The organism is Massilia aurea, from assembly GCF_040790145.1.
Lineage (GTDB): Bacteria > Pseudomonadota > Gammaproteobacteria > Burkholderiales > Burkholderiaceae_D > Telluria > Telluria aurea_C.
On sequence record NZ_JBFMMP010000001.1, the window covers coordinates 458,890 to 689,575 of the forward strand.

General features: G+C 65.6%; 193 protein-coding genes (2 of these 193 running past the window's edge). 87 read left to right on the forward strand and 106 right to left on the reverse strand.

What is annotated here, in order from left to right:
* The 8 genes in view from AB2N08_RS01960 to cyoA are tightly spaced (at most 53 nt apart) and all read right to left on the reverse strand, a layout consistent with a single transcriptional unit that may run on beyond the window.
* Positions 1–95, reverse strand: the 5' portion of a protein-coding gene (locus AB2N08_RS01960) for a c-type cytochrome (RefSeq protein ID WP_367608919.1). It extends 301 nt beyond the left edge of the window; the window shows 95 of its 396 coding nt (coding positions 1–95); the start codon lies at positions 93–95; its stop codon lies off the left edge, out of view.
* Between the two features lie 2 nt (positions 96–97).
* A complete protein-coding gene (locus AB2N08_RS01965; protein ID WP_367608920.1) occupies positions 98–637 on the reverse strand; it encodes a response regulator transcription factor in 540 nt (179 codons plus the stop codon).
* Positions 624–1,973: an ATP-binding protein gene (locus AB2N08_RS01970; RefSeq protein WP_367608921.1), complete on the reverse strand. Its 1,350-nt coding sequence runs from the start codon at positions 1,971–1,973 to the stop codon at positions 624–626. Before AB2N08_RS01970 ends, AB2N08_RS01965 begins: the two co-directional genes overlap by 14 nt.
* Positions 1,974–2,026: 53 nt before the next feature.
* Complete coding sequence (locus AB2N08_RS01975; protein ID WP_367608922.1) at positions 2,027–2,857, reverse strand: SURF1 family protein; 831 nt, start codon at positions 2,855–2,857, stop codon at positions 2,027–2,029.
* On the reverse strand, positions 2,857–3,243 hold the full coding sequence (gene cyoD, locus AB2N08_RS01980) for a cytochrome o ubiquinol oxidase subunit IV (protein WP_367608923.1): 387 nt from the start codon (positions 3,241–3,243) through the stop codon (positions 2,857–2,859). Before cyoD ends, AB2N08_RS01975 begins: the two co-directional genes overlap by 1 nt.
* Complete coding sequence (gene cyoC / locus AB2N08_RS01985) at positions 3,240–3,878, reverse strand: cytochrome o ubiquinol oxidase subunit III (protein ID WP_367608924.1); 639 nt, start codon at positions 3,876–3,878, stop codon at positions 3,240–3,242. The genes cyoD and cyoC overlap by 4 nt, the downstream gene beginning before the upstream one ends.
* A complete protein-coding gene (cyoB, locus tag AB2N08_RS01990) occupies positions 3,871–5,880 on the reverse strand; it encodes a cytochrome o ubiquinol oxidase subunit I (protein ID WP_367608925.1) in 2,010 nt (669 codons plus the stop codon). The genes cyoC and cyoB overlap by 8 nt, the downstream gene beginning before the upstream one ends.
* A 2-nt stretch (positions 5,881–5,882) precedes the next feature.
* Entirely contained in the window at positions 5,883–6,890 is a 1,008-nt protein-coding gene (cyoA, locus tag AB2N08_RS01995) for a ubiquinol oxidase subunit II (RefSeq protein ID WP_367608926.1), read from the reverse strand.
* A 163-nt stretch (positions 6,891–7,053) separates the two neighbouring features.
* On the opposite strand from cyoA, the gene AB2N08_RS02000 reads away from it, so the two are divergent.
* The 3 genes from AB2N08_RS02000 (at position 7,054) to AB2N08_RS02010 (ending at position 12,542) form a co-directional block, all read left to right on the forward strand.
* Entirely contained in the window at positions 7,054–8,394 is a 1,341-nt protein-coding gene (locus AB2N08_RS02000; protein WP_367608927.1) for an MFS transporter, read from the forward strand.
* A 399-nt stretch (positions 8,395–8,793) separates the two neighbouring features.
* On the forward strand, positions 8,794–9,633 hold the full coding sequence (locus AB2N08_RS02005; RefSeq protein ID WP_367608928.1) for a phosphate/phosphite/phosphonate ABC transporter substrate-binding protein: 840 nt from the start codon (positions 8,794–8,796) through the stop codon (positions 9,631–9,633).
* A gap of 17 nt (positions 9,634–9,650) precedes the next feature.
* Complete coding sequence (locus AB2N08_RS02010; protein ID WP_367608929.1) at positions 9,651–12,542, forward strand: putative bifunctional diguanylate cyclase/phosphodiesterase; 2,892 nt, start codon at positions 9,651–9,653, stop codon at positions 12,540–12,542.
* Between the two features lie 57 nt (positions 12,543–12,599).
* Here AB2N08_RS02010 and AB2N08_RS02015 read toward each other — a convergent pair whose 3' ends face one another.
* Together AB2N08_RS02015 and AB2N08_RS02020 are read right to left on the reverse strand one after the other, a co-directional pair.
* Entirely contained in the window at positions 12,600–13,508 is a 909-nt protein-coding gene (locus tag AB2N08_RS02015; RefSeq protein ID WP_367608930.1) for a ZIP family metal transporter, read from the reverse strand.
* Positions 13,509–13,594: 86 nt separating this feature from the next.
* Positions 13,595–14,599, reverse strand: coding sequence for a manganese catalase family protein (locus AB2N08_RS02020; protein WP_367608931.1), 1,005 nt, complete (start codon positions 14,597–14,599; stop codon positions 13,595–13,597).
* Between the two features lie 325 nt (positions 14,600–14,924).
* Here AB2N08_RS02020 and AB2N08_RS02025 point away from each other — a divergent pair, with 325 nt between their 5' ends.
* Positions 14,925–15,527, forward strand: coding sequence for a hemerythrin domain-containing protein (locus tag AB2N08_RS02025; protein ID WP_367608932.1), 603 nt, complete (start codon positions 14,925–14,927; stop codon positions 15,525–15,527).
* 69 nt (positions 15,528–15,596) lie between these two features.
* On the opposite strand, the gene AB2N08_RS02030 is transcribed toward AB2N08_RS02025, so the two are convergent.
* The 6 genes from AB2N08_RS02030 to AB2N08_RS02055 all read right to left on the reverse strand — a co-directional run bounded on the left by AB2N08_RS02030 (position 15,597) and on the right by AB2N08_RS02055 (position 19,736).
* Positions 15,597–16,244 (reverse strand): patatin-like phospholipase family protein, encoded by a 648-nt coding sequence (locus AB2N08_RS02030; protein ID WP_367608933.1) that lies wholly within the window; start codon positions 16,242–16,244, stop codon positions 15,597–15,599.
* Positions 16,216–16,461: a patatin-like phospholipase family protein gene (locus AB2N08_RS02035; protein WP_367608934.1), complete on the reverse strand. Its 246-nt coding sequence runs from the start codon at positions 16,459–16,461 to the stop codon at positions 16,216–16,218. The genes AB2N08_RS02030 and AB2N08_RS02035 overlap by 29 nt, the downstream gene beginning before the upstream one ends.
* A gap of 70 nt (positions 16,462–16,531) precedes the next feature.
* The gene (locus tag AB2N08_RS02040; RefSeq protein WP_367608935.1) at positions 16,532–17,269 is read right to left on the reverse strand and encodes an LrgB family protein; all 738 of its coding nucleotides are present in this window, start codon (positions 17,267–17,269) and stop codon (positions 16,532–16,534) included.
* A complete protein-coding gene (locus AB2N08_RS02045) occupies positions 17,262–17,618 on the reverse strand; it encodes a CidA/LrgA family protein (protein ID WP_367608936.1) in 357 nt (118 codons plus the stop codon). Before AB2N08_RS02045 ends, AB2N08_RS02040 begins: the two co-directional genes overlap by 8 nt.
* A 67-nt stretch (positions 17,619–17,685) precedes the next feature.
* The gene (gene hppD, locus AB2N08_RS02050; protein ID WP_367608937.1) at positions 17,686–18,795 is read right to left on the reverse strand and encodes a 4-hydroxyphenylpyruvate dioxygenase; all 1,110 of its coding nucleotides are present in this window, start codon (positions 18,793–18,795) and stop codon (positions 17,686–17,688) included.
* A 35-nt stretch (positions 18,796–18,830) separates the two neighbouring features.
* On the reverse strand, positions 18,831–19,736 hold the full coding sequence (locus AB2N08_RS02055; RefSeq protein WP_367608938.1) for a LysR family transcriptional regulator: 906 nt from the start codon (positions 19,734–19,736) through the stop codon (positions 18,831–18,833).
* Between the two features lie 165 nt (positions 19,737–19,901).
* Between AB2N08_RS02055 and hmgA the strand changes: the two genes are divergently transcribed.
* The 4 genes from hmgA to AB2N08_RS02075 all read left to right on the forward strand — a co-directional run bounded on the left by hmgA (position 19,902) and on the right by AB2N08_RS02075 (position 25,260).
* Complete coding sequence (hmgA, locus tag AB2N08_RS02060) at positions 19,902–21,197, forward strand: homogentisate 1,2-dioxygenase (RefSeq protein ID WP_367608939.1); 1,296 nt, start codon at positions 19,902–19,904, stop codon at positions 21,195–21,197.
* 161 nt (positions 21,198–21,358) lie between these two features.
* Positions 21,359–22,684, forward strand: coding sequence for a hemolysin family protein (locus AB2N08_RS02065; protein WP_367608940.1), 1,326 nt, complete (start codon positions 21,359–21,361; stop codon positions 22,682–22,684).
* 179 nt (positions 22,685–22,863) lie between these two features.
* Positions 22,864–23,565, forward strand: a complete 702-nt coding sequence (locus AB2N08_RS02070) for an MBL fold metallo-hydrolase (protein ID WP_367609432.1) — start codon at positions 22,864–22,866, stop codon at positions 23,563–23,565.
* Between the two features lie 321 nt (positions 23,566–23,886).
* Positions 23,887–25,260, forward strand: a complete 1,374-nt coding sequence (locus tag AB2N08_RS02075) for an amino acid permease (RefSeq protein ID WP_367608941.1) — start codon at positions 23,887–23,889, stop codon at positions 25,258–25,260.
* Here the strand turns inward: AB2N08_RS02075 and AB2N08_RS02080 are convergent.
* The gene (locus AB2N08_RS02080; RefSeq protein ID WP_367608942.1) at positions 25,235–25,777 is read right to left on the reverse strand and encodes a DinB family protein; all 543 of its coding nucleotides are present in this window, start codon (positions 25,775–25,777) and stop codon (positions 25,235–25,237) included. The genes AB2N08_RS02075 and AB2N08_RS02080 overlap by 26 nt on opposite strands.
* A gap of 260 nt (positions 25,778–26,037) precedes the next feature.
* Between AB2N08_RS02080 and AB2N08_RS02085 the strand changes: the two genes are divergently transcribed.
* The 5 genes from AB2N08_RS02085 to AB2N08_RS02105 all read left to right on the forward strand — a co-directional run bounded on the left by AB2N08_RS02085 (position 26,038) and on the right by AB2N08_RS02105 (position 32,141).
* Positions 26,038–27,270, forward strand: a complete 1,233-nt coding sequence (locus tag AB2N08_RS02085; protein WP_367608943.1) for a 3-methyl-2-oxobutanoate dehydrogenase (2-methylpropanoyl-transferring) subunit alpha — start codon at positions 26,038–26,040, stop codon at positions 27,268–27,270.
* Between the two features lie 2 nt (positions 27,271–27,272).
* On the forward strand, positions 27,273–28,319 hold the full coding sequence (locus AB2N08_RS02090) for an alpha-ketoacid dehydrogenase subunit beta (protein ID WP_367608944.1): 1,047 nt from the start codon (positions 27,273–27,275) through the stop codon (positions 28,317–28,319).
* 2 nt (positions 28,320–28,321) lie between these two features.
* On the forward strand, positions 28,322–29,677 hold the full coding sequence (locus AB2N08_RS02095; protein WP_367608945.1) for a dihydrolipoamide acetyltransferase family protein: 1,356 nt from the start codon (positions 28,322–28,324) through the stop codon (positions 29,675–29,677).
* A 3-nt stretch (positions 29,678–29,680) separates the two neighbouring features.
* Complete coding sequence (lpdA, locus tag AB2N08_RS02100; RefSeq protein ID WP_367608946.1) at positions 29,681–31,084, forward strand: dihydrolipoyl dehydrogenase; 1,404 nt, start codon at positions 29,681–29,683, stop codon at positions 31,082–31,084.
* 88 nt (positions 31,085–31,172) lie between these two features.
* Positions 31,173–32,141, forward strand: coding sequence for an IS1595 family transposase (locus tag AB2N08_RS02105; RefSeq protein ID WP_367608947.1), 969 nt, complete (start codon positions 31,173–31,175; stop codon positions 32,139–32,141).
* A 70-nt stretch (positions 32,142–32,211) separates the two neighbouring features.
* On the opposite strand, the gene AB2N08_RS02110 is transcribed toward AB2N08_RS02105, so the two are convergent.
* Complete coding sequence (locus AB2N08_RS02110; RefSeq protein WP_367608948.1) at positions 32,212–32,847, reverse strand: TetR/AcrR family transcriptional regulator; 636 nt, start codon at positions 32,845–32,847, stop codon at positions 32,212–32,214.
* Positions 32,848–33,375: 528 nt separating this feature from the next.
* On the opposite strand from AB2N08_RS02110, the gene AB2N08_RS02115 reads away from it, so the two are divergent.
* A complete protein-coding gene (locus AB2N08_RS02115) occupies positions 33,376–34,989 on the forward strand; it encodes a methyl-accepting chemotaxis protein (RefSeq protein ID WP_367608949.1) in 1,614 nt (537 codons plus the stop codon).
* A 43-nt stretch (positions 34,990–35,032) separates the two neighbouring features.
* Here the strand turns inward: AB2N08_RS02115 and AB2N08_RS02120 are convergent, their stop codons facing one another.
* On the reverse strand, positions 35,033–35,350 hold the full coding sequence (locus AB2N08_RS02120; RefSeq protein WP_367608950.1) for a hypothetical protein: 318 nt from the start codon (positions 35,348–35,350) through the stop codon (positions 35,033–35,035).
* A 301-nt stretch (positions 35,351–35,651) separates the two neighbouring features.
* Here AB2N08_RS02120 and AB2N08_RS02125 point away from each other — a divergent pair, with 301 nt between their 5' ends.
* The 8 genes from AB2N08_RS02125 to AB2N08_RS02160 all read left to right on the forward strand — a co-directional run bounded on the left by AB2N08_RS02125 (position 35,652) and on the right by AB2N08_RS02160 (position 50,665).
* Positions 35,652–37,250, forward strand: coding sequence for a methyl-accepting chemotaxis protein (locus tag AB2N08_RS02125; protein ID WP_367608951.1), 1,599 nt, complete (start codon positions 35,652–35,654; stop codon positions 37,248–37,250).
* A 72-nt stretch (positions 37,251–37,322) separates the two neighbouring features.
* A complete protein-coding gene (locus AB2N08_RS02130) occupies positions 37,323–38,267 on the forward strand; it encodes a DMT family transporter (protein ID WP_367608952.1) in 945 nt (314 codons plus the stop codon).
* A 214-nt stretch (positions 38,268–38,481) separates the two neighbouring features.
* Complete coding sequence (locus AB2N08_RS02135) at positions 38,482–40,737, forward strand: TonB-dependent receptor (protein WP_367608953.1); 2,256 nt, start codon at positions 38,482–38,484, stop codon at positions 40,735–40,737.
* A 62-nt stretch (positions 40,738–40,799) separates the two neighbouring features.
* Positions 40,800–42,146: an oxygenase MpaB family protein gene (locus tag AB2N08_RS02140; protein ID WP_367608954.1), complete on the forward strand. Its 1,347-nt coding sequence runs from the start codon at positions 40,800–40,802 to the stop codon at positions 42,144–42,146.
* Positions 42,143–45,214, forward strand: coding sequence for a hybrid sensor histidine kinase/response regulator (locus AB2N08_RS02145; protein WP_367608955.1), 3,072 nt, complete (start codon positions 42,143–42,145; stop codon positions 45,212–45,214). The genes AB2N08_RS02140 and AB2N08_RS02145 overlap by 4 nt, the downstream gene beginning before the upstream one ends.
* Before the next feature lie 176 nt (positions 45,215–45,390).
* Positions 45,391–46,221 carry a carotenoid biosynthesis protein gene (locus AB2N08_RS02150; protein ID WP_367608956.1) on the forward strand — a complete coding sequence of 277 codons (831 nt, stop codon included), beginning with the start codon at positions 45,391–45,393 and terminating at the stop codon, positions 46,219–46,221.
* Positions 46,218–49,754, forward strand: a complete 3,537-nt coding sequence (locus tag AB2N08_RS02155; protein WP_367608957.1) for a hybrid sensor histidine kinase/response regulator — start codon at positions 46,218–46,220, stop codon at positions 49,752–49,754. The genes AB2N08_RS02150 and AB2N08_RS02155 overlap by 4 nt, the downstream gene beginning before the upstream one ends.
* Positions 49,751–50,665, forward strand: coding sequence for a diguanylate cyclase domain-containing protein (locus tag AB2N08_RS02160; protein ID WP_367608958.1), 915 nt, complete (start codon positions 49,751–49,753; stop codon positions 50,663–50,665). Before AB2N08_RS02155 ends, AB2N08_RS02160 begins: the two co-directional genes overlap by 4 nt.
* A 67-nt stretch (positions 50,666–50,732) precedes the next feature.
* Here AB2N08_RS02160 and AB2N08_RS02165 read toward each other — a convergent pair whose 3' ends face one another.
* The 11 genes from AB2N08_RS02165 to AB2N08_RS02215 all read right to left on the reverse strand — a co-directional run bounded on the left by AB2N08_RS02165 (position 50,733) and on the right by AB2N08_RS02215 (position 61,358).
* Entirely contained in the window at positions 50,733–51,500 is a 768-nt protein-coding gene (locus AB2N08_RS02165) for a hypothetical protein (RefSeq protein WP_367608959.1), read from the reverse strand.
* Positions 51,501–51,653: 153 nt separating this feature from the next.
* Positions 51,654–52,259 (reverse strand): DedA family protein, encoded by a 606-nt coding sequence (locus AB2N08_RS02170; protein ID WP_367608960.1) that lies wholly within the window; start codon positions 52,257–52,259, stop codon positions 51,654–51,656.
* Positions 52,260–52,277: 18 nt separating this feature from the next.
* Positions 52,278–52,724, reverse strand: a complete 447-nt coding sequence (locus tag AB2N08_RS02175; RefSeq protein WP_367608961.1) for a helix-turn-helix domain-containing protein — start codon at positions 52,722–52,724, stop codon at positions 52,278–52,280.
* A gap of 217 nt (positions 52,725–52,941) precedes the next feature.
* Entirely contained in the window at positions 52,942–54,045 is a 1,104-nt protein-coding gene (locus tag AB2N08_RS02180; protein ID WP_367608962.1) for an FAD-dependent monooxygenase, read from the reverse strand.
* Between the two features lie 49 nt (positions 54,046–54,094).
* On the reverse strand, positions 54,095–56,299 hold the full coding sequence (gene lodA / locus AB2N08_RS02185; RefSeq protein WP_367608963.1) for a CTQ-dependent lysine 6-oxidase LodA: 2,205 nt from the start codon (positions 56,297–56,299) through the stop codon (positions 54,095–54,097).
* A gap of 223 nt (positions 56,300–56,522) precedes the next feature.
* Positions 56,523–57,155, reverse strand: a complete 633-nt coding sequence (locus AB2N08_RS02190) for a response regulator (protein ID WP_367608964.1) — start codon at positions 57,153–57,155, stop codon at positions 56,523–56,525.
* A 64-nt stretch (positions 57,156–57,219) separates the two neighbouring features.
* The gene (locus tag AB2N08_RS02195; protein ID WP_367608965.1) at positions 57,220–57,780 is read right to left on the reverse strand and encodes a TMEM175 family protein; all 561 of its coding nucleotides are present in this window, start codon (positions 57,778–57,780) and stop codon (positions 57,220–57,222) included.
* Between the two features lie 7 nt (positions 57,781–57,787).
* Positions 57,788–58,432: a YoaK family protein gene (locus tag AB2N08_RS02200; RefSeq protein WP_367608966.1), complete on the reverse strand. Its 645-nt coding sequence runs from the start codon at positions 58,430–58,432 to the stop codon at positions 57,788–57,790.
* A 41-nt stretch (positions 58,433–58,473) separates the two neighbouring features.
* Complete coding sequence (locus tag AB2N08_RS02205; protein WP_367608967.1) at positions 58,474–60,348, reverse strand: amidohydrolase; 1,875 nt, start codon at positions 60,346–60,348, stop codon at positions 58,474–58,476.
* 4 nt (positions 60,349–60,352) lie between these two features.
* Positions 60,353–61,048, reverse strand: coding sequence for a hydrolase (locus AB2N08_RS02210; RefSeq protein ID WP_367608968.1), 696 nt, complete (start codon positions 61,046–61,048; stop codon positions 60,353–60,355).
* Positions 61,049–61,100: 52 nt separating this feature from the next.
* Entirely contained in the window at positions 61,101–61,358 is a 258-nt protein-coding gene (locus AB2N08_RS02215; protein ID WP_367608969.1) for a XapX domain-containing protein, read from the reverse strand.
* A gap of 167 nt (positions 61,359–61,525) precedes the next feature.
* On the opposite strand from AB2N08_RS02215, the gene AB2N08_RS02220 reads away from it, so the two are divergent.
* A complete protein-coding gene (locus AB2N08_RS02220; RefSeq protein WP_367608970.1) occupies positions 61,526–62,449 on the forward strand; it encodes a LysR substrate-binding domain-containing protein in 924 nt (307 codons plus the stop codon).
* 39 nt (positions 62,450–62,488) lie between these two features.
* On the opposite strand, the gene AB2N08_RS02225 is transcribed toward AB2N08_RS02220, so the two are convergent.
* The 7 genes from AB2N08_RS02225 to AB2N08_RS02255 form a co-directional block, all read right to left on the reverse strand.
* Positions 62,489–63,190 (reverse strand): pirin family protein, encoded by a 702-nt coding sequence (locus AB2N08_RS02225; RefSeq protein WP_367608971.1) that lies wholly within the window; start codon positions 63,188–63,190, stop codon positions 62,489–62,491.
* A 214-nt stretch (positions 63,191–63,404) separates the two neighbouring features.
* Complete coding sequence (locus AB2N08_RS02230; protein ID WP_367608972.1) at positions 63,405–65,882, reverse strand: TonB-dependent receptor plug domain-containing protein; 2,478 nt, start codon at positions 65,880–65,882, stop codon at positions 63,405–63,407.
* A 42-nt stretch (positions 65,883–65,924) separates the two neighbouring features.
* A complete protein-coding gene (locus AB2N08_RS02235) occupies positions 65,925–66,428 on the reverse strand; it encodes a RidA family protein (RefSeq protein ID WP_367608973.1) in 504 nt (167 codons plus the stop codon).
* A gap of 37 nt (positions 66,429–66,465) precedes the next feature.
* Positions 66,466–66,876, reverse strand: coding sequence for a c-type cytochrome (locus tag AB2N08_RS02240; RefSeq protein WP_367608974.1), 411 nt, complete (start codon positions 66,874–66,876; stop codon positions 66,466–66,468).
* Positions 66,873–68,459, reverse strand: coding sequence for an NAD(P)/FAD-dependent oxidoreductase (locus AB2N08_RS02245; protein WP_367608975.1), 1,587 nt, complete (start codon positions 68,457–68,459; stop codon positions 66,873–66,875). Before AB2N08_RS02245 ends, AB2N08_RS02240 begins: the two co-directional genes overlap by 4 nt.
* Before the next feature lie 378 nt (positions 68,460–68,837).
* A complete protein-coding gene (locus AB2N08_RS02250; protein ID WP_367608976.1) occupies positions 68,838–69,569 on the reverse strand; it encodes a hypothetical protein in 732 nt (243 codons plus the stop codon).
* Between the two features lie 100 nt (positions 69,570–69,669).
* Positions 69,670–70,008 (reverse strand): c-type cytochrome, encoded by a 339-nt coding sequence (locus AB2N08_RS02255; RefSeq protein WP_367608977.1) that lies wholly within the window; start codon positions 70,006–70,008, stop codon positions 69,670–69,672.
* A 246-nt stretch (positions 70,009–70,254) separates the two neighbouring features.
* Here AB2N08_RS02255 and AB2N08_RS02260 point away from each other — a divergent pair, with 246 nt between their 5' ends.
* Entirely contained in the window at positions 70,255–72,393 is a 2,139-nt protein-coding gene (locus AB2N08_RS02260) for a TonB-dependent receptor domain-containing protein (protein ID WP_370662387.1), read from the forward strand.
* A 108-nt stretch (positions 72,394–72,501) separates the two neighbouring features.
* Here the strand turns inward: AB2N08_RS02260 and AB2N08_RS02265 are convergent, their stop codons facing one another.
* A complete protein-coding gene (locus tag AB2N08_RS02265; protein WP_367608978.1) occupies positions 72,502–73,434 on the reverse strand; it encodes a LysR family transcriptional regulator in 933 nt (310 codons plus the stop codon).
* A 107-nt stretch (positions 73,435–73,541) separates the two neighbouring features.
* Between AB2N08_RS02265 and AB2N08_RS02270 the strand changes: the two genes are divergently transcribed.
* From AB2N08_RS02270 to AB2N08_RS02280, 3 genes are all read left to right on the forward strand, one after another.
* Entirely contained in the window at positions 73,542–74,750 is a 1,209-nt protein-coding gene (locus tag AB2N08_RS02270) for an MFS transporter (protein ID WP_367608979.1), read from the forward strand.
* Between the two features lie 147 nt (positions 74,751–74,897).
* A complete protein-coding gene (locus AB2N08_RS02275) occupies positions 74,898–75,368 on the forward strand; it encodes an ankyrin repeat domain-containing protein (protein WP_370662394.1) in 471 nt (156 codons plus the stop codon).
* A gap of 106 nt (positions 75,369–75,474) precedes the next feature.
* Complete coding sequence (locus tag AB2N08_RS02280; RefSeq protein WP_367608981.1) at positions 75,475–75,927, forward strand: hypothetical protein; 453 nt, start codon at positions 75,475–75,477, stop codon at positions 75,925–75,927.
* Between the two features lie 2 nt (positions 75,928–75,929).
* Here AB2N08_RS02280 and AB2N08_RS02285 read toward each other — a convergent pair whose 3' ends face one another.
* The gene (locus AB2N08_RS02285) at positions 75,930–76,421 is read right to left on the reverse strand and encodes a GNAT family N-acetyltransferase (RefSeq protein ID WP_367608982.1); all 492 of its coding nucleotides are present in this window, start codon (positions 76,419–76,421) and stop codon (positions 75,930–75,932) included.
* A gap of 86 nt (positions 76,422–76,507) precedes the next feature.
* On the opposite strand from AB2N08_RS02285, the gene purU reads away from it, so the two are divergent.
* The 7 genes from purU (at position 76,508) to AB2N08_RS02320 (ending at position 84,734) form a co-directional block, all read left to right on the forward strand.
* On the forward strand, positions 76,508–77,383 hold the full coding sequence (gene purU, locus AB2N08_RS02290) for a formyltetrahydrofolate deformylase (RefSeq protein WP_367609434.1): 876 nt from the start codon (positions 76,508–76,510) through the stop codon (positions 77,381–77,383).
* A gap of 106 nt (positions 77,384–77,489) precedes the next feature.
* Complete coding sequence (locus tag AB2N08_RS02295) at positions 77,490–78,014, forward strand: (2Fe-2S)-binding protein (protein WP_367608983.1); 525 nt, start codon at positions 77,490–77,492, stop codon at positions 78,012–78,014.
* Positions 78,011–79,042, forward strand: a complete 1,032-nt coding sequence (locus AB2N08_RS02300) for an FAD binding domain-containing protein (RefSeq protein WP_367608984.1) — start codon at positions 78,011–78,013, stop codon at positions 79,040–79,042. The genes AB2N08_RS02295 and AB2N08_RS02300 overlap by 4 nt, the downstream gene beginning before the upstream one ends.
* Positions 79,039–81,351, forward strand: coding sequence for a xanthine dehydrogenase family protein molybdopterin-binding subunit (locus tag AB2N08_RS02305; protein ID WP_367608985.1), 2,313 nt, complete (start codon positions 79,039–79,041; stop codon positions 81,349–81,351). Before AB2N08_RS02300 ends, AB2N08_RS02305 begins: the two co-directional genes overlap by 4 nt.
* Positions 81,352–81,610: 259 nt before the next feature.
* On the forward strand, positions 81,611–82,585 hold the full coding sequence (locus tag AB2N08_RS02310; RefSeq protein WP_367608986.1) for a tripartite tricarboxylate transporter substrate binding protein BugD: 975 nt from the start codon (positions 81,611–81,613) through the stop codon (positions 82,583–82,585).
* A 176-nt stretch (positions 82,586–82,761) separates the two neighbouring features.
* Positions 82,762–83,226 carry a tripartite tricarboxylate transporter TctB family protein gene (locus AB2N08_RS02315; RefSeq protein ID WP_367608987.1) on the forward strand — a complete coding sequence of 155 codons (465 nt, stop codon included), beginning with the start codon at positions 82,762–82,764 and terminating at the stop codon, positions 83,224–83,226.
* Between the two features lie 5 nt (positions 83,227–83,231).
* Positions 83,232–84,734, forward strand: a complete 1,503-nt coding sequence (locus AB2N08_RS02320) for a tripartite tricarboxylate transporter permease (protein ID WP_367608988.1) — start codon at positions 83,232–83,234, stop codon at positions 84,732–84,734.
* A 568-nt stretch (positions 84,735–85,302) separates the two neighbouring features.
* Here the strand turns inward: AB2N08_RS02320 and AB2N08_RS02325 are convergent.
* From AB2N08_RS02325 to AB2N08_RS02335, 3 genes are all read right to left on the reverse strand, one after another.
* Positions 85,303–86,646, reverse strand: a complete 1,344-nt coding sequence (locus tag AB2N08_RS02325; protein WP_367608989.1) for an ATP-binding protein — start codon at positions 86,644–86,646, stop codon at positions 85,303–85,305.
* Positions 86,647–86,802: 156 nt separating this feature from the next.
* Entirely contained in the window at positions 86,803–88,248 is a 1,446-nt protein-coding gene (locus AB2N08_RS02330) for an NAD-dependent succinate-semialdehyde dehydrogenase (protein WP_367608990.1), read from the reverse strand.
* Positions 88,249–88,280: 32 nt separating this feature from the next.
* Positions 88,281–90,785: a PAS domain S-box protein gene (locus tag AB2N08_RS02335; protein ID WP_367608991.1), complete on the reverse strand. Its 2,505-nt coding sequence runs from the start codon at positions 90,783–90,785 to the stop codon at positions 88,281–88,283.
* A gap of 298 nt (positions 90,786–91,083) precedes the next feature.
* On the opposite strand from AB2N08_RS02335, the gene AB2N08_RS02340 reads away from it, so the two are divergent.
* The 3 genes from AB2N08_RS02340 to AB2N08_RS02350 all read left to right on the forward strand — a co-directional run bounded on the left by AB2N08_RS02340 (position 91,084) and on the right by AB2N08_RS02350 (position 93,223).
* Positions 91,084–92,151, forward strand: a complete 1,068-nt coding sequence (locus AB2N08_RS02340) for a catalase family peroxidase (RefSeq protein ID WP_367608992.1) — start codon at positions 91,084–91,086, stop codon at positions 92,149–92,151.
* Complete coding sequence (locus AB2N08_RS02345; RefSeq protein ID WP_367608993.1) at positions 92,148–92,678, forward strand: cytochrome b; 531 nt, start codon at positions 92,148–92,150, stop codon at positions 92,676–92,678. Before AB2N08_RS02340 ends, AB2N08_RS02345 begins: the two co-directional genes overlap by 4 nt.
* Positions 92,679–92,758: 80 nt before the next feature.
* Positions 92,759–93,223, forward strand: a complete 465-nt coding sequence (locus tag AB2N08_RS02350; RefSeq protein ID WP_367608994.1) for a hypothetical protein — start codon at positions 92,759–92,761, stop codon at positions 93,221–93,223.
* A gap of 8 nt (positions 93,224–93,231) precedes the next feature.
* On the opposite strand, the gene AB2N08_RS02355 is transcribed toward AB2N08_RS02350, so the two are convergent.
* The 8 genes from AB2N08_RS02355 to AB2N08_RS02390 form a co-directional block, all read right to left on the reverse strand.
* Positions 93,232–94,695 (reverse strand): MFS transporter, encoded by a 1,464-nt coding sequence (locus AB2N08_RS02355; protein ID WP_367608995.1) that lies wholly within the window; start codon positions 94,693–94,695, stop codon positions 93,232–93,234.
* Complete coding sequence (locus AB2N08_RS02360; RefSeq protein ID WP_367608996.1) at positions 94,692–95,861, reverse strand: HlyD family secretion protein; 1,170 nt, start codon at positions 95,859–95,861, stop codon at positions 94,692–94,694. The genes AB2N08_RS02355 and AB2N08_RS02360 overlap by 4 nt, the downstream gene beginning before the upstream one ends.
* Positions 95,842–97,329 carry an efflux transporter outer membrane subunit gene (locus AB2N08_RS02365; protein ID WP_367608997.1) on the reverse strand — a complete coding sequence of 496 codons (1,488 nt, stop codon included), beginning with the start codon at positions 97,327–97,329 and terminating at the stop codon, positions 95,842–95,844. The genes AB2N08_RS02360 and AB2N08_RS02365 overlap by 20 nt, the downstream gene beginning before the upstream one ends.
* Positions 97,330–97,410: 81 nt before the next feature.
* A complete protein-coding gene (locus AB2N08_RS02370) occupies positions 97,411–98,355 on the reverse strand; it encodes a LysR family transcriptional regulator (RefSeq protein WP_367608998.1) in 945 nt (314 codons plus the stop codon).
* Between the two features lie 51 nt (positions 98,356–98,406).
* The gene (locus AB2N08_RS02375; protein ID WP_367608999.1) at positions 98,407–99,366 is read right to left on the reverse strand and encodes a chemotaxis protein; all 960 of its coding nucleotides are present in this window, start codon (positions 99,364–99,366) and stop codon (positions 98,407–98,409) included.
* A 480-nt stretch (positions 99,367–99,846) separates the two neighbouring features.
* Positions 99,847–101,625 carry an alkaline phosphatase D family protein gene (locus tag AB2N08_RS02380; RefSeq protein WP_367609000.1) on the reverse strand — a complete coding sequence of 593 codons (1,779 nt, stop codon included), beginning with the start codon at positions 101,623–101,625 and terminating at the stop codon, positions 99,847–99,849.
* An 87-nt stretch (positions 101,626–101,712) separates the two neighbouring features.
* Entirely contained in the window at positions 101,713–104,127 is a 2,415-nt protein-coding gene (locus AB2N08_RS02385; RefSeq protein WP_367609001.1) for a DNA polymerase II, read from the reverse strand.
* Position 104,128: 1 nt separating this feature from the next.
* Positions 104,129–104,917 (reverse strand): ferritin-like domain-containing protein, encoded by a 789-nt coding sequence (locus tag AB2N08_RS02390; protein WP_367609002.1) that lies wholly within the window; start codon positions 104,915–104,917, stop codon positions 104,129–104,131.
* A 116-nt stretch (positions 104,918–105,033) separates the two neighbouring features.
* Here AB2N08_RS02390 and AB2N08_RS02395 point away from each other — a divergent pair, with 116 nt between their 5' ends.
* Complete coding sequence (locus AB2N08_RS02395; RefSeq protein WP_367609003.1) at positions 105,034–105,411, forward strand: hypothetical protein; 378 nt, start codon at positions 105,034–105,036, stop codon at positions 105,409–105,411.
* A 12-nt stretch (positions 105,412–105,423) separates the two neighbouring features.
* Here AB2N08_RS02395 and AB2N08_RS02400 read toward each other — a convergent pair whose 3' ends face one another.
* The 3 genes from AB2N08_RS02400 to AB2N08_RS02410 all read right to left on the reverse strand — a co-directional run bounded on the left by AB2N08_RS02400 (position 105,424) and on the right by AB2N08_RS02410 (position 107,696).
* A complete protein-coding gene (locus tag AB2N08_RS02400) occupies positions 105,424–106,224 on the reverse strand; it encodes a LytR/AlgR family response regulator transcription factor (protein WP_367609004.1) in 801 nt (266 codons plus the stop codon).
* On the reverse strand, positions 106,221–107,324 hold the full coding sequence (locus AB2N08_RS02405; RefSeq protein WP_367609005.1) for a sensor histidine kinase: 1,104 nt from the start codon (positions 107,322–107,324) through the stop codon (positions 106,221–106,223). The genes AB2N08_RS02400 and AB2N08_RS02405 overlap by 4 nt, the downstream gene beginning before the upstream one ends.
* A 123-nt stretch (positions 107,325–107,447) precedes the next feature.
* On the reverse strand, positions 107,448–107,696 hold the full coding sequence (locus AB2N08_RS02410; RefSeq protein ID WP_367609006.1) for a hypothetical protein: 249 nt from the start codon (positions 107,694–107,696) through the stop codon (positions 107,448–107,450).
* On the opposite strand from AB2N08_RS02410, the gene AB2N08_RS02415 reads away from it, so the two are divergent.
* Together AB2N08_RS02415 and AB2N08_RS02420 are read left to right on the forward strand one after the other, a co-directional pair.
* Positions 107,688–109,139, forward strand: coding sequence for a M28 family peptidase (locus tag AB2N08_RS02415; RefSeq protein ID WP_367609007.1), 1,452 nt, complete (start codon positions 107,688–107,690; stop codon positions 109,137–109,139). The genes AB2N08_RS02410 and AB2N08_RS02415 overlap by 9 nt on opposite strands.
* Positions 109,139–109,855, forward strand: a complete 717-nt coding sequence (locus AB2N08_RS02420; protein WP_367609008.1) for an MOSC domain-containing protein — start codon at positions 109,139–109,141, stop codon at positions 109,853–109,855. Before AB2N08_RS02415 ends, AB2N08_RS02420 begins: the two co-directional genes overlap by 1 nt.
* Here AB2N08_RS02420 and AB2N08_RS02425 read toward each other — a convergent pair.
* The gene (locus AB2N08_RS02425) at positions 109,794–110,753 is read right to left on the reverse strand and encodes a DMT family transporter (protein WP_367609009.1); all 960 of its coding nucleotides are present in this window, start codon (positions 110,751–110,753) and stop codon (positions 109,794–109,796) included. The genes AB2N08_RS02420 and AB2N08_RS02425 overlap by 62 nt on opposite strands.
* Before the next feature lie 107 nt (positions 110,754–110,860).
* On the opposite strand from AB2N08_RS02425, the gene AB2N08_RS02430 reads away from it, so the two are divergent.
* Together AB2N08_RS02430 and AB2N08_RS02435 are read left to right on the forward strand one after the other, a co-directional pair.
* Complete coding sequence (locus AB2N08_RS02430) at positions 110,861–111,748, forward strand: LysR family transcriptional regulator (protein WP_367609010.1); 888 nt, start codon at positions 110,861–110,863, stop codon at positions 111,746–111,748.
* A 113-nt stretch (positions 111,749–111,861) separates the two neighbouring features.
* The gene (locus AB2N08_RS02435; RefSeq protein WP_367609011.1) at positions 111,862–112,281 is read left to right on the forward strand and encodes a hypothetical protein; all 420 of its coding nucleotides are present in this window, start codon (positions 111,862–111,864) and stop codon (positions 112,279–112,281) included.
* Between the two features lie 88 nt (positions 112,282–112,369).
* Here AB2N08_RS02435 and AB2N08_RS02440 read toward each other — a convergent pair whose 3' ends face one another.
* The 5 genes from AB2N08_RS02440 to AB2N08_RS02460 all read right to left on the reverse strand — a co-directional run bounded on the left by AB2N08_RS02440 (position 112,370) and on the right by AB2N08_RS02460 (position 118,065).
* Complete coding sequence (locus AB2N08_RS02440; RefSeq protein ID WP_367609012.1) at positions 112,370–113,266, reverse strand: SMP-30/gluconolactonase/LRE family protein; 897 nt, start codon at positions 113,264–113,266, stop codon at positions 112,370–112,372.
* 3 nt (positions 113,267–113,269) lie between these two features.
* Complete coding sequence (locus tag AB2N08_RS02445; protein WP_367609013.1) at positions 113,270–114,658, reverse strand: MFS transporter; 1,389 nt, start codon at positions 114,656–114,658, stop codon at positions 113,270–113,272.
* An 85-nt stretch (positions 114,659–114,743) separates the two neighbouring features.
* The gene (locus AB2N08_RS02450; protein ID WP_367609014.1) at positions 114,744–116,330 is read right to left on the reverse strand and encodes an aldehyde dehydrogenase (NADP(+)); all 1,587 of its coding nucleotides are present in this window, start codon (positions 116,328–116,330) and stop codon (positions 114,744–114,746) included.
* 2 nt (positions 116,331–116,332) lie between these two features.
* On the reverse strand, positions 116,333–117,244 hold the full coding sequence (kdgD, locus tag AB2N08_RS02455) for a 5-dehydro-4-deoxyglucarate dehydratase (protein ID WP_367609015.1): 912 nt from the start codon (positions 117,242–117,244) through the stop codon (positions 116,333–116,335).
* Positions 117,245–117,336: 92 nt separating this feature from the next.
* Positions 117,337–118,065, reverse strand: coding sequence for a FadR/GntR family transcriptional regulator (locus tag AB2N08_RS02460; protein WP_367609016.1), 729 nt, complete (start codon positions 118,063–118,065; stop codon positions 117,337–117,339).
* Between the two features lie 187 nt (positions 118,066–118,252).
* On the opposite strand from AB2N08_RS02460, the gene AB2N08_RS02465 reads away from it, so the two are divergent.
* The 3 genes from AB2N08_RS02465 (at position 118,253) to AB2N08_RS02475 (ending at position 122,884) form a co-directional block, all read left to right on the forward strand.
* Entirely contained in the window at positions 118,253–118,951 is a 699-nt protein-coding gene (locus AB2N08_RS02465) for a FadR/GntR family transcriptional regulator (RefSeq protein ID WP_367609017.1), read from the forward strand.
* Positions 118,952–119,027: 76 nt separating this feature from the next.
* Positions 119,028–119,741, forward strand: coding sequence for a rhamnogalacturonan acetylesterase (locus tag AB2N08_RS02470; RefSeq protein ID WP_367609018.1), 714 nt, complete (start codon positions 119,028–119,030; stop codon positions 119,739–119,741).
* A complete protein-coding gene (locus tag AB2N08_RS02475; RefSeq protein WP_367609019.1) occupies positions 119,738–122,884 on the forward strand; it encodes a pectinesterase family protein in 3,147 nt (1,048 codons plus the stop codon). Before AB2N08_RS02470 ends, AB2N08_RS02475 begins: the two co-directional genes overlap by 4 nt.
* A gap of 15 nt (positions 122,885–122,899) precedes the next feature.
* On the opposite strand, the gene AB2N08_RS02480 is transcribed toward AB2N08_RS02475, so the two are convergent.
* The 6 genes from AB2N08_RS02480 to garD form a co-directional block, all read right to left on the reverse strand.
* On the reverse strand, positions 122,900–125,842 hold the full coding sequence (locus AB2N08_RS02480) for a sensor histidine kinase (RefSeq protein WP_367609020.1): 2,943 nt from the start codon (positions 125,840–125,842) through the stop codon (positions 122,900–122,902).
* Positions 125,843–125,902: 60 nt separating this feature from the next.
* Complete coding sequence (locus tag AB2N08_RS02485; protein ID WP_367609021.1) at positions 125,903–127,438, reverse strand: serine hydrolase domain-containing protein; 1,536 nt, start codon at positions 127,436–127,438, stop codon at positions 125,903–125,905.
* 94 nt (positions 127,439–127,532) lie between these two features.
* Positions 127,533–129,959, reverse strand: a complete 2,427-nt coding sequence (locus AB2N08_RS02490) for a family 43 glycosylhydrolase (protein ID WP_367609022.1) — start codon at positions 129,957–129,959, stop codon at positions 127,533–127,535.
* Complete coding sequence (locus AB2N08_RS02495) at positions 129,956–130,864, reverse strand: aldose 1-epimerase (protein WP_367609023.1); 909 nt, start codon at positions 130,862–130,864, stop codon at positions 129,956–129,958. Before AB2N08_RS02495 ends, AB2N08_RS02490 begins: the two co-directional genes overlap by 4 nt.
* The gene (locus tag AB2N08_RS02500; RefSeq protein WP_367609024.1) at positions 130,848–131,672 is read right to left on the reverse strand and encodes an NAD-dependent epimerase/dehydratase family protein; all 825 of its coding nucleotides are present in this window, start codon (positions 131,670–131,672) and stop codon (positions 130,848–130,850) included. The genes AB2N08_RS02495 and AB2N08_RS02500 overlap by 17 nt, the downstream gene beginning before the upstream one ends.
* 31 nt (positions 131,673–131,703) lie before the next feature.
* The gene (garD, locus tag AB2N08_RS02505; protein ID WP_367609025.1) at positions 131,704–133,245 is read right to left on the reverse strand and encodes a galactarate dehydratase; all 1,542 of its coding nucleotides are present in this window, start codon (positions 133,243–133,245) and stop codon (positions 131,704–131,706) included.
* A gap of 175 nt (positions 133,246–133,420) precedes the next feature.
* On the opposite strand from garD, the gene AB2N08_RS02510 reads away from it, so the two are divergent.
* From AB2N08_RS02510 to zwf, 5 genes are all read left to right on the forward strand, one after another.
* The gene (locus AB2N08_RS02510; RefSeq protein WP_367609026.1) at positions 133,421–134,830 is read left to right on the forward strand and encodes a glycoside hydrolase family 88/105 protein; all 1,410 of its coding nucleotides are present in this window, start codon (positions 133,421–133,423) and stop codon (positions 134,828–134,830) included.
* Between the two features lie 16 nt (positions 134,831–134,846).
* The gene (locus AB2N08_RS02515; RefSeq protein WP_367609027.1) at positions 134,847–136,049 is read left to right on the forward strand and encodes a DUF4861 family protein; all 1,203 of its coding nucleotides are present in this window, start codon (positions 134,847–134,849) and stop codon (positions 136,047–136,049) included.
* Between the two features lie 8 nt (positions 136,050–136,057).
* Complete coding sequence (locus AB2N08_RS02520; RefSeq protein WP_367609028.1) at positions 136,058–137,881, forward strand: glycoside hydrolase family 28 protein; 1,824 nt, start codon at positions 136,058–136,060, stop codon at positions 137,879–137,881.
* Positions 137,882–138,039: 158 nt separating this feature from the next.
* Complete coding sequence (locus AB2N08_RS02525) at positions 138,040–140,985, forward strand: TonB-dependent receptor (RefSeq protein ID WP_367609029.1); 2,946 nt, start codon at positions 138,040–138,042, stop codon at positions 140,983–140,985.
* 174 nt (positions 140,986–141,159) lie between these two features.
* Positions 141,160–142,626 carry a glucose-6-phosphate dehydrogenase gene (gene zwf / locus AB2N08_RS02530; protein WP_367609030.1) on the forward strand — a complete coding sequence of 489 codons (1,467 nt, stop codon included), beginning with the start codon at positions 141,160–141,162 and terminating at the stop codon, positions 142,624–142,626.
* A gap of 101 nt (positions 142,627–142,727) precedes the next feature.
* Here zwf and AB2N08_RS02535 read toward each other — a convergent pair whose 3' ends face one another.
* Entirely contained in the window at positions 142,728–143,216 is a 489-nt protein-coding gene (locus AB2N08_RS02535; RefSeq protein WP_367609031.1) for a MarR family winged helix-turn-helix transcriptional regulator, read from the reverse strand.
* Between the two features lie 37 nt (positions 143,217–143,253).
* On the opposite strand from AB2N08_RS02535, the gene AB2N08_RS02540 reads away from it, so the two are divergent.
* Positions 143,254–143,982, forward strand: a complete 729-nt coding sequence (locus AB2N08_RS02540) for a siderophore-interacting protein (protein WP_367609032.1) — start codon at positions 143,254–143,256, stop codon at positions 143,980–143,982.
* A 12-nt stretch (positions 143,983–143,994) separates the two neighbouring features.
* On the opposite strand, the gene AB2N08_RS02545 is transcribed toward AB2N08_RS02540, so the two are convergent.
* Positions 143,995–144,630: an SAM-dependent methyltransferase gene (locus AB2N08_RS02545; RefSeq protein ID WP_367609033.1), complete on the reverse strand. Its 636-nt coding sequence runs from the start codon at positions 144,628–144,630 to the stop codon at positions 143,995–143,997.
* 70 nt (positions 144,631–144,700) lie between these two features.
* Positions 144,701–145,651, reverse strand: a complete 951-nt coding sequence (locus AB2N08_RS02550; RefSeq protein WP_367609034.1) for a 2-hydroxyacid dehydrogenase — start codon at positions 145,649–145,651, stop codon at positions 144,701–144,703.
* A gap of 103 nt (positions 145,652–145,754) precedes the next feature.
* Here AB2N08_RS02550 and AB2N08_RS02555 point away from each other — a divergent pair, with 103 nt between their 5' ends.
* The 5 genes from AB2N08_RS02555 (at position 145,755) to AB2N08_RS02575 (ending at position 151,343) form a co-directional block, all read left to right on the forward strand.
* Complete coding sequence (locus AB2N08_RS02555) at positions 145,755–146,894, forward strand: DUF1624 domain-containing protein (protein WP_367609035.1); 1,140 nt, start codon at positions 145,755–145,757, stop codon at positions 146,892–146,894.
* Between the two features lie 60 nt (positions 146,895–146,954).
* On the forward strand, positions 146,955–148,049 hold the full coding sequence (locus AB2N08_RS02560) for an alpha/beta fold hydrolase (RefSeq protein ID WP_367609036.1): 1,095 nt from the start codon (positions 146,955–146,957) through the stop codon (positions 148,047–148,049).
* A 234-nt stretch (positions 148,050–148,283) separates the two neighbouring features.
* Positions 148,284–149,690 (forward strand): APC family permease, encoded by a 1,407-nt coding sequence (locus AB2N08_RS02565; protein ID WP_367609037.1) that lies wholly within the window; start codon positions 148,284–148,286, stop codon positions 149,688–149,690.
* Between the two features lie 40 nt (positions 149,691–149,730).
* Positions 149,731–150,321, forward strand: coding sequence for an SAM-dependent methyltransferase (locus AB2N08_RS02570; protein WP_367609038.1), 591 nt, complete (start codon positions 149,731–149,733; stop codon positions 150,319–150,321).
* Positions 150,322–150,452: 131 nt separating this feature from the next.
* Positions 150,453–151,343 carry a LysR substrate-binding domain-containing protein gene (locus AB2N08_RS02575; RefSeq protein WP_367609039.1) on the forward strand — a complete coding sequence of 297 codons (891 nt, stop codon included), beginning with the start codon at positions 150,453–150,455 and terminating at the stop codon, positions 151,341–151,343.
* 15 nt (positions 151,344–151,358) lie between these two features.
* Here the strand turns inward: AB2N08_RS02575 and AB2N08_RS02580 are convergent, their stop codons facing one another.
* On the reverse strand, positions 151,359–151,757 hold the full coding sequence (locus AB2N08_RS02580) for a RidA family protein (RefSeq protein WP_367609040.1): 399 nt from the start codon (positions 151,755–151,757) through the stop codon (positions 151,359–151,361).
* Positions 151,758–152,083: 326 nt separating this feature from the next.
* On the opposite strand from AB2N08_RS02580, the gene AB2N08_RS02585 reads away from it, so the two are divergent.
* Together AB2N08_RS02585 and AB2N08_RS02590 are read left to right on the forward strand one after the other, a co-directional pair.
* Entirely contained in the window at positions 152,084–154,225 is a 2,142-nt protein-coding gene (locus AB2N08_RS02585) for a TonB-dependent siderophore receptor (RefSeq protein WP_367609041.1), read from the forward strand.
* A 185-nt stretch (positions 154,226–154,410) separates the two neighbouring features.
* A complete protein-coding gene (locus tag AB2N08_RS02590) occupies positions 154,411–155,478 on the forward strand; it encodes an SDR family oxidoreductase (protein ID WP_367609042.1) in 1,068 nt (355 codons plus the stop codon).
* A gap of 153 nt (positions 155,479–155,631) precedes the next feature.
* Here AB2N08_RS02590 and AB2N08_RS02595 read toward each other — a convergent pair whose 3' ends face one another.
* The 4 genes from AB2N08_RS02595 to AB2N08_RS02610 form a co-directional block, all read right to left on the reverse strand.
* Positions 155,632–156,267, reverse strand: coding sequence for a PqiC family protein (locus AB2N08_RS02595; protein WP_367609043.1), 636 nt, complete (start codon positions 156,265–156,267; stop codon positions 155,632–155,634).
* Positions 156,264–157,901, reverse strand: a complete 1,638-nt coding sequence (locus AB2N08_RS02600) for a PqiB family protein (protein ID WP_367609044.1) — start codon at positions 157,899–157,901, stop codon at positions 156,264–156,266. Before AB2N08_RS02600 ends, AB2N08_RS02595 begins: the two co-directional genes overlap by 4 nt.
* Positions 157,894–159,177, reverse strand: a complete 1,284-nt coding sequence (locus AB2N08_RS02605; protein WP_367609045.1) for a paraquat-inducible protein A — start codon at positions 159,175–159,177, stop codon at positions 157,894–157,896. Before AB2N08_RS02605 ends, AB2N08_RS02600 begins: the two co-directional genes overlap by 8 nt.
* A gap of 85 nt (positions 159,178–159,262) precedes the next feature.
* Entirely contained in the window at positions 159,263–160,120 is an 858-nt protein-coding gene (locus AB2N08_RS02610; protein WP_367609046.1) for a hypothetical protein, read from the reverse strand.
* Positions 160,121–160,378: 258 nt separating this feature from the next.
* Here AB2N08_RS02610 and AB2N08_RS02615 point away from each other — a divergent pair, with 258 nt between their 5' ends.
* Entirely contained in the window at positions 160,379–161,437 is a 1,059-nt protein-coding gene (locus AB2N08_RS02615) for an AI-2E family transporter (protein ID WP_367609047.1), read from the forward strand.
* A 90-nt stretch (positions 161,438–161,527) separates the two neighbouring features.
* On the opposite strand, the gene AB2N08_RS02620 is transcribed toward AB2N08_RS02615, so the two are convergent.
* A complete protein-coding gene (locus AB2N08_RS02620) occupies positions 161,528–161,932 on the reverse strand; it encodes a VOC family protein (protein WP_367609048.1) in 405 nt (134 codons plus the stop codon).
* 107 nt (positions 161,933–162,039) lie between these two features.
* Between AB2N08_RS02620 and AB2N08_RS02625 the strand changes: the two genes are divergently transcribed.
* Together AB2N08_RS02625 and AB2N08_RS02630 are read left to right on the forward strand one after the other, a co-directional pair.
* Positions 162,040–162,726, forward strand: a complete 687-nt coding sequence (locus AB2N08_RS02625; protein ID WP_367609049.1) for a VTT domain-containing protein — start codon at positions 162,040–162,042, stop codon at positions 162,724–162,726.
* Positions 162,727–162,981: 255 nt separating this feature from the next.
* Complete coding sequence (locus AB2N08_RS02630) at positions 162,982–163,221, forward strand: hypothetical protein (protein WP_367609050.1); 240 nt, start codon at positions 162,982–162,984, stop codon at positions 163,219–163,221.
* A gap of 121 nt (positions 163,222–163,342) precedes the next feature.
* Here AB2N08_RS02630 and AB2N08_RS02635 read toward each other — a convergent pair whose 3' ends face one another.
* The 14 genes from AB2N08_RS02635 to AB2N08_RS02700 form a co-directional block, all read right to left on the reverse strand.
* Positions 163,343–164,044 (reverse strand): hypothetical protein, encoded by a 702-nt coding sequence (locus tag AB2N08_RS02635; protein WP_367609051.1) that lies wholly within the window; start codon positions 164,042–164,044, stop codon positions 163,343–163,345.
* A gap of 352 nt (positions 164,045–164,396) precedes the next feature.
* On the reverse strand, positions 164,397–164,612 hold the full coding sequence (locus AB2N08_RS02640; RefSeq protein ID WP_367609052.1) for a hypothetical protein: 216 nt from the start codon (positions 164,610–164,612) through the stop codon (positions 164,397–164,399).
* A gap of 238 nt (positions 164,613–164,850) precedes the next feature.
* Positions 164,851–165,783, reverse strand: a complete 933-nt coding sequence (locus AB2N08_RS02645; RefSeq protein WP_367609053.1) for a type II secretion system F family protein — start codon at positions 165,781–165,783, stop codon at positions 164,851–164,853.
* 16 nt (positions 165,784–165,799) lie between these two features.
* Entirely contained in the window at positions 165,800–166,774 is a 975-nt protein-coding gene (locus tag AB2N08_RS02650) for a type II secretion system F family protein (protein ID WP_367609054.1), read from the reverse strand.
* 10 nt (positions 166,775–166,784) lie between these two features.
* Positions 166,785–168,188: a CpaF family protein gene (locus tag AB2N08_RS02655; protein WP_370662395.1), complete on the reverse strand. Its 1,404-nt coding sequence runs from the start codon at positions 168,186–168,188 to the stop codon at positions 166,785–166,787.
* A 35-nt stretch (positions 168,189–168,223) separates the two neighbouring features.
* Positions 168,224–169,402 (reverse strand): AAA family ATPase, encoded by a 1,179-nt coding sequence (locus AB2N08_RS02660; protein ID WP_367609056.1) that lies wholly within the window; start codon positions 169,400–169,402, stop codon positions 168,224–168,226.
* A gap of 10 nt (positions 169,403–169,412) precedes the next feature.
* On the reverse strand, positions 169,413–169,664 hold the full coding sequence (locus tag AB2N08_RS02665; protein WP_367609057.1) for a hypothetical protein: 252 nt from the start codon (positions 169,662–169,664) through the stop codon (positions 169,413–169,415).
* A 2-nt stretch (positions 169,665–169,666) separates the two neighbouring features.
* Positions 169,667–171,133, reverse strand: a complete 1,467-nt coding sequence (locus tag AB2N08_RS02670) for a type II and III secretion system protein family protein (RefSeq protein ID WP_367609058.1) — start codon at positions 171,131–171,133, stop codon at positions 169,667–169,669.
* A 14-nt stretch (positions 171,134–171,147) separates the two neighbouring features.
* Positions 171,148–171,990 carry a Flp pilus assembly protein CpaB gene (gene cpaB / locus AB2N08_RS02675; RefSeq protein WP_367609059.1) on the reverse strand — a complete coding sequence of 281 codons (843 nt, stop codon included), beginning with the start codon at positions 171,988–171,990 and terminating at the stop codon, positions 171,148–171,150.
* Positions 171,983–173,338 (reverse strand): ATP-binding protein, encoded by a 1,356-nt coding sequence (locus AB2N08_RS02680; protein WP_367609060.1) that lies wholly within the window; start codon positions 173,336–173,338, stop codon positions 171,983–171,985. The genes cpaB and AB2N08_RS02680 overlap by 8 nt, the downstream gene beginning before the upstream one ends.
* The gene (locus tag AB2N08_RS02685; RefSeq protein ID WP_367609061.1) at positions 173,335–173,910 is read right to left on the reverse strand and encodes an A24 family peptidase; all 576 of its coding nucleotides are present in this window, start codon (positions 173,908–173,910) and stop codon (positions 173,335–173,337) included. Before AB2N08_RS02685 ends, AB2N08_RS02680 begins: the two co-directional genes overlap by 4 nt.
* Positions 173,911–173,991: 81 nt before the next feature.
* Positions 173,992–174,159, reverse strand: coding sequence for a Flp family type IVb pilin (locus AB2N08_RS02690; RefSeq protein ID WP_367609062.1), 168 nt, complete (start codon positions 174,157–174,159; stop codon positions 173,992–173,994).
* A 510-nt stretch (positions 174,160–174,669) separates the two neighbouring features.
* Positions 174,670–175,323: a response regulator gene (locus AB2N08_RS02695; RefSeq protein WP_367609063.1), complete on the reverse strand. Its 654-nt coding sequence runs from the start codon at positions 175,321–175,323 to the stop codon at positions 174,670–174,672.
* 30 nt (positions 175,324–175,353) lie between these two features.
* Entirely contained in the window at positions 175,354–177,075 is a 1,722-nt protein-coding gene (locus AB2N08_RS02700; protein WP_367609064.1) for a sensor histidine kinase, read from the reverse strand.
* A gap of 127 nt (positions 177,076–177,202) precedes the next feature.
* Here AB2N08_RS02700 and AB2N08_RS02705 point away from each other — a divergent pair, with 127 nt between their 5' ends.
* Genes AB2N08_RS02705 through AB2N08_RS02715 form a run of 3 tightly spaced genes read left to right on the forward strand, consistent with a single transcriptional unit; the run spans position 177,203 to position 179,644 of the window.
* Positions 177,203–177,664 (forward strand): TadE/TadG family type IV pilus assembly protein, encoded by a 462-nt coding sequence (locus AB2N08_RS02705; RefSeq protein ID WP_367609065.1) that lies wholly within the window; start codon positions 177,203–177,205, stop codon positions 177,662–177,664.
* An 8-nt stretch (positions 177,665–177,672) separates the two neighbouring features.
* Complete coding sequence (locus AB2N08_RS02710) at positions 177,673–178,290, forward strand: TadE/TadG family type IV pilus assembly protein (RefSeq protein ID WP_367609066.1); 618 nt, start codon at positions 177,673–177,675, stop codon at positions 178,288–178,290.
* A 1-nt stretch (position 178,291) separates the two neighbouring features.
* Complete coding sequence (locus AB2N08_RS02715; RefSeq protein ID WP_367609067.1) at positions 178,292–179,644, forward strand: TadE/TadG family type IV pilus assembly protein; 1,353 nt, start codon at positions 178,292–178,294, stop codon at positions 179,642–179,644.
* Positions 179,645–179,663: 19 nt separating this feature from the next.
* Here the strand turns inward: AB2N08_RS02715 and AB2N08_RS02720 are convergent, their stop codons facing one another.
* Positions 179,664–179,855, reverse strand: coding sequence for a hypothetical protein (locus AB2N08_RS02720; protein WP_367609068.1), 192 nt, complete (start codon positions 179,853–179,855; stop codon positions 179,664–179,666).
* Between the two features lie 266 nt (positions 179,856–180,121).
* On the opposite strand from AB2N08_RS02720, the gene AB2N08_RS02725 reads away from it, so the two are divergent.
* A complete protein-coding gene (locus AB2N08_RS02725; protein WP_367609069.1) occupies positions 180,122–180,808 on the forward strand; it encodes a trimeric intracellular cation channel family protein in 687 nt (228 codons plus the stop codon).
* 61 nt (positions 180,809–180,869) lie between these two features.
* The gene (locus AB2N08_RS02730; RefSeq protein ID WP_367609070.1) at positions 180,870–181,601 is read left to right on the forward strand and encodes a hypothetical protein; all 732 of its coding nucleotides are present in this window, start codon (positions 180,870–180,872) and stop codon (positions 181,599–181,601) included.
* A gap of 9 nt (positions 181,602–181,610) precedes the next feature.
* Here AB2N08_RS02730 and AB2N08_RS02735 read toward each other — a convergent pair whose 3' ends face one another.
* A complete protein-coding gene (locus tag AB2N08_RS02735; protein WP_367609071.1) occupies positions 181,611–182,957 on the reverse strand; it encodes an MBL fold metallo-hydrolase in 1,347 nt (448 codons plus the stop codon).
* A 108-nt stretch (positions 182,958–183,065) separates the two neighbouring features.
* Here AB2N08_RS02735 and AB2N08_RS02740 point away from each other — a divergent pair, with 108 nt between their 5' ends.
* The 4 genes from AB2N08_RS02740 to AB2N08_RS02755 all read left to right on the forward strand — a co-directional run bounded on the left by AB2N08_RS02740 (position 183,066) and on the right by AB2N08_RS02755 (position 186,834).
* Positions 183,066–184,085, forward strand: coding sequence for an Lnb N-terminal periplasmic domain-containing protein (locus AB2N08_RS02740; protein ID WP_367609072.1), 1,020 nt, complete (start codon positions 183,066–183,068; stop codon positions 184,083–184,085).
* A 112-nt stretch (positions 184,086–184,197) separates the two neighbouring features.
* Complete coding sequence (locus AB2N08_RS02745; RefSeq protein WP_367609073.1) at positions 184,198–184,701, forward strand: TadE/TadG family type IV pilus assembly protein; 504 nt, start codon at positions 184,198–184,200, stop codon at positions 184,699–184,701.
* Positions 184,702–184,750: 49 nt separating this feature from the next.
* Entirely contained in the window at positions 184,751–186,238 is a 1,488-nt protein-coding gene (locus tag AB2N08_RS02750; protein ID WP_367609074.1) for a pilus assembly protein TadG-related protein, read from the forward strand.
* Between the two features lie 14 nt (positions 186,239–186,252).
* Positions 186,253–186,834 (forward strand): TadE/TadG family type IV pilus assembly protein, encoded by a 582-nt coding sequence (locus AB2N08_RS02755; RefSeq protein ID WP_367609075.1) that lies wholly within the window; start codon positions 186,253–186,255, stop codon positions 186,832–186,834.
* Between the two features lie 3 nt (positions 186,835–186,837).
* On the opposite strand, the gene AB2N08_RS02760 is transcribed toward AB2N08_RS02755, so the two are convergent.
* Both AB2N08_RS02760 and AB2N08_RS02765 read right to left on the reverse strand, forming a co-directional pair.
* A complete protein-coding gene (locus AB2N08_RS02760; RefSeq protein ID WP_367609076.1) occupies positions 186,838–188,409 on the reverse strand; it encodes a TerC family protein in 1,572 nt (523 codons plus the stop codon).
* A gap of 87 nt (positions 188,410–188,496) precedes the next feature.
* Entirely contained in the window at positions 188,497–188,862 is a 366-nt protein-coding gene (locus tag AB2N08_RS02765) for a hypothetical protein (RefSeq protein ID WP_367609077.1), read from the reverse strand.
* A gap of 133 nt (positions 188,863–188,995) precedes the next feature.
* Here AB2N08_RS02765 and AB2N08_RS02770 point away from each other — a divergent pair, with 133 nt between their 5' ends.
* Complete coding sequence (locus tag AB2N08_RS02770) at positions 188,996–193,498, forward strand: AAA domain-containing protein (protein ID WP_367609078.1); 4,503 nt, start codon at positions 188,996–188,998, stop codon at positions 193,496–193,498.
* Positions 193,499–193,621: 123 nt separating this feature from the next.
* Entirely contained in the window at positions 193,622–194,353 is a 732-nt protein-coding gene (locus AB2N08_RS02775; RefSeq protein ID WP_367609079.1) for an ABC transporter substrate-binding protein, read from the forward strand.
* A 9-nt stretch (positions 194,354–194,362) separates the two neighbouring features.
* On the opposite strand, the gene AB2N08_RS02780 is transcribed toward AB2N08_RS02775, so the two are convergent.
* From AB2N08_RS02780 to lldD, 5 genes are all read right to left on the reverse strand, one after another.
* The gene (locus AB2N08_RS02780) at positions 194,363–195,469 is read right to left on the reverse strand and encodes an esterase-like activity of phytase family protein (RefSeq protein WP_367609080.1); all 1,107 of its coding nucleotides are present in this window, start codon (positions 195,467–195,469) and stop codon (positions 194,363–194,365) included.
* 182 nt (positions 195,470–195,651) lie between these two features.
* Positions 195,652–198,444 carry a TonB-dependent receptor gene (locus AB2N08_RS02785; protein ID WP_367609081.1) on the reverse strand — a complete coding sequence of 931 codons (2,793 nt, stop codon included), beginning with the start codon at positions 198,442–198,444 and terminating at the stop codon, positions 195,652–195,654.
* A gap of 414 nt (positions 198,445–198,858) precedes the next feature.
* Positions 198,859–199,785 (reverse strand): polysaccharide deacetylase family protein, encoded by a 927-nt coding sequence (locus AB2N08_RS02790; RefSeq protein ID WP_367609082.1) that lies wholly within the window; start codon positions 199,783–199,785, stop codon positions 198,859–198,861.
* A 12-nt stretch (positions 199,786–199,797) separates the two neighbouring features.
* Entirely contained in the window at positions 199,798–201,150 is a 1,353-nt protein-coding gene (locus AB2N08_RS02795; RefSeq protein ID WP_367609083.1) for a sialate O-acetylesterase, read from the reverse strand.
* A gap of 266 nt (positions 201,151–201,416) precedes the next feature.
* Positions 201,417–202,553, reverse strand: a complete 1,137-nt coding sequence (gene lldD / locus AB2N08_RS02800; protein ID WP_367609084.1) for an FMN-dependent L-lactate dehydrogenase LldD — start codon at positions 202,551–202,553, stop codon at positions 201,417–201,419.
* A 209-nt stretch (positions 202,554–202,762) separates the two neighbouring features.
* Between lldD and AB2N08_RS02805 the strand changes: the two genes are divergently transcribed.
* The 6 genes from AB2N08_RS02805 to AB2N08_RS02830 all read left to right on the forward strand — a co-directional run bounded on the left by AB2N08_RS02805 (position 202,763) and on the right by AB2N08_RS02830 (position 208,661).
* A complete protein-coding gene (locus AB2N08_RS02805; protein WP_367609085.1) occupies positions 202,763–204,634 on the forward strand; it encodes a rhamnogalacturonan lyase in 1,872 nt (623 codons plus the stop codon).
* A gap of 9 nt (positions 204,635–204,643) precedes the next feature.
* Entirely contained in the window at positions 204,644–205,870 is a 1,227-nt protein-coding gene (locus AB2N08_RS02810) for a DUF4861 family protein (protein WP_367609086.1), read from the forward strand.
* A complete protein-coding gene (locus AB2N08_RS02815; RefSeq protein ID WP_367609087.1) occupies positions 205,871–207,178 on the forward strand; it encodes a rhamnogalacturonan acetylesterase in 1,308 nt (435 codons plus the stop codon).
* Entirely contained in the window at positions 207,175–207,387 is a 213-nt protein-coding gene (locus tag AB2N08_RS02820) for a hypothetical protein (protein WP_367609088.1), read from the forward strand. Before AB2N08_RS02815 ends, AB2N08_RS02820 begins: the two co-directional genes overlap by 4 nt.
* A 115-nt stretch (positions 207,388–207,502) precedes the next feature.
* A complete protein-coding gene (locus AB2N08_RS02825; protein WP_367609089.1) occupies positions 207,503–207,868 on the forward strand; it encodes an excalibur calcium-binding domain-containing protein in 366 nt (121 codons plus the stop codon).
* A gap of 283 nt (positions 207,869–208,151) precedes the next feature.
* Entirely contained in the window at positions 208,152–208,661 is a 510-nt protein-coding gene (locus AB2N08_RS02830) for a hypothetical protein (protein WP_367609090.1), read from the forward strand.
* A 230-nt stretch (positions 208,662–208,891) separates the two neighbouring features.
* On the opposite strand, the gene AB2N08_RS02835 is transcribed toward AB2N08_RS02830, so the two are convergent.
* On the reverse strand, positions 208,892–210,673 hold the full coding sequence (locus AB2N08_RS02835; RefSeq protein ID WP_367609091.1) for a glycoside hydrolase family 88 protein: 1,782 nt from the start codon (positions 210,671–210,673) through the stop codon (positions 208,892–208,894).
* A gap of 31 nt (positions 210,674–210,704) precedes the next feature.
* On the opposite strand from AB2N08_RS02835, the gene AB2N08_RS02840 reads away from it, so the two are divergent.
* Positions 210,705–210,962: a hypothetical protein gene (locus AB2N08_RS02840; protein WP_367609092.1), complete on the forward strand. Its 258-nt coding sequence runs from the start codon at positions 210,705–210,707 to the stop codon at positions 210,960–210,962.
* A gap of 61 nt (positions 210,963–211,023) precedes the next feature.
* Positions 211,024–212,364 carry a hypothetical protein gene (locus AB2N08_RS02845; protein ID WP_367609093.1) on the forward strand — a complete coding sequence of 447 codons (1,341 nt, stop codon included), beginning with the start codon at positions 211,024–211,026 and terminating at the stop codon, positions 212,362–212,364.
* Between the two features lie 111 nt (positions 212,365–212,475).
* Here the strand turns inward: AB2N08_RS02845 and AB2N08_RS02850 are convergent, their stop codons facing one another.
* Genes AB2N08_RS02850 through AB2N08_RS02860 form a run of 3 tightly spaced genes read right to left on the reverse strand, consistent with a single transcriptional unit; the run spans position 212,476 to position 216,254 of the window.
* Positions 212,476–212,799, reverse strand: coding sequence for an L-rhamnose mutarotase (locus tag AB2N08_RS02850; protein WP_367609094.1), 324 nt, complete (start codon positions 212,797–212,799; stop codon positions 212,476–212,478).
* Positions 212,799–214,094 (reverse strand): L-rhamnose catabolism isomerase, encoded by a 1,296-nt coding sequence (gene rhaI / locus AB2N08_RS02855; protein ID WP_367609095.1) that lies wholly within the window; start codon positions 214,092–214,094, stop codon positions 212,799–212,801. The genes AB2N08_RS02850 and rhaI overlap by 1 nt, the downstream gene beginning before the upstream one ends.
* 51 nt (positions 214,095–214,145) lie before the next feature.
* On the reverse strand, positions 214,146–216,254 hold the full coding sequence (locus tag AB2N08_RS02860) for a bifunctional rhamnulose-1-phosphate aldolase/short-chain dehydrogenase (protein WP_367609096.1): 2,109 nt from the start codon (positions 216,252–216,254) through the stop codon (positions 214,146–214,148).
* Positions 216,255–216,615: 361 nt separating this feature from the next.
* On the opposite strand from AB2N08_RS02860, the gene AB2N08_RS02865 reads away from it, so the two are divergent.
* From AB2N08_RS02865 to AB2N08_RS02890, 6 genes are read left to right on the forward strand one after another with little or no spacing between them, the layout of a single operon-like run.
* The gene (locus AB2N08_RS02865; RefSeq protein WP_367609097.1) at positions 216,616–217,485 is read left to right on the forward strand and encodes a DeoR/GlpR family DNA-binding transcription regulator; all 870 of its coding nucleotides are present in this window, start codon (positions 216,616–216,618) and stop codon (positions 217,483–217,485) included.
* On the forward strand, positions 217,482–218,489 hold the full coding sequence (gene rhaS, locus AB2N08_RS02870) for a rhamnose ABC transporter substrate-binding protein (RefSeq protein ID WP_367609098.1): 1,008 nt from the start codon (positions 217,482–217,484) through the stop codon (positions 218,487–218,489). Before AB2N08_RS02865 ends, rhaS begins: the two co-directional genes overlap by 4 nt.
* Before the next feature lie 34 nt (positions 218,490–218,523).
* Positions 218,524–220,113, forward strand: coding sequence for a sugar ABC transporter ATP-binding protein (locus AB2N08_RS02875; RefSeq protein ID WP_367609099.1), 1,590 nt, complete (start codon positions 218,524–218,526; stop codon positions 220,111–220,113).
* Positions 220,110–221,111, forward strand: a complete 1,002-nt coding sequence (locus AB2N08_RS02880; RefSeq protein ID WP_367609100.1) for an ABC transporter permease — start codon at positions 220,110–220,112, stop codon at positions 221,109–221,111. The genes AB2N08_RS02875 and AB2N08_RS02880 overlap by 4 nt, the downstream gene beginning before the upstream one ends.
* Positions 221,108–222,127, forward strand: a complete 1,020-nt coding sequence (locus AB2N08_RS02885; protein WP_367609101.1) for an ABC transporter permease — start codon at positions 221,108–221,110, stop codon at positions 222,125–222,127. Before AB2N08_RS02880 ends, AB2N08_RS02885 begins: the two co-directional genes overlap by 4 nt.
* 8 nt (positions 222,128–222,135) lie before the next feature.
* Positions 222,136–223,590: an FGGY-family carbohydrate kinase gene (locus tag AB2N08_RS02890; RefSeq protein ID WP_367609102.1), complete on the forward strand. Its 1,455-nt coding sequence runs from the start codon at positions 222,136–222,138 to the stop codon at positions 223,588–223,590.
* Between the two features lie 122 nt (positions 223,591–223,712).
* On the opposite strand, the gene AB2N08_RS02895 is transcribed toward AB2N08_RS02890, so the two are convergent.
* Complete coding sequence (locus AB2N08_RS02895) at positions 223,713–224,033, reverse strand: H-NS histone family protein (protein ID WP_367609103.1); 321 nt, start codon at positions 224,031–224,033, stop codon at positions 223,713–223,715.
* 217 nt (positions 224,034–224,250) lie between these two features.
* Here AB2N08_RS02895 and AB2N08_RS02900 point away from each other — a divergent pair, with 217 nt between their 5' ends.
* Positions 224,251–225,186, forward strand: a complete 936-nt coding sequence (locus AB2N08_RS02900) for a RipA family octameric membrane protein (protein WP_367609104.1) — start codon at positions 224,251–224,253, stop codon at positions 225,184–225,186.
* Positions 225,187–225,218: 32 nt separating this feature from the next.
* On the opposite strand, the gene AB2N08_RS02905 is transcribed toward AB2N08_RS02900, so the two are convergent.
* From AB2N08_RS02905 to AB2N08_RS02920, 4 genes are all read right to left on the reverse strand, one after another.
* A complete protein-coding gene (locus tag AB2N08_RS02905) occupies positions 225,219–229,025 on the reverse strand; it encodes a beta-galactosidase (protein WP_367609105.1) in 3,807 nt (1,268 codons plus the stop codon).
* Between the two features lie 115 nt (positions 229,026–229,140).
* The gene (locus AB2N08_RS02910; protein ID WP_367609106.1) at positions 229,141–229,440 is read right to left on the reverse strand and encodes a hypothetical protein; all 300 of its coding nucleotides are present in this window, start codon (positions 229,438–229,440) and stop codon (positions 229,141–229,143) included.
* A gap of 230 nt (positions 229,441–229,670) precedes the next feature.
* The gene (locus tag AB2N08_RS02915) at positions 229,671–230,393 is read right to left on the reverse strand and encodes a GntR family transcriptional regulator (RefSeq protein WP_367609107.1); all 723 of its coding nucleotides are present in this window, start codon (positions 230,391–230,393) and stop codon (positions 229,671–229,673) included.
* Positions 230,394–230,399: 6 nt separating this feature from the next.
* On the reverse strand, positions 230,400–230,686 hold the 3' end of the coding sequence (locus tag AB2N08_RS02920; RefSeq protein WP_367609108.1) for a glycoside hydrolase family 2 protein. It continues 2,662 nt past the right edge of the window; 287 of the gene's 2,949 nt are visible here — the last part of the coding sequence; its start codon lies off the right edge, out of view — the gene reads right to left on this strand; it ends in the stop codon at positions 230,400–230,402.

Here is a 230,686-nt window from a genome sequence, read left to right on the forward strand (position 1 = left end):
AACAGGCGACGGCCCGAATCGACCTGGGCCTGGGAGGGCGCGGCCAGTGCCTGGTCGCCCAGCAGCAGCGCGGTGGCCATGATCAATGCGCGCATGCCTACTTGACCCGCTGCTTCTCGAGCTTGCGCGCCAGCGTGCGGCGATGCATGCCCAGCCGGCGCGCCGCTTCCGAAATATTGAAATCGGTCTCGGCCAGCACCGCGTGGATACGTTCCCACTCGAGCGTCTTGATCGACGTCGATCGATTGGTCACCTCGATCTCGGCGCTGCCGGCCACGTGCCCGAACGCCGCCTCGATATCGTCGGCGTCCGACGGCTTGGCCAGGTACTGCACGGCGCCGAGCTTGATTGCCTCGACGGCCGTGGCAATGCTGGCAAAGCCGGTCAGCACGACGATCAGCATGTCCGGATCGTGTTCGTGCAGCAGTTGCACGCAAGCCAAGCCAGACGTCTGGCCCTTGAGCTTCAGGTCGACCACGGCGTAGCCGGGATTGTGCTGCGCCAGCAGGGCCGCGGCCTCGTCATGGCCGGTTGCACCCAGCACGCGGTAGCCGCGCCGCTCGAACGAGCGGCTCAGGGTGCGGGCGAAGGCTTCGTCATCTTCGATGATGAGCAGCAGCGGCTCAGGGTTCGACATCGTGCAGTTCCTCTTCGAGTTCAATGGCCGACAGCGGAAGCCGCAGGATCACCACGGCGCCGCCCTCTTCCCGGTTCGTGGCCGTCACGGTGCCGCCCAGTTTGCGCACGACGTTCACGGCCAGGAACAGGCCCAGTCCACCGCCGGGCTTGCCCTTGGTGGACTGGTACGGTTTGCCGAATTGCGCGAGCATGCTCGGCGCGAAGCCCGGGCCGCGGTCGAGCACCGACAGTACCAGCGTGCGCTCGTCGATGTGCGCGTCGAGCCGCACCCAGTCGGGTGACGCTTCCAGCGCATTGTCGAGCAGGTTGTCGACCGTCTGGCGCAGGGCCGAGTCGCTCGCCACCGACAGGTCATCGGCAATCCGGTCATTGTACGTGAAGCCCCGCACCGGACGGCTGGCTTGCCAGCGCTCGACCAGCCCATCGAGAAAGCTGCGCAAGGTCGTGCGTTCGGCCGATTCGCCGCGCGCTTCGCCGGCCGAGAGCAGGATGCCGCTGACGATCGACTTGCAGCGTTTCAGCTGGGTCTGCATTTCGGTCAGCTCGCCCAGCAGCTCGGGATCGTCGCGAAACGCCGGCATGCGCTTCCAGTCGCCCAGGATCACCGAGACGGTCGACAGCGGCGTGCCCAGCTCGTGGGCGGCGCCGCTGGCGAGCAGGCCCATACGCACGATGTGTTCTTCTTCGGCCGCGCTCTGGCGCAGCGCCGCAAGTTGCGTTGCCTTGTCGCGCACATTGTCCGAGATTCTCGATACAAACAGCACCAGCAGCCCGGCATTGAGCGAAAAGCACACCAATAAACCCTGCACGTACAGGCTGCTAATGCCACGCTCATGGTCGAACGGCAACGCGAGCGGCTCGGCGAATGCAGCCAGGCCCGCCATGCAGGTAATCGTGATGACGACGATGCTCCAGGTCCAGAGCACGTCGAGCAGCACGGCCGAGACGATTACCTGCAACAGATAGAGAAAGGCAAAGGGATTGGTGGTGCCGCCGGACAGGTACAGCAGCACCGTCAGGCTCGAGACATCGACCAGGATGGCCATGAACATCTCGCCGTTCGAAACCGGGCGCCGCTCGTGCCAGCGCAGGTGGCTGGCCACGTTGAACGCGATCAGGCACGAGAGCACCTGCAGCATGTGCACCAGCGGCAGCTCGATCCCGAACAGCAGGATGGCGGCGGCGATGGTGGTCACCTGGCCGATGACGGCGATCCAGCGCAGCTCGATCAGCTGCAGCATGTTCTTGTGGCCGGCGGCGAATTCCACGTTCGCGGCCGCGGCCGACGGCGACGTGCGCGCCGCCCTGGCGAAGAAATCCAGCGGAGATTGCATCGAAACCCGTTAGTGTTCGTGCCCGGCGCCCGGCAGTCCGGGCAGAGCCAAGCTTAATCGTCGGCGTTGCGCGAACGCCTCGCCTCGTAGCGTGCCACCCACCACCAGGCTGCGGCCACCATGAGGGCGAGAGCATACCAAGTCAGCGCGTATACGAGGTGATTATTTGGGAACGAAATAACGGTCAGGCCACCGACGGCGCGCTCGGGCGCGCCTTGCGGATCCTGGTTCTTGCCGGCGTCGACGAAGAACGGCGCGGTGCTGGCGGGATCGAACCCGCGCGCGACGGTCAAGGCCGCAACGTCGCGCGAGTACCAGCGGTTGCCGACCGGGTCATTGTCGCGCAGGAAGCCGCCCTTGGGTTCGGCGATACGCAGCAAACCGGTCAGCCTGACCTGCTCGCCTTTTGAAGCGCAGAGATTGGCGCCGGCCGTGCGCGCCGGAAAGCGCGTGGCGATGTCGCCAGATGAAGGAATGAAGCCGCGGTTGACAAACACGATGTGGCCCTCGTCCGTGCAGAACGGCGTGAGCAGCCAGAAGCCCGCACCCAGCTCGGACAGAGCCTGGACCGGTGCAGTGAATTGGTAGAGATAGTGACCCGACAGGGCAACGGCCCGGTATTCGTCGGATTCTTTTGAAATCTGCGGCCACTGCGCTGCGGGAGGCAGCGCAGTGGGAGTCGCATGCACGCGTGCGTCGACGCGGTCGATCAGGTCCAGTTTCCATTGCAGGCGAACTACCTGCCAGGTCCCCAGACATGCAAACAGCACGAGCAGCAGCAGGGCCAGTACCGCCATCAGGCGCCGCACAAACGGCGAGCGCGCAGGATGGGGCTGGTCGTGCGCCGACGGGGTCGGCGTTTGCTGCTCGTGCATCACCACCATCAGGTCATGTCGGAGGTGTTTTCAGCACCCATGCCCGGCATCATGTTGGTGTTCATGTGGTGCATGACCCAGATCGAGCCCGACATCACGATGACCAGCAGCACGATGGTCAGCACCAGCGCCATCATGTTCCAGCCGCCTTCTGCCTTCGAATTCAAGTGCAGGAAGTAGACCATCTGGACCACCAGCTGGACCGCGGCGAAGCCGAGGACGACCCAGCGGGTCATGTCCGGCGCCAGCACGTTGCCCATCACCAGCCAGAATGGAATGGCGGTCAGGATCAGCGACAGGACGAAGCCGATCGCGTAATCCTTGCCACTGTAGTGGATCTGGTAGCTGTCATGACCATGATGACCATGGCCGTGCTCGTTGTGATGATCGCTCATGGCAGCACTCCCATCAGGTAGACAAAGGTAAACACGAAGATCCAGACCAGATCCAGGAAGTGCCAGAACAGCGACAGGCAGGCCAGGCGACGGAAGTTCTCAGGCGTCAGGCCATGCTTGGACAGCTGCACGAACAGGGTCACCAGCCACACGACGCCAAACAGCACGTGCAGGCCGTGGGTACCGACCAGCGAGAAGAACGCCGTCAGGAAGCCCGAACGCTGCGGACCGGCGCCCAGGTGGATCAGGTGCTGGAACTCATAGATTTCCAGCGACAGGAACGCCACGCCCAACAGGCCCGTGACGATCAGCCACAGCTTGGTCTTGCCCACGTTCTTGGCTTGCGCCGAGATCATGGCCATGCCGAACGTGATCGACGACACCAGCAGGAACGCGGTGTTCAGGGCGATCAGCGGCAGCTCGAACAGCTCGGCGCCGGTCGGGCCGCCTGCATAGTTGCGGCCCAGCACGGCGTAGGCCGCGAAGAGCGATGCAAACAGCAGGCAGTCGCTCATCAGGTAGAGCCAGAAGCCGAGCAGCGTGCCCTGCTCCGGGTGGTGCTCCCGCGCCATGTAGCGCGCGGTCACTTCGGCGGGTGTCATCCCGCCTGTCATGGTTGCTTTAATTTCAGACATGGCTTTCCAGCATACGAGTACGTGCGGTTTCGGTCTTCAGGACATCTTCTGCCGGAATGTAGAAATCGCGTTTGTAGTTGAAGGTATGGGCGATGATCGTGCCGAGCAGGACCACGAACGCCACCGCGACCAGGGCCCACATATGCCAGATGATGGCAAAGCCGACCACGCACGCCAGCGCCGAGATCACGAAACCGGCCCAGGTGTTCTTCGGCATGTGGATCGCGACGAAGTCTGCCAGCGGACGCTGATAACCGTTCTTCTTCATGTCGGCGAAGGTGTCGTTGTCGTGCACCACTGGCGTGAACGCGAAGTTGTAGTCTGGCGGTGGCGACGAGGTCGACCATTCCAACGTACGGCCATCCCACGGATCGCCCGTGAAATCGCGCAGACGTGCGGTGTTGCGGTCACGGAAGCTGACATACAGTTGCATCAGCAGCGCGCCGATACCACCGGCGATCATCAGGGTGCCCAGGAACGAGATCTGGAACAGCCATTGGACCGACATGTCATCGAAGTGACTCACGCGGCGGGTGTAGCCCATGAAGCCCAGGATGTACGGCGGGGTGAATGCAACCCAGAAGCCGATCGACCAGAGCCAGAACGAGACGGTGCCCCAGAACTTGTCGAGCTTGTAGCCGAACGCTTTCGGGAACCAGTAGTTCAGGCCGGCGAAGATACCGAACACCACGCCACCGATAATCACGTTGTGGAAGTGGGCGATCAGGAACAGCGAGTTGTGCAGCACGAAGTCGGCCGCAGGAATCGCCAGCATCACACCGGTCATGCCGCCGATGGTGAAGGTCAGCATGAACGAAATCGTCCACATCATTGGCAGCTCGAAGCGGATACGGCCGCGGTACATCGTAAACAGCCAGTTGAACAGCTTGGCCCCGGTCGGGATCGAGATGATCATCGTCGTGATGCCGAAGAACGCATTGACGCTGGCGCCCGAACCCATGGTGAAGAAGTGGTGCAGCCAGACCAGGTACGACAGCACCATGATGACGCAGGTCGCGTACACCATCGAGGTGTAGCCGAACAGGCGCTTGCCGCAGAAGGTCGAGACCACTTCGGAGAAGATACCGAAGGCTGGCAGGATCAGGATGTAGACCTCGGGGTGACCCCAGATCCAGATCAGGTTGACGTACATCATCGCGTTGCCGCCACGGTCGTTCGTGAAGAACGCGGTGTCGAACAGGCGGTCCATGCCCAGCATGGCCAGCACGGCGGTCAGGATCGGGAAGGTGACGACGATCAGGATGTTGGTGCACAGCGAGGTCCAGACGAAGACTGGCATCTTCATCAGGCCCATGCCCGGTGCACGCATCTTGATGATGGTGACGATCAGGTTCACGCCGGACAACAACGTACCTACCCCGGCGATCTGCAATGACCAGATGTAGTAGTCGACGCCCACACCCGGACTTGCCAGGATGCCCGACAGCGGCGGATACGCGAGCCAGCCGGTACGTGCGAACTCACCGACGAACAGCGATGCCATGATCAGCACGGCGCCCATCGTGGTCATCCAGAACGAGAAGTTGTTCAGGAACGGGAAGGCCACGTCGCGCGCACCGATCTGCAGTGGCACCACGTAGTTCATCAGGCCCGTCACGAACGGCATCGCCACGAAGAAGATCATGATCACGCCGTGGGCGGTGAACACCTGATCGTAGTGGTGCGGCGGGAGGAAACCGGCATTGTCGCCAAAGGCGAGCGCCTGCTGGGCGCGCATCATCAGTGCATCGGCAAAGCCGCGCAACAGCATGATCAGGCCCAGGATCATGTACATGATACCGATTTTCTTGTGGTCGATACTGGTGATCCAGTCGTTCCACAGGGAGCCCCACAGGCGGAAGTAGGAGATGATGCCAACGAGGGCAATACCGCCTACGATCACGCCCGCGAAGGTAGCAAGCAGAATCGGCTCATGGAAGGGAATCGCATCCCAGCCGAGCCGACCGAAGATAAACTTCGTCAAGTCGAAAGTGTCTTGCATGGTTACTTCTTCACAGTATTAAAAGGGGCGACGCACATTTCCAGCGCCTCTGCCAGCATGGACTTGCCATCCTTTGGCAGCTGACGGATGGCCGCGGCCATCTCGTTGCGCTTGTGATCCTCGTGCATTTGCTGATTCATGCACATCGTGCCTTCAGCAACGCAGCGGTTCAGGATGCGGTTGAACAGCGCAGGCTCGACCTGTGCATAGTGGCGCACCGGTTCCTTCGCGGTCGGCTTCTCGAGCACCATGTAGTCGGCGCGGTCGAGCACTTCGGTACCGGTCTTCATCTCTTTGACCCAGGTGTCGAAATCGGCCTGCGTCACGCCCTTGTAGGCAAACTTCATGTGCGAGAAACCGTCGCCGCTGAAGTTGGCCGACAGGCCGCGATAATCGCCGGTCTTGTTCAGCACCGCGTTCAGTTCCGTTTCCATGCCGGGCATCGCGTAGATCATGCCGGCCAGGGTCGGGATATAGAACGTGTTCATCACGGTCGACGAGGTGATCTTGAAGCGCACCGGCACGTCGATCGGGGTCACCAGGTGATTGACCGAAGCGATACCCTGTTCTGGATAAATGAACAGCCATTTCCAGTCCAACGCCACCACCTGCACTTCGAGTGGCTTGACCGACGCGGCGAGCGGACGGTTGGCATCGATGCGATCGAGCGGACGGTACGGGTCGAGCTTGTGGGTACTGACCCAGGTAATCAAGCCCAGCACGATGATGATCAGGAGCGGTGCGCCCCAGATGATCAGTTCGAGCTTGGTCGAGTGATCCCAGTCAGGTTCGTAGGTTGCGTTGGCACCCTTGCGGTAGCGCCAGGCGAACCAGACGACGAGGATCATCACCGGAACGATGATGATCAACATTAATAGGACCGATATGACAATCAGATCGGCCTGCTGCTTTGCAATATCGCCTGTTGGATTCATCACGACCGTGTTGCAGCCAGCGAGCGCTGCAAGCAGAAGTAATGGGAGTCCGCGGCGGACAATTTGTGGAATCATGCTAGGTATCTAACGTTACATGGAGGGAGAGCATGCTACTGTAATGCCAACGGTCGTCAAAGAACATTGGACAGTTTGTCCCACCCTTTGCCGTAATGCAATTTTAATAACAGTGTTATCCACAATAGTGGCGACCGCCGACACGACTTCTGGAGAATAAAACATGCACAGCACGACGTACGGCGGCGATGACGCCGCTCCAATCACCAGCCCTAACAGCGGCGCCCGTAATCTCAATGCCCGCGATGAACATATTTCTCCGGGCGATATCGCCGTCGGCGTCATTGTCGGTCGTTCGGCAGAATATTTCGAGTTCTTTGTATACGCCATCGCCTCGGTCCTCGTGTTCCCGTCGATCTTCTTCCCGTTCGCCGACCGCCTCGAAGGCACGCTGTACGCCTTCACCATCTTTGCGTTCGCGTTCATCGCGCGCCCGTTCGGCACCCTGCTCTTCATGTGGATCCAGAAGCGCTGGAGCCTCGACATCAAGTTGTTGATCGCCCTGTTCATGATGGGCACCTGCACCGTCGTCATCGCCCTGCTCCCGAGCTATAGCGAAATCGGCGGCGCCGCGATCGTCATGCTGGCCCTGCTGCGTATCGGCCAGGGCATTGCCCAGGGCGGTTCGTGGGATGGCCTGCCATCGCTGCTCGCGCTTTCCGCACCCGAAGGCAAGCGCGGATGGTACGCCATGCTCGGACAAATGAGCGCACCGCTTGGTTTCGTCATCGCCGCCGGCGTGTTCGCTTATCTGGTTGCCAACCTGTCGCAAGAAGACTTTCTGACCTGGGGCTGGCGCTTCCCGTTCTTCGTGGCCTTCGCCATCAACGTCGTCGGCCTGTTTGCCCGCCTGCGTCTGGTCTCGACCACCGAGTATTCGCGTCTGCTGGACAGCAACCACATGAATCCGGCGCCGGTCGGCGACCTGATGCGCAATCAGGGCACCAATATCGTCATCGGCGCCATGACCGCTCTGGCCAGCTACGCGCTGTTCCACCTGGTCACCGTATTCCCGCTGTCGTGGATCCAGTTGTACGATACCCGTCCGGTCGATGAGTTCCTGCTGGTGCAGATGTTCGGCGCCGGCCTGGCCGCTCTCGGCATCCTGGCCTCGGGCTACATCGCCGACAAGGTCGGCCGTCGCACCACGCTCGGTACCCTGGCTGCGCTGATCGCCCTGTTCTCGGCCTTCGTGCCAACCCTGATCGACGGCGGCACCATGGGCCAGAATGCCTTCATCCTGATCGGCTTCACGCTGCTGGGCCTGTCGTACGGCCAGGCAGCGGGCGCGACGACGTCGAACTTCCAGAAGCATTTCCGCTACACCGGTGCGGCGCTGACGTCGGATCTGGCATGGCTGGTCGGCGCGGCGTTCGCACCGCTCGTCGCCCTGGGCCTGTCGGCAAACTTCGGTCTCGGTTATGTCAGCCTGTATTTGCTGTCGGCAGCCGTCGCCACGCTGGCGGCGCTGAGCCTGAACCGCAAGCTGGAGATTCGTGACTGATCCTCTAGCTGCAATTTAGTAAAAACAATAACGGCCCTGAGCGTAATGCCGTTCAGTTAAGCGTAATTTTTTTTCCCTGACTCAAAACAACGTCATCCCCGCGAAGGCGGGGATCCAAGTTTTTAGCACGCCACAAGCAAATATCGAAGTGGCAGTGCAACGGACCTGGATCCCCGCGGGAATGACGGTTTTTTAGACTGACTGAACGACATTACGGCCCTGCGGGGCCGTTGTTGTTTTTGTCGACAGCAGAAGATTTATGGCGATAGGCAACTCAGCATTCCATCCAGCAATCTTTGCAAATGGTATGATCTTTACAGCACCAAGCGGTGCTCGCCTGTCTGCCGCGCTACATTGCGCACTCGCGCACCTTCCATTGCTGTTTACTTCGACCATCCCATGCATCTGCACTTGTCGCTTCTGGCTGGCGCCCTCTTCTTGTCGCAAGTGGCGCACGCCGCGCCACCGCCCTGCTACAGCTTTTCACCAGTCAACCAGTTCAATGTGCAGGTGTCGGCCAGCTTCTGGAATCCGATCATCAGCTACGTGTCGAGCAGGAGCAAGGTGTGCATGAAGCTCAAGCTTGGGCGCACGTCGGCGGACACGACCAGTTTCGTCCTCGCGCGTGAAGTCGACTTCGCCTTCACCAATCACCTGTTCAGTCCAGACCGCGAAAAAATGGGGTGGACGGTGTTCGGGCGCCGCAACTCGCCGCCCGTCCGTGCGCAGATCGTCGTGCCGGCCGACTCGCCCATCAGGGATCTGCGGGAGCTGGCCGGGACGGCGGTGAGCTTTCCCGGCGCAGAAGCGCTGGTCGCTTATAAAGTACCCTATGCTCAGTTGCTGCGCGCCGGCATCCCTGTGAACGTCGTATTTGCCGGCAACCAGGATGCCGCTTTCACACAATTGTTCGCGGGCATGGTCAGGGCCGTCGGCGCCAACTCCCAGCTGGTGGCCAACTGGAGCGGCCGCGAAGGCAATGCGTTTCGCGTGCTATGGAGTTCGGCACCATTCAACGATCTGGCGCTGATGGCTTCGCCACGGGTGCCGGCCGAGCAGGTGCGCGCCGTCGCCGCTGCATTCCTGACGATGCACAACGACGCGGAGGGCAAACGGGTGCTCGCCGAGTCGGCGGCGCTGATCCACGCACCGGTGCCACTCTCGTTTGTCGCGGCCAGCCATGCCGATTACGCCAGCTACCGGGCGTTCTACGCCGAAGCGCCAGCCAGCCTGCGTTGACATCTTTTGCCATGAGAATGTCCCCGCTACGCACGCTCAAGCGTGTATTCCTGCCGCGCACGCTGATGGGCCGTGTATTCGGCGTGTTTGCGGCCACGCTGCTGCTCTTGCTCGTGGCTGGCCTGGGCATGTTCTACCGCTACCAGTACCTGCAGCATATCGAAGAGACCCAGGACAATGCGCTGATGCTGGTCGAGGCAGTGATCCAGCCAATCGAAGAAAGCGTCGTGATCGGCGACTACGACACGGTCAAGCGCACGCTGGGCAAGATGCTCGTCAAATCGCCGTTTCAACGTGCCCAGTTCCTGGAATTGGGCGGCGGCGCGATCACCCTGGAGGCGCCGGACATTCGCCACAAGATCCCGCCCGCCTGGTTTACCGCACTGATCGACGAACGTTTCTACGATGTCAACCGAGTGATCACGGTCGGCGGCAAGGACTACGGGGTGCTGCGTCTGTCGTTCGATGTCACCAGACTGGCAGCGCAACTGTGGCAACTGATCATCGAGACGGCGGCGATGGCTTCCGTGCTGGCCTCGTCCAGTCTCTTGCTGATGCGCGTCTTGTTGCGCCGCTGGCTGGACCGGCTGGGTGGCCTGCGCACGTTCGAGCATGACCTGGCCGCAGGCCTGGTGACCGCCGAGGCGCCGTTGCACGAGGATGCGCCACTCGAGATCCAGGAAGCCATCCTGGCCGTCAATCGCGGCACCGCCAGCCTGCGCGTGCAGTACGGCGAACAGATCGAGCTGCTCATGAATTCGCTCGTGCAGCACAAGAGCGCGATGGACCAGGCCGCGATCGTGTCGGAGATCGATGTCGATGGACGCATCACCGTCGTCAACGCCCATTTCATCGCCAACAGCGGCCTGTCACGGGACGCCGTCGTCGGCCAGCCCCTGGCAAGCCTCACCCTGCCCGGCACGGCGCAGCCATGGGCGCCGTGCCAGCATGTCTGGCAGGGCGACGTCACGATCGCTGGCCGCGACCGCGCGCTCGAATGGCATCGCACGATCGTGCCCATGTTCGACGGCGGCGTCGTCGAGCGCTATATCTGCATCGACATCGACATTACCGAGCGCAAGGCGTTCGAGCGCACGATCGTGGCCAACGCCCGGCGCGAGAACCTGATTGCAGCGCTGGGACGCGCCGCCTTGGCGAGCACCGACCTGGACCACCTGTTCCAGGAGGCGACCGAGACTGCCGCCGCTGGCCTGGGCGTCCCGGGCGCCGCCCTGTTTGTTCTCGAGCCAGCCGGTGCCGAGCGTGCCCTGGTGCTCCGCGCCGGGAGCGGCGCGCTCGCAAACGCGGTCGGTTTCAGTGTTGCACTGCCTCGAGGCCAACTGCCCCGGCACGACGCGGCGGCGTTATTACTCCCCCTGTTGGCGCCGCTCGGCGCCGAGTATGGCGTGCGCAGCAGCCTCGACGAGTCCGTCATTTGCACCCAGGGCCCGTTCGGCATGCTCGCCGCTTTTGCCGAAGATGCGCGCTCGTTCGGCCCGGACGACCGCAATTTCTTGCGCAGCATCGCGCACATCCTGGCGACCACCATCGAGCGCCACTCGGCCCAGCAGCGCCTGACCTACCTGGCGCAGTACGACGCCCTGACCGACCTGCCCAACCGGCGCTTCCTGGCCGAGTCGCTCGACCGGGCCATCGACGCGGCAGCAGCCGGCACGCGCCGTACCGGCGTCATGTTCATCGACCTCGACCACTTCAAGAAAGTCAACGACATGCTCGGGCATGGTGTCGGCGACCAGCTCCTGGTCCTTGCCGCCAAGCGCCTGCAGGCTTGCGCCCGCCCCGGCGACCTGGTGGCGCGGCTCGGCGGCGACGAATTCGCGCTGATCTTGCCCGATATGGTGCAAGACGATGACATCGCCACGCTGTGCACCGCCATCATCGACGCGCTCGCCGCGCCGTTCGTGCTGCAGGGGCAGCAGTTGTTTGTCTCGGCCAGCATCGGCATTGCACGCTATCCGCAGGACGGCGTCGCTGCCGAGGCGCTGCTCAAGAACGCCGACACGGCCATGTATGCGGCCAAGAATAGTGGGCGCGGCAATTTCCAGTTTTTCAGCCCCGCCATGCATGACGCGATGGCCGAGCGCGTCAAGCTCGAAGCCGAATTGCACCAGGCGCTCGAACGGCGCGAATTTTTGCTGCACTACCAGCCCAAGCTCGACCTTGCCAGCGGCAAGACCAGCGGCTTCGAGGCGCTGTTGCGCTGGCAACACCCACAACGCGGACTCGTGCCGCCGGCCGACTTCATCGCGATCCTTGAAGACACGGGTCTCATCATTCCGGTGGGCGAATGGGTGGTGCAAGAAGTCTGTCGCCAGCTGGGTCAATGGCACGCGCTTGGATTCCCGATCGTGCCGGTGGCGATCAACCTGTCGGCCCGCCAGCTCGAACAAGGCGACCTGGCGGCAACGATCGAACGCATCGTGGTGGCGAGCGGCATCGCCCCGGCGCTGCTCGAATTCGAGCTCACCGAATCGATGCTGATGGTGAATCCGGACGCAGCGGTCGAGATTCTCGGTCGGATCAAGGCCATGGGCATGCGCCTGTCGATCGACGATTTCGGCACCGGCTACTCGAGTCTGGCCTACCTGAAGCGCTTCCCGCTCGACGCGCTCAAGATCGATCGCACGTTTGTCCGCGACCTGCCGCACGACAGCGACGACGCCGCAATCACCCGCGCCGTCATCAATCTGGCGCACAGCCTGAACCTGAAGGTGGTAGCGGAAGGTGTGGAAAACAGCGAGCAGCTGTGCGAGTTGAAACGCTTCGGGTGCGACGAAATCCAGGGGTATTACGTCGACCGGCCGCTGGCGGCCGACAGGTGTTTTACGTACGCACACGACGCCACGCAGCAGCCGATGACACAGCACACTGTGGCGCTGCTGGCGTGATCGACGGCGGTCGCGGAGCCGGCCAACGTCAGCTTCGCGCCGTTGTGCAAGGCGCTATCAGGCCAGCGCCGTATCAAGCACCGTCATCACGATGAAGCCGATCACCAGCGCGATGCTGGCCTGGGTGCCGTTGCCCGACTGGCGCGATTCGGGAATCACGTCGTTGACGATCACCAGCAGCATGGCGCCAGCGGCGGCGGCCAGCGCATACGGCAACAAGCCGCCCGCGATGCCGATGAGGGCAACACCGAACACGGCAGCGATCGGCTCGATCAGGCCGGATACGATGCCCATGCCGACCGCAGCCAGGCGGCTGTAACCGACGGCATGCAGCGCCAGCGCCACCACCAGGCCTTCCGGCACATCCTGGATCGACACGCCCGTGGCCAGCGACGTGGCTTTTTCGACGTCGATGCCGGCGAAGGCCACGCCGATCGCCAGGCCTTCGGGCAGGTTGTGCAGCGCGACCGCCCACACGAACAGCCAGGCGCGGCGCAGTGACACCTTGTCTGGGTCGGTCGAAAGAATGCTGTCGGTGTGCACCGCGCGGCTCATCAGGAGAATCGCGCCAGCGCCGGCCAGGATACCGGCCCCCACCATCAAGCTCGATTCCCAGTTGCCCGCGCCGGCCGATTTCGCCGCGCTCAGCGCCGGAATGACGAGCGAAAACGCCGTCGCGCCCAGCATCACGCCGGCACCGAAACCAAGGAAGGAATCGTAAGTACGTTTGGAGAAATTCTGTGCGAACAAGACGGGCAAGGTACCGAGCGCAGTTGCGGCCGCTGCCGTACCGCCACCGAGCAAGGCCCCCATCATCTTGGGATTGGCATTCATGATCTGCTCGATCATGCTGCCAACGAGGACGAAGAATCCGATGGCACAGATGCCAAAACCGATTGCAAGACGTGGCGTGAGCCAGCTTGGCAGGCCACGATGTGGTGGGGCTTTCTCGGTTTGACTATCCATGCGGCTTCCTGTAGCTGATTGCCGGCGCCGCATCTTCTGCGGCAGCCGGCGCGGTCTCGTTTAGTGCGACGCGTTTTGAACGTCAATCACGTCGCTTTCTTGATGCTGGCCTTCTTCTTTTTGGCAATGCCGGTGTCGTCAAGCGGCCCACCCCGGGAAGCGACGGTCGGCTCACCCATGGCGTTACCACTATTGCCACCTATCGTACCACCGGATGCCGATTGCATCATGCCCAATTCGGAACCCGTGCGCGGCATGGCCATCGGGTTGGACAACGTGCGCGCCGCCATCATCTCGAGCACGTCGATATCGTCGGTCGGGAGCGCCACCTCGGCGTCGCCCGCGCCGCCATCGACTGCCATCTGCTTGTCGCGGTCGCTGATGAAGTCCCAGTCGGCGCCCTGGTTCCAGGCGCCGCGCACCTCGCCTTCGCCCTGCGACATATTGTAGTAAACGCTCGCAAACGCGGGTACCACAGGCATTTTGCCGGGTGGGAAATTCGGCTCCATCGCGTACAACGCTTTTTCGAACGACTTCATGTGCGCCACCTCGCGCGTCATCAGGAAGCCCAGCGCTTCTTTTACGCCAGGGTCGTCGGTGAGCGAAATCAGGCGCTCGTAGACGATCTTGGCGCGCGCTTCGGCGGCGATGTTCGAGCGCAGGTCGGCGCTCGGCTCGGTGATGGAGTCGATATAGGCCGCAGTCCACGGCACGCCGGCCGAATTGGTCAGCGGCACGCCGGCGCCGTACAACACCTGCGTGATATGGCTGTCGTTGCCGGCGCCCGTGATGCTGCGATAGGTGTCGGCTTCCATGTCGACGCCCTCGGCCAGGCGGCCCTTGGCCCCCTTGTTGAGCATGGCGACGATATTGCCGATGACCTCGAGATGGCTCAGCTCTTCGGTGGCGATATCGAACAGCAGGTCTTTGCGGCCCGGATCGTCTTCGGCCACTGCCTGGGTAAAGTAACGCATGGCAGCGGCAAGCTCGCCCTGCGGGCCGCCGAACTGCTCCAGCATCAGGTTCGCCAGGCCGGGGTTCGGCCCGCTGACGCGTACGGTGTACTGCAAACGCTTGTTATGAGCAAACATGGAAAGTGTCCTCGAAAATGGTGTTCATCCTCGCGGCACGCGTCATGCGTGACCATCCAGGACGGGCCAGCGCCGGGTACGGCAGCCCAGGCACACATAATCGCATGACAACTAATGGTTTCTCGTCAGTTGTGATCTCGACTGCATGTAGGACAAATGTGACATGACCTTATTCCAGTTCAACATTTTTTCTAGGCAAGCGCAGATCGCCTGCTCGCGCTTCGTCTGGAAACTGGCTGACAACATGTCGGCACACGCACCTACATGATTTGACCGGCGTGTGGAACACCATATTATTTAAACAACCACACCCGGGGTTATGACCATGTTCAATCTCAAGCAGCTGAGCCCAACCATCACCGACATGATCCGATTCGATCATTCCCATGTCATGGTGACCTTCCACCAGTATTCCCCTGACAAGAGTCCGACCGTCAAGAAAGCACTGGCAGAGACGATCTGCGATGCGCTGGAAATCCATGCGACGCTGGAGGAAGAATTTTTCTATCCGGTGATGCGGCGTGAGGACGCCAATGAGCCTTTCATTCACAAAGCCGAACCCGAGCACGATGAAATGCGCCGGCTGATCGCGCAATTGCGCCGCACAGGCGGGGCCGACCCACGCCACGACGATCTGGTGATGGAATTGATGCGCGACGTGATGCACCACGTTGCGGATGAAGAAACGCGGCTGTTGCCGGACGCTGAGAAGCTGCTGGGCAAGGCGCGCCTGTCCGAGCTGGGCGCTGCAATGAACCGTCGCCGCCTCCCGCTGGTCGGCCCCAAGGCTGGCAAGCTGGCCAAGGAGCATCTCGTGGGCTTCTCCGGCAGCACGGCTGCGCTCGCCGTCGGCGTGGCCGGGGCACTGATCGCGGCAGTCGCACTGACGCCGAAAAAAACCTGGAAGGCCAAACCAGCCAGCGCGTGATGCCGGTTTGACTGGCGCCACAGCCACATTCGGCGCCGTTGTCAAGAATGATAACAGTGTTTTTACGATCTACAGATCGGCATAAAAAACAGGCATCGGGTCAAGTGTCGACTTGATCCCGATGTGGGCGCCCTGCTCCCTGAGCCACGCATCGGCCGAGGCCACCCCAAGGTCGTGAAGTGTTTGCAAGAAGGGCAGCTCGGCGCTGAACTTCGCGGAAATGCCGTGCTCGGCCAGATGCTCGTTGCCGCTGATTAGATGGAGGAACTTGGTCGCAGGCGTCGCGCCCGCACCCCGCGCTTCGTCCGTCGCACCGCCCAGGTACTGCAGCGCGCCGACTTCGCGCACAAAGCTGATATTGAACGCGATTTCATTGGCGCGGTTGGCAATGTCGGCCACCGTGCGTGGTATATCGCTGCGGGCGATAGGATTGTTCTGGATAATGACGATGTCCGACCCGTCGCCGTGTGCCATCAGTGGCGCCAGTGGCGGATTGGCAACATAACTGCCGTCCCAGTACATCTCGCCATCGACCTCGACTGCAGCAAACACGGTCGGCAGGCAGGCCGATGCCAGCAGGCGCTGGACATCCATTTCATGGCGCCTGAACAGCTTGCCGGTGCCGGTGCGCACATTGGTCGCAGCGACAAATAATTCCAGCTCGTCGCAGGCACGCACCCGCTCGAAGTCAATCGTCGCAGCCAGAAAATGGCGCAAGGGATTGCGTGTCAACGGCCCTTCGCGCGTCGGCCCAGCCATCGCGCCGGCCAGCTCCTGCGACGACGACGGCGCTGATTGCACCGGCGCTCGATCCGCTCAGTGCATCGATGTCCAGGCCCGGCTCTCGCAACAGCCGGTCGAGTACGCCCCAGCCGTAGGCGCCATAGCTGCCCCCACCCTGGATAGCAAGGCTGATCGTTGTATTCCGGGTCACGAGGCGCTCCATCAAACGTCGAAGTCGCCAATGTAATCGGCTTGACGATCGCGCGGCGCAGCATAGGGATCTATCCCATCCAGCCGATCACGAGCGGCACCAGCCATGGCGCCAGCAGCGCCGTCAGCGCGCCATTCAGGCCCATGGCCAATCCGGCAAAGGCGCCCATCTCGGCGCTGAGCTGGAATGCGCGCGCCGTACCGATCCCGTGCGCGGCCAGGCCCATCGCAAACCCGCGCGCAGCATCCGAGCGCACCCGCAGCAGATGAAACAGGAAAGTGGAAAACATTGCGCCGAAGATGCCGGTACCGATCACCAGCGCCGCCGTCAATGCCGGGATGCCGCCCAGCCGCTCGGCCACCGCCATTGCAATTGGCGACGTCACCGACTTGGGCGCCAGCGTCGCCAGCAGCTCGGGGGTAGCGCCTAGCAGCCGGGCCACCACGACGACAGACACGATCGCCGTCGCGCACCCGGCCAGCAACGCAGCGCTCAGAGGCAGCCAGTGCCGGCGCAGGCGTGGCAACTGGCGCACCAGCGGCACGGCCAGCGCCACCGTCGCCGGGCCGAGGAGAAAATGCACGAACTGGGCGCCGGCAAAATAGCGCTCGTACGACATGCCGGAAACGCTCAGGATGGCGACGACGATGGCGATCGCAATGGCCACTGGATTGGCCAGCGGCGCGCCCTTGCACCAAACGCCGATGCGCTGCGCGGCCAGGTAGGCGCACAGCGTCATGGTCAGGCCAAGCAAGGGCGAGGCAGCCAAGTAGACCCAGAACTGGCGCAGCTCGGCGAGCTCAAGCATCGCCGTCTTTCGTGGATCCACCTTTCAGGCCGCGCAGCAGCAGGCCGGTGACGGCCAGCGCCAGCAGCGTGCTGACGATCACCGACGCGACAATGGCCAGCCAGTGACCGCTGCCGCTGGCGGCCGCGACGACGATGCCCACGCCGGCCGGCACGAACAGCAGCGACAGATGCGCCAGCAGCGCATTGGCGGCTTGCTCGACCAGCAATTGCAGCCTGGGGAAGACGATCAGCGCGGCGACCAGAAACAGCATGCCGGCCACGGGGCCCGGCAGCGGCAGGCGCAGCAGAAACACGACGCCCTCCCCGAGGCATTGGAACAACAACAGGACCGCGAATGCCGCCAGCATGCTTTCTCCTTGCGAACAAAGGCGGCCACGGGGGCCGCCGAAAACATGCAGGATAGCAAATTCGAGATTAACTGGCAGTTGCGCCCGCAGTTGCACCCGCAATCGCGCCGCGCTTGACCTGGTCGCGCTCGATCGACTCGAACAGCGCCTTGAAATTGCCTTCGCCGAAGCCATCGTCGCCCTTGCGCTGGATAAATTCGAAGAACACCGGGCCCAGCTGCGCCACGCCGAAAATCTGCACCAGCAGGCGCGGCTTGCCGTCCGTGACCGCGCCATCGAGCAGCAGGCCGCGCATTTTGAGCTGCCCGGCGTCTTCGCCGTGGCCCGGGATGCGCTCTTCGAGCATCTCGTAATAGGTCTCGGGCGGCGCCGTCATCAGCGGCACCCCGGCCGCCCGCAGGCGGTCGACCGTGGCGAACAGGTCTTCGCTCAAGAGCGCGATGTGCTGGATGCCCTCGCCGTTGAACTGCATCAGAAATTCCTCGATCTGCCCGCCACCGGCCTTGCCTTCTTCGTTCAGCGGGATGCGGATCATGCCATCGGGCGCCGTCATCGCTTTCGAGGTCAGGCCCGTGTACTCGCCCTTGATGTCGAAGTAGCGGATTTCGCGGAAGTTGAAGAGCTTCTCGTAGAAGCCCGCCCAGTACGACATCCGGCCGCGATACACATTGTGGGTGAGGTGGTCGATGATCTTGAGGCCGTGGCCTTCAGGGTTGCGCGGCACGCCATCGATGAATTTGAAGTCGATGTCATAGATCGATTTGCCGATCGTCTCGCCTTCGTCGAAGCGGTCGATCAGGTACAGCGGCGCGCCGCCGATGCCCTTGATTGCCGGCAGGCGCAGCTCCATCGGGCCCGTCGGGATCTCGACCGCCTGGGCGCCGAGCTCGAGCGCGCGGGCATAGGCCTTGTGCGCATCGCGCACGCGAAACGCCATGCCGCACGCCGACGGGCCGTGTTCGGCGGCGAAGTACGCCGCGTAGCTTTTCGGCTCGTTGTTGATGATGAAGTTGATGCCGCCCTGGCGATACAGCGACACATCCTTCGAGCGGTGCACGGCCACCTTGGTAAAGCCCAGCGCCTCGAACACGGGTTCGAGCACGCCCGGCGTTGGCGATGCGAACTCGACGAACTCGAAGCCCATCAGGCCCATGGGATTGTCAAACAGGTCTGCCATTGTCTCTTCCTTTTATTACGGTGATGCGTTGACGATCATTCCGCGAACACGTCGGCCAGCAAACCGCGCAACCACACGTTGCCGGGATCCTGATTGAAGCGGCGGTGCCAAAAAATATTCGTTTGCAGCGGCGGCAGGTCGAGCGGCGGCGCGGCCCACTCGAGCGCGAACGGCGGGCCGGCCCGTTCCGCCAGTTTCTGCGGCACCGTCACCACCAGCTCGCTCGAGCTGACGATATACGGCACCGCCGTAAAATGCGGCACCCGAAAGCGCGTTGTCGACGCAATCCCGGCCCGCGCCAGGACGGCATTGACCCGATCGTACGGGCTGTCGGCGGCATCGACCAGCAAGTGCTCGGCGGCGGCGAAGCGCGCCAGCGTCAGCGCGCCCTTGCCCAGTGGATGGCCCTTGCGGAACATCGTCACGAACGGCTGGCGAAACAGGTGCCGCTGGTACAGCGCATCGGACACATCCTCGAACGGGCCCACCGCCAGGTCGACCCGCCCGCCTTCCATCTCTTCTTTCAGCTTCGACGCACCCACGCGCAGCGAACTGAGTTCGACATGCGGCGCCAGCTGCCGGCAGCGCTCGATCAGGGTCGGCATGAAGTACACCTCGCCCACATCGGTCATCGCCAGCCAGAACCGCCGGGTGCTGGTGGCCGGCTCGAAGCGACTGCGCTGGTTCAGCGCCAGCGCCACCTGCGCCATCGCCGCGCCGATCGGTTCGGCCATCTGCACCGCCAGCGGTGTCGGCTGCATGCCGCTGGCCGTGCGAACGAACAGCTCGTCGCCAAACGCGCGCCGCAGCCGCGCCAGCGCATTGCTCACCGCCGACTGGCTCAGGCCAAGGCGGCGGGCGGCGCTGGAAATCTGGCGCTCCCGGTACACTTCCTGGAAGACCGACAGCAGGTTCAGGTCAATGGCGTGCGGTTCGATCATGGTGCTTTACAGTTGGTGGCGCATTGTCTACGCGGGAGGACCGTGCCGAACAGCAGTATTCAGCAAATCAATAGTCTACATTTTTCTATTCATCTCGTAAAACTGTGCCGAGTATTCTAGAGTGGCGCCATGCAAACCTGTTTTCATTCTTCGCGGGAGACCAGCATGGCCCATCCGACCGGTTACCAGTCCGGTTTCGGCAACGAATTCGCCACCGAGGCCCTGCCCGGCGCGCTGCCGCAGCACCGCAATTCACCGCAGCAGGTGGCCTATGGCCTGTACGCCGAGCAGTTATCCGGCACGGCGTTCACCGCCCCGCGCAGCCACAACCGGCGCACGTGGCTGTACCGCATCCGGCCGGCGGCGGTGCATGGCAGCTTCGTGCCGCTCGATGCACCGCGCATGGTGGGCCGCTTCGATAATCCGGCGCCGCCGAACCAGTTGCGCTGGAATCCGCTGCCGATGCCGGACGCGCCGACCGATTTCATCGACGGCTGGGTGACCATGGCGGGCAATGGCTCGGCCGAGGCGATGACGGGCTGCGCCGTGCACTTGTATGCGGCCAACCGTTCGATGGCCGGCCGTTACTTCTATGACGCCGATGGCGAATTGCTGATCGTGCCGCAGCTGGGCCGCTTGCGCATCGCCACCGAGCTCGGCGTGCTCGACATCGCGCCGCAGGAAATTGCCGTGATCCCGCGCGGCGTGCGGTTCCAGGTGGCGCTGCCGGATGGCGAGGCGCGTGGCTACATCTGCGAGAACTTCGGCGCCCTGCTGCAACTGCCCGATATGGGACCGATCGGCTCGAACGGGCTGGCCAATCCGCGCGACTTCCTTACGCCGGTGGCGCAGTACGAGGATGTCGAGGGCGATTTCGAACTGGTGACCAAGTTTGGCGGGCGGCTATGGCGGGCGCCAATCGGGCACTCGCCGCTCGACGTGGTGGCGTGGCACGGCAACTATGCGCCATATAAATACGACCTGCGTCACTTCAATGCGATCGGCTCGATCAGTTACGACCATCCGGATCCATCGATCTTCCTCGTGCTGCAGGCGCCGTCGGATACGCCGGGCGTCGATACGCTCGACTTCGTGATTTTCCCGCCGCGCTGGCTGGTGGCCGAGGACACATTCCGCCCGCCCTGGTTCCACCGCAACGTGGCCAGCGAATTCATGGGGCTGATTCATGGGGCGTACGATGCCAAGGCGGACGGGTTCGTGCCGGGCGGCGCGAGCGTGCACAACTGCATGAGCGGGCATGGGCCGGATGCGGCGACATTCGAGAAGGCCAGCAATGCAGACACGACGCGGGCGCACAAGGTGAGCGACACGATGGCGTTCATGTTCGAGACGAGGAATGTGCTGGTGCCAACGGCGCAGGCGCTGGCGTCGCCGCAGTTGCAGCCCGATTATCAGCAGTGCTGGGCGGGGATTGCCAAGCGGTTCCGGGCGACGCCGTAGATCTTGGCGCACTGAAGGGCAGCCCTGGACTGCCCCGTATTTCCTTGGCGCACCGTTGTCGTCCCCCACGTTTTTGTCATTTATGCCATGATCCCCCCGTATGCCATGGTGGCGTACCCGGCCACGGCCCGGAATGCCCGGCCATAGGCCTACTGCTCGTCATGTCAGATATATTGATCATCCTCGTTCTGATCCTCCTGAACGGGGTGTTCGCGATGAGCGAACTCGCTCTCGTCTCCGCAAAACGCATGCGCCTCGAACGGCGCGCGCAAGAAGGCAGCCGCGGCGCGCGCAGCGCCATCAACCTTGCCGACAACCCGAGCCACTTTCTCTCGACAGTCCAGGTCGGCATCACGCTGATCGGCATCTTTACCGGCGCCTTCGGTGAAGCCTCGCTCGTCAAGCGCCTGCAGCCGCAGATCGAAGTCGTGGGCTTCCTCGCACCCTACGCTTACGAAATCGCCCTGTTCATCGTCGTGCTGGCCATCACCTTCGTCTCGATCGTGCTGGGCGAACTGGTGCCGAAACGCATCGCGATGCGCCACCCGGAAGCGATGGCGACGCTGATCGCCCCGCCGCTGTCGCTGCTCTCGACCATCATGTCGCCGTTCGTGAAGGTACTGTCCCTGACCACCGAAGCGATCGTGCGCCTGTTCGGCATCCACGACGCAAAAGAAGAAGCGCCGACCGAGGAAGACATCACCGGCATGTTCAAGGAAGGCACCGACGCCGGCCTGTTCGAGAAGACCGAGTACGACATCGTCTCGCGCGCGTTGCGCCTGGATGACCGGCACCTGAAAGCGCTGATGACGCCGCGCGTCGACCTGATCATGATCGACCTGGACGCCGACCGCCGCGACACGCTCGAACTCATCACGTGCCACACCTATAGCCGATTCCCGGTGTACCGCGGCGATCGCGCCCAGATCCTCGGCTTCGTCAAAGTGCGCGACCTGCTGGCCCAATCGGTGCGTCACGGCTCGCTCGAGGCAGTCAATATCGAGCACGCCGTACAGGACATGCTGTTCGTGCCGGAGACCGTCGGTGCGATGGTGCTGCTCGAGCTGTTCAAGAAAAACCGCGCCGAACTGGCGCTGATCGTCGACGAGTACGGCGACATCCAGGGCATGGTCACGCTGTCGGACGTGATGAGCGCGCTCGTGGGCGACGTCACCGTCAACGGCGAAGAGAGCGATCCCGACGCCGTCCAGCGCCAGGACGGCAGCTGGCTGCTCGATGGCGGCGTCGATCTCGAGCGTTTCCGCGACGTCTTCAACACGACCGAGCGCTTCCCGAACGAAGAACTTGGCGCGTACCACACGCTGGCCGGTTTCGTGCTGTACCAGTTCGGGTACATCCCCAAAGCATCCGAGTCATTCGACTGGAACGACTATCGCATCGAGGTGGTCGACATGGACGGCAACCGGATCGACAAGCTCCTGATCGAGAAGATCGTACGGCCCGAACCGGCGCCGCAAGACGACTAGCCGATCGCCCGGTGCTGCGAGCGCCGGCGCAGCATCGATCGCGGCACGGCGCTGTAGTGGACGATGATAGGTCGATGAGGGTGGTAAATCAGGCGGCCAGTGATGAATCGGTCACAGGCCGCAGCCTGTCACCGGACACGCGAATGTGGTACAACATCGGCGCTACCGAGGACACCACCATGCATTTGAACCCGATCCAGCTGTTCGACGCCGAGTCGTCCACCTTTACCTACATCCTGGCCGCCCCCGGCGCCGGCGACGCGGCGATCATCGACCCGGTCGACCGCCATTTCGCGCGCGATCTGGCGCACCTCGAGCGCCTTGGCCTGCGCCTGACCCACGTGTTTGAAACGCATGCCCACGCCGACCACGTCACGTCGGCCGGCCGCTTGCGCGCACACACGGGCGCCAGGGCCTGCGCCCCGAGCGGCTGCGGCATCGCGCCGGCCGAGATCCAGCTGCAGGACGGCGACCGGATCGGGTTCGCCGACGGCGAAGAAATCGCGGTCATCCACACGCCGGGGCACACGGCCGGCAGCATGTGCTATCTGTGGCGCGGCAACCTGTTCAGCGGCGACACGCTCCTGATCGACGGCTGCGGGCGCACCGATTTCCAGGGCGGCAGCGCTGGTGAACTGTACGACAGCGTCACGCGCAAGCTGTTTACGCTCGACCCGGCGACGCGGCTCTGGCCCGGGCATGACTACAAGGGCCAATCGGTATCGTCCATCGGCTGGGAACGCGCGCGCAACGCCCGCCTGGCCGGCCGCGAACGATCTGACTTCATCGCCCTGATGGCGGCCCTGGATTTGCCGCGTCCGGGCTTGATGGATGTTGCCGTGCCGGCCAATCGCAATCTGGGCATGGCGCACAGCGTGTGACTGGTGCGCCCATGAAAAAAGCGCGACCGAAGCCGCGCCCATCGAACCGCCACCTCAAGAGTGACAGTGGTTCGTACCGTCTCAATAGCGCCAGGTCTTCTTCGGCGCTACAGGCCGCTTCATCACCTTGGTTTGAAACTGTTTCCACAGCAGGCCAGCCAGGGCCATCATGATCATCTTGCGCATGCTTGTCTCCAGTGAGTGTCGGCGAATTGCCATCACCCCCAGCATAGCTTGCCAAACGAATATGTGTCGCCGGTTTGCCGCGCTCGGCCAATGCAGTAAAATCCCTGTCTTTATAGCAAGATCAAGAGACCGACGATGAACGACGGGCAGCACCAACTCAAGCGCGGGCTGAAGAATCGCCACATCCAGCTGATCGCGCTCGGCGGCGCCATCGGCACCGGCCTGTTCCTCGGCATCGCTTCCACCATCCAGATGGCCGGCCCCTCGGTGCTGCTCGGCTATGCCATTGCCGGCGCGGTCGCGTTCCTGATCCTGCGCCAGTTGGGCGAGATGATCGTCGCCGAGCCGGTCGCCGGCTCGTTCGCCCACTTCGCCGACAAGTACTGCGGCCGCCGGGCCGGCTTCATCTCGGGCTGGAACTACTGGGTGATGTACATCCTCGTCAGCCTGGCCGAACTGACAGCGCTTGGCATCTACATGCAGTACTGGTTCCCCGAACTGCCGACCTGGGTCTCGGCGCTGGGCTTTTTCGTGCTCGTCAATCTGCTCAGCTTGCTGAACGTGAAAGTGTTCGGCGAGCTGGAATTCTGGTTCGCCGTGGTCAAGGTGGTGGCCGTCGTCGGCATGATCGTGTTTGGCCTGTACCTGCTGATCGGCGGCGGCGCCGGGCCTGAGGCGGGCGTATCGAACCTGTGGCGCCACGGCGGCTTCTTCCCCAATGGCGTCGGCGGCCTGGCCATGGCCATGGCGGTGATCATGTTCTCGTTCGGCGGCCTGGAACTGATCGGCATCACCGCTGCCGAAGCGGACGACCCGGCACGCACCATCCCGAGCGCCACCAATAATGCGGTGTACCGCATCCTGATCTTCTACATCGGCGCCCTGGCCGTGCTGCTGATGCTGTTCCCGTGGCAGAAGGTCGTCACTGGCGGCAGCCCGTTCGTGCTGATCTTCGCCGCACTCGACAACGGCTGGGTCGCCAACGTGCTGAACCTGGTCGTGCTGACCGCCGCGCTGTCGGTCTACAACGGCTGCGTGTATGCGAACAGCCGCATGCTGTTCGGCCTGGCCGAACAAGGCAATGCGCCACGCGCCCTGATGCGCACCAATGCGCGCGGCGTGCCGCTCAACGCGCTGGCCGTGTCGGCCGTGGCCACCGGCTCGGCAGTCCTGATCAATTATTTCCTGCCGCGCGACGCGCTCGGCCTGGTCATGAGCCTGGCCGTGGCCGCGCTCGTGATCAACTGGGCGATGATTTCGTGGAGTCATCTGCGCTTCCGGCGGCACAACGACAGCGCCGGCGCAACGCCGCTGTTTCGCAGCCCGTGGTTCCCGATTTCCAACTACATCTGCCTGGCGTTCGTGGCGATCCTCCTGGTGATCATGGCGCTCACACCGGGGCTGCGCATCTCGGTGATCCTGATCCCGATCTGGCTGGCGTTGCTGGGGCTTGGCTTCTGGCTGCGCGAAAGGCGCGCCAGGATCACGCCGGCCCCAGGTCCCCGATAAGCATCAAGAGGTCGGTCACGCCGATATCGACGCCCGCCTGCGTCAACAGCGTGCTGGCCTGGCCGCGATGGTGGGTCTGGTGATTGAACAGGTGTAGCAGCAGGCTGCCGAAGGGCTTGCGAAACGCCATGCCGCGCGTGTTGCGGTACACGAGAACGTGCTCCAGGTCGTGCGGCGTCAGTTCGTCCGCCAGCGCCGTGATCGTCCGGTCAAGGCGCTCGCGCTGCGCCCGCAGAATTGGCAAACTGTCCCCGTACGACTGGCGCAGATCGCTCGGAACCGGCACGCCCCGTAGTAGATCGAGCGCCCGCAGCGCCCTGGCATGGCCGGCAAAGCGCATCAGCCAGATCGTGTCGCCGGCCACCAGATGATTCAGCGTTCCCAGTACCGAACCGAAAAACGCGCCACGCTCGGCCACGATTGCCTCGTGCGGCAGCGTTGCTGCGGCGTCGTAGACGTTGCGATTCATCGTCGCGTTATAGCGCGCCAACAGGATGATGTCGTCACAGGTCGGCATGCCACCTCCATTAGTCAGTCGAGAACGCTGATTCTCGCACCTCGGCGCGTTTCCTATTCAAAATAAAATGTTGCGCAGCACCGCTGCCGCAGCGACTTCGCGTGCGCCGTACGACACCGCGCAATCGGGCTTCTTCGTGCGCGCACGACGCCCTCGTATGGTGCAGAGCAATATGAAAATAGTTGCGCGCAGTTGACGTAAACGTCAATCAGCACGCTATGATCTTCGTGCTGCACACCACCTCACAAGGGAAAGCACATATGAGCCAGAGCAATCCTCTGTCGCTGCACGTACCGGAGCCTACCGGCCGCCCGGGCTGCAAGACCGATTTTACGTATCTCCAGTTGACACCTGCCGGCGCTGTCCGGCGCCCGCCCATCGATGTGGCCCCGCTCGAGACGAGCGACATGGCCCAGCAACTCATCCGCGTGCTCGACGAGCACGGCAACGCCGTTGGCCCCTGGGCCGAGGCGCCAGACCGCGACCTGCTGCGCTTTGGCCTGCGCACGATGATGAAGACCCGCATCTTCGATGCGCGCATGGTCATTGCCCAGCGCCAGAAGAAAATGTCCTTCTACATGATCAGCCTCGGCGAAGAAGCGATCGGTACCGCCCAGGCGCTCGCGCTGCAAGATGGCGACATGAATTTCCCGACCTACCGCCAGCAAAGCCTGCTGATGGCGCGCGAAGTGCCGCTGGTCGACATGATCTGCCAGTTGCTGTCGAACGAGCGCGATCCGCTCAAGGGCCGCCAGTTGCCGGTGATGTACTCGGTGCGCAATGCCGGCTTCTTCACGATTTCCGGCAACCTCGCCACCCAGTACCCGCAAGCGGTCGGCTGGGCCATGGCCTCGGCCATCAAGGGCGACACCAAGATCGCCTCGGCCTGGATCGGCGACGGCGCCACTGCCGAATCCGATTTCTCCACCGCCCTCACCTTTGCCCATGTGTACCGCGCCCCGGTCATCCTCAACGTGGTGAACAACCAGTGGGCGATCTCGAGCTTCCAGGCGATTGCCGGCGGCGAAAGCGTGACGTTCGCCACGCGGGGCATCGGCAGCGGCATCGCCTCGCTGCGCGTCGACGGCAATGATTTTCTCGCCGTGCTGGCCGCCTCGCGCTGGGCCGCCGAACGCGCGCGCAGCAACCTGGGCCCGACGCTGATCGAATGGGTCACCTACCGCGCCGGCCCGCACTCGACGTCGGACGATCCGGCGCGTTATCGCCCGGCCGACGACTACGCCCGCTTCCCGCTGGGCGACCCGATCGCCCGCCTGCGCCAGTACCTGACCAATCTGGGCTGGTGGTCGGACGCCGAGCACGAGGCCACGCACACGGAACTCGAAGCCGAGATCCTGGCGGCGCAAAAAGAAGCAGAGAGTTTCGGCATCCTGGGCGACGAGCGCGCACCGAGCGCCGCGACGATGTTCGAAGACGTTTATAAAGACATGCCGGAGCACCTGCGCCGTCAGCGTCAACAGCTGGGGGTGTGACCATGGCACGCGACGATTTACCGAAAGACTCGGCCACGGTGCCGATGACCATGATCCAGGCGCTGCGCTCGGCCATGGACGTGATGATGGAACGCGACGACAACGTGGTCGTCTATGGGCAGGACGTCGGCTACTTCGGCGGCGTGTTTCGCGTCACCGATGGATTGCAAGCGAAATACGGCAAGTCGCGCGCGTTCGACGCGCCGATTTCCGAAGGCGGCATCGTCGGCACCGCCGTCGGCATGGCCGCGTACGGCCTGCGGCCGGTGGTCGAGATCCAGTTCGCCGACTATTTTTATCCGGCGACCGACCAGATCGTGTCCGAAGCGGCGCGCCTGCGCTACCGCTCGGCCGGCGAATTCACGGCCTCGATGGTGATCCGCATGCCTTGCGGCGGCGGCATCTACGGCGGCCAGACCCACAGCCAGAGCCCGGAAGCGTTTTTCACCCACGTGTGCGGCCTGCGCACCGTGATGCCGTCGAACCCGTACGACGCCAAGGGTTTGCTCATCGCGTCGATCGAGAACGACGACCCGGTGATCTTCCTCGAACCGAAACGCCTGTACAACGGACCGTTCGACGGTCACCACGACCGCCCGGTCGTCCCGTGGTCGGGCCACCCGAAAGGCGACGTACCTACCGGCTACTACACGGTGGAACTGGACAAGGCGGCCATCGTCCGCCCCGGCAACGACGTCACCGTGATCGCCTACGGCACCATGGTCTGGGTCGCCGAGGCGGCGGCGCGTGAGTCGGGCATCGATGCCGAGGTGATCGACCTGCGCAGCATCTGGCCGCTCGACCTCGACACCATCGTCAAATCGGTCCATAAAACGGGCCGCTGCGTGATCGTGCACGAGGCAACCCAGACGAGCGGCTTCGGCGCCGAACTGGCCGCGCTCGTGCAGGAGCACTGCTTCTACCAGCTGGAGGCGCCGATCGGGCGCGTGGCCGGCTGGGACACCCCGTATCCGCATGCGCAGGAATGGGCTTACTTCCCGGGGCCCGACCGCGTCGGCGCGGCCTTGACCCGCGCGATGGAGGGTTGATCATGGGTATTCACGTCATCAAGATGCCGGATCTCGGCGAAGGCATCGCCGAAGTCGAAGTCGTGGCCTGGCATGTGCAGCCGGGCGACACCGTCCGTGAAGACCAGGTGCTGGCCGACGTCATGACCGACAAGGCGACGGTGGAAATTCCCTCGCCGGTGGCCGGCACCATCACCAGCCTGGGCGGCGCCATCGGTCAGGCGCTGGCCGTGGGCGCCGAGTTGATCCGCCTCGAGGTTGCTGGCAACGGCAACGTCAACCCGGACAAGGCGCGGCGCGAGCCCGTGCAATCGGGCGCGGCCACGGCGCCGGCCGAGGAAGTGGCCGAGCCGCAGCTGGAAGCCGTGGCGGCGCACGCAGCGCCGATGCCAGCGTCAGTGAGCACGCCAGCCAACGTGCCAGCGAAGGCGCCAGTGAAGGCGACGCCGCCGGCACGCGCCACGCCAGGCGCACCAGGATCACCACTGCGCGCCGACGGCGAAAAGCCGCTGGCGCCGCCGGCCGTGCGCCAGCGCGCCTGGGATCTCGGCGTCGAACTCCAGTTCGTGCCCGGCAGCGGCCCCGCCGGCCGCATCACGCATGCCGACCTCGACGCCCACGTGGCCGGGCGCCGTGGCGGCGTAGCCAATGGCGGCATGGACGAACGCTACGCCGAGCAGCACGGCGAGCACGCCACGCAGATCATCGGCCTGCGCCGCAAGATCGCCGAGAAGATGCAGGAAGCCAAGCGCAACATCCCGCACTTCACCTATGTCGAAGAAGTCGACGTGACCGAGCTCGAAGCCCTGCGCCTGCAGCTCAATGCGCGCTATGGCGATGAACGCGGCAAGCTCACGCTGCTGCCGCTGCTGATGCGCGCCGTGGTCCTGGCCCTTCGCAGTTTTCCGTCAATGAGCGCGCGCTACGACGACCAGGCCAATACCCTGACCACGTTCGACGCGGCCCACATCGGCATCGCAGCGCAGACCGAATCGGGCCTGATGGTGCCGGTCGTGCGCCACGCCGAGTCGCGCGATCCGTGGTCGAACGCCGCCGAAATCGCGCGCCTGGCCGAAGCGGCCCGCAGCGGCAAGGCCACGCGCGACGAGCTCACCGGTTCGACGATCACGATCACGAGCCTGGGCGCGCTGGGCGGCATCGTCACCACGCCGGTCATCAATCGCCCGGAAGTGGCCATCGTGGGCGTGAACCGCATCGTCGACCGCCCCGTGATCCGCGATGGCGCGATGGTCGCGCGCAAGATGATGAACCTGTCGTCGTCGTTCGACCACCGCGTGATCGACGGCATGGTCGCGGCCCAGTTCGTCCAGTCGATTCGGGGCTACCTCGAGTTTCCTGCCACCCTGTTCGTGGAGTAAGCGATGGAGACGATCAACACGACACTCCTGATCATCGGCGGCGGACCAGCAGGCTATGTCGCGGGCATCCGCGCCGGCCAGCTCGGGGTCGCCGCCATCGTGGTCGAAGGCGCGCAGCCGGGCGGCACCTGCCTGAACATCGGCTGCATTCCCTCGAAGGCGCTGATCCACGCGGCCGACGAATACGCCAAGACCGTGCACTACGCGGCGCAAACGTCGCCGCTCGGGATCAAGGTGGAGGCGCCCAGTATCGACCTCGAACGCACGGTGGCCTGGAAGGATGGCATCGTCAAGCGCCTGACCGGCGGCGTCGGCGCGCTCCTGAAAAAACAGGGCGTGCGCGTGGTGCGCGGCTGGGCGCGCATCCTCGACGGCAAGACGGTCGAGGTGCAGCCGCATGAAGGCAGCGGGCAAGAGCCGGTGCGCATCCGCTGCGAACACCTGCTGCTGGCCAGCGGCTCGCACGCGGTCGAACTGCCGTTCATGCCGTTTGGCGGGTCTGTCATTTCCTCGACCGAAGCGCTGTCTTTGAGCACGGCGCCGCGCCGCCTGGTGGTGGTCGGCGCCGGCTATATCGGCCTCGAGCTGGGCACGGCGTTCCGAAAATTGGGTAGCCAGGTCACCGTGGTCGAGGCGGCCGAGCGCATCCTGCCGGCCTACGATGCCGACCTGGTCAAACCGGTGACGGCGTCGCTCGAACGCCTCGGGGTCGAGGTGCGCCTGGCCACATCGGTGCTCGGCATGGAGGGTGACCAGGTCAAGGTGCGCGACGCATCCGGCGTAGAAGCTTACCTGGAGGCCGACCGCGTGCTGGTGGCCGTCGGCCGCAAGCCGGCGACGACCGGGTGGGGCCTCGAACACCTGATGCTCGACATGCACGGGCGCGCCGTCAAGATCGACGAGCAATGCCGCACGTCGATGCGCAATGTGTGGGCGATCGGGGACCTGACCGGCGAACCGATGCTGGCCCACCGCGCGATGGCACAGGGCGAAATGGTCGCCGAGATCATCGCCGGCAAGCGGCGCTGGTTCCAGCCGGCGGCCATGCCAGCCGTGTGCTACACCGACCCGGAAATCGTCGTGGCCGGGATGTCGCCGGCCGAGGCGGCCGCGGCCGGCATCGACGCCATCAGCGCGAGCTTCCCGTTCAGCGCCAACGGCCGGGCGATGACGATCGAGAGCGCCGATGGTTTCGTGCGCGTCGTGGCGCGCAAGGACAATCACCTGATTCTGGGCTGGCAGGCGGTGGGTGTCGGGGTAGCCGAACTGGCGGCTGGCTTCACGCAATCAATCGAACTGGGCGCGCAGCTGGAAGACGTGGCGCGCACCATCCACGCCCATCCGACCCTTGGTGAAGCAGTGCAGGAAACCGCGCTGCGCGCGCTGGGACACGCCCTGCATATCTGAAGGCGCTGTTATCGTTAAATAGTGATGAGATCTGAACCGATGAGCTGCCGCGCAGTCCAACCCCTGTTGCCATCGACAGGAGCGGTCCATGAAAGCGCCCCGTTTCACGAGTTGGTTCGGCAAGCTGCGCTTGTTGAACCAGCCACAGCGCCTGCGGGTGCTCGATGCATTGCACCCGGCAGCCGGCCTCGAGCAGGTCATCGCGTTGATCGGCCAGATCCGGGAGGCTGGGCGCTGTTGTCCACGTTGCAGCAGTCGTTGCTGGTACCGGCACGGCCATGCCAACGATCTGCAGCGCTTTCGCTGCCGCGACTGCGGGCGCACTTTCAACGACTTGAGCGGCACGCCGCTGGCGCGCCTTCGGCTGCGCGGCAAATGGCTCGATTATCTGCAAACCCTGCTCGACGCGACGAGCGTGCGGCGCGCCGCCAGCCGCGTCGGCGTGCACCGCAACACGGCTTTTCGCTGGCGTCACCGGTTTCTGCACTGGGTCAAGCTGGATCGCCCGGCGCAACTGGGCGGCATCGTCGAATGCGACGAAATGTTCTTGCTCGAATCGCAGAAAGGGGCGCGCACGCTCAACCGGCCGCCGCGCAAGCGAGGTGGCGCTGCCAGCAAGCGCGGCATTTCCAACGAACTCGATTGTATTCTGATAGCGCGTGATCGCAGCGGAGCGACGATCGACGCCGTCGTCGGTCGTGGCGCATTGAAGGCGGCGCAGCTCGAGCAACACCTGCTCCCCAAACTCGACCGGCAAGCGCTGCTGGTCACCGATGCCAATGCCGCCTACCGTTCTTTTTCTCGCCGGCACGGTATCGCGCACGAGTGTGTCAATCTACGCGCTGGCGTGAGGGTGCGCCATGCCAGGCAGAGCGCGATCCACGTTCAGAACGTCAATGGTTATCACAGCCGGTTTCGCACCTGGCTGGCACGGTTCAATGGCGTGGCGTCGCGCTACCTTCCGAACTATCTGGGTTGGCGTTGGGCACATGATGGCGGCCGGATAACGACCAGGGAACAATTGCTGCGTATCGCAGTCAGCGTCATCTACAGCTAACTGTGACAGCGCCTATCTGAAAAAAAGGCGCCGTCCCTCGCGGTGACGGCGCCTTGCCTGTTCGGGCCGACTATGCCACGCTGCGCGGCGCGATCCGGCGCGAATTCGCCAACACCGTGCCCAGGCGCAGCGCCGTGGCAACTGCCTTGTCGATCGGCGGCTCGTAGCCGCACGCGATCCAGCGCATGGCGATGTGGATCACGCCGCCGATGACGCCCGCCTGCAGCAACTCGTCGTCCAGCGCTTCCGGCGCCAGCAAACGCGCCACGGCGGCACCGAATTCGCGCAACGAATCGTCGAAAGTACGATCCACGGCGGCGCTGACACCACGGATCTCAACCAGGAACACGCGCGCCGAACGCGGGTCGCGCTGGAGCGAGGAGAAATAAGCGTGGAGCATGGCTCGGGAGCGCGCGACCTTGCCACCACGCGCCGTCTCACCGGCGTGCAGGATTTTTTCCAGGACCGAACCGGTCACGAAATTGTAACAATCGATCAACAATGCTTCACTGTTTGCGAACGATTCGTAAAAGTAGCGTTCGGTGAGCCCGGCCGCATCGCAAACGGCTTTGACGGTCGCGTTGTGATAGCCCCGTTCACCGTACACGGCGATGGCGCCCGCAATCAGCCGGCTGCGCCGGTCAGCGCGGCGCTGCTCGGGAGTCTGTCCGCGATAGGAGCGGGTGTTTGATAGCTCTTGAGTCATCGCAACATTCTGACACACTATCACTAATAGTGATGACAATCTGTCATGTCAATGATGCCTGTTATGCAAAATGGTTACACATCGGTGCAAGCACTGCTGACCACTGCCGGAAGCGCGCAGCAGGCCGACGTTCCAGATCTTGAGCTGTGGCACGGCGATGCCTGCATTCCGACAGCATAACGCACATATAATCCGGCAGTTCCGAAACTTTGTGTTCTGACCTTTGCTCGGGCAATTTATCCTTGGCGATCGAACAAGTTCAGCGTCTTCATCCTGGCCAGGTCATATGCCTGCGCTTTCGGCCGCAGTGCTGTCCATCCTCACCTTTGGCGCAATGCCATCCCGTTCGACCGGACGGCGCGCATGCTCGATGCGTTTTTGCTTCGACGCAACATATGTTTCTTTTTTGAACTATAATGCGCGCCGTCATGCGCTCTCGCGCATCCCTCGTTATCCGGCCACATGCCGACGTCGAACATTCGCAGCGTGCGCCAATTTCGCGCGCTGGCTCCACAGGATCATTTACCAATGAAGAATCTGTCATTAGGCGCCCGTCTCGGGCTAGGCTTTGCCGTTGTACTCGCACTACTGGTTGCCCTTGCCGCAACTTCGCTCACCCGCATGCAAAGCGCAGGCGACCTGACCTATCGCCTGGTCAACACCAGCATGAAGAACCAGCGTGACATCGCCGAATGGCGCCGGCATATCGAAGTCAATACCGCCATCGACGACGCCGTGTATCACGGCGCTGATGCGTCGGTCCTCGACAACAACGACAAGCGCCGCCAAGCCATCACCGAGCGGCTGGACGTGCTGCAGCGCGAAATCGATGCCGCCTTGAAGAATCCGGGTGTGCGCGAGCAGTTCGGCGTGGTCAAGCAGGAACGCGCGGCGTACCTGACCGCGCGTGCAGCGATGTTCAATGCCAAGCGCAGCGGCGATCAAGCCCAGCTCGACGCGGCATATCGCAACAACCTGACGCCCCATACGGCAACCTATGTGGCTGCGGTCGAGAAGTTCGCGGGCATGCAGATCAAGGCGACCAGCGCCATCGCCACCAATATCCTCGATGCGTACGCCAGCACCCGCGTGATCCTGCTGACGCTGGGCGCGGTCGCCCTGATCCTGGGCGCGGCCTGCGCCTGGGTCATCACCCGCTCGATCACGGTGCCGCTGCGGGGCGCCGTGGACGTGGCCGAACGTGTGGCTGGCGGCGACCTCACCAGCCGCATCAGGGCCGACCGCAACGACGAAGTCGGCCAGTTGATGGCTGCGCTGGGGCGCATGAACACGAGCCTGGCGGGCATCGTCGGCCAGGTCCGCGACGGTACTGCGACCATCGCACAGGCCTCTGGCGAAATTGCCAGCGGCAACCAGGATCTGTCGGCCCGCACCGAGCAGCAAGCCAGCTCGCTCGAAGAAACCGCCGCCTCGATGGAAGAACTGACCTCGACCGTGCGCCAGAATACCGAGCATGCGCGGCGCGCCAATGTTCTCGCGCAGGACGCCGCCGGCGTGGCCGCCGACGGTGGCCGCATGGTGGCAGACGTGGTCGGCACCATGGGCCGGATCGACGCGTCGTCGCAGCGCATCGTCGACATCATCGGCGTCATCGACGGCATCGCTTTCCAGACAAATATCCTGGCCCTGAATGCCGCGGTGGAAGCAGCCCGCGCGGGAGAACAAGGTCGCGGGTTCGCGGTCGTGGCCGGTGAAGTACGCACGCTGGCGCACCGTTCGGCGGCCGCGGCCAAGGAAATCAAGGATCTGATCGACGACTCCGTCAATCAGGTGCGCGAGGGTACGCAGCAGGTCGACCGCGCCGGCGCCACGATGCAGCAAATTGTCGAGCGCATCGGCCATGTCACGGTGATCATGGGTGAGATCGCTGCCGCCAGCGAAGAGCAAAGCGCGGGCATCGAGCAGGTCAATACTGCCATCGTCGAAATGGACCGGGTGACACAGCAGAACGCCGCGCTGGTTGAAGAAGCGGCGGCAGCAGCCGACGCCATGCGCGAACAGGCCGGTGAACTGGCGGCCGTGGTCGGCACGTTCCGCACCGAAGGTAGCCAGCCGCAACTGGCCGCCAAGCGCAATCCTGCGCCTACGCCGCGTGTCGGACGCACTGCACTTTCGGCTTAACGAGAGACGCCGGACGTGCACCATACGGCGCACGTTTACCCTATTACTTGTTACCCTGGCGATTTCCAGTTCCGGCCGCCGCCTGGCTGCCTTGACGATCCAAGCCGTCAGTCTTGCCCTGGAAACCCGCATCGCCCTGCTCTTCGCTGGAACCGCCCGCCAGCAGATCATCGGTACGCCCGGCCTGCTGATCGGCTTTTTGCTGCGCACCGCCTCCAGTCAACGACTGCTTGCTGCCGCTGCCGGCAATATCGCCGGTCGAACCCGCGCCCATCGTCGCCGCGCTTGTCGTGCCGCTCGTGAGCTGATCCCAGTTGCGGCCCTTGCTATCCGGATTCTTGGTGTCGTTGTTCATTGCCATGATTGTCTCCTGACTAATATCTATTCAATCATCTTAGGCCGTTTTCCAACCGCTGCCATAGGCGCTTCACTCCGCTCGATGTAGGACTGGGAGCGCATGGGATGCATCATCCGCCTGGCATCACAATCAGCACCACTACTGAGTTGCGATTTTGCCGCATTGCAACTTTTAGGCATGGTACGACGCTATACTGCCCGTGAACCGCGCTTCCTGGCGCACCGCCTGCCTGGGCGATACAAGCGTTCCGCCACCTGCAGCCTGGCCGTCAAGCGCTGCACTTTCGACCCTTAGGACCATTCCAATGAAGAATCTGAAGTTAGGCGCCCGTCTCGGGCTGGGCTTTGCAATCGTGCTGGCGCTGCTGGTCGCGCTGAGCGCCACCTCGCTCACGCGCATGGAAAAAGCAGGCAGCATGACCGAACGCCTCGTCAAGACCAGCATGAAGAACCAGCGCGATATCGCCGAGTGGCGCCGCAACATCGAGGTCAACACAGCGATCAACGAGACCGTGTATTACGGCCCCGACGCGTCGATCCTGGACGTGGTCGCCGCGCGCCGCGCCGCCATCACCGCGCGCTCGAACGTGCTGCAAAAGGAAATCGACGCAGCGCTGGTCAATCCGGCCGTGCGCGAGCAACTCAAGGTGGTCAAGGAAGAGCGCGTGGCGTATATGGCGGCGCGCGACGCGCTGTTTGCCGCCAAGCGCGCCGGCGACCAGGCCCAGCTCGATGAAATCTACCGTGCCCGCATGGTGCCGCAAACCACCTCTTACCTGGCCGTGGTACAGAAGTTCGCCGACATGCAGATCGCCGCCACCAGCGTCATCGCAACCACGATCCTCGATTCGTACGCCAGCACCAAGGTGATCCTGTTCACGCTGGCTGGGGTGGCGCTGCTGCTGGGCATTGCCTGCGCGTGGTTCATCACCCGATCGATCACGCTGCCGCTGCGCACCGCGGTCGAGGTCGCCGAACGCGTCGCCGGGGGCGACCTCACCAGCCGCTTCGAGACGGGCCGGCGCGATGAAGTCGGCCAGCTGATGGATGCGCTGGGCCGCATGAACACGAGCCTGGCCGGCATCGTCGGCCAGGTGCGCGACGGCACCGCCACCATCTCGCAGGTCTCGGGCGAAATCGCCAGCGGTAACCAGGACCTGTCGGCCCGCACCGAACAGCAGGCCAGCGCATTGGAAGAAACCGCCGCCTCGATGGAAGAACTGACCTCGACCGTCCGCCAGAACACCGAGCACGCGCACCGCGCCAACAGCCTGGCCGCCACCGCCGCCGGCGTGGCCGGTGAAGGCGGCCGCATGGTTGCCGACGTCGTCGGGACAATGGGTCGCATCGATGCTTCTTCTCAGCGCATCGTCGACATCATCGGCGTGATCGACGGCATCGCCTTCCAGACGAATATCCTGGCCCTGAATGCAGCGGTGGAAGCGGCCCGCGCCGGAGAACAAGGTCGCGGTTTCGCGGTCGTGGCCGGCGAGGTGCGCACGCTGGCCCACCGTTCGGCGGCGGCGGCCAAGGAAATCAAGGGCCTGATCGACGACTCGGTGGCGCAAGTGCGCGAAGGCACGCGCCAGGTTGACCTGGCCGGCACGACCATGCAGCAGATCGTGCACAGCATCGGCCAGGTCACGGTGATCATGAACGAGATCACCGCCGCCAGCGAAGAGCAGAGCGCCGGCATCGAGCAGGTCAACACGGCGATTGTCGAGATGGACCGTGTCACGCAGCAAAACGCCGCACTGGTCGAAGAAGCGGCCGCGGCCGCTGACGCGATGCGCGAACAGGCCGGCCAGCTCGAATCCGTGGTGGCCACGTTCCGCCTCGAGAACGGCCAGGCCCGTGGCGCGCGCGTGATGCCGCCGGCCTCCCGCATCGCCCTGGCGGCTTGAGCTACAATTCCCCGCTGACGGTCTCGACCGAAACAAACACGAACAAACAGGTAGCAACAGAAAGAGCGGCGGATGGGGATCGGTGTCTTGTGCGGCCTGCTGGCCGGCGCCATGTGGGGCATGGTGTTCATCGCGCCGGCTTACCTGGCCGCATTTACGCCGCTGCAGCTGGCGGCTGGCCGCTACCTGGCCTACGGCGCCATCGCCCTCGTCCTCATGGGCCCGCGCCTGTCCGCCCTGCTTGCCCGCCTGACGCGCGCCGACCTGTTCGCACTGGCGCGCCATGCGCTGGCCGGCAACCTCGTGTATTACGTGCTGCTCGCCTACGGCGTGCAATATGCGGGCGTCGCACCCACTTCTCTGATCGTCGGCATGGTGCCACTGGTCGTCACGCTGCTCGGGCGCAACGACCACGGCGCCGTTCCACTGCGGCGCATGCTGGCCCCGCTGCTGCTGGTGGCCATCGGCATCGCCTGCATCAACATCGACACCTTTGCCCACGCACCGGTCGACGCGTCCGGCGTCGCCGTTGCCGGCGGCGTGCTGTGCGCCGCCGGCGCGTTGCTGTGCTGGAGCTGGTATGCGCTCGACAATGCGCGCTACCTGAAAAACAATCTCCATTTCGGCAGCGGCGAATGGTCGGCGCTGTACGGCCTGGCCACCGGCGTGCTGTCACTGATCCTGGCGCCGCTTGCCTTCTGGGGCGCTGGCGAGCCGCAAGCGGGCGCGCGCGACTGGACCGTGTTCTGGGCCTGCAACGCGCTGCTGGCGCTGGGCGCGTCAGTGATCGGCAACCACTTCTGGAACGTGGCCAGCCGCCGCGTGCCGGTCACGCTCACCGGCCAGCTGATCCTGTTTGAAACGCTGTTCGCCCTGTTGTATGGATTCGTCTACCGGGGCGCCGGTCCACGGCCACTTGAAATGACGGCCATCGGCCTGTTGATTGCTGGCGTGGCCTGGTCGGTGCGGCTGCACAGTGCCGGCGATCGTACCCTGCCGGCCACGCTGGAACACTAGAGCGGTAGCCATCCCGGCCAGCGCGGTCCAGACACCGTTGCGTGTAAGTATCAATTTCGTTCAATTAACTTACTGGGACTTTTTCCCGTAGTAATGAACTGCTAGACTCTCGGGCGTGGCATTGCCTGGCGCAATGATTTTTGCCACCAAGAACAACAAAGATCATGCATCGCCCAGGACGGGTCAGCATCGGTCTTATCAGGGAGTCGTATACATGAAAGCAACCCCAGTCCGCCCAGCCCTGAAGCTGCTGGTCGCGGCAGTCTCGGCGATCGTCTGCGGTGTCGCCGCGGCGCAAACCGCCCAAACCGCCACCACCCTGGACAGCGACGGCACCGTCCCGGAAGTCGTCGTCACCGCCCAGCGCACCGAATCGCTGGCCTCGCGCACTCCACTCGCCATGAGCGTTCTCTCCGGCGAACAGCTGCGCGACCTTGGCGCCGACAGCGCCGGCGCCCTCGGCCCACGCCTGCCCAATGTCTACATCGACCAGGCCTTCTCGGGCCTGCGCCTGACGATCCGCGGCATCAGCAACAGCGACAGCACCGACAAGGGCGACCCGTCGGCCGCCTTCATGCAGGACGGCGTGTACATCGCCCGGCCTGCCGGCCAGAGCGGCAACTTCCTCGACATCGACCGCATCGAAGTCCTGCGCGGCCCGCAAGGTACCTTGTACGGCCGCAATACCACCGCCGGCCTGGTCAACGTCATCTCGAACGTCCCCACCGACCACTTCGAGGGCGCCCTGGGATTGGAAGCCGGCACCTACAACCGGCGCAAGGTCGACGGCATGATCAACGTGCCGGTGAACGACATGCTGTCGCTGCGCGCCGCCGTGAGCAAGTTGCAGCACGACCCTTACCTGAACAATGGCCAGGGCACGCAGCTGCGTCCGGGCATGGACCAGGACGACCGCGACGCACGCCTGAGCGCCAGAATCAAGCTGGGCAGCGATGCCAGCCTGGTGCTGCGCTACGACTACGGGAAGGCCGAAGGTAACAACGACCGCTTCGTGCCGGACACGAACTTCTTCACCGGCGTGGCCAGCGGCAAGCCCGTGTACCGCGACAGTACGACTGACGAACGCCTGACCAACAGCTTCCGCCCGCCGAACATGACGCCGGTGCAGGGCTGGCAAGACCGCGTGGCGCAGGGCGTCTCGGCAGACCTGAGCTGGAAGCTCGGCCCGGCCACGCTGTACTACCTGGGCTCGCACCGCAAGCTGGACCAGGAAATCCGCCAGAATTATTACTACCGTGTGGCCCCGACCGTTGCCCTTGGCGTGATCAACAACTACGACGGCCATAACGAGCAGGATTCGCACGAGCTGCGCCTGGCCACGAACGGCGCCGGCCCGATCAGCGCCCAGGGCGGCCTGTATTATTTCAGCGAGACGAGCAACACGTCGTACTCGTTCCAGGGCCTGCAGCCGGTCGGCTTGCCGCCCTACTATGCCTTCCCGCTGGTGACCGACGCGCGCAGCCGCGCCGTGTTCGGCCAGCTGACCTGGCGCGTGGCCGACGACCTGCGCCTGACCGCTGGCGCCCGCCGCACGGAGGACGACAAGGACCGCGTCGGTTCGACCGACTTCCAGCAAGGCCCCGTGTTCAATCCGGCCACCGACCGCCGCCTCCTCAATGCCGCCGAGCTGGACACCGCGCGCACGACCTGGCGCCTGGGCGCCGAATATGACCTGCTGCCCACGACCCTGCTGTACGGGAGCCTGGCCACTGGCTACAAGGCCGGCGGCTTCAACGACGGCTGCATCGCCGGCACGACCGCGCTGGGTATTTCGTGCCCGGCCGCGGCGGCTGTTTCGGAAAGCGCGCTGTACTACCAGCCGGAAGAACTGCGCGCCTGGGAAGCCGGCGTGAAGTCGCGCCTCTGGGGCGGTCGCGTCACCGTCAACGCCGCCGCCTTCGTGTACGACTACACCAATCTGCAGCTGAGCGGCACCGCCATCGTCTCGGGCGCACCGCGCATCCTGACCGGCAATGCCGGCGTGGCCCGTTCGCGCGGCCTGGAGCTCGACGGCGAAATCCGCGTCGGCAGCAACGGCCGCCTGAGCTACGGCGCCACCGTGCTCGACGCCCACTACGTGACTTACAACCCGACCGCCGCCGTGTCGTGGGCCGGGCGGAAGCTCGATCGCGCGCCGAGCCATGTGTATACGCTCGGCTATGAACACCGCTTCGCCGTGTTTGGCGGCCAGCTGCATGCCGGTGTGTTCTCGCGCCGGAGCAGCGACTACGTGATCACGATCCCGAGCCAGCTGCTCGAGTACCGGATTCCCGCGCACACGACCACCGACGCCACGCTGCGCTACGCCCCAACCGGCAGCGCCTGGAGCCTGCTGGCGCGCGTGCGCAACCTGGAAAACTCGGTGCGGCCATCGATCATCGACAGCTTCGGCATGACCACGCCGACGGCCCCGCGCACGGCCGACCTGCGCCTGGATCTGCGCTTCTGATCCGGGTCTGAAGACGGGGCGTCGACCGGCGCCCCTCTGCCACTCACGCCACAAGGAAGCCCATGGAGCGCATCGTACCGGCATCGCTTTCTCCCTCGCTGCGGGCCGACCCGCCGGCCGACGACACGGTCGCGCGGATGCTGGCCGGCGCCGATGGGCCGGCCGAGATCGCGGCGCGCATCGCCGCCATCAACCGCGAGCTGGCGCGCTGGCAAACCAATGGCGGCCTGGCCAGCTGGCGCCCGGGGCCTGACCTCGACCCGCGCGCGGCCGAGGCACTGCTCGATTACCTGGCGGCGTGCCTGCACTTGCCGGAGTGGGCCGACCCGGCCGCCATCGCGCGCGCCGAAACGCTGTTCATGGACATGAGCATGCTCTCGTGCACGCTGCTGTTCTGCGCCAGCCTGCCCGAATGCTACGTGCTGCCCGATCTGTCGGCCGTGCTGCATGCGGCCGGGCAGCTCGAGGCGCACACCGATTACCGCGTGCGCTCCACCGCCGCGATGATCTTCCCGGTCATGCTCGCCGGCGGCCTGACTTCACCCGAAGGCGGCGGCGTGGCCCAGGCGCTCAAGGTACGCCTGATTCACGCCACCATTCGCTACCTGATCCTGCGCGGCCCGCCCACCGCTGCGCTGGGCGCCGCGCCCCTGCCGCCGCTGGCGCCGGCCGGCGGCGGCATGTTCCACACGCTGTATGCGCACGGATGGGACACGTCCGTCAACGGCTTGCCGTGCAACCAGGAAGAACTGGCCTATACCCTGCTCACCTTCAGCTATGTGTTCGTGCGCGGCCTGCGCACGCTGCGCCTTGGCCTCGCGCCGCACGATGAGGCGGCGTACCTGCATGCCTGGAATGTGCTGGGCCACGTGCTCGGCATCGAGCGCGGCCTGATGGCGACGACGATGGAACAGGCCAGGCACGACTTCGAGTCCATGCAGGCGCGCGGGCGGCGCCTGGTGCGCACGCCCGATCCGCGCCCGCGCCTGGCGGCGGATCTGATGAAGGCCATGGAAAACGAGATCCCGATCCGATTCCTGAAACCCGTCCCGACGCTGCTCACGCGCCTGCTGTGCAAGGGCGACGCGACGCGGGACCTGGGCCTGAACGCGCGCGCGCCGCTGCTCGCGCGGGCGTTGTTTGCAATCGGCCTGGTGCTGGTGCGCAGCGTCGATGCCGTGGTGCGTGTGTTTCGGCCCGGCTTTTCGATCAGCCGCATGCTCACGCGCGCGCTGGGCCAGCGCCTGGTGACGCATTTCCTGCTGGACCAGACACGCCCGCTGCGCCTGCCCGACGCGCTGCTGAACGAGGTCAATGACGCCACCGCCGCCTGGCGCACCGACCCAAAGGCGCCGCGCTGGATGCATCGCATTGAAGCGCGCCTCGCCGGACGGGCGCCGGCCCGATGACCGGCCTGCGCGGCCTCGCATCGGTACTGCTGGCAGTGGTGCTGGCCTTGCTGGCAGCAACGACGTGGGCGGCGCCGCCGACGGTGACACTGGCGGCGACACTGACGCGTACAGCAAACGCCGTCGAAGCCTGGCCGGTGGCCACCGTGCTGCGCGACGCGACTGGCGCGCTCGATGCACCGGGCGCGGTCGCAGCGCAGGCACGGTTCGCCCCATCGACGCTTGCCTACGCCACCCTCGGCGTGGCGCCGGCGCCGAGCTGGGTGCGGGTGCCGTTTCGCGTGGCCCCGGACGCCCCGCAAGACTGGGTGGTGCAGTTCGACTTTGCCCTGATCGACTATCTCGACGTCTACCTGATCGAGGACGGCGCCATCCGCAAGCTGGCCGCCGCCGGCCGGCGCCAGGACGGGCAAGGCACGCTCGGTGGCCGCGTGCCGGCCGTGGCGCTCGAACTGGCGCCGGGCCGGGACTACACACTGCTGGTGCGGGTCGCGGCGAGCGGGCCCAAGGTGCTGCCGCTGCGCTTCATGCAGCCGCAGGCATTCCATCACGCCTCGCTGCAAGAGCAGATGCTGCAAGGGCTGCTGTTCGGCCTGGGCGTGTGCCTGCTGCTCTACAGCCTGGCCCAGTGCATCACGCTGCGCGAGCCTTTGTACGGCAAGTACGCGATGTTCGTCGGTGGCATGCTGATCTACCAGGCGGTGTGGTTCGGCGTGGCCGCGCAGTTCATCTGGGGCGACAACCTGTACCTGGCCACGCACATGATGGGCATCGGCACCTGCATCGCCACCACCGGCTGCTACCTGTTCGTCGAGCAGAGCCTGCGCCGCCCGGGCCTGGACCGCAACTTCAGCCGCATGATGCGCAGCGGCGCCGCAATCTGCGCCGGCAGCGGCGCGTTGTGGGCGCTCGGCGCGCTCGATCATCGCGTGTTCATGATGATCGTCGCCACGGTAGGCAATGCGCCCCTGCTGCTCGGGATGCCCGGCGCCGTGCGCCGCATGCGCGCGGGCGACGCGATCGGCGCGTATTTCGTGATCGGCTGGGCTGCCAGCCTGACCGGCGCGCTGATCCAGACGCTGGTCATCGCCGGCAAGCTGCCGGTCAATTTCTGGACCATGCACTCACTGCAGTTCGGCGTCACGCTCGACATGCTCGTGTTCATGCGGATCCTTGGCTTGCGCACCAAGGCCATGCAACGCGCCTTGCTGCGCGCCGAAGCCGAAGCGCGCATGAAGTCGGCGTTCCTGGCCAATATGAGCCACGAAATCCGCACCCCGATGAACGCCATCCTCGGCATGAGCAGGCTGGCCCTGATGGCCGGGCCCACGCCGCGGCTGCACAATTACCTCATCAAGATCCTGGGCGCGGGCGAACACCTGCTGGCCATCATCAACGACATTCTCGACCATGCCAAGATCGAAGCGGGCAAGCTGACTGTCGAGCAGGTGCCGTTTCACCTCGACGCGCTGATCGACCACGTGGCCAGCATGGGCGCCGTGAAGACCGACGCGCGGGGCGTCGCGCTGGTGTTCCGGGTCGCGCCGGACGTCCCGCAACACCTGGTGGGTGACCCGCTGCGCCTGGGCCAGGTGCTGATCAACCTGGTCGACAACGCCGTCAAGTTCACCGAGCGTGGCCAGATCGTCGTCGCCGTCGAAGCGCTGGCCGGTGCGAACGACGATGACAGCATCACGCTGTCCTTTTCGGTCAGCGACACCGGCATCGGCATGGACGCGCAGCAGGTGGCCGGCCTGTTCCAGTCGTTCAGCCAGGCCGACACCTCGACCACCCGCAAGTATGGCGGCACCGGCCTGGGCCTGTCGATCTCGCGCCAGCTGGTCGAGCTGATGGGCGGAGGCATCAGCGCCCGAAGCACCCCCGGCCAGGGCAGCTGCTTTACCTTCACGGCGGCGCTCGCAATTGCCCGCGACCTGGCGCCGCCCGGTCACGCCAGCACATCGGCACAGTCGGCACAGTCAGCACATTCGGCCATGCCGGCCGACCTGCCGCGCCTGGACGGCGCGCGCATCCTGCTGGCCGAAGACAATGCCAACAACCGTGAAGTCGCGCTCGACTTCATGGCGGCCGCCCGCATGCAGGTCGATATCGCCGTCAACGGGCTGGAGGCAGTGCGCATGGCGCAGACCGGGAATTACGACCTGGTGCTGATGGACGTCCAGATGCCCGAACTGGACGGCCTTGGCGCAGCGCGCGCAATCCGGGCCGACACACGCTTGCAGGCGCTGCCGATCGTGGCCATGACGGCGCATGCCATGTCCAGCGACCGCGCGCTGAGCCGCGAGGCCGGCATGAACGACCACGTCACCAAGCCGATCGATCCCGACCTGCTGTTTTTCACCTTGCTCAAGTGGATCGATCCGGCGCGGCTGGCGGGCCGCGCGCTTCCTGACCGTCCCAACCTGCCCCAGCCAGCCGCACCTTCCGCGCCGGCCGGTACGCTGCCGGCGGCGCCCGGCATCGACTGGGACGTCGCGCTGGCCAATGTCGACGGCCAGCGCAGCCGGCTGGAAAAGCGCGCCGGCAGCTTCGTGCGCGAATATGGCGCCGCCCCAGGCATCCTGCGCGATGCGCTGGCGGCGGGCGACGTCGCGCGTCTGCAATCGCTGGCGCACAACCTCAAGTCGAGCGCGGCTTACGTCGGCGCGCTGGCGCTGGCGACCGCCGCCGGTGATCTCGAACACGACTTGCGCGCCGGCCGGCGCGACCGGCTCGAAACCCGCGTCGCGGCGCTGATCGACGCCGCCGCCATGGCGCTGGCCGGATTGGACCTGCTGACGGGCGCCGCATTGCCTAGCGCGGCCGATCCCGAAGCGCTGGCGCCCGTGATCGCGCGGCTGTGCGCTTACCTGCAGGCCGACGACGCGCGCGCAGAAGATGCATTCGCTCAACTTGACAAACTGCTGGCCGGGATGATCGACGACGAAGCGCTCGCGGGGGTGCGCGACGCAATCGCGGACATCGAATATCACGCCGCTCTGGCCCCACTTGCGCGGCTGGCCGCCCAGCTTGGCTTCACGCAGGAACTTACAGTAAACCTATCTTAAGTACTTAGTAGCAATACTTCGTGCATACAAAAGTGTTACAAAGAAGCATCATGACCCTGTTGCACATAGGGACTACCTGCTAGACTGGCAACACTGCAGCACCCAGCTGCCGGCCAGCATCTGCGCCGGACATTACCACTCACAAAATCTCGCGCCACGCACCAAGGAACCAGAAGATGACGCTCACGCCAACTGCCCTGTCGCGCCTCGCTGCAGGCCTCGGCGCAGCCGCCCTGCTGGCGTTGCTGCTGCGCGGCTGGAACGCCGAGACACAGTTGCTCGTGATCAGTTCAGTGCTGATGTTCCTGGCGTGCTGCGCCAGCGCAGCACGCGTGCTCGGGCCCCGACCGGCGCTGCACCTGGTGCTGATCGCGCTGCCGGTCGGCTGGTTCGCCGAAGAAATGGGCGCGAACTATGGCTGGTTCTTCGGTAGTTACGATTACACGCCGGTCCTTGGCCCGCAATTGGGCAGCGTACCGCTCGTCATCCCGCTCATGTGGTTTGCACTGTCGTACACCGGTTACGTGATGGCCAACCTGATCGTCTGGCAAATCCCCGCCGACGGCGCCACGTCGATCCGGCGCAGCGTCGTCATGGCCGTGCTCGCCGCGCTGATCGTCACCGCCTATGACCTGGGTGTGGACCCGTATATGGTCTACAAGCTCAAGGCCTGGATCATGATGGAGAAGGATGGCTGGTGGTTCGGCGAGACGTTGCAGGGCTTTTTCGGCTGGATGCTGGTGGCATTCGCCATCGTGCTGGCGTTTCGCCTGACCTTGCGCCGCGCGCAGGGGGTGACACCGGCAGCGCCGGCGCCGCGCGTGCGCGACATCCTGGTTCCGCTCGGCCTGTACGGCGCCCTGATGGTGTTCGAGGTGACCCAGGGCGTGCCGGTCGAGACCCGCACCATCGCCCTGTTCGTGATGGGCATGCCGCTGTTCTGCGCCGCCTGCGGCCTGTACCGCTGGCAGCTCGCCCCGGGCGCAACCGTCAGGGCAGCAGCATGAGTCACGCAATGCTTCACGGCGCGTCCGGGCGCCGTGCGCTACTCCGCACGAGTCCAGCCTACTTATCGTTCATGTTCCACGTGCGCCTCCTGGCGCTGTTGGTTCTGGCCTGGCTGGCCGTACTGCCGGCCCAGGCCCAGACCTTGCAACTCACGCGCGACGCCAGCACCGTCGACGCCTGGCCGGCCGTGACGATCCTGGCCGACCCCGGCGAGCGGCTCGACGCCACCGCCGCGCTGGCCGCCGGCGAGCGCTTCGTGCGGCCGACCACCGCCGACGCCAGCATGGGCATGCAGCCAGGTGCGACCTGGGTCCGGATGCCGATCGCGGTGGCCGGCAACGCCACCAATGGCTGGGTGATGCAGATCGATTTCGCGCTGCTCGACGAGCTGGACGTTTGGGTACGATATCCGGACGGCTTGCGCAAGGTCGCGAGCGTCGGCCGCATGCAGCAGCAGTCGGGCGGCGCCCTCAAGGGCCGGGTGCCCGGCGTGGTGCTGCGCCTGGTCCCCGGCACGGCGTACACCGTGCTGCTGCGCGTGAAGACCGTCGGCCCGAAGATCCTGCCGATCAGCTTCATGCAGCCCGACGCCGTGCTGTCGGCCGAGCTGGACGAACAGCTGCTGCAAGGCCTGCTGCTGGGGCTGCGCTTCACGCTGATCCTGTACGCGCTGGGCCAGTGGTACACCCTGCGCGAGCCCCTGTTCGGCAAGTACGCGCTGCAGGCCACCGGCGTCACGCTGTACTCGGCCGCCTGGTTCGGCACCGCCGGCCAGTATTTGTATCCCGGCAACGCATGGCTGCTCGAACACGGGGCCGGCCTGTTCTCGATCATGGCGTCGTGCGGCGCCTACCTGTTTGTCGAACAGTCGCTCGCGCGGCCCGGCCGGGACCGTATCTTCAGCCGCCTGATGAAGACCCTTGCCGCGCTGTGCCTGGTCACCGCGATCGGGTTCGCCGCCGGCGTCATCAACCACAAATACCTGGTCCTGATCGTCGGCACGCTCGGCATCATGCCGATGCTGCTCGGCCTGCCCGGCGCCTATCGCCGCGCCCGTGCCGGCGACGCCGTCGGCATCTATTTCCTGCTCGGCTGGGCGGTGGCGTTCGCGGCCGCGTTTACCACTGCGCAGCTCATCAACGGCAAGCTGCCGGCGAACTTCTGGACCATGCACGCGCTGGTTTTCGGCAGCACCTTCGACATGCTCGTGTTCATGCGCATCCTGGCGCTGCGTACCGAGGCGATGCAGAAGGCGATGCTGCGCGCCGAAGCCAGCACCCGCATGAAGTCGGAATTCTTGGCCAATATGAGCCACGAGATCCGCACCCCGATGAACGCCATCATCGGCATGAGTCGCCTGGCCCTGATGAGCGAGCCGGCGCCCACGCTGCGCAACTACCTGAGCAAGATCCTCGGCGCGAGCGAACACCTGATGGGCATCATCAACGATATCCTCGACTTCTCGCGCATCGAAGCGGGCAAGCTGCAGGTGGAAGCGGTGCCGTTCGACCTCGACGAAATGCTCGAGCACCTGTCGAGCCTGACCGGCGTGAAGACCGACGCCAAGGGCATCGAACTGATCTTCCGGGTCGGGCCCGGCGTGCCACAACGCCTGATCGGCGACCCGCTGCGCCTGGGCCAGATCCTGATCAACCTGACCGGCAACGCCGTCAAGTTCACCGAGCGCGGCGAGATCGTCGTGGCCGTCGAAGCGCAGCACAGCGAAGACGGCAAGATCCTGCTCGCCTTCAGCGTCAGCGACACCGGCATCGGCATGACGCCCGAGCAACTCTCGCGCCTGTTCGTCTCGTTCAGCCAGGCCGACAGCTCGACCACCCGCAAGTATGGCGGCACCGGCCTGGGCCTGTCGATCTCGCGCCAGCTGGTCGAACTGATGGGCGGCGAGATTTCAGCGCGCAGCACCCCTGGCGTCGGCAGCAGCTTTACCTTCACCGTGCAACTGGGCGTCGCCGAAGGCCACGCCACCGCCAGCGCCGTGCGCAAGGCGCTCTTGCTGGACGTGCGCGCGCTGGTGGTCGACGACAGCGCCACCGCGCGCGGCGCGCTGGCCGAGATGCTCGGCGGGCTGGGCGTGCACGCCGACACCGCGGCCTCGGGCGAAGAATGCCTGTCGCTGCTGGCCCAGGCGGTGCACGATGAAAAACCGTACCAGATCGTGCTGATGGATTATCTGATGCCGGGAATGGATGGCATGCAGACCATCAACCGCATCCGCCAGCATGCACGCGAACAGGGCCACCCGACACCCCCGCCGGCGATCCTGATGATCTCGGCCTGCACGCGCGAGACCGTCATGGAAGAGCAAGGCCAGGGCGAGCTGCCGATCGACGCGTTCCTGCACAAGCCGGTCGGCCCGGCGCTGCTGTATCACAGCCTGCTGCAGGTGCTCCATCCGCAGCTTGGCCCCATCGAAACGATCGACAACTATCTGCCGGCCCTGGCCGACCTGCCGCGCCTGGACGGCGCGCGCATCCTGCTGGCCGAAGACAATGACAATAACCGCGAGGTGGCCCTCGACTTCATGGCCGCAGCGCGCATGCAAGTCGACGTCGCCTTCAACGGCGTCGAGGCGGTGCGCATGGCCCTGGCGGGCGACTACGACCTGGTGCTGATGGACATCCAGATGCCCGAGATGGACGGCTTGACGGCAACGCGCGAGATCCGGCTTGACCCGCGCCTGCGCGAATTGCCGGTCGTGGCCATGACGGCGCACGCGCTGGCCAGCGACCGCGCCCTGAGCCGCCTGGCCGGCATGAACGACCACGTCACCAAGCCGATCGATCCCGACCTGCTGTTTTGCACGCTGCTCAAGTGGATCGATCCGGCGCGCCTGAAGGGCCGGCCGGTGCCGGCGGCCATCCGGCCCGCCCCGAGCGCGATCGGGCGTACGGCCGGCGGCCCGCTGCCGGCCGTGCCGGGCATCGACTGGCGCATGGCGCTGGAAAACGTCGACGGCCAGCGCAGCCGCCTGGAAAAGCGCGCCGGCAGCTTCGTGCGCGAATACGCGGGTGCGCCAAGTATTTTGCGCGAGGCGCTGCAGGCGGGCGACCACCCGCGCCTGCAAGCGCTGGCGCACAACCTCAAGTCGAGCGCCGCGTACGTGGGCGCGTTCGAGCTGAGCAGCGCCGCCGCACGCCTGGAACAAGACCTGCGCGCCGGCCAGTTCGAGCGCGTCGGCATCCAGGTGCCAGCCCTGGTGAGCGCTTCCGAAACGGTGCTCTCGGGCCTGGCCCAGATGGCGGCGCTGGCGTTGCCGAAAGCGGTCGACCCGGAAACGCTGGCCCTGGTGATCGCACGCCTGGAAGGCTATCTGCGTACTGACGATGCGCGCGCCGAGGATGCGCTTGCGCAGTTAGAGTTGCTGCTGGGCGCCGGGGCGCACGTCGATGCGGTGGAAGCTGCGCTGGGCGCCGTGCGGCGCGCCGTCGCCGAGATCGAGTATGCCGCGGCGCTGGAGCCACTTGCCGTCCTGGGCGCGCAGCTCGATCTGAGTCTGGAAGGGAGTCAATGAATATAGTTCAGTCGCAGAAAGTCCTGGTAGCCGACGACGACGCCATCAACCGCGAAGTGCTGGGCGAACTGCTCAAGCCCGAATACACGGTGCTGCTGGCCCGCAACGGCGCCCAGACCCTCGAGCGCGCCGCGCGCCACCTGCCCGACCTGATCCTGCTCGACGTGATGATGCCGGACATGGACGGCTACGAAGTGCTGCGCCGGCTGCGCGCCGACGCACAGACGGCGCATATCGCGATCATCTTCATTTCGGGCCTGGACCGGCCCGAGGACGAGGCCAATGGCCTCAAGATGGGCGCATCCGACTACATCGTCAAGCCATTCAACCAGACGGTGGTGATGGCGCGCGTGGCGCTGCACCTGCAGGTCGTGCGCCAGCGCCGCATGCTCGAACGCCTGGCGAATATCGACGGCCTGACCGAGCTGGCCAACCGGCGCCGCTTCGACGAAGTGTACGACCAGGAATGGCAGCGCGCCCGCCAGAGCGGCCAGCCGTTGTCGCTGGCCCTGCTCGACATCGACGCCTTCAAGCAGTTCAACGACCGCTATGGCCATCCGGCCGGCGACCGCGCCCTGCGCTCGGTGGCGCGCGCGGCCGGCGCGGCCATGCGCCGGCCTGGCGAGCTGGCCGCGCGCTACGGTGGCGAAGAGCTGCTGCTGTTGATGCCCGAAACCGATGCCCAGGCCGCGCACGCGGTGGCCGAGGCGCTGCGCGACGCCATCGCCGGGCTGGGGATCCCGCACGAAGCATCGAATGTCGCGCCGATGCTCACTGTCAGCGTCGGCGGCGCCACGTTCGACCCGACCGGCGCCGAAGCGCAGTTCGAATTGTTCGAAGCAGCCGACGCCCAGCTGTATCGCGCCAAGCAGGCTGGCCGCAACCAGGTGTGGTGGCGCGTCGGCGCCTGAACACCCGGACGGTACCGTGCCGCTGGCGAGGGGTTGTGCTTGCCCTTGCCACCGGCTTTGCCAGATTTTATGTCAGCACCGACGCACGCCGCGCCGCCTGCACGGCGAGGTCCAGCGTGTGCTCGACCAGGCCGATCACGACGTCGTCGAGATTCGTCAGGGTTCGATTCAGGTTCCTGGACGTGCGCGACTCGGCAGCCAATGCCTGGCTTCGCTGGCGCCACGGGTCGAGCATGGCCTTGCGTTGCCGCGCGAGTCGCATCCGGGTCAACAGGGACGAGCCGGCGTCCCGCTCGCTGCGCAGCAAGCTGGTGGCGAACAGGATGCGTTGCCGCAGGTGGGCGCGCATCACGCCACCATGCAATTTGGTGTAGCACTGCAACAGCATCGGCAACGCGTGGCGCCATGGCTGACGTTGCCCTTCGGGGATGCGCGGATCCGACAGGCGCTGATGTTCACTGGCGATCGCAGCGAGCAGGTGCGATAGTGCATGCGCCCTCAGCGCGAGCAGCTGGCACCGCATGGCCCTGCAGCCTAGCCGGCGGCGTTCATACAGCAACGCGGCACTCTTGAGCTCGCTTTCAAGCGATGTCTGCATGGCGCGCATGTGGGCCAGGCCTGCCCGCATTTGTTCAACACCGGGCAAATCCGGCGTGCCGGGCAGAGCGCAGCGCGGCAGTTCCAGTTCAGCCAGGTAAAGCGCGATGACTTCCAGGCCGGACGCGCCGCTGCAGGGCCCCGGGGATGTCGCACCATCGATCAGTTGCCCCAGCTTGCCGGCGACCGGGCCCAGTCGGTCGAGCAAGGCTTGCGCGTCGTGCCTTGTTGCGTTCATGCGATGCCCCCGGTGATCGACCAACGATTGGCGGACATCTCGATCGGGCAACGCTTCTGGCCATGCGCTGCAGAGGCCGTCGCCGCACGGTCAGTGTAAGCGTGCAGCGCAGCAGGGACAACCTGTCGGTTCTGTCAGGTTATTCGCGCTCTCTCAGGCCTTGCCGCCCGACTTGAACGTGACGACGCGATACAGATACCAGCCCAGCAGGCCGATCAGGATGGCCTTCGACACCGGGTCGACGTACTGCGCCACGCGCTCGTACTGGCTCTCGAGCGCGTAACCGGCGCCGGTCAGGATGCCGGTCCAGATCAGTGAACCGATCGTCGAATACAGCAAGAACTGCCCCATCGACATTTTGGCCAGCCCGGCCGGTACCGAGATCAGGGTACGGATCGCCGGGATCAACCGGCCCAGCAGCACCACCTTCTTGCCATGCTTTTCAAAGGTCTCCATTGCATGCTCGATGTCGCCGTGCGTCACCGTCATCCAGCGGGCGTGCTTGTCGGCGAATGCTTCGAGCCGCTCCTTGCCATACACCTTGCCCGCGTAATACCACGGCAGCGCGCCGGCCACCGAACCGGCAGTGCCGGCCAGCAGCACGCCGACCACGTTGAGGTCCCCGCGCGCGGCAACGAAACCGGCGAACGGCATGATCAGCTCGGACGGAATCGGCGGAAAGATGTTTTCCAGCGCCATCAGCGCGAAGACGCCGAAATAACCACTCTTTTGCATGAACTCGGTGATGAACTCGAACACGGGAGGCACTCCATATCATTAGACAGCCTCTACGATACCAACTTTCATAAAAGACATCTGTTCCGCTGCGCACGCATGACGGCAGCGCCAGACGTGCGGTGACAGCTTGAAGACATCGTGGAACGTGCGGGTGAAATGCGACTGGTCGCAGAAACCGTGCGCGTGGGCGATGGTGGTCAAGGGCGTGCTGGACGTGGCCATCGCCTCGCAGGCGGCGGCCAGCCGGCGCCGGATCACATACACGCGCGGCGGCACGCCGACGCTGTGCTTGAAGGCGCGCGTGAAATGGCTCACGCTCAAGCCCAGGGTGGCGGCCAGGCGTTCGGTGCGCAGCGTGGCGCCAAGGTTGGCGTCGATATAGTCGGTGACGCGCTGGATTTGCCAGCGCGGCAGGCCGCCGTGGGCGGCGCGGCGACCGGTGGGCACGACGGAAGGCGGGGTCAGCGGGGTCAAGGCTGTGTGCATGCTGTTCTCCAGATTGGCGCACAAAGGCGAACCGGGGAATGTTGCAGTGCATCGCCGTAGCTGCACAGACAAGATCGGGGCGACGTCACCCCCCACGAAAGTGGGGGGCACGCTCGTTCGCTAGTCCGCGAGCGCGCACCATAGCGGTCGCGTCGATCTCGTCACTGATATGGTCACTGAGGTGCTCACTGAGCGGCGAATGCGCAGCCCGCTCAAATCAGGGACGGCCCCGCCGTTGCCAGAACGGCGCCTGCGGCCAGCGCTGCTCTGCGGCGTAGTAGTTGCGCCGCATGTTCAGATACGCTGCGAAGCTGTCGAACAATGTGCGGTGGTAACGGCGGGCCATGCCGGCGTCGCCGAGCAGGCAGGCTTCGGCCACGCGCGCGGCGTGGATCCCTGAACTGACGGCGTGGCCGATGCCCATCGCCGCCATCGGATCGAAGCACATTGCCGCGTCGCCGGCGGCGGTCCAGTTCGCGTTGTCCGGCAGCGATGCCACGCGACTGTGGATCGCATAATGGCGCATGGCGGCCACGGCCGGGAGTTGCGCCATGATCTTGCGCACGTGGACAGTTCCCGAAGCCAGCGCGCGCCAATTGGCGTCCAGGTTGAGGTCAAGGCGCTTGAGAATATCGGCATCCGTGATGAACGCAACCGCGACCAGCTTGCCCGGCAGTGGCGAGACGTAGTACCAGCCATGCTCGGTGGTTTCCACCAGGGTCTGCTGCGGCAAGTCGGTGCCTGCACCCAGGTCATAGTACCCATACAACGCCACCAGCGCGTCCTCGCTATGCATCGCACGGCCCTGCTTCTTCACTATCAGCGCACTCTTCCCGCTGCAATCGATCAGGTAGCGCGCCCCGATGTCGCACTCGCTGCCGTCAAGCGCCAGGCGCAGGCGCCACGGTAGGCCATCCGGTTCGTGCGCGATCTGCACGATGTCGGCGGGCCGGTACAGCGCCACGCCGGCACCGGCCACCTGTTCGAGCAGGATCGAGTCGTACTGCCTGCGATCGAGCTGCAAGGCGTCACCCTGGCTGCTGAAGATGGTGTTGCGCATCACCAGCGCGTCGCTTCCCCACGCGGCCGCATGCGAATACGTCGGCAATTGCGCGCCCGCCACCGCAGCGCGGCTGACACCGAGAAAATCGAGCAGGGACAGCAGCGAGCTCGAGACCGACTCTCCCGCCCGGAAGTCCTCGAACCGGCGCCGCTCGATTAGCGCCACCCGCAAACAGGTATAGCGCGCCAGCGCGAGTGCGGCGGCGGTGCCGGCGGCGGCGCCGCCGATCACCACCACGTCGTATTCGGACGCCGCCACTGTCGAACCTGTCCCTGCAGGCAGAACTCGCTCCTGCCGGGACAGGCTCTCAGTGCGAGAAACGGCGCCGGCCAGCGGGCTCGATCTTCTTGGGCACATCGTGGTGCGAGGCCTGCGCGCCGCTTGAAGCGCCCTGCAGCGCGTCCGAACTCGCCTCGCGTGGCGCAGGCGGGTCCTCGTCCTTGAGGAACCAGGCGGGTAGATAGTTCGAGTCGTCCCCGGTGATGAAGCTGCTGGCATTGCCCACGCCGACACTGGCCACGACGAACTTGTCATGGTTACGCTCCTTTTCGACGAAGTACGGGTATTGGCGGCCGTATTGCGCATCCTTGTTCTGGTTGACCACGAAGCCCAGGTATTGCCATGAACTGATCATCTGCGAAAAACTGTTCATGCCACGGCTGTACATCACCTGCATGCCGGCTGGAACGCCAGCCAGCAGTTGCTCGGCTTTGCTGGTGGCGCCGCTGATGACGTTCCACGGGCTCTGCGGCGGCCACCAGTAGGCGTAGTAAGTTGGCGCCACTGGAATCAGTGTGTCAGGATTTTTCACCAGGTTCACATCGTCAAAATTGATCATTTGCACCGAGCAATCGTAGAAGTCGGCTTGCCACGGAATCGCCATGCGCTTGGTGAGGTCGCCCGGCTCGCAGCCGCCGCCTACCGTCGGGTCGCGCCAGTCGAGCGGTTCGCATTCGTCGCGGCCCGGCGAGAGACCGCTCTTCTGGTAATTGGCGAGCGCCCGGTGCCGGATCACGTACGGGCGTTCGTAGATGGCGGGATTGCGCACGCTCCAGGTCACTTCTATCCCCGGGCACATCGGCTCACCGACACAATTGCTGATGGCCGCGCGATCGAGCGGGGCAATGCCGGGAAGCGCCAGACCGGGCGACGTTGAAGAGAACTTGCCAGCTGACCATTGCTGGAGTGCGAAAAACTGGGTGTCGGTGAGCACCGAGAACTTGCTGATGATGTTGTTGCGGACCGAGTTGGTGCCCGAGTTGACTGGCATCAGGGGGATCCCGGCTGCCGGTTCCGCCGGCGTGTAGCCGCTGAACAGCTGGTTGTCCTGTCCGCCCGAAAAGCCCGGTGGCTCCAGCTCGGTCGCCAGCTTGATTTTCGACGGTCGTCGGAAATAACTGAAAAAGTTCTCGCGATTGGCGCGATTGTCCTCCGATGCATCGGCCACATCGAATGACGGACGGATGAACGCGGTCATTGAAGGCACCGTGGCCACCCACTGGTAATCGCCCATGCGCTCCAGGAAAGGCCGGATGTCCTGCTCAAAATTGACGACATACGCCGGGTTCCAGCCGTCGGTATCGGCCCACCTCAAGCTGTCGTAGGCGTCGGGCAGCGCCCCCTTGAACTTGATCGACATGTCGGCGACGACGTCGTCCCAGGTCGAGATATTGACCAGTTCTGGCGCGAACTTCGGTGAGCCGATCAGCACCCAGGCCTGGAGTTCGACCGGCGCGCTGCCGTCGTTGAAGTGGATGATGGCGCCGACGGGGCCGTCGGCGACGTCATCGTTCCAGGTGTCGCCGCCACCGAAACCGGTGATGCTTTGGTTGCCGCCGGCGCGCCCGTAGGCGCCGATCACCAGCAGGTTGCCGTGGCTGTCAGTACGCATCTCGCCCAGCGTACGCACCGGCAATCCCTGCGTCACGGCTCCCGGGAACGAAACCCAGGGATAGTCGCCGGCGCTGGCCTGGTCGAACTGGGCGCGTTGCAGCGCCGCGTCCAGCGTGCGTGGTCCAGGATCGACGATCAGCTTGCGCCGCTCGGCATCCGTGGTGGCAACGGCATTGCGCAGATTGGTCCACGAGCGCGTCGACAAACCCCATGCCGATGGTGTGTCGGTCCACGTCTGATAACTGTTATACGGACCGAACATCAGATCGCCCAGCAGCGGAATGTAGTTCCACCAGGCAGCCTTCTTGTTGGCGACATGAACGGTCCATTCGATCCTGGCGATGGCCGGATCGTCCAGCGTGATCGCGACTGGCGCCTGGCCGGGCACGCTGCGGAATATCTGGAACCGGGCCGCCTGGCGGCGCACGCGGCCGCTGCCATCCTTGAAGCTGGTGACGCCCACCGGTCGCTGGTCGACCATAAGGGGATTGCCGTCCTGGTCCGGCTCGAACGGCAGGCCGCCGGTGGTGTCCGGCGCCAGGTAAAACGAATCGGGGCTGTTGCCGACGCGGCCGATACCGATGGCCGGGTGGATCGAATACTGTTCATTGGCGCGCACTGGTTTTCCTTTCGATGCAGGAATGCTAGAGGCAGAATGTTTTTGTTCAGAACTCGGGTGTCACCGGCACGACCATACAGAGAAAAATCAATGGCATTTACACGCATTGTCACAGAGTGCGAAAGTCACTCTCGCGGCATAAGTGCAAGCGCGGCAGGACCATGCAATCACGATGGAGCGCCTCCGACCGGGCCGGAATGCCTGACCGAACAGGCGTCACGACTCAGATTTCGAGGAAACCGCGCTCGATGCCGATTGTCACCGCATGCGTGCGGTTGTTCGCGCCGAGCTTTTCCATGATGCTGCGCAGGTGGCCCTTGACCGTGTCTTCCGACAGCGTGAGCAGCCGGCCGATTTCCTTGTTGCCGTTGCCGCGCGCGGTCAGCTCGAGCACCTGCAGCTCGCGCACGGTCAAGGTTTCCTGCCCGAGATGGCGCGCCAGCTCGCCCGCGATCTCGGCCGGAATATACCGGTGGCCGGCAGCCAGTACGCGGATCGCGTCGACCAGTTCCTTGCGCAGCGAACTCTTGAGCAGGTAGCCCTGGGCCCCGCCCTTGATCGCCTGCATCGCGCGCGCATCGCCCCGGAACGTGGTCAGGATCGCCAGGCACGCCTGCGGAAATTCGGCGCGGATCGTGGCGATGGCGTCCATGCCGTTCAGGTGCGGCATCTGCAGGTCGATCAGCGTTACGTCAGGCCGCAGCGCGCGGTACAGCGCGACGGCCTCGTTGCCATCGGCCGCCTCGCCCACCACGTGCATGTCGGACTGGCTCCCGATCACGGCGGCGATCCCCTCGCGCATGAGCGGGTGATCGTCGGCGATCAGGATGGTGATCGGATTGGTTCGTTGATGCACGGAGGTCCTCTTCTTGTAGTCGGGCCGACTGCGCATGATGCCAGCGCCCCGCGAGTGCGTCCAGTCACGGGTAGAGCGCTGGCGTGCGTTCCGGCACCAGCCACAGCACGGCCAGCACCACATGGATCACGGCCCCGAGGGGCGGATACCACAGCGAGAGCACGATCGCGAGCGCGTACAGGCCCACCGACAACTGGTTCTTCCCGTTCTGCCAGGTATGCGCATGGTTCTTGCCTTCGAGCGCGCCGAGCCGCCACGACAGCAGCAGGAACGAGATCGAGCACAGCAGCAGCACCGCGCCGTACAGCGCGACCGGCGCCGGGGCCATCGGGTTCTCGCCGGCCCAGGCGGTGACGAACGGGATCAGCGACATCCAGAACAGCAGGTGCAGATTGGCCCACAACACGGCCCAGTCCACGCGCTCGACCCGCTCCAGCAGCGCGTGGTGGTTCACCCAGTAGATCCCCACGTACACGAAGCTCAACCCATAGCGCAGCCAGCCCGGCGCGACGGCGCCAACATCCGCCAGCGTCGTGCCATGCGGCGGCTTGAGTTCGAGCACCATGATGGTGAGGATCACCGCGATGACGCCGTCACTGAACGCCTCTAACCGCGTTTTATTCATGCCGCGCTCATGCAGCTGACTCGAGCGAGGGCATGCACAGGTGCAGCACCAGTAGCGCCAGCGGCACGAGCAGCGCGACGAAGCCGAACGCCAGGTACAGCCATGCGCCCCCGGCGCAGCCCAGTGCGAAGCCGAACAACGGCCAGAAGAACTTGCTGCAGCGGGCGGCAGTGGCGGCGTCGCCGGCGCCGCGCAGACGGTCGACCGTGTCGATTACCAGTTGCGTGACGTTGCCCGTCATCATCGACGTGGGCGCCAGGTGCGCCAGCAGCAGCTTGCTCGCGGCGCTGTGCGCGCCCATGGCCGCCGCGCCAAACAGCCCGGCCGCCATGGCCAGCGCCGACATGTCGCGCGCCACCGGTTCGGCCAGCACACCGCACACCATGAAGCCGGTCAACAGCGCCAGTTGCAGCAGGTACGATGGCCGGTGCGCCCCGGCGCCGCGCCGCTCGCACGCCGCGACGAGCAGGCGCGCGCAAGCGATGCCGAAGATGAAAGCCGGGAACGCCAGGATCTTCAGCAGGGACGGAATATGTCCCGGATCCGCGAGCGACGCGCCCAGCAGCACGAAGTTGCCGGTGACGTGGGCGGTGAACAGCCCGAACAGCGCGATGAAGCCGAGCGTGTCGACGTAACCTGCGAAAAAGCCCATATTGAAGCCATGCAGGCGGGAGGGAAGCGGCGTACCCATCGTCAGAACGCGAAGCAGCTGCAACCGAGCGCGCCCCAGAAGCCGCTGTAGTCCGACACCGGCATGCTGGACTTGCGCGCCCTGTCATGGCTGTGCGCGTGCACGCCGCATGGCCCGCTGCACTGGTGCGGCAACGCCAGTTGCGCTGCCGGCTGTGGCGCAGCTTTGCGCCAGTGGCCCGGCACCCTGGTCACGGGCGACCAGTCGGGCAGCACGGGAATCGGCGGCAAGCCCAGATCGGTAAATTCCGCCGCGCCGTACACGATGCGCCCGCCGACGACCGTCATCACCGATTCGATGGCCTTGATCTCTTCGGCATCGACGGTGAAGAAGTCTTTCGACAGCACCGCCAGGTCGGCGAACATGCCCTCCTTGATGCGCCCCTTGCCATCCTGCTCGTTGGAGAACCACGCGCTGCCGGCGGTCCAGAGTTCCAGCGCGACCTGGCGCGGCAGGTGGCCGGCGCTGCCGTACAGGGCCAGGCCGCCGACGGTGCGACCGGTCACGAGCCAGTACAGCGCCGTCCACGGGTTGTAGCTGGCCACGCGGGTAGCGTCGGTGCCGGCGCCGACCGGTACGCCGGTTTCCAGCATCTGCTTGATGGGCGGCGTGGCACGCGCTGCGTCGCTGCCGTAGCGGTCGACGAAATACTCGCCCTGGAACGCCATGCGGTGCTGGATGGCGATGCCGCCGCCCAGCGCCGCGACGCGGTCGATGTTACGCTGGGTGATCGTCTCGCAATGGTCGAACATCCAGTGCAGGCCGTCGAACGGGATGTCGCGATTCACTTTTTCGAACACGTCGAGCATGCGCGAAATCGATTCGTCATAGGTCGCGTGCAGACGGAACGGCCAGCGCTGCGCCACCAGGTGGCGCACCACGCGTTCGAGTTCGCCTTCCATGCCGGGATCCAGGTCGGGCCGCGGCTCAAGAAAGTCTTCGAAGTCGGCCGCCGAAAACACCAGCATTTCGCCGGCGCCGTTGTGGCGGTAGTAGTCGCTGCCCTGCCCCGGCGTGACCATATCGGTCCAGCGCTGGAAGTCTTCCAGTTCCTGCCCCTTGTTCTGCGTGAACAGGTTGTAGGCGATGCGGATCGTGAGCTGTTCGGCCGCATCGAGCTGCTCGATGACGGCGTAATCGTCGGGATAATTCTGGAAACCCCCGCCGGCGTCGATCGCACTCGTGATGCCGAGGCGATTGAGTTCGCGCATGAACTGGCGGGTGGAATTCACTTGCAGGTCGTACGGCAGCTTCGGGCCTTTGGCCAGCGTGGCGTACAGGATCATCGCGTTCGGGCGCGCAATCAGCATCCCGGTCGGATTGCCGGCGCCGTCGCGCACGATCTCGCCGCCGGGCGGATTGGGCGTGTCCTTGGTGTACCCGACGGCGCGCAGGGCCGCGCGATTGAGCAGCGCGCGGTCGTACTGGTGCAGGATGAACACCGGCGTGTCGGGTGCGGCAGCGTTGATTTCGTCGAGCGTGGGCATGCGGCGCTCGGCAAACTGGAATTCGGTCCAGCCGCCCACCACGCGCACCCACTGCGGGTTGGGCGTGCGGTCGGCCTGCTCCTTGAGCATGCGCAGCGCATCGAACAGCGACGGCACGCCTTCCCAGCGCAACTCCAGGTTGTAGTTCAGGCCACCGCGAATCAGGTGCAGGTGCGAATCGTTCAGGCCCGGCACCACGGTGCGGCCGTTCAGGTCGATCACCTGGCTTCCTTCTTCGCGCTGGCGCATCACGTAGTCGATGTCGCCCACGGCGACGAAACGCCCGTCGCGGATGGCGACGGCGGAGGCTTGCGGCTGTTCACGGTCGACGGTATGGAAGCAGCCGTTGATGAGGATGAGGGCCGGCGTTGCAGCGCGTGGGGCGACCATGGCGTTACGCCTTCGAGGTTGCCGACACCGGCGCCAGCACTTCGTGCGTGCCGACAGCGCGCGCCGGGGCCTTGTGCACCATCGTGTAGGCGTAGTCCACGCCCATGCCGTAGGCGCCCGAATGCTCGGTGACGATCTTCATGACGTCGTTGTAGGTGTCGCGGTGCGCCCAGTCGCGCTGCCACTCGAGCAGCACCTGCTGCCAGGTCACGGGCACCACGCCGGCCTGCACCATGCGCAGCATCGCCATGTCGTGGGCTTCCTTGCTGGTGCCGCCCGAGGCGTCCGAGACCATGTAGATTTCGTACTCGCCTTCGAGCATCGCGCACAGGGCGAAGGTGGTGTTGCACACTTCGGTCCACAGGCCGGCGACGATGACCTTCTTGCGGCCATTGGTTTTGAGTGAATTACGCACCTTCTGGTCATCCCACGAATTCATCGAGGTGCGCTCGAGGATGGCCTGGCCCGGGAACACATCCAGCAGTTCCGGGTAGGTGTGGCCCGAGAACGATTCGGTTTCCACCGTCGTGATCGTGGTCGGGATATTGAAGACCTTGGCTGCCTTGGCCAGGCCGACGACGTTGTTCTTCAGGGTCTGGCGATCGATCGACTGCACGCCAAAGGCCATCTGCGGCTGATGATCGATGAAGATCAGCTGCGAATTTTGCGGGGTCAGGACGTCGAGTTTTGGATTGGTCATATTGTTCTCCTTGGTAGAAATCGGCCACGGCGCGGCCAGGTAAAAAAATCGGTCAGGCCTGCGGCGTGTCGTCACCGGCCGGCTTGACGGCGGCAACGCCCGTGATCTTCGGCTTGCATTCGCTGGCGAACCAGCTGGCGGTAATCGGCGCGCCATCGAGCAGGCGCTTGGCGACCGGCACGATCTGCTCGCCGACCAGCATGCCCAGCAAGCCGATCAGCGCGATGGCCGGCGGCGCCGGCGAGCGCACATTGATCAGGCCATACAGCAAGCCGGCCAGGATGCCGGCGCCCAGTGAAATCAGGTACATGCACTGCTCCTCATGCGGATGGCGCCGGAGCGGCGCCTGACCCATCGAAGTATCGCCAGCGGCCAGCAGTGGCGATAGAATCAGAATGCTATTTTCGCGCCCGGGGGCTTGGTGCCGGGGAAGCTTGCCGCTACCATGGCTGGACCTTGCCCCACCAGGATTGCTACTTGCTCAAACTTAGCCTCGACGCCCTCCAGATCATCGACACCATCGCCCGCCGCGGCTCGTTCGCCGGCGCGGCCAAGGAACTCTTTCGCGTACCGTCGACCATCTCGTACACCGTTTCCAAGCTCGAGGACGACCTGGGCGTGCGCCTGTTCGACCGCTTCGGGCCCAGGGTCACGCTCACGCCGGCCGGCCACGAACTGCTGAAAGAAGGCCGCTACCTGCTGCGCGCCGCCGGCGACCTCGAGTCGCGTGTGCGGCGCGTGGCCTCCGGCTGGGAAACCGACTTCGCCATCGGCATGGATTCGGTGCTGGCCGCCGGCAGCCTGCAACCCGATATCGAAGCCTTCTACAAGGTCGCCGACCACACGCGCCTGCGCATCGTGCGCGAGTCGCTGGGCGGCACCTGGGACGCCCTGCTCGACCGCCGCGTCGACCTGCTGGTGGGCGCCGCCGGCGACGGGCCATCGGGCGGCGGCTACACGGCCGAACCGATCGGCGCCAGCAGCTTCGTGTTCGCCGTCGCCCCGCACCATCCGCTGGCGGGGGTAAAACACCCGCTTGACAAGGCCGACCTGCTGCCGTACCGGGCGATCACGGTGTCCGATTCGGCGCGCGTGCTCGGCGCGCGCACCGTGGGCATCCTGTTCGGGCAAGACACGCTGGCCGTGCCCGACATGCGCACCAAGTACGAATTCCAGGTGCAGGGCCTGGGCTTCGGCTTCCTGCCCCAGGCCTGGGCCAGGCCCGCCATCGCGCGCGGCCAGCTGGTCGAAAAGAACGTGGTGGAACCCAAGCCCGATGAAACCTTCTACCTGGCCTGGCGCAGCACCGAGGATGGCGCGGCGCTCAAATGGTGGATCGACAGAATGCGCACAAGTTCACCGTTCGCGCGCATGGTCGTTGATCCTTGTCCGGCCGTGTGAGCCGGATGCCGCCCCCGTTGCAGGGGCGGCAGACATGCCTTACTGTGGCAGGTCGAATACCAGCACTTCGGCCGCTTCGGCCTGGCCAAGGGTCACGGCGTCTTCGCCGGTGATCTTGAGCGCGTCGCCGCCGCTCAATGCCACGCCGTTGACGGTGATCTGGCCACGAATCACGTGCACGTACGCCTGGCGACCGGCTGCCAGCGCGTGGCTCACGCCATCGGCGCCGTTGAAGATGCCGGCATAGATCGAGGCGTCCTGACGGACGGAGACCGAGCCTTCGCGGCCATCGGGTGACGCCACCACGCGCAACTTGCCGGTTTTCGACGCCGTGTCGAAGTGCTTTTCTTCGTAGCGCGGCTCGGCGCCGGTCACGTTCGGCTCGATCCAGATCTGCAGGAAGTGTACGCCTTCGGTTTTCGAGCCGTTGAATTCGCTGTGCACGACGCCCGAACCGGCGCTCATGATCTGCACGTCGCCGTAGCGCAGCACCGAACCGTTGCCCATGCTGTCCTTGTGCTCCAGCGCGCCCTCGAGCACGTACGAGATGATTTCCATATTGCGGTGACCGTGCGAATCGAAGCCGCGGCCGGGCTGCACATGGTCTTCATTGATGACGCGCAGCGGACCGAAGCCCATGTGTTTCGGATCGTGGTAATGACCGAACGAGAACGTGTGCTGCGAATTCAGCCAACCAAAACTTGCGCCACCGCGTTCATTGCTTTTACGGACGTTCAACATAATGTGCTCCTTTTCAAGGTGATGGGATCATCGAGCCACTCGATCAGCCGGTATTCTGCGCTGCTGAGTAGTATCTCGAAGCGATGGAGTCATTATGCGCGGGTCGCGCCGCGAACAAAAACGGGTAATTTCTGCTGCTATCATCGAAATCTTCGAACATAAAAAAAGGGGCGACCTGCAGGCCGCCCCTTTTCGCTGATTCACTTCAGCCCGATCAGAACTTCAGACCGGCGCGCGCATAGTAATACCCGCCATTGATGCCATACGGCGAGAATCCCGGATAGATCGTCACCGCGCCGTTGTCCAGGTTGGCGCGCTGCTCGGCCAGGATCAGTGGATTGATCTTGTTCGGGTACTCGTTGAACAGGTTGTTCGCGCCCAGCGACAGGCTCCAGGCCTTGCTGATCTGGTAGCTCACTTCCAGGTCGGTCAGCAGCTTGGCCTTGATCCGGTTTTCGCGGAACACCGCGCCGTCGGTCGAGAACTGTTCGGACGACTTGCCGAAGTAGTTCTCGCGCAGGTTCACGGTCCAGTCGCCCATGCGCCATAGGGCGCCCAGGTTCACGCGCACTTTGGGCGAGGCCGTTTCCAGGTGCGAGATCGCGGTGGCGTCCAGCAGCGTCTGCGCACCCAGTTGGGTCGGCGCCTGGTTGATCTTGATGACCTCGACCTTGTTGTAGTTGGCCGCTGCCGACCAGTCCACGCGGCCGTAAGTGCCGTAGTTACTGCTCAGGGTCGCCACCACTTCGGCGCCGCGGCTGCGGGTATTGACGGCATTGGTGAAGATGTTGATGCCGGTTTGCACCACGGTCGGGTCGAGCACATTGCCGTTGGCCAGGATCGCCGCCGTGACGGCCGGCGAATTGATGGCGCCGCCCGAACCGTACAGCGAGCCGCTGCCGACGATGCGGTCGCGGATCGTGATCTGGTAGGCATCGAACGTGACAGCCACGCCAGCGGCCGGGTTGAGCACCAGACCGGCGCTGATATTGGTCGACGCCTCGGGTTTCAGGCCGTCGATGCCCACCAGGCGCGCGCCCGGCGAATTCGGCGCCAGTTGCACGAAGGCGCTGCGCGGCGAGACGTTGGTGGCCGAGTAGAACGACTCGGCCAGCGTCGGCGCGCGGAAGCCATTGCTGTAGGTGGCGCGCACGGCCACGTCCGGCGTGAAGTCGTAGCGGCTCGTCAGTTTGCCGACCTTGGCGTTGCCGAAGTCGCTGAAGTCCTCGAAGCGCCCGGCAAGGTCGACCGTCCAGCCGGCGACCGGCTGCACCGCAATATTCACGTAGGCTGCCTTGTTGTCACGGCTGTGCCCACCCGCATCGGTGAGCGAAAAGCCCGGATACGATTGCGAACCTTCCTTGTAGCGCGAGGCGGCGTCGCCGGCGACGATGGTGTAGGTGTCGCGGCGGTGCTCGAGGCCCAGCGCCAGCGTCAGCGGCGTGGCCATGCCCACGTCGAATTCGCGGTTCAGGTCGAAATTATTGGCCCACTGGCTGGCCTGGAATTCGCCGGCCCTGAATTCGTACGGGGTCGAGCCGGTGTCGGTAAACAGCGAGATATTGGCCGAATTGGCCACGCCCAGCTTGGCGACATCCTTGCCGTAGGTGCTCGACAGATCCCAGTTCCAGTCGCCGAAGACCTTGCCCTTGATGCCGAGCGTGAATGCGTAGTCTTCTTCATCGAACGTCTCTTGCGGGCTGAAACCGAACGGATAAATGGTTGGCAGGCGGTTGGGCATGCGGTAGTTCTCGAACGCGCGCGCCTCCTTCTTGCCATAGGTACCGAAGCTGTACAGTTCGGTGCCGCCGCCCAGGTCGACCCCGAAGTTGGCGGCGAAGATGTGCTGGCGGTACTGGGCGTCACCCTGGATCTTGTTCAGGTAGGGGTAACCGGGCGCATTCACGAGCGACGGCATCTCGGCCATCGTGGCCGGGTCGACCACGCGCGGATCGATGCCGCCGCGCTCCGAGAAGCCGTGGTATTTTGTTTCGGCTGTCAGCGACAGGTAGGCATTGGTGAACGGGGTCAAACCGATATTGGCCATGCCGTCGCCCGTGTGGCCGCCGCCGTCCATGTAGGCGCCGCCATTGACGTTGGCGCTGCCGCCGCGGTTGTTGGACTTGAGGATGATGTTGATGACGCCGGCAATCGCGTCGGTGCCGTACTGCGCGGCCGCGCCATCCTGCAGCACTTCGACGCGGTCGATCGCTGCCACCGGGATAAAGTTCAGGTCGGCTGCGGCGCCGCCCTGGAACGCGCCGGCCAGCACGGCCAGGTTGGCGGTGCCGTGACGGCGCTTGCCGTTGACCAGCACCAGCGTGTTGTTCGGGGACAGGCCGCGCAGTCGCGCCGACAGCGTCATCGCCGCCATGTCGCTGCCGAAGGCCTGGGCGTTGAGCGACGGCAGGTTCTGGGCCAGCGCCTGGATCAGGTCCGGCTGGCCGGTGCGGGCCAGCGACGAGGCGTCGAGCACCTGGATCGGCGAGGCGCTGTCTTCGACCGTCAGGCCGGCGGCGCGCGTACCGGTGACGATCACGATGCCGGTGCCGGCCACTGGCGGCGCATCGGGCACAACAACGCCGGCCGGGGCCTCGGCGACCGCTTCGGCCGGTTGGCCGGCGGCGTGGGCAGCCATGCCCCAGGACAGCAGAGCGGCAGCGACACTGGTATGAATGATGGTCTTGTACATGGTTGTTCCCTAGTTTGAGTTATTGGTCAGGCACCGCACCGCTTACTTCTTTGCTGCTACCACTTCGATTTCCACGAGCCAGCCGGGATTGCTCAGGCCCGCCACCTGCATCACAGCGCGCGCCGGCAGATTGGGCTGGGCGCCGCCAAAGAACTGGGTGTAGCCGGCCATGAAGCCGGTCACGTCGGCGCGCCCCTTGTGCGCCGGATCGCCCACCAAAAACACCTGCATCTTGACCGCGTCGCCCATGCCGAGGCCCATGCCAGCGAGGATTTCCTTGATCTTCTGCAGCACGCCGACCGTCTGCGTTTTGGTGTCGCCAAAGGCCGCGATGGCATTCGGATCGGCTGCCTTGTCGACGATCGGCGGCACCTGGCCGCTGATGAAGTGGATGGTTGCGCTCGGTGGAATCGAGACGGCCAGGGCGATCGGGAAATCCGAGTTCGGGATCTTGTGGCGCACGATGTCCTGGGCATGTGCAAGCGCGGGCGCCAGCAGCAGTGCTGCGGCCAGGGCGGAGGCGGAACGCAGGGCAGTAAGAGTCATCAAATAGTCTTTCATTGGCGTGGGAAGAAAAAGGGAATCAGTGCTTGTTGCCGAAGCGGCTGCGGCTGGCCGGCGCGACCTGCAGCGCGGTGCGCCGCGCTTCGATCTCGGCGCCTGCAATGGGCGGCGCCTTGTTGCCCCAGCTGGTGCGCGCGTAGGTGAGCACGGCGGCGATGTCAGCGTCATCCAGGCTGCCGCTGAAGTCGGGCATGCCGCCGCGGCCCTTGAGCAACACTTCGGCTACCTCGTCCAGCGGGCCGATCGCGATCGGGCTGGCGACGAGCGCCGGGAACGCACCGGCAATGCCGCGGCCATTGGCCTGGTGGCAGGCTGCGCAATTCTTGGCGTACAAGGTCTTGCCGTCCGCCGGTGCCGGCGCCGGTGCCTGCGCCCGTGCGGCGCCGGCGCACAGGCAGGCGATCGCCAGTGCATAGGAGACTGCCTTCATACGCTGGCCCTCCGGTGCAGCTGCTCGACCTGCTGCCACGCCGATTCGATGGCGCCGGCTTGCCATCCAGTGAGGTAACTCAGGTGTTCGCCAGCAAGCAGCACACGGCGCTCGCCTTCGAGCAAGACCGGATAGGCGCTCTTGCGCGCGGCGTCGTTCCATTCGGCCCAGCCGCCCAGGCTGTATTGCACGCGATGCCAGGCCACCGAGAAGCTGTTCTCGTAGGTTGAACGGTAGGCCGGGAAGATCTTCTCGCCGGCCGCCAGCGCGAACTCGGCGCGTTCCGCTGGCGTCATCCCGCTGACCTCGATCGCGTCGAGCGCGTAGTTGTAGTAGCCGAGCACCACGCCCTTCTTTTGCTGCCAGCCGCCGGATGGCAGCGAGATCGTGTTGATGCCTTTCAGGTCGGTGAGCACGTGGCCACCGTAGATATGGTCGTCTTCTTCCCAGAAGCGGCGCCCCATCTGCAGGCCGATCTTGCCGACCGGCGCGTACGGGACGGCCTTGATCGCGGCCTTGAAACCGTCGGAGAAATCGGTGTCGATCATGCGCAGCACCGACAGCGGCACCGTGCACAGGCAATAGTCGGCCTTCACGCTCGAAAGCTTGCCGCTGACGGTGTCGCGCACGTCGATCGTGACTTCGCCCTCGCCCTGGCGGATGCGCTGGACCTCGGCGTTGTAGCGAATGTCCTTGCCGAGCCGCCTGGCGAACGCGCGTGGAATCGCGTCCATGCCGCCGACAGGCTGGAACATCGTGGCGTGCATCGGGAATTCCTGCACCGCGCTGTACACCTTGCCGACCTTTGCCGCCAGCAGGTCGCGAAACGCGAGCGGATCGGATGGCGTGCCGGCGCCCGGCACCAGACCGGCGCCAGGGTTGGTGGCAAAGCCGCGGCCACTGCGGCCCTTGTAGGCCAGGTCGCCCACGTCCAGTGCACCTTCGCGCTTGAGGTAATCGAGCAGCAGGCGCTGGTCATCGCCTGTCAGTTGCGTATCGAGATGGTGGCCGGTGACCGACTTGGCCAGCAGCTCGGCGACGTGGCCGCGCATGTCGGCCTTGATCTGGGCGCCGCGAAGGCGCTGCTTCGACAGCGGTCCGCCATCTTCAAGGTACACGTAGGCGTGGTCGTTCTCGTTGACCATCACTTCGAGCGGCACCTTGAACTGGCGCGCGTAGTACAGCGTGGACTGGTGGTCGAGCGGAATGCGCCATGGGCCGTGGTTGATATACTGGCCTTCGTCGAAGCGGCACGCCTGGGCTTCGCCACCGAGTTCCTGCAATTTGAAACCCTTGCGCGCCGTCTGGCAGCGCCCGCCCGCATAGGGCCGCGCCTCGAGCACCTGGACCTGGTAGCCCAGCTTGCCCAATTCATAGGCGGCCGTCAGGCCGGCCAGGCCGGCGCCGAGCACCACGACTTTCTTGCCCTTGCCACTGCCGGTCAGCACCGGCGGGGTGGTCACCTTGGACGCGATGCCCATGCCCCAGGCGTTCATCGAACGCATCAACAGCGCCGAACCGCCAACGGCGGCGGCGCGGTACAGAAACTCACGTCGGGTGAGCGACGGTGTCAGACGATCCATTCATACCTCCACTTAGCGTTACTGGAAAGACCTTGAAACTAATGGCCTATCAGCAATACCTGTGCCAAGCGGGTAGAAAAAATGAACGTCCCAACACTATTAAAATAAAGTTTATCTAAACTTTCTCCGAATGTAAGTCCGGTGTAAGCCACTTTATGCAGACGGAATTCTGTTTCGCTCGACCCCCATTCGTATTTACGCAATCCGGGTTGCAGACCGCAACCCGTTGTGAATCCGGCGTGCAGACTCTATTAAAATCAACGGTGAAATTTGACCGGCGGTACCGATTCAGCGGTGCGCACGTGTCAGGGGCATGACATGTCAATACTGCACTGTTGTGGCGTAAATACGCACCCGGATGGATGTGGTCCAGGGCGCTTATTTCGAAGCTGGCGCGCCGTCGCGCTCGAGCCAATAGTTGAACTGGCCGTAGCTGGGGATAGCGCCGGGCGCGCAATCGGCGAAGTGATCGCGCAGCATCTGGCGATAGGCGGCGGTGCGTGAGAACTGGGGATGCGTGGCGGCGTAGTGTGCCGCCGCAGCCACGAACAAGGCGCGCAGCGCGGCGTCGGTATTGGTGCCGGCGTTGGCGCCGCTCGTCGCATCCTTGCGCGGGCGCCCGCGCTTGACGCCGGCGCTGGCCGCCCGCGTCTTGCCGCGCGCGCCAGAGTTGGCATAGTCGGGCAGCAGCGCATCGATCGTCTGGCCCCGCTCCCAGTAGCGGCGCAGGTAGCGCATGACGCTCGCACCCGAGAGAGCATGTTCGGCGCTGTAGGCGATGAGCATGGCCGCGCGCGGGCGCGGCAGATACACCTGTGGCAAGTCGCGATGCAGTGCACTCACGGCGTGCCATGCCTTCATCTGCAGGCGGCGGTGCTTGTCGGATGGGGGCGCAAGCCGCGCCGCACGATAAGGATCGGTCAGCAGAAGGCGGGCCCGGCGCGCAGTCACGTCCGCCACCAGCACGCGCAGCGGCGTCGCGCGCGGCGTGGCGCTCACCCGCCGCAGCGCGAAGGTATAGGCCATGCACTGCACCTCGTCGATCCAGAGAATCCGCAGCACCTGGCCCGGGGGATCGAGGTATTCGATGACATCGTTTTGCAAGAACATGGCCCGCTCCTGGCGTTCAGTTCCTTGCATATATGCAAAGAACGCGCCAAGTGGCCAGGCCGGGGTCAGGCAGACGCCGCCGGGCGACGCCGCCGACAGGTCATTTCTGCGCCAGGATCCATTTCGCCAGCACCTTGGCGTCGGCTTCGCTCACTTGCGGATTGGACGGCATCGGGATCGGGCCCCAGGTGCCGCTGCTGCCCTTCAGGATCTTCTGGACCAGGCGCGCTTCGGCGCCGCCATCCTTGGCGTACTTGGCAGCGACATCCTTGTAGGACGGGCCGACCAGCTTGGCGCCAACGGCATGGCACGCCATGCAGGCCTTGGCCTTGGCCAGGTCGGCGTTGGCCTGGGCGGCGGGCACGGCGGCAACGGCAAGCGTTGCAGCCAGGGTCAGGCTCAGGGTCAGGCTCAGTGTCAAATTCGGGGACTTCGTCATGGGGCTCCAGTGGGCTGGTTGGTCATAGGGCGTCGCACCCTGTGCGGGTACGACCCGACATGATAGCTGGAAACACCACGGAACGGGCCGCACCAGGCGCCGACGCCCGCCGTGAAACAAGGAGCCAAAAAATAGCAATGGGAATGATTCGCATTAGCGTTTAGAATGGCGTCGTTCTGCGATCTTTACATTTCTTTACGTATGTACGCGGAACATTATTTCTAACTATAAAACGGACGCCTGATAATGACCCACCTTCTGCCTGCCCCGCGGCTTGCCCGCACCTTCCTGAGCCTTGCCATCGGCGCCCTGCCGCTGGCCACGTTCGCCAATGCGCTGCCGGCCACCATGCCGACCGTGGTCGTGACCGCGTCCGGCTTCGAGCAGACCATCCGCGAAGCGCCGGCCTCGATCACGGTGCTGACCCGCGAGCAGCTCGAGAAGGAACGCTTCGGCAGCCTGGCGCAGGCGCTCGAGAGCGTGGAGGGCATCGACGTCGGCGCCGGCGGCGACAAGACCGGCGGCATGAGCATCAGCATCCGCGGCATGCCCAGCGACTACACGCTGATTCTGATCGACGGGCGGCGCCAGAACGCGGCCGGCAATGTCACGCCGAACGGTTTCGGCGGCACCTCGACCAGCTTCATGCCGCCGGTCGGCGCCATCGAGCGCATCGAGATCATCCGCGGGCCGATGTCGACGCTGTACGGCTCGGACGCGATGGGCGGCGTGATCAACATCATCACGCGCAAGGTCGGCAAGACCTGGGCCGGTTCGGTCGCCGCCGATTACACGCTGCAAGAAGAATCGTCGTTCGGCGATGTCAAGGGCGCCAAGTTCTACCTGAACGGCCCGATCGCGGCCGACGTGCTGGGCTTGTCCGTACGTGGCAGCACCCTGCGCCGCGACGAGGCCGCCATTTCGTACAACGAGATCAATCCGGCCCGCCCGCTGACCCAGAACGCCAACCCGGTCAAGCAGCAGGTCGACAACCTGGGCGCGCGCCTGGCGTTCACGCCAAGCCGCAACCACGAATTCATGCTTGACGCCGACAAGACGCGCCAGACCTACGACAACACGCGCGGCCAGCTCGGCACACTGGGTACTGGCGGTTACGGCCCCGAGCAGAAGTACAACCGCGAGCAGTACACGCTGTCGTACAAAGCGCGCCTGCCGTTCGGCACCTGGGACAGCAGCTATATGGTGAATAACACGGAAACCATCGGCCGCACGATCCCGCCCGGCACGCCCGGCGCCGTGGCGGGCACTGCGCGCGCGCTGGAAGTCGAAAGCAAGGTGTTCGACACCAAGCTCCTGGTGCCGTGGGGGAACCACCTGACCACCATCGGCGCCCAGCACTGGGATGCCGAGATGGTCGACGGCGTGGCGCCGCAGGCGTTCGCCTTCACGCAAAAAGCGCTGTTCGTCGAAGACGAGTGGCGCCTGCACGAACGCGTCTCGCTGACGCTCGGCGCGCGCTATGACGACCACAGCATCTTCGGCGGCCAGACAAGCCCGCGCGGCTACCTGGTCTGGAGTGCCTCGCCCCAGTGGACCTTCAAGGGCGGCGTGAGCAAGGGTTATAAAACCCCGCGTGTCGAGCAACTCACGCCCGGCATCAACGGCTTCGGCGGCCAGGGCACGATCCCGCTCGTGGGCAGCCCGAGCCTGCAGCCGGAAACCAGCGTGACGACCGAACTGGGCGCCTACTTCGACAACGGCGCCGGCTTGACCGCGAACGCCACCGTCTTCAACAACGACTTCAAGGACAAGATCACCAGCGGCACCGGCCTGATCAACTGTACCCACCGTCTTGCGCCGAACCGCCCGGGCTGCGTCAGCTTCGGCAACTGGCCGAACGTCGATGCCTTCGGCCAGTCGATCAACGTCGACGAAGCCGTCACGCGCGGCGTCGAGCTTGCCACTCGCTTCCCCATCGCCGCCGGCTGGGCCGCCAGCGCCAACTACACCTATACCGACAGCGAGCAGGAAAGCGGCGACAGTGCCGGCAAGCCGCTGTCCGACACGCCCAGGCACGCGGTCAATGCCCGCCTGACCTGGGACATCTCGCCAAGCTGGAATTCGTGGCTGCGCGCCGAGCACCGCAGCGAACGGTTCCGCGATCCGGGCACCTCGGCGGCCACCCGCGCGACCAAGGAAGCGCTGGGCGACTTCAAGGGCTATACGATGCTGCACCTTGGCACCAGCTACCAGTTCACACCGGCCATCACCTTCAATGCCGCGATCTACAATCTGCTGAACAAGGACTTCGTCGACTACCGCCCATACCGCACCACGCCGACGGCCGCGCCGACCTATACCAGCGTGTACGTCAACAATATCGACGGGCGCCGCCTGTGGCTGTCGATGAACGTCGACTTTTAAGGCTCAGGTGAACGGCGCCGGGCCGCACAGCGCCTGGGTTGGCCCGGCATGTTGACTGCGCCGGATCGTGACCGTGCCGCTGCGTGCGCGGCGATCGCTTGTGAGCGCTCAGTCGTGCGCCAGGCGCAGGTCGGGATCGGCCGCGAACACGCCGGCCAGCCAGGTGGCAAATGCCTGCAGACGCGGATTGGCGATGCGCCCGCGCGGGTACAGCAGAGACACCGGCATCGCCGTCGGGCACATGTCGGGCATCACCACGGTCAGTGCGCCCTGCGCCACGTGCTCGCGCACCTGGTAGCGCGCCAGTTGCGCCAGGCCCAGTCCCTGCAATGCGCATAGCAGGTTCGCCTCGGCGTCGTTGACGGCGATGCCGCCGTGCATCGGCACTTGCGCCGCGCCGCCCGCACCTTCTCCCTCCCCTGCCAGCGTCCACTCGAATGCGCGGCCGGTGCGCCCCGAGAAATGCACGACCGCGTCGTGCTGGCCCAGTGCGTCGACCGTGGCCGGCACCCCGCGCCGCGCCAGGTAGCCGGGCGTGGCGGCGATCACGAAGCGCATCAGGCCGATCCGGCGCGCGACCAGGCTCGAATCGGGCAAGTCGCCCACGCGCAAGGCGCAATCGATGCCTTCGGCGGTCAGGTCGACCAGGCGGTCGCCCAGGCTGATGGTGAGATCCAGCGCCGGATACGCCTGGCGGAATTCGCCGATGCGCGGCAGCACCACGGCGCGCCCGAGTGCGCCCGGCAAGTCGATGCGCAGCCGGCCCGCCATGCGCCCGGCCTGGTCGCCGAGAAAATTGGATTCGGCGCTGTCGATCGCGGCCAGGATGGCGCTGCAGTGGGCATAGTAACGCTCACCCTCGGGCGTGAGCGACAGCCGGCGCGTGGTGCGCTGGATGAGTTGCGCGCCAAGGTAGCGCTCGAGGTTCTGCAGCGTGGCCGTCAGCGAGGCGCGTGGCAGGTCGAGCGACGCGGCGGCCCGGGTAAAGCTGTTTGCCTCGACGATGCGCACGAACGTCTGCATCGCTTTCACCTTGTCCATGATTGTTCATATTAAGTGAATTGTATAAGCGCATTATGCCCTGATTATCTGCGCGCTCGAACTGCCTAGAATGGATGCATCACCTCATCCAACCCACGGAGCTCCCAATGAACGCACCCAGGTCACCAACGTTGTCGTCCGGCATGATCATGCTGCTGGCCGCCGCAGCCGGCATCATCGTCGCCAACCTCTATTACGCGCAGCCGCTCGTCGGCCCGATCGGCGCCGCGCTGGGCTTGCCGCCCGCGGCAGCCGGACTGATCGTGACGCTGACGCAGATCGGCTACACGCTGGGCTTGCTGTTCATCGTCCCGCTCGGCGATCTTCTGGAAAACCGGCGCCTGATCGTCACCGGCTTGCTGGTGACGAGCGGCGCCCTGCTGGTGGCGGCCACCGCGACGGCGGCCTGGGCCTTCTTGCTCGCGGCCTTGACCATCGGCCTGGGCGCCGTGGTGGCCCAGGTGCTGGTGCCGTTCGCCGCGCACCTGGCGCCGGAAGCGACGCGTGGCCAGACCGTTGGCAAGGTGGTCAGCGGCTTGCTGCTCGGGATCATGGTGGCGCGGCCAGTTGCGAGCGTGCTTGCCGGGCTTGGCGGCTGGCAGACCGTGTTCGGCATCGCCGCCGCACTGGTTGCCCTGCTGGCCGTGGTGCTGCACATCAAATTGCCCCGGCGCCAGCCGACCGCAACGCAACCGTACGGGCGCCTGATCGGTTCCTTGTGGCCGCTGCTGGCCACGACCGTGGTACTGCGCCGCCGCGCGCTGTACCACGCCGGCCTGTTCGGGGCGTTCAGCCTGTTCTGGACGGTGGCGCCACAGGCGCTGGCCGGCCCGGCGTTCGGCCTGTCCCAGAACGGCATCGCGCTGTTCGCCCTGGTCGGCATGGCCGGCGCCGTGGCCTCGCCGGTGGCAGGTCGCCTGGCCGACGCCGGCCATACGCTGGGCGCCACCGCCATCGCGCTGCTGGTCGGCGCACTGAGCTTCGTGCTGCCGTTCTTCGCGCCGGCCGCCAAGCCGGTCGCGCTGGGCTTGCTGGCCGTGGCCGCGATTGCGCTGGACGCCGCCGTCGCCGCCAACCTGGTGCTGGGCCAGCGCGCGCTGTTCGCACTGGGCGCCGACATGCGCAGCCGCCTGAATGGCCTGTACTTCGCGCTGTTCTTTGCCGGTGGCGCCTTGGGTTCGGCGCTGGGCGGCTGGGTGTATGCCGAACACGGCTGGCACGCGGCGCTGGCGGTCGGGATGCTGCTGCCTGCGCTGGCCTTGCCGGCCTGGATCATGGAAGCGGCCGAACATGCCGCCGCACGCCAGCGCGCGTAGCTCACGCCTGCGATTAAGATATGTTTTAATCAATCTTTATCCCAGAATCTGGAGCACCCGATGCACACGAACGACCACGGCGCGATTCCGACCCCAACGCCGACGCCAACGCCGACGCAGGCCGAGCTGGACGACGCCGCGCTGAACATGGCCCGCAATATGTTCCAGTACGCGCGCTCGGGCGACGCCGACCACTTGGACGCCTTCCTGTCGCGCGGCCTGCCGCCGAACCTGCGCAACGAGAAAGGCGACAGCCTGCTGATGCTGGCCAGCTACCACGGCCATCTCGACGCCACGCGGGTCTTGCTGGAATACGGCGCGGACCCGCACCTGATCAACGATGCGGGGCAAACGCCGTTGCACGGCGCCGCGTTCAAGGGAGATTTGCCGGTGACGACCCTGTTGCTCGACAAGGGCGCGCGGCCGGACTTCGCCGGCCCGTCGGGCCGCACGGCGCTGATGTTCGCCGCGATGTTCAACCGGGTCGCCATCGCGCAGTTGCTGATCGAGCGCGGCGCCGACCCGGCGGCGCGTGACGCCGCCGGCGTGACCGCCCACGATGCGGCGCTGCGCATGGGGGCCGCCGACACCGCCGCCCTGCTGGCGCCGGCAGGCTGATCCATCCGCCGTCACGCGCCGCCACGCACCTGCCGCTCGAGTGCGCCACTATAATCATGGGCGCTCCCAAGCATGGGACGTGAATCCACTTACCCGAAGGACCCCGATGAAAGCCCTGCCCCTGCACATTCCCCTGATCGTCCTGCTGCTGGCCAGCAGCACTGCGCTCGCCAACGACGCTGCGCTGCTTACATGCCGCGCCCTGACTGACACCCCCTCGCGCGTCGCCTGCTACGACGCGATTCCAGTGGGCGTCGCTGCACCTGCTGCTGCCCCGGCGCGTACGCCTGAGCAGAACTTCGGCATGGAAGCGGTCAAGCAGCGCGAAGCGCAGCCGGCGTCGATCCGCAGCACGGTCATGGGCGACTTCGACGGCTGGGGCCCCGGCTCGCAGATCCGCCTGGCCAATGGTCAGGTATGGCGCATCATCGACGGCAGCGACGCCGTCCTGCCGCGTACGAAGGATGCGCCGGTCACCATCGAGCGCAATGTGTTCGGCACGCTGTTCCTGAAGGTTGACGGCGGCAACAGCTCGGCCAAGGTGCGCCGGGTGCAGTAAGCCTAGGCCGGTGTGCGCACCATGTACACCGCGCCGGGCGGATAGGTGTGCAGGCCGGCGTCGCGCGTCGACGTGATGCGGTAGCCCAGCGCGTGCCAGAAGCGTGTGCTGTCCTGCACTGACACCAGTGCTGAATGGCCCAGGCCCATCGTGCCGGCCAGGCACAAGGCTTCGGCCATCAGCGCGCGCGCAATGCCGCGCCCCTGCGCGCGTGGGTCGAGCGCCAGGTCGTGGAGGTACAGCGTGTCCGCGTCCTGGGCCGGGCTGAATGGGGCGCCGAGATCCGTCACCAGTCCAAGCCGTGACGGATAGGCAAACAGGTAGCCGCAGAGGCCATCGTCGTCGCAACCCGCCAGGCACGTTCCGCACGCCGCTGCCATGCGGGACAGCACGATCGCGGCCGGCTCCTGCATCGCCGGGGGATAGCAGGCCGCCTGGATGCGCAACACGGCATCGAGATCGGAGGGCAGCAGCAGGCGCGTGGTGACGGGCATGGCGGGAAAAAAGCGGGCATCGTAGCATGCTCTTGACGCCCGCCGCAGCATCGCGCATTCTAGCTGTCTTGACAATATCGCCTCAGATCACCATGCCAAGTCGTCCCGAATACATCCTCCACGCCAGCTGCCCGGCCGGCATCGGCATCGTCGCCGCCGTCGCGACCTTTCTGGCCGAGCGCGATTGCTATATCTGCGCGCTGGAACAGTTCGACGACGATTCGACCGAGCGCTTCTTCATGCGCGCCGTGTTTCGCCAACAAGACAAGTCGCCGTCGATCGACGCCATCCGCGACGAATTCGACCTCACGGTCGCCAGGCGCCTGGACATGGGCTGGAAAATCTTCGACCCGCTCGACCCGGTGCGCACGGTGATCATGGTCTCGAAGACCGATCACTGCCTTGACGATCTGCTGTACCGCCGCCGCACGGGCGAACTCAATCTGCAGATCACGGCCGTGGTGTCGAACCACCTCGACCTGCGCCCGATGGTCGAACGCGAAGGCATCCGCTTCATCTTCCTGCCGGTGACCAAAGAAAACAAGGCGCAGCAAGAGGCGCGGCTGCTGGAAATCGTCGACGAGACCGACTCGGAACTCGTGATCCTGGCGCGCTACATGCAGATTTTGTCCGATGGCCTGGCGCGCCGCCTGGCCGGCAAGTGCATCAATATCCACCACTCGTTCCTGCCCGGCTTCAAGGGCGCCAAGCCGTACCAGCAGGCATTCGACCGGGGCGTGAAACTCATTGGCGCAACCGCGCACTACGCCACGCCCGACCTCGACGAAGGGCCGATCATCGAACAGGTGCTCACGCGCGTGGACCACAACTACCGGGTCGACCAGCTCACCCGCGTGGGGCGCGACAACGAATGCCTGGCGCTGGCCACGGCCGTCAAGTTTCACATCGAGCGGCGCGTGTTCGTCGACGGCAACAAGACCGTCGTCTTCCGCGGCCCGTGACAACGCTGCGCCAAAAGGTTGACCAAAACCTAATGTAAGTGCGTCATCTAACCGTGGCAAATGTGACACGACGTTATGTTCATGACTTCTCACAGAGGGGAAGACCATGGAACATCAACAGCAGCATCCGGTGCGCCTGCGCATCAATGGGCAAGACCGCGAATTTCACGTCGAATCCTGGGTAACCCTGCTTGACCTGCTGCGCGAACGCGCCGGCATGACAGGCACCAAGAAAGGCTGCGACCAGGGCCAGTGCGGCGCCTGCACCGTGCTGGTGGACGGCAAACGCATCAACTCGTGCCTGACGCTGGCCGTCATGCAGGACGGGCGCGACATCACCACCGTCGAGGGCCTGGCCAGCGGCGACAAACTGCATCCGCTGCAGCAGGCCTTCATCGACTGCGACGCCTTCCAGTGCGGCTACTGCACGCCTGGCCAACTGTGTTCGGCCGTGGGCCTGATCAACGAGGGCCAGGCCACCACGCGCGACGACGTGCGTGAACTCATGAGCGGCAACCTGTGTCGCTGCGGGGCCTACCCGCAAATCGCCGACGCCGTGGTGCAGATGCTCGACATGCGCGAATCCAACAAGACGGTCGACGGCTTCACGACCGGGGCGGTGCTCGCATGAACCCGTTCGCCTTTACCCCAGCCACGCACATCGACGCGGCCCTGGCCGCCCTGCTCGATCCCGACACCCGCCCGATCGCCGGCGGCACCAACCTGCTCGACCTGATGAAGGAAGGCGTGATGAAGCCGTCAGGCCTGGTCGACATCAACCACCTGGGCCTGGACCAGGTGGAGCAGCGCGACGGCGGCCTGCTGCTTGGCGCCCTGGCCCGCAATGCCGATACGGCCTACCACCCACTGGTGCGCGAGCGCTATCCGCTGCTGTCGTCGGCCATCCTGGCCGGCGCCTCGCCACAGCTGCGCAATATGGCGTCCAACGGCGGCAACCTGATGCAGCGTACCCGCTGCGTGTACTTCTACGACGTCGGCACCGCCTGCAACAAGCGCGAGCCCGGCACCGGCTGCCCGGCCGTCGAGGGCCTGAACCGCCAGCACGCGATCCTGGGCGCCAGCCCAAGCTGCATCGCCACCCACCCGTCGGACATGTGCGTGGCCCTGCGCGCGCTCGACGCCACCGTGCACGTGCGCTCGATGAGCGGCGAGCGCGCGATCCCGTTCGCCGACTTCCATCGCCTGCCGGGCGATACGCCCGAGATCGACAACACGCTGCAGCCGGGCGAGATGATCACCCACATCACCGTACCCGATGCCGACCGCTTCATCGACCATAGCGCCTACATCAAGGTGCGCGACCGCCTGTCGTATGCGTTCGCGCTGGTGTCGGTGGCTGCGGCGCTCGACCTGGATGCCGACGGCACGATCTGCGCCGCGCGCATTGCGCTCGGCGGCGTGGCCCACAAGCCGTGGCGCGTCGAAGCGGCCGAAGATGCCCTGATCGGCAAGCGCGCCGATGAAGCGGCATTCGAGCTCGCCGCCCGGACCATCCTGCAAGGCGCGCAAGGCTTCGGCCACAACGACTTCAAGCTGCCGCTGGCGCACAACGCCATCGTGCAAGCCTTGACCACCGCCACGCGCGGCACCGACCATGCGCGCGGCCTCGATGCCGGCACCAAAGGAGAACCAGCATGACCGACCTGATTCCAGAATTGCGCGCCCCGAGCGCGCCGGCCGGTACCGGCCGCGTGAAAAGCGGCATGCCCGTCTCGCGCATCGATGGCCGCGCCAAGGTGACGGGCGAGGCCCAGTATGCCGCCGAATACTTCGCGCCCGACCTCTGCTACGGCGTGGTGGTGAGCGGCACCGTGGCCAAGGGCCGCATTACCAGCATCGATGCCACCGAAGCGCTGGCCGTGGCTGGCGTCATCTCGGTCATGACGCACGAGAACCGGCCCAAGATGCGCTCGTTCGACCTGGCCTGGAAAGACATGACGGCGCCGGCCGGCTCGCCGTTCCGGCCGCTGTTCTCGGACGAGATCTTCTACAGCGGCCAGCCGGTGGCGCTGGTGCTGGCCGAGACGTTCGAGGCGGCGCGCTACGCGGCCTCGCTCGTGCGCGTGCACTACGACGTCGAGGCGCATGAAACGCACCTGCTGCACAGCCTCGACCAAGCCTACGAGCCGCGCAAGATGAAGGCTGGCTTCGTGCCGCCAAGCTCGATCGGCGATGGCGAAAAAGCGTTCGCCGCCGCCGAGGTGCGGATCGACTCGCAGTACTACAACGGCGTCGAGCACCACAATCCGATGGAGATGTTCGCCTCGACCGTGATTCGCGGCGCAGACGGCCACCTGACCATCTACGACAAGACGCAAAGCTCGCAGAACAGCCGCTGGTATGTCTCGCACGGCTTCGGCCTGTCGAGCGACGAGGTCACGGTGCGCAACCCGTACGTGGGCGGCGCTTTCGGTTCCGGCCTGCGCCCGCAATACCAGTTGCCGCTGGCCGTGATGGGCGCGTTGCAGCTCGAACGTTCGGTGCGCGTGGTGCTGACGCGCCAGCAGATGTTCAGCTTCGGCCATCGCCCTGAAACCTGGCACCGCATCCGCCTGGGCGCGGCGCCGGACGGCACGCTCAAGGCGATCTGGCACGAAGCGATCCAGGAAACCTCGCGCCTCGAGGATTACGTCGAGGTGATCGTCAACTGGTCGGGCCAGCTGTACGCCTGCACCGACATCAAGCTTGGCTACCAGGTGGTCGCGCACGACCGCTTCACGCCGCTGGACATGCGCGCCCCGGGCGCCGCCCACGGCGTGCACGCGCTGGAAGTGGCGATGGACGAACTGGCGTACGAACTCAAGATGGATCCGCTGGCGCTGCGCCTGAAGAACTACACCGACATTGCGCCGGTCGAGGACAAGCCATTCTCGAGCAAGGAACTGCGCGAATGCTACCGCCAGGGCGCCGAGCGCTTCGGCTGGGACCAGCGTCCGATCGAGCCGCGCTCGATGGTCGATGGCGATGAGCTGGTCGGCTGGGGCATGGCCACCGGCATCTGGGATGCGATGGTGATGGTGGCGCGCGTGAGCGCGGTCTTGCACAGCAATGGCCGCCTGGTCGTGAGCAGCGCGGCGACCGATATCGGCACCGGCACCTACACCGTGATGTCGATGATCGCGGCCGAAGCCATGGGCTTGCCGATGGAACGCGTCACGTTCCAGCTGGGCGACTCCACCCTGCCGATGGCGCCGATCGAAGGCGGTTCGTCGCACGTGACCACGGTGGGCTCGGGCGTCTTCAGCGCCTGCGAAAAGCTCAAGAAGTCGCTGCTCAAGATGGCAGTGCGCATGGACAATTCGCCGCTGGCCAAGGCGCGCATGCGCGACGTCGAATTCGGCGATGGCGCCGTATTCCTGAAGACCGATCCGTCACGCCGCGTGGAACTGACGCAGGTGCTGGCCAACGCGGGCGTCGACCAGGTGGAAGAAAAATACTTCATGACGCCGCAGATGCTCAAGCAGCGCAAGTACGCGCGCGCCGTGCACTCGGCCGTGTTCTGCGAGGTCCGCGTGAACGAAAAGCTCGGCATGGTGCGCGTCACGCGCGTGGTCAGCGCGATTGCGGCCGGGCGCATCATCAGCGCCAAGACGGCGGCCAGCCAGATCAGCGGCGCGGTCGTGTGGGGCATCAGCCAGGCCCTGCATGAAGAGACCCATACCGATCACAAGTACGGGCGCTTCATGAACCACAATTTCTCGGAGTATCACGTGGCGGTCAATGCCGACATCCACGATATCGACGTGATCTTCGTTGAAGAGGACGACCGCATCGTGAGCAAGCAACTCGGCGCCAAGGGCGTTGGCGAGATCGGCATCGTGGGCGTGGCGGCGGCCGTCTCGAACGCGATCTTCCACGCTACCGGCACGCGCCTGCGCACCACGCCGATGACGCCGGCCAAACTGCTGCTGGGCGACCGGGAACTGCCTGTGCAGCCGCCGGTCTGACACAGCGGCGCGGCAGCAAAAACGAACGCACGACGCCATCTTCGGATGGCGTTTTTTACGCGTGTATCTGCGTTTTTTTTCGCTCCGATTCTACCGAAAAGGCGTCCCGCACAAGCCACATACGTAGTTCCACGTAGTTGCATAACAATATGTTTACTGGTACAACCTCTGGTGCGTAAGACAACGCCAGACGGCAGCACCACACAGAAATAGTGCGGGCTGCCAAATCAAACCAAGAACGAGATACGAGGACGACACCATGAAGCTCAAGATGCTGTGCGCAGCTGCCTGCCTGACCGCCTTTGGCACGGGCCTGGCCCATGCCCAGGCTTACCCGACCAAGACCATCACCATGATCGTGCCGTTCGCGGCCGGCGGCCCGACCGACACCGTGGCGCGCCTCGTCGCGCAGTCGATGGGTACCACGCTCAAGCAGCAGATCATCATCGAAAACGTCGGCGGCGCCGGCGGGACCATCGGCGCCGCGCGCGCCGCCAAGGCCGCGCCCGACGGCTACACGCTGTTCCTGCACCACATCGGCCAGTCGACCGCGCCGGCCCTGTACCGCAAGCTGCCATACGACGCCATCACGAGCTTCGAACCGATCGGCCTGATCACCGACGTGCCAATGACCGTCGTTGCCCGCGGCAACTTCCCGGCCAAGGACATGAAAGAGCTGATCACCTACGTCAAGGCCAACAAGGACAAGGTCACCTACGCCCACGCCGGCCTGGGTTCGGCCTCGCACCTGTGCGGCATGCTGCTGCAGACCGCGATGGGCGTCGAGCTGACCACCGTGCCCTACAAAGGCACCGGTCCGGCCATGAACGACCTGCTCGGCGGCCAGGTCGACTTCATGTGCGACCAGACTACCAACACCACCAGCCAGATCAAGAGCGGCAAGATCAAGGCCTACGGCGTGACCACCAAGACCCCGGTCGCTTCGCTGCCAAACCTGCCAGTGCTGGACAAGGCCGGCCTGCCGGGCTTCGAGGTGGGCGTCTGGCACGGCCTGTACGCACCGAAAGGCACGCCGAAGCCGGTCGTCGATGCGCTGGCCAACGCCTTGCGCGCGTCGCTGCGCGACCCGAACGTGGTCAAGCGCTTTGCCGACCTCGGCACCGAGCCGGTGCCGTCCAATCAAGCCACCCCGGAAGCCCTGCGCGCACACCTGAAGCAGCAGATCGACCTGTGGGGCCCGATCATCAAGAAAGCCGGCGCCTTCGCCGACTGATGCCGCGCTGAATAACGTCGCGCCGCGCCGGCCTGTCCGGTCGCGGTGCGGCGTTGTCGTACCTGCAGCCTGATCGTCGCACCTGCTTCACCTCCGGCATCACCGTTGCACCAACGTTCTTGAACCACTGCATCTGCATCACCGCATCTGCAACACAATACAAGGGGACCACCACCGTGCCAGCATTTATCCGCCATCCGAAAGACTTTTGGAGCGGCATTGTCTTTCTATTCTTCGGCCTGAGCGCCATCGTCATCGGCCAGGATTACGAATTGGGCAGTGCCGGCCGTATGGGTCCGGCCTACTTCCCAATGGCGCTGGGCATCCTGCTCTCGCTGGTCGGCGCCGCATCGCTCGTGCGCTCGTTCTTCCGTCCGGGCGAGCCGATCGGCCGCATCTACTATCGCGAACTGGCGATCGTGCTCGTCGCCGTGCTGATATTTGGCTTCCTGGTGCGCAATGCCGGCCTGGTGCCCGCTGCGTTCCTGCTGATCCTGATCAGCGCCTATGCCAGCGACAAGTTTGACCTGAAGAAGTCGCTTGCGCTGGCCGTGGGCATGACGTTGTTCGCAATTGGTCTGTTCGTCAAGCTGCTTGGCTTGCCGATGCCGATCATCGGCCCTTGGCTTGGTGGGAATTAAAAAATATGGAAATTTTCAGCAATCTCGCATTGGGCCTTGAGACAGCCCTGTCCATGCAAAACCTGTTCTACTGCCTGGTCGGCGTATTCGTCGGCACCGCAGTGGGCGTCCTGCCGGGCCTGGGCCCGATCGCCACCATCGCCATGCTGCTGCCGGCTACCTTCGGCCTGCCACCAGAATCGGCGCTGATCATGCTGGCCGGCATTTACTACGGTGCGCAATACGGCGGCTCGACTACCGCCATCCTGGTCAACCTGCCCGGTGAATCATCTTCGGTGGTGACGGCGCTGGACGGCTACCAGATGGCCCGCAACGGCCAGGCCGGCAAGGCGCTGGCCACCGCGGCGATCTCGTCGTTCTTCGCCGGCACCGTCGCCACGGTGCTGCTGGCCGTAGCCGCCCCGCCGCTGGCCGACATGGCCCTCGAATTCGGCCCGGCCGAATACTTCTCGCTGATGGTGCTCGGCCTGGTGGCATCGGTCGTACTGGCCAGCGGCTCGCTGCTCAAGGCCATCGGCATGGTGCTGCTCGGCCTGCTGCTCGGCGTGGTCGGTACCGACGTCAATTCGGGTTCGGCGCGCTACACCTTCGACTTGCCGGAACTGGCTGACGGCATCAACTTCGTCATCGTGGCGATGGGCATGTTCGGTATCGGCGAGATCATCCGCAACCTCGAGCACAACGAAGACCGCAACCTGGTGATGAAGAAGGTCACCGGGCTGATGCTCAACAAGGAAGACTTCAAGCGCATCATGTGGCCGGTTCTGCGCGGCACGGGCCTCGGCTCGCTGCTGGGCATCCTGCCGGGCGGCGGTGCGATGCTCGCGTCGTTCGCGTCCTACTCGCTCGAAAAGAAAGTGTCGAAAAATTCGGCCAACTTCGGCAAGGGCGCCATCGAAGGCGTCGCGGCGCCGGAAGCGGCGAACAACGCCGGCGCGCAGACCTCGTTCATCCCGATGCTCACGCTGGGCATCCCGTCGAACCCGGTGATGGCGCTGATGATCGGCGCGATGATCATCCAGGGTATCCAGCCTGGCCCTGCCGTCATGACCGAACAGCCTGGCTTGTTCTGGGGCCTGATCGTGTCGATGTGGATCGGTAACCTGTTCCTTGTCGTGCTGAACCTGCCGATGATCGGCATCTGGGTGCGCATGATCATGGTGCCGTACCAGATGCTGTACCCGGCGATCCTGATGTTCTGCGCGATCGGCGTGTTTAGCCTGAACAACAGCACCTTCGACGTCTACCTGATGGCCTTGTTCGGCCTGCTCGGCTACCTGTGCGCCAAGCTCGAACTGGAACCCGCGCCGATGCTGCTCGGCTTCATCATCGGCCCGATGATGGAAGAGTACCTGCGCCGCGCTCTGCTGCTCTCGCGCAGCGACCCGATGGTGTTCATCGAGCGTCCGATCTCGGGCGTGATGCTGGGCCTCGCCGCTGCCGCGATGATCGTCGTGCTGCTGCCATCGCTTCGCAAGAAACGCGAAGAAGCGTTCCAGGAAGACTGACGCACCAAGCTGACGTCCCCGCGCCGCCCGGCGCCGGCCCGAAACGGCCGGCCCGGGCGGCTTCCGTTTACCCGCCACCTTCCCCGCCTCCCCACCACCTACTGAACAAATAGGGTCAGTGTAGAATTAATTAGCAATATCCGCTCATCAAGCCAGAGAATGTTTCATCGATAGCGGATTCGAGCCAATTGCGCTCGGCGAAGCTTTAATTGGGGTCGGAGTCGAATTAATTTTCAATTTATTTTCAAAAATTGACAAACAATTCGACTCCGACCCTATTTGTTTTTCATGCACATACACGCGCTTGCAGCGAGATTAATTTCTCTATCTTATTTAATTTTACTGAGGCATCTATTTACGCTAGATCACTCGTCAAAAAAATGAGGGTCGGAGTCGACTTAATAAGAAATTATTTAAAATCGTCAACAATGCAGTACCCACACCGAGCTCATCAGAAGTTATTGCACATCAATTAGGGTCGGAGTGGACTTGATAAGCAATTGATTGACTGAAGTTGTCAAACAATTCGACTCCGACCCTAATTGTGGGTGGAGAGTGCGGGGGGAATTTATTCGCGGCGTTCTGTGTGCAGTGGCAGGAGCACAGTGAATGTGCTGCCCTGGCTGTCGCCGGCGCTGTGTGCGGTCACGGTGCCGTCATGCGCTTCGACCAGGTTTTTTACCAGCGCCAGGCCAAGGCCAAGGCCGCCGCCGGTGCGGTCGGTCGAACGCTCGGCCTGGACGTAGAGATCGAACAGGCGCGGCATCAGTTCGGGCGCGATGCCCATGCCATTGTCCGATACCCGCAGCACCGCCGTCGCTCCCCGTTTTTCGAGTCCGATACGAATGGTGCCGCCGCTGTCTGTATAACGAATCGCGTTGCTGAGCAAATTGCTTACGACCTGGATCAGGCGGGTGCGATCGCCCAGCACCAGCAAACTCGTCTTGCACAGATCCTGTTCGATGCAATGATGTTTCTGGCTTGCCGCCGCATGCACCTGCTCCACCGCTGCCGCGACCACGTCCGCCAACTCCACCGGCGCCTTCTCGAGCTGCACCAGGCCCCGACTCACGCGCGATACATCCAGCAGATCCTCGACCAGCCGGCTCATGTGCGAGACCTGGCGCTTGATCAATTCGCCCATCTGGTTGGCGCGCAGCGGCGTCACATCGGTTGGCAGCAGCAGCGTCGCGGCCATGCCGGCGGCCGACAGCGGTCCGCGCAACTCGTGGCTGAGCGTGGCCAGGAATTCGTCCTTGCTACGATCGGCTTTTTGCAAAGCGACGGCCTTGTCGTCCAGCAGATCGTTGAGTGCTTCGATATTGCGGTTGCGCTCTTCCAATCGTGTCGACACTAGCTGCAATTCCTCTTGCCGCGCCTGCAGGGCGCCGAGGGCATCGGCCAGTTCGCGGTTCTGGTGCCGCGCCTCGGACAGCGCCGCATGATTGGGCAGCGTTTCGAACTGCGCCACGAGCGGCGCAAAACTATCCGCGCTGATGAAGGCGACGTTGAGCGGAAAGCGCTTGCCGACCGTGATGCAGGTGCCCACGGTGTCACTGGCGATGTCGAAGCGGTCCATCAGGCGCCGCGCCGACAAAATCCCCAGGCCCATCCCCGACGGCGAGCGATAGCGACCGGACAACACATGGCCAATATCGGCGATGCCCGGGCCGTGGTCTTTGAATGTGATTTGCAGATGCTGGGGCGCTTCGGCGCCCTCGGCCACGAACGACACCGAGCCGGCGCCGGCGTAATTGAAGATGTTACGCGCCAGCTCGGACACGACAGTGCCGATGCGCGCCTGGTCGACCGAACCGAAGCCGCAGGCGCCCGCGATCTGGCGCGCACGCTGGCGCGCCGCGATCACGTCGAATTCGGTGCCGACACTGAGCGTCAGGATAGCCTGCGTCATGCGCACTTCTGGAAAATCATGGATGTCGCTCTACAAGGAAGTGCGGCATCTGAAGAACACAGAAGCCAGTGGGCGGGGCCAGATTATACCCCGCCACGACGGCGTGTTGTCCTACAAATTGTTACAGCCGATCCCGCCGTAGCGCGACACCATGCTTTACACGCCGACCATCGAGACCGCCTTCGTGTTGAGGTAGGATTCCAGCGCCTCCGGCCCGCCTTCCGAGCCGTAACCGGAATCCTTGATCCCGCCAAACGGCAGTTCGGCGCTCGGCGTGGCCGGCTGGTTAATCCACAGCATGCCCACTTCGACGCGGTTCATCAGCAGGTGCGCGTTCTTGATTGAGCGCGTAAACGCGTACCCGGCCAGGCCATATGGCAGGCGATTGGCTTCGGCGATCATGTCGTCCAGGCTGTCGAACCCGCGAATGCCCGCAATCGGCCCGAACGGCTCGTCGTTGAACATGCTCGCGTCCAGCGGCACGTCGGCCAGGATCGTCGGCGCGAAGAAGTTGCCGCTGTCGCCCACGCGCTCGCCGCCGGTGGCCACCACGGCGCCCCGTGCCCGCGCATCGTCGACCACTTTCGCCATGGCGTCCAGGCGCCGTGCATTGGCCAACGGCCCAAGCGTGGTGCCGTCCGCCATACCATCCCCCAGCTTGAGACTTTCGGCGTGCTGCACCAGCGCCCGCGTAAATTCAGCCTTGACCGCGTTATGCACCAGGAAGCGCGTTGGCGAGATGCATACCTGGCCCGCATTGCGGAACTTGGCCGCGCCGGCGGCCTTGACGGCCAGCGCCACGTCGGCGTCCTCGGCGATGATCACCGGTGCATGGCCGCCGAGCTCCATCGTCACGCGCTTCATGTGGGCGCCGGCCAGCGCCGCCAGCTGCTTGCCCACGGGCGTCGAGCCGGTGAACGTGACCTTGCGGATGATCGGGCTGGGAATCAGGTAGCCCGAAATCTCGGCCGGATCGCCAAACACCAGGCCGACCACGCCCGGCGGCAGGCCGGCATCGACGAAGCATTGCAGCAGCGCCGCCGGCGAGGCCGGGGTTTCTTCCGGCGCCTTGCACAGGAACGAACAACCGGTGGTGAGCGCCGCGGCGAGCTTGCGCACGATCTGGTTGATCGGGAAGTTCCACGGCGTGAACGCTGCCACCGGTCCGACCGGCTCCTTCAGTACCAGTTGCTGCGCGGCCGGATTGCGCGACGGGACGATGCGGCCATATACGCGCATGCCTTCGGCGGCGAACCAGTCGATGATCTCGGCGCCGGCCAGGGCTTCGCCCTTGGCTTCGGCCAGCGGCTTGCCCTGCTCTTGCGTCAGCAGGCGCGCGATGTCGCCGGCGCGCTCGCGCAAGAGCGTCGCGGCGCGGCGCATGATCGCGGCGCGTTCGGCCGCCGGCACGGCGCGCCAGGTCTCGAAGCCCTTCTGGGCGGCGGCCAGCGCACGATCGAGGTCGGCGATGCTGGCATGGGCGACCTTGCCGATCGGCTGGCCGGTGGCCGGGTTGATCACGGGGATGGTCTTGCCGCCACTGGCGTCAAACCATTCGTTGGCGATGAGCAGACGGGTATCGGGGTAGTTGGAAGTCGTCATGGTGTAGGTGTCCTGTCGTGAGGACGACAATCTTACCGTGGATGGCGACTTGCTGCAGGCGGCACCGCCGCGTCGGCTGCGCCGGCCTCGGCCATCGAACGGATACGCTCGGCCATCGCGTCCATCGAAAACGGTTTCGTGAGCACCGCCATCCCCGGGTCGAGGTAACCATTGTTCAGAACCGCATTCTCTGCATAGCCGGTAATGAACAATACCTGCAGCCCGGGCCGGATCACGCGCCCGGCATCGGCCATCTGGCGTCCGTTCATGCCGCCGGGCAGCCCCACATCCGTCACCAGCAGATCGATCCGCGCATCCGATTGCAGTATCTTGAGTCCCGTCGCGCTGTCGCCCGCCTCGATCCATCCAAAGCCGAGGTCTTGCAGGATGTCGATGACCAGCATGCGCACGGTCGGCTCATCGTCGACAACCAGCACCGTGGCGACGCGCCCTGCCTGGGCCAGCGACGTGGCGGCAACGACGTCCGGCTCAATGTCCGCGATGCCATCGCCATAGTGGCGCGGCAGATAGATGCAGACGGTCGTGCCCTGGCCTACTTCGGAATAGATCCGGACCTGCCCGCCCGACTGCTGCGCGAATCCATAAATCATCGACAGCCCGAGTCCCGTGCCCTGCCCAATGGGCTTCGTGGTGAAGAATGGCTCGAACGCACGCGCCACGACGTCCGGCGACATACCGACACCGGTGTCGCTGACACACAGCGCAAGGTATTGGCCCGGTTCCATGTTCTGCTGGCGGGCAAACCGCTCGTCGATCCACTTGTTGGCCGTTTCGACGGTGATCTTGCCGCCGTCGGGCATCGCATCGCGCGCATTGATGCAAAGATTCAACAGCGCGTTCTCGAGCTGCGACGCATCGACCAGCGCCGGCCAGGCATCGGCCACGCACACCACCTCGATCCGCACCGCGGGCCCCACCGTGCGCTGGACCAGCTCTTGCATGTCGGCGACGAGCCGGTTCACGCTGGTCGGCTTCGGCGTGAGCGTCTGCTGGCGCGAGAACGCGAGCAGACGATGCGTCAGTGCCGCGGCCCGCTTCGAGGCCCCCAGCGCCGTGGCGATGTACCTGTCGAACTCGTTGAAGCGCCCCTGCTGCAGGCGCATCTGCATCAGTTGCAGGGCGCCGGAAATACCGGCAAGCAGGTTGTTGAAATCGTGCGCCAGGCCGCCGGTGAGCTGCCCCACCGCCTCCATCTTCTGGCTCTGGCGCAACGCATTCTGCATCGCCTCGAGTTCGGCCTTTTGCTCTTCGTCGCGCGTGATATCGCGGCCCACCGCATTGATCAGCTGATCGTGCGGGCGCGTCGACCACGAGATCCAGCGATAACTGCCGTCGCGATGGCGGTACCGGTTGTCGAAGCGCTGATGACCGATCCCACGCGACAACTCCTGCGCCCCGACGGCCGTATGCGCCTTGTCGTCTGGATGAATCAGGTCAAACAGGTTCGATCCGGCCAACTCGTGTTCGCGCCAGCCAAGCACCGCAGACCACGCCGGATTGGTCGCCGTGATCACCCCATCGAAGGTGCAGCGCAGCATGATGTCGGACGACAGGGTCCACAGCGCGTTGCGATCCTGCGCCCGCTCCGCCACCTGGCGCTCGAGATCGATCATTACCCGCTTGCGCTGGTCGATGTCGTCGAGCACCAGGATGATGCCGCCCTGCGCGCCGGTGCTGTCGACCAGCGGAACGGCGCTGATGGCAACCCACACCTCGGTGCCATCGCTTCTGAGATAGAGAAATTCTTCACCGGGCGTGACGAGCTCGCCGCGGAAAGCGCGCGCGCTCGGATAATTCCCGGGCGAGAGCAATTGGCCCTGCGCGTCGTAGCCGCGCCAGTTTTCCCATGTCCCGTGGAGGAAATGCGCAGGCGACGAAAAGTCCGGCACAAACCTCCTGAAAACCGGATTATTCAGGATGACCTTCCCATTGGCATCCACCAGGCAAATACCCACCGGAAGATGCTCGATCACCTTAGCCAGGCGGCTGGCGGCATCCCTGCGCGCGACAACTTCCTGTTCCAGCGCGATATTGCGGTTGATGAGCTGGAGCTGTACGGCATCGCGCTCCCTCGCGGCAATCACGCCGGCGGTCGTTTCGTTCGCGATATTCAGAATGCCGACGACGCTGCCCTCGTCGCGCAGCGGGCTGTAGGCGAACGACCACCACGTCTCTTCTTCATAGCCGTTGCGCGTCATGATCAGCGGCATGTCCGAGAAACTCACCGCTTCGCCAGCCAGCACCCGGGCAACCAGCGGACCGATGTCATCCCATATCTCCGACCAGACGTCAGGCAATGGCTGGCCGAGAGCGGCCGGATGGCGTTTTGCCAGAAATGGCACGTACGCCGCGTTGTATAGCAGCGTTTGCTCAGGCCCCCAGGTGGCGCACATGGCCACTGGCGTCGCCAGCATCATGCCGAACATCGCTTCGAGCGACGCAGGCCACAGCGCGCGCGTACCCAACGGGGTCGTGCCCCAATCGAATGCCTCGATGGCGGCCAGCGCCGCGTTCACGCGCTCCCCTCGGGAAGACAGGCAGCGATGCTGGCTGGAAGTGGATAAAAGGGAACGGCGACGTTCTTGCGTTGGCACATGTAAATAAGTATGTGTAGGACGACATCAATCAATCGCGAGATTCTGGCACAAATTCGCCGGCCTTGTCGTACGGCCAACATCGCGCGCACCGCCGGTGCAGCGGCGCCACGTGCCAGCGCACGCATCGTTTTGTTAATCATGCGACAATCCGCCACCGCCTTTCCCGGCTGTATGTACTGTCTGCGTACCGCGCTATCCTTCCAAGAAAGTTCCTCACATGTCACCACCCAAGCCGCGTCACGGCTCCCCCTTGCTACTGGTCCCGATCGCCCTGATCGTCATCGCACTGGCCGTGCTGTTCGCCTGGATCGGCGGCTGGTTCGGCAATGCCAACGTTACGCCGCAGACCATGGTCAACACGGCCGAAGCCTCGGGCTCGCAGCAGCCGGGCGTGCGCCGCGCTCACGCCAAGGGCATCTGCATCGTGGGTACGTTCGCGCCCACGCCCGCAGCCGCGCAATTGTCTATCGCACGCGTGTTTTCGCAACCGTCGACACCGGTGCTGGGTCGCTTCTCCAGCCCCGGCAACGATCCGCACTCGCCCGACAACAAGGCCGCCGTGCGCGGCATGGCGCTGCAGCTGAAGACCGACGACGGCCAGGAATGGCGCATGGCAATGAACAGCTTCCCGTTCTTCGCCGCGTCCACGCCGGAAGCCTTCCAGGCGCTGAACGCCGCCCGCCTGCCCGACCCGGCGACCGGCAAGCCCGATCCGGCCAAAATGGAAGCGGTGCTGGCGAGTCACCCCGAGATCAAGAACTTCATGGCCTGGTCGAAGAGCGCGCCAACACCCGACAGCCTGGCCAACACGCGCTTCAATGGCGTCAATGCGTTTCGGGTCACGAATGCCGACGGCGCGACGCGCGCCGTGCGCTGGTCGATGCGTCCGCACACGCCGTTCGTGGCCGCCGACCCGGAGCAACTGAAAACCGCCGACCGTGACTTTTTGGCGGCCGACCTCGATCGCCGCCTGGCCGCCGGCCAGCTGAAATGGGACATGGTGATGCAGTTCGCCGCAGCGGGCGACTCGATCGAAGACCCATCCAAGGCCTGGCCGGACACGCGGCCAGAGACGATCGCCGGCACGCTCACGCTCGTGCGCGCCGAGCCGCAAGTTGCCGGCCCGTGCCTGGATCTGAACTTCGATCCCCTGATCCTGCCGAAAGGGATCGCCGGCACGGACGATCCGGTCCTGCACGCGCGCTCGTCGGTGTATTCGGTGTCGTTCAACCGCCGCGAACGCGAAATCAGCCAGGGCGCAGCCCAGACCGGGAGCGCACGATGAACCGACCACGTCATTTCAATTTGCTGGCCCGCGTGCTGCACTGGTCGATGGCCGTCGCGATCCTGGCGATGCTGTTCGTCGGCGCCGCCATGGTGGTGTCGCTGCGTCACCGCGAATGGTTGATCGACCTGCACCGTCCCCTGGGCCTGGCGATCCTGCTGCTCGCCATCGTGCGGCTGGCCAATCGCCTGCGCAACCCGCCGCCACCGCTACCGGCCGACCTGCCGCGCATCCAGGTGTGGGCCGCCACTGCATCGCACTGGGCGCTGTACGCGCTGATGCTGGCGATGCCGCTCATCGGCTGGGCCATGCTGTCGGCGGGCGCCTATCCGATCGTCCTGTTCGACGGCGTGAACCTGCCGGCGATCCTGCCGCACAGCCCGGCCATGTACGGCTTCCTGCGCCCGCTGCACGGCGTGCTGGCGTACGTGCTGTTCTTCACGATCCTGGCGCACCTGGGCGCAGCGTTGTACCACGCGTGGGTACGACGCGATGACGTATTCGGGCAGATGGCCAGGGGCGACTGAGCCATCGGTGCAGCACCGCACCGAGGTCGCCCTGCCACCCACGTATTGTCCTGATTCCATCTCTGAAAGGCGGGACGTTCATGCAAAAATACACAGCAGCCATCGTGGGTGGCCTGATCGCCGGCGTGGTGACCACGGCCGTCATGGTCGCCGGCCGCAAGACCGGCGTTCTGACCAAGACGCTCGATCGCGACGCCGTCGACTGGATCGATGACGTCACGAATTCACGCGCCGTCATTGGCGACGCGGGCACCAGCGCCGTCGAATTCGTCAATCACCTGGGCGCCTCGGCGGCATTCGCCGCCGCCGTACCCAAGCTGCGCGAACTGGCTCCTGGCCTGTCGCCCGTTGCCCTGGGCACGCTGTACGGCACGGCGCTGTACGCCGTCAATATCGGCGCCATCGCCCCGGTCCTGGGCATCACCGAGGGCGAGGTCAAGGCGGGCCCGCGCAAGGCGACCGAACGCTGGGCGATCCACGTGTTGCAGGCCGTCGTCACCGCCGTCGTTGCAAGGCGCCTGACGTCGCCGTCGCGCTTCGACTGAACGCGCCGTCAGTCAAACCGGCGCTGCAACGCCAGCAGCGCCGCGCCGGCCAGCCCCACCCACATCACGATCCAGAACAGATCCTGTCCCGCCAGCAGCCCAGCCTGGCGCGTCAGCTCGGCGCCACCGTCCAGCAGCGGCGCTGATTTTTCGGCCAGGCGCGACGCATGCAGCGCCGTGCGTTCCTGCAGACCGATATTGGTCATGCCCACGCCCAGCGCAAGCCCGGCCTGCCCCAGCATGTTCTTCAATTGCTGCGCGTTCGAGAACACCACGTTATCGGCCTGCAGCTCCTTGAACGAGTGAATCGCCGTCGTCGCCATGCCCAGCGTCAAAAAGGCGCCGAACAGCCCAAGCCAGAAGATCACCGCCTCCCACGCATAGGCACGCGGGTCGAGCGTCGCGAAGCGCCAGCCGAGCAAGGCCAGCATCAGGAATCCCGTCACGAAGAACTTGGTCGGATGCGGGCGGCGCTTGACCAGTTCGAGCATCACGATGAACGCGATGATGGTCGCCAGCAGCCCGATCCCCTGCAACTCGCCCGCCTGTTCCAGCCCCACGCCCAGGCCCTTCTGCACGACCTGCGGCAGCAAGGTATTGACCATGCCGAGCATCGCGTAGCAGACGCTGAAGATCACCAGGCCCAACCGATAGCGCGGACTGCGCACGACGGCCAGGTGCAGGAACGGCGCGCGGCGACGGGCATGCAGCAGCGCGAATGCCGCCAGCAGACCAACCCCCAGCAGTAAATGGCCCATCAACCGCGCGCGTTCGCCATGCCAGTCATACGTCAGGTGCTGCAGCGCGTACAGCGTGACTGCCGCGCCGGCGCCGAGCAGCATCGCGTCGAAGAGATGCATGCGGGTAGGCGTGCCATCGAGCGTGACGGCGTCGTGCGGCATCCAGCGCGCCGCGACCAGCGCGCCGACCGTCGCCAGCGCGGCCAGCACCAAAAACATCCCACCCCATGCCTCGTGGCACAGCATCTTCGCGGCGACCCAGGGCCCCAGCGCGAGCCCGCCCGACAGCGCAGCGCCGTAGGCGGCGATGCCCTGCAGGCGCTGCGGCGACGGCGGGATCAGGTTGACCATCATGCGCGAGACGGTCATGAACACGCCGCCGCCCATCGCCATCAACAGGCGGCCGCCGGCAAACATGGCCACGCTGCCACCGCCGTTGCCACTGCTTGCGCAGACCCACGCCCCCAGCATGTAGAACAGCACCGCACCAAGCAGGTAGTTGCGCCAGCCGAGGCGCTGCAGCAGCACCGTCATCTGCGAGATCGCCAGCACCGCCACCGCCGCGTACAGCGCCGAGACGGTCGCGTACTCCTCGGGCGAGGCGCCGATATGGCCCATGATCGCGGGCGCGGCGAACACCGTCATCCCGGTCGACAGGAACTCGATGAAGTTGAAGACGAAGATCGCGCCCAGCAAGGCCGGACGCGGCATCGTGACGGCGCCTGCGCTCAACGCGACACCATCGCCGCCGGTGCGCCGAGCGCGCGCCGGATCGCCTCGTCGCCGCCGTGCGTTTCGGTCTCGAACACGACGGTCTTGTATTCCTGGCGCACGGCGCCGGCCGCCATCAGGCTCGGACCATCTGCCTTGCTGGTGTCGATCGCCACCTTCATCGACAGGCCGAGGCGCAGCGGATGGCGCGCCAGCTCCTTCGCGTCGAGCGCGATGCGCACCGGCACGCGCTGCACCACCTTGATCCAGTTGCCGGTCGCATTCTGCGCCGGCACGGCGGCAAAGGCACTGCCGGTGCCGGCTTCCTGGCCCACCACGTGGCCGTGGAACACGACATCGGCGCCATACACGTCGGACCTCACCGCCACCGGCTGGCCGATGCGCACGTCCTTCAGCTGCGTTTCCTTCAGGTTGGCCGTGACCCACATCTGGTCGAGCGGCACGATCGCCATCAACGGCGCGCCTTGCGCCACGCGCTGGCCGATCTGCACATTGCGCCGCGCGACGATGCCGCCGACCGGCGCCGCAAGCGTCGTGCGGGCCAGGCCGAGCGACGCATCGCGCACCTGGGCGATCGACGACAGCACGTCCGGGTGGTTCTCGATCGTCGTGCCATCGACCAGCGCATGGGCCGCATCGACCTGCTGGCGCGCGGCGGTCAAGGCGGCGCGGGCCACGCCCACGGCGTCTTCGGCATGGCGGATATCTTCGCCCGAGACGGCGCCCGTATCGGCCAGCTGGCGCCGGCGTTGCAGATCGCTGGTGGCCTTGGCCAGTTCGGACTCGCGCTGCACGACGGTGGCGCGCAGTTGCCCGACGCCGGCGAACTGCGAGCGCACCTGGCGCGCCGACTTGGCCAGTGCCGCTTCGGCGCGGTCCAGCGCCAGGCGGGCGTCGACTTCATTGAGCTGGACTAGCACCTCGCCCGGGCGCACGAAATCGGTATTGTCGGCCGCAATGCGCGTGACGGTGCCCGCAACCTGTGGCGTGACCTGCACCAGGTTCCCCTCGACGTAGGCGTCTTCGGTGTGCTGGCTGTTCCAGCCGATGCCCAGTATCTCGGGCGAGGACCATGCGATGCCGGCGGCGGCCGCCAGTACGGCGGCGGTGAGGCCAAGCGCCAGCTTGCGGCGGCTCTGTGCTGCGTTAGTGGTTTGATTGGTCATAGCGTTGTTCCGAAAATACTTGATTGACCGCGGCCCGGTAGCCCCCGCCCAGTGCACGCACGAGGTTCACGTCCAGTGCGTAAGCGCGGGCCGCAAGGTCGGCTTGGCCGCGGCGCTGCGCAACCACCTGGGTCTCGGCGATCAGCACCTGCACGAAGTTGCCCAGGCCCGCGCGGTAGCGCTGCTCGGCCAATGCATAGGCTTCCTCGGCCGCAGCGAGCGCCGCATCCTGCTCGCGCACGCGCTCGGTCAGCCAGCGCAGCGACGTCAGTTGCGCCGCCACGTCGCGCAGCGCCTCGAGCACGGCGCCGTTGTACTGCGCCACCGCGAGGTCGTATTCCGCACTCCGCGCGGCCAGATTGCTGCGCAGGCGCCCGCCGTCGAGCAGCGGCAGCGTTACCAGCGGCCCGGCGGCGAACGTGCGGCTGCCGCCCTGCACCAGCCGGTCAAAGCCCAAACTGGCCAGGCCCGCCGAGACGCTCAGGTTCACCGTCGGATAGAACTGGGCCCTGGCGACATCGATCTCGCCGCTGGCCGCTTCGACCTGCCAGCGCAGTGCCACCAGCTCTGGGCGGCGACCGAGCAGCGCGGCGGGAAGATCCGCCGGCACGCCAGGCGGCCGGGCCAGCGCGACACGTGGCCTGACGATGGCTTCGCCCGCATCCTGTCCCTGTCCGCTCAGGGCCGCGAGCTGGCCGCGCGTCAGCGCCAGCGCCTCGTCCAGCGCGGCGATCTGGCCGCGCGCGGCCGGCACGCCGATCTCGGCCTGCTTCAGTTCCGCCTGGCTGTCGAGTTGCGCCGCCACGCGCTGGCGCACCAGGTCGACGATGCGGGTGCGCTGGTGCAGTTCCTGTTCGGCCAGGTCGCGCTGGGCGTACAGGTAGTCCAGCTGCAGATAGGCTTGCACCACGGCGCTCGATACCGCCAGGCGCGCTGCCTGCGCTTCGGCCTGGCGTGCATTCACACGGCCGACGGCGGCGGCCACGGCGGCCGCATTCTTGCCCCAGAAGTCCACCTCATAGCCCAGGTTCACGCCCAGGTCGTTCGCCCATTGCCAACTGCCCGCCAGGGGTTTCGGGACGCTGCTGTTTTCGCTGTAGAGCTGGCGCGCCGCACGCGCCGTGGCGCCGGCCTGCGGCGACAGAGCCGCCGCAGCCAGGCCTTCAAGGGCTGCCGCCTGGCGCACACGGGCCAGCGCGGCGGCGATCGTCGGACTGGCGGCGCCCGCACGCTCGACCAGGCGGTCGAGCTGCGGGTCGCCATACGCGCGCCACCAATCCTGCGCCGGCCAGGCGACGGGCGCTGCGCGGGACGACAGCGCGCGGGTGGAATTGGCTGCCGCATCAGGATTCAGGCTGGCGGGAACCGGCTGCGGCCCCACGGAGACGCAGCCAGTCAGGAACAGGATCGCAGCGCCAGCGGCCAGGCGGGGTAGCCCCCGGCCTGGCACTGGTATCGAAGGAAGCATGGTGTGCCTCGGCAAAAATTCGGAGAGGCCGAAGCTTACGTGGTCTGGACTATTGAAGCCATGCCGTAACCGGCATGCAGGTCATGCGGATTCTGCATGACCTGCATGCGGCTTGGCGTCCGAGGCCAGCAACGTGGCATGCGCGAACTCGCGCAGCCACTGGTTCGCCGGATCGCGGTGGCTGCGCTCGTGCCAGTACAACGCCAGTTGCAGCGGCGGCAGCTCGATCGGCAGGCGCGCCAGCACCAGGCCCAGGTCGCGCGCCAGCGGCTGGGCCAGTCGCAGCGGAATGGTGGCGATGGCGTCGGTATGCAGTGCAATGTGGGCCGCCGACGTAAAACTCGGCACATGGCACAGGATGCGCGCCGGTTCGAGCAGGCTTTCGAGCTTGCGCGTGACGGCGCCGTTGTGGTGACTGGTGTGTTCCATCTCGATCAGCACATGGCGGTGCGTCAGGTAGCCATCGAGATCGAGGTTGCCCGCGCACGGATGGCCAGGCCGCATGACGCACGCGTACTCGTCGTCCCACAGCTTGCGCCGGCGGATATTGTTGACCAGTTGTGGAAAGCGGCCGATGGCCAGGTCGATGTGACCGCGTTCAAGCTGCGCCTCGATCGAGCCGGGATCGATGTGCACGCAGCGCAGTTGCAGGCCGCTGGCGCCATTGTCCAGGCGCGCCAGGCCACCGAGCAGCTGCGGCAGGATATTCACGACGGCGCCATCGACCATGTACAGGCCGAACGAGCGGTTGGCGGTGAGCGGATCGAAGACGGCCGGGCCGCCCTCGAGCTGGCGCGCCGCGTCGAGCACGGCGGCGATCGGCGCGGCCAGCGCCAGGGCGCGCGTGGTGGCCACCATGCGCTGGCCGGTGCGCACGAACAGCGGGTCGCCGAAGTGGATGCGCAACCTGGCCAGCGCGCGGCTGACTGTGGGCTGGCTCATGCCGAGCAGTTCGGCGGTGCGGGTCAGGCTGCCCTCGCGCAGCAGGCTGTCGAGGATCAGCAATTGGGACAGGTCGGGAATCACGGCCGCATCATAGCATCGGGCCGCGTGCGGCGTGACTCCCCGGGGGCTGGCTTAACCGCCCAGCACCTTGCGCAGGGTGCGCGACAGGTCTTCGGCCGAGAACTTGGCCACATACGCGTCGGCCCGCACGTTCTTGACGTGTTCTTCGTTCGTGGTGCCCGACAGCGACGAGTGGATCACCACCGGCAGGTTGCCGAAACGCTGGCTCGACTTGATGTTGCGGGTCAGCGTGAAGCCGTCCATCTCGGGCATCTCGAGGTCGGTCAGCACCATCGCGACGCGGTCGTACACCGTGCGGCCTTCGGCTTCGGCGGCGGCGGCGATCGCGCCCAGCTGGTCCCAGGCTTCCTTGCCGCTCTTGGTCATGATGTACGGCAGGCCCATGGCGTCCAGGCCCTGCTCGATCAGCGCGCGCGCGACGACCGAATCGTCGGCCGCCAGGATGATGGTGCCCGGCTTGATCGTGATCTTGCTGCCCACGGCCTGCGACAGGTCCTGGCGGTCTTGCTCGGGGTTCAGGCGGCGCAGGATGGTCTCCACGTCGAGCACCTGGGCCAGGCGGGCCGGCTGGCCGTCGGCTTCCGGCAGGCGCGCGATACTGGTGACCATGCCGGTGCCCGCAGTGTTCTCGGCCGTCATGACCTGGCTCCAGTCGAGGCGGACGATCTCTTCGACGCTCTCGACGGCAAACGCCTGCGTGGTGCGCGCGAATTCGGTGACCAGCATGATGTTCAGGCCCGTCTTGGGCGTGACGCCGGTGATGCCCGGCAGGTCGAGCACCTGGATGATCTGGCCGCGCAGATTGACCACGCCCAGCACGTGCTGCGGCGCGCCGGCCACGGCGGTGATCTCGGGCATCGCGACGATTTCGCGAATCTTGAAGACGTTGATGCCGAACAGCTCGTTGTGATTGCCCTGCGCGTCGCCACCGAGGCGGAACAGCAGCAATTCAAACTTGTTCGTCCCCGTCAGGTTGCTGCGCTCATCGACTTCTTGTTGTACCGATTTCATGACCTATCCTGTAAATATAATGCTGTCCGGAAACCATTGTAGAACGGCCGCCGGCGCTTGGGTCAGTACAGGCCGCAAGCGCAGCCGATTTAGTGCGGGTCAGTGCGAAAAAACCACGGATTGTCACGCCCGGCCGCAATCGCTGCCATACAGTCAACGTGCCATTCTTCGTTCTCATGACAAGAATACACCCGCCCCTGCGGCTACACCACACCGAACGCGTAGCGGACGCCGATGATGAAGAACACCGCCAGCGTCTTGGCAAGGGTGGCAAGGACGATCAGATCGGTATAAGGAGTGCCGGCGGTTTGTGATGGTGTAACAGCCAGCTTGTGCCGGCAACATCGACCTACCCTCGTCGTTCCCGCGGAGGCGGGAACCCAAGTAGCTTGCGCAGCCACAGCGCTGGCAAGCTTGGGTTCCAGCCTGCGCTGGAACGACGGCTTTACCGCTGGCAATGGAACCGTTGGTGCGGGGTGCTCAAGCCACGTTATCCTCGACGCGCGGCAAATTCGACCCTGCCGCCACCGTGATCCGCGTCCGCTTGGCCAGCGGCGCCGTAGGCGCCGCGCCATTCGCCTCGAGCGGTTTTACCTTGTTGAACATGACCGTAAACGACGTCGCCGTGACGGTCGCCACTGCATAGCCCTGAGCATCGTGATCGGCATACGCAAAGGCCGGATTGTTCGCCCGCAGCACCCCATCGAACCCCTGCGGCGTGGCCACCAGCGGCGCCAGCGGCGTGCTGCCCGCCCCCGCGCGCAGGTACTGGTAGAACGACGAACTCGAAATCCCGGCGCTGACGAAGTCCACCGCCACCGCGCGGCCCGTGGCCGGATCGTTGTTGTCGTAGATGGTGCCGGCCTGGAACGCGTGCAGGTCGCCCGTGATCGCCACCACGTTTTTCACGTCGTTCGTGCGCAGATGGCCCAGCAGCTCGGCGCGGTATGACGGGAAACCATCCCAGCCATCGGCATTGACGATGTACAGATTGTTGTATGGCGCCGGCGCCAGCGCGCGCATGTCGAGCCACATGCGGTTGAGCGTGACCTCGTTGCCCCACACTTTCCAGGTCGCGGTCGATGCCCTCATGGTGTCTTTCCACCACTGCGTCTGCGTTGGCCCGAGCAGGCCGGGATTGCGCCCCAGCGCGGCCCTGGCGCCGGCTTCGAACTGCGCCAGCAGTGGTTGCGGCACGAAGTAGCGCGAGCCGATCGAATTTTCGCCATTCACCGGATCGCCCTGCAGCAGCTGGGCGTAGGCCGCTTCGCTGACCACGTGATCGTCCCGGTACAGGCGCTGGTCGGTCATCACCAGGTGCATCAGCGTACCGAAGCGGAAGTCGCGGTAGATGCGGATATTGTCGTAGCCTGCCTTGTTCAGGTCGAACGACACGTCGCCCCAGTCGACCGGCATGTACTCGGCCCAGGCCTGCGTCGCATTGCGGCGGCGCGACGTTTCCTGCACATTGGCGTTGCTGTAGGTTTGGTGGTCTTGCCAGCAGTCGTCCGAGAATTCGTGGTCGTCCCAGATCACGATCATCGGGCACTTGGCGTGCAGCGCCTGCAGGCGCGCATCGCCCCGGTAGGTGCGGTACAGCGTGCGGTAATCAAGCAGCGTATTGGCGTAACGCGCGCCGCCAGCCATCGTGATCCCGTCCGGCAGCCGGATCGCCCCGTGGCCCGGCTCGGCGCGCCCGCTCTGGAACGCCGCGCCGACGGTCTCGTAGACGTAGTCGCCCAGGTGCACGATGAAGTCCAGTTCCTCGCCCGCCATCATCCCCATCGCGGCCCAGTGGTTCACGCTCCAGTCCTGGCACGTCATCCAGGCGAAGCGCAGTTGCGCCGGCGTGCTGTTCGCGGCAGGCGCCGTGCGCGCCTGGCCGACCGGGCTGATGTCGGCGCCGACCCGAAAGCGATAGTGGTAGCGCGTGGCCGGCGCCAGGTTCGTGAGCTTGGCGCGCACCGTGTGGTCGTAGTCTGGCAGCGCGCGCAGGTCGACGATGCCGGCGATCTGGGTAAAGCCCGCGTCGAGCGCGACCTCAAGGCGCAGGTCCACCGGCGCGTTGCCGGCCTTGGGAACGCAGCGCGTCCAGAACACGATGCTGCCTTCTTTCGGGTCGCCGCTGGCCACGCCGAGCGGGAACGTGAAGCTGCCTTGCGGCGCATCGTCGCCCGAACCGCCACAGGCGGCGAGCAGGCCGTTGGCGCTGGCGACGGTAAAGTAGGCGCTACTGCGTAAAAAACTGCGACGGTCCACGGTGATCCCCTGATGTTGTTGTACCGACAGTCTAGCCAGGCGATATGTCGGCGCAGTGACATGGGTAGCGGCATGGGCAGCAGCGGGCTAGAACAAGGCGCCCTGGGGGCTGGTGAGATGCCGGGTGAGGTTTGCAAAGCTGTCGCCCAAAAACGGCAGGATGGCGTCGGCGATGGGTTCGAGCTGGCGCGTCAGGTAATGGTCGTAGTCGATCGGCGCGCGCCGCACCTCCATCGGTTCGGGGCCGGCGAGCGTCATCACGTAACGGATCCAGCCGCCCTTGCGGTACAGCGCGTGGCGGCCGTTGCGCACGTGGTGTTCGTCGGCCATGCGCGCGGCGCGCACGTGCGGCGGCACGTTGCGCTCGTAGTCGTCGAGCGCGCGGCGCAGGCGCTTGCGGTAGACCAAGTCGTCGTCGCACTCGCCACGCAGCATGCGCGCCACCAGCTCGCGCACGAACGCTTCGTACGGCTCGCCCTTGAAGATGCGTTCGTACAGGCCCTGCTGGAACTGCTGCGCCAGCGGGGTCCAGTCGCTGCGCACCGTCTCCAGGCCCTTGTAGACCATCTCTTCACCGCCATCGATCGTGGCGGCGAGGCCGGCGTAGCGCTTCTTGCTGCCCTCGTCCGAACCGCGCACGGTCGGCATCAGGAAACGCCGGAAGTGCACGTCGTATTCAAGCTCCAGCGCGCTGTCGATGCCCAGCTCTGTGCGCAGGTGCTCGCGCCACCAGCCGTTCACGTGATCCACCAATGTGCGCCCGATGCGCCGCGCATCCTCTTCCGCATGCGCACTGCCGAGCCAGACGAAGGTCGAATCGGTGTCGCCATAGATCACCTGGTAGCCCTGGGCCTCGATCAGCGCGCGTGTGCGGTGCATGATGTCGTGGCCGCGCATCGTGATCGATGACGCCAGGCGCGGGTCGAAAAAGCGGCAGCCGGTCGTGCCCAGCACGCCGTAGAATGCGTTCATGATGATTTTCAGGGCCTGCGACAGCGGCGCGTTCTGCGCTTTCTTGGCTGCTTCCCGGCCCACCCAGACTTGCGTGACGATGTTGGGCAGGCAGTGGCGGGTGCGTGAAAAACGCCCGCCCCGGTAGCCGGGCACGGTGGTGTCTTCGGGTTCGCGCAGACCCTCGATCAGGCCCAGCGGATCGATCAGGAAGGTGCGGATAATGGACGGGTACAGGCTTTTGTAGTCCAGCACCAGCACCGAGTCGTACAGGCCCGAACGCGAATCCATCACGAAACCGCCCGGGCTGTCGGCGCCTTCGACATCGCCGATATTCGGCGCCACCCGGCCCTGGCGGTGCAGCAGCGGCATGTACAGGTGCTCGAACGCGGCCACCGAGCCGCCGCTGCGATCGGCCGCCAGCCCCGTCACGCTGGCCCTCTCGAGCAGGAACGCCAGCAGCTTCGTCTTGTCGAAAATGCGGGTCACCAGCTCGCAATCCTTCACGTTGTAGTAGGCCAGCGCCGGCTTGTCCTCGTTGAACATGCGGTCGATCTCGGCCATGCGGTCGTGCGGGTTGTCGATCGCCTTGCCTTCGCCCAGCAGCGTGCGCGAGACATTCTCGAGACTGAACGACGGAAAAGTCCAGGTGGCCGAGTGCAGCGCGTCGATGCCGTCGATGACCAGGCGCCCGGCGATGCAGATGAAGTAGTGCTCCTGACCGCCGCCGCGGTTTCCGCCGCGATTTCCGCCAACTTCGCGCCATTCGATCGCGCTGCCATCGCGCCCCAGGCACAGCGGGCGCTTCATGCCCTCGGCATGCCGCTGCAGCACGCGCATGTCGAATTGAATCACGTTCCAGCCGATGATCGCGTCCGGGTCGTGCTCGATGAACCAGGCCTCCATGCGGTCGAGCAGCTCGCGCCGCGTACTGCAGTATTCGAGATCGAAATCGCGCGCGCCATCGACGCCATTGGGCGGGCCGAGCATGTACACCTGGCGCTGCCCGCAGCCTTCCAGCGCGATCGAGCGCAGTTCGCCCTGGAAGGTGGTCTCGATATCGAGCGACACGGTGCGGATCGTCGGCCGGTAGCCGGGCGCCGGCTTCATCACGCCGTCGACCAGCAGCAGCGGATTGCCCTCGACTGCACGGCCGGCAAACGTCACGGGCGCGGTGACGAAGCGCTCCATCAGGTAGCGTTCGGGCGGGCGCACGTCGGCCTCGAAGACGTCCAGGCCATGCTGGCGCAGGCGCTTTTCAATGCGCATCAGCTGGCGATACTTGCGGCAGTACAGGCCCGCCACGGGCCGGTGCTGGAAGTCGAGCAGCTCGAGCGGCCGTAACTCCCAGCCGCGTTCATCCTGCAGCAGTGTTTCGACGGTCGCGCGTTGCTCTTCCGGGATGAACGCGACCGGCGTTTGCACCGGAATCCGCACGCAGCGCGGGCCGGCATCGGTGGCGAGCCAGAATTCGACTTCACAGCCAGCAGCCGTGTCGCGCCAGTGGCGCGTCAACAGGAAGCCGCTGCCCTCCGGCGCAACCGTGTCCATATCAGCGATAACGTGCCAGCTCGGCCTCGGAAAAGCCCGCCGCGCGCCGCCCTTCGATATTAAATGGGCCCTTCAGTACGGGCGCCTTGTAACGCACCGTCAGCTCGTCGTAGGTCGCGATCGGCTCGAGGCCGCGCGCCAGGCACAGGTCGAGGTACCAGCGGTTGCCGATCTCGACGTGCCCCACTTCGTCGACCAGCAGGCGGTCGAGGATCAGCGCCGCCGCCAGGTCGCCGGCCTGCGCGATCTTCTTGCGCAGCGGCGGAATCGCATCCAGCCCCCGCGCCTCGAGCGTGCGCGGCACCAGCGCCATGCGCGCCAGCACGTCGTCGCTCGTCTTGGCGACCATCTCCCACAGGCTGTCGTGACCAGGAAAATCGCCGTAGGCGTAACCGAGCGTGCCCAGATGATCGCTGAGCATCGTGAAATGCAGCGCCTCTTCGTCGGCCACGAGCAACCAGTCGCGATAATACTGGCCTGGCATGCCGTCGAAGCGCCACAGCGCGTCCAGCGCGAGATTGACGGCGTTGAATTCGATGTGCGCCAGCGCGTGCACCAGCATCGCGCGGCCCTCCGGCGTGCCCATCGAGCGGCGCCCCACTTGCAGCGGCGGCACCAGTTCGGGCCGCGCCGGCCGGCCCGGGATACCGGCCGGCGCCGCCATCACGGCGTGGGTATCGATGCGGACCTTGCCGTCTTTGGATGCGGCAGACAGCGCGGCGACTGCCCTGGCTTTGGCGGCGGGGTCGGTTTCGAGCAGTGCGTGCAGCGCGGCGGCGCGGAGTTCCATGGTGTGACCTGTTGAAGCGAGAGCCGCATTTTACTCAATCTGCCATCGTTGATGGTTACCAACCCGTTTTCAAGCACCACATGTCAGACTCGGGCGTTCACAATCGTCCCCGACCCATGACGCGCCTCCATTCACTCCCCTTTTTGGCAGCTGCCTTGTTCGCTGGATGCGGACAATCGGTTGGTGACCAGGCCCGCAAACTGGGCAATCGTGCGTTCACGCCACAGGCATGGGCCGCTGCGACCGATGTGCAACGCGGCGCCATGACCGCGTCGCTGTTAAAGACACAGGCGATGACGCACTTACATCGGAAGGACGTCGAATCATTGCTGGGCCGCCCGACGGGCTACTATAATTACGACACCAATCCCGCCTATGTCGTCGGTCCGGCCACTGTGGAGAGCATCTACGCACACGGCTATTTACTGGTACTCGAGACAAGCAAGAATGATGGCAAGGTCAAGCGCGTATTCTTCGTACCCGAAGTCCAGTGACGATGTTTCGCCCTACATCTGCCTGAACAAATGCGCATACACCGGACTGACACGCGGCTTTTCCGGCCGGCCGCGCAGCGTGAGCATCACCTTGCCCAGGTCATCCCGCCCCGCGCTCGTCACGCAGGCCATGTTCACCACCGTGCTGCGGCTCACCTGGCGAAATAGCGTCCCGTCGATCTGCGGCAGCAGTTCCTTCAGCGGCACCCGGATCAGCGCTTCGGCGTCGGCCGTGACGACATTCACATACTTGTCGATCGCCTGGAAGAACACGACATCGGTCACCGGAATCATGCGCACCGCGTTGCCCACCGCCGCCCGTATCGTGCTCAAGCGTTCGACCGGTGCGGCCGCCGGGGCCAGCGCCTGCAATTGCCCCAACAGCCGCGCCAACGCGTCCGGCGCCAGCGCATTTGGCGCCGATACTGCGCGCGCCTCGAACACCCCGCGCAGGCGCTCGACCGTCTTGCCCAGCCGTGCGCTGCTGACCGGCTTGAGCACATAGTCGAACGCCGCATGCTCGAACGCCTGCACCGCGTAATCGTCGAAGGCCGTCACGAAGACGATGTGCGGAAACGGCGCCGGCCCTTCCCAGCGTTCGGCCAGCTCTTCGGCCGCTTCGAGGCCCGTCTGGCCTGGCATGCGGATGTCCAGGAACAGCACGTCCGGCCGGAGCAGCAAGGTCTGTTCGACAGCGGCCAGGCCATTCGGCGCAGTGGCGACAATGTCGAGGTCGGGCCACAGCCCTTGCAGTGTCCTGGCCAGGGTGGCAGCGAGGATCGGTTCATCTTCGGCGATCAGGGCGCGTGTCATTGTTCGAACTCCAATGGAAGGGTCAATCGGGCCAGCGTACCGTGCGGATGCGCCGCGTTCAAGGCAAGCGCGGCGCGCTCGCCATACAGCGCGTCGAGGCGTTCACGCGTGGTCGTCACGCCGACACCGCCACCGCCACCGCCGCCAACTGGCGCACGGACCTGGTCGAGACCCAGGCCGGTGTCGCGTACCTCGATCGCCAAAGTTTCGCCGTCGAGCGCCGCGCTGATGGTGATGTCGCCGCCTTCGACCTTCGGCTCCACGCCGTGCACGATCGCATTCTCGACCAGCGGCTGCAACAGCATCGTGGGCAGGCGCGCCTTGCGCAATGCCGGCGGCAGGTCGAGACGATAGCGCAGGCGCTCGCCCATGCGCACGCCCATCAGCCCCAGATAGGCCTGCATGGCGGCGAACTCCTGTTCCAGCGTCGTCGATTCGCTGCGCGAGACACTCAGCGTGGCGCGCAGATACTGGATCAGCTGGTCGAGCATGTCGCTGGCCCGCGCCGGATCGAGCGCAATCAGGCCTTGCAGATTGGCCAGCGTATTGAACAGCATGTGCGGCTCGATCTGCGCTTGCAGCAAGCGCAGTTGCGCCTGCAGCGCCTGGCGTTCGATGACCTCGGCGCGCAGCTGCGAGGCGGCCTGCTCCTCTTGTGCGCGCCGTACGCGTTCGCGGTTCATGATCAGCACGACCATCAGCGTCGTGCCAAGGAAGGTGAAGACGATCATGCTGATGCGGTCGGCCGACGGATACTCGGCCAGCGTGGGCGTGCGAATGCCGAGGATCAGTCCGGCCGTGTACAGCCCGGTGAAATGGGCAATCGGCGCGGCCAGCACCGCCAGTGCGCCAAACGCGGCCCATTCGCGCAACCGCCACCCCGCACGCTCGGGAAGCAGTTGGCGACCGCCAAACACGATGGCGAAAGCCACGATGCCGATCAGGACCGACACCAGCAGGTTCTCGAGGAAGCGCCCGGTGACCAGGCTGATGAAGCCTGCCAGCAGTGCGCTGATGCCGATCGACAGCGGCAATTCGGTCAGCAAGCGGCGCAGGCGCGAGCGCGGTGCGCTCTGGATCGGTTGGATGATGCTGGCCATGCTGACTCACCTCCCTGTCATGACAATCACGAACACCATTGTGCCGAGCAGCCCCGCCGGCGGCAAGCGCCGGTGCGACGAAATGGAGAATGATGGGCGTGAACCCGGCCTTGTGGCCCGCCATCATGCCGTCTTGAGCGTCAGCTTGCGCGTCGTGCGCCGTACGCCGGGCAAGGCTGACCTGTGAGTGGCTTCATCAAAAACCAGGTTCAGGTTCATCAGCACGGGCGCATTCAGTTCGGCGGGCAGCGCCGCCACATCGCGCTTGCCGTCAATGATGTTGATCGCCGCGCATATCCAGGTTGACCCGGTTCGCCCCGCCATGTCATATTGCCATTTTTGCCAATCCAGGAAAGTCTTCGCATGCGTCACCTTGCCTCCGCGCTGTCCATTTCCATCGCTCTCGCCCTGACCGGGTGCGCAACATCCGCCCAGGCGCCCACCGATGCGCTGACGGCGCGCATCTCGGCCGATTCGCTGCGCGGCCACCTGTCGTTCCTGTCATCCGACCTGCTCGAAGGCCGCGGCACGCCATCGCGCGGCGTCGACCTGGCGGCCGAGTACATCGCGGCGCAGTTCCGCCGCGCGGGGCTCGAAGCGGCGGGCGACGACGGCTACTTCCAGACCGCGAACTGGCAGTATGCCAGGCGCAGCGAGCAAGATATCGCCTTGACCATCACGGCGGGCGGCAAGTCCATGAACATCACCGGCACGGGTGCCTCGGCCAACTTCGTCGACCCGGTCACGCTGGCCAGGACGCCTGCCGTCTACATGACCTGGCAGGCGGCGCTGGACGACCCGGGCGCGGCCAATGGCAAGGTGCTGGTGGTGCCGGCGGCCGCGATTCCCGGCGCAGGTGCCGCGCTGCAGGCCAAGCTGAAAAGCAAGCCGGCGCTGATCGTGCTGATCGACCGCGAACGGCGCCAGGCCCGCACGCAAGGCGGCTGGCTGATCGACCCGAGCGTCCCGGTTGTCAAATCAGGCGCGCCGGTTGTTTTGCTGCACGCGCCCGATGCCGCTGCGGCGCTGGAACAAGGCGGCGCCAGCGTGGTCGCGAAGATCGTCGCGCCAGAGATCGCGCCGACCAAATTGCGTAACGTGATCGGCGTGCTGCGTGGCTCGGACCCGGCGCTCAAAAGCACTTACGTGATGCTCAGCGCGCATTACGACCACCTGGGCATCCGCGATGGCGAGATTTTCAACGGCGCCAATGACGACGGCAGCGGCACGGTGTCAGTGATCGAGATCGCCGCCAGCATGGCGGCGCAGAAGGAACGGCCGCGCCGCAGCATCGTGTTCGTCGCGCTGTTCGGCGAAGAACTGGGCCTGCTCGGTTCGCGCTATTACGCGAAACATCCCGTGTTCCCGTTGAAGGACACCGTGATGAACCTGAACCTCGAGCAGCTTGGCCGCACCGATGACAGCGAAGGCCCGCAGGTCAGTTCGGCGACCATGACCGGCTTTGACTATTCGACCGTCGGCACGACGCTGCAACGCGCGGGCGAGCGCACCGGCATCCGCTTCTGGAAGCATCCGACCAATAGCGACCGTTACTTTGCACGCAGCGACAACCAGGCGCTGGCCGATGCCGGCGTGCCGGCCCACACGCTGTGCGTGGCGTTCGGCTTCCCGGATTACCATGGCAAGGACGACACCTGGGACAAGATCGACTACGACAACCTGGCGCGCGTGAACCGCATGATCGCCGTGGCGCTGCAGGACATCGCCAACGATCCGGTCAAGCCGGCGTGGACGAATGTGCCCAACGCCGCCAAGTACCGCGAGGCGGCGGCGGCGCTGCAAGCGGCAAAATAGTGATTGCCGGCCTGTCGATCCGGCCGGCCGGCACGAGCGCGCCGCAGGCGGTCGACCGGCTGACGCTCGTTGCCGGCGAAGGGATCGATGGCGATCGCCACCGCGATCCGGTCTCGCCGCGCCAACTGCTACTGGCGAGCCAGGCCACCTACGCCGACCTCGCACTGGCGCCGCACGCGCTGCGCGAGAACATCCTGTTCGACATGCCCATCGACGATCTGCCGTCCGGCACCGTGCTGCAGATCGGCGCCGAGGCGCAGGTGCGGCTGATGTTCGTGTGTGAAGCCTGCGGCCGGCTCGACCTGCATGGCGCGCGCCTGGGGGCCCGCATCGGCGCGCGGCGCGGCGTGCTGGCGCGCGTCGTGCGAGGTGGCGTGATCCGGATTGGCGATACAGTGCGTGGCATTGGCCAGTTGCTGCCCGCCTGGTCGATCGACTGGCATGAGCGCGTCAGGCAGGTCATCGATGCGATGCCGCTCGAGACCGTGATCGACTACGCGCTGCTGGCGCGCCTGGCCGGTATACAGACGACCTATTGCCGCGCCTTCCCTCGCCTGCTTGCCTCGCTCGGTCCGGCCTACGCGGCCAGGGCGATCGCGGCGCGGGCCATCTCGCCCCTGCCCCGCTGGGATGGCTGCGGCCTGTTCGACGCTGTCACACCGATGCCGACACCGGCTTGCGCGCCACCGGCAGTACCGCCGGTGGGTTCGGCTTGAGCCGCGTTACCCCCAGGATCACCAGCGCCAGTCCGCCCAGTTGGAACACCGACAGCGGCTCGTCCAGCAGCAGCCACGAAGCGAACACCGTCAAGACCGGGCCGAGGTTCCCCAGCGCCGCCGTCTGCGATGCGCCCAATCGTGCAATCGCCAGCGACAGCCAGTAGATCGGCACCACGGTCGATACCACGGCCATCAGACCGCCATTGAGCCAGACCGCAGGCGGCAGCGTCGCCAGGGCAGCGGGATTGCCGGCCAGTGCGTAATGCAGCAATACGAAAAAGCAGGATGCGCTGCCCGCCAGCCCTGCCATGCGCATCGAACCGATCCGCCCGACGACGGCGCCAGTGCCGACGAAGTACAGCGCGTAGGCCACGGCGCTGGCAAACACCCACGCCGCACCGGTCAGGAGTGCGCCGCTCATGCCGGTAACCTGCAGGTCGTGCACGAAGCCGACGCCGAGGCCCAGATAGCAGATGCCCAGCGCCTGCAAGGTGCGGTTGGACGGGCGCTGTCTGGTCAGGCAGACCTGGAACAGCAGCACCAGCGTCGGATACAGGTACAGGATCAGGCGTTCCAGCCCGGCCGTGATGGTTTCAAGTCCGTAGAAGTCGAACAGGCTGGCCAGGTAATAGCCGAAGAACCCCAGCGTGGCAATGTGCAGCCAGTCCTTCGCCGTCAAGGCTGTCGCCTTCGGATCGCGCGCCAGCCAGGCCAGGCCGAGGAACAGCGGCAGCGCGAAACCCATGCGCAGCGCCAGCATTGTCAGTGCGTCGACCGGCGCGGCCGCATACCCCAGCTTGACGAAGACCGCTTTCATGCTCATGCCTGTCGCGGCAAGAATTGCATACAGCCGCCCGTCGCGCGCCCAGCGGCGCAGCCATGTCACATCGCTCATCACAGTCACACCGTTGTCGCCCCGTCGAAAAGACCTTATTCTGCCGCGAAACCGGAAGCGCTAGAATGCGTCATTACTGGACTCCCCCTTCGCGTACCGAGAAACCCATGCACTTCGACCTGACCGACCTTCGCCTGTTGCTGGCAATCGAGGCCGCCGGTAGCCTGAGCAAGGCTGCCGAACGCTTTCCCATCGCGCTGTCGGCGGCGAGTAACCGCCTGCGCGGCTTCGAGCAGGACACCGGCATCGCCGTATTCACCCGCTCGGCGGCCGGCATGACGCCCACGCCGTCGGGGCGTTTCATCCTCGAGCGGGCCGCGCGCATCGTCAATGAGATGGAACAGCTGCGCGACACCGTGCGCGAGTTGCGCGGCCAGCGCCGCACGTCGGTGCACCTGGCTGGCACCACGGTGGCGATCAGCACGTTCTTGCCGGCTGCGCTGGGTGAATTTCTGGCGGACTATCCCGAAGTCGATCTGCAGCTGGACGAGCGCACGAGCCGCGATATCGTGCAGGCCGTACGCGCCGGCGAGATCGAACTGGGGATTTTCGATGGCAACGTGGCCACCGGCGAGATGATCTCGCTGCCGTTTCGCAGCGACCGCCTGGTGATGCTGGTACCGGCGACGCATCCGCTGGCCGCGCGTGCGGCCATGAAAATGCGCGACGCATTCGAGTATGCCTTCGTGTGCCTGCCGCCAGAACGGCCGATGCAGCACTTTATCGAAGCGTGGGCCATCAAGAGTGGCCGGCCATTGAAGGTGCGGGTGCGGGCGCCGGGCTTCGACGCCATCGCCCAGCTGGTGGCGCAGGATGCGGGCATCGCGTTGCTACCCGAGGTGGCGGCCAGCCGCTTCGCCCGCGACCTGTCGGTTGTCATCGTGGCGCTGAAAGATGCCTGGGCTAATCGAGAACTGCGTGTCTGCATCGCCGATCCCGGATTGTTGTCGCCACACGCTGAATTGTTATTAAGTTATCTAGCGCACAGCCGATGAATTACGGAAATGTTGTAATGCCCTTGTCGCGCACGATTGCGGTCGTGGCGTGAGTCAAAGAATTAGCAACAGGTGTAAGCTAAACGACAACATTTAATTTTAAGGAGCACACCATGAAAACCACGATGACCATTTCCGCCCTGATGCTGAGCGTCGCGATGCTGGCTGGCTGCAACAAGAACGACAATATGGGCCCGGCGCAAGAAGCCGGCGCTGCCGTCGATAACGCAGGCGCAACCGTCGCCCAGGAATCGAAAGAAGCCGTCGCCGCTGCCGATGCAGCTGCCGAGCGCGCTGGCGACAAGATGGAAGTTGCAGCTGACAAAGCCGAAGCCAATATGGACGCCGCTGGTGCACGTATCGACGCGGCAACTGACCGTGCCGGTGCACGTATCGACGCGGCCGGCGCCGAAGTGCGTCAAGAAAGCCGCGAAGCCGCTGCTGCCGCCAAGGAAGCCACCAGCGATGCAACCGCTGCTGCTGGCCGTAGCGTCGAGCGCGCTGGCGAAAAGATGCAAGACGCGTCGAAATAATTCACACGAATTCATTTCAACAGCAGTAGTGTAATGCGCAAGCCGCGACCCGGGTAACCGGTGTCGCGGCTTGTTCACGTCTGCTCGTTCAAGCGGCAAATGGCGTCTCTGCCATGCCCTGCACGCCCGGTCGCAACATCACGACCGAACCGGCATCGCCGCCGGGATTGCCCGCCCCGGCCGGGTCGATCGACGTCACGAGCAGCACATCCAGCGCTGGTCCACCAAAAGCGCACATCGACGGCTTGGCCATCGGCAGCGCCAGTTCCCGATCGAGTGTGCCCGCAGGTGTAAAACGCTGCACCACGCCGCCATCGTTGGCGCACGTCCAGTAACAGCCATCGGCGTCGACCGCCGCGCCATCGGGCCGGCCCTTCTGCCCGGTCAGGTCAAGAAACACACGCTCGCCATGCGGCAGGCCGGCATCGATATCGTAGTCATATGCCCAGACGATGCGCCGCTGCGGATGCGAGTCGGACAGGTACATCGTATGGCCATCCGGTGACCAGGCCAGGCCGTTCTGGGTCAGCAGATTGCCGATCACCGGCCCGTGCAGGCCGCCGGCGGCGCTATAGCGATACAGGCCACCGATCGCGCGCGCGGCGCCCATGTCCATGAACATGGTGCCGCTCCAGAACCGGCCCTGGCGATCGCAGCGTCCGTCATTGAAACGCATGCCCTCGCCCAGTTCCACCGGCGCCGGCGCGCCAAGGCGGCGGGCGTCGAGCGTGCCATCCTCGCCCGGCACCAGGTGGAATATACCAGTCTCCATCCCGGCGATCAGGCTGCCGTTGCTGCTGGCGGCAATGCACGCCACCATCTCGGGCGCCGTCCAGTACCGCAGCGCGCTGCTGGCGTGGTCCATGCGCCAGATGCGGCGCGCGGGGATGTCGACCCAGTACCAGGCCGCCTCCCCCGCGTGCCACAGCGGGCTTTCACCGGTGGCGCAATGCACGCCCGAGATACGTTCGACTGCCACGGACATCGATTACAACCCCTTGATCTCGCGGTGCTGCGGCACCAGCATTTTCATGACGGTCCACGCCACCAGGTAAGCCACGGCGCAGATCGAGAACATGATCATATACCCGGTCTGCAACTGGCCCAGTGCGCCGTAGTGGTCGAACAGCGCGCCACCGAGCTTGGTGAGCAGCACGCCGCCCAGGCCGCCGGCCATGCCGCCAATGCCGACGACCGAGCCGACGCTGTGTTTCGGGAACATGTCGGACACCGTCGTGAACAGGTTCGCCGACCAGGCCTGGTGCGCCGAGGCGCCGATGCCGATCAGGATCACCGGCACCCAGAAGCCGAGGTAACCGAGCGGCTGCGCCAGCAGCACCACCAGCGGGCACAGGGCGATGATCAGCATTGCCTTCATGCGGCCGTGGTAGATGTCGGCGCCGCGGTTCAGGAACCAGGTCGGCAGCCAGCCGCCACCGATACTGCCCACCATCGTCATGCTGTACAGGACCGCGAGCGGGATGATCATGTCGGTGGCCGACATGCCGTACTGCGCCGACATGTATTTGGGCAGCCAGAACAGGAAGAACCACCAGACACCATCAGTCATGAATTTGCCGAAGGCGAAGGCCCAGGTCTGGCGGTAGCCGAGCAGCTTGAACCACGAGCCTTTCACCGGCGTGCCCGTTGGTGCGGCCACGACACCGGCGTCGCTGTTGATGTAGGCAAGTTCGGCCGCCTTCAGGCGCGGCTGGCGTTCCGGCGCGTCGTACAGCCAGATCCAGAGACCCATCCACAGAAAACCGATGCCGCCGATGACGATGAAGGCCGATTGCCAGCCCCAGTGCTTGGCGATCAGCGGTACGGTCAACGGCGCCAGGATTGCGCCGACGTTGGCGCCCGAGTTGAAGATCCCGGTGGCGAACGAGCGCTCGCGCTTCGGAAAATATTCGGCGGTGGCCTTGATCGCGGCCGGGAAGTTACCGGCTTCGCCGATGGCCAGCACCGCGCGGCCGATCATGAAGCCGGCCACCGACACCGGCACCACCGCCAGGCCGATACTGGTAAACACCGTGTTGACCGCTTCGCCGATGCTGATCGCGTAGGCGTGGCCGATGGCGCCGAGCGACCAGACCACGATCGCCAGCACGTAGGCGCGCTTGGTGCCCATCCGGTCGATCACGCGGCCAGCGAACAGCATCGAGATCGCGTACACGAACTGGAAAGTGGCGGTGATGTTGGCGTAGTCGGTGTTCGACCACTTGAACTCTTCGGTCAGGACCGGTGCGAGCAGGCTCAGGACCTGGCGGTCGAGGTAGTTGATGGTGGTGGCGAAGAACAGCAGCGCGCAGATCGTCCAGCGATACCTGCCCACCACCGACTGCGCCGGTGTTACGTCGATGACTTGCTGATTCATGGTGATCAGTTCTTTTCAAGTTGAGTGACAGCCGGTGTCTCCCCCGGCTGGTAATGCGGCTAATCGATCGGCGTTACTTGTCCCGTTACTTGCTGCCTCCAGCTTGCAACGAACCGTCCTGCAGGCGCGCGAGGCCCAGCGGATTGGCGTCGCGCAGCGCATCGGGCAGCAGGCTGTCCGGCACGTTCTGGTAGCACACCGGGCGCAGGAAGCGGTCGATGGCGCTGGCGCCGACCGACGTCGTGCGGCTGTCGCTCGTGGCCGGGAACGGGCCGCCGTGCACCATCGCGTGCGCCACTTCGACGCCGGTCGGGAAGCCATTGAACAGCACCCGGCCCGCCTTGCGCTCGACGATCGGCAGCAGCGCTGCAGCCAGCGCCTGATCCAGTTCGCGTGCATGCACGGTGACGGTCAGCTGGCCGTGCAGGTGTTCAGCGGCTTGCAGCAACTGGTCGGCATCGGTGAAGCGCACCAGCACCGCGCACGGGCCGAACACTTCATCTTCGAGCGCCGGATTGCCGAGATACGTGGCGGCGTCACATACGTACAGCGCAGCCTGCGCGGCGCAGCCATTGCCTTTTTCAGCGCCCTGCGCGACCAGTTGCAGGCCGTCGACGGCGTTGAATGCGGTGACGCCCTTGGTGTAGGCGTCGTGAATGCCGGCGGTGAGCATCGTGCCCGCGCCCTTGGCACCCAGCGCATCGGCGCTGGCCGCCACGAAGGCATCGAGGTCGGGGCCGGCAAGGGCAAACACCAGGCCCGGATTGGTGCAGAACTGGCCGACGCCGAGCGTGAGCGAATCGACGAAGCCCTGGGCCAGCGCCGCGCCACCAGCCTGCAAGGCGCCGGGCAGCAGGAATACCGGGTTCACGCTGCTCATTTCGGCGTACACGGGAATCGGTTCGGCGCGCGCGGCGGCGGTGCGCAGCAGCGCCAGGCCGCCCTGGCGCGAACCGGTGAAGCCCACGGCCTTGACCGCCGGATGCGACACCAGTTGCTGGCCAACGGTGCGGCCGTCGCCGAACAGCATCGAGAACACGCCTTCCGGCAAGCCGCAGGCTTTCACGGCGCGCTGCACGGCGCGCCCGACCAGTTCGGACGTGCCGGGATGGGCGCCGTGCGCTTTCACGACGACGGGGCAACCGGCGGCCAGGGCCGATGCGGTATCGCCGCCGGCGACCGAGAACGCGAGCGGGAAGTTACTGGCGCCGAAGACGACGACCGGGCCAAGGCCGATCTTGCGCAGCCGCAGATCGGGCCGTGGCGGTGCACGCTCTGGCATCGCGCTGTCGATCGTCGCATCCAGAAAGTAACCGTCGCGGACCACCCGGGCGAACAGGCGCAGCTGGGTCACGGTGCGCATCCGCTCGCCTTCCAGGCGCGCTTGCGGCAAGCCGGTTTCCAGCTGGGCGCGGTCGATCAGCTCGGCGCCGATCGCGAGGATTTCTTCGGCCACCGCCTCGAGAAACGCGGCGCGTTGTTCCAGTGGCAGCGCGCGGTACGGGTCGAACGCCTGCGCAGCCAGCGTGCAGGCGCGCTCGACGTCATCCTTTGTGGCCTGGCCAAAGGCCGGCTCCAGGTTCGTGCGCGTGGCCGGATTGAAGCCGAAGACGTCACCACCGGTACCGCGCAGGCCTGCCTGGCCAATGATCATTTCACCGAGGATGGTCATGATCAGATGGCTCCCTGCTTCTGGATCAGCGCCAGCAGCATCGCGTCTTCTTCGGCGGTCAGGTCGGTCAGCGGTGGGCGCACAGGGCCGGCGCCATGGCCGACCAGGCGCGCGCCAGCCTTGATGATCGAGACGGCGTAGCCGGCCTTGCGGTTGCGGATCTCCAGGTATGGCAGGAAGAATTCGTCGATCAGGCGGTTGGTGGTGGCGGTGTCGCCGGCGGCGGTGGCGTGGTAGAAGTCCATCGCCAGTTGCGGCACGAAGTTGAACACGGCCGACGAGTACACCGGGGTGCCCAGTGCTTTATAGGCGCCGGCATACACTTCGGCGGTTGGCAGGCCGCCCAGGTAGCTGAAGCGGTCGCCCATGCGGCGCCAGATCGCGACCATCAGTTCGATGTCGCCGATGCCGTCCTTGAAGCCGATCAGGTTCGGGCAGCGGTCGGCCAGCTTTGCCAGCGAATCAGGGGTCAGGCGGCAGGCCGCGCGGTTGTAGACGACGACGCCGATATTCACCGAGCGGCACACCGCTTCGACGTGGGCGACCAGGCCATCCTGGCTCGCTTCGGTCAGGTAGTGCGGCAGCAGCAACAAGCCTTTGGCGCCCTGGCGCTCGGCTTCCTGTGCGTGGGCGATGGCAGTGCGGGTCGGGCCGCCCGCGCCGGCCAGGATCGGCACGACGCCAGCGCAGGTATCGACGGCGGTCTTGATGATCTGGCCGTATTCTTCGCCATTGAGCGAGAAGTATTCACCAGTGCCGCCGGCAGCGAACAGCGCAGTGGCGCCGAACGGCGCGAGCCACTCGAGGCGCGCGGCGTAGCCGGCAGGGTTGAAATCGCCTTGGGCGTCGAAATCGGTGATCGGGAAAGAAAGCAGGCCGTGCGACAGGGTTTGCTTGAGTTCCAGGGGATGCATGCGAAAGTCTCCGTTCAGTTGTTTGTATGACGACAGGTTGTAAGTCATCGTACAACTGAAACGGTTTAGGTTGCAAGCAAAATATTGCGCGTTTAGTGCGTTGCGCCTTCCAGCCGGCGTTGCGCCTGCACCAGCCGCTCACGGCTGTTGGACAAGTGCGTGCGCATCGCGGCACGCGCCGCCTCGGGGTCGCGCCGCTCGATGGCGCGGAAGATATCGTCGTGTTCGCGGCTGACGCGCTCGAGGAAATCGGCCGGTTTGTCCTGCTCGAGCACGGGCGTGTTCAGGCGTGCGCGCGGGATAATGGCGTTGCCCAATTGGGCCAGGATATCGACGAAATAACGGTTGCCGGTCGCTTGCGCGATCAAGAGATGAAAGCGCTTGTCGGGCTCCACCGCCGCGATGCCTGCGGCCATCGCCTGCTGCATTTCGGCCAGCGCGCCGGCCAGCTCGCGCACCTGTTCTTCACTGCGGCGCGCCGCTGCGAGGCCTGCCGTTTCGGTCTCGACGCCGATGCGCAATTCGAGGATCGCCAGCACGTCGCGCAGGGTCAATATATTCTCGGCATCCAGCCCCAGGCCGGTCTGCGGCCGGTCGAGCACGAAGGTGCCGATGCCATGGCGCGTCTGCACCAGCCCGGACGCCTGCAGGTGCGAAATCGCCTCGCGCACCACGGTGCGGCTGACGCCATGCTGCGTCATCAGGGACGACTCGGTCGGCAGCTTGTCGCCCGGTTTCAGGATGCCCTGCTTGACCGACGCGCCAATCTGTTCGATGACGCCCTGCGCGAGATTGCGCTGCCTGCGCTGTGTGGGAACCATGATGCCTGCCTGATGAATAGGATGAGATAAGTCATTATACCAACATCATAAGATGTCAGACATCTTATGACCTGTTATTCTTTATTCTTGGTATTGGTAGGTCCGCCTTGCGGGATTGGTCTGGCCAAATTAGAATCGTCAGACGATTCCCTACACCCGGCCGCAATGTCGGGAGTGCCAGCCTCACATGAAAAAATCACCCGCAGCCCCTGAACCGAATCAGCCCGAACCGCGCCTGTACCGCGTGGTTGCCGCCCGCATCCAGGACCTGATTCGCGACGACAAGATCCAGCCCGGCACGCGGCTGCCGGCCGAGCGCGAACTGGCGGCCAAGCTGGAAGTAAGCCGCGCGTCGCTGCGCGAGGCGCTGATCGTGCTGGAACTGTCGGGCATCGTGGAGGTGCGTGGCGGCTCGGGCGTGTATGTCAGTGAAAAGGCGGTGGCGCCGGCCGAGGTGCCCGAAGAAGGCCCGGGCCCGTTCGAGGTGCTCGCGGCGCGCCGCATGATCGAATCCGAGATCGCCGCCCTCGCCGCCAAGAACGCCACCGACCGCGACATCGACGCGATCCTCAAGGCCGTCGAAGAGATGGAGCGCCAGCACGACGACCGCGCCAGCAACGAACTCGCCGACCGCAACTTCCACCTGGCGCTGGCCCGGGCCACCGGCAATACCGCGATGGTTGGCGTGATCGAATACCTGTGGGCCCAGCGCGGCAGCCTGTGGCACAAGCTGAAGGAACATTTCCAGACCGAAGAGCTGCGCAAGCAGACGCTGCTCGACCATCGCAATATCCTGGCCGCGATCGCGTCGCACGACGCCAGCGGCGCCCGCTCGGCGATGCGTGCGCACCTCGAGCGCGTCACGCGCACGTTCTCGCGCGGCTGACCAGGAATAAATGGCCTGACCGCTTGCTTAATTGGTCAGGCCAAAATAGAATCGGCAAACCCTGTGGAGTTTGCCCATGCCCCGTCGTTGCGCCCTTCCCTGCCTGCTTGCCTGTACCGTCTCCATCGCCAGCGCCGCACCAGCACTGCCGCTGCGCATTATCCTCGTCGGTGATTCCACCATGGCCAGCAGCACCGGCTACGGCGACGCGCTGTGCGCCCGCTTCTCGCCCGAGACCGCGTGCATCAACCTGGCGCGTGGCGGACGCAGCTCGGGCAGCTTTCGGGCGGAGGGCCGTTGGGACGAGGTGCAGGCGCTGCTACGGGATTCCCCGGGCTTCGGCGCCACCTACGTCCTGATCCAGTTCGGCCACAACGACCAGCCGGGCAAGCCCGGACGCTCGACCGATCTCGTGCACGAATTCCCGGCCAATCTGGCGCGCTATGTGAGCGACGCACGGGCGCTCGGCGCCGTGCCGGTGCTGGTGACGCCGCTCACGCGCCGCAGTTTTCGCGGCGCCTGGGTGCACGACGACCTGGCGCCATGGTCGGCAGCCGTGCGCCGTGTTGCGCACGACACGGGTGCGCCGCTGGTCGACCTGAACAGGCTGTCGCTGGCCGATGTCCAGGCCATCGGGCCGGCGCGCGCAGATGCCTTTGCCCGGGCCGGGGCCAACTTCGACCACACGCACGTGGGGCCGGCGGGCGCCGCGCATTACGCGGCCATGATGACGGGCGCGCTGCTGCGGGCCGTGCCGCCAATGGCCCGCGCCGTGCGGAGCGCACGATGAGCGCCGCTCTCGCTGCGCTTGCCTTCACGCTGGCCGGCGCTGTCACTGCTCCTGTGCCCATTACCGAGCGCCAGCATGCGCCTGGCGACGGCTGGGCCGCGCAGGACGGCGGCACCCGTGGCGGCGCACTGGCCGCGCCGGCCAATGTCTACACCGTGCGCACCGCAGCTGAACTGCGCCAGGCCTTGACTGCACCGGCGCCCGCACGCATCGTGCGTGTGGCGGCATCGATCGACATGCGTGAAGACCGGCCTTACGCCGACAGCCAGGATCAGGCGCGCCGCAGCATCGTGCGCATCCCGGCCAACACCACGCTGCTGGGTGTTGCGCCCGGCGCTGGCTTGGTCAACGCCAGCCTGGCGGTATCCGGCGTGTCCCAGGTCATCGTGCGGAACCTGGCGCTGCGCAATCCCTGCGACATCGCCCCGCGCTGGGATCCCAAGGATGGCGCCAAGGGTAACTGGAACTCGCAGTACGACGCCATCAGCGTGTCGAACGCGACCCACGTATGGATCGACCATAACAGCTTCACCGATGCGCCGGTGACGGACGATACGCAGCCGATCGAGAACGGCATGCCGAAGCAGTGTCACGACGGCGCGCTCGACATCACGAGTGCATCAAGCTTCGTCAGCGTCACCTACAACCACTTCGCGCTGCACGAAAAAAACACGCTCGTCGGCGGCGCCGATCGGGCGACAGGCGACCGCACCCACCTGCGCGTGACGTTCAAGGGGAACCTGTTCGCCAATGTCAGCGAGCGCGCCCCGCGTGTGCGCTACGGCCAGGTGCACCTGCTGAACAACTATCACGTGGGCGACCGCAAGCATCCGGCGTACCCGCATGGCTACAGCGTGGGCGTCGCGCATGAGGCGCATGTGATCTCGCATGCCAATGCCTACGACATCGCCGGCGCCAGCAAGTGCGCGCATATCGTGCGCGATCCGGGCGGCAGTCCGGGCGTGTATGCCGACACCGGCTCGCTGTTGAACGGGCAGCCGCTGACGGGCTGCGGCTTCGCGGGCGACGTGGGCTGGCACATACCTTACGCGTTCGCGCCGCTGCCGGCTGGCGAGGTGGCGCAGCATGTACGTGACAATGCAGGGCCGCGCGCCGTCGACGCTGCCGATGGCTTCGTCGAAGCACGATTGATCGTGAAGGCAGGCGATGCGCCGTTCGTGCTCAAGGCACGGCAGGCCGAAGACGGCCACTGGCAAGGCGCCAGCATCCGCGCGATCGACGCCGGCGCGGCGCTCGAGATCGCATTGCTGGAAGCGCAAGGCGCTGCGCCGGTGCGCCTGAAGCAAGTACGGCGGCGCGCACCGTTGGCCAACCAGCCCGTCGTACTGCGCTTTGCCAGCCAGGCCGGCGAGCTGTCGGTGTGGCTCGATGGCGAGCGTGTGACGTCGGCACGGGTCGCGCCGGTGGTGGCCGGGCGCCCGGCAGCGTGGGACGCTGCGCAACATACGGTGCTCGATGTGCGGGACGGCCCGGCGGACGTGCCTGCGGCTGGCATCAAGCTGGCACTGGCCACCACCACGCTGTCTCTGCAGGCGGGCGATCCGGCCGAACGAATCGCTGTCGCCGGACTGGGCTTGCACGCCTCGTCGTCGGATGAACGCGTCGCCACGGTTGACGTGCGCGATGGCGCGCTACACGTCAACGCTGCCCTGCCGGGGAGTTCGGTCATCACCGTGACAGGTGCCGGGTGGGAGCAATCGGCATTCGTGGTCAACGTCGCCGCACCATTCGTCGCACCGGCGCACACGCTTGTGCTACAGACAGCGCCGCATCCGACGCATGCCGAGCGTGGCGTGCCGCCGGATACGCCCTTGCTGATGACATTCAGGCAGGCGCCGGTGCTCAGTGGCGCCGGCAGCGTACGCGTCGTGCGCCGGCATGACGGCGCGCTGGCGGCGTTGATACGGCCAGGTGAAACCGTGATCGCGCTCGGTCCTGCAGGCCGACAGCGCATCGTGCGGCATCATGCCATTGACGTCGACGGCAACACGCTGCACATGCGCCTGCCCCACCTGCTCGATCTCGATACCGAGTACGACGTGCTGGTCGACGCGGCGCTGCTGCAGGGTCAACGTTTCAAGGGCGCGCGCTGGACATTTCGCACCACGCCATATCGCCCGGTCGGCGACAGCGTAACGGTCGATGACGACGGCCGCGCCGATTTTCGCACGGTGCAGGGTGCACTCGATCACGCGATGACGCTGCCCCGCGCGAAGCCGGTGACCGTCAACGTGCGCGATGGCGTGTATCCCGAACTGCTGTATTTGCGCGACAAGGACGGCGTGATGCTGCGCGGGCAAAGCCGCGAAGCGACGATCATCCGCGCGGCCAACAGCGATGCGCGCAACCCCGGTTCCGGCGCCGGGCAGGATGCGGGCAGCGCCGGGATCAATGGCGGCCGCGCCCTCTTTCTGGCGCAGGACAGCGACCTGCTGGAACTGCGCGACATCGCCCTGCACAACACGGCGCGCCGCAGCGACGGCCCATCGGCGCAGGCCGAGACGCTCTTTTTCAGCAACGACAAGGGCCGGCTCATCGTGCGCAACGCGCACCTGACCAGCGAGCAGGATACCTTGCAACTGACCGGCTACGCGTGGGTCTACCGGACGCTCATCGAGGGCAACGTCGACTTCATCTGGGGGCACAACCGGGCGGCGCTGTTCGAAGACAGCGAACTTCGCAGCATCGGCGACAGCGCATCGCCGGCGAACGGCGGCTATCTGGTGCAGGCGCGCACCGTGACGCAGGGCGATCCCGGCTTCGTGTTCCTGCGCTCGCGCCTGACGCACGGGGCCGGGCCGGCGGGCAACCTGCCCCCGGCCGGCAGCGTCTACCTGGCCCGTTCGCCGGGCACCGCGCACACCTGGGACAATGTGGCGTTCATCGGCTGCACGATCGGCCCGCATATCGCCCGCAGTGGATGGCTGCGCGCGCCGGCGCCGAATCCGGCCCAGGGCGATGCGCGCGCCGGCTGGCGCGAATCGGGCAACGTCGATGCGGCCGGCGAAGCGGCCGAGCTTGGTGGATACCAGATGGATGAGCACGAGGCGCGCCAACTGGCCAGCCGCGGTGCGGTGTTCGCCGGCTTCAACGATGGCCAGGGGTGGTTTCCACAACCCTGACGCAGCACAGGAACATCAAGTCGTCAGCACCACCGTCGTCCCCACCCCGACCGTGGAGTCGATGCGCAGCCTGCAACCGGCCTCGGCGGCTCGCTCGCGCATGCCGGCGAGACCCCAGTGGCCCGCGCAGCCGACATGGAGAATCTGCGCGTCGATACCGCGACCGTCGTCGGCGATGCGCAGTTCCAGCCCCGCGTCGCCGTAGGCCAGCCGCACGTCGATGTTGCTGGCCTGTGCGTGGCGGCAGGCATTGCGGACGGCCTCGATCGCGATGCCGATGCACGCCTCGGTCGTTTCCTGCGGCAGCGCCCGTGGCACGCCGACATGCATGAAGTGGCAGCGTGGCGCGCCTTGCTCGTCACAGACTTGCGCCAGCGCCGCCGCCAGCTGCGAGGGCAGATCGTCTGCGATGGGCGGGCTGCGCCGCAATCCCTGGACACGGTCCCGCGCCTCGACCAGCACCGCGTCGGCCTGCTCGAGGGTCGCCGTCAGCGATGCGCGCAGCGGGTCGGCCGCCGGCATGCGCACGGTCGTCGCGGATACCCTCAGGACCAGGCCCTGCACGCTTTGCAGCAGGGTATCGTGCAACTCGCGCGCAATGCGCTCGCGCTCCGCGTGCCGCGTTCGTTCCACCGCAAGCAAGCGGCGCGCATGAAGGCGCAGGCGGTAGCGATAGACGCCCCACAGCGCCCACAAGGCCAGTGCTGCGCAGGCCAGCTTGAACCAGACCGTCTGCACCGCCGTCGGGGGAACATGCAACTGGAAAGGCTGGCTCACCGGGCTGGCAACGCCGGCGCCGTTCAACGCCTGCACGACAAATCGGAAGTCACCTGGCGGCAGCCCGGTATAGGCCACGTCGATGGCTTGACCGGCCTGCTGCCAGGTGCGGTCATAGCCTTCCAGGCGATACTGGTAGCGGATACGCGGCGCCATATCGGTCGACGGCGTGGCGAACCGGAAAGCGACCCGCTCCGGATTTGGTGGCAGGGTGGCCGGCGCCGTGGCGCTGTAATCGCGGCCGTCGGCAGTCACCTGCAGCAGCGTCGGCGCTGCCGGCACAGGTTCAGGCCGTACCGTGGCGGGATCGAGCCAGAATAGCCGGCGCTTGGTGGAAACCCAGATCCTGCCATCCGTCGCGCGCACGATCGAATTGTTGAACAGTGGCCGCGCCCGCCCCGCGATGCCTTCGGCGTCGTCAAAGACGCGGGCCGGCACCGGGCTGCTGCCCTGCAGCCCGGCGCCCGGCAGCAGCACCAGGCCGGCGGCGCCGTTCAGCCAGATGCCGTCCGGCGCGCTCACGGCCCCCGCCAGACCTCTCAAGGCATCGCCCGGCGCCGTTCGCACGGGAACAAAGCGTGTACCCGTCAGTCTGGCCAAACCATCGGTGCCGCCAGCCCAGATCGACCCGCCATGTTCGAGCAGCACGCTGACCTTGCCGACCGAGAGCCCGTGCGCAGCACCGAACAGGGACACCTTGTCGCCCTCGACCAGGGCAATCTGGTTGTCTTCGTAGCCGATCCAGACGCGGCCCTGGGCATCTTCGAGCATGGCGATCGGCGTCTTGCGCCCGCCGTCGGGCAGCGCCGGATTGCGCTGCCACGATCCGTTTGCATGGCGCAGCACCCCACGCCCGCTGGCGACGACCCAGACGGCGCCGCCACGCCCGGCGAGCACCGATCGGATATTCTCCGCCGGGGCCACGTCGGCCGGATACGGGACGCTGGCGAGCAGCCGCTCGCCGTCGGACGTCAGGCGCCGCAGGGCATGCGCCGTCGCCTGCCAGATGGCGCCGTCGGGCGCCGTGGTCAGCGCCATCGCGCCGGCGCCGGCCGGCAGCGCACGCAACGCACCGCCAGCGCCCAGCCGCGAGGTCAGATTGCCGTCGCTGACGAAGACATCGCCGCCAGGACCCGCCAGCAGGCGCACGCGGTAAGGTGTCGCCAGCTTGACTTCGGTGGCATTGGCCGCACGGAAGCGGTCCAGGCCGCCACTGGTCGCAACCCAGATATTGCCCTGCGCGTCTTCGAGCATGCAATGCACGATCTTGCCTGTGAGCCCGTCCGCAACCGTGAACAGTTCGGCGCCTGGCGCGTATCCGCCGCCGGGCCGATCGTCTGCGTGCAGCGGATCGGGGTGCCGCAGCAACCCCGCCTCGTCATCGAACCACAGCGCACCGTGACTGTCAGCCAGCAGGCTGCCGCTGACGGGTGCCCGCTGCCAATAAACCCAGCGGCTGGCGCGGCCATACCCGGCCAGGCTATCGAGGGCCCGGACGCCACGCTGTTCCAAGTACCAGACCGGGCCGTTGCGATACTGGGAGGGCGGCTGCCGCGTGCCCGGCCCGGCGATGGGCGACTCGAAGCGCAGCGCCCCGGGCGGGCGCAGGAACAGGCCCTGTTCGGTGAATGCGGCCACCGTACCGTCGGCATCCACGAACACCGAATCGAGCTTGCGCGCGGTAAAGCCCTGCTCCGGGCCCATGCGCTGCCAGCGATTGCCGTCGAACAGCGCCAGGCCGCCGATCCCGCCCGCCCACAGTCGCTTGCCCTGCGCCGCAAATGACCAGATGGCCCCGGCTGGCAAGCCATCGGCCGTGCTCCAGTTACGGGTTTTGCCCGCATGAAAATAGCTGACGCCGCCGAACATCCAGCCGATCCACAGCCCACCTGTTGCATCGGCGCGCAGCGTGTAGACCGCTTGATCCGGGAAGCCCACGGCACCCTCGGGTTTCGCACCCGTGAAGCGCAGACCGTCGAAGCGCCACACTCCCTCGGACGTGCCCAGCCACAGCCAGCCGTCGACAGTCTGCGCCATGGCGGTGATGTTGTCGGGCACCCCGTCACGCTGGGTCCACGTCGCGTGGTCGAACTGGCCAAGAGTACGCGCCGGCGCAGCAAGCAGCCCCGATGGCAGCAGGCTGCCTGCCACGTACAGGCATACCAGTAGTAAACGACGCAAGTGCGGTCGCCGACCGCTGCAATGAAAGAACACGCAAAGACTCAGCAGATGCAGGGGCGTTTATTGCTTGCCGGGTGTCAGGCTGATTTCCTGCACCTTGGGGTCGCGCTCGGGCGTGAGCGTGAAATACACGTTCACCACGCCGCGCTCGCCGATCAGCGCGAACGTGCCGCGCAAGCTGTTGTCGGCCTTGATCGGGCCGACCGATGTCACCTTGCCGATCGGGCCCAGCTTCTCGCGCGCGTAGCCGATCCAGTCTTCGCGCGAGCGGTCAAGGAAGAGGTTCTCGGCGGCGATCGCGCGGCCCAGGCCCTCGTCCCATGATTGCACCAGTTGGGCCACTTGCGTGTGGCGCGTGGAGAGAATGGGCGATACCGCCACCGGTTGCGACCCCAGATCGGCGCGCTCGATCAGCGTGGCCAGTGCCTTGCCCGTAGGTCGATATACCGGGCCGTAGCGCAGGTTGGTGAAGGCAAAGATACCAACCTTGTGATCCGGCGCGAAATAGTACTGGCTGCCAAAGCCGGGCAACCCGCCCGAGTGGCCGGTGATCACCACGTCGCGGCTGTCACGCCGCGTGGTCAAGCCATAGCCATAGAAACTGACGCTCGGATTGAGCGTCTTGCCATCGGCCAGCGTCGACTTGGCGGACAGCCCGGCAAACACATGGGGCTGCTGCATTTCGCGCACCGATGCACGGCGCAGCGGCCCACGCTCGGGATCGTTGCGCGCCGGCCAGGCATCGAGGTGGAAGGCCACATAGCGCGCGAAATCATCGGCCGTCGTGATCAGCCCGCCCATCGCGGCGCCGTCGCCATCGGCCAGGATCGGTTCCGGCACCCATTGCTTGCGATCCCATTGGTAGCCCAGCGCGAGCTTGCCCGGCGCTGCCTGCGTGTATTCCCAGCGGGTATTGGTCATCCCCAGCGGTTGCAGGATCTCGCGCGTGACGTACTCCTGGAAGCGCATGCCGGACGCCTTGCTGACCACCTTGCCCAGCATGATGTAGCCGAGGTTGCTGTATTCGAAGCCCTGGCCGGGCGTGGTCGAAAACGACAGGCCCGCGCCGACGATCTGCTCCAGCCTGGCGTTATCGACCGCCATCTGGCGATCGCCCCAGGGATTGTCTTCGGGCAGCCCGGTGGTCATGGTCATCAGTTGCCGAATCGTGATCGCCGGCGAGTCGGTCGTCGGCAGCGTCACGGCGCGCAGTTCGGGCAGGTAATCGGCCACCGGGTCGTCGAGACGCAGCTTGCCCGCATCACGCAGTTTCAAAGCCGCCATCGCCACGAAGCTCTTGGTCATCGAGGCGATGCGAAACTCGGTCGAACTGCTCGCCGGGATCTTGCGCCCGACATCGGCCAGGCCAAGCGCGCGGACATGCACCAGCTTGCCGTCCAGGATCACGCCGTAGACCAGGCCGGGCAAGTGCTCGCTGCTGGCGAGATCCGCGTACATCCGATCGAGCTCGGGGAGCAGCGCAGCGACCCGATCGACGCGGCCCGGGGCTGGCGACTGCGCGTGGCCCTGCGTCATGGCGAACGTGCCGACAGCGAATACCAGGATGGATAACGTATGGCGGAATGGTCGGTGCATGCTGGTCTCGTCTCGAATGGGTGCGAATTGGAAAGAGAATTATGCCTTCATTCTCATGCCAACAAGCAAACAATCAGAAAATGCCGTTTTGTACTCAAGGCTGTACCCGCAGGTACTCGATATCGGCATGCGATCCTGGCGCGCCGGTCGCAAACAGCGCCAGTTGCGCACCGACCCAGCGGCCCATGCGCGCATCGAACGGTGCGCCAAGCGGCACGAAGCTTCGATCGTCAACGCTGTAAGAAAATGCCACGCGGGCGCCATCCGTGACATCGATGCGCAAGCGGGCCGCGAAACCAGGCAAGGTCGCACCCAGCGCCTCGGTGCATGGCCCGCCCTCCCCGCAGCGAACCAGCACGACGCGCGCCGCGCCATCGACACGCCGCACGCCGATCCAGTTGTCGCCGATGGCGGCAATGCCGAAGCCGACCTGGTCGCCATCGCGGGTTGCGCCGAGGGACACGCGAGCCGTCGCGCTGAAGGTGGGCGCCACGAATTTATGGGTCAGCACCGACGGCAAGTCGCGCACCGGCGCGGTCGGCTGCGCCATCAGCCGCAGGCGCCCATCCCCGAGCGCGTACCAGTTCGACGCCCAGTTGCCCGCCCACTGCCACTGCGGCCCCAACGTCGATCCGTCGAATTCATCGCCCACGACCGGCTCGCGGCGCGCAACAACACCGGGTACCGGCTTGGCATGCTCCAGCACCGGCTGCCCGACGCCCGGGGCGTTTGATGGCTCGCCGATCAATGGCCAGCCATCCTGCCAGCGCATCGGCTGCAGATGCACGACGCGGCCATAGGCGCGCTTGTCCTGGAAGTGGAAGAACCAGTCGGCACCCTGCGGCGTCGTCACCCACGCGCCCTGGTGCGGGCCGTTGATGGCCGTTTCCCCCTGCGCCATCACGATGCGATCTTCATAGGGCCCTGCAATCGACCGTGAGCGAAACACCGATTGCCAGCCATGTTCGACGCCGCCGGCCGGCGCGAACACGTAGTACCAGCCGTCGCGTTGGTACAGCTTCGGTCCTTCCAGCGTGCGGTAAGCCGGCAGCCGGTTGCCGTCGATGACGATCTTGCCCGCCTGGTCGAGCAGGCTGCGGCCGTCCGGCGCCATCCGGCGCAGCGTCAGCACATTGTTGAAGCCTGCGCGGCTCCTGGCCCATGCGTGCATCAGCCACGCGCTGCCGTCGTCGTCCCACAGCGGTGTCGGGTCGATGATGCCCTTGCCCGGCAAGAGCAGGTGCGGCGTGCTCCACGGGCCGTCGAAACTGGTGGCCGTGGTGACGTACACGCCCTGATCAGGGTCCGGGTAAAAGATCCAGAAGCGGCCGTCGTGGTAGCGCAGGCATGGCGCCCAGACACCCTTGCCATGCTGCGGCGTCTTGAACCGCGCGTCCGGCACCAATTGCGGCAGCGCGTGGCCTTGCAGCGTCCAGTTCACCATGTCGCGCGATGTCAGGAGCGGCAGGCCGGGCGCGTTGGCAAAGCTCGACGCGACCATATAGTAAGTCTCGCCCACCCGGATCACGTCGGGGTCGGAATAATCGGCGTGCAGGATCGGATTGCGATAGCGGCCATCGCCCAGGTCGGGCGACCACGGCGCACGCGGGGCCACCGCGCCGAACACGCGGCCAAGAAAGCCGGTCATCGCGTCGACGGTCGGCGTCACCCACGGATCGAACAGCCAGAACGAATGCGGCGTGCCTGGCAGCGCGACGGTGTCGGCGCCGATGCCGTGCTCATGCAGCCGGGCGGTCATCGCTTCGCGGCCCACCGAAAAGCGCGGCACGCCGCTCACGATGAACAGCACCGGCGGACTGGTCTTGCTGACATGGTTGATCGGTGACGCCGCCTGCCACAGTGCCTTCTGCTCGGCGTAGCGCCCGCCGAACCAGGCGCCGGCGGCGGATGGATTCTTGGCCGGGTCGTCTTCATGGCGCCGCGCCTCCTCGCTCGTGAAGTCCGACAACCCGTCGATATTGATCACGGCCTGCACGGCGCCGGGCGCTGTCATGCCGACCAGCGCCGCGATCTGCCCACCGGCCGACCCGCCCGCAATCGCCATCCGCCCAATGTCGGCGCCATGGACACCGGGATGCTCGCGCAACCAGCGCAGCGCTTCCTTGACGTCGTCGATCGCCGCCGGATAACGCGCCTGGCCCGACAGGCGATAGCTGACCGTGGCCGCCGCATAGCTATGCGCGGCCAGCCTTGCCGCCAGCGGCGCCATCTCGGTACGGTCACCGCTGCGCCAGCCGCCGCCATGCACCAGCACGACCAGCGGCGCCGGCTTGTCGCCCGGTGCCGGCAAGTACAGGTCAAGCGCCAAAGGCAGATCGCCACGGCGGGTGTAGACGATGTCCTTGCGCGCCCGCACCGGCGCCGGCGCGGTGCTGCTGGCAATGCGGATATCCGGATAATCCTTGACGAGCTTCTGGTAGGTGGTCTCGGCGTTGTACGGCTGGCCGCTGGCGCCGGCAACCGGCAACAGCAGCCAGAACGCCAGTGCCCAGCGCGTCACAACGACGCGCCCCGGAACACCACCGAACGAGACACACTGGCGCCAGGCGCCAGCACCGTCAAGCCGGGATAGCCCGGCATATTATGGGCATTGATCGGATGGTCGACCGGCTCGAAGCAAAAGAAGTCGCGGCCAGGGGGCGCATACAGGATGTAGTAATCCATGGCCGCATCGATGCTCAAAGCTACGCCGCGCGCCGGCCAGCGCACACGCGCGACGCCATCCCAGCCGGCGAAGACATTGTCGACGGCTTCTTTCGGCATGGGCGCGAACGTGCGGTAATCCCAGTGCGGCGGCACATCGCGGCGCTGTGACGGCAGTTTGTCCGGCCCGGACAACCAGACCGCATCGGCCCGCGCCTGCAGCTGCGCACCGCCCGGATCCGGCAGCCAGGGATGCAGCCCGAGGCCGAACGGCAAGGCCACGCTGCCGGCATTGCGCACCGCCAGTTCCACGATGAGCGCGTCGTCGTCGAGCGTGTAGCGCAAGGTGGCGTCATAGGCCAGTGGCGCGAACTGATGTCGCGTCAGGCGCAGCAGGATCGAATCGAACGTCAGCGATTGCACGTCCCACGCCTGCTGCCAGCCATCGCCGTGGATGGCGGCCGGCTCGCCCGGGCGGTTCGGCGACGGCACGTAGCGCTGGTCGTCGAACATGAAGCCCGACGGCGCAATCCGGTTCGACCAGGGCACCAGTGGAAAGCACGCCAGTTGGCCCGGCTGCGGCGTGCCGACAAAGTCGGATGGCAACCCACGCAGCAGCGGCGTCGGTTGCGCGCCACGCAGCCAGTCGAGGCGCGCCAGGCCGCCGCCGATCTGCGGCACGATCTCGGCCGCCAGGCTTTGGTTGCGCAGTACGAGGCGTTGCAACACGGCCTGGCCGCCTGCGTCAGTACTGCGGGCCATCGAGCAGGAACTTGCCGCCCTGGTAGATCGTCGTCACGTCATCCGGCGCCGGGTATTCGGCCGTATCCGGGAACAGGTGCGCGAACTTTCGCGAGCTGTCCTTCGGCTTGAAGCCCAGGTGCGCGACCAGGCGGTTGTCCCACCAGACGCTGTCGTTGTCCGACATGCCATACACGATCGTGTGGCCCACGCGCGGCGCAAACAGCGCGCAGCGCAGCAGTTCTGTCAGGTCGTCATACGACAGATAGGTGCTCATCATGCGCTTGTTGGCCGGCTCGGGGAAGCTCGAGCCAATGCGCACGCACACGGTCTCGATGCCGAAGCGGTCATGGTAATAGCGCGACATCTGCTCGCCGAACACCTTCGACAGGCCGTAGTAGCTGTCCGGGCGCGTCGGCGAATTCGCATCGAGCACCTCGGTCGTGCGGTGGTAGCCAATCGCGTGGTTCGAGCTGGCGAAGATCACGCGCTTCGTGCCGGCCTTGTGCAGCGCCTCGTACAGATTGGCCACGCCCAGGATATTGGCCTGCATGATCGGCTCGAACGCCTTTTCGGTGGAGATGCCGCCGAAGTGCAGCACCGCATCGACGCCTTCGAGCAGCTTGATCACCGCTTCCTTGTCGGCCAGGTCGCACTGGACGATCTCTTCACCCTCGCGTGCCTCGCCCATGTCGACGACATCCGACAGCCGCACCACATCGGCCCATGGCTTGATGCGCTCGCGCAGCACCTTGCCCAGCCCGCCGGCGGCGCCGGTCAGCAGGATGCGTTTGAATGGTTTGCCCACTTTGTTCTCAACTTCGGCCATGCACGGTCTCCTGTAGTTGTCTCTTTGTAGATTACGTCACTGGCGCCGGATTGAACAGCGCAAGCGAATTATGCAACTTCCACTGTTCGGCCCAGGTCTGGCGGCCGCTGGCCACGTCGAGGATCAGGCGGAACAGCTCCCAGCCCACGTCTTCGATGGTGGCTTCGCCGCTGGCGATACGCCCGGCGTCGACGTCCATCAGGTCGTGCCAGCGGCGCGCCAGTTCGGAGCGCGTCGCCATCTTGATCACCGGGACGGCGGCCAGGCCATACGGCGTGCCGCGTCCGGTCGTAAATACGTGGACGTTCATCCCGGCGGCCATCTGCAGCGTACCGCAAATGAAGTCGCTCGCCGGCGTGGCCGCGTAGATCAGGCCCTTCTGCCTGAGCTTGTCGCCGGGCGAGAGCACGCCGGTGATCGCCGTGCTGCCCGACTTGACGATCGAGCCCATCGCCTTTTCGACGATGTTCGACAGCCCGCCCTTCTTGTTGCCGGGCGTGGTATTGGCGCTGCGATCGACGCCGCCGCGCACCAGGTAATCGTCATACCACTGCATCTCGCGCACCATCGCCGCGGCCACTTCGGGCGTGGCGGCGCGCGCCGTCAACTGGTCGATCCCGTCGCGCACCTCGGTCACTTCCGAGAACATGACGGCGGCGCCGGCGCGCACCAGCAAGTCGGTCGCATAGCCGACGGCCGGATTGGCGGTCACGCCGGAGAATGCATCGCTGCCGCCGCACTGCACGCCCACCACCAGTTCGGACGCCGGACAGGTTTCGCGCTGGCGCGCATTGAGCGCCTCGAGATGGCGCTGCGCGGTGGCCATCAGGTTGTCGATCATCGACATGAAGCCCACGTGCTGCTGGTCTTGCAGGCAGACGACGGCCGGTTCGGCTGCGCCAATGGGGATCGAGCCGGACGGGAACAGCCGCGTTGGCGGCAGCTTCTCGCAGCCGAGGCTCACGACCATCACGTTGTCGCCGAAATTCGGGTTCTTCGACAGATTGCGCAGCGTGCGGATCGGAATCTCGGCGCCGGGCGCGTCAATGGCCACGCCGCAACCGTAGTTGTGCTCGAGCGAGACGATATCGTCGACATTCGGATAACGCGGCAGCAGCTCGGCCCTGATGCGCTTGACGGCATGCTCGATCACGCCCGACACGCATTGCACGGTGCTGGTCACGGCCAGCACATTGCGCGTGCCGACCGAGCCATCGCGATTGCGAAAGCCCTCGAACGTATAGCCTTCGAGCGGCGGAAACGCGGCCACGGCGTGGGTGCCGACCGGCAGGTCGTCGAGCGAGCGCGCCGCTGGCATGTGCAGCACTTTTTCGGAGATCCAGCTGCCGCGCGGGATGGCGCCATTGGCGTACCCGATCGTGACGCCATAACGGATCACGGCGTCGCCGTCGAGCAGGTCGACGAGCGCGACCTTGTGCCCCTGCGGCACGCCCTCGACCAGCACCAGCCCGTCCGCAAGGACGGTGCCGGCCGGCAGGCCACCATCGTTGGCGACAATCGCCACGTTGTCGCTGGCCTGCATGCGGATAGTACGGGGAACGAGCTGGTTCATTGGTCTGCCTTGTCTGGAAGTTCGACGAAAGTATGCCATACAAAATCAGAAAGTGGCTAGTCCACCTTGCGATTTTGGTCTGACCAAATTAGAATGGTCTGACCAAAAGAGCGATACCTGCATTTAAGCAACATGGGTAAATCACAGTGAACATCACGATGCCGATTGGAGACAAATGAAACTGCACCTTGCTGTACCCCTGGTTGCGGCCCTGCTGGGCTGCGCGCTCGCAACCTCACCTGCGCTGGCCGAGGGCCCTTACCGCAATCCCGACAACACCAATCTGGGCGATGCCGGCGAAGGCACCTACCCGATCCCGTATAAAAAGCCGGTGGTGGCCGAAGTCACCGCCCAGTTGCAGGCGATCCGCGCCTTCATGGACCGCGCCACGCCCACGCGCATCGTCAGCAAGCGCACCGGCCAGCCGGTCACGGACCTGAAAACGCCGAATGCCGACGCGATCTTCGAGCGCAGCGCTGGCGACTACGGCATCCAGGTCTACGAGATGGGCGTCGTGCATTCGGGTCTGCTCAAGGCGGCGGAAGTGACGAAAGACCCGGGCTTTACCAGCATGACGAAGCGTCACTTGGCCTTCTTCGCCGAAACGCTTCCGTACTTCCGCGCGCAGGAACAACAGTTCAAGCTCGAACGCGCCAACAGCTTCTCGCGCTTCCTCGATCCGCGCTCGCTCGACGACGCCGGCTCGATGTGCGCGGCGCTGATGCGCGCCCGCGCCGCGAAGGTGGGGCCGGACCTGAAAACCATGATCGACACCTGCAGCGACTGGGTCGCCAAGCGCCAGTTCCGGCTCGACGACGGCACGATGGCGCGCAAGCGCCCGCAGGAAGTCTCGCTGTGGGCCGACGATATGTACATGAGCATCCCGGCGCTGGCCGAGATGGGTCGCCTGACCGGCAAGCGCGAACATTTCGACGACGCGGTGAATAACGTCATCGGCATGTCGAGCCGCATGTTCAATCCGCAGCTCGGCCTGTATACGCACGGCTGGCATGCCAACCATCCTGACGCGCCGCGCTTCTACTGGGCACGCGCCAATGGCTGGGCGGTGCTGGCGATGTCCGACCTGCTCGACGTGTTGCCGAAAGACCATCCGGGTTATCCAAAAGTGCTGGCGCAGCTGCGCGCGTCGCTCAAAGGCATCGCCGAACTGCAAAGCGGCAGCGGCCTGTGGCACCAGATGATCGACCGTAACGACTCGTATCTGGAGACGTCGGCCAGCGCGATCTTCACCTATGTGTTTGCGCACGCCGTCAACGAGGGCTGGGTCAGCCCGACAACCTACGGCTCGATCGCACAGACAGGCTGGAACGCACTCTCTACCCGCATCACGGCGCTCGGCCAGGTCGAGGGTACCTGCGTGGGCACGACGCTGGCCGGCGACATGGTCTATTACTACAACCGCCCGACCAGCGTCGACGCCCTGCACGGGTATGGCCCGATGCTGCTGGCCGGGGCCGAGATCATTCGCCTGGTGACGAACCCCGCGTTCGAGGTGCAGCACAAGGTGCGCACCTACCACTACATGCCCAAGGGCGGGCAGACCGACTACCGCGAACACCACTGACCCCGGAGTGACCAACATGAAGAAACTCGTTTTCGCAGCCGTCCTGGCCGCGCCGCTGGCGCACGCCCATGCAGACGGCATCGCCGTCACCGTCCAGCAAGACCTGTCCATCGCCCGCCCTTCGGAAACCATCGCGATCCCGTGGAAGGATGTCAACGCCGCCCTGCCCGGCGCGATGGTGCAGAAGATCGCGGTGAAGGATGCCCGTGGCCGCGTGCTGCCGCACCAGGTGACGAATATCGCGCCGCAGGCGAAAGACCCGAAGAACGAAGGCGTGGCCTACGGCGAACTGCTGTTCCAGCACAGCTTTGCCGCTGGCGAACAAAGCGCAAGCTTCACCGTCGAGCGCATCGACGGCGTCGCGCCGCCCTTCCCGATCAAGACCTTCGCGCGGCAGGTGCCCGAGCGCCTGGACGACTTCGCGTGGGAGAACGACAAGATCGCCCACCGCACCTACGGCCCGGCCCTGGCTGCGCCGGCGCCGGCCGGCGTGGTCAAGGAAGTGCTGGTGACCAGCGGCCTGGATATCTGGTTCAAGCGCGTCGACTATCCGATCGTCGACCGCTGGTACAACAAGGGCCACGATCATTATCACAAGGATCAGGGCGAAGGCATGGACATGTACAACGTCGGCAAGTCGCGCGGCGCCGGCGGCAGCGGCGTCTGGAGCGGCGAGACCTTGTACCCGGGCGTGAACTACGCGAGCTACAAGATCCTCGCCAACGGCCCGATCCGCACCGTGTTCGAGCTGCACTACGCGCCATGGGACGCCGCCGGCCGCCAGGTCAGCGAAGTCAAGCGCTTCACGGTCGATGCCGGCCACTGGTTCGACCGCATCGACAGCACGTTCACCGCCAGCGGCGACGGGCCGTTGACGGTGGCCGTGGGCCTGAACAAGACGCCGGGCGACAAGGGCCAGGACCCGAAGGTCATGACAAGCCGCGACGGCAAGGTACTGCTGCAATGGGTCGAGCAGACCAGCAATGACGCGTTCGGCACGGCGGTGGTGCTGCCATCGGCCGAAGGTTTCGCCCAGGATGCGCTCAATGAACTGATCGTGGCGAAGGCCACGCCCGGCAAGCCGCTCCGATACTACGCCGGCGGCGCGTGGCGCCGGGCCGGCGAGATCACCAGTCGCGAACAGTGGCAACGCCAGGCCGCCGACATCGCCGCACGCGACGCCAGCCCGGTGCGCGTGACCATCAAGCCGGTCAAATAAGGATGACGATGCCATTTCACCCCAAACGCCGCGCGCTGCTGCGCACCGTACCTGCGGCCTCGCTGATGCTGTCAGGCGTGAAAAGCGCCGCCGCTGCCGTCGCTGCCGCCGCCGACCCGTGGCAGCGCGCCACCGACATCATCGCCCGCTTCGCCACGCCGCTGGTGTTTCGCAAACAGGATTTCGACGTCACCGCGTACGGCGCCAGGTCGGCCACGCTGGTGAAGGTGCAGGGCCAGGTTGCCTCGCTGGTCGACGGTGTGCTCGACACGCCGGCGCACGGCTCGCCCGACTGCTACCCGGCGATTGCCGCCGCCATCGCGGCCTGCCACGCCAAGGGTGGCGGGCGGGTCGTGATCCCGAAAGGCGAATGGTACTGCGCCGGACCGATCGTGCTGCGCTCGAACGTGCACGTGCACCTGGCGGCCGGCGCGCGCGTGCACTTTTCGGCCAATCCCGACCACTATGCGCGCCACGGCGAGCATGACTGCGGCGCCAACGGCAAGCTGGTGCTGTCGCGCTGGCAGGGCAACGACTGCCTGAACTATTCGCCGATGGTGTACGCGATCAACCAGCACAATATCGCCCTCACCGGCGAAGACTGGACCAGCATCCTCAATGGCCAGGGCGGCGTGCCGTTCGAAGCCGAATTCGGGCAGCGCAGCGAATGCTGGTGGGACTGGAAGGGCCGCGGCAAGCCGGTGCGCAGCCGCACCGAAGTGGCCGCCAATCCGAACAACCCCGCGCTCGACCAGGTCGTCCCCGGCATCGACGCGCGCCTGCAGGCGGGCATCCAGGGCGACGGCGAGCGCTGGCAGACCGACTCGCGCTACCTGCCCGCGTTGTCCGAGGCCGGCGTGCCGGCCGCGCGGCGGGTGTTCGGCCACGGCCACTTTTTGCGCCCTTGCATGATCGAGCTGATTGGCTGCAGCAAGGTGCTGCTGCAGGGTTACCAGGTCAATGCCGCGCCGTTCTGGCTGCACCATCCGGTCAATTGCAAGGATTTGTTGATCCGCCGCGTGAACATGGAAAGCCTGGGCCCGAACAGCGACGGGTTCGACCCGGAAGCCTGCGACGGCGTGCTGGTCGACGAGTGCCACTTCAACAACGGCGACGACTGCATCGCCATCAAGGCCGGCAAGAACCGCGATACGCAGCATGGCCCGACGCGCAACATCGTCATCCAGCGCTGCGTGATGAACAGCGGCCACGGCGGGGTCACGCTCGGCAGCGAAATGGCGGGCGGGATCGAACACGTCTACGCGCAGCAGCTCGAGTTTCGCAACACACACTGGAAAGACGATCCGCTGAACACGGCGATCCGGCTCAAGACGAACATGAACCGGGGCGGTTTCTTGCGCCACCTGTACGTGCGCGACGTGACCTTGCCCAATGGCGTGGCGACCGAACCGATGATGTACAAGCCGCTCGCCGGCGCGCGTGAACTGACGCAGCCGGTGGCCTCGAGCGCCGGCGCCATCGTCACCATCGACTGCGATTACGTGCCCGGCGACGACACGATGCGCAATCGGCCGCCGCAGGTATCGGACATCGACATCCGCAACGTGCGCGCCAGGAATGTCGATACCGGCAAGGGCAGCTTCTCGTGCTACCAGGCCTTTGTGCTGCTGGGGCCCGTCGCGTCGAGCTTCAACGGCAAGCCCGGCACGGCCATCCCGCCGATCGCCCGCGTGCGCATCAGCGATTCCGATTTCGGCACGCCGGTCAATACCGCCCAGCCGTGGTTCCTGCACAACGCCGTCGACATCACGCTGGACAACGTCACCATTGGTGGCAAGCGCTACAAGCAGGTCTTGAACACGAAGACCTGACTCGCAACAGGTCAGGCCACCTGAAAAATATTTTTTAATTGGCCTGACCAAAACTGCAAGATGTGACATAGAATTCAAAAACTGGCCTGACCAGATAAGCAAATGCAGCGCCGGTGGACCACACGATGTCCACCTCGATAAAAACGCATGGAGACAGCATGAACCAACATCCGCACCGCGCATCGCTGCGCAAACTCACCCTATGCCTGCTGGGCACCGCTTCGGTGTCCGCCATGTCGCTGGGCCCCGCCTTTGCCCAGGAGGTTGCAGCCACCCCGGCGGGCACCGGCGCAGCGCAAACGGTGGTCGTCACCGGCCTGCGCGCCTCGCTCGAATCTGCCCTGAATGCCAAGCGCCAGGACAGCGGCATCGTCGACGTCATCAAGTCGGAAGACATGGGCAAGTTCCCCGATACGAACCTGGCCGAGTCGCTGCAGCGCGTGCCGGGCGTGGTCATCGACCGCGACGCCGGCGAAGGCCGTTCGATCACGGTGCGCGGCCTCGGCCAGGACTTTACCCGCGTGCGCATCAACGGTATCGAAGGCCTGGCCACCACCGGCGGCACCGACAGCTCGGGCGGCACGAATCGCGGCCGCGGCTTCGACTTCAATGTGTTCGCCTCGGAACTGTTCAGCGCCCTCACGGTGCGCAAGAGCTCCTCGGCCGACGTCGATGAAGGCTCGCTCGGCGCCACCGTCGACCTGCAGACCCTGCGCCCGTTCGACCTGCGCGGCTTCAATGCCACCGTGGCGCTCAAGGGCAAGTACAACGACGGCTCGGAGAAAACCGATCCGCGCGGCGCATTCATGATTTCGAATACCTTCTTCGACCGCAAGGTTGGCGTACTGGTATCGGGCGCTTACTCCAAACGCCGCGTGCTCGAAGATGGCTTCAGCTCGGTGCGCTGGGATAACGGCCCATCGTCGGGCGGCTGGTGCGCACCGCAAGGCATGGCCGCCAACCCGGCCAACTCCACGGCGACCACCTGCGGCCCGGCCGCGCAGGGCGCCGAACGGCTGCCGAACACGCCGGCCAATATCGCCGCCTACAATGCCGCCAGCGATCCGAACAACTTCCATCCGCGCCTGCCGCGCTATGGCCGCCTGACCCACGACCAGGACCGCCTGGGCCTGACCGGTTCGGTGCAATGGCGTCCGCAGCAAGGCACCCTGCTGACCTTCGACATGCTGTACTCGAAGCTCGACGCCACGCGCCAGGAAGACTTCTTGCAGGCGACATCGTTCAGCCGCAGCGCCAGCCAGGGCGGCAAGCCGCAGGTCGGCGTGCTCGAAGCCGAATACGACCAGAACGGCTCGCTGCTGTACGGCCGCTACAACAACGTCGATATCCGTTCCGAGCAGCGCTACGATGAACTGAAAACCACGTTCACCCAGCCAACGCTGACCCTCGAACACAAGCTCAGCGACACGCTGAGCATGAGCGCCAAGTATGGCCGCGCCGAGTCGAAGTTCCGCAATCCGGTCCAGACCACGGTCACGCTCGACGCGCTCAATGTCGACAATTACAGCATCGACTTCCGCAACGACAGCCGCCGTCCGGTGATCAGCTATCCGTTCGATGTGAATGGCGGCACGCTCGGCCTGATCGGTGTGCCACAAGTGGCCAGCGGCACCCAGCCGACCACGGTGCCTAACACCACGACCAGCGAGATCCGGATTCGGCCGCAGGGCACCGACAACGTCAACAACGTCGCCCAGTTCGACCTGGCCTGGGAAGCGAGCGATATCTTCAGCTTCAAGGGCGGCGTCAACAGCAAGAAGTATTCGTCGGATACCTATGAATTTCGCCGCGTCAACCAGAACGACACGATCTTCGCGCCGCCCGCAGGCGCCACCGGCCTGACGAGCAATATCAGCGGCTTCGGCAGCAACTTCGGCATGCCGGCCGGCAGCCCGACCGGCTGGGTGATCCCGAACCTGCAAGCCATCGCCGCCGCCTACGACATCTACTGCAACTGCATCAAGAGCGGCCCTGCCGGCGGCCCGGGCGACTTCACCCTGTCGTCCATTGAAAACGGCAATGCACGCGGCAACAACCGCTCGGTCACCGAGAAGAGCGACGGCCTGTATCTGATGGGCGAGTTCCGCTACGACCTGTGGAACATCCCGCTGCGCGGCAATTTCGGCGTGCGCCACGTGAAGACCGAACTCGAAACGCTCGGCTACCAGGCCGCCGGCGGCGGCACCGCAGTCAAGGTCGAGCACGACTACAAGGACACGCTGCCATCGTTCAACCTGACCGCGAACCTGACCGATGAATTCATCGTACGCGTCGGCGCCGCCAAGGTGATGACCCGGCCGCAACTGGGCTTCTTGTCACCGGGCGGCAGCATCGCCACCACCGGCAACCTGTCGATCAACACCGGCAACCCGTTCCTCAAGCCGTTCCGCGCGAAGACGTTCGACACCAGCTTCGAGTACTACTTCAAGAACAAGGCGTTCGTGGGCCTGGGCCTGTTCCAGAAAAACATCGACACCTATATCCAGAGCTTGCGCACCAACGTGGCGTTCAGGGATTCAGGCCTGCCGCTCTCGCTCCTGCCGGCCAACTTCACCGGTGAAGAAGTGTTCCAGCTGACGGCGCCGGTGAATACCGACGGCGGCAAGCTGAAAGGCTTCGAGATCAGCTACCAGCAGCCGTTCACGTTCCTGCCCGGCTGGGGCAAGAACTTCGGCACGCTGCTGAACTACACCAAGGTGAGTTCGAAGATCGAGTACCTGGTCTCGCCGACCAGCGACGCGAAGATCATCGACGACTTGCTGAACCTGTCGCCAAAAGCCTGGAACGCCACCTTCTTCTACGACGACGGCAAGTTCAGTGCACGCGTCTCGGGCGCCAAGCGCTCGGGCTTCGTCACCCGCGTGCCGGGCCAGAACAACAACGACGTCGAGGGCAAGAACGAAACGTTCAACGTCGACCTGTCGGTGTCGTACAAGGTCAACGAGAACCTCGAGTTCACGCTCGAAGGCGTCAACCTGACCAACGAAGAAAGCGACCAGTTCATCAGCCGGACGCGCAACAGCGTGGTGGTCAACAATGTCACCGGCCGCGAGTATCTGTTCGGGCTGCGTTACAAGTTCTGACCGACCGCTTTCCAGCGTCCTTGGGCCCGCGCTTGCGCGGGTTTTTCTTTCGCAGGTACGAGCCCGCCGCCACGTCATTCCCGCGGAGGCGGGAATCCAAGTCGGGCGTCAGTTACGCTACAATCTCAAGACCTACGGCGCACGCGCTCCCGACAACCTGCCAGCGAAAGACCCATGAGCACTTCGACCGAGATTGACAACGGCCTCCCCCTCGACATGACCATCTTCGGCGGCATGGGCGACCTAGCCATGCGCAAGCTGCTGCCTGCGCTGTACATGGCTTACCTGCACGGCAATCTGCCGCCATCGACGCGCATCCTGTCGACCGGCCGCCAGGACTATGACCGCGCGGCCTATCTCGCCTTTATCGAAGAGCATTCGCGCTCGTTCATCACCGCCGAAAATTTTAACGAAAAGAGCTGGACGGGCTTCCTCGATCTGCTGGTCTACGTGAAAGTCGACGTGGCCGCGGCGCCGATCTTCGACACCTTGCGCGACGCCTCCCGCGACGGCGCCCAGCGCGTGTTCTATCTTGCGACCGCGCCATCGCTGTTTACCACCATCTGCGACAAGCTCGCCGCCACCGGCCTGGTCGACGCCAACGCCCGCGTGGTGCTCGAGAAACCGCTGGGCCGCGACCTGGCGTCGGCCGTGGAGATCAACGAGGCGGTCGGCAAGCATTTCGCCGAGTCGCAGATCTACCGCATCGACCATTACCTGGGTAAAGAGACGGTGCAGAACCTGATGGTGCTGCGCTTCGGGAACTCGATCCTGGAGCCGCTGTGGCGCGCGCCGAACATCGCCAGCGTGCAGATCACGGTGGCCGAAGAAGTGGGCGTGGGCAGCCGCGCAGGCTTCTACGACAGCGCCGGCGCCATGCGCGACATGGTGCAGAACCATCTGATGCAATTGCTGTGCATCGTGGCAATGGAGCCGCCAACGTCGCTCTCGCCGGACGCTGTGCGCGACGAAAAGCTCAAGGTGCTGCGCTCGCTGCGCCGCATGGGCCTGGCCGACATCGCGCGCGACACCGTGCGCGGGCAGTATGCGCATGGCGTGAGCGGCAACCAAGAGGCGAAGGGTTACCACGAAGAGAGCAACGTGCCGGCCAACAGCCACACCGAGACCTTCGTCGCCCTGCGCGCGCACATCGATACCTGGCGCTGGTCGAAGGTGCCGTTCTATCTTCGTACCGGCAAGCGCATGGCGCGTCGTTCCTCGAAAATCGTGATCGAGTTCGCCAATCCGCCGTTCCCGCTTTTCCCCGAGACCCCGGGCGGCGTCGCCAATCGGCTCGTCATCGAGCTGCAACCCGAAGAAGCGATCAAGCTGCAGATCTTTGCCAAGCAGCCGGGCAGCGGGATGCAGATGCAGCAGGTCGCGCTGAACCTCGATTTGCAGTCGGCGTTCGAGCAGCGCCGCGCCGAAGCGTATGAGCGTTTGCTGATCGACGTCGTGCGCGGGCGCCTGACGCACTTCATGCGCCGCGATGAACTCGAGGCGGCGTGGGAATGGGTCGAGCCGATCATCAACGGCTGGGAGACGCTGGGCGAGAAGCCGCATGCGTACGCGGCCGGTTCGTGGGGGCCGCCGGAATCGTTCGCGCTCTTGGCGCGCGACGGGTTTGGCTGGGTGGAGTAATCGCGGCGCGTTGGCGGCCATTGGTCGCTGGACGATCTTGCCGCTAACTATCGACCGCTGACTATCGGCGCGTCGGCGGCGCAGCCGCCAACGCTGTTAGGTCAACGCGTCTTTGGCGCCGCCAACCCCACCAGGTTTTCCCGTACTCGCGCCAGCAACGCCATGAGCTGGGCCTGCTCTTCCCGGGCCAGCCCGGCCAGGGCCACCGCCCCCAATTCGCCGCTCTGGCGCTGCAACTCCCCCACCACCGCCTGCCCCGCACTGCTCAGCGCCAGCCGTGTGCTGCGCCGGTCCGCTTCATCGGCAGTCGCGTCGAGCATGCCCGCATCGCGCAAACCCTTGATCAGGCGCGCCACCTGCGCCTTGTCGCGCCCTGAATGCGCGACGAGGTCGCTCTGCGTCGCACCCGGATGGCGGCCGAAAAACCGCAGCACCTTGATGTCCATGTGCGCCAGTTCTTGCGAACCCGCTTGCGGGCCGGCGCGCAGGCCGCGCATCTGCTGCGAGCGGTACAGGTGCACGATCGCGTGCATCACCTCGAGCGCATCTTCGCCGCTTTTTTGGTTGACTCTATCAACTTCTTTTTGCATAATGGTGGACGTTATCAACTAATTCCCGGAGTGTAGCATGATTGAATCTCTTGTTCCCACGATCGAACGCGTGCGCCACGACCTGAAAATGCGCGACGTCACCGTCGTCCGCATCAACCACGTGAGCCCGGGCTTTGCTAGCATCACCTTCCACGGCGAGGCGCTGGCTGACTTCACCTCGCTGTCGTTCGACGACCATGTCAAGTTCATGTTCAACGATGCCAATGGCGAGCAGGTGCGGCGCGACTACACGCCCCGCCGTTTTGACCGCGACGCGCGCGAACTCGACATCGAGTTCGCCCTGCACGGCCACGGCGGCGCAGCCGAGTGGGCGCGCAATGCGACTGTCGGCCAGAGCGCCATCATCGGCGGGCCGCGCGGCTCGATGATCCTGCCGCTGCAGATGGATTGGCACCTGCTGATCGGCGACGACAGCGCGCTGCCGGCCGTGACGCGCCGGCTCGAAGAATTGCCGGCCGCTGCACGCGTGCAGGCAGTGTTGCTGGTCGATACGCCGGACCGCCGCACGTTCGCCACCCAGGCGCATGCCGATATCCACTGGGTCGCAAGTGAAGACGAACTGCTGCAGGTGCTGACAGACTTGCCGCTGCAGCCTGGGGCCGGGCTGGCCTGGGGCGGTGGCGAAGCGGCGCTGATGGCGCGCGTGCGCGAACTCTTGATCGCCAAGGGCATGCCGCGCCAGGCGGCCAAGGTGTCGGCCTACTGGAAGCGCGGCGTGGCCGACCATCACGAGCGGCTGGACTGATCCGGCAGCCGCTCAGCGTGGATAGGTAAATCCGGTGGCGATATCCATCGGCACCGGGCGTTTGCCGTCGCGCACCATCAGGCGGTCAGGCGGTTCGTCGCCGGCCAGCGCGCCCGGCGTATTCGACAACCCTTCGCCCTGCCGCACCAGCGGGTCGCTGCGTTCGTAGACGTTGCGGCAGCCGGTGGCCTTGAGCAGCGCCTGCACGACCGGCACCTTCCACATGTCGACGCCGGCGGCGTTGAACTGGCAGATCAGATACCCATCCGCGCCACCATACCCGTGCACCTGCAGACCCGGCAAACCATCTTTTTCACCATCGATCAGCTGGACGAGCGCCTGCGGATCGGCGACGCGCAGCACGGCGGCGCGCTTGTCGATGGCCGCTTGCACGCGGCGCTTGATCATTGCGTGGTCGACCGGTTCGTCCTCGCGCAGGGACCACATGCGCCCGACGATCTGCGACTTGGCGTTGTAGGCGGCGCGGCCGATGAACTGGCGCGTGGACGTTTGCACGATGGCGGTGATGCCCGGCTTGTTGCGCTCGTGGCCCTTGCCGTCGACTTTTTCGACGGCCGACAGGTAAATCCACGGGTCGCCGGCGAGCAGGGCTTTTTCCTTGCCCTGCTTGATGGTGATGATGAGCATGTGAGACTTTCGTTTTCAGGACGGGGATGATACAGCAATCGCCGGCCAGCCCCGCCGCTCATTGGCCGCCTCAGCCCACCGGCGTCGGCAGCGGCTTGCCGGCAAAGTGCGCCCGCAGATTGTCGACCGCCAGCTGGCCCATCGCCCGCCGCGCCTCGAAGGTGAAGCTGCCCACGTGCGGCGTGAGCACCACGTTGTCCAGCGCCAGCAGCGCGTCAGGCACCTGCGGCTCGTGTTCGAACACGTCCAGGCCCGCAGCGCCCAGACGCCCATCCTGCAGCGCCGTGACCAGGGCCGCCTCGTCGACCACGGTGCCGCGCGCGATGTTGATCAAGGTGCCCTCCGGCCCCAGCGCCTCGATGATCGCCTGGTCGATCATGCCCTCGGTGTCGGCGCCGCCCGGCATGCACAGCACCAGCATATCGCTCTCTTGCGCCAGCGCCAGCAGCGAATCGCTACGCTGCTCCGGCGCCGGGCCGGGGCTGCGCTGGTAGTAACGGATCTGCAATCCGAAACCTTGCAGGCGCCCGGCGACGGCTTGCCCGATGCGCCCGAACCCGACGATGCCGGCGACCTTGCCCTTCAAAGCGCGTGCCTGCATGTGCGCCATCGGCGCCTTGGCCGCCCAACCACCGGTGCGCACGTGGCGATCGAGCAGCGGCAGGCGGCGCACGGTGGACAGCAAGAGGGTGACGGCGAAATCGGCCACGTCGTCGGTCAGCACATCCGGCGTGTTGGTCACGTGGATGCCCTTTTCGGCCAGCAGCGCCAGCGGCACCGCGTCAACGCCGACGCCATGCACCGTGACGATGTCAAGCGCCGGCAGGCTGGCCACCAGCGCTGGCGTCACGCCCACCGTGCCGGTGGTGAGGACGCCGCGAATGCCGTGGGCGATCGCGTCGAACGCCGGCTCGCCCGCCTGCGGGATGGCGGCCATGAAGTGACAGTCGAAGGCCTGCGTGATCTGTTCGCGCACGTCGTTCGACCACACGCTGCCCAATACAAGAATGCTCGGTTTCATCGGTAAATATCCTGCCCTTTCGTCGTGGATGATCAGCCAAGTATGCCAGAGGCGGGACTTGCCGGTGACAGCGCACGGTACAATGCCGGGTTCTGTAACAGGAATGAAGCCAGTGAAAATCCCAAGCCAACGCATCGCCTCGATTGACGTCGTGCGCGGTCTCGTCATGCTGATCATGACGATCGACCACGTCCGCGAAACCTTCTATCTGCAGCACCAGGTCAGCGACCCGATGGATGCCGCGACCACCGACCCGGCCCTGTTCTTCTCGCGCCTGGCCGCGCATTTCTGCGCGCCGATGTTCGTGTTCCTCACCGGCCTGTCGGCCTGGCTGTACGCCAATCCGGCGAGCGGTGCGCGCAGCGCGACGGGCTTCCTGGCCAAGCGCGGCATATTTTTGATCCTGCTCGAGATCGTGGTCATCAACTTTGCCTGGACCGGCACCTTCACGCCGCAAACCGTGTATCTGCAGGTGATGTGGGCGATCGGCCTGTCGATGCTGGCCCTGGCCTTGCTGCACCGCTTGCCCCTGATGCTGCTGGCGACCGTCGGCGCGGCGATCGTGTTCGGCCACAACGCATTGTCTGGCGTGTCGTTCGCGCCCGATACCTGGGCCGCCAGCGCCTGGACCATCCTCGAGCAGCGCGGCTATCTGATACAAGACCCGGTGCGCGTGCGCATCAGCTATCCGCTGCTGGCCTGGATCGGCGTGATCCTGCTTGGTTACGCCTGCGGCCCGCTGTATGCGCGCGCCATGCTGCCTGCACAGCGCCGGCGCTGGCTGGTGATTGCCGGCGTGGCCAGCCTGCTGCTGCTCGCGGTGCTGCGCACCTGGAACATCTACGGCGAGACGCTGCCATGGGCGCCGCACGACACGCTGCTGCGCAGCGCGATGTCGTGGCTGAATTTCACCAAGTATCCGCCGTCGCTGGACTTTTTGCTGCTGACCCTTGGCGTGGGCGTGCTGGTGCTGGCCTGGATCGAGCGGATCGATGCCGGCTGGGTACGCGTGTGCGCGGTGTTCGGCGGCGCGCCGCTGTTCTTCTACATCGCGCACCTGTACCTGCTGCTGGCCGCGCAGCGCGCCGCCGCGTTTGTGCTTGGCGTGCCGCGCGCCGACATCGATCATGTGTGGCAGGTGTGGCTCGGCTCGGTCTTGCTGGCGGTGCTGCTGTACTGGCCGACCAGACGGTTTGGGCAATACAAGCGCGACAGCGGGAAGGCGTGGGTCAGGTACTTGTAGTATTGGCGCAGCGCGTCAATGGGCGTACAGTTCCATGGTCGCCAATTCGATGGGATCGCCATGTACGCCAGCAACTGGACTACCTTGGGGCCGCAACAGGTACAAGCTCTCAAGAATATGGATCGCAGCCGCCAGGAACGTGGCCGGCAGCTTGAGCGCGCCGGCCACGGCCCGCAAGAAACGCCGTTCACGGTCGTCCTGACCGAAACAGGTGTCAACTTGCGCCGCTACGATCCCGTCGCCGCCAGCGGGCCGGCGGTGCTGCTGGTGCCCGCGCCCATCAAGCGCGCCTATATCTGGGACCTCGCGCCCGAGATCAGCGTCGTGCAGCGCTGGCAAGAGCGCGGCTACCGCGTGTACCTGGCCGAATGGTTGCCGATGCCGGATGGCGACCCGGCAGTCGGCCTGGCCGACTATGGCGACCGCATGCTCACGCGCTGCCAACGCGCCATCCAGGCCGACAGCGGCGCAGCAACGCTGACGATCGTCGGCCACTCGCTCGGCGGCATCCTCGCGGCGATCTACAGCGCCTTGCATCCCGAGCGCGTCGCGGCAACCGTGCTGCTCGAATCGCCCCTGCGCTTCGAGCCGAGCGCCTGCTGCTTCGCGCCGCTGGTCAAAGCCACGCCCGACGCACGCCGCATCGCCGACAAGTTTACGCACGTGCCGGGCGCGTTTCTCAACATGATGAGCGCACTGGCCGAGCCGCAGGCGTTCGGCTGGGAGCGCGCCACCGACCGCTGGCTGTCGCTGTTCGACCCGAAAGCGCTGGCCACGCACATGCAGGTCGAGCGCTGGAGCCATGATGAATTCCCGCTGCCCGGCAAGCTGTTCGTCGACATCGTCGAGTCGCTGTACCGCAACGACGCGTTCATGGCGGGCCAGCTGGCGATCAACGGCCGCACCATCGGTCCGGCCGACCTGCATTCGCCCCTGATCAGCGTCGTCGATTTTCGCAGCAAGGTGATTCCGCCGGCCGCTGTCGTGCCCTTCCACGAGGCGACGTCGAGCGAGCGCAAGCAGGTGCTTCAGTATCGCGGCGACATTGGCGTGAACCTGCAACACGTTGGCGTGCTGGTCGGCCGTAGCGCACATGCGACACTCTGGCCGGCCATCTTCGACTGGCTCGGCGCGCCGGCTGCGACACGCCCATGACATCGCAGTGACGGCGACGCACCCCGCGCCGCCGTCCGCTTCGTGCAGCCATCTTCCGGCATCTCCCTTGCATCATCACCGTATTGACACGAGCCACGCGGCAATCGCGCGCCACGCTCGCACCGGTGTCGATAACATTCTTTTATGAACAGCGGGTGCGCGGCCACATGCCGGCAGCACGTCGCATGACCAACCACGCACGGCGCTTCCCTGAGGCATCGGGCAAATCCTGACATGTCCACCATGGATGCCATCGAAGCTGAACGCGCTGTTGCATCGCCTGCCGACACCCGTCCGCGCCCGACCATCGGTCTGCGCGAGGCGGTCGCCGTCATCGTGGGCGTCGTCATCGGCGCCGGCATTTTCAAGGCGCCATCGCTCGTCGCCAGCCTCAGCGGCGGCGCCACGCAGATGTTTACGCTGTGGGCGCTCGGCGGCTTGATGTCCCTGATCGGCGCGCTCTGCTATGCCGAGCTGACCACCACCTATCCCCACCAGGGGGGCGACTACCACTACCTGCATCGCGCCTTCGGCCGTTCGGTCGCCTTCCTCTTCGGCTGGGCCCGGTTTTCCGTCATCACCACCGGCTCGATCGCCCTCCTTGCCTTTGTCTTCGGCGACTACATGCAGCAGGCGGTGCCACTGACATTCCTGCCGGGCGACTGGGGCAGCACGAGTTACGCGGTGGCCGTCATCGTCGGCCTGTCCGCACTGAACCTGCGCGGCATCCGCACCGGCACCGGCGCCCAGACCTTGCTGACGGTCACCGAGATTCTAGGCCTGCTCGTCATCGTCGGCGCCGCCGCGCTGTTTTCCGATCCCGCACCGGCCAGCGCCACCGCAGCGACCACGTCGGCGGCGCCCGAAGTCGCGGCGCTCGGCATGGCGATGGTGTTTGTTTTGCTCACCTACGGTGGCTGGAACGAGGCCGCCTATATCAGTGCCGAGATGCGCGGCGGTCCGCGCAAGATGGTGCTCGCGCTGATTGCGGCCATCGTGATCATCACGGCCCTGTATCTGCTGGTGACGTGGGCCTACTGGAAAGTGCTCGGCATGGAGGGCATGGCGGCGTCCGAAGCGGTGGCGGCCGACGTCATGCAAACCGTGTTTGGCGCGCCGGGCGAGAAAATCATCTCGGTGCTGGTCGCCGTGTCCGCCCTCACCTCGATCAACGCCACGATGATCGTCGGCGCGCGCACCAGCTACGCCATTGGCCTCGACTGGAAAAAACTGGGCCGCCTGGCCGCATGGGACCGCGAACGCGGCACGCCCACCGTGGCCATGACGGTCCAGTGCGTCGCCGCGCTGGCGCTTGTTGCGGTAGGCGCCGCATTGGGTAGCGGTTTCAAGGCGATGGTCGAGTTCACCGCGCCCGTGTTCTGGCTGTTCTTCCTGCTCACCGGCCTGTCGCTGTTCGTGCTGCGCCAGCGCGAGCCGCACATCCCGCGCCCGTTCAGGGTGCCGCTGTATCCCGTGCTGCCGCTGCTGTTCTGCGCCAGTTGCGCCTATATGCTCTGGTCGAGCCTGTCGTACGTGTACAGCCAGTCGCTCGGCGGCCTGAATGCAGCGTGGATCGGCGTGGCAGTGCTGGCTTGCGGCGCCGTGCTGCTGCTCGTGCTGCGCTCGCAACAAGATCAATGAGTACCGTCACCAATCCCACCTGACCATAGGAGATGTCCCGATGACCCCGCCCCCCCGCCGTCGCTCGATCCTGCTGTCCGCCGTTGCCGCCACCGGCACGCTGATGTTCCCCATCGGGCGCGCACTGGCCATGCCGGGTGTCCTGACACCACGCCTCGATGTGCCGTATGTACCGACGCCGCAGGAAGTCGTCGACAAGATGCTCGACCTGGCCAAGGTGGGCAAGAATGACACGCTGTTCGACCTGGGGTGCGGCGACGGGCGCATCGTCGTCACGGCTGCCAAGGCGCGCGGCGCGCGCGGAACGGGCATCGACATCGATCCGGCCCGCATCGCCGAAGCGACCGAGAACGCGAAAAAGGCCGGCGTGTCCGAGCGCGCCAAGTTCCGCGTGGGCGACTTGTTCAAGACCGATTTCTCGAGCGCCACCGTAGTGACGCTGTACCTGCTGCCGAATATCAACGCGAAACTGCGCCCCCAGCTGTGGAAGCAATTGAAGGTGGGTACGCGTGTGGTGTCGCATGCGTTCGACATGGGGGCGGAATGGCCGGCCGAAAAAACCGTCGACGTCGATGGCCGGACAATCTATTACTGGACCATCACCGAGGCGAACAAGCGCGAAGCGGCCTGATCCGACATTGCCTGCCTGATTCCTGCGCACTGCGCCGATTGTCGACCAGGTAAATATTTTTCAAGACCGTGCGTGACTATCCAGGTTGATGGATAATCCAACTTTCTTGACGCGATACCGTCGCTGCGCCCATGAACCAACTGCTGGCAATGCGCGCCTTTGTGCGCGTCGTCGATACCGGCTCGTTCAGCCGCGCAGCGAACGGGCTGGACTTGCCCCGTTCCAGCGTCAGCAAGCTGGTCGGCGATCTGGAAGCGCACCTGGGCAACAAGCTGCTGCACCGCACGACGCGCACGGTGGCTGCCACCGCGGACGGCCTGGAATATCACCAGCACGCCACACGCCTGCTGGCCGAGCTCGACGCAATGGACCACGCGATGGGCGGCGGGCGGCGCAAGCCGCGTGGCCACCTGCGGATCGACGCCCCAGCGGCGTTCGCCACGGCGCTGTTGATTCCTGCCCTGGCCGACTTCCGGCGCGCCTACCCCGACATCACGATCGCCCTGGGCATCAGCGACCGGCCGGTCAATATCGTCGGCGAAGGCGTCGATTGCGTGATTCGCGCCGGCGCGATCGACGAGCTGTCGATGGTCGGGCGCAAGCTGCTCGACCTGCCGTATGTCACCTGCGCCGCGCCGTCCTACCTGGCGCGCATGGGCACGCCAGCCTCGCCTGCCGAACTGGCTAATCATGTGTGCCTGGGCTATTTCTTCACCGCGAACAGCAAACCGAATCCCCTCGTGTTCGAGGCGGGCGATACGCGCATCGACATCGATGCAGGCGCCCTGTCGACCAACGACAGTAATGGCTTGCTGGCCTTGCTGCGCGCGGGCATGGGCGTCGGCCAGCATTTCGCGCGCGTGGCGCACCCGTATATCGCGCGCGGCGAGCTGGTGCGGCTGCTGCCGGAATGGGACCAGCCGTCGATGCCCTTCCACATCCTGTATCCGACCAGCCGCCACCAGAGCGCCCGGCTGCAGGTGTTCGTCGACTGGCTGATCGCGACCTTCAGGCCCGATTAGCCGACTTGTCCAGCGTCAGGCAATGATGGCCGTGACACGGATCTCCACGCGCATATGGGGGTTGCCCAGCGCCGTGACGCCCGTTTCGGTCCAGATCGGCTTGTTCTGCGGCATGTACTGGCGGAACAGCCTGACCATCGTCTCATTGGTTTCAGGCGGGAAGCCGATGTGATACGAGTTCACGTGCACGACATCCTGCCAGCTCGCACCCGCCGTCGCCAGCGTGCGCTCGACGTTCGCGAACGCCTGCGCGATTTCGTCTTCGAGCCGCTCGGGGAAGGCGAAGTCATTGTCCCAGCCGCCCTGGCCGGATATCTCGACGCGGTTGCCGATCTTGACGGCCTGCGAGTAATGCATCGTCTCGCGCATCGTGTCACCGTAGCCCGGCGTGGCGAAGAATGCTGGTTGGTCCATCGCGAATCCTTGTGATGTGTTGTTTGGAACACCGAGGATAGCCAACCCGCTGGCTGTCAAACAGCACTTCCACTGTCATCATTATCCATACACGTGCACAATTAAAGGCTCGGCAGCGATGGGTAACGCTTCTGCTCGTCAACACACAGGTTGACACAATCAGATGAGAATAGTTATCATTACCGGCTCATAGCGATATGACCCAGGCTGGCCCTAGACAAACTGAGCGCTGGCCTTCCGTAACAACGACACGAACAACAGGAAAAACGATGGATAAGCTGGTCAGCCCTGCCGGGCGTCTTAACTTGAAACAACTGACGGTTTGCGTGAGCCTTGCGCTCCCGTTGGTCGCCCAGGCCCAGTCCACCGATGCCGGCACGACGTCAATGCCGCAGGTGCAAGTGCAGGCGCAAAAACTCGGCGACGCCGTCGGCTCGTACACCATCGGCCGCACCCGCACCGCCACGCCACTGGACATGTCGCTGCGCGACACGCCGCAGTCGGTCTCGGTCATCACCCAGCAGCGCATCGAAGACCAGGGCCTGCTCACCATCACCGACGTGGCCAACAACGTCACCGGCGTCTCGGTCAACCAGTATGAAACCCACCGCGCCAGCTTCACCGCGCGTGGTTTCGAAGTGACCAATCTGCAGATCGACAATATCCCGACCACCTGGGACGCCGCCTGGAGCGCCGGTGAAGTGCTGGGCAGCCTGGCCCTGTACGACCGCGTCGAAGTCGTGCGCGGCGCCACCGGCCTGATGACTGGCGCCGGCACCCCGTCGGCCGCGCTGAACCTGGTGCGCAAGCGCGCCTTCAGCAAGAAACTCGACGCCACCGTCGAAGCCACCGTCGGCCGCTGGGACAAGCGCCGCATCATGGCCGACGTCTCGACGCCGCTGAACGAGTCAGGCAGCATCCGCGGCCGCGCCGTGGCCGAATACAGCGCCGGCGACAGCTGGGTGCAATACCTCGAAAACAAGGACCGCACCGTGTACGCCACCGTCGAAGCCGACATCGGCCGCGACGGCACCTTCTCGACCGGCTTCTCGCGCCAGAAAATGAGCCCGCGCGGCTCGATGTGGGGCGGCCTTCCATACCGCTATACCGACGGTTCGATCATTAATTATGATCGCTCGAAAACCACCGCCACCCCATGGGCCGGCTACGAAAACCAGTACGACAATTTCTTCGCCGACTACGAACACCGCTTCGCCAACGGCTGGAACCTGCGCCTGACCTACACCGACGCCACCCGCGACGGCGACTCGCGCCTGCTGTACCTGTCGGGTGTGCCTGATCGCGTGACCGGTGCCGGCCTGGGCGCCTTCACGGGTTCGTACGTGATCCAGACCAAACAGAAGGACTTTGGCGTGCACACCAGCGGCAAGTTCACGCTGGGTGATCGCCAGCACGAAGCCGCCTTCGGCTACCTGCACGCCAAGACCGATTTCAATTCGAACAATCGTTCAGCAGACTACGGGACTGCTGATACGACCGTGGCCGACTTCAACAATTGGAACCCGGCGTCGTACCCGACCCCGACGTTCGGCCCGCAAGCGTTCTATGAAGGCAGCGAAACCACCCAGCAAGGCCTGTACGGCATGGCCCGCTTCTCGCTGACCGACCGCCTCAAGGCGGTCGTCGGCGCGCGCGTGACCAAGTACGAGAAAGAAGGCGGCGGCCTGTACACAGCGGCATATTCGCTCAAGTACGACAATGAAATCACGCCGTACGCTGGTCTGGTGTTCGACCTGAACGACACCTATTCGCTGTACGCCAGCCACACCAGCATCTTCCAGCCACAAAACCTGAAAGACCTGGCGGGCAACCTGCTCGATCCGATCGAGGGCAAGGCCAATGAAGCCGGTATCAAGGGCGAATTCTTCGACCGCCGCGTGAACGCGTCGCTGGCCGTGTTCCACCTGAAGCAGGACAACCTGGGCCAGGCCGCCGGCCGCATCGACCGCGACGGTGCCGGTCCGCTGCTCGAAGAAAGCTACTACCGCGCCGCCCAGGGCGCGACCAGCAAGGGTATTGAACTGGACGTCTCGGGCGAAATCATCTCTGGCCTGAACGCCAGCGTCGGCTACTCGATCTTCCGCGCCAAGGATGCAACCGGCGTCGATTTCAACTCGATCTACCCACGCAAGACGCTGCGCGCCTTTGCCAGCTACCGCCTGCCGGGCGACTGGAACAAGCTGACCGTCGGCGGCGGCGTCAACTGGGAAGGCAGTACCTACACGGTCGATGCGACCGTGGCCCCGGGTATCGACGGCCGCATGGAACAGGAATCGTACGCGCTGGTCAACCTGATGGCGCGCTACGAGTTCACCAAGCAGTGGTCGGCCCAGCTGAATGTCAACAACGCCACCGACAAGAAAACGTTCGCGATGTTCGCCGCCTACAACCAGTTCACCTACGGCGCGCCACGCAACACGTCGCTGACGCTGCGCTACCGCTTCTGATGATTTGATGCGGTAAAAAATGAAAGGGGCGCTGCAGCGATGCAGCGCCCCTTTTTTTATGGCGCAGTCAACGTTAAACAGGGGCGAGCTCTGAATTGCGTTCCGAGCCAGCCGACGGCCATCAGCCACGCATGTCAATCGTGCGCAGTAGAATGGACGACAATCGTCAACTCAGGAGTCAAACCATGAAACGAACCGCACTCGTCGTCGGCGTCACCGGCATTGGCGGCAACCACGCCGCCCGCGAACTGCTGGCGCAAGGCTGGGATGTCGTTGGCCTGTCGCGCCGCGCGCCGCGCGATCTGCCACAAGTGCGCCATATCGCCGCCGACCTGCTCGATGCGGCCGCGCTGAACGCCGCATTGAAAGGCGTCGCCCCGACCCACGTGTTCATCACCACCTGGATGCGCCAGGATACCGAAAGCGACAACATTCGCGTCAACGCCGCGCTCGTGCGCAACCTGCTGGACGCCCTGGCACCGCAAAAGAGCGTGCGCCATGTGGCGCTGGTGACGGGCCTGAAGCATTACCTGGGCCCGTTCGAGGCGTACGCCAGCTCGGGCACGCTACCCGACACGCCGCTGCGCGAATCGCAACCGCGCCTGCCGCTCGAGAATTTCTATTACGCGCAAGAGGATGAGGTCTACGCTGCCGCCGAGCGCGACCGGTTCACCTGGACGATCCACCGCCCGCACACCGTCATCGGCCAGGCCGTCGGCAATGCGATGAACCTGGGCACCACGCTGGCCGTGTACGCGACGATCTGCAAGGAGACGGGCCGCCCGTTCCAGTTCCCCGGTTCCAGCGCGCAGTGGAACGGCTTGTCGGACGTGACCGACGCACGCATGCTGGCCAGACAGCTGGTGTGGGCCGCCGACACCGACGCGGCGCGCAACGAAGCCTTCAACATCGTCAATGGCGACGTGTTCCGCTGGAGCTGGTTGTGGCCGAGACTGGCCGAATTCTTCGGCGTGCAGGCAGCCGGTTTCAACGGCACGGTGCAGCCGCTGGAAGCAGCGATGGCAGACGATGCCCCGCTGTGGCGCGAGATCGCGGCCCGCCACGGCCTGGTCGAAGCCGACCTCGATCGCCTGGCCTCGGCCTGGCATACCGACCTCGATCTGGGCCGGCCGCTGGAAGTCATGACCGACATGGCCAACAGCCGCCGCCTGGGCTTCACGGCTTTCCAGGCGACGGACGCGTCGTTCTTCGACCTGTTCACGCGCCTGCGGGCCGAACGCCTGATCCCGTAGCTCGATAAACGTCATCCCCGCGCAGGCGGGGATCCAAGTTTTAAGCACTCCTCAAGAGCGTATCGCGGTGGCAGTGCAACTGACTTGGATCCCCGCCTACGCGGGGATGACGGTTCTTAGACTAACTGAACGGCCTTGACCGATGCCGGCATTTTATCGTGCCCCGGCCGCGCAGGCCGGCGCGCCGCCAGCGACCTGGCTGCGCACACCGGCAGCAATCGCCGTGGCCAATTTGGCCAGCGCGGCCCGGTGCCCAGCCACCAGCGCCTCGTAACCCGGCCCCACCTTTTCCTGGAACACGCTGCGGCAGGTCTGCACCGAGCCGCCATCGACCTTGCGCACGTTCCACACCGCGTCGATCAGGGCATAGTCGCCCTCTTTCGACTCGAAGCGCTGGATGTTCGCGCCGATGCGATACAGCGCGCTGCCGGCCGGCGCCGGGTTGCGGTAGACGTCCACGCCACCCAGGTCCGCCGCGATCCCGAGCGACAGCCCGGTGGTGATTTCATCGGCCAGCGGTCCCGCCCAGCGATGGTGTTCGCGCATCTCGATCGTGCCCGCCTCGCCCGCCACCATCAGTTGCGGACGACGCACCGAGGCCGGGATTGTCACCGGCCGCATCTCGAAGAACAGTGGCGCGCTTGCCGCTGCCGGCGGCACCACGGTCGCCGCGCCGCCGCTCAGGGTATAGAACTGGTCGGTCGGCGTGCTGGCGCACCCGGCCAGCAGCAGCGGGACCGCCAGCGCCGCGCCCGTCAATGCGCGGCGCACATGGATAAACAGCGTCATTCCTTTTTCTCCTGGGGTTTGCCGCGAATGAGCGACTGCGGATTGCGTTCGAGATAATCGGCCAGTGCCTCGACCTTGGCCATCGTGTCGGTCACCGATTGCAGCGCCCGGCGCAGATCGGACTGCAGCGGTGCATCCTGCGCCAGCACGCTTTCGGCGTTGGCGAAGGTGGCCTTGGCGGCAGTGAGTGTCTCTTGCATTTCGGGCAGCACCTTGCCATCGATGCGCGCGAGCGTGGCGTTGGCCTGCACCAGCGTGCGGTTCAGGTTCACGCCGATTTCATCGAACGGGATCTTGTCGAGTTTGCCGGCAATGCGCGAGATCTGGCTTTGCAGCTCGTCGAGCTGACCCGGGATGGTTGGCAACACCAGCAGCTCGCCCTGCGCTGCGACCGTCGCCTTGCGCGCGTTCGGGAAGAAGTCGAGTGCGATATACAGCTGGCCGGTCAAGAGGTTACCGTTGCGCAGCTGCGCGCGCAGCCCGCGGCCCACCATCGCGGTGAGCGCGCGCTGGCCGCCGTCTTCGCGCTCCATCGCCGCCATGAAGCCTTTGCCCAGCCGTCCCGGATACAGGTCAACAGTGATCGGCATCGTGAATTTTTGACGTTCGCGATCGAACTCGATGCCGACGGCGCGCACTTCACCCAGTGCCACGCCACGGAAGTCGACCACCGCGCCCGGCGACAGGCCACGCAGCGACTGGTCAAAGTACAGCACGGCCGTCACCGCCGGTCCGTCGGGCGGACGCAGCGCCTCGGCGCGATCTTCGGACAGCACGAAGCGCGTGCCGACCGGCGCCGGGGTCACGGGCTTGCGCCCATCGACCGATTCAAAGGCGATGCCGCCGGTGGCCAGCGCCGCCAGCGACTGGGTATTGAGTTTCAGGCCGCTGGCGTCGAGCCGCAGATCGACGCCGCTGGCATGCCACCAGCGCGTGTCCGGTCCGACCAGGCCAGTATACGGCTGCTCGACGAACACTGACATGTCGATGCCCTGACCGGCCTTGTCCAGCGCGACCGACGCCACCTGGCCCACGCGCACGCGCTTGAAGTACACGGGCGACCCGGGCGCCACCGAGCCAAGCGTCTCGGCGTGCAGCTTGTATTCGCGGCCCTTCAGGCCGATCGGGATCGGCGGCGCCGTTTCCAGGCCGGTAAAGCTGTTGGTGGTTTCTTCCTTGGCGCCGGGCGCCGCGCCGATGTAGGGGCCCGACAGCAGCGTGCCCAGGCCCGAGACGCCGCTGGCGCCGATCTGCGGTCGCACGACCCAGAAGCGCGAGTCGACGGCCGTGAAGCGGTCGGCTTCTTTCGCCATCTCGATCTTGGCGACGACGCGGTTACCGTCTTCGCCGAGCGTGACCGAGACCACGCGGCCGATGTCGACGTCCTTGTATTTGACCCTGGTCTGGCCCGCCTCGAGCCCTTCGCCGCTGGCGAAATACACGTAGACAGTCGCGCCTTTGTTGGTAACCCAGCTGACGACCTGCCAGGCGCCGATCAGGGCGGCCAGCACGGGGATCATCCAGATCAGCGATGGCAGCCAGCGGCTGGGGCGGTCGACCGAGGGCGAGGCAGCGAGGGGCGCCGTTGGGCCCACGGGTGGTTCCGGCGGTCTTGCGCCGTCCTGTTCAGACATGTTGCTCTCCGTTCGATTCAATAGGGTCCCAGATCAGGCGCGGGTCGAACTGGTGGGACGCGACCATCGTCACGATCACCACGCAGCCAAACGCGATCGCGCCCGGCCCTGCCGTGATCACCACCAGCGCGTCGAAGCGCACCAGCGCCACGGTCAGGGCAACCACGAAAATATCCAGCATCGACCAGCGGCCGACGAATTCAATGGCGCGATACGCGCGCGTACGCGCCATCGGCGCCGCGTGCGAGCGCGCCTGCGCGGTAGCATTGAGCCACGCCAGCGCGGCCAGTTTCGACACCGGCACCACGATGCTGGCCACGAAAATGATGATGGCCAGGCCTTTCGAGCCGGTGTTCCAGAACAGCACGACGCCGCTCATGATGGTGTCGCCCTCGGTGCCGCCGATCGAACGGGTGTACATCACGGGCAGCATATTGGCGGGAATGTAGAGCAGCGTGGCGGCCAGCAGCATGGCCCAGGTCCAGCCAACGCTGTGGGGAATCCGGCGATGCAGCGCCGCGCTGCAGCGGGCGCAGCGATCGGTGCCGTCGCGTGACGGGCAGGTGTGATTGACCAGGCCGCAGGCGGTGCACGAGACCAGTACAGAGTCGGCCTCGGCAATGGTAGTCGTTTGCCGCGCAGGATCCGACTTGCGCAGCGGCGCCAGTCGATCGGCCAGCGCCCACAACGCTTTCGGCTCATAGCGCATGACCAGCGCGCACAGGATCGTGAGCACGCCGAACGCGAACAGCGCAGGATGCGGCTCGACGCGCGCCAGGCTGGTCATCTTGATCACGGTGATGAGGATGCCGATCATGAGCACTTCGGTCATCGCCCAATGGCGCGCGCCCTGCACGGTGCGCAGTACCAGATTAAAGCCAGGCACGCGCATGCCCCGGGTCAGGCCCAGGGCGACATACAACAGCGAGCCCAGTTCGATACCGGGGAAAACGATGGCGCAAAAAAAGACCATGGCCGCGATGACCTGGTCTCCCGCGCCCCACAGCACGCCAACCGCCTGGTACAGCGTGGCGCCAGAGAGCATGCCGCCCATCTCGAGCGTGACAATGGGGAACCACTGCGCCAGCAAAAAGACCAATACGGCGCCCAGCGTCAGTGCGGCAAGCACCTCGGCCTGGCGCGCCGGGCTGCCTTTGTGCCAGCGGTACAACTCGTGCTGGCAACGGGTGCAGCTGGCGCGCTCACAGGCGGCCAGCGGTCGCCAGTGGTACAGGCTGCCACAGTCATGACACGCGATCAGTTGATCCGTTTTCACCCACTCCCCTTACACCAGTGCTTTTACACTATGTATTATGACCGAGAGCAACGGACCGCGTCGTTCAATCGTGAACGCAGGGGGATCAGAAGCGAACCTTGAGGTAAGCCGATGGGCCGGTTAGTTTCAGGTCAAGGTCGGCAGTGCGTTCGCCATTGCGGTGCAGGTCGATTTTCTGGATGCCGTAATCGAGCACCAGGCCGACATTCTTGAGCGGGAAGTATTCGACGCCAACGGCGCCGTTATAGATATGGCCTTCGATATTGCCGCCGTTCTTCTTCACGCCAGCCGCTTCTGCGTACAGCCGAACCTGGTCGTTCAGCGCGTGGCGCCATGCCAGTTCGACCGTTGGCGCCCACACGGCTTCGCTGGCCGATGCCGAACCGCTCCACGAGTAGCTCTCGACCGGCGCCGTGCTGCTGACATTGGCCGAAGCCGAACCGGAAATCTTGGCGCGCAGGTGCGCCGCACCCAGGCCGACGCCGAAGGCATTTTTCTCTTTGCCGAACCACAGCTTGTACGACAGGCGCGCCAATTCGAGGCGCAGCTTGGCGTCGGCACGCAGCGAACCGCTGACCGGACGGCCTTCATACACGGTGTCGCCAGCGAGGTCGGTACCGTAGCCTTTGCTGAATCGGAAATAATCGAACGACAGGCCGTGGCTGTCGCCGATCAGCACTTCGGCCTTCACGCGCGGCAGGGTGGCGTGGTCGAGGTCTGCGTCCGGCGTATCGACACGGCCATAGCGGGTGTCGCCGCCCAGGTGGATTTCAGGCTCTGTGTAGAACGCACCGGCCGACACGCTCACGCGGTCAAGCGCTGGCGACTGCTGCGCCTGTGCCATGCCGGCTGCTGCCGCGCCAATCAGGATCGCGCCTTTGAGCGCGCGGGCGACGGTGATGTTCAGGGAAGGCGTGGCGGTGCATGGGGCATTACGGGACATGATTTCTCCGGGTAGATAAGTAAAGGCAGTGCCCGCCAGACTGTGTCTCGACGTGGCAACCCGGGCATTATCGCAAGATGCCAGTTTGCCAACGCGCACAATTGAAATGACTTTGTGGTCAGTTAGCCACAGATGGGCCAACGGCGACATTGCCAGCTATTCCAGACGCGGCGCACAGACATCGGTCGTGCGCGCGGGGGTGTGTTGACGCTCTTGGCGTATCATCGAGCAACATTAACCTTTTCATATGCGCATTCAATGAAGCAATTTACCCTCCCGCAGAATTCATTCCTGCTCCTGCTGACGCTTGTCACGATTGCGTTCTTCTGGATCCTGCTACCGTATTCGGGCGCCGTGTTCTGGGGCGTCGTGTTCGCCATCATCTTCGCGCCGCTGCAGTCGAAGCTGCTGCGCGTGACCAAGGGCAAGCCGACGGTCGCCGCCCTGCTCTCGCTGCTGATCATCGTGCTGATGGTGCTGCTGCCCCTGGCACTGATCACGGCGTCGCTGGTCGACCAGGTCGCCGGCATTTATACGATGGTCAGCAGCGGCCAGATCGATTTCGCGGGCTATTTCCAGATCGTGATGCGCGCCTTGCCGGACTGGGCGATTTCGATCCTTGAACGCAATGAACTGACCAACCTGGCGTCGCTGCAGACCAAGATCACCGAATTCGCAGCCCAGATCAGCCAGGCCGCGGCCACGTACGCCCTGAATATCGGCCGCAATACGCTCGACTTCGTGGTCAGCATGACGATCATGCTGTACCTGCTGTTCTTCCTGCTGCGCGACGGGCGCATCCTGGCCGCCCGCATCCAGCGCGCCGTGCCACTGAGCATCGAGTACAAGGGTCGCTTGTTCCAGAACTTCACGACCGTGATCCGCGCCACCGTCAAAGGCAATGTGCTGGTGGCGATTGCGCAAGGCGCACTGGGCGGCTTCATCTTCTGGCTGCTGGACGTGTCCGGCCCGCTGCTGTGGGGCGTGGTGATGGCATTCCTGTCGCTGCTGCCGGCCATCGGCGCGGCGCTCGTGTGGGCGCCGGTGGCGATCTATTTCCTGGTAACGGGCGATATCTGGCAAGGCGTGGTGCTGGCCGCGTACGGCGTGCTGGTCATTGGCCTGGTCGACAATATCCTGCGCCCGATCCTGGTGGGCAAGGATACCAAGCTGCCTGACTACGTGATCCTGCTGTCGACGCTGGGCGGCATGGCGCTGTTCGGCCTGAACGGGTTCGTGATCGGGCCGGTGATTGCCGCCCTGTTCATTGCAGCCTGGGATCTGTTCTGCCGCTCGGACGAGTTCCAGGAAGAGTAACAGCCGGTGTCACAGCCGGTGTCAGGTCTGACATTCGGACACGACCTGATCCGCTGACCATCACTGACAGTGATTGACAGTCACTGACAATCAGCCTCGACCGTCAGCCGCCATCCACACCAGGTTCCACAGGTGGCCGTCCAGATCTTCGAAGCCCTGGTCAAGCATGAAGCCGTGGTCCTCGGGCGGATGGGGAATGCGGGCGCCGGCGGCCGACGCCTTGGCGATCAGGCCGTGAAGTTCCTCGCGGCTCTCGCAGGACAGGCACAGCACCAGTTCGTTGGCCTGCCTGGCCGACATCATCGGCTTGTCGATCAGCGATTGAAAGAAGCGCTCGGTGGTCAGCATGACGTGGATGCGGTCCTGCGCAATAATGACCATTGCCACGTCCTCGCTGCTCACTTGCGAATCCAGGCCGTAGCCGAGCGACGTGAAGAAGCCTTTCGATTTTTCCAGGTTCTGGACGGGCAAATTGATGATGATTTGCTGATTCACGGTATCTCCAGTTCAAACGTGGTGTGGATGGACCTTACCATTCTGACGACGAACCAGGTTGGCCAACATCGACATCCGCCGCTCACTCATCCGTGCTGAGGCTTACAATGGCGGACCTGTCCCCGATGTTCATGGAAAATAACGATATGCTCACGACCCTGCTCGACTGGTTCCTCCACCTTGATCGCCACCTCGCCGTACTGGCGGCCGAATATCAGTTACTTGTCTACGTGCTGCTGTTCGCGGTGATCTTCGTTGAAACGGGGGTGGTCGTGATGCCGTTCCTGCCGGGCGATTCGCTCCTGTTCGTCACCGGCGCCCTTGCCGCGAAAGGCATGTTGTCGCTGGAGATCCTGATGCCGCTCCTGATCGTCGCGGCGGTGGCCGGCGACATCGTCAACTTTGCCATCGGCAGCGCGTTTCGCGAACGCGTCAAGCGTGGTTACCGGTTCCGTCTCATCAAGGACGAACATATCGCGCATACCGAGCGCTTCTTCCAGCGCCACGGCCCCAAGACCATCGTGCTGGCGCGCTATGTCCCGATCGTGCGCACGCTGGCGCCGTTCGTCGCCGCGCTGGGCAGCATGCGGTATCGGACTTTCCTGGCCTACAACGTCGCCGGCGGGACCTTGTGGGTCGTGTCGCTGACAGTTGCCGGCTACATTTTCGGCAATATCAAGTGGGTCAATGACAACCTGACTGCGGTCATTCTCGGGATTATCGTGCTGTCGCTGGTGCCGGGGATCGTGGCGTGGCTGCTGGAGCGGTATCGTGGTCGTCGGGCGGACGCGTGAATGCGCTGAACTGGTAGCGGCTCGACTGCGGGGTAACGTCGTTGCAGAGCGCCTGGTATCAGTCGGTCCCGGCCACGGGCAACAGGCCGGCGTCAGCATTGATATTCCCGGGTAACCTGTCCGGCTCTCTGCCAGCCGTTCGTGACACGCGTGACGTCCTTCACCGGCAACCTGCTATGCTGCGCCCCTTGAACATGTTCGGCCTGCGCCAGCCCCCAGCGCGCATGACGGCGCGACCACGATGAGAGACAACCAATGAGCAGTACAGAAAATACGACAGTTGCCGAGTTGGCGTTTCAGCTCGGCAAGGTAGCCAGACATGCGATCGACGTCAGGGACGGCGAGGCCAACCCGGTCGCGCTAGCGAAAATCGCCAATGATTTACTCGAGGCCGGGCATCAAAAGGTCGCGGGCGACTTGCTGATGTTGTTCGTCGCGGGCTTCGAAGAGGGCGATCCCATCGAGCGCCGTACCGATCCGGAAAGTCGCCTGTAGGCGCCACCGAGCAGCCCTCAGACGGGCAAGCGTTCGACGGGTTCCGCCTGGAAGTCGCAGGCGTCAACTTCGTTGTCGCATCACCTCACACGACTTGCGCAACGCTGCTTCTCGTCGGTTCTCAATAGTTCGGGAATTCATCGGCTCCCTCCTCGATAGCGCGCCGAGTATTTCGAATAATCATATTTGCAGTTTCTTTGTCACTTACCTCATCAAGGACACGTTTCCTGTAGTCCTCGAAGTCGGTAGCCTCACGCAACGCTCGCCACATCGCATGCACGTGGTGGTCCAGATGTTCCAGGTGACGCTCGGTTGTGTTCTCGAACTTGCTGATCATGTGGGGCAACGCAACCAAGCTCGCTTCGCACCACGCCTTTCGCCGCGTTTCGTCACTGACGATCGCGCTGGTCGCGTATTTGACACCGTACTTGACGTCGACCGCGGTCGAGTGAGGCATGTAGGATGCCGTGCTCTTTGCCATCCGTTCACAGCTCTTGAGGTATTCGTCGTTCGCCGGATCATCAACAAATGCCTTGAGTGCAATAACTGCCCATTCCGGACAGTTTCGGCTGCTGAGTGCACCTGGGTCCATGAGCCATGCCTGGATGGTGCGATGTGCTACCGACTTCTTTGAAATACGCTGGATCGCAATGGATGCCTGCATGGTATACCCACCGAACTTGCTATCGATAAGGTGTTGCATGGCGACGCGTCTCTGATTTTGTTGAAGAATTCCCCAGAACTCAGCCCGTAATCTCTGCATTGCGACGTCGTCGAACTTGTGTTTCGAGGACACTTGCGGTGTCAGTTCAACGTCGTCCATGGAGGCCGCCCCACGTCCTACTTTTACGTCGAACCTGGTATTCGTATCAGTCTCAGTTGCGACGGCGTTCGGGTATGTGTACTTCCACGGCATGAGAAATCCATCCAAATAAATGATACGCACATTGTGCGCGCACAATGTGCGGCCGTCAATGTATGGATCGCTTGGGTTGACCTCGGATTTGCCAGTTACCCATACCGGACGAAGCTTCAACCGATGGGGACCCTCGCGGCCTGGAGCGCAGCAATCGGACGGCGTGATGTAAAACCTGATAGTGGGCCCGTAAACGACAAACGCCCCGCGTCATGCAGGGCGTCTTGTCAATCCCGGGAGCGAGCCCGGGCAAACTACATCAGTTCGACTTGGCGTGCGATGCCAGGCGACGGGCGACTGCCGGCGAGACCGCGTCGGCGCCGCGGGTCATGCGGTACAGGGCCCAGACATCGGCGCTGCCGGTGGTGCGGGCGGCGGCTGGAGCGGCCTTGACTTCACGCACGAAATTGAAGGCGGTGCTGACCAAAGCGGACAGTTGGGCAGCGAACGACGGGCGAAGGGACAAGGTGGTCATGGTTTTCTTCCTGTGTGTTTGATCTGGTATGAAGCTAGTATGCGCCCTCTCAGATAGAAATCAAATTGTGATCCATGATAAGCGTCATTCACGAATCAACTATCTGCCACGCCTCGTTCCAGTTCAATAACCATCCTTTACGCTTGCCCTAGGGAATCAATAAATCCGTTATCGTTCGTTCCATAAGCCCTTCCCGATTCCCGGAGCGAACATGCGTGGCATCCACGCCACAACGGGTTCAACCGCCAGCCACCGGCGTAATCGCCCGAAAAATCTGGATCACCGCTGGCCCCAGCAACACCACCAGCAACGCCGGAAAAATACAGAAAATCAATGGAAACAACAGCTTGGTAGCGATTTGCGCGGCCTTCTCTTCCACCAGTTGGCGCCGGCGGGTGCGCAGTTGTTCCGACTGCACGCGCAGCGCCGTGCCGACACTGGTACCGAAGCGCTCGGCCTGGATCAGCATCTTGACCAGCGCGTCGACGTCTTCCACGCCGGTGCGCAGCGCCAGGTTGCGCAGCGCCTTTTCCTTGGCGCTGCCCGCGCGCAATTCCAGCGTCACCAATTGCAGCTCGTCGGCCAGCACCGGGCTTTTCAGGCCGATCTCGCCCCCCACGCGCGCCAGCGCCGCATCCATCGCCAGGCCCGCCTCGACGCACACCGTCATCAGGTCGAGCGCGTCGGGAAAGCCTTCGAAAATGTCGCGCTGGCGGTTGGCGATGCGGCGCTTGAGGATGATGCCCGGCAGGTAGTAGCCGATGCTGGCCGCGCTGACCAGGAACAGGAACGTCAACGCCAGTGGCCGGTTGCTGTGGTGCGGCAGTGCGATCCAGACCACCAACGGCAGGCCGATCGTCAGCACGGACTTGCCCGCGTGATACAGGCCCGGGGCCGATGGTGCGCGCCATCCGGCGTTGATGAAGCGTAGCCGCAGGGGCGACGTTTCCCAGCCTTCGGCCGGCACCGACAGCTTGGCCAGCGGCTCGGCGAAATCGGCCAGCCGCTCGCGCCAGCCGTCTCCGCGCCGCACCTTCGGCGCATCGCGTTCGTTCAGCGCCACCAGGCGCGCCTTGACGGGGTCGCGCGTGAGCAGCAGCAAGGCCACGACGGCGCCGCCGAACACCAGCAGGAACATCGCTGCCAGCATGAGTATTTTTGCCATGGTCATGGTCGTGTTCTTTCCGTTACATCCGGATGCGCACGATCTTGCGGATCGCCAGCACCCCAAAACCCATCATGCCCAGCGCCGCGGCGCTCAACTGGCGGCCGATCGGATCGTTGATCAGCACGCCCATCGTTTCGGGATTGGCCAGCGCCATCATGCCGCCAGCGCCGAACGGCAACAGGCACAGCACCCAGGCCGAGATCCGGCCCTCGGCCGACAGCACCCGCACCTGCCCGGCCAGCTTGTGGCGGTCGCGGATGATGTTGGAAATCGACGTGAGAAGCTCGGTGAGATTGCCGCCGCTCTCGCGCTGGATCAGCACCGCGACGACGAAGTACTGCAAGTCCATGCTCGGCACGCGCTGCGCCAGGTTGTTCAGCGCGTCGCCCATCGACACGCCGAAATTGACCTCGTCGAACGCGGTCTTAAATTCTTCGCCCAAGGGCGCCGCGACTTCGTCGGCCACGAGCTTGAGCGCCGTCGGAAACGCATGGCCAGCGCGCATCGCGCGGCTCATCATGTCGAGCGCCTCGGGCAACTGGCGCTCGAAACGCACCATGCGGGCGTCGCGCGCACGCGTCAGGCGCAGCAGCGGCAGCCAGGCGGCCAGCAACATGCAGCCCAGCACGCCGAGCAAAGGCAGGCGCATGAGCAACGCCGCCACGATCCCGGCGCAGGCAAACGCCAGGCACACGCACAGCAGCGACGCGACCTTCTGCGCACTGCCCGCCTGCACCAGCATGCGGTCGAGACGGCGCACGCCGGGCAGGCGGCGCAGCAGCGGTTCAAGGTCCGGGTTGTCGGACAGGCGCCGCTCCTTGACGATGGTGACATCGAGCTCGCGGGTTTCGCGGCCGATCACACTGCGCAGGCGGCGCGCGACGCGCTCGGCTTCCGGGTTGTTGTTCGCCTGCCAGGCCGTGTACACGCCCCACACCAGCAGCATGACGGCGACGAACAGCAGCAGGATGAACAGGATGAAGGTGGTAACCATGCCGATTGTCCTAGCGCGGCTCGAAGATGTGCGGCGCCAGGTTCACGCCGAAGGTGCGCAGGCGCTCGGCGAAGTGCGGCCGCACGCCGGTGGCGGTCGAGTGGCCCAGCACGGTGCCGTCTTCGGCCACGCCGGTCTGCTTGAACGTGAAGATCTCCTGCATCGTGATGACCTCCCCTTCCATGCCCGTCACTTCCGAGATCGACAGCACCTTGCGCTTGCCGTCGGTCAGGCGCGACACCTGGACCACGACGCCGACGGCGGACGCGATCTGCTGGCGCATGGCCTTGGGCGGCAGGTTCGGCGCAGCCATGCTGATCATGTTTTCCAGGCGCGTGAGCGCTTCGCGCGGCGTGTTCGCGTGCAGTGTCGCCATCGAGCCTTCGTGGCCGGTGTTCATCGCGCCCAGCATGTCCATTGCCTCTTCGCCGCGCACTTCGCCCAGGATGATGCGGTCGGGCCGCATGCGCAGCGCGTTCTTGACCAGCGCGCGCTGGGTGACTTCACCCCTGCCTTCGATATTGGCCGGCCGCGTCTCCAGGCGCACCACGTGCGGCTGCTGCAGCTGCAGTTCGGCCGCGTCTTCCACCGTCACGACGCGCTCGGAATGGCTGATGAAGCCCGAGATCACATTGAGCATCGTCGTCTTGCCCGAGCCGGTGCCGCCCGAGATCACGATATTGACCTTGGCCTTGCCCAGGCCCTGCAGCACTTCGGCCATGTCAGCCGTCATGCTGCCGTAGGCAACCAGATCGGCCAGGCGCAGCGGATCGGCCGAGAAGCGCCGGATCGACATCACCGCGCCATCGATCGCCAGCGGCGGAATGATCGCGTTCACGCGCGAGCCGTCCGGCAGGCGCGCATCGACCATCGGGCTCGACTCGTCGATGCGGCGGCCCACGCGCGAGACGATCTTGTCGATGATCTTCATCAGGTGGGCTTCGTCAGTGAAGGTCACGTCGGTCAGTTCGAGCTTGCCGCGCCGTTCCACGTACACCTGCTTGTGCGTATTGACCAGGATGTCCGAGACGGTCGGATCTTCCAGCAGAGGCTCGAGCGGGCCGAAACCCAGCATCTCGTTCTGGATGTCGCGCGTGAGCATCTTGCGCTCGGCATCGTTGATGACGACCATTTCTTCTTCGAGCAGGCGTTCTACCAGCAGGCGCAGCTCTTGCCGGATCTGGTCCGGGTTCAGGCGCTGCATGCTTTCCAGGTCGATGCGGTCGAGCAGCGCCTCGTGGATGCGGGCCTTGAGCTGGTGGTAGGCGCGGTTGTCGATCGGGCCACCGCGTACGGCCCCCGCGCGCGGCGCCGGGCTGCCGGTGGTGGCGCGCGTCGGCGCACTCGACGTCGTGGTCGCGCTGGTACTGAGGGCGCCGCCGAGGCGCTCGCGCAGGGAAGCGGAAGGTATCATGTTCATGGCTTGACTCTCCTTGGACGAATCATCGGTCATACGTCGGTCTTGCGCCGTTTGAACAGGCGCGACATCATGCCGGCCGTCGCTTCGGGCGCCGACTCCCCGGTCTGGCTGCGGGCCATCGTCATCAGCGCCGCGCTCAATGGGCTTTCCGGCGCCAGGCGCGTGATCGGCACGCCATGGTTCACCGACTTGGCCGCCGCGTCATAGTGGTTCGGCATCGTGCGCAGGTGCGTCGTATCGAAGGCTTGCTCGAGATCCTTGAGCTTGATGTCGCTGTTGTTGTCATGGCGGTTGACGACGATCTCGACCTTGTCGTCGCCGTACTCCAGATTGCGGAACACGGTGAGCAGGCGCTTGCCGTCGCGGATGTACGGCAGCGTCGTTTGCAGCACCGGGTAGATCGTGTCGGCGTGGTCGAGCGCGCGGATGGTCACCGGGTCCAGGCTGCGGGCCACGTCGAGCACGATGAAATCATACTGGCGGCGCGCCAGCTTGATGATCGCGTCGATGTGTTCGGGTTTCACGTCGCTGGCGTGGGCCGGGTCCGATGGCGCGGCCAGCACGCTGAAGTTCGGCGTCACGGCGACCATGCTCGACGACAGGAACGACGGATCGAGCCGGTGGATCTGCGTCGCCACATCCGACAGCGTGGCCAGCGGCTTGCTGTCCGAAACAAACAGCGACGCGTCGCCGAACTGCAAATTCATGTCGATCATCGCCACGCGCTTGGCGCCGCTGGCCGACAAGGCATACGCCAGGTTGGTGGCCAGGAAGGTCGCGCCGCTGCCGCCCTTGCACGAGATGAAGGCCAGCACCTTGCCCTGCGCCGCGCCCTGGCTGCCGAACTTCTCGGCCACGTGGTCGACGGCCTTGGACAGTTCGGCCGCGCTCGGGGTGGCCGACAGCACTTCACGCACGCCGGCGCGCATCGCGCGCAGCAGAAAGTCCTGCGACAGGTCGCCAGACAACACGATGAACGCCATGCGCGGGAACAGGTGGCCCAGCCGCTCGAGCTGGTCGAGGTCACCTTCATCGGCGCGCGGCTGGTCGACCACCAGCAGGTCGGGAATGGCGTCGTCGGCCATGGTCGACAGGCGCGCCGGGGTGCCGGCGATCATGTCGACTTCGTCGCTGCCGGGCCGTGCGCGCAACTGGCGCGACAGCTCGATCAGGTGGCGCTCGTCGCGCGATAAGACTGCGATTTTCATGGTGCCGTCCTTACTTCTTGCCGCCGAAGACCGAGATCTCGACCTGCGGCGCGGGCGCCGCGAACGAGCCCTGATAATTCTTGTAGGCGAGGATGGCGGTGCCGGCATCGCTGCCCGGGCGCGTCTGCGCTGCCTCGGGCGCGATGATCTGGCTGGCCATGATGGCGCGTACGGTGCTGCCGGTACCGGAAGGCGTGCGGGTGGCGCAGCCGCCCAGCACGATGAGGCACGACAGGGCGACAATGGTAGTGAGTGGTTTCATGATCATTTCTCTTGAGCGGCTGGGGCGGCGCGGCCTTCGAGCTGGCCGCCGAGCAGGAACTGGGCGCGGGTTGGCTGCACGTAGCCGTCGGTCGGCAGCGCCGGGGCGTTCTGCATCGGCTTGGCCAGGCGCGGCGTCACGATGAACACCAGTTCGGTGCGGTCGTTCTGGAAGTCGCTGCTGCGGAATAACGTGCCGAGCACAGGGACATCGCCCAGGAACGGGAAGCGCGTGATGGTGCTGGTGACGTTGTTGCGGATCAGGCCACCAATGGCGAAGCTCTGGCCATCTTGCAGCTGCACCGTGGTCGCGGCGCGGCGCGTCGTAAACGACGGCAGGATCGCGGTAGCGCTGTTGCTCGAGCCCGGCGTGCTGATGCCGATGCCTTCGCGGTTGAGTTCCGATACTTCCGGCGCCACGCGCAGGTTGATGCGCCCGCCCGGCAGCACGGTCGGCGTGAACTTGACGGCCACGCCATACTCTTTTTCTTCCAACGTGATCAGGCCCGCGCCGCCGACAGAATTCTGCGCCACCGGGATGAAGATCTTGCCGCCGGCGAGGAAACTCGCCTCTTGCCCGCTGATCGCCATCACGTTCGGCTCGGCCAGGATCTTGACCAGGCCATCGCGCTTTTCACCGTCGATGGTCAGTTCCTTGATGCCGGTGCCCACGGCGCCGATGGTACCGGCGCCGCCACTGAGCAGGCTCGAGACAGCGGCGTAGGTCCAGTTGCCGTTGGTCTTGGAGAAGCCTGCCTTGGCGCCCAGCTGGTCGACGAGCGACTTCGAGATCTCGGCGATCTTCACTTCCAGCATGACCTGCTGGGGCGCGGCGATCGACAGCATGTTCAGCACTTTCGCAGCGGTCGCGGAGCCTGCACCGGCGGCACTCGCCGGCGCGCCGACCGACAGCGGCGACGGGCTGCCTGCGCCTGCATCGGCGCCAGCGCCGGCTGCCGGCACGGCGCTTTCCTGGAACGCGGTGGCCAGGTCCACCAGCTGGCTGGCCACGCCGACGTCGCTGACCATGCCCGACAACACCACGGCATTGCCGCTGGCGCCGATGCGGATATCGCGCTCACCAGGAAACAGCGCATCGAACTGGGCGCGCAGCGACGAGGTGTCAATTGCCACGTCCAGGTCGATCACGGTTGAGCGCTTGTCGCGTCCGGAGACGATCAGGTTCGTGCTGCCGACGCTGCGCGCCACGATCACGACTTCGCTTGCGCCCGGGACCACGACGTTGGCCACTTTCGGGTCGCCCACCATGACCGCGCCGGCCGGGGTGCAGAAGCGCTTGAGCACGGATTTACCGCGCATCAGTTCGAGCCGCTGGTTGGCGCCGCCGCGCAGGTCGATGCAGTCGGCCGATGCCGCCGGTGCGACGTCGACCGCCTTGTTGGCGGCGCTGGCGTCGAACGACAGCGCAACGGCGCAGGCCAGCAGGGTCTTGTGGGTCAGTGTTTTCATGACGGATTCTTCAATCAAAAGCTTTGCGAAGCGGCGTCCAGGCCGCGGATCACCAGGACACCATCGCGCGGCGCGCTTGGCTGACGTGGTGCAGGAGATGCGGTACGTGGTGCTGCCTGCTGTGCAGGTTCACGTGCTGGCGCGACCGCTGCCGGCAGGCCGAGCACCGATTCACGCGTGGCGCCGGTGGTATTGGCCGGTTGCGCTTCGACCTGGTTGCGCAGCACCAGCGACAGCGAGCCGATCGAGCGGGCCAGGTCGAGCTTTTCCACTTGATCCGGCGTGAGCTCCAGCGTGACGGCATTGACGACGCGCGGCTTGGTGTCGTCCACCGCCGATTCCTGCGCCACGGCCAGCACCAGGATCCGTTCCAGCACGATCTTCGAGATCGAACCGGCGTTCTGCGCCAGGTCGCTGTTGGTCGGGGCCAGGTTGACGAGGATGTCGACGTAGTTGCCAGGCAGTGCGAAGCCGGCCACGCCGACGACGTCGTTGACGCGCACGGTCATGGCGCGCTTGCCGCTGGCCACCACCGCCGACAGGCCGCCAAGGGTGCCGGCCGGCGCCAGCTTCGATTCGAGCACCGGCTCGCCGCGCGCGATCTCGCCACGGGCGATGCGGCCTTCGAGCAGCTTGATGTCGGTGATTGCGCCCGGCGGCACCGAGCCGGTCGGCCAGTCGGTCAGTTGCAGGCTGGCCGGCAGGATGCGCGCACCCTGCCCGATGTCGGCGGCGGCGACCACCACGCGGGTGCCGGCCGGGCCCTGCTCGCCCATCCACTTGGCTGCCAGTACCACGGCGCCAAGGGCCAGCACCAGCGCCACGCCGATGATCAGGATCGCTCTCGAATTACGCATGTTCATACTCCGTCGTGCCGCGTTCGCGGCGTTCTTGTGATGCGGGACGGCCTGGGGCGCCCGCGGCAAAATAGTTATCCCAGGCCCAGTCCAGGGTGCGGCGCGACAGTTCCGGCGCGCGGTCTTCGTAGCGCGCCAGATCGCGCAACTGGCGCATCAGGTCGCGCGGATAGCACGCCAGCAGCGGCACGCCGCGCTCGCGGTGGCACGCCAGCAGGTAGTCGAACGCCGCGTCGTCGAACGCCACGCCGATGCTCTCGCAGGCCTGGCGGAACAGGCGCGTGTATTCGTCGGTCGAGGCAGCAGGCACCTCGATCTTGTAGCCGAGGCGGCGCAGGAACGCGCCGTCCGACAGGCGCTGCGGCACGAAGTTCGACGAAAACACCACGATCACGTCGAACGGCACCTGGAACGTGTGGCCGGTGTGCAGCGTGAGGTAATCGACGTTGCGGTCCATCGGCACGATCCAGCGGTTCATCAGGGCGTCCGGCGTGCAGCGCTGGCGCCCAAGGTCGTCGATGATGAAGATGCCGTTGTTCGATTTGAGGTGCGGCGGCGCCTGGTACAGGCGGGTGTGCGGATCAAAACGCAAGTCGAGCATGTCGAGCGTGAGTTCGCCGCCAGCCAGCGCCGCCGGGCGCCGGATGCTGCGGATCCAGCGCATGTCGGGCGCGCTGCCGCGATCGAACCCCGGCGCTTCTGCCAGCGTCTGTTCTGTCACCCGATGCTGCACATTGTCGAAGAAAGGAATGACTTCGCCATCGACCATCAGCGCATGCGGCACGGCGATCGTGCCCACCAGCAGATCGCGCAGGCGCTCGGCCAGGTAGGTCTTGCCGCTGCCGGCCGCGCCATGCAAGAACAGGGCGCGGCCCGAATTCATGCCGGCGCCGATCTGGTCGAGCACCACCGGATTGACAACGACGCCGTCGAACGCCGCCGCCATGGCGCTGCGCGTGACCTGCATATTGGCCACGCTTTGCGCCTTGACCTGGGCGACGTAGGCCGCCAGCGTGACGGGCGCCGGGCCGGCGTAGGCATTGCGGCCAAGCGCGGCCTGGGCACGCGCGCGGCCGGCTTCGGTGAGGATGTAGCACAAGTCGGCGTCGGTGCCGCTGTTGCCGATGCGCGCGACTTCGCACAGCTTCTCGGCGCGCAGGAACGCGATCAACGGATCGATGACGCTGACATTGAGTTTGGTGTGCGCGGCCAGTTCGGCCAGGCGCATCTGACCGCGCTGGAACAGTATTTTGCCCAGCAACTCGGCCAGGAACAGAAACGGCAAGCCGGTGTCGTCGACCGTGCGTGGCGCGCGGGCATTCGACGGTGCAAGCAGGGCGAGGCTCACAGTGGCAGCTCCCCGTGAACACGCAGCCACAGCACGCAGCCGATGGTAGCGGTCGCAATCGCGATCGCATACGGCAGGCGGCCGCTGGCGGCTTCAGGTGGCACGGTGGGCGCGGCGACCGAGCCGGCCAGCGCCGAGAAGGTCGTGTGCAGCGCCATGTGGTAGGCATTGGCGACCAGGCGGCGCAGATTGCGCTGCCAGGCCGCGAACACCAGCGCCAGCACGCCGCCGGCCACCAGCGTGACCAGGCCAACGGTGAGAATCTGGCCGGCGCCGACAAAGGCGCCCACCATCGCCAGCAGCTTGACGTCGCCGGCGCCCATCAGGCGCAGCGCGTACATCGGCAGCAGCAGGGCCAGGCCCAGGGCGAAGCCGCCGAGCGAAGCCAGGATGCCGAGGCCGCCAACTGGTGTACTGAACAATCCTGCCCCAGCCGGCAGCAGTGCATGCAGCGCGAACGCGGCCAGCATGCCCGGGAACACGACGGCATTCGGGATGCGGCGCACGCGCGCATCCGTCCAGACGGCGGCGCCGAGTAGTGCAAACAGCAGCAGGAGTGGCAGGGTTGACAAGGAAATCTCCGGGTAAAAAAAATCCGGCAGCGGGATTGCCCGTGCCGGATCGGGACCGCCGCGAGGCGGCCGGTACGTTGATTACGGTTGCTTGATCTTGTTTGCCAGGTTCGTGAACAGCGTGCTGATGTTGCCACCCAGCAGAGTCACGGCGGTGATGATGACACCAGCGATCAGCGATGCGATCAGTGCGTACTCGATTGCGGTAACGCCGTCTTCTTCTTTGATCAGGTTTTTGATGAAGTTCATGGTGAATCCTTTCAGGGGTCAAAAATAAGTAATTAGCAGGTTGGCTTTATGCGCTCGTCCATGCAGCCATTGCCGCGATGAAGCAGACGACTGCGAGCAGAACCGAGAGAACGACATACGACATTGCCGGATTACCACTGCGTTCATACTGCTGTTCCGGGTTGTCTTCTCTGTCGTGCACCGTTCGCTCCTGTTCGCTTGCCGCCGTACCGCATGTCACGATACGCAGCGCATGAGTTGAATCTTACGGACCCCGAACTTTGTTGCCATCCGTCAAAACTACCTTTTTGAAGGGTACGTTGTGCCGTGGCGGTCCAGGACATTTGTCCTGGGTGCGGTGTAGGAGTGGTCTTGCTGGGAGTTAGGTGCGGTACCAATGTTGACCTTGAAACCGTCGTTCCAGCCTTCGCTGGAACGACGGTCTTTGGGGTAATGGTGCTATCGAGGGCCGCGGAGGCCCTTTCCAGTCAGCCGACCCAGCCACAGGCCGAGTCGACGTGCAACCTGGCCTCAGGAAAGGCCGTGCTTGGTCGCGTAGACGTACAGCTCGAGCCGATTGGCCACGTCCAGCTTCTGGTAGATGGTGGTGAGGTGATTGCGCAGGGTGCGTTCGGAGATGAACGCGCGCTCGGCCAGTTCCTTGTTCAGGGCGCCCTTGCCCTGCACGATCATGCCGATGACATCGCGTTCGCGCGCCGTCAGCGTGCCGATGCGCTGGCTTTCCGGGTCGGCCTTGGGCGCCGGCGCCACCAGCTGGCCCAGCAGCGCCTGCATCAGCGACTGGTCAAGCCACAGCTCGCCGCCATGCACCTTGCGCACGGCCAGCAGCACGTCGTCGGTCGGTGCTTCCTTGCTCACCACGCCGCGCGCGCCGGCTTTGACGGCGGCGGCCAGCGTGCCCTGGTCGCGGTTCGCGCTCAGGATCACGACGCGCGTGGTGCCGTTGGCCACCAGCGCGGGCAAGAAGTCGATGGAGCTGCTGCCTTTCAGGTCCAGGTCGAGCAGCACGATGTCGGGGCGCAGCTCGGCGCACAGGGCAGTCGCCTCGATACCGTCGCTGGCCGTGCCGACCAGCGTGAATGACGGGCCCTCGGCCTGGATCAGGCGCTCGAGTCCCCACAGCATGGTCTTGTGGTCATCCACGAGCAGGATGCGGATGGTCATGGTTCCTCCATTACGTTGTTTCCAAACTCGCTAGACCGGGATGCGGATGCGCAGCAGGGTCTGGCGATTGTCGGCTTCGACGTCGAGCGTGCCGCCCACCGCCCCCACCCGCTCGGCAATCGAGCGCGGCACGAACGGTTTCGGGGCCAGGCCGCCATCGGACACCGGGTTGAAGATGTCGATCGCCAGCTGGCCGTCTTCGTCCTCGATCACGACGCCGGCCGTACGTGCCCGCGTGTGCTTGCAGATATTGCTGATGCCTTCGGTCACGATCTGGAACACCTCGGCCGCCATGCGGTCATTCTTCACGCCCTCGCCCTGCACTTCGAGCATGACGTCAAGGCCGTAGAAGGTCTGCACCTGCCGCAGCTGGCGGCGCAGCGCCACCAGCAGCTCCGGCTCTTCCTGGCGCCCACTGCGAAAACGCTGGGCAAAGTCGCGCATGTCGCCGATCACGTCCGAGCACATCGCCAGCAGGTGGTCGAGCTCGGGCGCCACCGCGCTGCCTTCGCCGGCGCCGTTGCGGATCGCCGCCACCGCATGGCGCAGGCCGATATACGGCTGGATCGTGCTGTCGTGCAGGTCGCGCGCGATGGTCTGGCGTTCGCGAAACGCCGCTTCGGACGCCAGCTTGTCGAGAAGGTCGATCGTTTCGATGACGGGGAACGCCTGCTGCACGATGTGCTTCAGGAACGTCGCATCGCCACGACGCATGCGGCTGCCGGTGACGACGATGCGGCCACTGCCCTTGCGCAGCGGCAGCGACGCGCTGACGAAGCCGTCGGTATCGAGCAGGTCGGCCACATGGCCGCACGCATCCATGTCGGTCTTGCGCCACTCTTTCGCGCCGGTTGCCAGGCGCACCGCGCACACACCGCCCGGCAACAGCCGCAACAGGCCGGCGCCGGGGCTGCGGTACAGAATCGCACCGGACTCGAGGGCCAGCAGCGGCTGCACGTCCTCGGCGGCGGGCCGGCTGCGGCTGATCGCGCGGCCGGTCTTGGGATGGTGGGCGGTGTTGAGGATCCAGCGCTCGTGGCTGTCCTGCATGAGCAAGGTGCAATGGCCTGCGCCGTAGTAGCGCAGAATCTTCTCCATCAGCGAATCGAGCGTGTGCTGCACGCCGAAGCGTGGATTGGACAGACGGCTGACGTCGCGCAGCAGCGCCAGGCGCCGGCGCTGATCGACCGCCAGGCCGCCCCAGAACGCGATCATGTAGCCGAGCGCGAGCAGGAAGGTGGCGCGCAGCAGCAGGATGTGGATCGAATGAAAACCCTGCACCGCCAGCACCGACACGGTCACGATGCCCACCGCGCCGAGCGTGAGCTTGGCGCCGGCGTCAAAGCCGTGACGAAACGACGTGGCCAGGATCGCGAACAGGAAGAACGAGAAGAACGGACTGGCGCCGCCGCCGGTGGCATACACGATCAGCCCGTACCAGACGATGTCGATCCAGTACACGCTGGGCCCGTGCCAGAAGCCGGCCCGGTAGCCGGCGATCACGAGCAATGTGAGGCTGTGCAGCACGTAGCCGGCGAATACGATCCAGGTCCACGGGCTGGACGCGACCACACCGCCGGGGCCGATGTACAGGGTGAGCAGGGCCGAGATGGCCAGCAGCACGCGCATGCCGAACACCATCCAGGCTTCGGCTTCGGGCGCGGCGGCAGACGGGGCAACAGCACCAGGCGTGCGCCGGGCGGCTGCGATCAAACGACGGATATCGGGAAAGATGTTGTGGTACCAACTCATGTTGTTCCGCGCCGACAAAGGCGTTGACTCCTCGTTAAAACGGTTACAGAGTGTGATTATTGCCCTGTAGAATCCATCAAGCTTACCGCATACGACGACCGAATCCCCTCAAAGTTGCCTGAATACGATGATCAAGATACCCCGACGTCAATCTGGCGCCACACTCGTCGAGATGGCGATTATCGCACCGGTGTTCATTCTGGTACTCGTCTCGATTATCGAGTTGAGCATGATGTTCTTTGCCACGCTCACCATGCAGTATGCAGTACGGGAGGGTGCGCGCTTCGCCATTACCGGTCGCGCCAATGAAACCGGGACCGGCACGCAGCAGCGTTTCGCCACTGTCATTGCGAAGATTCGTGACAATTCTCTCGGCATGTACGATCGCATGAACTGCGCCGTGTCGGTCAATGGCAAGAGTTATGCGAGCACGGGTTACAGCAACGCCATGTTCGGCGGCGCCGGCGAAATGATCGTGTTGCAGCTTGACTGCGCCTGGCCGATGACGACGCCGTTGCTGTCGCCATTCTTTACCAACGGCCAGAACCGCTTCGCCGTTGGGGCCACCATGCGCAACGAGTATTTCTGATGCGGTTCATGTCAATACCCCAAGTGGCGCGCCGCCAGCGCGGTGTTGCCGCCGTCGAGCTGGCCCTGCTGCTGCCGATGCTCGTGGTCTTGCTGCTGTGCGCCATCGACGGCGCGCGCGCATTGCAGGCCAATATCATCATTACCAATATCTCGCGCGAAGGCGCGAACATCCTGTCGCGCAGCGGCGTCGATCTCGACGACGGCAGTCAGGACACCATCAATGCGCTGATGGCCAGCGCCCCGCCGCTGAACGTGAACCAGCTCGGTATGATGTACATCACGCGCGTGATGGGCGTGGAAACCAATGGCGTTTCGCGCAGTGTCGTGCTCGACCAGTACCGCTGGGACGATGCCGAGCGTAACCAGGGTTTCCGCAAGAGCGCCTATGCGCCAACCAGCAAGGTGTATGGCTGCAGCGCCTGGAGCGGTACTGGCAAGTGCACCAGCATCAACAGCGCCGCGCGTCCGGCGACGACGATCATGAACGGCAGGCTCGACAACGGTGAAGTCATCTTCGTGGTCGAGACCTTCTATCGCTTCGACATGCTGGTCAGTGGATTTACTACTGGCGCCAACACCCTGCCCACGTTCGGGCCCGACCTGTATTCCATGAGTGTGTTCTGATATGAATCCGAATCTTCACCGTCAGCACGGCGCGGTCGCCATCATGGTGGCCGTGTCGATGCTCGTGCTGCTTGCCGTGGTGGGCCTGTGCGTCGATGCCGGTTTGGCGTATCTGGTCAAGGCGCGCTTGAATGCGGCGGTGGACTCGGCCGCGCTGGCCGGTGGACGTGCGGTCACGAACGGCAATAACCAGACCGAGCAGATCGCCAGCGCGCGCGCCGCCGCCGCCGACTTTTTTGCGGCCAATATCCCGAGCAATTATCTGCTGTCGTCGCCCAGGATCACCAGCACCACCGTGACCTTCAACGGCGGCCAGGCCACGATCGACGTCAGGGCAGAGGCGCCGATGCCGGTGTCGATCATGCAGATCATGAATTTCACGTCGCTGATGCCGGTGGCGGCGGCGCAGACTGTTCGTAACGATCTGGATATTGCGTTCGTGGTCGATACCTCTGAATCACTGCTCGGGTCGGCGTCTGCGGTGCGCAGCTCGGCAAAAAGCTTCCTGAGCAAGTTCAATGTGACCCAGGACCGTGTGGCGCTGATTCACTTCGCCTCCGGCGCGGAAGTCGACAACCCGATCAATCCGACGCTCCGAGGGTTTAACCGGACATCGATGAACAACAATATCAGTGGATACACGTTCATCGGCGGGACCGCCTCGGTGGAGGGCATGTGGAATGCGCGCGATCAATTAAACGACGTTCCCCTGGCCAACCGGTCGACGATGCGCGTCATCGTGTTCTTTTCAGACGGCGCGCCAACGGCGTTTGGCACCTATCTCAAATTTAACAATACGCTGGATTGTCGCGACGCCGGGACGATGGACAAGGCACATGGGAAATTTGGCCTGAGCAAGCTGGACGAAAGCCGAAACGAGGTCCCGAAGGAGGCTTGTCGCGTCTTCCGCAACAATGCCTACGCTGCGCGCACGCTGCCTGACTACTACAATGCCCACGATGCAGACTGGAAATCGGCGTTTGATACCAAAGTTCGGGAATTTCCAATCGTGACCAGAACCCCGCGTTCGGTGACGGCTGACTTCACCAATAACTATTCGCGCAATATAGAAATGGCGGCGCGAAACCTTGCCGAAAGCGTGGCCGCGAAGGCACGCGACGAAGGGATCTACGTGTTTACCCTGGGCATGGGCGCGGCGCTCAAGGAACGCAATGAAAACGACGGCGACACGGGTGAAATGGTATTGAAATGCATGGCCAACACCGTCGACGCGCCTGCTCGTTGCCAGAAACCCGACGAGCGCGTTGGCATGTACTGCTACGCCGCGACCGACGCCGACCTCACCCCCTGCTTCTCGCGCCTGGCCTCGGCGATCCTGCGCATCACCAAATAAGGTCGGCAATATCCACTGGCTAGGTGCGGGTGTCGCTTTTCTTCTGGTCGGCATGCGAGGTGCTGATACTGACGGCCACCGGATCGCTCGCCGGGAACGATTCGTCGAGCGCCTCGTCGAGTGCGTCTTCATCGTGCGCCTGGCCTGCCGTCGCGCCTTCTTTTTGCCCGCCGGCCGTCGTGGGCGTGGCCCGCTGCTCTGATGTACTCATGTGATATCTCCCAGGAAATGCAGCCGTCCCGATGACGGTCGCCTGCATACCAGCCTAGTGCATGTCGCCAGTGCATGCCAGCGGCGATTCGCCACGCCAGGGCGCACAGGCCTGATCCAGTCCTGCTCGCGGCAGGGCATGATGGGCGCCCACAAGGATCAGGTCAACGCCGGCCTGCTGGCGTTCATCCGCGAATAAAGACCGCTCGTGCGCTAGAATCGACCCCTTCGGCGCCGCGCGCGCCAGCATCCCGAGGATCGATTCACGTGTTTGCCGTTCTTGCGCTCGACATGGGCGCCGCCATGAAAACGCTGGTGCTCACGCTCGACCTGGTGGGCACCTTCGTCTTTGCGCTGTCTGGCGCCACCGCCGGTGTGCGGCGCCAGCTCGACCTGTTCGGCGTGCTGGTGCTGTCGTTCGTGGCCGCCACGTCGGGCGGCATCGTGCGCGACCTGTTGATCGGGGCCACGCCGCCGGCTGCGTTCTCGGACTGGCGCTATCTCGGCGTGTCGCTGCTGGCCGGCGTGACGATCTTCTTCTGGCATCCGGTCATCAACCGCCTGCGCAATCCGGTGCTGATCTTCGACGGCGCCGGGCTGGCGCTGTTTTGCGTGGCCGGCGCGCAAAAGGCATTGGTGTTCGGCCTGGAACCGGTGATGGCCGCGCTGCTCGGCATGCTCACCGGCATCGGCGGTGGCGTCGCACGCGACGTGCTGCTGTCGAACGTGCCGGCCGTTTTTCGTTCGGATATCTATGCCGTCGCGGCGCTGGCCGGCGCGTCGGTCGTGGTCATCGGCGACGCCCTGCAACTGCCCACGACGCCGACAGCCTGCGTCGGCGCCGCGCTGTGCTTCGGCTTGCGCTTGGCCGCGATCCGCTACGGCTGGCACTTGCCGACCGCGCGCGGGTCCGAACCGCCGGACGCCGATGACACGGGACGCGAAGGCCGCTGAGCCCCAAGCCGGATAGGGGCATGCTCTACAATGGGGTCCTGCCGAATTTTCGATACCCTGAATGACCGCCACCGACCTGCCCTACCGCGCCACCACCCTTGAAGCCTGCACCTGGCTCGAGCAACAGACCGCCTCGCCCTGGACCCTGGCGCGCCTGCTCGAACATGCGGTCACGCCGTATGTCTGGCTCGATTACGACCCGGCCCATACCGAGTTGTTCGGCGACGCCAATGGCGGTTACGCGGCGCCGATCTTTTTCCAGGACGATATCGCGCGCCTGATCGCCGGCAGCGACGACGTCGTGATCACGATGACCAAGGACGCCTATAAAATCGTCGCGCACCTGCCGGCGCCGGGTTTCAAGCGACCGCTCGACGCGCTGCGCTTCCAGAAGAAGGACTTGACGCAGCTGGTGGCCAGGCTCGAACGCGAAGCCAAGGCGGCCTTGCTCGCCGCGAGCGCGCCGCTGCCGGCACCGAAGGCGCCGACCGAATCGGCCTTCGGCATCGACAAGGCGCAAGTGATCGAAGCGTTCGCCGCCAATGCGCGCATGGACCTGGGCGCGGCGCTCGACAATTCGATCGGCATCTTTGGCGACGACGGCGCGCGCGTCAAGGCGAGCGTGCGCAAATCGAAGCGCAACGCGGTGTGGAATCCGGTGACGCTGGCCCTGGGCCTGCATGACATCCACCGCGTGCCGCTTGGGCCGTTACGGCGCGCGTTCAAGACCCATGACTTCCTGCTGGACTGGGAAGACGATTGGGAGCAGTCGCTGCGTCTGTTGGGTAAATAGAACTGGGACTCAGCGCGCAAGCAGGCGCCGTAGTTGCGCCGCCTGGTAGGCGCCGAAGGTATCGCTGAACAGGCAGCGGATCAACGGATCGTCGACGGCGTCGACGTCCAGCAAATCACGTTCGGCATCGGCATCGAAGCGGGCGTCGTTGATGCGCAGGTACATCGTGGTGAGCGACTCGCCCTGCTCCAGTGCGCCATACAGCTTGGCGGCCGGGATGTCCGTCGTCCAGCCAGGCGCGCCGGGTTCATCGACGAGCGTCGCCATTTCGCCGTCGAGCAGATAATCGAACACACTCGCCTGGCCCAGGTGGTCGTACACCGACAAGCGCCAGTAGCGCGGCGCGTCGAAGTAGCTCGATGCGGCCTCGACCTCGCTGTACTTGGCCGGCAGCGCCACGCGACAATAGTCCATCACGCGCGCCATCTGCACCGCGGTCAAGGCCGCAAAGTGCCGGGCGATCGAGGCCGTCGATGGCGGCGCCGCATTGCCTTCATACGCATAGTCGACATCCTGCTCGCCCACCGGCGCAATCCACGCCAGCGGCGGCGCCGGTTGCAGCGCCACGTCGTCAAACCGCACCGACGTGCCAGGATTGAGCCTTACGATCGTCGCCGCCGGCAGCGCGGCGCCCACCTCGCGCGCAAACTGCGCATACGTGATCGGGAAGAACGCGCGGTTGTACCACGACCACGGCTCTTGCACGAACTGGCACGAACTGGGCACGACGTAGCGCGGCTGCAGCGCCTGCAACTGGGCGATCCACTCGGCTGGCAACTCTGGCGGCGCGGCCGCAGCGCGCGACGGCGTGAGCACCTCGATCTCGCGCATGGTCTGGAACGGCCACAGCACCATATCCCACGGTCCCAGCTCGACGAGCTGCGCCTGCGTCGCGTCGTCGATCCACGAATCGACCACATTGAGCACGTTGCGCCCGGCCGCCTGCACCTGGAACATCGAATCGACATCGACGTCCATCGCCTCGCGCGGGGTGACGGTGAACGGGCCGACCGTGACCGGGTCGTTCAGGCGCAGCTGGTGCACATCTGTGAAACCCAGCTGGCGCACCATGTCGAACAACGCGTCGAAGATGCAGTAGATGTACAAGGGTGTCGCGCGGTCGAGCAGATCGAGGCTGTCGAGCGAGCAGTGGTCGTCATGAAAATGCGAGATGAAGACAGCGGCAAAGCGCTGGCGCCGGATCGCGTCGACATCGAAGCGCACGTCCGGAAACGCATGGCAGTTGCGGCTGAACGGGTTCTCGAAGATGGTATCGAACGCGATCGTCGTGCCATCGCAGTCGAATACGTAGCCCGCATGCAGGATGCGCGAAATGGTCAGGCCTGGCGTCGTCATTGGTTCTCCCTGGAGGCGGCATTCTACAGGGTGCGCTCTCGTGCCCCGCTTGTTGTTGCCAAACTGAACAGCTACACTGCACCACCGCAGCGTTCCCGAAAGTGCCCCATGATCATGAGCCGACCGGCTTCACGCGTTATTTTCCGCGCCATCCTTGCCGTGTGCGCGTTGCTGGTCACGGCATGGGGCGCGTTGGCACTCTGGTTCCAGTTGCCGCATCCGGGCGCTTACGCTGCGGTGGGGCTCTGGACGATCATCGGCCTGGCCGCCGTTCTTGCCCTCGCGCGCGGACCGGGCAAGTGGCCCGGCGCCAAAGCGACGATCACCGCGGGCCTGGCGCTCGCCGTGCTGCTGGGCTGGTGGTTCTCGCTCGCGCCATCGCACGAACGCATATGGGCCGACGACGTATCGAAGATGCTGGTCTCGCGCATCGACGGCAATCGCCTCGTGCTGGGCAACGTGCGCAACTTCGACTGGCGCACCGAGCTCGATTACACGCCGCGCTGGGAAACACGCGAATATGACCTTGCCGGCCTCGAATCGGCTGACCTGATCCTGTCGTACTGGATGGGCCCCCATATCGCCCACACGCTGGTGACGTTCGGCTTCAAGGATGGCAAGAAGCTGGTGTTCTCGCTCGAGATCCGCAAGGAGCGCCACGAAACCTTCTCGGCGATCGGCGGCTTCTTTCGCCAGTTCGAGCAGGTGATCATCGCCTCGGACGAGCGCGACCTGATTCGCACGCGCAGCAATGCGCGCGGCGAACAGGTCTACCTGTACCGCCTGCGCGCCCGGCCCGAACAGCTGCGCGCGGTGCTGCTGGAGTACCTGCAACGCGCCGAGGCGCTGCGCCGCCAGCCCGAGTTCTACAACACCCTCACCAGCAACTGCACGACGATCCTGTACGAACTGGCGCACCGCATCGCGCCCGACCTGCCGCTCGACTACCGGCTGCTGGCGTCGGGCCACTTCGCCGAATATGCGTACGACCAGGCTGCGTTGACGCCGGGCGTACCCTACGCGGAACTGCAGCGGCGCGGGCATATCAACGTGCGCGCGCGCCAGTCCGACATCGACGGCAGCGATTTTTCGCGCGCCATCCGTGTCGGCGTGCCCGGCATTCCCTGAAGCCAGCCCTTGACGGCTGGCGCCGGTCGCGCGGCGTGGCGTCAGTGGTACAGGCCGCCGGAATAGTTGCCTCACGTCAAATCCTGGCCGGGAGTGTTCTTTACTATCGGCAATGGTGATCGCGACGGGAGAGGCAGCCATGGCTCAGCACGACAAAGGATTTCGCAGGCCGGCGACAGGCAGCGTTGCGCTCGAGATGGCGCTGATCCTGCCCTTGTTCCTGCTATTGGTTTCCGTGCCGTTGTACATCGCGCGCGTGGCCTGGTATTACAGTGCGGGGCAAAAAGCGGCGCACGATGCGACCCGCTACATTGCGACCGCGACCCAGGCAGAATTGCGCACGCCCGGTGGCGGCTTCAACGAGGCGCGCGTTCCCGCGATCGCGCGCTGGATCGCCCAAGAAGAACTGGGCGAGGTCGTGGCATTCGCCGATGGTGCCGACGTCACGCTCTTATGCGATGGCGCGGGCTGCATTTCCGGTGCCCCCACGAAGATCAGCACCGCCATTCAAATCCCGCTGCAAGACCGTCTGCTCGGGCCACTCACCGAGAATTACCTGGGCACGACCAACCTGACGATCGTCAGCAAAGTGACGATGCGCTATGTCGCTGATTGAAGAGACCTCGCATCGCTCAGATGGCGATGGGCATCTTGTCGAGACCTGCATGGTGAGCCCCAGTAACGCTTCCCCTCAAGGGCTGCACCGACAGGATGAGGCGCGCCGCGGTCATCAGCGTGGTGTCATCAGCGTGATGTTTGTCATTGCCCTGGTCATCATCTGCGGCTTTCTCGCCCTGGCGGTCGACCTGTCCCTGGTCATTCACCGCAAGACGGAACTCCAGAACATCGCCGACACCATCGCCTTGTCAGCCGCGCATGATCTTGACGGCACCGCGACCGGCATCACGAAGGCGCTGGCCACTGCCTCGAGCCGTTTTCCTGTACATAACGACAGGTTCACGTACAGCTATGGCAAAAAGACAATGGCCTGGTCGGATACGGCCATGCAGTTCGCCAGCAGCCCGTCCGGCCCGTGGCGCTCCGCCGGCGAGGCGGCGACCAGCGTTGACGACCTGCTGTACGTGCAATTCGATACGGCCGGGCTCGACAGCGACTACGGCAGCGTCGCCACCCTGTTCCTGCGGACCTTCACCGACACCGCCGATACCTTTACCAGCGCCCGCGCCATCGCCGGTCGTTCCGGCTTGCGGGTCACGCCACTGGGCATCTGCGCAATGGGCGACGAATCCCATCGCAACCACAACGGTGAGCTGGAGGAGTTCGGCTTTCGCCGGGGCGTGGGGTACAACTTGCTGGACCTGAACCGGCCCGGCGCCGCCACCGGCCAGACCTACATCGTCAATCCCGTTGCGCAGGCCACGGCCATTACCGATGTGGCGAGCCTGGCGCCGTTCGTTTGTACCGGCACGATCGCCATGTCGCGCCTCTCGGGCGGCGCGGTCAGGGTGTCGCCGTCGTTCCCCATCGACCTGCTTTACCAGCAACTCAATTCGCGCTTCGGCACCTACGGGACGAACGCCACCGCATGCGATGCCCGTACGGCGCCGTCCGACGTCAATACCAAGGAATATACCTTCAACGGCGGCTCGGTGTGGATGGGCGCGGCGCCGGCGCAGCAGTCGGCCGCATTGCTGCAGACGCCCGAGCGCAGGTGGACCGTCGCCGGCCCCGACGCCGCGCCCGCTGGCACCCTGGCCGTGCAATTCGGCCCGCTCTGGTCGTATGCGAGGGCAGTTCCGTACGCGTCGTACACCAGCCTGGGCACGCCGGAACCGGCCGCCGGCTATCCCACCTACGACACCACGGCGTGGGGCACGCTGTACACGCCGGGTCAACCGACCACATCGGCGAGCAAGCCCTACCCGACCAGCGCCACGACACCGACCCCCTACTCGCAGACATCCGGGCCCGATTTCTTCAAGGCAGCCCCGGCGAACAACAAGAGTTTTCCCAACCGCCGCGTCCTGCATTTGCCATTGCTCGCCTGCCCGGTCAGTGGCAGTCAAGCCACCGTGCGTGGCATCGGCAAATTCTTCATGACCGTCCAAGCGAAGTCCAACGCCTTGTACGGCGAATTTGCAGGACTGGCGCGCGAGCAGTCGCTGGGCACCCGCATTGTCTTGTATCCCTGAGGGATGGACGTGACATGACCCGCCAAACACCACAGCGGCAACGTGGCGTCGCCGCCGTAGAATTCGCCCTGGTTGCGCTGATCTTCTTCACGCTGTTTTTCGGCATCGTGGACATCATCCGGGCGCTTTACATCTGCAATATCCTGCAGGAGGTGACGCGGCGCGCCACGGCGCTGGCCGTCAACAGCGACTTCACCAATGCGGCCGCGATGGCACGCGTGCGCATGCAGGCGGTGTTTCGCGACACGCCCGGCACGCTGGTCTTCGCCGATCCGGTCTCCGACGCCCATGTCAAGATCGACTACCTGCATATTCCGGCGGCGGCGAACCCGGTACCGATCGGCGAACTGCCGGCGAGTCCGCAAAAGAACCGCATCAACTGCACGTCCAATCCGAACGCAGCAAACTGCATCCAGCTGGTCAGGGTGCGCATCTGCCTGCCCGGCGGCGCGAACGCTGCCTGCGAGCCGGTGCCGTACCAGACACTGGCCTCGTTCATCCCGTTCACATTCAGTTTGCCCACGGCCACCACCATCGCCAGGATTGAAACCCTGGGGATGCCGCCCGGCGTGCCAGGCGCGGCGGGCAGCCCTTAAGGCTTACGGCGCCGCAGTCGATGGCGTGTCATCCACACGTGAAATCGCCACCTTCGCGATACGGCGATCCTGCACCGCCAGCACTTCATAACGCCAGCCATCGAGTTCGATGGCCTGGCCCGGTTCGGGCATCGACGCGAAACGCGCGAGCAACAAGCCGGCCAGCGACGTGTAATCCTCGTCCCCCACCAGCGCGTCGGTCTCGAGCACCTGCTGCAGCTGGTGCAGGTCGGCTGCGCCATCGGCTTCCCAGGTGCCAGGCCCCTGCGGTCGGATCGCCAGTAGCTCGTCCTCGTCAGGGAATTCGCCGGCGATCGCCTCCAGGATGTCCACCGGCGTGAGCAAGCCCTGCACGATGCCGAATTCGTCGGTCACCAGCACCAGTTGGCCATGCGCGCGCTTGAGCGTGTCCATGGCTTTCAGCACACCGGCGGTATCGGGCAGCAGGATCGGGGCGCGCACCACGCCGCCATCGCTCGATTCGTCGACTCGCCCCTGCAACATCAATTCGCTGACCAGGTCCTTGGTGCGGGCGATCCCCGCCAGGTTGTCGAGCTGACCGCGAGCGACTGGCATGCGGCTGTGCGGCGAGGCCTGCAACTGGCGCAGGATGGTCTCGGCATCGTCGTCGAGATTGACCCAGGTGAGTTCCGAGCGCGGCGTCATGACCGAGCGGATCGAGCGGTCGGCCAGCGCCAGCACGCCGCTGACCATATTGCGTTCTTCCACGCCGAACGCTTCCGGCTCCGCGACCGGCTCATCCTGTGTCTCGACGGCAGCTTCGTCGTGTGCCCGCTTCTTGCCGCCCATCAGGCGCAGCACCGAATCGGCGGTGCGGTCGCGCAGCGGCACGCGCGCTTCCTGCTTGAGGAAGTTACGGCGCGCGAACTGGTTCAGCGCTTCGATCAGGATCGAGAAACCGATGGCGGCGTACAGATAACCCTTCGGAATATGAAAGCCGAGGCCTTCGGCAATCAGCGACAGGCCGATCATCAGCAAGAAGCTCAGGCACAGCACGACGACGGTCGGATGCGCGTTGACGAAGCGCGTCAGGGGTTTCGAGGCCAGGATCATGACGCCGATCGAAATGATCACGGCCGCCATCATCACGTACAGGTTGTCGACCATGCCGACGGCGGTGATGACCGCATCGAGCGAGAACACGGCGTCGAGCACGACGATCTGTGCGACCACGGCGCCGAAGCTGGCATAGACCCGCGACTGGGTCTGCAGATGCGTGACGCCTTCCATGCGCTCATGCAGTTCGACGGTGGCCTTGAACAGGAGGAAGACGCCGCCGAGCAGCAGGATCAGGTCGCGCCCCGAGAACGAAAACGCGCCAAGTGAAAACAGCGGCGTGGTGAGCGTGACGAGCCACGAGACGATGGTGAGTAATCCCAGGCGCATCAGCATGGCCAGCGACAGGCCGATCAGGCGCGCCTTGTCGCGCTGGTGCGGCGGGAGTTTGTCCGCCAGGATGGCGATGAAAATCAGGTTGTCGATGCCCAGGACGATTTCCAGGACAACGAGCGTGAGCAGACCGGCCCAGATAGTGGGGTCGAAGAGCCATTCCATGGTGTTACCTCGTTCAATGTGATGTGTGTGAGCGTGCGGCCGCGCGTGGCGTGGCCAGGGATGCCGATCGAACGGCGCAAGCAGGCGTCACACCACCCGGGGCGGCTTTAACAGGGGATGCCAGGAATGGCTGGGGCGAGACAGTGAGGGGGGCGCGAGAACGCCGCTGCGGCTATCGCCAAGGCGCAGCGCCAGGTCTTCGTTGACGGAATCGTGCACGTCGGCGCCGGCCGGCGGTTCATCGGGATCGATGTCGCAGCTGGCCTGGCAGTTGTAGTTATCGGGGAGGTACGAGTCGGCGAACACCGGCGCGGGCGCCACCTGGACCAGCGGCTCAGTTGCCAGCGCGCGCTGCGAGGCGTCGGCCGGCAGCATCGCCGATGCGGCCATGGCCAGAGCAAACATGTTCAGGGGGAGAAGCAGGATCAGGCAGATGACGAATACTCGTCTCATATACAGTACAGAAGTCCACGACGCCGTGATTCTAACATGGCGCTTGCACGCCGTTCGTGCGCGCCGCACGCATGGCAGAGGCTCTTGTACAATGACCGCCACATTACACACCGGCCCCGCCGGGAAGCACCCGATGCACACATCTGCCCAGCGCATGAGCGCACTGCTCGACTACCTCGTCGAACAAGCCAAGGACATCGACCCTGCCGCGTTCACGCTCGCGAAAGTCAGCGAGTTCAAGAAAACCTTTGCCGACCTGTCGACGCTGCCCTGGATCGAGTTCAATGTCGAGACCGAGCAGGATGATTTGTGGCTGCGCGTGCACCGGCTCGAGGCGACCGCCCCGCCCCTGTTGCCCGATCCGGCGCTGGCGCCGTACCTGCTCATTGGCGCCGACCCGTCAGGCAACGTGCCGGCGATCAGCGAAGCCGCACTGGCCGGCGCGCCCGAACCGGCTGCCGCCAGGGCCAGTGCTGCCCAGGCACTGGAAACCTATTTGCCTGCATGGCACCAATGGGCCGCGCGCGAACGCCCGCGGCGCCAGGTGATCACGCTGTACGCCGACCTGTTTGCCTTGAAGGCCCGGCTGGAATCGGAAGAAGCGGCGCGCCCGCTCGAACTGGTGTGGGGGATGGGCCTGTCGTCGTGGCAGATCGGGGCCCCTGCCCCGGTCGACTTTCACTACCCGCTCATCACCCAGGCACTCGAGATTGACATCGACCCGACCTCGCACGCCATCGGCCTGCGGCCACGCCAGCTCGATGCGCGCCTGGAACTGGACGCCTTTGCCGCCAGCGGCGTGCCGGGCATCGGCGACGTCGAACGCGCCGCGCGCGGCCTCCTGCAAGCGCGCGGCGACACGGCCATCTCGCCATTCGCACCCGAGACGATCGAACCGATCCTGAAACTGGTCGCCGGCCAGGTCAGCGCCGACGCGCGCTACGACATGAGCGCCACGCAGGCCCCGCCGCCGGGCGAGCGCCTCGTCGTCACGCACGGCTGGGTGATCTTCGCCCGCCCGCGCGCGACGCACTTCCTGATCGACGACATCGCCCGCCTGAAAGAGCGTGTGAACCGCGGCGAAGATCTGCCGGCCGGGCCGCTGAGCCTCGTCACGGCGCCGGACAGCGCGGTGCCCGAGCACGAGCCGATCGCGTTTCGCGGCTTGTCGGGCAGCGCCAAGAACGGCGGCGAGCCGCGTGAACTGTACTTCCCGCTGCCCTACAACCGCGAGCAGGAAACCATCGTCCAGCAACTTGCGCACTCGCCCGGCGTCACGGTCCAGGGGCCGCCCGGCACCGGCAAGACGCACACGATCGCCAACATCATCAGCCACTACCTGGCCTCGGGCAAGCGCATCCTGGTCACGTCGAAAGGCGAGCCGGCGCTGAAGGTCCTGCAAGAGAAGATTCCCGCATCGATCCGCCCGCTCACCGTCGCGCTGCTGTCGGGCGACAAGGAAGGCATGCGCCAGTTCCAGGCGTCGATCGAGGCGATCATCCACACGCTGTCGCACCTGAACCCGCAAATCGAAACCGAGGCGATCGCCACCTGCCGCGTGGCGCTCGACCGCGCGCATGCAGAGACGGCCGCGATCGACACCCGCATCGACGAGATCGCGCATGCCCAGCTTGCGCCCGTTGCCGTCGACGGCGTGGAGATGCGCGCGCAGAAGATGGCCGAACTGGTCATCGATGGCCAGGTGCGCTTTGGCTGGTTCGACGACGTGCTGTCGCTCGCGCCGCAGCATGCGCCGCCGTTCGGCGACGAACAAGGCGCGCTGCTGCGTGAAGCGCGACGCCGCCTCGGCGCCGATCTGGTCTACTGCAATGCCCGACTGCCGGCGTCCGGCGCCCTGCCGCCGGCGCCGGACGTCAAAGCGCTGCATGCCACCCTGCTGGCGATGCATGCCATCGCGCGCGACGAAGCCAGTGGCGCGCTGCCGCCACTACTGGCGACGACGCCCGAGGTGTTCGGCGCCGCACGCGCGTTGCAGGCGGCGCTGGCGCCTGCGCTTGCCCTGGCACGCGAAGTTGAAGCAACGGGTGTCGAGTGGGCGCACGCGCTGCGCCTGAAATGCCGGCAGTCGCAGTTCGTCACCGAGCGCGGCGCGTTCGAGGCGCTGCTGCCCGAGATGGATGCGTTGCTGCGCGCGCGCGCCGAATTCATGCAGCGCCCCGTGACCGCGCCGACGACAGCGCTCGAGCATCCGAAAGCCATCGAAGCGATCGCGCGCGCCGTCGACACGGGCAAGCCATTTGGTCTGCTGTCATTCGCCGGCGCTGACGTCAAGCAGCACATCGCCGCGATCCGCGTGGCTGGCCTGGCGCCCGCATCCACCGATGACTGGGCCCACGTGCAGCGTTACGCTGCGCTGCAGACCCGCCTGCACTCGTTCGCCGTGCGCTGGAATGCATTCGCGCCAGACCTGTCGCTGCCGATCCTGGTGGCCGACGTGGCGCAACTGCGCGCCATCGAACAGGTCCTGCTCACCGCGCGCGCCGCGCATGCGCAGGCCACGACGCACGACGTACAGCTGCCCATGCTGGCGTTCACGGTGTTCAGCCACCCGCCGACGAATGAGTTACTGGGCCGCGCGGCCGACCTGCTGCGCGTGCGCGACTACCTGAGCCGGCACCTGGCGCGGGCCGAGCTCGAACAGGCCAGGACGGCCGTCGCCGCGCTGCAATCCGTGCTTGCCGGGACCGACGGCCCCGTCGCCGTGCGCCTGCGCCACCTGGCACGGCATGCGCTGGGCGAGCCGACCCTGTCGCCAGACGCCTTGGGCGCCGACTATGAAGTGCTGCTGGCCGAATTGCGCCGCATCGAAGCGCTGGCCCCGGACCTGGCCACCGTGCGGGATCTGGCGAATCAGGTCGCGCAGCATGGCGCGGCCCTGCTGGCAACGCGCCTCATGACCATCGCGGTCGACGCGAGCGGCGACGATGCCGTGTTCCCGCTCCGCTGGCGCGACGCCTGGACCTGGGCGCGCCTGAAAACCTATCTCGACAACATCGATGCCCGCGACGAGATGCTGGGCCTTGCCGCCCGTCGGCGCGAACTGGAACGGGGTCTGGCGAAGTTGTACGAGCAACTGGTGTCCAGATCGTCGTGGCTGGCCACGCGCCGCCTGGCCGGGCAGAATGTCCTCAGTGCGCTGGAAACCTACCGCACCTCGATGCGCAAGCTGGGCAAGGGCACCGGCGTGAACGCGGGCCGCTACCGCCGCGACGCGCAGGAAGCCATGGTCAATGCGCAGGCGGCCGTGCCGTGCTGGATCATGAGCCATGCGCGGGTCTCCGAAACGCTGCCGGCCACGCTGGGCGCGTTCGACCTCGTCATCGTCGACGAGGCCAGCCAGTCCGACCTGTGGGCACTGCCGGCGGTATTGCGCGGCAAGCAGATCCTGGTGGTCGGCGACGAGCGACAGGTCTCGCCCGAAGCCGGCTTTGTCTCGGCCGCCAAGATCACCGACCTGCGCCGGCGCTTCCTGGCTGGCCAGCCGTTCGAGGCGGTGCTCACCGCCGACATGTCGCTGTACGACATCGCCTCGACCGTGTTCGCCTCGTCGAAGGTCATGCTGCGCGAGCACTTCCGCAGTGTCGCGCCGATCATCGCCTACAGCAACCGCGTGTTCTACCAGGGTTTCATCCAGCCGCTGCGCATCCCGAAGGCCTCCGAGCGGCTCGATCCGCCGCTGGTCGATGTCTTCGTCGCCAACGGCTATCGCGAGAACAAGGGCATCAACCGGCCGGAAGCCGATTTCATCGTCGCCGAGATCGACGCCATCCTGCGCAATCCGGCCATGGCCGGGCGCACGCTGGGCGTGGTCTCGCTGCTCGGGCCCGAGCAGGCGCAACTGATCGACAAGATGGTGCGTTCGCGCTGCGACATGGCCGAACTGGTACGCCGCAATTTCGCCTGCGGCGACGCGCGCGTATTCCAGGGCAGCGAGCGCGATATCATCTTCCTCTCGATGGTCGCCGACCGACAGAACCACCATGCACTGTCCGGCGTGCAGTTCGACCAGCGCTTCAACGTGGCTGCCTCGCGTGCACGCGACCGCATGGTCCTCGTGCGTTCGGTGAAGCTGGAAGACCTGTCAACGCTCGACCTGCGCCGCACGCTGGTCGAGCACTTTGCCAAGCCGCTGGAGTCCAGTGAAGACCAGAGCAGCCTGATCGAACTGTGCGAATCGGGTTTTGAACGCGACGTGTATACCGAACTGTTCGAGCGCGGGTACCGCGTCATTCCGCAGGTGCCGGCAGCGGGCTACCGCATCGACATGGTGATCGAGGGCGCGCATGACCGGCGCCTGGCCATCGAACTCGATGGCGACGACTTCCATGGCCCGGACCGCTGGCAGGCCGACATGGGCCGCCAGCGCGTGCTCGAACGCGCCGGCTGGACCTTCTGGCGCTGCTTCGCCTCGACCTGGTCGCTGCAGCGCGCAACGATCCTGGCCGAGCTGCTGGCGCGCCTGGCCGCGATGGGCATCGAGCCGCTCGGCGCCCTGGCGCGCACGCCGTCACTCGTCGAATATCGCGAGTGGGGTCGCGAAGCCGATGCCGATGGCGGTGCTGGCCGCGATCGAACGCCGCCAGTGCTCGAGGATGCGAGCACTGCGACGCCCTGATGGACTGACCTCGGAAACAGTGACTGGTATGCGCCGAGTGCACAAGCATCAGCGGACCGGCTGCGGTGTCGTTCGCCGTCAAGCGGTCCTTGACATTACTATCACCCTGAATCGCGAGCCACCATGAACCTCACCTCATCCATCCGTTCCGCCTTCACGCCGCAAGGCGCGCTGCGCGCCTCGATCAATCTGGGCAATCCGATCCTCGCTTGCCGCGATGCCGACGGCGCCGCGCGCGGCGTGTCGGTCGACCTTGCGACACGCTTTGCCGCGTTGCTGGGCGTTGAACTCGAGCTGGTCGTGGTCGATGCGGCCGGCAAGTCGGTGGACGTGGTGGTGAGTGAGCAGGCAGACATCGGCTTCTTTGCGATCGATCCGCTGCGCGGGGAGCACATCGCGTTCACGGCGGCGTATGTGCTGATCGAAGGCTGCTATCTGGTGCGCGACGATTCGTCCCTGCGCGCGAACGAGGAGGTCGACGCCGCGGCGCATCGGGTGGTGGTGGGCAAAGGCAGCGCCTACGATCTGTACCTGACGCGCACGTTGCAGCAGGCCCGGATCGTGCGCTCGCCGACGTCGCCGACCGTGGTCGATACCTTCATCGAACAGGGCGCCGACGTGGCTGCCGGCGTGCGCCAGCAGCTGGAAGCGGACGCGCATCGCATCGGCGGCCTGCGGCTGCTGGGGGAGCGCTTCATGGTCATCGGGCAGGCGATGGGCACCCCGAAAAGCCGGGGCGAAGATGCTGCGGCATTTCTTGCGCAGTTTATCGAAGAGATGAAGGCAAGCGGGTTCGTGGATGAAGCACTCGCGCGCCATGGCATCGAGGGCGCGTCCGTTGCGCCTGCGGCTTGACGCCGGCGTCTACTGCCAGCTCGCGTCCGGTCCCGCATCGAACACAAGAACGCGCGTCGGCCCGTCCCTGAAATTATTGTCCGAGACGATCACCAGGGAACGGTGGCCGTTTGCCAGCTTCGGGCCCCAAACCATCGCCTCGTAGTTATCGGACCACCCCGGCGGCAACTGGGCGCTGGCCAGCAACTGACGTTTGACGACTGGCCGCACGCCCGCCGCAATGGGCGCGTTCGCATCGATCACCGTCGCGTCACGCAGGTCGACGTCGTACAGGCGCACGTCGAATTCGAAGGCGTGTTCCATCTGACGGCCGGCACGCTCGATCACCAACAGGCGCCGCGGACCGATGGCCAGGATTTCGGAAATACCGTTGTCGCTGTAGCCGCTCGGGCGACCAGGCGGCAGCACTGGGTTGAGCGGATAGGCGTACTGCGCCAGCACTGCGCCCTGGCGATCCAGCAGGCTGATACGCGTGAGCGCTCCCTTGCCGGATCCAGCCGGCGGCGCGTCCTGGAGCAGCGCGCCCTCCATCGCCATCCACAGGTGCTTGCCGTCGACGCTGAAACTCATGCCTTCCGGCCCGGCGTTGGTGCGTCCGCCCGCCAGGGAGTCCGGCTGGATCTGCAGCCCCGCCGGAAATGGCAGCTCGCCGAGAAGCGCGCCGTCCATGCCGGCGCGCCGGATCAGCATCGGCGAGCGCGCGGCGCGATCGCCTTCGCCGGCATACCAGAGACTGCGCTCCAGAGGATCGATGCGCAGCGTTTCCAGATCGGCCACCTGGCCCGGCTCCCCGCGCCGCGCATACGGCGCACCGCCAGCCTGCGTCACGGGCTGCATGCCGGTGATGGCGATCGCGCCGACGCTGCGCACATCGTAGGCGATGCGCGCGCGATAGAAACGCGCCGGGCCGTGGATGCCCCGATCGTCGCTGATCAGGAGCCACTCGTCCCTGGCCGCGTCGTAATCCATCCCGGACAGGCCGCCGACGCGCGTATCGTCGACGCGCAGGTCGCTCGCCAGTTGACCAGTACCGATCAGGCGCAAGGTCGGAGAGGCGCTGCACGCAGTCAGCATGAGGATGGCGGCAAGGGTCGATATGCAGCGGGTCAGGTACATGGAAGTCTCGTGATCGGGCCGGCTCCCATGGCCGGCAAACCGCTATTGTCCACGATCGGCATGGCAGGAGCATGAAAAAAAGTGCGGCGCCCGCACTGGACGGGTGTCACGCCGGTGACACACGGCCACGCCAGGCTGGGATATGTCCACCCTGATCGAACTCGCCCGATGGCAATCGTGCGCTACATCTTGAACCGCAGGCTCAGGCCATACGTCGTCGGGTTGTAGCGGATGTCGCGCGGCTGGTACTGGCCCAGCGAGCTCTCGTACTTCGCGCGCGTCAGGTTGATGGCGTCGAACTGCAGCGACACGTGGTCGTTGATCTCGTAGCCAATGCTCAGGTCGACGAAGGTCGCGGCCTTGACGATGCGGTCCTGGCCGAACGGCGCTTCGGCGATCTGCTCGACGTAGTCACCCCGGCGCGTGGCGGCCAGGCGGCCGGTAAAGCCGCTGCCTTCGTACAGCAGCGCGAAGTTATAGCTCTGGCGCGACACGCCGGTGAGCGCGGTGGTGGTGAACTGGTCGCTGTCGAACGCGGTGCGCGACTGGGTGTCGCCGTCGATATAGGTGGCGTTGAACTGCGCACCGAGCCCGCTCCAGGCGCCGGGCAGGAAGTCGGCGAACTTCTGGATACCGAATTCGGCGCCGCGCAGGCGGCCCTTGCCCGAATTTTGCGGGCGCGTGACGCGGTAGATCTCGCCGCCGATCACCTCATCCTGCGTGAAGCTTTGCTGGTAGCCGTCGATATCGCGGTGGAACAGCGCGATCTGCGCGTAGCCGTTCTTCTTGAAGTAGTACTCCAGCGTGGCGTCGAGATTGGTCGACTTGGTCGGCTCGAGCAGCGGGTTGCCGGCGCCGCCGCTGCCCGGCACGTTCACCGTCGGCGGGATCAGGGACAATGACGGATTGAGCGCATTGAACTCGGGCCGGGTGATCGTCTTGCCCACCGAGAGGTGCGACTGCAGGTTGTCGCGCCAGCCGATCGTGGCCGTGGCGCTTGGCAGCACATTGGTCTCCGACGTCGACTGGTCGATGTCGGTGACCGCATCGCCGATGCGGCTCTGGCCGCGCAGGTCGCGGTTCACGCGCACCACGCGCACGCCGGCTTCGCTCTTGATGCCCACGCCGGCGATCTCGTGATCCCAGCGGCCGGCCGCATACAGCGTGACGTTCTGTTCTTTCTGGTCGAACGCGCGCGCCGGATCTTCGGCGATGCGGCCGCTGGCCAGGCCGTAGCCATTGCGCACGGCATCGGCCTGGTCGATCAGGAAGTCGCCCGACGGACCGCTCCAGGCGCCGCCCAGGCGATCCAGCCCCGGCACCAGTTGCTGGAACGACGGACCAAAGGCGCCGATCGGCGTTGGCCGCGTGCCAGTAAAATCGGCGTGGCCTTCGGCGCCGTGGTAGCTCGCCTTGCGCGACGACAGGCGCACGCCGCCCAGCAACGCCTTGAAGGCGCCGTCGCCGGGCATCCGGTACACGGCGTCGGTGCGCCACTGCAGCTGCGAGCCGGTCTGCTCGTTCCAGTTCTGCACCATCCCGCGCAGCACATAGGCGTTCGGGTCTTGCAGCACATTGGCGTTGCCGCCCTTGCTGATCGCATTGAAACCGCCATGACCGTCAGCGCCGAACGCGTACACATTGGCGCTGACGCCGGGGGCCTGCTGGTCGACGATCAGGGTGTCGTTGACGAACTTCGAGCGCGTGTAACCCACCTGCGACTCGACACTCAATGGGCCATCGAGGTACTTCAGGCCCAGGTTCAGGTAATGCGTGGCGGTGCGTTCGTTCTGGCCCCAGGTGCTGGTGGCGGTGTACGGATCCCAGTCGTTGGCGCCGCCGAATTGCGCGGCCGGCGCGGTCGCTGTCAGGATCGGGCAGATGGCGCCCAGCGACGTGGCGCAGCCATTGGCCTGCTGGCCGAGCGTGACGCCGGTCAGGCGCGGCGCCGCGCCGACGTTGGAGAAAGCGTAGTTGACCGACGTGCGGCCCTGGTAGCCCATGCCCAGGTATTGGGCGGTGGCCGTGGTGCGCGGGTTGATCTTCCATTGGAACGCGCCGTGCACGCTCTGGCGCTCGCGCGCGCCCTGGTTGTAGATGCCGCCGATATGCGGCAACTGGCCCAGCACTTCATCCGGCCCCAGCGGCGCGAATGGCGCCGACTCGCCCAGGCGCGTCGCGGTGCCGTCCGGGCGCACCGAGAACACGTTCGACGGCCGGTCGTTGTACTGCACCGGATAGGCCCAGTTGTCGCGGTTGACGGCGACGTCGAACAGCGCGCCCATTTCGCCGAAGTCGGTGTCCCAGCGGTTGCTGACCAGGAACCCGCCGCCCGGGCTGTGCTTGTCGCCTGTGTTGCTGCTGCCGCTCGTCTGGTTGACGCGGTCTTCGACGTAGCCGGTTGCGACGGCGCCCTTGGCGTCGAACGGCGCGCGCAGGCGAATGTTCACGGCGCCGGCGATGCCGCCCTCGAACTGGTTGGCGGTGGCCGATTTATAGACTTCCATGCCGCCGATCGACTGCACCGGCAAATCCTGGTAGGCCAGGCGGCGCCCGGCGGCGGTGAAGATCTCGTTGCCGTCGAGCGTCGTGGCGACGTCGGGCAAGCCGCGAATGGTCACGTTGCTGGTCTCGCCGCGGTCGCGGCCGACCTGCACGCCCGCCACGCGCTGCAGCGCGTCGCCCGCATGGCGGTCGGGGAACTTGCCGATGTCGTCGGCGTTGATGGCGTCGACCACCTGGGCCGCGTCGCGCTTGATGTCTTCGGCGGTGCGCAGGCTCTGGCGCAGGCCGGTGACCTTGATGACGGTGGGGGCTGCGGGTGCGACCGCTGGCGCAGGCGCTGCTGCCGCGGGCACCGCCTGCTCCGGCGCTGCAACCGGCGTGTCGATGACTGCCTGCGCGAACGCTGGCGCTGCAGACGCGGTCATCAGCATGATGGCGGCGTAGATCGGCGTGACTTTCAAACGGGTCATTCATTCTCCAAATTCTGCGTGAATCGGCCTGGCCGCGACTGGGCGCGAGCGAAATGTGTCTGATTAACGTTTCTTAATGCAATCCAGTTGACATAAATACACGAAGTTATTCGCGAACCGGCGTGCGTATTGACGCAACAGTCACTCAGGAATGCGACGCATGGTCAGAAAAACGAAAGGATGAGCAGAGCAGAAGGGGTAGCCGAAGCGGGCGCCGTAGTGCGTTGGCGCGGGCGGCAGTCGTGCCGGCCCCAGGCGAGCCGGGGAATCGTGTGCCGCCCTTTGCCGGACACGATCGTCCCGTTCGCCAACCTTGCCGTCGTCTCAGGGGGAAGCACCACGTCGGCTTTGCGCCCCAGCCACGCGACCTCGATCAGGCCGCGGCGCCAGCGCCCGGTGGTGTTCTTGCCGGGTTCAGCGACACAGACGCCCGATGTCGAGGGCCGGCGCGCCATCGCCGTCGCCGTCGACGCCCGCGAGCCGGATGCCCTTTTTGCGGGCGGTCCGGGTAACGACGCTGCCGCTGCCGGCTTCCCGGTAGGCCGGATCGGCCTGGGCATCGGCCAGGGCCACGTAACGCGCGCCGGCGGCGTCGAGCCGGTCCAGCACGTCCGGCAAGGTCACTGCGCTCCACCCGCCCAGATGCGTCAGCAGCACTTGCGGAATGACCCGCCCGTAGACCTGCCGCGATGCGGCCTTCATGCCGGCGATGCCGCGCTCCACGGCCTTCAGATAGTGCGCCTTCATGGCAGCGACGGATTCACTGTCGCCCTTTGCGACGCAGCGCGCGTAGGCATCCGTATAGACCCAGTCGCTGAAGGCCACGCTGACGTCGGCCACGCGGTAACCGCGCGCCGCCAGGAACGCCAGCGCCCCTTCGCTGCGCTCCCGGTCCGCGCCGGCGGCCAGGTTGGGAAACCGCAGGTAGCGCCAGTCGGCCCCCTGCATGCGCGCGGCGACGTCCGGTTCACCGGCGATCACGTCGGCGGTCCAGGCATCCAGGCTTGCGGCCTTGTTCAGGTTCAGGTGGCTGAAGGTGTGGTTGGCGAGCGGGTAGCCGGCGGCGCGCCATGCGTCCAGGACGGCGGCATTGCCCGGGTCGTCGGCGAGCCTGCCTGCGTTGACGAACCCGTAGGCTTCGGGAACCCCGTGCGCCTTGAGCGTTGCGAGATGCGCTTGCACGATGCCGAGCCGCGTCATCCCCGGCGGCAACTTGCCGTGCGACGGCATGTCGTCGACCGTGATGGCGATATCGAAGCGCTCGGCAGCCGGCGCAGGGAAGGCCGTCGCCGCTGGCAGTATCAACGCCAACGCCAGCGATAGTGTACGAATATTGTTCACGTGCGTCCTTGCTCACTGCCCGCTGCTGCGGATGGCCGGGATCGGATGGTCGGACCGGAACGGCAGCGCCGGCAGGCCTGCCTTGTTGACCAGATTCGGCTGCGCCGACTCATCCCAGGCGAAGCGTACGGTCACCGGCTGCGCGACGTTCGCACTGGCGACAACCACGCGGCCGCGCTCGATCATGGCGCTGGCCGGATGATAATGGCCGTCGGCGCCGGCGATCTCGAACCAGTCCAGTGGCTGGCCGTCTCGCCCGGTCAGGCCGTCCGCGAAATCAAAGGCAAGCACCGCTTTGCCGTCCCGCACCGCCATGCTGCGAAACACGGGGCCATATGCCACGATCCCGCGCTTGCCGTAGGTATCGGACAGCGCCAGGCTGGCCAGTCTCAGGCCCACCGATTTCTTGTCACGGGGATGGATGTCGCGCAGGTCGTCGACCAGGTCGGTGGTGACGACCATGCCGGTGTCGGGGATACGCAGCGCCTGCGCCTGCGCTTCCCACATTCGAGGGAGGGCATCGCGATCCTTGACCGTTGCCTTGCGCACGATATGGTAGAGATGCGGCGCCACCTGCACATAATAGAACGGGAACGCCGTTTTCCAGGCCCCGCGCCAACCGGCCACCAGGGCTTCCATCCTGGACGTGTAGCTGGCCGGGTCCTCGCCGTCGACGATGTTCGATTCGCCCTGATACCAGATGACGCCGCGCAGCCCAAAGGGCACCAGTCCCGCCACCATGCCGTTGTAGATTGCCGAAGGCGTGTATTGCCTGGTCTCGCTGCCGCCAGTGTCGCTTGCCGCGCCTGTGGCGGCGACCGGGGTCCAGGGCTCGATCCGGGTGCCGCCCCAGCTGGCATCGATCAGGCCGACGGGGCTCGCCAGCTCTGTCTTGAGCATGCGCCCGAAGTGGTAGGCCGCGGCCGAGAACTTGGTCTGCTCGATCGAGGCCGGCGTGGTGACGACCCACGTCCCCGTCACGTCCTCCTGCGGCTGGGTGAATTTTTTCTTGGCCACCTTGAATAGCCGCAGTTCCGGATGGTCCGCAGCGGCGATGTCGGCCTCGGCATCGAGGGTCGGCTTCTGTTTCGGCTTGTCGCCCAGCGGCTTTTCCATATTGGACTGGCCCGCTGCAAGCCAGACCTCGCCAACCAGAACATCGCGCACCACGACGACATTACCCTCCCCGCTGACGGTGAGAACGGCCGGCGTGCGGGACACGGCGTCGAGCGCGAGGGCGACCTGCCAGCGTCCATCGGCCCCGGCGCGCGTGGCGCGCACCTGGCTGCCAAATGTCACCGTGACAGACTCGCCAGGGGCAGCCCGGCCCCACACCGGAACACTGGCGCCGCGCTGCAGGACCATGTGATCCGAGATGATCGAAGGGAGACTGACCTCAGCAGATGCGGTCGATGACAACAGAGACAGGGGAAGAGACAGAGACAGGGAGACGATGACGGAGAGCGCTGGCTTGGACGGGAACATCGTGCTGCCTCATGAAGAATCGGGAGCAAAAATCTTAGCATTCCAGCGTCGTCTCGTGCCTGCTCTTCGCTGGCACTTTTCGCGATTCGCACCAATCAATCAGCGTCATGAGCAATGGCGCGGCGGCCACGGACATTCAGGCACCGCTATGCGCGCACCAGCAAATGGGGCCCGATTTCGTCCAGCGAACGCACGCCGGTGAGCACCATCGTGGTCCGCAAGTCCTTTTCCATGATCTGCAGCAGCCGCTCGACACCCGCCTGGCCGTGCGTGGCCAGCGCGTACACGAAGGCGCGGCCCAGCAGCACGCCATCGGCGCCCAGCGCCAGCATGCGGAAGACATCGGTCCCGGTACGCACGCCGCCATCGGCAAACACGGTCATCTTGCCCCGCACCGCGTCGGCAATTGCAGGCAGCGCCTGCGCGCTCGACGGCGCGCCATCGAGCTGGCGCCCGCCATGGTTCGACACGACGATGCCGTCGGCCCCAAACGTCAGCGCATCACGGGCATCATCCGGATCGAGGATGCCCTTGATGACCAGCCGCCCCTGCCACTCGTCGCGAATCCATTGCAGGTCGTTCCACGCGATGCCCGGATCGAAGTTCGCGCCCAGCCAGCCTATATAGTCGGCCAGGCCGGTGGCGCTGCCCAGATAAGTTGAGATATTGCCCAGGTCATGCGGACGACCATGCAGGCCGACATCCCAGGCCCAGCGTGGATGGGCGATGGCCTGCAGCACCCGCCGCAATGGGCCATGCGGCCCGCTCATGCCGCTGTGCGCATCGCGGTAGCGCGCGCCTGGCACCGGCATGTCGACGGTGAAGACCAGCGTCCTTGAACCGAGCTCCCATGCGCGCCGCATCATGTCGCGCATGAAGCCGCGGTCCTTGAGCACGTACAGCTGGAACCAGATCGGCGTGGATGCCTGCGCCGCCACCTCCGCCAGCGGACACACCGACACGGTCGACTGGATGAACGGGATGTTGCGGTGGCAGGCCGCGCGCACCGCCTGTACTTCGCCGCGCCGCGCATACATGCCGGTCAAGCCGACCGGCGCCAGCGCGATCGGCAGGGAATATTTATCGCCGAACCACGTCACGCCCAGATCGAGATCTTCACTCCCCCTGAGCACGCGCTGGCGCAGCCGCACCGCCTGCAGGTCGGCGACATTGCTGCGCAAGGTCTGCTCGGCGCCGGCGCCGCCATCGAGGTAATGAAACAGGAATGGCGGCAGCCGGCGGCGCGCGGCATCGCGAAAATCGAGGGCAGACGATATGATCATGGCAGCGACAATGGAGATCCGGTGAGCGTGACGATGCGGCAGTCTACGTCGGCGCACATGTCGCTGTCCATTGGCCCGGCTTGAAAATCTCGCTCCGGCGCGAATGCTCACGCCCATGATTGATTGGGCTGCTGCGCCGCCATCCGGTTGACAGCGCGGTAGCGCTGCATGAATACTCGTTTGCATTTTCGCCGAAGACGATCGACACCATGGCAACGCCTTCCCTCATCGAGACACTGCAGCGCGGCGCAACCCTGGGCGTTCTCGCGGCGGCGTGCACGGCCTGCGCCACACCAGGCCAGCACCACGCACCAAGCGACCTTGGTGTGGTGGCGATCCGCGCACAGGAAGGCAACTTCATCAGCTGGCGCGCGCCCGCCAGCGACGACGCAGCCATCCGCTTCAACCTGTATCGCAACGGTGCGCCCGTCAACGCGCAGCCCCTCGCCATCACGAACTTCCTCGACGCCGGCGCGCCCTCCGGCAGCAACTACAGCGTGCGCCCGGTGCGCGCTGACGTCGAAGACGCTGCCAGCGGCAAGCCTGTTGCCGCCTGGCCCCAGTCATACCTGACCATCCCGGTGCGCAAACCTGCCGGAGGCGTGGCGCCGGACGGCAAGCCCTACACCTATGTGATCAATGACGGCTCGGCCGCCGACCTCGATGGCGACGGCGCTTACGAACTGCTGGTCAAATGGCAGCCGACCGATGCGCGCGACAATTCGCAGCGCGGCCACACCGGTCCCACGCTGATCGACGCCTATCGCCTCGACGGCAGCTTCATGTGGCGTATCGACCTGGGGCGCAACATCCGCGCCGGCGCCCATTACACGACGTACCTCGCCTACGACTTCGATGGCGACGGCCGCGCCGAAGTCATGATGAAGACCGCCGACGGCAGCATCGATGGCCAGGGCAAGGTGATCGGGCAAGCCAACGCCGACTACCGCAACAAGGATGGCTATGTGCTCGATGGACCTGAATTTCTCACGGTGTTCGACGGCCGCAGCGGCGCGGCACTGGCCACGACCGATTATCTGCCGCCACGCGGCGCCTCAAAAGACTGGGGCGACGCCTACGGCAACCGGGTCGACCGCTTCCTGGGCGGCGTCGCGTATCTCGACGGGCAGCAGCCCAGCGCCGTGTTCGCGCGCGGCTACTACACGCGCGCCGTGCTGGCGGCCTGGGACTGGCGCGGCGGCAAACTCACGCAGCGCTGGGTATTCGACAGCCTCGCTCCGGCCAATGCAGCCGCCGCCGGCCAGGGCGCACACTGGATGGCCGTGGCCGACGCCGATGGCGATGGCCGCGACGACATTGTGTACGGCGCCGCCACCGTCAAGAGCGACGGCACGCTGATGTACAGCACCGGCTTGTGCCACGGCGACGCCCTGCACGTCGGCCAGCACGACCCGGCGCGCGCGGGCCTGCAGGTATTCATGGTCCACGAGTCGCCCAAGTGCTATCGGGGCCACGGCGCGGAGATGCACGATGCCGCCACCGGCAAGGTCTTGTGGCGCATGGACGCCAGCACGGATGTCGGCCGCGGCATCTGCATGGACATCGATCCAGCCTGGCCGGGCAACGAATGCTGGGCCGCGATCGGCGGTCTGGCCAGTCCCGAGGGCGGCATCATGAGCGCGGGCGGCGTGCAGGTGTCAGCGGTCCGTCCGCGCGCCTTCAACTTCGCCCTGTGGTGGGACGGCGACCTGCTGCGCGAGTCACTCGACGGCACCCGCATCGAGAAGTGGAACCCGCAGACGCAGCGGCTCGATCCCCTGCTCGACGGGGCGAAGTTCGGCGCGGCTTCGAACAACGGCACCAAGGCCAACCCCGTGCTGTCGGCCGACCTGCTGGGCGACTGGCGCGAAGAGGTCGTCTGGCGCAGCGCAAACGATGATGCACTCCTGGTGTTTTCCACCACCATCCCGACGACGCACCGCCTGGCGCCGCTCATGCGCGACCGCCAGTACCGGGTGCAGGTAGCCGCCCAGAATGGCGGTTACAACCAGCCGCCCCACCCGAGTTTCTTCCTTGGCGAAGGCATGGCCACGCCGCCGCAGACCAATACGACTCGATAGCGATATGATATGAACCCACGCCTTTCCCTTTTCGCCCTTGCCGCTACCCTTGCCGCCCAGGTGCATGCGGCCGAACGCCTGAACGTCACGGTCAGCCACGACCTGGCCATTGCGCGCCCCGCCGAGACCATCGCCATTCCCTGGCCCCAGGTCGACGCCGCCCTGCCGAAGGTGCCGTCCCAGCGCCTGATCGTCAAGAACGCCGCCGGTAAGGTGCTGCCGTACCAGGTGACCAATCTCGCGGCCACGGCCAAGGACCCGAATATGGTCGGCGCGGCCTATGGCGAGCTGCTGTTCCAGCACGACTTTGCCGCCGGCGAGAAGAGCGCGGCCTTCACGGTCGAACGGGCCGATGCAGTCGTGGCGCCGTTCCCGCCCCGCACCGATGCGCGTTTTGTGAAGGAGCGTCTCGACGACTTCGCGTGGGAGAACGACAAGCTGGCGCACCGTGCCTACGGGCCGGCCCTGTCTGCCCCGGCGCCGGGTGGCAGCGACAAGGAAGTGCTGGTCACCAGCGGCATGGATATCTGGTTCAAGCGGGTGCCCTACCCGATCGTCGACCGCTGGTACAACATCGGGCACGATCATTACCACGTGGACGGCGGCGAAGGCATCGACATGTACAACGTCGGCCCGACCCGCGGCGCCGGCGGCACGGGGATCTGGGACGGCACGAAGCTGCACGTCGGCGCCAATTACCGCGACTGGCACATCCTGGCCAGCGGCCCGGTGCGCACCGTCTTCGAGCTGCACTACGACGCCTGGGACGCAGCAGGCGTCAAGGTCACCGAGGTCAAGCGCTTCACGGTCGACGCCGGGCGCTGGTTCGACCGCATCGACAGCACGTTCACGTTCACCGGCCCGGCGCGCCTGAATGTTGCGGTGGGACTGAACAAGCGCCCCAGCGACAAGGGCCAGGAAGTGAAGGTGGACTTCAGCGACCGGCGCGCCGACGGCAGCCTGGTGCAGTGGGTGACGCAGCGCAGCCTGGGCGACTTCGGTGTGGCGTTGATCGTGCCGGCAGCGAGCGGCGCCGGTGGCGGTTTTGCCGCCGACGAGCGCAATGCGCTGGTGCTCGCGCCGGTCACGTCAGGCCAGCCGCTGACCCATTACGTGGGCGCGGCCTGGACGCGCGGCAGTCCATTCGCCACCCAGCGCGACTGGCAGCAGCAAGTGGCCGATGAAGCGGCGCGTCTGCGCTCGCCGGTACGCATCAAGCTGGCGGCGGAGCGGTAAATGACGACGTTGCCTCGCTGGCCGGCAGGTTTCATCGCCGCAGTCGCCCTGCTTGCCACCCAGGTCCATGCCGCCACGCCTGCCCGGTTCGCGTTCGGCGCCGGGGCCGCGCCGGTCGGCTACACGCAAGTCGCCCCCAGTACAACCTACACGCCTGAACGCGGCTACGGCTTCGAGCCGGGCACGCAGTCCGGCGCCCGCTATTTTTCGGTCGACCTCCCGGAGGGGAACTACGCGGTGACGGTCGCACTGGGCAGTGACACCGCGCCGTCGTCCACCACCGTCAAATCCGAACTGCGCCGGCTGATGCTGGAGAACGTCCCGGCCGCCGCCGGCCAGACCGTCCTGCGCACCTTCATCGTCAACGTGCGCACGCCGCGCATCGCCGCCGTCCCCGGTGTCGCGCCGGGTGAAGTAAAACTGAAGGCGCCGCGTGAAGTGGAAACCGAAGCCTGGAACTGGGACACGCGCCTGACACTGGAATTCAATGGCGAACAGAATGCAGTACGCCGCGTCAGCATCGTGCCGGCGCGCGTGCCGACGCTGTTCCTGCTGGGCGACTCCACCGTCAGCGACCAGCCAGGCGAGCCATATAACAGCTGGGGCCAGATGCTGCCGCGCTTGTTTGGTCCGGCCGTGGCCGTGGCCAACCACGCGCAATCGGGCGAGACTTACCGCGATTCGCTCGCGCGCCGCCGCATCGACAAGATTCTGAGCGCGATGCTGCCTGGCGACGTGCTGCTGATGCAATTCGGGCACAACGACCAGAAGCAGGCCAAGGATGGCACGAGCGGCCCGTTCACCACCTACAAGGCGGAAATCAAGACCCACGTGGACGCGGTGCGCGCCCGCGGCGGCTTGCCGGTGATTGTCTCGCCGGTCGAGCGGCGCGCGTTTGATGCGGCGGGCGCGTTCAAGCCGTCGCTGCTGGACTATGCAGAAGCGGCGCGCCAGTCGGCGCGCGAACTGGGCGTGCCGTTCATCGACCTGAACGCCATGAGCCAGGCGCTGTACGTGGCGCTCGGCGTGGAAGGCTCGAAAGCCGCCTTCGCCACGTCGACCGCCGGCAAGCTCGACAACACGCACCACAGCCCGTACGGTAGTTACCTGATGGCCAAGGCGGTCGCGCTGGGCATGCGCCAGGCGGACGTCCCGCTGGCCAGGCACCTCGTGCCCGACTTTCGTTTCGATCCGGGCCATCCCGATCCGGTGACTGCCTTCACCGTACCGCCCAGCCCCGGCCGCACACAGGCACGGCCACTGGGCGACGACGGCAAGCGCGATGACCGCCCGGGCGCCGCGCGGTGAAGCGGCGCAGCGCGCTGTCGCTTTTCGCTGGCGGCATCGCTGGCGGCATTGTTGGCGACAACATTGGCGACATTGCTGGCGACAACGTTGGTGGCCGCGCACGCCTGGCGCCGCCGCGCGACGCGTACCTGTTCGCGTATTTCGTCAAGAACCGCGCCGACCGTGGGCAGAGCGCGCCAGCAGCGCCGGTCGGCCGGCCGCGCACTTGATGGCGTGAGATTTGGCGATATTTCGCCATTCTCCGGCCCGTATAATTCACTTAGAACATGTGTTGCGGGCATCAATTCGAATGCGCCGCCTGGACGACTTTTTGAGGGAACCTGCATGGCGATGACGCTCCGACTGGCCCTGGCGTGCACGGGACTCATGCTGGCAGCCGGGGTGCAGGCGCACGGCGGCGGCCTGAATGCCGACGGGTGCCACGTCAACCGCAAGACGGGCGACTACCATTGCCATCGCCCGCCGGCAAAGGCAATGGGTTCGGCTGGCGCGCATGCCGGCGCTCTTCAACCGGCGCCGACGCAGGTCGGGCTGCGCACCGCAGCGCGTGGCGCGGGCAGCTTCGCCAATTGCGCGCAGGCGCGTGCGGCGGGCGCCGCGCCCGTGCACATCGGTGAGCCAGGATATGGCGCGCACCTGGACCGCGATGGCGATGGCATCGGCTGCGAACCCTATCGCCCCCGCCGCTAGTTGCCGCCGGGGCTGGGCGTTGAGCCTTGCCCTGCCCGTAGCGGCACGTCCGGCACATCGCCTCGCGGGCATCGGCGTGACCTTGCTGCTGCACGCTGCCATGCTGGCCGGGTGGCAGGCAACGCGCCAGATGCCGCGTGTCGACGCTGGCCAACTGGAAGAATTTATTCAGTGGGTGCGGTTGCCGCCTTCTGTGCGACCGACATCAGTGCCCAGGCGTACTGATCCTCCTGGCCTCGCCAGTGAACGTCCGGCGCAGCCGCTCACCTCCATGCGCACCTCCATGCGCACCTCAGCACACACCTCGACAGGCACTTCATCGCGCACGGTCCAAGCTGCACCCGGGCCGGCTGCAGCTGCGCCGGCGCCGACTGCGTCTGTCGATGTCGCTGCAGAGGCGCCGCCTTCCAACGACACCCGCCATATCCTCGACCAGGCCAGGCGCGATGCCGGCGCCATCGATCGTGAGCTGCGCAAGAGCAGCAAGGCGTACATCGTGGTGCCCCGCGACAGCCCACAGATCCGCATGGTCAGGGGTTTTGACGACGCCGCCGCACTCGCGCCGAACCGCTGGTGGCAAGCGCCGAAGGTGGTCGAACTGGTCAACGATGGCGGCGATGGCGCGCGGCGCGTGCGCGTGGTCACACCCCTCGGCATCTATTGCATCACCGAGCGCGCGACCACGACGAGCGTCGACGTGATCGAACAACATGGCAAGCAGCGCATCACCAACTGCGGCAGCGAGCACGAACAGCCAGCCAATCCGCAGGAATGGCGCACGGCGCGCGACTGATCCCGGACCAGGCAGCTCCCCGCGCCACCCGACGTATCGTTAGCCGGTACACGCGCAGGTGCAGTGCCGCCGCGCCATCACATCGGCGATGCTGTGCGCGAGCGGTCGCACCGGGGCTGCAAGCCCGATGGCCCGGCCTCATCGCGACGCGCCAGTCGATCACCATGCATGTCCCGATCCGCTGCGTTGCGTGCCCCGACAGCCAAGCGGATCGGCACCCGTGAGCAGGCTCAGTCGCGCCCGCCCTGGAACATCAACCCACTGTCATTGAGCCCGAACTTGAACTTTTTGTTGAGCTCAATGATCTCGGCGCCGGCCAGCAGCGCGGGGCCATAACCGTGCGCCGCCTTCACGCTGGTCGGGCGGTAGGCGTAAAAGGCCGGATCGAACGCCATCCCGGTGCCCACGCAGATCCCCTCGATTTCGCCGCTGGCGCGCACCTTGCTGGCTACCGCATTCCAGGCCAGGTTGGCCATCGGGCCGTACACCGCCGGCTCGACATAGCCGCGGTTCACCGCGCGCGCGATTGCGTAGGCATAGATGGCGGTGGCCGACGTTTCCTGGTACGTGTCGTTGCGGTCGATCAGCTGGTGCCAGAAGCCGTCCTTGGTCTGGTAACTGGCCAGCCCGTGGATGTGCGCGCGCAGCTGCTCGAGCACGGCCGCGCGGCCCGGGTGGTTCGCGGGCAGCACCTCGAGCACTTCGACCATCGCCATCACCGCCCAGCCGTTGGCGCGCGCCCAGCGCAGCTCGGGATGCTGGCTAGCGCCTTCGACGTAGCCATGCATGTACAGGCCCAGCGCAGGGTTGAACATGCGGCTGGAGAATTGCGTGACCTGGCGCACCGCGTCATCGTAGTAGCGCGTGTCGCCCGTGGTCTTGCCCAGGTAAGCGATCGTCGGCACACCCATGAACATATCGTCGAGCCAGATCGTGTCGGGCAGCGGCCGCATCTTGCGCCCGCCTTTGCCATCCGGGCCGCCGCGGGCCAGCGTGCCATCCTTCAGGCGGTATTCGTGCTTCGTGACGAAGTCGCCGCAGACCCCGATCATCTGGCCGTAGTCGACTTTCGAGCCGCCCAGCTTGGCCTTCATGAAGCTGTGGCACAGCGCGCCGGCATCGTCGAGCGCATGCGGGTTGAGGAAGCTCTTGATCGGCGCCTGGGCGGTGGCGGCATCGCGCTGCACGCCCGGCAGGTAAGTCTTCGTCAGTTGCGACAGCAGCGCGTGGCGCTTTTGCACGTAGTCGAGATAGCGCGTATCGCCGGTCGCCTGGCCTGCCGCCAGCATGCCGATATACGTCACGCCCCATTCATAGCTGGTCAGCCGGAAGTCACCCGGCTTGAGCACCGACTCGGGATCGGCCTTCGACAGGTCGGTCACCGCCGCGCCGGTGCGCTTGTTGACCAGTTCCGCCGGCGTGGTGCGATCGAGATACACGAACACCCGGTCCAGCACCGCCTTGACCTCGGCCGCCGGCATGGCGCGGTACGGCGTCGGATAGGTGACGTCCAGCGCATGCAGCATGGCGTCGGCCGGTGCCGGCCCCTTCTCTTGCGGCGGCGGCGCGTCCTGTGCCGAGACGCTGGCGGCGAGCGGGAATGCGGCGGCCATGACGATGGCCATCAGGGTGTGGCGCGGTGTCCGGGAATGCATGTGGTAAGTCTCCTTGTGAACCTGATCGATTGTTATTGGGTATGGCGATGCGATGTGATGATGCAGGGCTGGCCGGCGCTCTGGCGCAACCAGGTGGTACGAAAGACGGCCCGGGCGCGCCAGCGCATGGTAGCCATCGGTCACCGGCAGCGTCAGGTCGATGAAGGCCACGCCGTCTGCCTGCGCCACGGCCTGCGCCCAGCCGGCGTAGTCGGCGCGGTTGCGGCGGATGGTGCCCGCCTGCGGGCCGGTGTCGATCCAGGCCTTGCGCGGGATGAGCGACGCGACCACCGGGGTAGCGCCCCTGGCCTGCGTGTCGTCGACGAACTTGCGCAGATACCAGCCGTAGCTGCGCACGGTCTCGCGCTGCCCAGGCAGGCGGTTGTCGATGTCGGTGACCTCGTCTCTGCACGCCCTTGTCCTGCCCGTCGTCGTGGCCGTTGCGCGCCGGATCGGTGTTCACCGCTGGCAGCTGGGCATGGGCCGGCAGGATGCCTGTCAGCGCCAGCATCAGCGCGGTCACGACAGGCTGCACAATGCGCGGCAAGATCATGGACAACAGTCTCCGTTTCTAATTGGTATTTTCGGATTCTATGCGCGGTGGCGAAACCTGATCGTCAAACCGCAGAAAGAATCAATAAAATGATTAGAAATGAGCAATACCTGCCGTGACAATGGGCGCATGACATCCACAACAGGGAGACCTCATGCGACTGCGTTACACCACCACCCTCGGCCTGTGCGCCCTGCTCCTTCTGCCCGGCCTGGCGTCGGCCCAGATCGGCAAGCGCTTTCCCAGCGAGCGCAAAATCGTCAGGGATCCGGTCACCGGCACGATGCTCACGTTCCTGACCAGCAAGCCGCATGGCGACTCGAAAATCTATCCCACCCATCCGCAATGGACGGCGGACGGCAAGTGGCTGGTGTTTCGCTCGCAGCTGGCCGGGGGCGAGGCGCTGGCGGTGAACGAGGCGAGCGGCGACATCGTGCAGGTGACCGAGGGTGGCTACACCGGCATGCTCAATCTCGCGCAGCGTTCGATGAAGCTGTACTACATGCGCCAGGCCGATACCGGCCTGCAGGTTGTCGAGGCCGACCTGGCGCGCCTGCTGGCCGACAGCCAGGCCGGCCGCATGGGCCCGGCCGCCAGCTACCAGCGCGTGGCGTCGAACCTGCCGGCCGAGCTGGAAGCCGGCGGCGACCTGGCGCTCGACGCCGATGAAGAATGGGTCTATTTCAAGGTCGGCCCCGGCCAGGCAGCCAGGCACCTGGCGCCGGGCACGAAGATCGAAGCGGCGTTCGGACCGCGCAAGATGGGCGCCGGGCCGCAGGGCATCGCGCGCCTGAATGTGCGCACCAGCGAAATCCGGCACGTGGTATCGGTGCCGTTCCAGGTTGGCCACATCCAGGCCAACCTGTTCAATCCGGGCGAGATCGTGTTCTGCTGGGAGACCGGCGGCAAGTCGCCGCAGCGCACCTGGACCGTGCGCGCCGACGGCAGCGGGCTACGGCCGCTGTACCCGGAAGCGCCGTATGAATGGGTCACGCACGAGGCGGTGATCTCGAAGGATGAAGTGGCGATGGCGATCATGGGGCATCGCGCGATTCCCGGCGCGGCGGCAAGCGTGGCGGGGCCCGCGACCGATGTCGGCGGCGCCAATCCGGGGCAGGACGATGGCTGGGGCCAGACGGGCAGCCGTGAAAAGCCGTCGGGGCTGGCGATCGTCAACCTGCGCACGCGGCAGATGCAGATCGTGGGCCAGACCGATTCGGGCAGCGGCCTGTGGCATGTGCATGGCTCGAGCGACGGGCGCTTTGCGGTGGGCGACGATTTCAGCCGCAGCGTGTGGCTGATCGATCGGCGCAACCGCGAAATGAAACTGCTCACGACGGGGCACAAGACCACGGCGGCGGATCACCCGCATCCGACGTTCAGCGCGGATGGTACGCGGATCCAGATTCAATCGGCGATGCTCTCGAGCGATGGGCGGTCGATGAATATCGTGGTGGTGCCGGTGCCGAAGGAATGGCTGGCGCGGGGGACCTAGTCGAACAAGAGCAGCCGTGATCAGTTTTGCTGCCCGTCGTACCCGCGCAGGCGGGTACGACGGGTTGGTGGTGCGAGGAACGCCTGTGGTGTCGGCCCTGCCCCGAACCATTCACTCCAACTCGAACACCTGCACCAGCGGCCACTCCTTCGGCCGGTTTCCCGGCTCGACCTCCATCAGGTCGGCCATGAAATCCCACCAGCGCCGCATCACCGGATGCTCGGGCAGCGGCCCCGGATCAGCCTGCGGCGCCAGCGTCATCACCGCAAACAGATCGAGCGTGCCCGCGTCGAGAAAGATCGCGTAATCGACGATGCCGGCAGCGCGCAGCAGCGCCGCCAGATCGGGCCAGATGGCGTCATGGCGGCGCTGATATTCGGCTTCGTTGCCCGCCTTGAGCTTCATGCGGAACGCCCGCCGGGTCAGGCCCGCCATCAGACGATCCCGCTGCCGCTCGCACCGGCGCGCGCCGGCCGCAATCCCGCCACGCGATCGCGGTAGCCGCTGGCGCGATAGCACGCCACCGGATCGGCCGCGCCGCCAGCGCGCACGCGCGCCATCGCCAGGATCGGGCTGACGTCGGTGCGGAATGCGCGCTTGAGCGTCTGCGCCGCCTCGAGCACGTCGTTCTGCTCTTGCAGCCCGGCCAGTACCGCGCGGTCGACCAGCGCCGACTGCACGAACGCGCGCTGCACTTCGCCGGCGCTGCTCATCAGGCTTTCGATCGGGTCGGTGACATTGTGCGACTGGTCCAGCATGTACGCAGGCTGGAACGACGGGCCTTCACGCAGGTTCGCATCGGCCAGCTCGTTAAACACCAGGAACAGCTGGAACGGATTGATCGAGCCTGAATCGAGATCGTCGTCGCCGTACTTGCTGTCGTTGAAGTGGAAGCCCCCGAGCTTGCCGAACTGCGCCAGGCGCGCCACGATCATCTCGATATTCGTGTTGGGCGCATGGTGCCCCAGGTCGACGAGGCACTTGGCCTTGGGGCCCAGCGCGGTGGCGCAGGCAAAGCTCGTGCCCCAGTCGGCGATCGTGGTGGCGTAGAAGGCCGGCTCGAACAGCTTGTGCTCGATGAACACGTGCCAGTCGGCGGGCAACGCGGCGTAGATCTCGCGCATGCTCTCCAGGTAGCGTTCGAGCGCGCCGCGCAGGTTCTGCTGGCCGGGGAAGTTGGCGCCGTCGCCGACCCACACGGTCAGCGCCTGCGAGCCGATGGCCCGCCCCAGTTCGATGCATTCGATATTGTGGGCGATGGCCTGGGCGCGCACGGCGGCGCTGGTCGACGTCAGGCTGCCGAATTTGTAACTCTGGTCTTGCCCCGCCTGGTCCTGGAAGGTGTTCGAATTGACCGCGTCGAACGCCAGCCCCAGCGCCGTGGCGGTGGCGCGCAGTTCGGACAGGTCGGACGGCTTATCCCACGGGAAGTGCGGCGACACGCTGGGCGTCGCGCGCGTGAGCTGGTGGATTACCGCGCAGTCTTCCAGCTTCTCGAACACATTGCGTGGTTCGCCCCGGCCAGGGAAGCGCGCAAAGCGCGTCCCGCCCGTGCCCGCGCCCCAGCTGGGCACGGCCACGGCGAAGGTTTGCGCCAGCGTCGTGATACGTTCGATGTCCACACCGCGCCGCGCGAGCATGCCGCCCAGCGCGTCGTAGTCGGCATGCAGCTGGGCCTCCAGCCCTGCGTTGTGGTCGGCCACCCGGCCGGCGTCGATTACGCTCGTCATACGTGTCTCCTGATGTTTCTCATGTTTTTTTCTATGGCGGATAATCTTAGCTTACCGCGTGAACGCGGCAGCATTCCCGGCATCCACGTTCAGGATGTTGCCGGTGCTCTTGCCCGCCTTGTCGCTGGCGAAGAAGTACACCGCTTCGGCGATGTCTTCCGGCAGGACGCTCAGTTTGAGCAGGCTGCGCTTGCGATAAAACTCTTCGACACCGTCGGCGTCGATCTTGTTCGAGGCCGCGCGCTCTTCTTTCCACTTGCCGTCCCAGATGCGCGAGCCGCGGATCACCGCGTCCGGATTGACGACGTTGACGCGGATGCCGTGCTCCGCACCTTCGAGGGCCACGCAGCGCGCCAGGTGCAGCTCGGCCGCCTTGGCGGTGCAGTAGGCCGATGCGCCGCTCGAGGCGACCAGGCCGTTCTTGCTCCCCACAAAAACCATGCTGCCGCCAAGGCCCTGTTGCTTCATGATGCGAAACGCGGCGCGGCTGGCCAGGAAGTAGCCGGTCACCAGGATGTCCTGGTTGCGCTTCCAGATCTCCAGCGTGGTCTCGTCGAGCGGCGCGGCCGACGCGATGCCGGCGTTCGAGATGAGCAGGTCCACGCCGCCAAAACGCAGCGCCGCTGCCTGCAGGATGGCGTCGACTTCTTCTTCGCTCGTGATATTGGCGCGCACCGTGCCCACGCTGTCCTTGCCCGCGACCCGGGTCAGGTCGCCGCCGGCCTCGCCCAGCGCATCGGCATCGATATCGGTCAGCATCACGCATGCGCCCTCTTGCAGCAGCTGGCGCGCAACCGCCTGGCCGATGCCGCCCGCGCCGCCGGTCACCAGCGCGATGCGCCCGGCCAGGCTTTTCGGCTTGGGCATGCGCTGCAGCTTGGCTTCTTCGAGCAGCCAGTATTCGATGTCGAACGCTTCCTGTTCGGGCAAGCCGACATAGGTGTCGACGCCATTCGCGCCGCGCATCACGTTGATCGCGTTGACATAGAATTCGCCGGCGATGCGCGCGGTGGCCTTGTCCTTCGCGAACGACAGCATCCCCACGCCGGGAATCAGGTAGATGATCGGATTGGCGTCGCGGATGGCCGGGCTGGTGGTGCGCTTGCAGCGTTCGTAGTAGGCCGTGTAGTCGGCGCGGTAATCCACCAGCGCCTGATCGAGGCCGTCGACCAGGCGCTGGAGGTCCGGTGCGGCAGGGTCGAAGTCCAGCACCAGCGGACGGATCTTGGTGCGCAGGAAGTGATCCGGGCACGAGGTGCCCAGGGCGGCGAGCGGCGCCAGGTCGGCGCTGCACACGAATTCGAGCACCGCGTCGCTGTCGTCGAAGTGGCCGAGCTTGTATTCGTCACGGCTGATCTTGCCGCGCAGGAGCGGCATCAGGCGCGCAGCCAGCGCGGCGCGATCACTGGCAGGCAGCGGCTGGGCGACGGCGCCGCCGAACACGGGCTGCTGGACGTTCTGCGCCAGCCAGTCCTCGGCGCGCTTGATGATCGCCAGCGTCGTTTCGTAGCACGATTTCGATGTATCGCCCCAGGTGAACAGGCCGTGGCCTTCGAGGATCAGGCCCTTCAGGCCCGGGTTGGCGCGCGACACGGCCTCGAGCTTCAGCCCGAGGTCGTAGCCGGGACGCTGCCATGGCAGCCAGCCCAGTTCGCCCTCGAAGATTTTTGCCGTGAGCGCTTCGCTGTTCTTGCAGGCGGCAATCGCGATGCACGCGTCCGGATGCATGTGGTCGACGTGGGCATGGGCGATGTACGCATGCAGCGGCGTATCGATACTCGCCGCACGGGGGTTCAGGTTGTACGTGCAGTGCGGCAGGTAGCCGACCATTTCGTCTTCGTGCTCCAGGCCGCGGTAGCGCCCTTTCAACGCATGCAGCTTGCTCATGTAGAGCGTCGAAAAGCCATCGAGCTTGATGCTGCCCAGGTCGCCGCCCGACCCCTTCACCCACAGCACCTCGACCTGCTCGCCCGACAGCGGATCCTGCATGGCGACCTTGGCCGACGTGTTGCCGCCGCCGAAATTGGTAATGCGCAGGTCCGAGCCAAGCAGGTTGGAGCGGTACAGGAGCAGCTCCGGCTCGCTCATGGTGGCGGCCAGTTCATCGTTCCAGCGCGACGTGATCGGTTCACGCTGTGTGTTTTCGCTAATAGCGCCCATCAAATTCTCCAGGTTGATTGTTTTCTTGCTCGCTTGACGGCGAGGTGTCTCTGTCGGTTATCTGTCGTGTACTGCACGTTGCGTGGCATCGGCAGACAGTAGAAGGCAGCCGGACAATCAGTGTCAACGCAGAAATAATCAACTTGCTGACCAAGTACCAAATGCTCACGGACTTGATTGGTTTGCGCGTTTGCTCACCACAAGACGGGGAAACAATCAGGGAATTGATCAATTGGTGATTGACGTTTTTGCATTAGGAAACTACTCTTTTGGCACACACCGCGATTCCAGGCACGACGAGGCCTGCAACGACGGATGTCATGCCGCATTCACGAACAGACGGCTTTTGGAGGAGACAAACATGGTGAATCACAAACGCCGCAAGCGTTTGCTGAAACTGCTCGCCGAGCACCAGTCGGCGACGGTCCAGCAACTTGTCGAATGGCTCAATGCGTCCCCGGCAACGGTGCGGCGCGACATCAGCTGGCTCGCGGGCCGCAACCTGCTCACCCGCACCCGCGGCGGGGCCGAGAACCTGCTGCCCCGCACGCGCCAGTTCCCGCTGACCAGCGAAACCTTCCAGCACAATATCCAGTGCTTCGCCAGCCGCAAGCGCGCCATCGCGCGCCATGCCGCCGGCATGTGCAACGACGGCGAGACGATCATCATCAACGGCGGCACGACCACGTTCATGATGGCCGAGTTCCTCACCGAGAAGCAGCTCAAGATCCTGACCAATTCGTTCCTGATGGCCGAGCGTTTGCTCAGCTCCAGCGAGAACGAAATCATCATCCCGGGCGGGCGCGTGTACCGCGAGCAGAACGTGATCCTGTCCCCGTTCGACAACGACATCACCCAGCACCACTACGCCAGCAAGATGTTCATGAGCGTCTTCGGCCTGTCTCTGCTTGGCCTGATGGAAGCCGACCCGCTGCTGATCCAGGCCGAGAAGCGCCTGATCAGCCAGGCGGAAGAACTGGTGGTGCTGGTCGACAGCTCCAAGTTTACGCGCAAGGCCGGCCTGATCCTGTGTGGCCTCGACCGCGTATCCACCGTCATTACCGACACCGACGCGTCGGACAAGGCCGTGCAGCTGCTCGAAGGGTACGGCGTGAAGGTGATCACGGTTGCGCCGGAAGATGAACCGCAGGTGCTCGCGGCGCCTTCCTCGCCGCGCTACAACCCGCTCTACGACTTGCAGTCGGCCGTCCTGATGGAGATTTCGCATTGAAGATCAAACAGCTCCTGCTCGCGGCGGCTGCCGTGGGCGCGCTCGCCGGCCTGGCCGGCTGCAGCGAAGAGAAACCGGAACAGACCCGCATCGCACTGGTCGTCAAGAGCCTGGGCAACGGCTTCTTCGACGCCGCCCACCAGGGCGCCAGGGAAGCGGCCAGCCAGATCGGCGGCGTCGAGATCATCTACACCGGCCCGACCACGCCCAGCGCCGAAGGCCAGATCGAGATCGTCAACGCCCTGATCAGCCAGAAGGTCGATGCGATCGTCATCTCGGCCAACGACCCGGACGCGCTGGTGCCGATCGCGAAAAAGGCGATGAGCCGCGGGATCAAGGTCATTTCGTTCGATAGCGCCATCGGACCCGGGGGACGCCAGATGCAGCTCAATCCGTCCAACGCGATGCTGATCGGCGAGAAGCAGATCCAGATGGCGGCGGCCGAAATGAACGGCAAGGGCGAGCTGGCGATTTTGTCGGCGTCGAGCCAGGCCACGAACCAGAACCTCTGGATCGGCGTGATGAAACAGACGCTGCAACGGCCGGAGTACGCGGGCATCAAGCTCGTGGCCACCGTGTATGGCGACGACCAGTCGGACAAGAGCTACCGCGAAGCCATCGGCCTCTTGCGCAGCCACCCGAACCTGAAAGCCATCATCGCGCCGACCACGGTGGGCATCGTCGCGGCCAGCAAGGCGGTGGCGGACGAAAACCTGGTTGGCAAGGTGTTCGTCACCGGCCTGGGCCTGCCGTCCGAGATGGCCGGCCACGTCAAGAGCGGCGCCGTGCGCGAATTCGCGATCTGGAATCCGATCGATCTCGGTTACGCCGCCACCTTTGCCGCCCACGAATTCGTGACCGGCAAAGCCGGCGCCGGCGCCGGCGCGCATGTTTCGGTCGGCCGCCTGGGCAGCGTCACGCTCGACGCGAACGGCGAAGCGGCCCTGGGCCCGCCGTTCACCTACAACGCCGGCAACGTCGAGAAGTTCGCCAAGCTGTTCTGATCCACCCGTTAGCTTCCAAGTAAATGACAACACCATGCCAGTGTCCGAACTGACAAGCCCTTCCCTGCCCGACGCCATCGCGCCGGTGCTTGAACTAAGCGGCATTACCAAGCGCTTCAACGGCGTGCACGCCCTGAACGGCGTGCGCCTGTCCATCCGCCCCGGCGAAGTGCTGGCCCTGATCGGCGAGAACGGCGCCGGCAAGTCGACGCTCGTGAAAACCCTCACCGGCATCCACCGGCCCGACGCCGGCACGATCCTGCTGGGCGGCCAGAGCGTGGCGTTCGGCAGCCCGCAGGAGGCGATGGCCGCCGGCATCACGGCGGTGCACCAGGAAACCATCATGTTCGACGAACTGACGGTCGCCGAAAACATCTATATTGGCCGCCACCCGACCCGTGGCCTGGCAGGCCGGGTCGACTGGACGCGCATTGAACGCGAGGCCGAATCCCTGTTCGCCCGGCTCGAAGTCGACCTGCCGGTGCGCGCCCGCGTGCGCGACCTGTCGGTGGCGCAGCGCCACTTCGTCGAAATCGCCCGCGCGCTGTCGCAGGATGCGCGCGTGGTGATCATGGACGAACCCACCGCCGCGCTGTCGCAGCGCGAAATCCGCGAGCTGTATCGCATCATCGACAGCCTGCGCGCCAGCGGCACCGCCGTGATCTTCATCTCGCACAAGTTCGACGAAATCTTTGAAGTGGCCGACCGCTACACGGTGCTGCGCGACGGCCAGTTCGTCGCTGAAGGCAGCTTGTGCGACATCAGCGAGCCGGAACTGGTGGCGCTGATGGTGGGCCGCGCCGTGCACCAGGCTTACCCGAAGGCGCAGGTGGCCATCGGCGCGCCGCTGCTGGAGGTTCAGGGCCTGTGCCACCCGACCGAATTCACGGACGTGAGCTTCACCTTGCACAAGGGCGAAATCCTCGGCTTCTACGGGCTGGTGGGCGCCGGGCGCTCGGAAGTGATGCAGGCGCTGTTCGGCCTGAGCGCGAATGTGACCGGTACCGTGCGCCTGGCCGGCGAGTCTGCACGCGGGTCTGGCTGCGAGTCTGGCTGCGAATCTGGCTGCTTCAGCGCGCCAGGCCAGGCGATTGCCAGCGGCCTGGCCTATGTGCCGGAAGACCGCCAGCACCACGGCGCGCATCTGACGCTGCCGATCGGGCACAACATCACGCTGCCGATCCTGTCGACCTTCGGCTTCTTCACGCGCCGGCGCGCTGAAACCCGCATCGCGCGCCACTTCGCCGAGCAGCTCGAGCTCAAGGCGCACCACCTCGGCCAGCATGTCGAAGAACTCTCCGGCGGCAACCAGCAGAAGGTCGTGCTGGGCAAGTGGCTGGCCACCGATCCCAAGGTCATCATCCTCGACGAGCCGACCAAGGGCATCGATATCGGCTCCAAGGCCGCCGTGCACCGCTTCATCAGCGAACTGGTGGCGCGCGGGCTGTCGGTGATCCTGGTGTCGTCCGAACTGCCCGAGGTACTGGGCCTGGCCGACCGCATCGTCGTGATGCGCCAGGGCCGCGTGGTGCGCGAATTCACGCGCCAGGCGGCGACGCCCGAGACCGTGGTGGCCGCCGCATCGGGCCTGGCGTTCGAGCCTCGCGCCGAGGTGCCGGCATGACGTCATTCAAACTGCAGCGCGAGCCGCTGCTGGCCCTGATGGTGGTGGCGCTGGTGCTGCTCGTCGGGCTGCGTTCCCCCGTCTTTCTCAGCCCCGGTTCGCTGGCCAACCTGCTCACCGACAGCACGCTGCTGGTGATGCTGGCGTTGACGCAAATGCTCGTCATCGTCACGCGCGGGATCGACCTCTCGGTGGCCGCGACACTGGCGCTGTCCGGGATGGCCGCCGCGATGCTGGCCGCCGCCAACCCCGGCCTGCCTGTGGCCGTCGTCATGCTGGTGGCGGCCAGCAGCGGCCTGCTGCTGGGCCTGGTCAACGGCTGGCTGATCGGCTACCTGGCGCTGCCCCCGATCGTCGTCACCCTTGGCACCATGAGCGTGTATCGCGGCCTGGTGTTCGTGCTCTCCGGCGGCGCCTGGGTCTCGTCGCACCAGATGCCAGCCGGCTTCATCGCGTTTCCGCTCACGCGCCTGTTCGGCCTGCCGCACCTGGTGTGGATCGCCATCGCGGTGGTCGTGGCCATGGCGTTCATCGCACGCCACACGCGCTTCGGGCGCGACCTGTACGCGATCGGCAACGCGCCGCACTGCGCCGCCTATATCGGCATCCCGAGCGCGCGCCGCCTGCTCTGGACCTACGGCTTGTCGGGGATGGTGGCCGGGCTGTGCGGCTACCTGTGGGTGGCGCGCTACGCGGTGGCCTACACCGAAATCGCGTATGGCTTCGAGTTCACCGTGATCGCCGCCTGCGTGATCGGCGGCGTGAGCATCGCCGGCGGCGTTGGCTCGGTGGCCGGCGCGGTGCTTGGCGCCCTGTTCCTGTCGGTGATCGGCAATGCGCTGCCGGTGCTGCAAATCTCGCCGTTCTGGCAAAGCGCGCTGACCGGCGCCGTGATCCTGGTCGCGGTGCTTCTCAATGCCAATGGCAATCGCCGCGGCAGCCGCCAGATCCTTCCGCTCCACGGGAGCACCACTCCAACACCCGGGAGCGCCGCATGAACGCGTCCACCCTCGCCGAAACCAAGGCGCCGCCGTCGCGCTACACGATCCTGGACCGCCAGAAACCCGCCGTGCGCCACCTGGTCACGCGCTGGGAAACCCTGCTGGCCCTGTTGCTGCTGGCGGTCTTCGTGACCGGCGGCGCGGTGCTGCCGCACTTCCTCGATCCGTACAATCTGCTCGACGGCACCGCCACGTTCAGCGAAAAAGCGCTCATTGCGCTGCCGATGGCGCTACTCATCATCTGCCGCGAAATCGACATCTCGGTCGCCGGCACGCTGGCGCTGTCGTCAGTGGCGATGGGCCTGGCCCACGCCGCCGGGGCCCCGCCCGCAACGCTGCTGTTCGTGGCCGTGGGCACGGGCGTGGTGTGCGGCTGGCTCAACGGGATTCTTGTTACACACTACATGCTGCCGTCCATCGTGGTCACCATCGGCACCGTCTCGCTGTACCGCGGCCTGGCCAGCGTGGCGCTGGGCGACCAGGCCTTCACCAATTACCCGGCGCTGCTGGCCGAATGGGGCCAGGGCGTGTTCTTCGGTGTCGTGCCACGCGCCTTCGTCATCCTGCTCGGCTTTGCGCTGCTGTTTGCCGTGGTGCTGCACGCGACGGCCATCGGCCGGCGCATCTACGCGATCGGCAATAACCCGGAGGCGGCGCGCTTTTCCGGTATCGCCGTCAACCGCTACCGCCTGGGCCTGTTCATGCTGACCGGCGCGATGGCGGGCCTGGCCGCCTTTCTGCTTACGGGCCGCATCGGCAGCACGCGCCCGAACATCGCCACCGGCTGGGAGCTGGAGATCATCACGATGGTGATCCTGGGCGGCGTGAGCATCGCCGGCGGCGTGGGCACCATCGGCGGCGTGCTGCTGGCGGTGCTGACCATGGGCGCGGTAACCTACGGGCTGGCGCTGGCCAACGTGCCGGGCATCTACATGACGATCGTGGTGGGCGTGCTGCTGCTGGCGACGATCATGATCTCGCGCCTGTTGCGCGGCAAATCCGGCCGCCACTAGGACGCACCATGCCATCGCCACCGAACGACGCCCTGATCGTGCTGGACATCGGCAAGACCAACGTCAAGCTGGCCCTGGTCGACGCCGCCGGACGCCTGCTGGCCGAAGCCCGGCGCCCGAACGCGATCCTGCACGACGGGCCCTATCCGCACCACGACACCGACGGCATCTGGACCTGGATGCTGGCGACCTGCCGCAGCTTCGCCGGGCAGGCGCGCGTGACGGCCATCGTGCCGGTCACGCACGGCGCCACGGCGGCGCTGGTCGATGACGCTGGCCTGGTGCTGCCGGTGCTAGACTACGAAGCGGACTTGCCAGGCCTCGATTACGCCACGCTGCGCCCGCCGTTCGCGCAGACGTACTCGCCGCCCCTGCCGGTAGGACTGAACCTGGGCCGCCAGCTGGCGTGGCTGCAGCACCGGCATCCGGCGCAGTTCGCGCGTGCGCGCCAAATCCTGATGTATCCGCAGTACTGGGCCTGGCGCCTGTGCGGCGTGGCTGCCGGCGAAGCGACTTCGCTTGGCTGCCACACCGACCTGTGGGATCCGCTGCGCCAGGATTACTCGGCGCTGGTCCCGCGCATGGGCTGGCAGGCGCAGCTGCCGCCGCTGGCGCCGCCCTGGGCCACGCTGGGCATGCTGCGCGCCGACGTCGCCAGCGCCACCGGGTTGTCGCCGGCGTGCGAGGTCTTGTGCGGCATCCATGACAGCAATGCGTCGCTGGTGCGCTATCTGGGCCCTGCTGCTGCCGCCACGCCGCGCACCGTGCTCTCGACCGGCACCTGGGTCATCGCCGCCGCCTTCGGCGCAGGCCTCGATGGCCTGGTGGAAGGCGCGGACATGCTGGCCAACACCAACGCGCTGGGCCAGCCGGTGGCGTGCATGCGCTTCATGGGCGGGCGCGAGTTCTCGCTGCTGGCCGGCGCCCATCCCGTGACCTGTTCATGGGGCGAGCTCGAACGGCTGGTGGCGCGCGGCACGCTGGCACTGCCCGGCTTTGCCGACGGCGGGCCATTCGCGGGACGCGCCGGGCGCGTCGACGGCCCTGCCGCAGCCGACGCCAGCGAGCGCTTCGCGCTGGCGACCCTGTACTGCGTCCTGATGACCGACTACTGCCTCGATGCGCTCGGCGCGCTCGGGGACATCACGGTGGAAGGCAGCTTCACCGCCAACCCGTGGTTCGGACCGCTGCTGGCCAGCCTGCGGCCGCAGGCGGTGGCGTATTCGGACGATGCGAGTGGCACCACCTGTGGCGGCTGGCTGCTGCGCTACCGCGATGCGACACCGCTCGGCGCCGGGCAGCCAATGCCGGCCCGTGCGCCCGATGGGTTCAACGCCTACCGCGCCGCGTGGCGCGCAGCGCTGTCGCGCTCGTCGCAGCCGACAGCAACGAAGCATGCGCCAGTCGCAACTGCAGTCCGGCCACGGTCCGGTCTCGGCCTCGGGGACCAGACGGCACCCTGAGGGGCCAGGCACACCGTTCGCCGACACGCCGCGTCACGCGCGACCCGACATCCTGACTGCCACGCCTGGCCGGTCAAAGCGCGCATCGCCCTGCCGCGACCAGCTTGCGATCTGCTGACGGATCAGGACGCCCTGGCATCCTCGAGCGACTTGCCGGAGGCAACCCATGCCTTGACCCACCCCGGCTGGCGCCCACGCCCACTCCATTGCTGCGCCGGGTCGGCCGGATTGCGGTACTTGACGTTGCCGCCGTCCTGCTTTGCGGTGTTCGGCGCCTTGATCGACAGCAGCTGTTTCTCTGACAGGCCGGCATTGCGCGCGATGTGCAGAATCTGCTCGCGTGCCTTGCTGATGCTGAGGAAGTGGTGGGTTTTCAGCGCCTCATTTACCTGCTCGTCGAGAGCGCGAAGCTTGGACATCGAATATTTGGAAAGGTCTTGCATGGATTTACCTGGCTGAGTGCTGTGAATAAAGGCAGCACACTATCACGCGGCAAGCGGCAATGGCGGCGCGCGCGCAAAATTCGGTGTTGTTATCGTCGGCTGTAATTATCGGAAATATTATGTCGGTGACAAAGTGCGACATTCGTCGGCAGTCAGCCCGGTATTCTTGATTCAACCGAATCGTTTTCGCCGCCAATGCAAGGTATTGTCCAGGCGCATGAATATGCGCCCTCGCTGCCCTGCATTTCAGTTATTCCAACCAGAACGCGACCGCGCATCATTGGATATGACCTCGACAAATGACCGCCATTGCTCGGCCAAACGGGTGGAACAGCGCGACTTTTCCGCTGCCGCCTATATTGCTGCATTTGGTTGGGACAGCGCCAATCCCGCCAACAGCAAACAATACGAATCGACATCCCGGCTGGCAAAGGCCTATGAAGTCGCCCTCGACATCAGAAAGTTTGAAATCGAGCTGTACTGGAAACGGTCCACCAATTTCTGGGTGTTCATCGCCGCGATTGCCGCCGCACTGGGTGCGTTTGCCACAACGGCGGCGCCAGTGACGGCTACAACCGGTGGCGTTGCCGGTGCGAGTCTGGCCTTCCTCGATGGGGACGGGCGAACCACGGTGTGCCTCGTGCTGTCGCTGGCCGGGGCGCTGCTGTGCCTCGGCTGGTTTACAGTCAATCGCGCCGGCAAAATCTGGCAACGCAATTGGGAATACCAGGTCGGTCTGCTTGAACAGGAAGTCGTCGGCCCCCTGTACAAGACAGTGCTGCTGAAAAAGAACGGATTCAAGAAGTCCGCGCATTTCTCGTCGTCCGATTTGAACCAGTGGGTCTCGATTTATATCGGCCTGATGTTCGCATTTGCCGCATTGTATTGGGCCGGGGTGCCCGGCGCGCTGGCTGGTTACCCGGGCCCTGTGGCGGGTACGTCAACGATGCCCTTGCCGTCGGCCGGGCGCACGGTCATTCTGGCGATGCATCTGGCATTTGCGGCGCTGGCCTATCGCTTGATCACCGTTCGCACAAATAACATGCGCAATAACCTGGATATCGATATCGAGGCAACCTTGTGCGCTGTTACCGTGGACACCATTCATACATCGCGCGCCGGCCAGGCCAATCTGACGCCAGGCGCAGGCTGACATCCGCGCGCCGCTGCCTGTCGTTCTTGAGATCACCGCGTCACACCGCCGCGCGCCGATCGCAGTTCGACCAGCTTCACCGGTTCGAGCGCATTCTCGGGGCGTCCGTCCGTCGTCACCGCCAGCGCCACGGTGTTTTCGCCATTGGCATGCAATATCCCGGGTGGTAACACAAAGGTACGCTGGGGTCCGATGTGGGCGATGAACTGCCCCATATTCCAGCCGTTCACGAAGATCAGCACACGGTTTTCGCGCGTCGAGCGGGGCGTGCCGGTATCGCCGAACGCCAGGCCAAGCTGGACGTCGTGCCCGCGCGGCAGGTCGAGCGCGAAGCGCGTGCGCAGCCAGTAGGTACCCGGCGCGGGCGGCGCCGCCCCTTGCCGCGCCGGCAGCCAGAGCGCATCGGCCGCCTTGGGCAGATGCCAGCCCGCGCGCTCGCCCTGCAGCCCGCCATTGTTCAACGGTCCGCGCACCCGGTCGACCAGGTCCTCGCCGCCCTGCCGCCCCTGGATACGCCAGGCGATCGGCACGCCAAAGCGCTGGCCACCACGCGCGGTGAGCGACGCCGAAATCAAGCCGCGCGCCTCGCGGTGGGCGTCGTCGGCCATCAGGTTCCAGTTGTGCGCGTTGTTGCGCACCATGACCGAGATGACGTGCTCTCCCGGTTTGAGCTCGCCAAGCGAGAGCTTGATGCTGTCCGTCGTCTCGGGGAACGAGCGGCCGACATCGAGCTCGTGCTGGCCGACGAAGCGCCCGTCGATCCAGACCTGGATCATGCCTGCACCACCGGCGCCATAGAACAGCTCGAGCTGGTTGGCCTTCACGTCGAGCGCCGTGAAGCGGCCACGGTACCAGACGTCGCCATGATGAAAGCCATAGTCGCTCATCGCCAGCGTCGGCTGGCCGCGCTCCGGCATGGTCCAGGTCTGCGCCGCCGACGGGCGGCGGTCGGCCAGCGCCCATGTGCTGTCGTCGAATCCCGGCGCGGTCTCGGTATTGTCCATGCGCCGGATCCAGGCCGCGCGGGCCAGGTCCGGCAGGCGCACCGCATCCGACCCCGGCACGGCGTCCGTGCGCGTGCTGCCATCGGGCTGGCGGGTCAGGACCAGCGGCGCACCATTGAAGCTGGCTGAATCAAAGGCCGGCCCCCAGATTTCGATCGCGCCGGCCTCGGTGGTATCCCCGCGCAGGGCCAGTTCACCGCCCCGGAGCGTTGCCGTGCGCACCAGCGCGGATGTCAGCTGCAGCGCCCTGCCCGCGCCGGTGTCCTGGGTCCAGAAGCGCAGGCTCGTCGCTTCGTCGGCCAGCAGGAGCAGCATCGGCGCGCGCCCGCCGCCCGAGATCCGCACCCGCGCCAGCCCGTCGTGCACATAACTGAGCACGAGGTCGCCCCTGGCGGCATCCCAGTGCGCGGCGACCTGCCCGGCCAGTACTTCGACCGTCGGTTCACTGGCATAGCGCAGCACCGTCTCGCCCGGCATCCTGTCGCGGCCATGGAGCAAGGCGATGTCGTGCTCGCCACTGCGCAGGTGGGTCTGCAGCTCGGACGTCGAATAGACCAGGCGCTGGCGTTCCATGTCGTAGGCGGCCAGCAGCATGCGTGCATCCTGGCCGCGCAGGATCGAAGCGAGCGTGTACGCGCCGTCGCGCGTGGTCAGGGCGACGCTGAACGGCGCGTCGCCCTTGCCGTCGGTGGGGTTGTGCGCGGCGAAGATCACATGGGTCCCCAGGCGCCGGTTGATGTTGTGGTACACCTTTACCTTGTCATTGCCTGCTGCCAGCGCCGGCCCCTTGTCCATCTCGGCCAGCACCTGTTCGGCCGCCTGCACGAACATGCCCTGCTGCTTGAGCGCGTATGCCTTCGGGCGCAAGCCCCGGTCTTCCGAGATCGCCGCGCCGTAGTCGTACGACGTGTATACCACCGGCCCGGCGAGCCAGCCCCACGACGTGCCGCCGAACGTCATGTAGATATTGTGGATCGTGATCCGGTTGATCAGGTTGGTGCCGTAAAAGACGCGCTGGTAGCCCTTGCCCTGGCGTTCGGCCGTGCAGCCATAGGTGCCGTTCGACCCCCAGTAATCGAACCAGCCGCCGCCCAGTTCGGCCGCGAAGCCGGGCGTGCCCGGAGACGACAGCGCGCCGGCGCGCGGACCCGGCTTGCCGTAGATGCCCCAGTCGGGCGCCTGGTTCGCACCAAGCGGGCTGGCATGGACGTCGCAGCTGCCGCCGGGATAGCCGTCAAACGCGTACAGGTCGGTCGGCCCGGGATTGGCCCACGGCGCGCTTGAATCCTTCGGTGTCCAGTCGGGCAAGCGTCCGGCGGCGTTGTGGAAGAACGGCACCGTGATGCCGTCGGCGCGCGCCTTGCGCGCCAGGTGCGCCATCTGGCGCGCATGCTTCGGTTCCACCTTGCCAAGCTCGTTTTCCAGCTGGTACGCGATCACGTTGCCGCCGCCATTGGTGATCTGGTGGCGCGCGAGGATGGCATTCACCTGCGTCATCCATTCGTCGACGGCGGCCAGGTACACCGGATCGTCGGTGCGCGCCTCGCCCCGGTTGCGCAGCATCCAGCCGGGATAGCCGCCACCGGTCAGCTCCGAATTGATGTACGGGCCGGTGCGCGCGATGACGTACATGCCTTCATCCTTCGCCATCTGCAGCGCGCGCTCGACGTTGCGCACGCCCGAGAAGTCGTACACGCCCGGCGCCGGCGAATGGTAGCCCCAGTCGAAATAGAAGGCGACGCCGTTGAAGCCCAGCGCCTTCATCTTCTGGATCACGTCGCGCCACAATGACGGATCTGGCAGGCGAAACGGGTGGATCTCGCCCGACCATACGACCACGCGCTTGCCGTCGATCTTGAGGGAATATGCGTCCCATTCGACGGCTTTCGGCGTGCCGGTCGGACGGGTGGCCGCCGCCAGCGCTCCCGTGTCGGCGGCCAACGCGCCGAAGTGCGTGGCCGAAGCAGCGGTGCCGGTCAACGGACGGGCGTCGCTCCAGCTATGCATGCCGTCGTTGCTGTCGCTGTAGCGGTTCTTCTCGCCGCCCAGGTACAGCCGCCAGGCGTTAGCGGCCAGCGGCACGAGCCCCATCGGCCGTGCGCCGGCACCCACCCCGGCCAGGCTGGCCGGGGTGTCGATGGTCCATGGCCCGCCAAGCGACGTTGCGCGCGCCAGGACCAGCCGGTCGCTGCGTGCGTCACGCGCCACGGCGATGTAGCCAGCGTCAGTGCTGACGACGACGCCATCGAGATAGGCGCCGTCCAGCCCCGCCAGCGGCGTCGGCGCCGCCGATGGCGCGAGCATGTCATCCAGTGCCAGCGCCTGCAGGCCGGTGGCCACTGTCAGCACGATATGCGGCCGGTCGGCGCGATCGCGCAGCCAGCGGGCGGCCGTCACGCCTCTGCCGACATCGATCTCGCGCACGAATTCCCAGCGTCGCAGGTCAATCGAGCGGGCGATGCCGACGCCGCCGGCGCCGTTCGTGTAGAGCAGATGGTAGTTGCCATCCTTCTGGCGCAGCAGCGACGGCTCGCCCAGCGCGCCGCGTGGCGGCGACCAGGTTTCGGAAGCGAGCGAGGTGAAGTTAATGCCGTCGTTCGACGCCAGCAGGCTCAGGGTATTGGCAGCACCGGCTGTCTGCGCCGGCATCAGGATCACCTGCGACCCGATGCGCGCAGACGCAATCTGCACGCCGGTCTGCGTACCCGACCCCTGCGGTATCCCGAGCTCCTGCGCCGGTGCCTTCCCGCCCAGCGCGAGCGCTGCGGCCAGAGCCAGGGCGTACAGCGTGAATGGCCAGCCGCGCGCGCGGATCGGGGGCAGTGGTCGGGTCATTGCGTGGCTCTCCTGTGATGGCATCCGCCCGGCATTGTATGTGCGTCGGCCTTTGCCACCCGGCGGCCGGCGAAAAGAATCAACGCATTGATTGAAGCCACGGCGTCCGCTCCGCTCACTGCGATGCGTATTCGTGCCGGTACGCACCTGTCCCTGGTGAACCCGGCCAGGCCGCCGAACGGTTGGACATCGCCATCACGGTCGATGACCTGCCGTCGCACGGCCGGCTCCCGCCCGGCATGACACGACTGGGCATCACGAAGGCCACGCCCGCCACGCTCGAGGTCCACGGCGTGCCGGAGGCATTCGGCTTCGTCAATGCCGCGCGCATCGTCGATGCACCGGATGGCGACGCGGTGCTCGAGGCCTGGCGCGCCGATCCGGTGGCCGGCGAACCGGCCGTCGAACGCCGCATGGCCGGCGCCGACTCAGGCGCTCGGTACCCGGCGCATACTTGTAATCCATGCGCGTGTCGTTGGCATCGACGCCGAAGCCGCCCACCTGGTCAAGACAAGGTGCATCGAAACAATCACGTGCCTGACTGGAGGGGATGCGCTGGCGTTCAACCGGGCGATTGTTTGTCGTCCGGGCGGTGCGTGGCTGCGTGAATCGTGCCACCCTCGCGCGGGTCATGCGGTCATGCGGTCATGCCGCCAGGGAGCCCGCGCCATAATCGACCGGCAGCACCAGGTCGGGATAGCGCGTGCGCAGCGCATCGATGGCATTGAGCGTGCCGGACAGGTGGATGCGCACGCTCTCCTGCGCGCCGGGTGCGTCGCCGCGTTCGATGGCGCGGGCGATCCGCGTATGCTCCGCGAGGATCGACTGCGCCTTGCCATTGAGTGGCAGATGCAGGCGGCGCAGGCGGTCGAGATTGCCGCTGCGGCTGCGCATCATCGACCACAGGTCGGGCACCGCCGCCGCTTCGTACAGGCTGCGGTGAAAGGCCATATCGAGTTCGGTGAACCGGCCGAGGTCGCCCGTTGCCAGGCAGGCCGCCTGCCCCTCGACCAGATCGAGCAGCAGCTGCGCCAGCGAGGGATCCGGCTGCCCCGCCAGCACGTGGGCCATCTCGAGCTCCACCGAAAGTCGCAGGAAGTGCGCCTGCCTGGCCTGCGCCAGGTCGATGCAGCGCACGCGCGTCTGGTGCTGCGGGAAGATGTCGACCAGGTGCTCTTCTTCGAGGCGCAGCAGCGCTTCGCGCACGGGGCTGAGCGACAGGTTGTAGTAATCGCACAGCTGCGGCCTTGCCAGCACCGTGCCCGGCTTGATCGCCAGGCCGACAATCAGCTCGCGCAAGTGCTCGAACACCTGCGCGGTGGCGTTGCGCGAGCGGTCCAGGCGAAAGGCGGTGTCGAGAAAATCCATGGCGGGCTACTTTCGCACTGGCGGCAATGCATAGAATTCGGCTTCGACGATGGCCAGCGCCGAGCGCGCGACGCGCCCGGCGCCGGTATCGGTGTTGGCCTGGTCGGCCACTTCGCGCATCTCGGTCGCGGCGCTGTCGCTGGCGGCGCCGTCGAGCACGATGCGCACCTCGCTGCCCCGCGCGTGGCGCAGCGGCAGCGTGACGTAGCCGAGGCTCTTGGGCGTGACGCCGCGGTACGCTTCGACGCCGTCGACCAGGATGCGCAGCGGATAGCTGCGCTCGCGCCAGCCAG

Bases quoted from the DNA above. Each gene is read 5' to 3' on its own strand.
- AB2N08_RS01965 (WP_367608920.1), bottom strand. From the start codon at position 637: ATGTCGAACCCTGAGCCGCTGCTGCTCATCATCGAAGATGACGAAGCC.
- AB2N08_RS01970 (WP_367608921.1), bottom strand. From the start codon at position 1,973: ATGCAATCTCCGCTGGATTTCTTCGCCAGGGCGGCGCGCACGTCGCCG.
- AB2N08_RS01975 (WP_367608922.1), bottom strand. From the start codon at position 2,857: ATGGTGGTGATGCACGAGCAGCAAACGCCGACCCCGTCGGCGCACGAC.
- cyoD (WP_367608923.1), bottom strand. From the start codon at position 3,243: ATGAGCGATCATCACAACGAGCACGGCCATGGTCATCATGGTCATGAC.
- cyoC (WP_367608924.1), bottom strand. From the start codon at position 3,878: ATGTCTGAAATTAAAGCAACCATGACAGGCGGGATGACACCCGCCGAA.
- cyoB (WP_367608925.1), bottom strand. From the start codon at position 5,880: ATGCAAGACACTTTCGACTTGACGAAGTTTATCTTCGGTCGGCTCGGC.
- cyoA (WP_367608926.1), bottom strand. From the start codon at position 6,890: ATGATTCCACAAATTGTCCGCCGCGGACTCCCATTACTTCTGCTTGCA.
- AB2N08_RS02000 (WP_367608927.1), top strand. From the start codon at position 7,054: ATGCACAGCACGACGTACGGCGGCGATGACGCCGCTCCAATCACCAGC.
- AB2N08_RS02005 (WP_367608928.1), top strand. From the start codon at position 8,794: ATGCATCTGCACTTGTCGCTTCTGGCTGGCGCCCTCTTCTTGTCGCAA.
- AB2N08_RS02010 (WP_367608929.1), top strand. From the start codon at position 9,651: ATGTCCCCGCTACGCACGCTCAAGCGTGTATTCCTGCCGCGCACGCTG.
- AB2N08_RS02015 (WP_367608930.1), bottom strand. From the start codon at position 13,508: ATGGATAGTCAAACCGAGAAAGCCCCACCACATCGTGGCCTGCCAAGC.
- AB2N08_RS02020 (WP_367608931.1), bottom strand. From the start codon at position 14,599: ATGTTTGCTCATAACAAGCGTTTGCAGTACACCGTACGCGTCAGCGGG.
- AB2N08_RS02025 (WP_367608932.1), top strand. From the start codon at position 14,925: ATGTTCAATCTCAAGCAGCTGAGCCCAACCATCACCGACATGATCCGA.
- AB2N08_RS02040 (WP_367608935.1), bottom strand. From the start codon at position 17,269: ATGCTTGAGCTCGCCGAGCTGCGCCAGTTCTGGGTCTACTTGGCTGCC.
- AB2N08_RS02045 (WP_367608936.1), bottom strand. From the start codon at position 17,618: ATGCTGGCGGCATTCGCGGTCCTGTTGTTGTTCCAATGCCTCGGGGAG.
- hppD (WP_367608937.1), bottom strand. From the start codon at position 18,795: ATGGCAGACCTGTTTGACAATCCCATGGGCCTGATGGGCTTCGAGTTC.
- AB2N08_RS02055 (WP_367608938.1), bottom strand. From the start codon at position 19,736: ATGATCGAACCGCACGCCATTGACCTGAACCTGCTGTCGGTCTTCCAG.
- hmgA (WP_367608939.1), top strand. From the start codon at position 19,902: ATGGCCCATCCGACCGGTTACCAGTCCGGTTTCGGCAACGAATTCGCC.
- AB2N08_RS02065 (WP_367608940.1), top strand. From the start codon at position 21,359: ATGTCAGATATATTGATCATCCTCGTTCTGATCCTCCTGAACGGGGTG.
- AB2N08_RS02070 (WP_367609432.1), top strand. From the start codon at position 22,864: ATGCATTTGAACCCGATCCAGCTGTTCGACGCCGAGTCGTCCACCTTT.
- AB2N08_RS02075 (WP_367608941.1), top strand. From the start codon at position 23,887: ATGAACGACGGGCAGCACCAACTCAAGCGCGGGCTGAAGAATCGCCAC.
- AB2N08_RS02080 (WP_367608942.1), bottom strand. From the start codon at position 25,777: ATGCCGACCTGTGACGACATCATCCTGTTGGCGCGCTATAACGCGACG.
- AB2N08_RS02085 (WP_367608943.1), top strand. From the start codon at position 26,038: ATGAGCCAGAGCAATCCTCTGTCGCTGCACGTACCGGAGCCTACCGGC.
- AB2N08_RS02090 (WP_367608944.1), top strand. From the start codon at position 27,273: ATGGCACGCGACGATTTACCGAAAGACTCGGCCACGGTGCCGATGACC.
- AB2N08_RS02095 (WP_367608945.1), top strand. From the start codon at position 28,322: ATGGGTATTCACGTCATCAAGATGCCGGATCTCGGCGAAGGCATCGCC.
- lpdA (WP_367608946.1), top strand. From the start codon at position 29,681: ATGGAGACGATCAACACGACACTCCTGATCATCGGCGGCGGACCAGCA.
- AB2N08_RS02105 (WP_367608947.1), top strand. From the start codon at position 31,173: ATGAAAGCGCCCCGTTTCACGAGTTGGTTCGGCAAGCTGCGCTTGTTG.
- AB2N08_RS02110 (WP_367608948.1), bottom strand. From the start codon at position 32,847: ATGACTCAAGAGCTATCAAACACCCGCTCCTATCGCGGACAGACTCCC.
- AB2N08_RS02115 (WP_367608949.1), top strand. From the start codon at position 33,376: ATGAAGAATCTGTCATTAGGCGCCCGTCTCGGGCTAGGCTTTGCCGTT.
- AB2N08_RS02120 (WP_367608950.1), bottom strand. From the start codon at position 35,350: ATGGCAATGAACAACGACACCAAGAATCCGGATAGCAAGGGCCGCAAC.
- AB2N08_RS02125 (WP_367608951.1), top strand. From the start codon at position 35,652: ATGAAGAATCTGAAGTTAGGCGCCCGTCTCGGGCTGGGCTTTGCAATC.
- AB2N08_RS02130 (WP_367608952.1), top strand. From the start codon at position 37,323: ATGGGGATCGGTGTCTTGTGCGGCCTGCTGGCCGGCGCCATGTGGGGC.
- AB2N08_RS02135 (WP_367608953.1), top strand. From the start codon at position 38,482: ATGAAAGCAACCCCAGTCCGCCCAGCCCTGAAGCTGCTGGTCGCGGCA.
- AB2N08_RS02140 (WP_367608954.1), top strand. From the start codon at position 40,800: ATGGAGCGCATCGTACCGGCATCGCTTTCTCCCTCGCTGCGGGCCGAC.
- AB2N08_RS02145 (WP_367608955.1), top strand. From the start codon at position 42,143: ATGACCGGCCTGCGCGGCCTCGCATCGGTACTGCTGGCAGTGGTGCTG.
- AB2N08_RS02150 (WP_367608956.1), top strand. From the start codon at position 45,391: ATGACGCTCACGCCAACTGCCCTGTCGCGCCTCGCTGCAGGCCTCGGC.
- AB2N08_RS02155 (WP_367608957.1), top strand. From the start codon at position 46,218: ATGAGTCACGCAATGCTTCACGGCGCGTCCGGGCGCCGTGCGCTACTC.
- AB2N08_RS02160 (WP_367608958.1), top strand. From the start codon at position 49,751: ATGAATATAGTTCAGTCGCAGAAAGTCCTGGTAGCCGACGACGACGCC.
- AB2N08_RS02165 (WP_367608959.1), bottom strand. From the start codon at position 51,500: ATGAACGCAACAAGGCACGACGCGCAAGCCTTGCTCGACCGACTGGGC.
- AB2N08_RS02175 (WP_367608961.1), bottom strand. From the start codon at position 52,724: ATGCACACAGCCTTGACCCCGCTGACCCCGCCTTCCGTCGTGCCCACC.
- AB2N08_RS02195 (WP_367608965.1), bottom strand. From the start codon at position 57,780: ATGAATAAAACGCGGTTAGAGGCGTTCAGTGACGGCGTCATCGCGGTG.
- AB2N08_RS02200 (WP_367608966.1), bottom strand. From the start codon at position 58,432: ATGGGCTTTTTCGCAGGTTACGTCGACACGCTCGGCTTCATCGCGCTG.
- AB2N08_RS02205 (WP_367608967.1), bottom strand. From the start codon at position 60,348: ATGGTCGCCCCACGCGCTGCAACGCCGGCCCTCATCCTCATCAACGGC.
- AB2N08_RS02210 (WP_367608968.1), bottom strand. From the start codon at position 61,048: ATGACCAATCCAAAACTCGACGTCCTGACCCCGCAAAATTCGCAGCTG.
- AB2N08_RS02215 (WP_367608969.1), bottom strand. From the start codon at position 61,358: ATGTACCTGATTTCACTGGGCGCCGGCATCCTGGCCGGCTTGCTGTAT.
- AB2N08_RS02225 (WP_367608971.1), bottom strand. From the start codon at position 63,190: ATGTTGAACGTCCGTAAAAGCAATGAACGCGGTGGCGCAAGTTTTGGT.
- AB2N08_RS02230 (WP_367608972.1), bottom strand. From the start codon at position 65,882: ATGTACAAGACCATCATTCATACCAGTGTCGCTGCCGCTCTGCTGTCC.
- AB2N08_RS02235 (WP_367608973.1), bottom strand. From the start codon at position 66,428: ATGACTCTTACTGCCCTGCGTTCCGCCTCCGCCCTGGCCGCAGCACTG.
- AB2N08_RS02240 (WP_367608974.1), bottom strand. From the start codon at position 66,876: ATGAAGGCAGTCTCCTATGCACTGGCGATCGCCTGCCTGTGCGCCGGC.
- AB2N08_RS02245 (WP_367608975.1), bottom strand. From the start codon at position 68,459: ATGGATCGTCTGACACCGTCGCTCACCCGACGTGAGTTTCTGTACCGC.
- AB2N08_RS02250 (WP_367608976.1), bottom strand. From the start codon at position 69,569: ATGTTCTTGCAAAACGATGTCATCGAATACCTCGATCCCCCGGGCCAG.
- AB2N08_RS02255 (WP_367608977.1), bottom strand. From the start codon at position 70,008: ATGACGAAGTCCCCGAATTTGACACTGAGCCTGACCCTGAGCCTGACC.
- AB2N08_RS02260 (WP_370662387.1), top strand. From the start codon at position 70,255: ATGACCCACCTTCTGCCTGCCCCGCGGCTTGCCCGCACCTTCCTGAGC.
- AB2N08_RS02265 (WP_367608978.1), bottom strand. From the start codon at position 73,434: ATGGACAAGGTGAAAGCGATGCAGACGTTCGTGCGCATCGTCGAGGCA.
- AB2N08_RS02270 (WP_367608979.1), top strand. From the start codon at position 73,542: ATGAACGCACCCAGGTCACCAACGTTGTCGTCCGGCATGATCATGCTG.
- AB2N08_RS02275 (WP_370662394.1), top strand. From the start codon at position 74,898: ATGGCCCGCAATATGTTCCAGTACGCGCGCTCGGGCGACGCCGACCAC.
- AB2N08_RS02280 (WP_367608981.1), top strand. From the start codon at position 75,475: ATGAAAGCCCTGCCCCTGCACATTCCCCTGATCGTCCTGCTGCTGGCC.
- AB2N08_RS02285 (WP_367608982.1), bottom strand. From the start codon at position 76,421: ATGCCCGTCACCACGCGCCTGCTGCTGCCCTCCGATCTCGATGCCGTG.
- AB2N08_RS02295 (WP_367608983.1), top strand. From the start codon at position 77,490: ATGGAACATCAACAGCAGCATCCGGTGCGCCTGCGCATCAATGGGCAA.
- AB2N08_RS02300 (WP_367608984.1), top strand. From the start codon at position 78,011: ATGAACCCGTTCGCCTTTACCCCAGCCACGCACATCGACGCGGCCCTG.
- AB2N08_RS02305 (WP_367608985.1), top strand. From the start codon at position 79,039: ATGACCGACCTGATTCCAGAATTGCGCGCCCCGAGCGCGCCGGCCGGT.
- AB2N08_RS02310 (WP_367608986.1), top strand. From the start codon at position 81,611: ATGAAGCTCAAGATGCTGTGCGCAGCTGCCTGCCTGACCGCCTTTGGC.
- AB2N08_RS02320 (WP_367608988.1), top strand. From the start codon at position 83,232: ATGGAAATTTTCAGCAATCTCGCATTGGGCCTTGAGACAGCCCTGTCC.
- AB2N08_RS02325 (WP_367608989.1), bottom strand. From the start codon at position 86,646: ATGACGCAGGCTATCCTGACGCTCAGTGTCGGCACCGAATTCGACGTG.
- AB2N08_RS02330 (WP_367608990.1), bottom strand. From the start codon at position 88,248: ATGACGACTTCCAACTACCCCGATACCCGTCTGCTCATCGCCAACGAA.
- AB2N08_RS02340 (WP_367608992.1), top strand. From the start codon at position 91,084: ATGTCACCACCCAAGCCGCGTCACGGCTCCCCCTTGCTACTGGTCCCG.
- AB2N08_RS02345 (WP_367608993.1), top strand. From the start codon at position 92,148: ATGAACCGACCACGTCATTTCAATTTGCTGGCCCGCGTGCTGCACTGG.
- AB2N08_RS02350 (WP_367608994.1), top strand. From the start codon at position 92,759: ATGCAAAAATACACAGCAGCCATCGTGGGTGGCCTGATCGCCGGCGTG.
- AB2N08_RS02360 (WP_367608996.1), bottom strand. From the start codon at position 95,861: ATGACCAATCAAACCACTAACGCAGCACAGAGCCGCCGCAAGCTGGCG.
- AB2N08_RS02365 (WP_367608997.1), bottom strand. From the start codon at position 97,329: ATGCTTCCTTCGATACCAGTGCCAGGCCGGGGGCTACCCCGCCTGGCC.
- AB2N08_RS02375 (WP_367608999.1), bottom strand. From the start codon at position 99,366: ATGAAATCGGTACAACAAGAAGTCGATGAGCGCAGCAACCTGACGGGG.
- AB2N08_RS02385 (WP_367609001.1), bottom strand. From the start codon at position 104,127: ATGGACACGGTTGCGCCGGAGGGCAGCGGCTTCCTGTTGACGCGCCAC.
- AB2N08_RS02390 (WP_367609002.1), bottom strand. From the start codon at position 104,917: ATGGAACTCCGCGCCGCCGCGCTGCACGCACTGCTCGAAACCGACCCC.
- AB2N08_RS02395 (WP_367609003.1), top strand. From the start codon at position 105,034: ATGACGCGCCTCCATTCACTCCCCTTTTTGGCAGCTGCCTTGTTCGCT.
- AB2N08_RS02400 (WP_367609004.1), bottom strand. From the start codon at position 106,224: ATGACACGCGCCCTGATCGCCGAAGATGAACCGATCCTCGCTGCCACC.
- AB2N08_RS02405 (WP_367609005.1), bottom strand. From the start codon at position 107,324: ATGGCCAGCATCATCCAACCGATCCAGAGCGCACCGCGCTCGCGCCTG.
- AB2N08_RS02415 (WP_367609007.1), top strand. From the start codon at position 107,688: ATGCGTCACCTTGCCTCCGCGCTGTCCATTTCCATCGCTCTCGCCCTG.
- AB2N08_RS02425 (WP_367609009.1), bottom strand. From the start codon at position 110,753: ATGAGCGATGTGACATGGCTGCGCCGCTGGGCGCGCGACGGGCGGCTG.
- AB2N08_RS02430 (WP_367609010.1), top strand. From the start codon at position 110,861: ATGCACTTCGACCTGACCGACCTTCGCCTGTTGCTGGCAATCGAGGCC.
- AB2N08_RS02435 (WP_367609011.1), top strand. From the start codon at position 111,862: ATGAAAACCACGATGACCATTTCCGCCCTGATGCTGAGCGTCGCGATG.
- AB2N08_RS02440 (WP_367609012.1), bottom strand. From the start codon at position 113,266: ATGTCCGTGGCAGTCGAACGTATCTCGGGCGTGCATTGCGCCACCGGT.
- AB2N08_RS02445 (WP_367609013.1), bottom strand. From the start codon at position 114,658: ATGAATCAGCAAGTCATCGACGTAACACCGGCGCAGTCGGTGGTGGGC.
- AB2N08_RS02450 (WP_367609014.1), bottom strand. From the start codon at position 116,330: ATGACCATCCTCGGTGAAATGATCATTGGCCAGGCAGGCCTGCGCGGT.
- kdgD (WP_367609015.1), bottom strand. From the start codon at position 117,244: ATGCATCCCCTGGAACTCAAGCAAACCCTGTCGCACGGCCTGCTTTCT.
- AB2N08_RS02460 (WP_367609016.1), bottom strand. From the start codon at position 118,065: ATGGTTCCCACACAGCGCAGGCAGCGCAATCTCGCGCAGGGCGTCATC.
- AB2N08_RS02465 (WP_367609017.1), top strand. From the start codon at position 118,253: ATGAAAAAATCACCCGCAGCCCCTGAACCGAATCAGCCCGAACCGCGC.
- AB2N08_RS02470 (WP_367609018.1), top strand. From the start codon at position 119,028: ATGCCCCGTCGTTGCGCCCTTCCCTGCCTGCTTGCCTGTACCGTCTCC.
- AB2N08_RS02475 (WP_367609019.1), top strand. From the start codon at position 119,738: ATGAGCGCCGCTCTCGCTGCGCTTGCCTTCACGCTGGCCGGCGCTGTC.
- AB2N08_RS02485 (WP_367609021.1), bottom strand. From the start codon at position 127,438: ATGCACCGACCATTCCGCCATACGTTATCCATCCTGGTATTCGCTGTC.
- AB2N08_RS02495 (WP_367609023.1), bottom strand. From the start codon at position 130,864: ATGGCCCGCAGTACTGACGCAGGCGGCCAGGCCGTGTTGCAACGCCTC.
- AB2N08_RS02500 (WP_367609024.1), bottom strand. From the start codon at position 131,672: ATGGCCGAAGTTGAGAACAAAGTGGGCAAACCATTCAAACGCATCCTG.
- garD (WP_367609025.1), bottom strand. From the start codon at position 133,245: ATGAACCAGCTCGTTCCCCGTACTATCCGCATGCAGGCCAGCGACAAC.
- AB2N08_RS02510 (WP_367609026.1), top strand. From the start codon at position 133,421: ATGAAACTGCACCTTGCTGTACCCCTGGTTGCGGCCCTGCTGGGCTGC.
- AB2N08_RS02515 (WP_367609027.1), top strand. From the start codon at position 134,847: ATGAAGAAACTCGTTTTCGCAGCCGTCCTGGCCGCGCCGCTGGCGCAC.
- AB2N08_RS02520 (WP_367609028.1), top strand. From the start codon at position 136,058: ATGCCATTTCACCCCAAACGCCGCGCGCTGCTGCGCACCGTACCTGCG.
- AB2N08_RS02525 (WP_367609029.1), top strand. From the start codon at position 138,040: ATGAACCAACATCCGCACCGCGCATCGCTGCGCAAACTCACCCTATGC.
- zwf (WP_367609030.1), top strand. From the start codon at position 141,160: ATGAGCACTTCGACCGAGATTGACAACGGCCTCCCCCTCGACATGACC.
- AB2N08_RS02535 (WP_367609031.1), bottom strand. From the start codon at position 143,216: ATGCAAAAAGAAGTTGATAGAGTCAACCAAAAAAGCGGCGAAGATGCG.
- AB2N08_RS02540 (WP_367609032.1), top strand. From the start codon at position 143,254: ATGATTGAATCTCTTGTTCCCACGATCGAACGCGTGCGCCACGACCTG.
- AB2N08_RS02545 (WP_367609033.1), bottom strand. From the start codon at position 144,630: ATGCTCATCATCACCATCAAGCAGGGCAAGGAAAAAGCCCTGCTCGCC.
- AB2N08_RS02550 (WP_367609034.1), bottom strand. From the start codon at position 145,651: ATGAAACCGAGCATTCTTGTATTGGGCAGCGTGTGGTCGAACGACGTG.
- AB2N08_RS02555 (WP_367609035.1), top strand. From the start codon at position 145,755: ATGAAGCCAGTGAAAATCCCAAGCCAACGCATCGCCTCGATTGACGTC.
- AB2N08_RS02560 (WP_367609036.1), top strand. From the start codon at position 146,955: ATGTACGCCAGCAACTGGACTACCTTGGGGCCGCAACAGGTACAAGCT.
- AB2N08_RS02565 (WP_367609037.1), top strand. From the start codon at position 148,284: ATGTCCACCATGGATGCCATCGAAGCTGAACGCGCTGTTGCATCGCCT.
- AB2N08_RS02570 (WP_367609038.1), top strand. From the start codon at position 149,731: ATGACCCCGCCCCCCCGCCGTCGCTCGATCCTGCTGTCCGCCGTTGCC.
- AB2N08_RS02575 (WP_367609039.1), top strand. From the start codon at position 150,453: ATGAACCAACTGCTGGCAATGCGCGCCTTTGTGCGCGTCGTCGATACC.
- AB2N08_RS02580 (WP_367609040.1), bottom strand. From the start codon at position 151,757: ATGGACCAACCAGCATTCTTCGCCACGCCGGGCTACGGTGACACGATG.
- AB2N08_RS02590 (WP_367609042.1), top strand. From the start codon at position 154,411: ATGAAACGAACCGCACTCGTCGTCGGCGTCACCGGCATTGGCGGCAAC.
- AB2N08_RS02595 (WP_367609043.1), bottom strand. From the start codon at position 156,267: ATGACGCTGTTTATCCATGTGCGCCGCGCATTGACGGGCGCGGCGCTG.
- AB2N08_RS02600 (WP_367609044.1), bottom strand. From the start codon at position 157,901: ATGTCTGAACAGGACGGCGCAAGACCGCCGGAACCACCCGTGGGCCCA.
- AB2N08_RS02610 (WP_367609046.1), bottom strand. From the start codon at position 160,120: ATGTCCCGTAATGCCCCATGCACCGCCACGCCTTCCCTGAACATCACC.
- AB2N08_RS02615 (WP_367609047.1), top strand. From the start codon at position 160,379: ATGAAGCAATTTACCCTCCCGCAGAATTCATTCCTGCTCCTGCTGACG.
- AB2N08_RS02625 (WP_367609049.1), top strand. From the start codon at position 162,040: ATGGCGGACCTGTCCCCGATGTTCATGGAAAATAACGATATGCTCACG.
- AB2N08_RS02630 (WP_367609050.1), top strand. From the start codon at position 162,982: ATGAGCAGTACAGAAAATACGACAGTTGCCGAGTTGGCGTTTCAGCTC.
- AB2N08_RS02635 (WP_367609051.1), bottom strand. From the start codon at position 164,044: ATGGACGACGTTGAACTGACACCGCAAGTGTCCTCGAAACACAAGTTC.
- AB2N08_RS02640 (WP_367609052.1), bottom strand. From the start codon at position 164,612: ATGACCACCTTGTCCCTTCGCCCGTCGTTCGCTGCCCAACTGTCCGCT.
- AB2N08_RS02645 (WP_367609053.1), bottom strand. From the start codon at position 165,783: ATGACCATGGCAAAAATACTCATGCTGGCAGCGATGTTCCTGCTGGTG.
- AB2N08_RS02650 (WP_367609054.1), bottom strand. From the start codon at position 166,774: ATGGTTACCACCTTCATCCTGTTCATCCTGCTGCTGTTCGTCGCCGTC.
- AB2N08_RS02655 (WP_370662395.1), bottom strand. From the start codon at position 168,188: ATGATACCTTCCGCTTCCCTGCGCGAGCGCCTCGGCGGCGCCCTCAGT.
- AB2N08_RS02660 (WP_367609056.1), bottom strand. From the start codon at position 169,402: ATGAAAATCGCAGTCTTATCGCGCGACGAGCGCCACCTGATCGAGCTG.
- AB2N08_RS02665 (WP_367609057.1), bottom strand. From the start codon at position 169,664: ATGAAACCACTCACTACCATTGTCGCCCTGTCGTGCCTCATCGTGCTG.
- AB2N08_RS02670 (WP_367609058.1), bottom strand. From the start codon at position 171,133: ATGAAAACACTGACCCACAAGACCCTGCTGGCCTGCGCCGTTGCGCTG.
- cpaB (WP_367609059.1), bottom strand. From the start codon at position 171,990: ATGCGTAATTCGAGAGCGATCCTGATCATCGGCGTGGCGCTGGTGCTG.
- AB2N08_RS02690 (WP_367609062.1), bottom strand. From the start codon at position 174,159: ATGAACTTCATCAAAAACCTGATCAAAGAAGAAGACGGCGTTACCGCA.
- AB2N08_RS02695 (WP_367609063.1), bottom strand. From the start codon at position 175,323: ATGACCATCCGCATCCTGCTCGTGGATGACCACAAGACCATGCTGTGG.
- AB2N08_RS02700 (WP_367609064.1), bottom strand. From the start codon at position 177,075: ATGAGTTGGTACCACAACATCTTTCCCGATATCCGTCGTTTGATCGCA.
- AB2N08_RS02705 (WP_367609065.1), top strand. From the start codon at position 177,203: ATGATCAAGATACCCCGACGTCAATCTGGCGCCACACTCGTCGAGATG.
- AB2N08_RS02710 (WP_367609066.1), top strand. From the start codon at position 177,673: ATGTCAATACCCCAAGTGGCGCGCCGCCAGCGCGGTGTTGCCGCCGTC.
- AB2N08_RS02715 (WP_367609067.1), top strand. From the start codon at position 178,292: ATGAATCCGAATCTTCACCGTCAGCACGGCGCGGTCGCCATCATGGTG.
- AB2N08_RS02720 (WP_367609068.1), bottom strand. From the start codon at position 179,855: ATGAGTACATCAGAGCAGCGGGCCACGCCCACGACGGCCGGCGGGCAA.
- AB2N08_RS02730 (WP_367609070.1), top strand. From the start codon at position 180,870: ATGACCGCCACCGACCTGCCCTACCGCGCCACCACCCTTGAAGCCTGC.
- AB2N08_RS02735 (WP_367609071.1), bottom strand. From the start codon at position 182,957: ATGACGACGCCAGGCCTGACCATTTCGCGCATCCTGCATGCGGGCTAC.
- AB2N08_RS02740 (WP_367609072.1), top strand. From the start codon at position 183,066: ATGATCATGAGCCGACCGGCTTCACGCGTTATTTTCCGCGCCATCCTT.
- AB2N08_RS02745 (WP_367609073.1), top strand. From the start codon at position 184,198: ATGGTGATCGCGACGGGAGAGGCAGCCATGGCTCAGCACGACAAAGGA.
- AB2N08_RS02750 (WP_367609074.1), top strand. From the start codon at position 184,751: ATGGTGAGCCCCAGTAACGCTTCCCCTCAAGGGCTGCACCGACAGGAT.
- AB2N08_RS02755 (WP_367609075.1), top strand. From the start codon at position 186,253: ATGACCCGCCAAACACCACAGCGGCAACGTGGCGTCGCCGCCGTAGAA.
- AB2N08_RS02760 (WP_367609076.1), bottom strand. From the start codon at position 188,409: ATGGAATGGCTCTTCGACCCCACTATCTGGGCCGGTCTGCTCACGCTC.
- AB2N08_RS02765 (WP_367609077.1), bottom strand. From the start codon at position 188,862: ATGAGACGAGTATTCGTCATCTGCCTGATCCTGCTTCTCCCCCTGAAC.
- AB2N08_RS02770 (WP_367609078.1), top strand. From the start codon at position 188,996: ATGCACACATCTGCCCAGCGCATGAGCGCACTGCTCGACTACCTCGTC.
- AB2N08_RS02775 (WP_367609079.1), top strand. From the start codon at position 193,622: ATGAACCTCACCTCATCCATCCGTTCCGCCTTCACGCCGCAAGGCGCG.
- AB2N08_RS02780 (WP_367609080.1), bottom strand. From the start codon at position 195,469: ATGTACCTGACCCGCTGCATATCGACCCTTGCCGCCATCCTCATGCTG.
- AB2N08_RS02785 (WP_367609081.1), bottom strand. From the start codon at position 198,444: ATGACCCGTTTGAAAGTCACGCCGATCTACGCCGCCATCATGCTGATG.
- AB2N08_RS02795 (WP_367609083.1), bottom strand. From the start codon at position 201,150: ATGGTCCTGCAGCGCGGCGCCAGTGTTCCGGTGTGGGGCCGGGCTGCC.
- lldD (WP_367609084.1), bottom strand. From the start codon at position 202,553: ATGATCATATCGTCTGCCCTCGATTTTCGCGATGCCGCGCGCCGCCGG.
- AB2N08_RS02805 (WP_367609085.1), top strand. From the start codon at position 202,763: ATGGCAACGCCTTCCCTCATCGAGACACTGCAGCGCGGCGCAACCCTG.
- AB2N08_RS02810 (WP_367609086.1), top strand. From the start codon at position 204,644: ATGAACCCACGCCTTTCCCTTTTCGCCCTTGCCGCTACCCTTGCCGCC.
- AB2N08_RS02815 (WP_367609087.1), top strand. From the start codon at position 205,871: ATGACGACGTTGCCTCGCTGGCCGGCAGGTTTCATCGCCGCAGTCGCC.
- AB2N08_RS02825 (WP_367609089.1), top strand. From the start codon at position 207,503: ATGGCGATGACGCTCCGACTGGCCCTGGCGTGCACGGGACTCATGCTG.
- AB2N08_RS02830 (WP_367609090.1), top strand. From the start codon at position 208,152: ATGCGCACCTCAGCACACACCTCGACAGGCACTTCATCGCGCACGGTC.
- AB2N08_RS02840 (WP_367609092.1), top strand. From the start codon at position 210,705: ATGTCGGTGACCTCGTCTCTGCACGCCCTTGTCCTGCCCGTCGTCGTG.
- AB2N08_RS02845 (WP_367609093.1), top strand. From the start codon at position 211,024: ATGCGACTGCGTTACACCACCACCCTCGGCCTGTGCGCCCTGCTCCTT.
- AB2N08_RS02850 (WP_367609094.1), bottom strand. From the start codon at position 212,799: ATGGCGGGCCTGACCCGGCGGGCGTTCCGCATGAAGCTCAAGGCGGGC.
- rhaI (WP_367609095.1), bottom strand. From the start codon at position 214,094: ATGACGAGCGTAATCGACGCCGGCCGGGTGGCCGACCACAACGCAGGG.
- AB2N08_RS02860 (WP_367609096.1), bottom strand. From the start codon at position 216,254: ATGGGCGCTATTAGCGAAAACACACAGCGTGAACCGATCACGTCGCGC.
- AB2N08_RS02865 (WP_367609097.1), top strand. From the start codon at position 216,616: ATGGTGAATCACAAACGCCGCAAGCGTTTGCTGAAACTGCTCGCCGAG.
- AB2N08_RS02875 (WP_367609099.1), top strand. From the start codon at position 218,524: ATGCCAGTGTCCGAACTGACAAGCCCTTCCCTGCCCGACGCCATCGCG.
- AB2N08_RS02880 (WP_367609100.1), top strand. From the start codon at position 220,110: ATGACGTCATTCAAACTGCAGCGCGAGCCGCTGCTGGCCCTGATGGTG.
- AB2N08_RS02885 (WP_367609101.1), top strand. From the start codon at position 221,108: ATGAACGCGTCCACCCTCGCCGAAACCAAGGCGCCGCCGTCGCGCTAC.
- AB2N08_RS02890 (WP_367609102.1), top strand. From the start codon at position 222,136: ATGCCATCGCCACCGAACGACGCCCTGATCGTGCTGGACATCGGCAAG.
- AB2N08_RS02895 (WP_367609103.1), bottom strand. From the start codon at position 224,033: ATGCAAGACCTTTCCAAATATTCGATGTCCAAGCTTCGCGCTCTCGAC.
- AB2N08_RS02900 (WP_367609104.1), top strand. From the start codon at position 224,251: ATGAATATGCGCCCTCGCTGCCCTGCATTTCAGTTATTCCAACCAGAA.
- AB2N08_RS02905 (WP_367609105.1), bottom strand. From the start codon at position 229,025: ATGACCCGACCACTGCCCCCGATCCGCGCGCGCGGCTGGCCATTCACG.
- AB2N08_RS02910 (WP_367609106.1), bottom strand. From the start codon at position 229,440: ATGCGGCGTTCGACGGCCGGTTCGCCGGCCACCGGATCGGCGCGCCAG.
- AB2N08_RS02915 (WP_367609107.1), bottom strand. From the start codon at position 230,393: ATGGATTTTCTCGACACCGCCTTTCGCCTGGACCGCTCGCGCAACGCC.